191 protein-coding genes, 1 tRNA gene, 2 pseudogenes and 1 riboswitch (2 of these 195 only partly in view) are annotated in these 230,168 nt (G+C 67.1%); of the genes and pseudogenes, 96 read left to right on the forward strand and 98 right to left on the reverse strand.

The genetic code is table 11. From position 1 onward, the window contains the following. The 3 genes in view from mdcE to mdcH are tightly spaced (at most 1 nt apart) and all read left to right on the forward strand, a layout consistent with a single transcriptional unit that may run on beyond the window. On the forward strand, window positions 1-583 hold the 3' portion of the coding sequence (mdcE, locus tag BLQ58_RS08840) for a biotin-independent malonate decarboxylase subunit gamma (protein ID WP_217635980.1). Its footprint begins 260 nt before the window's first position; the window shows 583 of its 843 coding nt (coding positions 261-843); its start codon lies beyond the left edge, outside the window; it ends in the stop codon at window positions 581-583. 1 nt (window position 584) lies between these two features. Beyond that, the gene (locus tag BLQ58_RS08845; protein WP_092596647.1) at window positions 585-1,235 is read left to right on the forward strand and encodes a malonate decarboxylase holo-ACP synthase; all 651 of its coding nucleotides are present in this window, start codon (window positions 585-587) and stop codon (window positions 1,233-1,235) included. Next, window positions 1,220-2,143, forward strand: coding sequence for a malonate decarboxylase subunit epsilon (mdcH, locus tag BLQ58_RS08850; protein WP_092596650.1), 924 nt, complete (start codon window positions 1,220-1,222; stop codon window positions 2,141-2,143). The genes BLQ58_RS08845 and mdcH overlap by 16 nt, the downstream gene beginning before the upstream one ends. Before the next feature lie 27 nt (window positions 2,144-2,170). On the opposite strand, the gene BLQ58_RS08855 is transcribed toward mdcH, so the two are convergent. Next, window positions 2,171-3,055 (reverse strand): LysR family transcriptional regulator, encoded by an 885-nt coding sequence (locus BLQ58_RS08855; RefSeq protein WP_092596653.1) that lies wholly within the window; start codon window positions 3,053-3,055, stop codon window positions 2,171-2,173. Window positions 3,056-3,193: 138 nt separating this feature from the next. Here BLQ58_RS08855 and BLQ58_RS08860 point away from each other — a divergent pair, with 138 nt between their 5' ends. The 4 genes and pseudogenes from BLQ58_RS08860 to BLQ58_RS29665 all read left to right on the forward strand — a co-directional run bounded on the left by BLQ58_RS08860 (window position 3,194) and on the right by BLQ58_RS29665 (window position 6,482). Then, complete coding sequence (locus BLQ58_RS08860; protein WP_092596656.1) at window positions 3,194-4,327, forward strand: TauD/TfdA family dioxygenase; 1,134 nt, start codon at window positions 3,194-3,196, stop codon at window positions 4,325-4,327. A 102-nt stretch (window positions 4,328-4,429) separates the two neighbouring features. Next, the gene (locus tag BLQ58_RS08865) at window positions 4,430-5,383 is read left to right on the forward strand and encodes a tripartite tricarboxylate transporter substrate binding protein (RefSeq protein ID WP_092596659.1); all 954 of its coding nucleotides are present in this window, start codon (window positions 4,430-4,432) and stop codon (window positions 5,381-5,383) included. Between the two features lie 117 nt (window positions 5,384-5,500). Then, window positions 5,501-6,253: pseudogene (locus BLQ58_RS08870) on the forward strand (YoaK family protein); the annotation flags it as partial. A gap of 97 nt (window positions 6,254-6,350) precedes the next feature. After that, a complete protein-coding gene (locus BLQ58_RS29665; RefSeq protein WP_302847633.1) occupies window positions 6,351-6,482 on the forward strand; it encodes a hypothetical protein in 132 nt (43 codons plus the stop codon). 27 nt (window positions 6,483-6,509) lie between these two features. Here BLQ58_RS29665 and BLQ58_RS08875 read toward each other — a convergent pair whose 3' ends face one another. From BLQ58_RS08875 to BLQ58_RS08910, 8 genes are all read right to left on the reverse strand, one after another. Continuing rightward, window positions 6,510-7,340: an IclR family transcriptional regulator gene (locus BLQ58_RS08875; RefSeq protein WP_092596665.1), complete on the reverse strand. Its 831-nt coding sequence runs from the start codon at window positions 7,338-7,340 to the stop codon at window positions 6,510-6,512. A 4-nt stretch (window positions 7,341-7,344) separates the two neighbouring features. After that, a complete protein-coding gene (locus tag BLQ58_RS08880; protein ID WP_092596668.1) occupies window positions 7,345-8,265 on the reverse strand; it encodes an alpha/beta fold hydrolase in 921 nt (306 codons plus the stop codon). Window positions 8,266-8,283: 18 nt separating this feature from the next. Further along, on the reverse strand, window positions 8,284-10,404 hold the full coding sequence (locus BLQ58_RS08885) for an acetate--CoA ligase family protein (RefSeq protein ID WP_175459871.1): 2,121 nt from the start codon (window positions 10,402-10,404) through the stop codon (window positions 8,284-8,286). Between the two features lie 5 nt (window positions 10,405-10,409). Then, complete coding sequence (locus BLQ58_RS08890; protein WP_092596671.1) at window positions 10,410-11,207, reverse strand: enoyl-CoA hydratase/isomerase family protein; 798 nt, start codon at window positions 11,205-11,207, stop codon at window positions 10,410-10,412. 43 nt (window positions 11,208-11,250) lie between these two features. Further along, the gene (locus BLQ58_RS08895; RefSeq protein WP_092597331.1) at window positions 11,251-12,222 is read right to left on the reverse strand and encodes a tripartite tricarboxylate transporter substrate binding protein; all 972 of its coding nucleotides are present in this window, start codon (window positions 12,220-12,222) and stop codon (window positions 11,251-11,253) included. A 181-nt stretch (window positions 12,223-12,403) separates the two neighbouring features. Next, entirely contained in the window at window positions 12,404-13,879 is a 1,476-nt protein-coding gene (locus tag BLQ58_RS08900) for an amidase (RefSeq protein ID WP_092597334.1), read from the reverse strand. A gap of 74 nt (window positions 13,880-13,953) precedes the next feature. After that, the gene (locus BLQ58_RS08905; protein ID WP_092596674.1) at window positions 13,954-14,934 is read right to left on the reverse strand and encodes a Bug family tripartite tricarboxylate transporter substrate binding protein; all 981 of its coding nucleotides are present in this window, start codon (window positions 14,932-14,934) and stop codon (window positions 13,954-13,956) included. A gap of 58 nt (window positions 14,935-14,992) precedes the next feature. Further along, on the reverse strand, window positions 14,993-16,321 hold the full coding sequence (locus BLQ58_RS08910) for a D-serine ammonia-lyase (RefSeq protein WP_092596677.1): 1,329 nt from the start codon (window positions 16,319-16,321) through the stop codon (window positions 14,993-14,995). Window positions 16,322-16,414: 93 nt separating this feature from the next. Between BLQ58_RS08910 and BLQ58_RS08915 the strand changes: the two genes are divergently transcribed. After that, complete coding sequence (locus tag BLQ58_RS08915) at window positions 16,415-17,365, forward strand: LysR family transcriptional regulator (protein ID WP_092596680.1); 951 nt, start codon at window positions 16,415-16,417, stop codon at window positions 17,363-17,365. Between the two features lie 22 nt (window positions 17,366-17,387). Here BLQ58_RS08915 and BLQ58_RS08920 read toward each other — a convergent pair whose 3' ends face one another. From BLQ58_RS08920 to BLQ58_RS08930, 3 genes are all read right to left on the reverse strand, one after another. Next, a complete protein-coding gene (locus tag BLQ58_RS08920) occupies window positions 17,388-18,605 on the reverse strand; it encodes a bifunctional alpha/beta hydrolase/OsmC family protein (RefSeq protein WP_092597337.1) in 1,218 nt (405 codons plus the stop codon). 99 nt (window positions 18,606-18,704) lie between these two features. Continuing rightward, window positions 18,705-21,611, reverse strand: a complete 2,907-nt coding sequence (locus BLQ58_RS08925; RefSeq protein ID WP_092596683.1) for an HD domain-containing phosphohydrolase — start codon at window positions 21,609-21,611, stop codon at window positions 18,705-18,707. 40 nt (window positions 21,612-21,651) lie between these two features. Continuing rightward, window positions 21,652-22,575: a LysR family transcriptional regulator gene (locus BLQ58_RS08930; RefSeq protein ID WP_092596686.1), complete on the reverse strand. Its 924-nt coding sequence runs from the start codon at window positions 22,573-22,575 to the stop codon at window positions 21,652-21,654. 110 nt (window positions 22,576-22,685) lie between these two features. Between BLQ58_RS08930 and BLQ58_RS08935 the strand changes: the two genes are divergently transcribed. Both BLQ58_RS08935 and BLQ58_RS08940 read left to right on the forward strand, forming a co-directional pair. Further along, entirely contained in the window at window positions 22,686-23,429 is a 744-nt protein-coding gene (locus BLQ58_RS08935; RefSeq protein WP_092597339.1) for an SDR family oxidoreductase, read from the forward strand. Between the two features lie 289 nt (window positions 23,430-23,718). Beyond that, window positions 23,719-24,240 carry a MarR family winged helix-turn-helix transcriptional regulator gene (locus BLQ58_RS08940; protein WP_092596689.1) on the forward strand — a complete coding sequence of 174 codons (522 nt, stop codon included), beginning with the start codon at window positions 23,719-23,721 and terminating at the stop codon, window positions 24,238-24,240. A gap of 33 nt (window positions 24,241-24,273) precedes the next feature. Here BLQ58_RS08940 and BLQ58_RS08945 read toward each other — a convergent pair whose 3' ends face one another. Beyond that, window positions 24,274-24,639, reverse strand: a complete 366-nt coding sequence (locus tag BLQ58_RS08945; RefSeq protein ID WP_139186082.1) for a hypothetical protein — start codon at window positions 24,637-24,639, stop codon at window positions 24,274-24,276. A gap of 453 nt (window positions 24,640-25,092) precedes the next feature. On the opposite strand from BLQ58_RS08945, the gene BLQ58_RS08950 reads away from it, so the two are divergent. Further along, complete coding sequence (locus BLQ58_RS08950; RefSeq protein WP_175459872.1) at window positions 25,093-25,473, forward strand: ElaB/YgaM/YqjD family protein; 381 nt, start codon at window positions 25,093-25,095, stop codon at window positions 25,471-25,473. Between the two features lie 26 nt (window positions 25,474-25,499). Here the strand turns inward: BLQ58_RS08950 and BLQ58_RS08955 are convergent, their stop codons facing one another. After that, complete coding sequence (locus BLQ58_RS08955; RefSeq protein ID WP_092596698.1) at window positions 25,500-26,453, reverse strand: LysR substrate-binding domain-containing protein; 954 nt, start codon at window positions 26,451-26,453, stop codon at window positions 25,500-25,502. A 102-nt stretch (window positions 26,454-26,555) separates the two neighbouring features. On the opposite strand from BLQ58_RS08955, the gene BLQ58_RS08960 reads away from it, so the two are divergent. Continuing rightward, window positions 26,556-27,815, forward strand: coding sequence for an MFS transporter (locus tag BLQ58_RS08960; protein ID WP_092596701.1), 1,260 nt, complete (start codon window positions 26,556-26,558; stop codon window positions 27,813-27,815). An 85-nt stretch (window positions 27,816-27,900) separates the two neighbouring features. On the opposite strand, the gene BLQ58_RS08965 is transcribed toward BLQ58_RS08960, so the two are convergent. The 5 genes from BLQ58_RS08965 to BLQ58_RS08985 form a co-directional block, all read right to left on the reverse strand. After that, window positions 27,901-31,023, reverse strand: a complete 3,123-nt coding sequence (locus BLQ58_RS08965) for an efflux RND transporter permease subunit (protein ID WP_092596704.1) — start codon at window positions 31,021-31,023, stop codon at window positions 27,901-27,903. A gap of 10 nt (window positions 31,024-31,033) precedes the next feature. Then, complete coding sequence (locus tag BLQ58_RS08970; protein WP_092596707.1) at window positions 31,034-32,233, reverse strand: efflux RND transporter periplasmic adaptor subunit; 1,200 nt, start codon at window positions 32,231-32,233, stop codon at window positions 31,034-31,036. After that, on the reverse strand, window positions 32,217-33,500 hold the full coding sequence (locus BLQ58_RS08975) for a TolC family protein (RefSeq protein WP_092597341.1): 1,284 nt from the start codon (window positions 33,498-33,500) through the stop codon (window positions 32,217-32,219). Before BLQ58_RS08975 ends, BLQ58_RS08970 begins: the two co-directional genes overlap by 17 nt. A gap of 370 nt (window positions 33,501-33,870) precedes the next feature. Continuing rightward, a complete protein-coding gene (locus tag BLQ58_RS08980) occupies window positions 33,871-34,713 on the reverse strand; it encodes an HpcH/HpaI aldolase/citrate lyase family protein (protein WP_092596710.1) in 843 nt (280 codons plus the stop codon). Window positions 34,714-34,722: 9 nt separating this feature from the next. Further along, complete coding sequence (locus BLQ58_RS08985) at window positions 34,723-35,895, reverse strand: CaiB/BaiF CoA transferase family protein (RefSeq protein ID WP_092596713.1); 1,173 nt, start codon at window positions 35,893-35,895, stop codon at window positions 34,723-34,725. 156 nt (window positions 35,896-36,051) lie between these two features. On the opposite strand from BLQ58_RS08985, the gene BLQ58_RS08990 reads away from it, so the two are divergent. From BLQ58_RS08990 to BLQ58_RS09015, 6 genes are all read left to right on the forward strand, one after another. Continuing rightward, a complete protein-coding gene (locus BLQ58_RS08990; RefSeq protein ID WP_092596716.1) occupies window positions 36,052-36,987 on the forward strand; it encodes a LysR substrate-binding domain-containing protein in 936 nt (311 codons plus the stop codon). A 104-nt stretch (window positions 36,988-37,091) separates the two neighbouring features. After that, window positions 37,092-38,750, forward strand: a complete 1,659-nt coding sequence (locus BLQ58_RS08995) for an MFS transporter (protein WP_092596719.1) — start codon at window positions 37,092-37,094, stop codon at window positions 38,748-38,750. Then, window positions 38,747-39,955, forward strand: coding sequence for an HlyD family secretion protein (locus BLQ58_RS09000; protein ID WP_254775862.1), 1,209 nt, complete (start codon window positions 38,747-38,749; stop codon window positions 39,953-39,955). Before BLQ58_RS08995 ends, BLQ58_RS09000 begins: the two co-directional genes overlap by 4 nt. Beyond that, window positions 39,952-41,373 carry an efflux transporter outer membrane subunit gene (locus BLQ58_RS09005; RefSeq protein ID WP_092596725.1) on the forward strand — a complete coding sequence of 474 codons (1,422 nt, stop codon included), beginning with the start codon at window positions 39,952-39,954 and terminating at the stop codon, window positions 41,371-41,373. The genes BLQ58_RS09000 and BLQ58_RS09005 overlap by 4 nt, the downstream gene beginning before the upstream one ends. Before the next feature lie 124 nt (window positions 41,374-41,497). Beyond that, on the forward strand, window positions 41,498-42,466 hold the full coding sequence (locus BLQ58_RS09010) for a tripartite tricarboxylate transporter substrate binding protein (protein WP_092596729.1): 969 nt from the start codon (window positions 41,498-41,500) through the stop codon (window positions 42,464-42,466). Between the two features lie 256 nt (window positions 42,467-42,722). Next, entirely contained in the window at window positions 42,723-43,487 is a 765-nt protein-coding gene (locus BLQ58_RS09015; protein ID WP_092596732.1) for a sulfite exporter TauE/SafE family protein, read from the forward strand. A 141-nt stretch (window positions 43,488-43,628) separates the two neighbouring features. On the opposite strand, the gene BLQ58_RS09020 is transcribed toward BLQ58_RS09015, so the two are convergent. Both BLQ58_RS09020 and BLQ58_RS09025 read right to left on the reverse strand, forming a co-directional pair. Further along, complete coding sequence (locus BLQ58_RS09020; RefSeq protein ID WP_092596735.1) at window positions 43,629-44,252, reverse strand: DUF938 domain-containing protein; 624 nt, start codon at window positions 44,250-44,252, stop codon at window positions 43,629-43,631. A 108-nt stretch (window positions 44,253-44,360) separates the two neighbouring features. After that, the gene (locus BLQ58_RS09025; protein ID WP_092596738.1) at window positions 44,361-46,343 is read right to left on the reverse strand and encodes a PhoX family protein; all 1,983 of its coding nucleotides are present in this window, start codon (window positions 46,341-46,343) and stop codon (window positions 44,361-44,363) included. A gap of 194 nt (window positions 46,344-46,537) precedes the next feature. Between BLQ58_RS09025 and BLQ58_RS09030 the strand changes: the two genes are divergently transcribed. Then, window positions 46,538-47,143, forward strand: a complete 606-nt coding sequence (locus BLQ58_RS09030; RefSeq protein WP_092596741.1) for an IMPACT family protein — start codon at window positions 46,538-46,540, stop codon at window positions 47,141-47,143. Window positions 47,144-47,147: 4 nt separating this feature from the next. After that, a complete protein-coding gene (locus BLQ58_RS09035) occupies window positions 47,148-47,474 on the forward strand; it encodes a 2Fe-2S iron-sulfur cluster-binding protein (RefSeq protein WP_092596744.1) in 327 nt (108 codons plus the stop codon). A gap of 174 nt (window positions 47,475-47,648) precedes the next feature. Here the strand turns inward: BLQ58_RS09035 and BLQ58_RS09040 are convergent, their stop codons facing one another. Beyond that, window positions 47,649-48,581: a LysR family transcriptional regulator gene (locus BLQ58_RS09040; RefSeq protein ID WP_092596747.1), complete on the reverse strand. Its 933-nt coding sequence runs from the start codon at window positions 48,579-48,581 to the stop codon at window positions 47,649-47,651. Between the two features lie 157 nt (window positions 48,582-48,738). Here BLQ58_RS09040 and BLQ58_RS09045 point away from each other — a divergent pair, with 157 nt between their 5' ends. Continuing rightward, a complete protein-coding gene (locus BLQ58_RS09045) occupies window positions 48,739-49,905 on the forward strand; it encodes an L-dopachrome tautomerase-related protein (RefSeq protein WP_092596750.1) in 1,167 nt (388 codons plus the stop codon). 50 nt (window positions 49,906-49,955) lie between these two features. Here BLQ58_RS09045 and BLQ58_RS09050 read toward each other — a convergent pair whose 3' ends face one another. The 3 genes from BLQ58_RS09050 to BLQ58_RS09060 all read right to left on the reverse strand — a co-directional run bounded on the left by BLQ58_RS09050 (window position 49,956) and on the right by BLQ58_RS09060 (window position 52,840). Continuing rightward, window positions 49,956-51,083, reverse strand: a complete 1,128-nt coding sequence (locus BLQ58_RS09050) for an extracellular catalytic domain type 1 short-chain-length polyhydroxyalkanoate depolymerase (RefSeq protein ID WP_092596753.1) — start codon at window positions 51,081-51,083, stop codon at window positions 49,956-49,958. 144 nt (window positions 51,084-51,227) lie between these two features. Continuing rightward, a complete protein-coding gene (locus BLQ58_RS09055; protein ID WP_092596756.1) occupies window positions 51,228-51,584 on the reverse strand; it encodes an antibiotic biosynthesis monooxygenase family protein in 357 nt (118 codons plus the stop codon). Between the two features lie 20 nt (window positions 51,585-51,604). Next, window positions 51,605-52,840 (reverse strand): cytochrome P450 family protein, encoded by a 1,236-nt coding sequence (locus tag BLQ58_RS09060; RefSeq protein ID WP_254775863.1) that lies wholly within the window; start codon window positions 52,838-52,840, stop codon window positions 51,605-51,607. A 223-nt stretch (window positions 52,841-53,063) separates the two neighbouring features. On the opposite strand from BLQ58_RS09060, the gene BLQ58_RS09065 reads away from it, so the two are divergent. Both BLQ58_RS09065 and BLQ58_RS09070 read left to right on the forward strand, forming a co-directional pair. After that, window positions 53,064-54,695 (forward strand): EAL domain-containing protein, encoded by a 1,632-nt coding sequence (locus BLQ58_RS09065; RefSeq protein WP_175459873.1) that lies wholly within the window; start codon window positions 53,064-53,066, stop codon window positions 54,693-54,695. A gap of 339 nt (window positions 54,696-55,034) precedes the next feature. Next, entirely contained in the window at window positions 55,035-57,173 is a 2,139-nt protein-coding gene (locus BLQ58_RS09070) for a putative bifunctional diguanylate cyclase/phosphodiesterase (protein ID WP_092597345.1), read from the forward strand. A gap of 2 nt (window positions 57,174-57,175) precedes the next feature. On the opposite strand, the gene panE is transcribed toward BLQ58_RS09070, so the two are convergent. After that, window positions 57,176-58,099, reverse strand: coding sequence for a 2-dehydropantoate 2-reductase (gene panE, locus BLQ58_RS09075; protein ID WP_092596761.1), 924 nt, complete (start codon window positions 58,097-58,099; stop codon window positions 57,176-57,178). 573 nt (window positions 58,100-58,672) lie between these two features. On the opposite strand from panE, the gene BLQ58_RS09080 reads away from it, so the two are divergent. Continuing rightward, entirely contained in the window at window positions 58,673-59,926 is a 1,254-nt protein-coding gene (locus tag BLQ58_RS09080; RefSeq protein ID WP_092596764.1) for an Hsp70 family protein, read from the forward strand. Between the two features lie 57 nt (window positions 59,927-59,983). Here BLQ58_RS09080 and BLQ58_RS09085 read toward each other — a convergent pair whose 3' ends face one another. Continuing rightward, a complete protein-coding gene (locus BLQ58_RS09085) occupies window positions 59,984-60,592 on the reverse strand; it encodes a response regulator transcription factor (protein ID WP_254775881.1) in 609 nt (202 codons plus the stop codon). Between the two features lie 655 nt (window positions 60,593-61,247). Here BLQ58_RS09085 and BLQ58_RS09090 point away from each other — a divergent pair. The 14 genes from BLQ58_RS09090 (at window position 61,248) to BLQ58_RS09155 (ending at window position 82,136) form a co-directional block, all read left to right on the forward strand. After that, window positions 61,248-61,934 carry a hydrolase gene (locus BLQ58_RS09090; protein ID WP_092596770.1) on the forward strand — a complete coding sequence of 229 codons (687 nt, stop codon included), beginning with the start codon at window positions 61,248-61,250 and terminating at the stop codon, window positions 61,932-61,934. Window positions 61,935-62,181: 247 nt separating this feature from the next. Next, entirely contained in the window at window positions 62,182-63,096 is a 915-nt protein-coding gene (locus BLQ58_RS09095) for an alpha/beta fold hydrolase (RefSeq protein ID WP_254775882.1), read from the forward strand. Between the two features lie 88 nt (window positions 63,097-63,184). Further along, window positions 63,185-65,056, forward strand: coding sequence for an amidohydrolase (locus BLQ58_RS09100; protein WP_217635984.1), 1,872 nt, complete (start codon window positions 63,185-63,187; stop codon window positions 65,054-65,056). A gap of 49 nt (window positions 65,057-65,105) precedes the next feature. Then, the gene (locus tag BLQ58_RS09105) at window positions 65,106-65,540 is read left to right on the forward strand and encodes a DoxX family protein (protein ID WP_092596776.1); all 435 of its coding nucleotides are present in this window, start codon (window positions 65,106-65,108) and stop codon (window positions 65,538-65,540) included. Next, window positions 65,537-67,153, forward strand: coding sequence for an MFS transporter (locus BLQ58_RS09110; protein ID WP_092596779.1), 1,617 nt, complete (start codon window positions 65,537-65,539; stop codon window positions 67,151-67,153). The genes BLQ58_RS09105 and BLQ58_RS09110 overlap by 4 nt, the downstream gene beginning before the upstream one ends. A 49-nt stretch (window positions 67,154-67,202) precedes the next feature. Further along, entirely contained in the window at window positions 67,203-67,481 is a 279-nt protein-coding gene (locus tag BLQ58_RS09115; RefSeq protein ID WP_092596782.1) for a XapX domain-containing protein, read from the forward strand. Further along, window positions 67,468-68,562, forward strand: coding sequence for a porin (locus BLQ58_RS09120; RefSeq protein ID WP_092596785.1), 1,095 nt, complete (start codon window positions 67,468-67,470; stop codon window positions 68,560-68,562). Before BLQ58_RS09115 ends, BLQ58_RS09120 begins: the two co-directional genes overlap by 14 nt. Window positions 68,563-68,805: 243 nt before the next feature. Continuing rightward, window positions 68,806-69,186: a response regulator transcription factor gene (locus BLQ58_RS09125; protein ID WP_254775864.1), complete on the forward strand. Its 381-nt coding sequence runs from the start codon at window positions 68,806-68,808 to the stop codon at window positions 69,184-69,186. A 39-nt stretch (window positions 69,187-69,225) separates the two neighbouring features. After that, window positions 69,226-74,781, forward strand: coding sequence for a trifunctional serine/threonine-protein kinase/ATP-binding protein/sensor histidine kinase (locus BLQ58_RS09130; protein ID WP_092596788.1), 5,556 nt, complete (start codon window positions 69,226-69,228; stop codon window positions 74,779-74,781). Between the two features lie 168 nt (window positions 74,782-74,949). After that, window positions 74,950-76,683 (forward strand): ubiquinone-dependent pyruvate dehydrogenase, encoded by a 1,734-nt coding sequence (poxB, locus tag BLQ58_RS09135; RefSeq protein WP_092596791.1) that lies wholly within the window; start codon window positions 74,950-74,952, stop codon window positions 76,681-76,683. Window positions 76,684-76,890: 207 nt separating this feature from the next. Continuing rightward, entirely contained in the window at window positions 76,891-78,168 is a 1,278-nt protein-coding gene (locus tag BLQ58_RS09140; protein WP_092596794.1) for a cytochrome c, read from the forward strand. Further along, window positions 78,165-78,653: a (2Fe-2S)-binding protein gene (locus BLQ58_RS09145; RefSeq protein ID WP_092596797.1), complete on the forward strand. Its 489-nt coding sequence runs from the start codon at window positions 78,165-78,167 to the stop codon at window positions 78,651-78,653. Before BLQ58_RS09140 ends, BLQ58_RS09145 begins: the two co-directional genes overlap by 4 nt. Further along, complete coding sequence (locus BLQ58_RS09150) at window positions 78,653-80,926, forward strand: xanthine dehydrogenase family protein molybdopterin-binding subunit (protein WP_092596800.1); 2,274 nt, start codon at window positions 78,653-78,655, stop codon at window positions 80,924-80,926. The genes BLQ58_RS09145 and BLQ58_RS09150 overlap by 1 nt, the downstream gene beginning before the upstream one ends. A gap of 43 nt (window positions 80,927-80,969) precedes the next feature. Further along, window positions 80,970-82,136 (forward strand): FAD binding domain-containing protein, encoded by a 1,167-nt coding sequence (locus BLQ58_RS09155; protein WP_092596803.1) that lies wholly within the window; start codon window positions 80,970-80,972, stop codon window positions 82,134-82,136. Between the two features lie 27 nt (window positions 82,137-82,163). Here BLQ58_RS09155 and BLQ58_RS09160 read toward each other — a convergent pair whose 3' ends face one another. After that, window positions 82,164-82,856 (reverse strand): response regulator transcription factor, encoded by a 693-nt coding sequence (locus BLQ58_RS09160; RefSeq protein ID WP_092596805.1) that lies wholly within the window; start codon window positions 82,854-82,856, stop codon window positions 82,164-82,166. 264 nt (window positions 82,857-83,120) lie between these two features. Next, a complete protein-coding gene (locus BLQ58_RS09165; protein ID WP_092596808.1) occupies window positions 83,121-83,360 on the reverse strand; it encodes a hypothetical protein in 240 nt (79 codons plus the stop codon). A gap of 419 nt (window positions 83,361-83,779) precedes the next feature. On the opposite strand from BLQ58_RS09165, the gene BLQ58_RS09170 reads away from it, so the two are divergent. The 6 genes from BLQ58_RS09170 to BLQ58_RS09190 all read left to right on the forward strand — a co-directional run bounded on the left by BLQ58_RS09170 (window position 83,780) and on the right by BLQ58_RS09190 (window position 89,949). Then, the gene (locus BLQ58_RS09170) at window positions 83,780-84,832 is read left to right on the forward strand and encodes an alpha/beta fold hydrolase (RefSeq protein ID WP_092596811.1); all 1,053 of its coding nucleotides are present in this window, start codon (window positions 83,780-83,782) and stop codon (window positions 84,830-84,832) included. Window positions 84,833-84,842: 10 nt separating this feature from the next. Continuing rightward, window positions 84,843-84,986 (forward strand): MarR family transcriptional regulator, encoded by a 144-nt coding sequence (locus BLQ58_RS28745; RefSeq protein WP_254775865.1) that lies wholly within the window; start codon window positions 84,843-84,845, stop codon window positions 84,984-84,986. 239 nt (window positions 84,987-85,225) lie between these two features. Then, the gene (locus tag BLQ58_RS09175; RefSeq protein ID WP_092596813.1) at window positions 85,226-86,494 is read left to right on the forward strand and encodes an SfnB family sulfur acquisition oxidoreductase; all 1,269 of its coding nucleotides are present in this window, start codon (window positions 85,226-85,228) and stop codon (window positions 86,492-86,494) included. Between the two features lies 1 nt (window position 86,495). After that, on the forward strand, window positions 86,496-87,746 hold the full coding sequence (locus tag BLQ58_RS09180) for an SfnB family sulfur acquisition oxidoreductase (protein ID WP_092596816.1): 1,251 nt from the start codon (window positions 86,496-86,498) through the stop codon (window positions 87,744-87,746). After that, window positions 87,746-89,113, forward strand: coding sequence for an LLM class flavin-dependent oxidoreductase (locus BLQ58_RS09185; protein WP_092596819.1), 1,368 nt, complete (start codon window positions 87,746-87,748; stop codon window positions 89,111-89,113). The genes BLQ58_RS09180 and BLQ58_RS09185 overlap by 1 nt, the downstream gene beginning before the upstream one ends. 23 nt (window positions 89,114-89,136) lie before the next feature. Beyond that, window positions 89,137-89,949 carry a MetQ/NlpA family ABC transporter substrate-binding protein gene (locus BLQ58_RS09190; protein ID WP_092596822.1) on the forward strand — a complete coding sequence of 271 codons (813 nt, stop codon included), beginning with the start codon at window positions 89,137-89,139 and terminating at the stop codon, window positions 89,947-89,949. 78 nt (window positions 89,950-90,027) lie between these two features. On the opposite strand, the gene BLQ58_RS09195 is transcribed toward BLQ58_RS09190, so the two are convergent. Both BLQ58_RS09195 and BLQ58_RS09200 read right to left on the reverse strand, forming a co-directional pair. Continuing rightward, window positions 90,028-91,014 (reverse strand): chemotaxis protein CheB, encoded by a 987-nt coding sequence (locus BLQ58_RS09195; RefSeq protein WP_092596825.1) that lies wholly within the window; start codon window positions 91,012-91,014, stop codon window positions 90,028-90,030. Between the two features lie 75 nt (window positions 91,015-91,089). Continuing rightward, a complete protein-coding gene (locus BLQ58_RS09200) occupies window positions 91,090-95,265 on the reverse strand; it encodes a CheR family methyltransferase (protein WP_092596828.1) in 4,176 nt (1,391 codons plus the stop codon). Between the two features lie 238 nt (window positions 95,266-95,503). Here BLQ58_RS09200 and BLQ58_RS09205 point away from each other — a divergent pair, with 238 nt between their 5' ends. Next, window positions 95,504-95,749 (forward strand): hypothetical protein, encoded by a 246-nt coding sequence (locus BLQ58_RS09205; protein WP_139186083.1) that lies wholly within the window; start codon window positions 95,504-95,506, stop codon window positions 95,747-95,749. A gap of 30 nt (window positions 95,750-95,779) precedes the next feature. Here BLQ58_RS09205 and BLQ58_RS09210 read toward each other — a convergent pair whose 3' ends face one another. Beyond that, window positions 95,780-96,913, reverse strand: a complete 1,134-nt coding sequence (locus BLQ58_RS09210) for a Bug family tripartite tricarboxylate transporter substrate binding protein (RefSeq protein ID WP_254775866.1) — start codon at window positions 96,911-96,913, stop codon at window positions 95,780-95,782. A gap of 140 nt (window positions 96,914-97,053) precedes the next feature. On the opposite strand from BLQ58_RS09210, the gene BLQ58_RS09215 reads away from it, so the two are divergent. Then, complete coding sequence (locus BLQ58_RS09215) at window positions 97,054-102,261, forward strand: trifunctional serine/threonine-protein kinase/ATP-binding protein/sensor histidine kinase (RefSeq protein ID WP_092596837.1); 5,208 nt, start codon at window positions 97,054-97,056, stop codon at window positions 102,259-102,261. A gap of 111 nt (window positions 102,262-102,372) precedes the next feature. Here the strand turns inward: BLQ58_RS09215 and benD are convergent, their stop codons facing one another. The 5 genes from benD to catA form a co-directional block, all read right to left on the reverse strand. Then, window positions 102,373-103,149: a benzoate diol dehydrogenase BenD gene (gene benD, locus BLQ58_RS09220; RefSeq protein ID WP_092596841.1), complete on the reverse strand. Its 777-nt coding sequence runs from the start codon at window positions 103,147-103,149 to the stop codon at window positions 102,373-102,375. Next, complete coding sequence (gene benC / locus BLQ58_RS09225; protein WP_092596843.1) at window positions 103,146-104,168, reverse strand: benzoate 1,2-dioxygenase electron transfer component BenC; 1,023 nt, start codon at window positions 104,166-104,168, stop codon at window positions 103,146-103,148. The genes benD and benC overlap by 4 nt, the downstream gene beginning before the upstream one ends. Before the next feature lie 38 nt (window positions 104,169-104,206). Further along, a complete protein-coding gene (gene benB, locus BLQ58_RS09230; RefSeq protein ID WP_092596845.1) occupies window positions 104,207-104,695 on the reverse strand; it encodes a benzoate 1,2-dioxygenase small subunit in 489 nt (162 codons plus the stop codon). Continuing rightward, window positions 104,692-106,050 (reverse strand): SRPBCC family protein, encoded by a 1,359-nt coding sequence (locus tag BLQ58_RS09235; RefSeq protein ID WP_092596848.1) that lies wholly within the window; start codon window positions 106,048-106,050, stop codon window positions 104,692-104,694. Before BLQ58_RS09235 ends, benB begins: the two co-directional genes overlap by 4 nt. A 101-nt stretch (window positions 106,051-106,151) precedes the next feature. Further along, window positions 106,152-107,087, reverse strand: a complete 936-nt coding sequence (gene catA, locus BLQ58_RS09240; RefSeq protein WP_092596851.1) for a catechol 1,2-dioxygenase — start codon at window positions 107,085-107,087, stop codon at window positions 106,152-106,154. 174 nt (window positions 107,088-107,261) lie between these two features. Between catA and BLQ58_RS09245 the strand changes: the two genes are divergently transcribed. The 4 genes from BLQ58_RS09245 to BLQ58_RS09260 all read left to right on the forward strand — a co-directional run bounded on the left by BLQ58_RS09245 (window position 107,262) and on the right by BLQ58_RS09260 (window position 110,767). After that, complete coding sequence (locus tag BLQ58_RS09245; protein ID WP_092596854.1) at window positions 107,262-108,185, forward strand: LysR family transcriptional regulator; 924 nt, start codon at window positions 107,262-107,264, stop codon at window positions 108,183-108,185. A gap of 89 nt (window positions 108,186-108,274) precedes the next feature. Then, window positions 108,275-109,375, forward strand: coding sequence for a branched-chain amino acid aminotransferase (locus BLQ58_RS09250; RefSeq protein WP_092596857.1), 1,101 nt, complete (start codon window positions 108,275-108,277; stop codon window positions 109,373-109,375). A 164-nt stretch (window positions 109,376-109,539) separates the two neighbouring features. Next, window positions 109,540-110,229, forward strand: coding sequence for an ArsR/SmtB family transcription factor (locus tag BLQ58_RS09255; RefSeq protein WP_092596860.1), 690 nt, complete (start codon window positions 109,540-109,542; stop codon window positions 110,227-110,229). A 31-nt stretch (window positions 110,230-110,260) separates the two neighbouring features. Then, window positions 110,261-110,767 carry a DUF6630 family protein gene (locus BLQ58_RS09260; protein ID WP_092596864.1) on the forward strand — a complete coding sequence of 169 codons (507 nt, stop codon included), beginning with the start codon at window positions 110,261-110,263 and terminating at the stop codon, window positions 110,765-110,767. 43 nt (window positions 110,768-110,810) lie between these two features. Here BLQ58_RS09260 and BLQ58_RS09265 read toward each other — a convergent pair whose 3' ends face one another. Continuing rightward, a complete protein-coding gene (locus BLQ58_RS09265) occupies window positions 110,811-111,809 on the reverse strand; it encodes a LysR family transcriptional regulator (RefSeq protein WP_092596867.1) in 999 nt (332 codons plus the stop codon). Window positions 111,810-112,066: 257 nt separating this feature from the next. Between BLQ58_RS09265 and BLQ58_RS09270 the strand changes: the two genes are divergently transcribed. From BLQ58_RS09270 to BLQ58_RS09280, 3 genes are all read left to right on the forward strand, one after another. Beyond that, complete coding sequence (locus tag BLQ58_RS09270) at window positions 112,067-112,333, forward strand: PepSY domain-containing protein (RefSeq protein WP_092596870.1); 267 nt, start codon at window positions 112,067-112,069, stop codon at window positions 112,331-112,333. Between the two features lie 2 nt (window positions 112,334-112,335). Then, window positions 112,336-112,896: a cytochrome b/b6 domain-containing protein gene (locus tag BLQ58_RS09275; RefSeq protein WP_092596873.1), complete on the forward strand. Its 561-nt coding sequence runs from the start codon at window positions 112,336-112,338 to the stop codon at window positions 112,894-112,896. Window positions 112,897-113,002: 106 nt separating this feature from the next. Further along, window positions 113,003-113,683, forward strand: a complete 681-nt coding sequence (locus tag BLQ58_RS09280) for a type 1 glutamine amidotransferase domain-containing protein (protein WP_092596877.1) — start codon at window positions 113,003-113,005, stop codon at window positions 113,681-113,683. 35 nt (window positions 113,684-113,718) lie between these two features. Here BLQ58_RS09280 and BLQ58_RS09285 read toward each other — a convergent pair whose 3' ends face one another. Then, on the reverse strand, window positions 113,719-114,633 hold the full coding sequence (locus BLQ58_RS09285) for a LysR family transcriptional regulator (RefSeq protein ID WP_092596880.1): 915 nt from the start codon (window positions 114,631-114,633) through the stop codon (window positions 113,719-113,721). Window positions 114,634-114,913: 280 nt separating this feature from the next. Here BLQ58_RS09285 and BLQ58_RS09290 point away from each other — a divergent pair, with 280 nt between their 5' ends. The 3 genes from BLQ58_RS09290 (at window position 114,914) to BLQ58_RS09300 (ending at window position 119,095) form a co-directional block, all read left to right on the forward strand. Then, complete coding sequence (locus tag BLQ58_RS09290) at window positions 114,914-116,242, forward strand: MFS transporter (protein ID WP_092596883.1); 1,329 nt, start codon at window positions 114,914-114,916, stop codon at window positions 116,240-116,242. Between the two features lie 51 nt (window positions 116,243-116,293). After that, window positions 116,294-117,505 carry a M20 aminoacylase family protein gene (locus BLQ58_RS09295; protein WP_092596886.1) on the forward strand — a complete coding sequence of 404 codons (1,212 nt, stop codon included), beginning with the start codon at window positions 116,294-116,296 and terminating at the stop codon, window positions 117,503-117,505. A 59-nt stretch (window positions 117,506-117,564) separates the two neighbouring features. After that, a riboswitch (glycine riboswitch) is annotated at window positions 117,565-117,663 on the forward strand. Window positions 117,664-117,826: 163 nt separating this feature from the next. Further along, window positions 117,827-119,095, forward strand: a complete 1,269-nt coding sequence (locus BLQ58_RS09300) for a D-amino acid dehydrogenase (protein ID WP_092596889.1) — start codon at window positions 117,827-117,829, stop codon at window positions 119,093-119,095. A gap of 232 nt (window positions 119,096-119,327) precedes the next feature. Here the strand turns inward: BLQ58_RS09300 and BLQ58_RS09305 are convergent. Both BLQ58_RS09305 and BLQ58_RS09310 read right to left on the reverse strand, forming a co-directional pair. Further along, a tRNA-Leu gene (locus BLQ58_RS09305) sits at window positions 119,328-119,414 on the reverse strand. A 91-nt stretch (window positions 119,415-119,505) separates the two neighbouring features. Next, on the reverse strand, window positions 119,506-121,083 hold the full coding sequence (locus tag BLQ58_RS09310) for a diguanylate cyclase domain-containing protein (protein WP_092596892.1): 1,578 nt from the start codon (window positions 121,081-121,083) through the stop codon (window positions 119,506-119,508). Here BLQ58_RS09310 and BLQ58_RS09315 point away from each other — a divergent pair. Next, window positions 121,077-121,697 carry a hypothetical protein gene (locus BLQ58_RS09315; RefSeq protein ID WP_254775867.1) on the forward strand — a complete coding sequence of 207 codons (621 nt, stop codon included), beginning with the start codon at window positions 121,077-121,079 and terminating at the stop codon, window positions 121,695-121,697. The genes BLQ58_RS09310 and BLQ58_RS09315 overlap by 7 nt on opposite strands. Window positions 121,698-121,728: 31 nt before the next feature. Here BLQ58_RS09315 and BLQ58_RS09320 read toward each other — a convergent pair whose 3' ends face one another. After that, a complete protein-coding gene (locus tag BLQ58_RS09320; RefSeq protein ID WP_092596895.1) occupies window positions 121,729-123,225 on the reverse strand; it encodes a M81 family metallopeptidase in 1,497 nt (498 codons plus the stop codon). A 25-nt stretch (window positions 123,226-123,250) separates the two neighbouring features. Next, on the reverse strand, window positions 123,251-124,570 hold the full coding sequence (locus tag BLQ58_RS09325) for an MFS transporter (protein ID WP_092596898.1): 1,320 nt from the start codon (window positions 124,568-124,570) through the stop codon (window positions 123,251-123,253). 153 nt (window positions 124,571-124,723) lie between these two features. On the opposite strand from BLQ58_RS09325, the gene BLQ58_RS09330 reads away from it, so the two are divergent. Continuing rightward, window positions 124,724-125,680, forward strand: a complete 957-nt coding sequence (locus BLQ58_RS09330) for a LysR family transcriptional regulator (protein ID WP_092597356.1) — start codon at window positions 124,724-124,726, stop codon at window positions 125,678-125,680. 52 nt (window positions 125,681-125,732) lie between these two features. After that, a complete protein-coding gene (locus tag BLQ58_RS09335; RefSeq protein ID WP_092596901.1) occupies window positions 125,733-126,083 on the forward strand; it encodes a hypothetical protein in 351 nt (116 codons plus the stop codon). 87 nt (window positions 126,084-126,170) lie between these two features. Here the strand turns inward: BLQ58_RS09335 and BLQ58_RS09340 are convergent, their stop codons facing one another. The 3 genes from BLQ58_RS09340 to BLQ58_RS09350 all read right to left on the reverse strand — a co-directional run bounded on the left by BLQ58_RS09340 (window position 126,171) and on the right by BLQ58_RS09350 (window position 130,418). Beyond that, window positions 126,171-128,384, reverse strand: a complete 2,214-nt coding sequence (locus BLQ58_RS09340; protein ID WP_092596904.1) for a TonB-dependent siderophore receptor — start codon at window positions 128,382-128,384, stop codon at window positions 126,171-126,173. Window positions 128,385-128,618: 234 nt separating this feature from the next. After that, a complete protein-coding gene (locus tag BLQ58_RS09345; RefSeq protein ID WP_092597358.1) occupies window positions 128,619-129,134 on the reverse strand; it encodes a hypothetical protein in 516 nt (171 codons plus the stop codon). A 123-nt stretch (window positions 129,135-129,257) separates the two neighbouring features. Beyond that, a complete protein-coding gene (locus BLQ58_RS09350; RefSeq protein WP_254775883.1) occupies window positions 129,258-130,418 on the reverse strand; it encodes an MFS transporter in 1,161 nt (386 codons plus the stop codon). Between the two features lie 268 nt (window positions 130,419-130,686). On the opposite strand from BLQ58_RS09350, the gene BLQ58_RS09355 reads away from it, so the two are divergent. Further along, a complete protein-coding gene (locus BLQ58_RS09355) occupies window positions 130,687-131,628 on the forward strand; it encodes a LysR substrate-binding domain-containing protein (protein WP_092596910.1) in 942 nt (313 codons plus the stop codon). Here the strand turns inward: BLQ58_RS09355 and BLQ58_RS09360 are convergent. Then, the gene (locus tag BLQ58_RS09360; protein WP_175459875.1) at window positions 131,585-131,851 is read right to left on the reverse strand and encodes a DUF2917 domain-containing protein; all 267 of its coding nucleotides are present in this window, start codon (window positions 131,849-131,851) and stop codon (window positions 131,585-131,587) included. The two genes, BLQ58_RS09355 and BLQ58_RS09360, sit on opposite strands and share 44 nt — an antisense overlap. 222 nt (window positions 131,852-132,073) lie before the next feature. On the opposite strand from BLQ58_RS09360, the gene BLQ58_RS09365 reads away from it, so the two are divergent. After that, the gene (locus BLQ58_RS09365) at window positions 132,074-132,469 is read left to right on the forward strand and encodes a hypothetical protein (protein ID WP_092597361.1); all 396 of its coding nucleotides are present in this window, start codon (window positions 132,074-132,076) and stop codon (window positions 132,467-132,469) included. Between the two features lie 27 nt (window positions 132,470-132,496). On the opposite strand, the gene BLQ58_RS09370 is transcribed toward BLQ58_RS09365, so the two are convergent. Then, window positions 132,497-134,131 carry a phospholipase D family protein gene (locus BLQ58_RS09370; RefSeq protein WP_092596916.1) on the reverse strand — a complete coding sequence of 545 codons (1,635 nt, stop codon included), beginning with the start codon at window positions 134,129-134,131 and terminating at the stop codon, window positions 132,497-132,499. Window positions 134,132-134,204: 73 nt separating this feature from the next. Beyond that, a complete protein-coding gene (locus BLQ58_RS09375; RefSeq protein WP_092596920.1) occupies window positions 134,205-135,071 on the reverse strand; it encodes a mechanosensitive ion channel domain-containing protein in 867 nt (288 codons plus the stop codon). Window positions 135,072-135,374: 303 nt separating this feature from the next. On the opposite strand from BLQ58_RS09375, the gene BLQ58_RS29440 reads away from it, so the two are divergent. Then, entirely contained in the window at window positions 135,375-135,746 is a 372-nt protein-coding gene (locus BLQ58_RS29440) for a DUF1214 domain-containing protein (protein WP_254775868.1), read from the forward strand. 13 nt (window positions 135,747-135,759) lie between these two features. On the opposite strand, the gene BLQ58_RS09385 is transcribed toward BLQ58_RS29440, so the two are convergent. The 3 genes from BLQ58_RS09385 to BLQ58_RS09395 are packed head-to-tail and all read right to left on the reverse strand — an operon-like array spanning window position 135,760 to window position 140,043. Beyond that, window positions 135,760-137,298: an efflux transporter outer membrane subunit gene (locus BLQ58_RS09385; RefSeq protein WP_092596926.1), complete on the reverse strand. Its 1,539-nt coding sequence runs from the start codon at window positions 137,296-137,298 to the stop codon at window positions 135,760-135,762. 2 nt (window positions 137,299-137,300) lie between these two features. Then, entirely contained in the window at window positions 137,301-138,902 is a 1,602-nt protein-coding gene (locus tag BLQ58_RS09390; RefSeq protein ID WP_092596929.1) for an MDR family MFS transporter, read from the reverse strand. Next, complete coding sequence (locus BLQ58_RS09395) at window positions 138,895-140,043, reverse strand: HlyD family secretion protein (protein ID WP_092596932.1); 1,149 nt, start codon at window positions 140,041-140,043, stop codon at window positions 138,895-138,897. The genes BLQ58_RS09390 and BLQ58_RS09395 overlap by 8 nt, the downstream gene beginning before the upstream one ends. 108 nt (window positions 140,044-140,151) lie before the next feature. Between BLQ58_RS09395 and BLQ58_RS09400 the strand changes: the two genes are divergently transcribed. Both BLQ58_RS09400 and BLQ58_RS09405 read left to right on the forward strand, forming a co-directional pair. Then, window positions 140,152-140,868 carry a CerR family C-terminal domain-containing protein gene (locus tag BLQ58_RS09400; protein ID WP_092596935.1) on the forward strand — a complete coding sequence of 239 codons (717 nt, stop codon included), beginning with the start codon at window positions 140,152-140,154 and terminating at the stop codon, window positions 140,866-140,868. 392 nt (window positions 140,869-141,260) lie between these two features. After that, window positions 141,261-141,680: a copper resistance protein CopQ gene (locus tag BLQ58_RS09405; protein WP_092596938.1), complete on the forward strand. Its 420-nt coding sequence runs from the start codon at window positions 141,261-141,263 to the stop codon at window positions 141,678-141,680. Between the two features lie 190 nt (window positions 141,681-141,870). Here BLQ58_RS09405 and BLQ58_RS09410 read toward each other — a convergent pair whose 3' ends face one another. Then, window positions 141,871-146,187: a response regulator gene (locus BLQ58_RS09410; RefSeq protein WP_254775869.1), complete on the reverse strand. Its 4,317-nt coding sequence runs from the start codon at window positions 146,185-146,187 to the stop codon at window positions 141,871-141,873. A 184-nt stretch (window positions 146,188-146,371) separates the two neighbouring features. On the opposite strand from BLQ58_RS09410, the gene BLQ58_RS09415 reads away from it, so the two are divergent. Further along, entirely contained in the window at window positions 146,372-146,833 is a 462-nt protein-coding gene (locus BLQ58_RS09415; RefSeq protein ID WP_092596941.1) for an ion channel, read from the forward strand. 253 nt (window positions 146,834-147,086) lie between these two features. Next, complete coding sequence (locus tag BLQ58_RS09420) at window positions 147,087-147,956, forward strand: MipA/OmpV family protein (RefSeq protein ID WP_092597367.1); 870 nt, start codon at window positions 147,087-147,089, stop codon at window positions 147,954-147,956. An 18-nt stretch (window positions 147,957-147,974) separates the two neighbouring features. On the opposite strand, the gene BLQ58_RS09425 is transcribed toward BLQ58_RS09420, so the two are convergent. After that, window positions 147,975-148,640, reverse strand: a complete 666-nt coding sequence (locus BLQ58_RS09425; protein ID WP_092596944.1) for an alpha/beta hydrolase — start codon at window positions 148,638-148,640, stop codon at window positions 147,975-147,977. 138 nt (window positions 148,641-148,778) lie between these two features. Further along, window positions 148,779-149,090 carry a hypothetical protein gene (locus BLQ58_RS09430; protein WP_092596947.1) on the reverse strand — a complete coding sequence of 104 codons (312 nt, stop codon included), beginning with the start codon at window positions 149,088-149,090 and terminating at the stop codon, window positions 148,779-148,781. Between the two features lie 370 nt (window positions 149,091-149,460). Between BLQ58_RS09430 and BLQ58_RS09435 the strand changes: the two genes are divergently transcribed. Next, the gene (locus BLQ58_RS09435) at window positions 149,461-150,633 is read left to right on the forward strand and encodes a GGDEF domain-containing protein (RefSeq protein ID WP_254775871.1); all 1,173 of its coding nucleotides are present in this window, start codon (window positions 149,461-149,463) and stop codon (window positions 150,631-150,633) included. Here BLQ58_RS09435 and BLQ58_RS29075 read toward each other — a convergent pair. Then, window positions 150,603-150,776 carry a hypothetical protein gene (locus tag BLQ58_RS29075; protein ID WP_175459867.1) on the reverse strand — a complete coding sequence of 58 codons (174 nt, stop codon included), beginning with the start codon at window positions 150,774-150,776 and terminating at the stop codon, window positions 150,603-150,605. The genes BLQ58_RS09435 and BLQ58_RS29075 overlap by 31 nt on opposite strands. Before the next feature lie 337 nt (window positions 150,777-151,113). Here BLQ58_RS29075 and BLQ58_RS09440 point away from each other — a divergent pair, with 337 nt between their 5' ends. Together BLQ58_RS09440 and BLQ58_RS09445 are read left to right on the forward strand one after the other, a co-directional pair. Then, the gene (locus tag BLQ58_RS09440) at window positions 151,114-152,559 is read left to right on the forward strand and encodes a catalase (RefSeq protein ID WP_092596950.1); all 1,446 of its coding nucleotides are present in this window, start codon (window positions 151,114-151,116) and stop codon (window positions 152,557-152,559) included. A gap of 134 nt (window positions 152,560-152,693) precedes the next feature. Beyond that, the gene (locus BLQ58_RS09445; protein WP_092596953.1) at window positions 152,694-153,185 is read left to right on the forward strand and encodes an ankyrin repeat domain-containing protein; all 492 of its coding nucleotides are present in this window, start codon (window positions 152,694-152,696) and stop codon (window positions 153,183-153,185) included. Window positions 153,186-153,200: 15 nt separating this feature from the next. Here the strand turns inward: BLQ58_RS09445 and BLQ58_RS09450 are convergent, their stop codons facing one another. Beyond that, window positions 153,201-153,959: an SDR family oxidoreductase gene (locus BLQ58_RS09450; protein ID WP_092596956.1), complete on the reverse strand. Its 759-nt coding sequence runs from the start codon at window positions 153,957-153,959 to the stop codon at window positions 153,201-153,203. Between the two features lie 247 nt (window positions 153,960-154,206). Between BLQ58_RS09450 and BLQ58_RS09455 the strand changes: the two genes are divergently transcribed. Beyond that, window positions 154,207-155,676, forward strand: a complete 1,470-nt coding sequence (locus BLQ58_RS09455; RefSeq protein ID WP_092596960.1) for an MFS transporter — start codon at window positions 154,207-154,209, stop codon at window positions 155,674-155,676. A gap of 62 nt (window positions 155,677-155,738) precedes the next feature. Here BLQ58_RS09455 and ilvA read toward each other — a convergent pair. Then, window positions 155,739-156,824, reverse strand: a pseudogene (gene ilvA, locus BLQ58_RS09460) (threonine ammonia-lyase, biosynthetic); the annotation flags it as partial. A gap of 470 nt (window positions 156,825-157,294) precedes the next feature. Between ilvA and BLQ58_RS09465 the strand changes: the two are divergent. Both BLQ58_RS09465 and BLQ58_RS09470 read left to right on the forward strand, forming a co-directional pair. Beyond that, window positions 157,295-159,064 (forward strand): putative bifunctional diguanylate cyclase/phosphodiesterase, encoded by a 1,770-nt coding sequence (locus tag BLQ58_RS09465; protein WP_092596966.1) that lies wholly within the window; start codon window positions 157,295-157,297, stop codon window positions 159,062-159,064. Next, window positions 159,064-160,512: an HDOD domain-containing protein gene (locus BLQ58_RS09470; RefSeq protein WP_092596969.1), complete on the forward strand. Its 1,449-nt coding sequence runs from the start codon at window positions 159,064-159,066 to the stop codon at window positions 160,510-160,512. The genes BLQ58_RS09465 and BLQ58_RS09470 overlap by 1 nt, the downstream gene beginning before the upstream one ends. Before the next feature lie 27 nt (window positions 160,513-160,539). Here BLQ58_RS09470 and BLQ58_RS09475 read toward each other — a convergent pair whose 3' ends face one another. From BLQ58_RS09475 to BLQ58_RS09485, 3 genes are all read right to left on the reverse strand, one after another. Further along, window positions 160,540-161,511: a GGDEF domain-containing protein gene (locus BLQ58_RS09475; protein ID WP_092596972.1), complete on the reverse strand. Its 972-nt coding sequence runs from the start codon at window positions 161,509-161,511 to the stop codon at window positions 160,540-160,542. Window positions 161,512-161,620: 109 nt separating this feature from the next. Then, window positions 161,621-161,971 (reverse strand): VOC family protein, encoded by a 351-nt coding sequence (locus BLQ58_RS09480; protein WP_092596975.1) that lies wholly within the window; start codon window positions 161,969-161,971, stop codon window positions 161,621-161,623. Beyond that, window positions 161,968-162,615, reverse strand: coding sequence for a carbonic anhydrase (locus BLQ58_RS09485; protein ID WP_092596986.1), 648 nt, complete (start codon window positions 162,613-162,615; stop codon window positions 161,968-161,970). The genes BLQ58_RS09480 and BLQ58_RS09485 overlap by 4 nt, the downstream gene beginning before the upstream one ends. A 105-nt stretch (window positions 162,616-162,720) precedes the next feature. On the opposite strand from BLQ58_RS09485, the gene cynR reads away from it, so the two are divergent. After that, on the forward strand, window positions 162,721-163,626 hold the full coding sequence (gene cynR, locus BLQ58_RS09490) for a transcriptional regulator CynR (RefSeq protein WP_092596990.1): 906 nt from the start codon (window positions 162,721-162,723) through the stop codon (window positions 163,624-163,626). Here the strand turns inward: cynR and BLQ58_RS09495 are convergent. After that, on the reverse strand, window positions 163,592-164,914 hold the full coding sequence (locus BLQ58_RS09495; protein WP_092596993.1) for an MFS transporter: 1,323 nt from the start codon (window positions 164,912-164,914) through the stop codon (window positions 163,592-163,594). The two genes, cynR and BLQ58_RS09495, sit on opposite strands and share 35 nt — an antisense overlap. A 147-nt stretch (window positions 164,915-165,061) precedes the next feature. On the opposite strand from BLQ58_RS09495, the gene cyoA reads away from it, so the two are divergent. From cyoA to cyoD, 4 genes are all read left to right on the forward strand, one after another. Then, entirely contained in the window at window positions 165,062-166,120 is a 1,059-nt protein-coding gene (cyoA, locus tag BLQ58_RS09500; protein WP_092596996.1) for a ubiquinol oxidase subunit II, read from the forward strand. 87 nt (window positions 166,121-166,207) lie between these two features. Beyond that, window positions 166,208-168,211 carry a cytochrome o ubiquinol oxidase subunit I gene (gene cyoB, locus BLQ58_RS09505; RefSeq protein ID WP_092596999.1) on the forward strand — a complete coding sequence of 668 codons (2,004 nt, stop codon included), beginning with the start codon at window positions 166,208-166,210 and terminating at the stop codon, window positions 168,209-168,211. Further along, window positions 168,204-168,860, forward strand: coding sequence for a cytochrome o ubiquinol oxidase subunit III (gene cyoC / locus BLQ58_RS09510; RefSeq protein ID WP_092597001.1), 657 nt, complete (start codon window positions 168,204-168,206; stop codon window positions 168,858-168,860). Before cyoB ends, cyoC begins: the two co-directional genes overlap by 8 nt. Next, on the forward strand, window positions 168,857-169,294 hold the full coding sequence (gene cyoD, locus BLQ58_RS09515) for a cytochrome o ubiquinol oxidase subunit IV (protein WP_092597004.1): 438 nt from the start codon (window positions 168,857-168,859) through the stop codon (window positions 169,292-169,294). Before cyoC ends, cyoD begins: the two co-directional genes overlap by 4 nt. A 50-nt stretch (window positions 169,295-169,344) precedes the next feature. Here cyoD and BLQ58_RS09520 read toward each other — a convergent pair whose 3' ends face one another. The 3 genes from BLQ58_RS09520 to BLQ58_RS09530 form a co-directional block, all read right to left on the reverse strand. After that, window positions 169,345-170,886, reverse strand: coding sequence for a methyl-accepting chemotaxis protein (locus BLQ58_RS09520; protein WP_092597007.1), 1,542 nt, complete (start codon window positions 170,884-170,886; stop codon window positions 169,345-169,347). 209 nt (window positions 170,887-171,095) lie between these two features. After that, a complete protein-coding gene (locus tag BLQ58_RS09525; RefSeq protein WP_092597010.1) occupies window positions 171,096-172,367 on the reverse strand; it encodes an MFS transporter in 1,272 nt (423 codons plus the stop codon). Between the two features lie 374 nt (window positions 172,368-172,741). Continuing rightward, window positions 172,742-172,975: a CDP-diacylglycerol pyrophosphatase gene (locus tag BLQ58_RS09530; RefSeq protein WP_082926616.1), complete on the reverse strand. Its 234-nt coding sequence runs from the start codon at window positions 172,973-172,975 to the stop codon at window positions 172,742-172,744. A 207-nt stretch (window positions 172,976-173,182) separates the two neighbouring features. Between BLQ58_RS09530 and BLQ58_RS09535 the strand changes: the two genes are divergently transcribed. From BLQ58_RS09535 to BLQ58_RS09550, 4 genes are all read left to right on the forward strand, one after another. Then, window positions 173,183-173,884, forward strand: coding sequence for a DUF899 family protein (locus tag BLQ58_RS09535; protein ID WP_092597013.1), 702 nt, complete (start codon window positions 173,183-173,185; stop codon window positions 173,882-173,884). A gap of 84 nt (window positions 173,885-173,968) precedes the next feature. Beyond that, entirely contained in the window at window positions 173,969-175,018 is a 1,050-nt protein-coding gene (locus BLQ58_RS09540; RefSeq protein ID WP_092597016.1) for a phytoene/squalene synthase family protein, read from the forward strand. Between the two features lie 141 nt (window positions 175,019-175,159). Continuing rightward, complete coding sequence (locus BLQ58_RS09545; protein WP_092597373.1) at window positions 175,160-176,689, forward strand: amino acid permease; 1,530 nt, start codon at window positions 175,160-175,162, stop codon at window positions 176,687-176,689. A 76-nt stretch (window positions 176,690-176,765) separates the two neighbouring features. Next, a complete protein-coding gene (locus BLQ58_RS09550; protein WP_092597019.1) occupies window positions 176,766-178,445 on the forward strand; it encodes an amidohydrolase in 1,680 nt (559 codons plus the stop codon). 71 nt (window positions 178,446-178,516) lie between these two features. Here the strand turns inward: BLQ58_RS09550 and BLQ58_RS09555 are convergent, their stop codons facing one another. The 6 genes from BLQ58_RS09555 to BLQ58_RS28750 form a co-directional block, all read right to left on the reverse strand. Next, window positions 178,517-178,834 carry a hypothetical protein gene (locus BLQ58_RS09555; protein ID WP_092597022.1) on the reverse strand — a complete coding sequence of 106 codons (318 nt, stop codon included), beginning with the start codon at window positions 178,832-178,834 and terminating at the stop codon, window positions 178,517-178,519. Between the two features lie 181 nt (window positions 178,835-179,015). Further along, window positions 179,016-179,153, reverse strand: coding sequence for a hypothetical protein (locus BLQ58_RS29080; RefSeq protein ID WP_092597025.1), 138 nt, complete (start codon window positions 179,151-179,153; stop codon window positions 179,016-179,018). Window positions 179,154-179,286: 133 nt separating this feature from the next. Then, window positions 179,287-180,033 carry a sulfite exporter TauE/SafE family protein gene (locus tag BLQ58_RS09565; RefSeq protein WP_092597028.1) on the reverse strand — a complete coding sequence of 249 codons (747 nt, stop codon included), beginning with the start codon at window positions 180,031-180,033 and terminating at the stop codon, window positions 179,287-179,289. A 69-nt stretch (window positions 180,034-180,102) separates the two neighbouring features. After that, window positions 180,103-180,501: an FKBP-type peptidyl-prolyl cis-trans isomerase gene (locus BLQ58_RS09570; protein ID WP_066740848.1), complete on the reverse strand. Its 399-nt coding sequence runs from the start codon at window positions 180,499-180,501 to the stop codon at window positions 180,103-180,105. Between the two features lie 145 nt (window positions 180,502-180,646). Then, window positions 180,647-182,842, reverse strand: a complete 2,196-nt coding sequence (locus tag BLQ58_RS09575; RefSeq protein WP_092597031.1) for a phosphocholine-specific phospholipase C — start codon at window positions 182,840-182,842, stop codon at window positions 180,647-180,649. Window positions 182,843-182,894: 52 nt separating this feature from the next. Continuing rightward, on the reverse strand, window positions 182,895-183,098 hold the full coding sequence (locus tag BLQ58_RS28750) for a hypothetical protein (protein WP_139186084.1): 204 nt from the start codon (window positions 183,096-183,098) through the stop codon (window positions 182,895-182,897). A gap of 341 nt (window positions 183,099-183,439) precedes the next feature. On the opposite strand from BLQ58_RS28750, the gene BLQ58_RS09580 reads away from it, so the two are divergent. Together BLQ58_RS09580 and BLQ58_RS09585 are read left to right on the forward strand one after the other, a co-directional pair. Beyond that, the gene (locus BLQ58_RS09580) at window positions 183,440-184,141 is read left to right on the forward strand and encodes a dienelactone hydrolase family protein (RefSeq protein ID WP_092597034.1); all 702 of its coding nucleotides are present in this window, start codon (window positions 183,440-183,442) and stop codon (window positions 184,139-184,141) included. An 86-nt stretch (window positions 184,142-184,227) separates the two neighbouring features. After that, the gene (locus tag BLQ58_RS09585) at window positions 184,228-184,845 is read left to right on the forward strand and encodes a PAQR family membrane homeostasis protein TrhA (protein WP_092597037.1); all 618 of its coding nucleotides are present in this window, start codon (window positions 184,228-184,230) and stop codon (window positions 184,843-184,845) included. A gap of 22 nt (window positions 184,846-184,867) precedes the next feature. Here the strand turns inward: BLQ58_RS09585 and BLQ58_RS09590 are convergent, their stop codons facing one another. From BLQ58_RS09590 to BLQ58_RS09615, 6 genes are all read right to left on the reverse strand, one after another. Further along, window positions 184,868-186,115 (reverse strand): CaiB/BaiF CoA transferase family protein, encoded by a 1,248-nt coding sequence (locus BLQ58_RS09590; RefSeq protein ID WP_092597040.1) that lies wholly within the window; start codon window positions 186,113-186,115, stop codon window positions 184,868-184,870. A gap of 15 nt (window positions 186,116-186,130) precedes the next feature. Next, on the reverse strand, window positions 186,131-186,928 hold the full coding sequence (locus BLQ58_RS09595; protein WP_092597043.1) for an enoyl-CoA hydratase/isomerase family protein: 798 nt from the start codon (window positions 186,926-186,928) through the stop codon (window positions 186,131-186,133). Further along, a complete protein-coding gene (locus BLQ58_RS09600) occupies window positions 186,925-188,451 on the reverse strand; it encodes a tripartite tricarboxylate transporter permease (protein WP_092597046.1) in 1,527 nt (508 codons plus the stop codon). Before BLQ58_RS09600 ends, BLQ58_RS09595 begins: the two co-directional genes overlap by 4 nt. A 10-nt stretch (window positions 188,452-188,461) precedes the next feature. After that, the gene (locus BLQ58_RS09605) at window positions 188,462-188,968 is read right to left on the reverse strand and encodes a tripartite tricarboxylate transporter TctB family protein (RefSeq protein ID WP_092597050.1); all 507 of its coding nucleotides are present in this window, start codon (window positions 188,966-188,968) and stop codon (window positions 188,462-188,464) included. Between the two features lie 167 nt (window positions 188,969-189,135). Then, entirely contained in the window at window positions 189,136-190,140 is a 1,005-nt protein-coding gene (locus BLQ58_RS09610; protein WP_092597053.1) for a Bug family tripartite tricarboxylate transporter substrate binding protein, read from the reverse strand. Between the two features lie 116 nt (window positions 190,141-190,256). Continuing rightward, window positions 190,257-191,465 (reverse strand): pyridoxal-phosphate-dependent aminotransferase family protein, encoded by a 1,209-nt coding sequence (locus tag BLQ58_RS09615; protein ID WP_092597056.1) that lies wholly within the window; start codon window positions 191,463-191,465, stop codon window positions 190,257-190,259. A gap of 250 nt (window positions 191,466-191,715) precedes the next feature. Here BLQ58_RS09615 and BLQ58_RS09620 point away from each other — a divergent pair, with 250 nt between their 5' ends. Continuing rightward, window positions 191,716-192,408: a GntR family transcriptional regulator gene (locus BLQ58_RS09620; RefSeq protein ID WP_092597059.1), complete on the forward strand. Its 693-nt coding sequence runs from the start codon at window positions 191,716-191,718 to the stop codon at window positions 192,406-192,408. A 75-nt stretch (window positions 192,409-192,483) separates the two neighbouring features. After that, window positions 192,484-195,504, forward strand: coding sequence for an FAD-binding and (Fe-S)-binding domain-containing protein (locus BLQ58_RS09625; RefSeq protein WP_092597062.1), 3,021 nt, complete (start codon window positions 192,484-192,486; stop codon window positions 195,502-195,504). A gap of 165 nt (window positions 195,505-195,669) precedes the next feature. On the opposite strand, the gene BLQ58_RS09630 is transcribed toward BLQ58_RS09625, so the two are convergent. The 6 genes from BLQ58_RS09630 to BLQ58_RS09655 all read right to left on the reverse strand — a co-directional run bounded on the left by BLQ58_RS09630 (window position 195,670) and on the right by BLQ58_RS09655 (window position 202,917). Next, window positions 195,670-198,108, reverse strand: a complete 2,439-nt coding sequence (locus BLQ58_RS09630) for a penicillin acylase family protein (protein ID WP_092597065.1) — start codon at window positions 198,106-198,108, stop codon at window positions 195,670-195,672. Between the two features lie 100 nt (window positions 198,109-198,208). Then, window positions 198,209-199,798 (reverse strand): sulfite reductase subunit alpha, encoded by a 1,590-nt coding sequence (locus tag BLQ58_RS09635; RefSeq protein ID WP_092597068.1) that lies wholly within the window; start codon window positions 199,796-199,798, stop codon window positions 198,209-198,211. Then, window positions 199,795-200,808 (reverse strand): FAD:protein FMN transferase, encoded by a 1,014-nt coding sequence (locus tag BLQ58_RS09640; protein ID WP_092597071.1) that lies wholly within the window; start codon window positions 200,806-200,808, stop codon window positions 199,795-199,797. Before BLQ58_RS09640 ends, BLQ58_RS09635 begins: the two co-directional genes overlap by 4 nt. Window positions 200,809-200,827: 19 nt before the next feature. Then, window positions 200,828-201,676, reverse strand: a complete 849-nt coding sequence (locus BLQ58_RS09645) for a DUF4198 domain-containing protein (protein WP_092597074.1) — start codon at window positions 201,674-201,676, stop codon at window positions 200,828-200,830. Between the two features lie 23 nt (window positions 201,677-201,699). Next, window positions 201,700-202,221, reverse strand: coding sequence for a DUF2271 domain-containing protein (locus BLQ58_RS09650; protein WP_092597077.1), 522 nt, complete (start codon window positions 202,219-202,221; stop codon window positions 201,700-201,702). A 42-nt stretch (window positions 202,222-202,263) separates the two neighbouring features. Next, on the reverse strand, window positions 202,264-202,917 hold the full coding sequence (locus BLQ58_RS09655) for a PepSY-associated TM helix domain-containing protein (RefSeq protein ID WP_092597080.1): 654 nt from the start codon (window positions 202,915-202,917) through the stop codon (window positions 202,264-202,266). Between the two features lie 377 nt (window positions 202,918-203,294). Here BLQ58_RS09655 and BLQ58_RS09660 point away from each other — a divergent pair, with 377 nt between their 5' ends. Next, entirely contained in the window at window positions 203,295-203,849 is a 555-nt protein-coding gene (locus BLQ58_RS09660; RefSeq protein WP_092597083.1) for a host attachment protein, read from the forward strand. A gap of 85 nt (window positions 203,850-203,934) precedes the next feature. Here BLQ58_RS09660 and BLQ58_RS09665 read toward each other — a convergent pair whose 3' ends face one another. Then, window positions 203,935-204,390 (reverse strand): carboxymuconolactone decarboxylase family protein, encoded by a 456-nt coding sequence (locus tag BLQ58_RS09665; RefSeq protein ID WP_092597086.1) that lies wholly within the window; start codon window positions 204,388-204,390, stop codon window positions 203,935-203,937. 28 nt (window positions 204,391-204,418) lie between these two features. After that, window positions 204,419-204,880: a cupin domain-containing protein gene (locus tag BLQ58_RS09670; protein ID WP_254775872.1), complete on the reverse strand. Its 462-nt coding sequence runs from the start codon at window positions 204,878-204,880 to the stop codon at window positions 204,419-204,421. Window positions 204,881-204,940: 60 nt separating this feature from the next. Between BLQ58_RS09670 and BLQ58_RS09675 the strand changes: the two genes are divergently transcribed. Further along, the gene (locus tag BLQ58_RS09675) at window positions 204,941-206,368 is read left to right on the forward strand and encodes a MocR-like pyridoxine biosynthesis transcription factor PdxR (RefSeq protein ID WP_092597089.1); all 1,428 of its coding nucleotides are present in this window, start codon (window positions 204,941-204,943) and stop codon (window positions 206,366-206,368) included. A 29-nt stretch (window positions 206,369-206,397) separates the two neighbouring features. On the opposite strand, the gene BLQ58_RS09680 is transcribed toward BLQ58_RS09675, so the two are convergent. After that, complete coding sequence (locus BLQ58_RS09680; RefSeq protein ID WP_092597092.1) at window positions 206,398-206,934, reverse strand: dihydrofolate reductase family protein; 537 nt, start codon at window positions 206,932-206,934, stop codon at window positions 206,398-206,400. A 49-nt stretch (window positions 206,935-206,983) separates the two neighbouring features. Beyond that, entirely contained in the window at window positions 206,984-207,580 is a 597-nt protein-coding gene (locus BLQ58_RS09685) for a PAS domain S-box protein (RefSeq protein WP_092597095.1), read from the reverse strand. 308 nt (window positions 207,581-207,888) lie between these two features. Here BLQ58_RS09685 and BLQ58_RS09690 point away from each other — a divergent pair, with 308 nt between their 5' ends. Next, window positions 207,889-209,448: a methyl-accepting chemotaxis protein gene (locus BLQ58_RS09690; RefSeq protein ID WP_092597099.1), complete on the forward strand. Its 1,560-nt coding sequence runs from the start codon at window positions 207,889-207,891 to the stop codon at window positions 209,446-209,448. Between the two features lie 107 nt (window positions 209,449-209,555). Here the strand turns inward: BLQ58_RS09690 and BLQ58_RS09695 are convergent, their stop codons facing one another. The 7 genes from BLQ58_RS09695 to BLQ58_RS09725 all read right to left on the reverse strand — a co-directional run bounded on the left by BLQ58_RS09695 (window position 209,556) and on the right by BLQ58_RS09725 (window position 218,128). Beyond that, the gene (locus BLQ58_RS09695; protein ID WP_139186085.1) at window positions 209,556-210,260 is read right to left on the reverse strand and encodes a T6SS immunity protein Tli3 family protein; all 705 of its coding nucleotides are present in this window, start codon (window positions 210,258-210,260) and stop codon (window positions 209,556-209,558) included. A 14-nt stretch (window positions 210,261-210,274) separates the two neighbouring features. Continuing rightward, window positions 210,275-211,438: a T6SS effector phospholipase Tle3 domain-containing protein gene (locus BLQ58_RS09700; protein WP_092597105.1), complete on the reverse strand. Its 1,164-nt coding sequence runs from the start codon at window positions 211,436-211,438 to the stop codon at window positions 210,275-210,277. 359 nt (window positions 211,439-211,797) lie between these two features. Further along, window positions 211,798-213,255 (reverse strand): flagellar filament capping protein FliD, encoded by a 1,458-nt coding sequence (gene fliD, locus BLQ58_RS09705; protein WP_092597108.1) that lies wholly within the window; start codon window positions 213,253-213,255, stop codon window positions 211,798-211,800. A 183-nt stretch (window positions 213,256-213,438) separates the two neighbouring features. Further along, on the reverse strand, window positions 213,439-214,344 hold the full coding sequence (locus BLQ58_RS09710) for a YkgJ family cysteine cluster protein (RefSeq protein WP_092597111.1): 906 nt from the start codon (window positions 214,342-214,344) through the stop codon (window positions 213,439-213,441). Continuing rightward, window positions 214,338-215,129, reverse strand: coding sequence for a MetQ/NlpA family ABC transporter substrate-binding protein (locus BLQ58_RS09715; protein ID WP_092597114.1), 792 nt, complete (start codon window positions 215,127-215,129; stop codon window positions 214,338-214,340). Before BLQ58_RS09715 ends, BLQ58_RS09710 begins: the two co-directional genes overlap by 7 nt. Further along, complete coding sequence (locus BLQ58_RS09720) at window positions 215,122-216,093, reverse strand: formylglycine-generating enzyme family protein (protein WP_254775884.1); 972 nt, start codon at window positions 216,091-216,093, stop codon at window positions 215,122-215,124. The genes BLQ58_RS09715 and BLQ58_RS09720 overlap by 8 nt, the downstream gene beginning before the upstream one ends. 61 nt (window positions 216,094-216,154) lie before the next feature. Next, entirely contained in the window at window positions 216,155-218,128 is a 1,974-nt protein-coding gene (locus BLQ58_RS09725; RefSeq protein WP_092597117.1) for an arylsulfatase, read from the reverse strand. Between the two features lie 304 nt (window positions 218,129-218,432). Here BLQ58_RS09725 and BLQ58_RS09730 point away from each other — a divergent pair, with 304 nt between their 5' ends. The 3 genes from BLQ58_RS09730 to BLQ58_RS29670 all read left to right on the forward strand — a co-directional run bounded on the left by BLQ58_RS09730 (window position 218,433) and on the right by BLQ58_RS29670 (window position 220,535). Then, the gene (locus BLQ58_RS09730) at window positions 218,433-218,654 is read left to right on the forward strand and encodes a hypothetical protein (protein WP_092597120.1); all 222 of its coding nucleotides are present in this window, start codon (window positions 218,433-218,435) and stop codon (window positions 218,652-218,654) included. A 128-nt stretch (window positions 218,655-218,782) separates the two neighbouring features. After that, window positions 218,783-219,106 carry a hypothetical protein gene (locus tag BLQ58_RS09735; protein ID WP_092597124.1) on the forward strand — a complete coding sequence of 108 codons (324 nt, stop codon included), beginning with the start codon at window positions 218,783-218,785 and terminating at the stop codon, window positions 219,104-219,106. A gap of 187 nt (window positions 219,107-219,293) precedes the next feature. Beyond that, on the forward strand, window positions 219,294-220,535 hold the full coding sequence (locus tag BLQ58_RS29670) for a helix-turn-helix transcriptional regulator (protein ID WP_302847634.1): 1,242 nt from the start codon (window positions 219,294-219,296) through the stop codon (window positions 220,533-220,535). Between the two features lie 27 nt (window positions 220,536-220,562). On the opposite strand, the gene BLQ58_RS09750 is transcribed toward BLQ58_RS29670, so the two are convergent. From BLQ58_RS09750 to BLQ58_RS09760, 3 genes are read right to left on the reverse strand one after another with little or no spacing between them, the layout of a single operon-like run. Continuing rightward, window positions 220,563-221,708 (reverse strand): acyl-CoA dehydrogenase family protein, encoded by a 1,146-nt coding sequence (locus BLQ58_RS09750; protein WP_092597126.1) that lies wholly within the window; start codon window positions 221,706-221,708, stop codon window positions 220,563-220,565. A gap of 52 nt (window positions 221,709-221,760) precedes the next feature. Beyond that, window positions 221,761-223,899 (reverse strand): acetate--CoA ligase family protein, encoded by a 2,139-nt coding sequence (locus BLQ58_RS09755; protein ID WP_092597129.1) that lies wholly within the window; start codon window positions 223,897-223,899, stop codon window positions 221,761-221,763. A gap of 32 nt (window positions 223,900-223,931) precedes the next feature. Next, on the reverse strand, window positions 223,932-225,287 hold the full coding sequence (locus tag BLQ58_RS09760) for an MmgE/PrpD family protein (protein WP_092597132.1): 1,356 nt from the start codon (window positions 225,285-225,287) through the stop codon (window positions 223,932-223,934). 177 nt (window positions 225,288-225,464) lie between these two features. Here BLQ58_RS09760 and BLQ58_RS09765 point away from each other — a divergent pair, with 177 nt between their 5' ends. The 4 genes from BLQ58_RS09765 to BLQ58_RS09780 all read left to right on the forward strand — a co-directional run bounded on the left by BLQ58_RS09765 (window position 225,465) and on the right by BLQ58_RS09780 (window position 229,263). Then, window positions 225,465-226,376, forward strand: a complete 912-nt coding sequence (locus BLQ58_RS09765; RefSeq protein WP_092597385.1) for a LysR family transcriptional regulator — start codon at window positions 225,465-225,467, stop codon at window positions 226,374-226,376. A 144-nt stretch (window positions 226,377-226,520) separates the two neighbouring features. Continuing rightward, entirely contained in the window at window positions 226,521-227,489 is a 969-nt protein-coding gene (locus BLQ58_RS09770) for a Bug family tripartite tricarboxylate transporter substrate binding protein (protein WP_092597135.1), read from the forward strand. A gap of 53 nt (window positions 227,490-227,542) precedes the next feature. Continuing rightward, on the forward strand, window positions 227,543-228,082 hold the full coding sequence (locus BLQ58_RS09775; protein WP_092597138.1) for a cysteine hydrolase family protein: 540 nt from the start codon (window positions 227,543-227,545) through the stop codon (window positions 228,080-228,082). A gap of 233 nt (window positions 228,083-228,315) precedes the next feature. Then, window positions 228,316-229,263: a Bug family tripartite tricarboxylate transporter substrate binding protein gene (locus BLQ58_RS09780; RefSeq protein ID WP_254775886.1), complete on the forward strand. Its 948-nt coding sequence runs from the start codon at window positions 228,316-228,318 to the stop codon at window positions 229,261-229,263. A 69-nt stretch (window positions 229,264-229,332) separates the two neighbouring features. Here BLQ58_RS09780 and BLQ58_RS09785 read toward each other — a convergent pair whose 3' ends face one another. Continuing rightward, window positions 229,333-229,797: a nucleoside deaminase gene (locus BLQ58_RS09785; RefSeq protein ID WP_092597388.1), complete on the reverse strand. Its 465-nt coding sequence runs from the start codon at window positions 229,795-229,797 to the stop codon at window positions 229,333-229,335. A 174-nt stretch (window positions 229,798-229,971) separates the two neighbouring features. Between BLQ58_RS09785 and BLQ58_RS09790 the strand changes: the two genes are divergently transcribed. Next, on the forward strand, window positions 229,972-230,168 hold the 5' portion of the coding sequence (locus BLQ58_RS09790; RefSeq protein ID WP_092597144.1) for a DUF3016 domain-containing protein. The gene runs 304 nt beyond the window's last position; the window shows 197 of its 501 coding nt (coding positions 1-197); the start codon lies at window positions 229,972-229,974; its stop codon lies beyond the right edge, outside the window.

Raw genomic sequence — 230,168 nt, forward strand, 5'->3', positions numbered from 1 at the left:
CGCCGACCGCGATCGTCCGGTCAAGCGCGCCATCGTCGCGATCGTCGACACACCCAGCCAGGCCTATGGCCGCCGCGAGGAAGCGTTCGGGATCCACCAGGCCCTGGCCAGCGCGGCCGCTGCCTATGCCACGGCGCGGCTGCAAGGGCATCCCGTGATTGCGCTGCTGGTGGGCAAGGCGATGTCGGGGGCTTTCCTGGCGCACGGCTACCAGGCCAACCGCATCCTGGCGCTGCACGATCCGGGCGTACAGGTCCACGCGATGGGCAAGGAAGCCGCCGCGCGCATCACGCTGCGCAGTGTCGAAGACCTGGAGGCGTTTGCCGCCACCGTACCGCCGATGGCCTACGACCTCGACAACTACGCCACGCTGGGCCTGCTCTGGCGCACCATCGCCGTGCAGGACGCCGCCGCGCCCACCGCGCAGGACCTGGCCGCCGTGCAGGGCCAGCTTGCCGAGGCACTGGCCGACATCGATGCCGACCCGCAGCGCAACCTGCGCAGCCGCCTTCAGGGCGAAAACCGCGGCGCCACGCGTCGGGCCCGCGCATTGCTGGCCAGCCAGTGGCAGGGCAAGGACTGACATGCACGTCCGGCCGCACGACCTGATCTGGCTGCGCGATCCCGCGGCGTTCATCGCCGAGGGATCGCTGCCGGACTGGGCCGATGCGCACTGGCTGGCGCAGGCGCCGCTGGTGGTGCGGCGCGACCGCGACACGTCCGGGAGCATCCCGGCGCGCATTCCGGTCGGTGTGCGGGGCCGCACCCGCGCGCAGCGGCACGCCGGGTGGATCGATGCCGACCAGTGCGCCACGGTGGTCTCGCCCTTCGACATCGCCCGTGAAGGCTTCTGGCGCCTGCATCCGCGCCGCGACGAGATTCCGGCGCTGCACGCGCTGGATACGCTCGCCCGGCAGCTCGGCGCATTGCCGCCACCGTGGGGCGTGACGGGCGCCGTCGGCTTTACGCTGGCCTCCGGCATCGACGTGCTGCACACCGGCAGCGATATCGACCTGCTGCTGGACGCCCCCGAACCGCTATCGCCCGCCACGCTGGCGGCGCTGCAATCGCTGATCGAAACCGATGCCGTGCGGCTCGACATCCAGGTGGCCACGCCGCACGGCGCCTTTGCGCTGCGCGAGCGGCTGCGTACCGGGGGCCGCGTGCTGCTGAAGACCGACACCGGCCCCGTGCTCTGCGACGATCCCTGGCGCGCGCCATGCCGACGCTGCTGACGTTCCCCGGTCAGGGCGCCCAGCGCCCCGGCATGCTCCATGCGCTGTCCGATCATCCGGCCGTGGCACGCACGCTGGCCGAAGCCAGCGACGTGCTGGGCGCGGATATCCTGCTGCACGACAACGCCGCGCATCTGGCGTCGACGGTATCGGTCCAGCTTTGCCTGCTGGTCGCGGGCGTGGCCAGCGCCCGCGCCCTGCTCGACGATGGCGCCGAGGCCCACGCCGTGGCCGGGCTGTCGATTGGCGCCTACGCGGCAGCGGTCACGGCCGGCGTGCTGCCATTTGCCGACGCAGTACGGCTGGTTGCACAGCGCGGCAGGCTGATGGAGGCCGCCTACCCGTCGGGCTATGGCATGACCGCGATCCTGGGGCTGGAACAAGGGCCGCTGGAGGCCGTGGTCGCCGATGTGCATCGGCCCGGCATGCCGGTCTATATCGCCAACTACAATGCCGACACCCAGCTGGTCGTCGCCGGATCGGATGCGGCCATGGCCCGAGTGGCCGATCTGGCATTGGCGGCAGGCGCGCGCACGGCGCAGCGGGTAGCCATCGCGGTGCCGTCGCATTGCGCGTTGCTGGACGATGCCGCGGCGACGCTGCAGCGGGCCTTTGCGGACATCCAGTGCCGCCGGCCGACCCTGCGCTACTTCAGCGCCAGCGCGGCGCGTGAACTGCGCGACCCGGCCCGTATTGCCGAAGACCTGGCACGCAACATGGCGCTGCCGGTGCGCTGGCATGAAACGATGCTGCTGGCACGTGCCTGCGACATGCGGCTGGCGGTGGAAATGCCGCCCGGCAATGTGCTGACCCGGCTGTGCCAGCCGCTGTTTCCGCAAACGGTGGCACTGGCGGAAACCCGCGCGGACAGCGTACGGCTGCTGATGGCGCGCGAGGCAGCGGGCTGATCGTTGCTCCCCGCTCTCCAGCCTGTGCTACGAACGCGGCGTTTTCAGCGTGGCCTCGACGGCCTCGCGCAGCGCCTGAAGCAGCCGGCTGTCCTCGTCCGCCTTGCGCAGCACCAGCGACATCTGCAGCACCGGTGCGTCCGGTCCCAGGCGAATGCGGCGCACCGGGTAGCGGTCCACTACGGTGGGGTCCATCAGTTGCACCACCGACACCCCCAGGCCCGCGCTGACCATCGCCACGATGGCCGTCACGCTGTCGAATTCCATCGCGCTGCGCTTGTCCGGCAGCAGTCCGTGGACGTGGCGCGCCGCCATCGCGCCGGACACGGTGGCCCGGTCGTAGCGAATCCAGTCGTAGCGCGTCAGCAGTTCGGTCGGCGATTCGTTGTGGCTGCCGGCGTCGGGCGGCGCAATCAGCATCAGTTCGCGGGTCGCCACCGGATACCAGCGCAGGCTGGCCACGCGGCCCGATTCGGGGCGCGCCACCACCGCCGCGTCGAGCTGGCCGGCCTTGACCATCTCCATCAGGCCCGTGCTGCGGCCCCGCAGCGGCTTGACCGTCAGGCGCGGATAGCGTTCGCGCAGGTAGCGCAACGTACCGGGCAGCAACACCGGCTGCATCGATTCGATCACGCCGAGCCGCACCGCGCCTTCCACCGCCACGCTGGCCCGACGCCGCAGCGTGTTCAGGTGCCGCAGCCCGCCTTCCATCGACGCCGCCACCTCGCGCGCCAGCGCATTGGGCCGCACCTGCAGCCCGGAGCGATCGAACAGCGGCTGTCCCAGGTACTGCTCCAGCTGCTTCATCTGCATGCTGACCGCGCTCGGCGTCAGGTGCATGGTGGCCGCCGCCGCCGCGAACGACCCTTCCTCGATCACGGCCGCCAGCGTGGCGAAGGTCTCCAGCTTCATCAACATTCCTTATCAAGGACGTCAAACAACATCACTTTTTCTTGGTGCCCGGCAAGCATAGACTGGCATCACGACGTCGCGCAAGGCTGCACAGCCCCCGCTCAAACCCTGCCTGAACCGATAAAGAAGACGATACCGATGCCTGCACAACGCCCCCAAGCCTGGCTCGCCGCCGATGCCCAGCGCGATACCTCGTGGATCCTGCGCCTGACCGCCGCCGAGGTGGCCAGCTTCGATCACGCCCTTGCCCACGCCAAGGCCATCGGCAAGGCGCCGCTGGACATGAGCCGTGACGACTTCCCGCTCGACGAAGGCGCCCGCCAGGCGCTGGCGCGCGCCGTGGACATCACGCAGGGCCGCTGGGGCATGTGTCTGGTCAAGGGCTTCCCGGTCGATCGCTGGAGCGAGGACGATACCCGCCAGGCCTACTGGGGCATGGGTCTGCATATGGGCGTGGCCCGCACGCAGAACCGGGCCAGCGATTTCATGAACGATGTGCGCGACGTGGGCGCGGCCTACAAGACCACCAACGGCCGCGGCTACAACACCAACGCCGGGCTCGACTTCCATACCGATTCCGGCGACATCGTGGGCCTGATCTGCCGCCGCGCCGCCAAGTCAGGCGGCGAGAGCAAGGTGGTCAGCTCGATCGCCCTGCGCGACGCGGTGGCCCGGCGCCGCCCCGACCTGATCCCGGTACTGCAGCAGCCGTTTTACTACAGCTACCAGGGCGCGCAGGACCCGTCCCAGCCGCCCTACTACCCGTTGCCGATCCTGGGCAGCCACCCGACGGCCTTCGCGTTCCGCATCAACCGCAAGAACGTGGTGGCCGCGCAGCGCGACTTCGACGACGTGCCGCGCCTGACCCCCGCGCAGATCGAGGCCCTGGACCTGCTCGACACGTTGCTGACCGACCCTGAACTCTGCTTTGCCATGCAGCTCGAGCAGGGCGACATGCAGCTGCTGAACAACTACGTCACCGTGCATTCGCGCACCAATTTCGAGGACTACGAGGAATTCGACCGCAAGCGCCACCTGCTGCGCCTGTGGCTGGCCGTGCCCGGTTCGCAGCCGCTGCCCGACGACTGGGCCGTCTACTTCACCGACGTGCGCGCCGGCGCCGTGCGTGGCGGCCTGCGCGGCAGTGCCCGCAGCGCGGCCTTTGATACCTTCGAGCAACGCCAGGCCGCCACGTTGGGCATGCCGCTGATGCCCTGGCCGGCAAGCCCCGCTGACCGCGCCGCCGCCGGCACGGAGGCCACCACCGCCTGATATCGCGGAAGAGCCGGCCGGCGCCCTCCGGCCGTGACATACCCCCGGCACGGCGCCCGCCTGACGAGGCGCCGGCTTCATAAAGAGAAACGGAGACAACCCATGCAACGACGCGACTTTCTGGCGCTGCTCTCGGCGGCGCTGGTGTTGCCCCCCGACCTTCACGCCGCCCCGTCCGTGACCAAGCTGCTGGTCGGGGCCACGCCGGGCGGCGGCACCGACATCGTCGCCCGCTCGCTGGCGGCCGACCTGGAACAGCGCCTCAAGCATCCGTTCATCGTCGAGAACCGGGGTGGCGCGGCCGGCAACATCGCCGCCGTGGCGGTAGCCAAGGCCGAGCCCGACGGGGGCACGCTGCTGCTCAGCTACACCAGCCATGCCATCAATCCGGCCCTGTTCGAGAAGAAGCCGTTCGATCCGATCAAGGACTTCACGCCGATTTCGCTGATTGCCAGTTCCCCGCTGATCCTGGTGGCCCGCCCCGGCCTGGAGGCGAACAACGTGCGCGAGCTGATTGCGCTGGCCAAGGCCAGGCCCGGCAAGATCAGCCTGGCCGTGGCCGGCGTGGGCAGCGCCAACCACCTGGCAGGCGAGATGCTCAAGCATGAGGCCGGCGTCGATATCGTCAGCGTGCCCTACAAGGGTGCCGGCCCGGCGGTGGCCGACGTGGTGGGCAGCCAGGCCGACCTGCTGCTGGGCAACGTGGCCACCGTGCAGCCGCTGCTGCAGGCCGGCAAGATCAAGGGGTTGGGCGTCAGCTGCCCGCAGCGGCTGCCGGCGTTTCCGAACCTGGCGCCGATTGCCGATGTGATCCCGAATTTCGATTACCGGTCGTGGTACGGCCTGCTCGGGCCGGCCGGCATGGCGCCCGAAACGGTCAAGGAACTGGAAGCCGCAGCAGATGCCGCCGTGGCCTCGCCGGCCATGCGCAAGCGGCTGACCGGCGAGGGGCTCGACCCGGTCGGCAACAGCGCCGCGCAGTTCACGCAGTTCCTGCAGGGCGAGATCACGCGATGGGCCAAGGTGGTGTCGGTGACACACACGCGCCTGACCTGACGCCTGCGCTTGCCCCGCGCCTGTGTGCGCCGCGCAACTGCCCGTACTCGAGCGGGATGCACGCGCTGCCCTCGCGGTCGTATGATGGGGGCTTCCGTCGCCCCCGCCCTCGCCGCCATGCCACTCGGGTATCTGCGCAGTCTTACCGCCCACCGCCGCAACCCGGTATCGAACCGCCGGCTGGCACGGGTGCTCTGTTTCGTGGCCGGCGCCGCCAACGCGGGCGGCTTCCTGGCGGTCCATCAATACACTTCGCACATGTCAGGGGTGGTGTCTTCCATTGCCGACGAGCTGGTGCTGCATCGCTACGGCATGGTGCTCAACGGCATCGGCGCGCTGGCGTCGTTCATCGGTGGCGCGGCCTGCTCCGCCATGCTGATCCACTGGGCCCGCCGCGCGCGGCTGCGCAGCGAATACGCCATTCCGCTGCTGTTCGAGGCCTTGCTGCTGGTGGGCTTCGGCCTGCTCGGCACGCACCTGGACGACATGGAATGGCTGTTCGTGCCCGCCACGGTGATGCTGCTGTGCTTCATGATGGGGCTGCAGAATGCGCTGATCACCAAGCTGTCGAATGCGGAAATCCGCACCACCCACGTGACCGGCATGGTCACCGACATCGGCATCGAACTCGGCAAGCTGTGCTACTGGAATGGCCTGGCGCGGTCCGGCGCACCCGCCGGATCGCGCCCCGGTCCGCAGCCGGTCATGGCCGACCGTCAGAAGCTGCGGCTGCTGGCCGTGCTGGTGGGACTGTTCTTCCTCGGCGGGTTGGTCGGCGCGCAGGCCTTCAGCGCCATCGGCTATTCGGCCACCTTGCCGCTGGCGGCATTGCTGCTGGTCGTCGCAATCATGCCGGTGGCCGACGACGTGCTGACGCGCGCCCTGTTGCGCGCACACCGGCACCATCTGGTCAGGCGCGCGCGCCGCTGGGGCGCGCGACGCCAGTTCATCGGACCGCCGCCACCACGTGGAGACTGATCCGGTTCGCCAGGTGGCGCGGCGTGCCGCTGACTCGCTGGAAGACCTGCGGCTGGGTCCGGCGCAGTGCCGTGGCGGCAAGGCCAGCGAAGTGCGGCGCTGGGCAGCCGCGCCGCGATAAGGCCGCTTGTCGAAGAGGGCCGGGCCGCTAAAGCGGCTCGGATTGCGCGGTTTCCACGGCGACGCGGATGCCGGCGGCCAGCCGCATCAGCCGGGGCGCCAGTTCGGATGCCACTTCGGAGACCGACGCGCGGGTTGACAGGCTGACGTTCAGCACATGCACCGGATAGTGCTGAAGCGCCAGCGGCGCCGAAATGGCCACCACTTCGGGCTGCCAGCTGGCTGCGCACCAGCCGTGCCGGCGCACGTGCGCCACGGCGGCCTCGATCTCCGCGCGCAGCGCGGGCCAGTGTGCCGGGCGGCTCGATGCATGGCCGGAAGCATGACCGGAGAAATCCGCCATGCGCGCCACATATTCGGCCTCTGGCGCCACTGCCAGCCAGGCGCGCCCCAACGACGTCAGCGCCATCGGCACGCGCTGCCCCGCCACCACGCTGCGCAGCGACGCCTTGCGGCCATGACGGATGGATTCGAGGTACACCATTTCGTCGCGGTCGGCCATCGCCAGGCCCACGTTCAGATGTTCTGCCTGCGCCAGTTCACGCATCATCGGCGCGGCCAGTTGAAGGACCGTGGAGCCGCTGCGCATGGCGTGCGCGAGGCTCAGCACCGGCACGCCCAGCCGGTAGGCGCGCAGCGCCGGGTCGTACTGGAGAAAGCCGGTGTCGACCAGGCTCTGCGTCAGGCGGCTGACCGTGGAGCGCGCCAGGCCGGTGCGCTCGGCCAGTTCGCCGTTGCCCAGCACTTCCGAGCCCGGCCTGAACGCACGCAGTATCTCGATGCCGCGCTCCAGCGACCGGTTGGCCAGCAGGTTGGCCGGACGACCTCGCGCCCGGCGCTGCGCATCGGTTGCGTCCACGGATTCAGCTCGCCTGGCGTGCCAGCCAGTCCAGCAGCAAGGCATTGATCGCGTCGTGTGCCTCGTACTGGACCCAGTGTCCGGCGCCTTCGATCACCGCGCGGTGGCGATCCGGCCGGCCATCGACCAATGCCGCCAGCACGGCCGCCGGGTCGGCCGTCACATCGTGCTCGCCGTAGGCGATCAGCACGGCGCCACCGGCCCGAGCCCGGGACTGGGCCTGAAAGCAATCCAGCGCGGCGGCCAGGCCGCCCGCGCGCGAAATCTGCTTGCTGCGAAAACGCGTGTGCCGGCAAGACTCGGTGTAGGCCAGCAGCGCCAGCGCATCGATCTTGTCGGGGTCCGCGATCATGAACGCCGCCACGTTGTGACGCATCGCCTCGGTCAGCGCGGCGGCATCGCCCGCACGCCGCCAGTCCACCAGGTCGATGGTCTGGCGCCGCACGCCGCCGTGGCCACCCGGCCCCATCAGCGCCAGGCTACGCACGTTCGGCAGCGCACAGGACAGGCAGGACGCCGTCAACCCGCCAAAGGAAAAGCCCACCAGATCGACCGGCCCTTCCACCGGCAGTTGCGCGAAGCCGGCGGCCACGGTGGCCACCAGCGTCGCCATTTCGCCGTCGGCCGGATCGCCCGAGGCGCCAAAGCCAGGCAGGTCGGGCACCCAGACCGTATGCCGCGCGGCAAGCGCCTCGATATTGCGCGCCCAGTGCAGCCAGCTGCCGTGGCCGCCATGCACCAGCAGCACATGCGGCCCCGCGCCAAAGCGGCGCCAGACGATCCGGCAGCCGTCGACATCGGTGGAATGGATATGCCCCTGCTGCGTCAGCCGGTGCACGAACCCGGCCGCCCGGCGCACATCCGGCGCGCCTGCGGTTGCAATGGTGTCGATCGATTCCGCTTCACTGGCGGCCACTTCCGTCATCCTGCGCTCTCCTGTCCGTTACGCGCCGAGCACCGCCACGCCGTCCGCCGCGCGAACGCCCTGGCCCGCCGGCAGCACAAACACCGGGTTGATCTCGGCTTCCACCAGACGTGGCCCCAAGGCGGCCGCCATCCGCGAAAACGCCACGATAGCATCGACCAGCGCATCGACGTCGGCTTTCGGCCGTCCGCGATAGCCGTCGAGCAGCGGCCACGTCTTCAGTTCGCGCACCATCGACAGCGCCTCGGCAGGGCTCAGCCCGCCCGCCTTGGGCAGCAGTCGCAGCGTGGTGTCCTGGAACAGCTCGGCCGTGACGCCGCCCATGCCGAGCAGGATCGCCGTGCCCAATGCGTCACGATGGGTGCCCAGTATCAGTTCGACGCCGCCGCCGATCATCTCCTGCACCACGAAGCGATCGGGCGCGTGGCCGGTATGGCGGCACACGTCCCCGGTCATCGCGGCCAGCCGTGCGCCAATGGTCTCCGGCGTCACGTTGACGGCCACGCCGCCAACATCGCTCTTGTGCGTGATCGACGCCGAGAGGATCTTGAGTACCACGCGGCCGCCAAGGTCGCGTGCCGCCGCTTCGGCGCCGGCCGCATCGCTCACCACGATCTCGCGCACGCCGGGCACGCCAAAGCGCGCAAACAGCTGCTTGGCCGCGTGTTCGTCGAGCGATCCGGCCGGCAGGTCGCCCGGATCGACGTCCGCGTGCGCGACCCCGGCTGCGGCCGCCGGCCGCTCGCCGGCCGCCAGCATCGCTGCAAAGGCAACCGCGCAGCTTTCCGGCGCGCTGAAGGCCGGCACGCCGCGCTGGTTCAGCACCGCCGCCACCTGCGATGCATGCGGGCTGACGTAGGCCAGCACCGGCTTGTCGCTCTCGGGCAGGCAATCGTTGATGGCGTCGGCCATCAGGTCGGGCATGGCCAGTCCGGACGATCCGACGATGATGGTCACCGCGTCGTAGCTGGGGCTGGCCAGCAGCGCCCGAATGGCGCCACGAAGCAGATCCGGCTGCAGGCCAGCCAGCGTGACGTCGATCGGATTGCGGTCCAGCGCGGCGTGATCGCCCTTCTGCAGCGCGCGCAGCCTTTCGGCAGTTTGTTCGTCGGGCGCGGGCGTCTCGAAGCCCGACACGCCGAGGCTGTCGGATACCAGCGTGCCGGCACCGCCGGTAGACGTCAGCACGGCGATGCGCCGGCCGTGCAGCACGCGCCCCGTGGCCAGCGCCGCCGGGATGTCGATCAGGTCAGAAAACGTATGCGCACGGATCACGCCAACCTGGCGGAACAGTGCGTCGTACATGCGGTCGGCGCCGGCCATGGCCCCGGTGTGCGACACCGCCGCCCGCGCGCCAGCCTCTGAGCGTCCGATCTTGAACGCCACCACCGGCTTGCCGGCGGCGGCAGCCTTCAAGGCCGCCGCGCGGAATCGTTCGACGTTGCGCACGGTCTCCACGTAAAGCGCAATCACGCGTGTGGCGGGATCGTCGGCCAGGTAGTCGATGAAGTCGGCCAGTTCCAGATCGGCTTCATTGCTGGTCGATACCAGCTTCGACAGCCCGATGCCACGCGCCGCAGCACGCGACAGCAGCGCGCCCAGGATGCCGCCGCTCTGCGACACCACACCGATGCTGCCCGCCGGAAAGTGGTCCATGGCCAGCGCCCCGCTGGCCGACAGCGGAATGTTGTCGGTCAGGTTGACCAGCCCGATCGTGTTCGGCCCCAGCAGGCGCATGCTGCCGGCGGCCTCGATCAGTTCGGCCTGGCGCCGCGCGCCCACGTCGCCGGTCTCGGTATAACCGCTGGCCAGCACGATGGCCGCGCCGGTGCCGCGTTCGGCCAGTTCGCGCACGGCCTGGTGCGCGCGCTCGGCGCCCAGCAGCACGATGCCCACGTCCGGCACCTGGGGCAGCGAGCCGATATCGGGATAGCAGCGGATGCCGTCGATGGCCTCCACCTTCGGATTGACCGGATAGATCTCGCCGGCAAAGCCGTGGCGGGTCAGGTACGACACCGGGCGACCGGCGGTCTTGCCGGGATCGGCGGACGCGCCGATCACCGCCACGCTGCGCGGCGTGACGAGCCGGGCGATGGCATCGGTGGCGCCGATGGCGCCTGCGGAACGGTGTGCTGCCATGATGCTCAACCCTTGTTGGCGGTCTTGGCCAGGAACGCCAGGACCGATTCGCGATGCTCGCTGCTCGTGTAGCAGATGCCCTGTGCCTGGCTGCCCTGTGCAAAGACCTGGTCGGCCGTCAGTTCGAAGGTCTGGTTCAGGATCGACTTGCCCAGCGCCAGCGCCGTGGCCGCGCCTTGCGACATCTCCGCCGCCCAGGCCACCGCTTCATCGACCAGCGCCTCGGGCGACGTGCTGAGCCGGTCGGCGATGCCGAGCTGCAGGGCCTCGTCGGCCTCCACCTTGCGGCCGCCGAAAATCAGCTGCTTGGCATTGGCCAGACCCACGCGGCGCGGCAGGAAGTACATGCCGCCGCCATCGGGAATCAGGCCACGATGGATATAGGACCACGTGAAACTGGCGGCCGACGACGCGATCACCAGATCGCAGGCCATCGCCAGGTCGGCGCCCAGCCCGTTGGCGCCGCCGTTGACCGCGGCAATCACGGGCTTGGGCATGTTGTGCAGCAGGGCCACCGAATGATGCACGCGCTGCTGGCGCGTCCAGCCATTGAAGCCGACCTCGCCCGGGGGCGCATCCATGCGGCGCTGCATGCCGGCCACGTCGCCGCCCGCGCAGAAGCCCTTGCCGCTGCCGGTCAGCACCAGCGCGCGGATCTTGCGGTCGGCCGTCACGCGCTCCAGCGCGTCGATCAGTTCGGTGCGCATGTCGTCGCTGATGGCGTTGCGCTTGTCCGGGCGGTTCAGGGTCAGCACGGCCACGCCGTCGCGCACGTCGAGCTGGATCAGGGTGTATTGGGTCATGATGCGTTGCGAATGGGTTGCAGGGGATTTGATTCGAGGGCGATCAGTTCAGCGTGATGCGGGCGTCCTTGACGACCTTGCTCCAGCGGGCTTCCTCGCCATGCACGTAGCGGCCGAAGTCGTCCGGCGTGCCCGGACTGACGATCAGCCCTTCGGCGTCGGCGCGCTTGCGGAAGGCGTCGGCGGTGACGGCCTTCCTGGCGGCCGCGTTGAGCCGCGCCACCACGGCCGCCGGGGTGCCGGCCGGCGCGAACAGGCCATACCAGCTTTCGGCCGCGTAACCGGGGACGCCGCTTTCGGCGATGGTCGGCACCTTCGCCAGGTCGGGACTCGTGGAACGCTGCGAGGTGGTCACGCCCAGCGCCCGCAGCTTGCCGCCTTCCAGCAGGTTGCCCACGGCCGAGGCGGTGGCGAACATCATGTCCACCTGTCCGCCCAGCAGGTCAGTGATGGCCGGGCCGGCGCCCTTGTACGGAATGTGGTTCAGATCCACCTTGGCCAGGCTCTTGAACAGTTCGCAGGCCAGATGCGCCGAGGTGCCGGGGCCCTGCGACGCGAACGAGATCGCGCCCGGCCTGGCCCTGGCCGCGGCAATCACGTCGCGCACCGACTTGTACGGGCTGTCGGCGCGCACCACCAGCACATTGGGAGAACGGCCTACCAGCATCACCGGCGTGAACGCCTTCTCGGTGTCATAGGGCAGCTTGGGCTGCAGGCTCGGATTGACGGCGTGGGCGAACGTGGCCATCACCAGCGTGTAGCCATCGGCCGCGCTCTTGGCCACGTTGTCGGTACCGATGATGGTGCCGCCGCCCGGCTTGTTGTCGATCACCACGGGCTGGCCCAGGTCCTGCGCCATGGCCACGCCCATCGCACGCGCAATCAGGTCGGTGCCGCCGCCGGGCGAAAACGGCACGACGATGCGGATCGGCTTGTCAGGGTAGGCGGCGTGCGCCGGCGCGGAGATGGCGGCCAGCGAGGCCACTACGGCGAGAGGAAGAACCAGCGCGGCCATGCGGCGCGCGGCGCGGATTGCAGCGGTTGCCAAGGTTGTCTCCTGTCTGTGTTTTCGTATGACAGGAGGTTAGGCCGATGGCCGGCCCGGCGCAGCCGCTTAATTCCGCTGTATGGAAATAGATGATGGAGGACTTCCCTCTCCCCATGGGGTGCGGGAGAGGGCGACAGGCAACAAAGGTTTAAACCGCCGACGCTTCCTTGCCCTGCTTCACCCTGGCGTCGAGCACCGGCGGCGCGGTGACGATCGACGTCAGCGCGGGCTCGGCCGGCCTGAGCGCGGCCAGATCCGGCAGCGGGCGGCGCAGCGACGGAATGGCTGCGAATGCCTGCTCCATCGCGTAGGACACGCCCAGCGTCTCGTGGTCCTTGCGGAAACCGCCGACGACCTGCAGGCCGAACGGCATGCCCGCGTGATCGCGGCCGCACGGCAGCGACAGCGCCGGATGCGTGGTCAGCGTGACCACGTAGGTCAGCGACAGCCAGCGGTAGTAGTTTTCCTGGCGCACGCCGTTGATCGATTCGGCGTAAAGCGACGTCCACCGGAACGGCGACACCGGCGTGGTCGGCGACAGGATCACGTCGTAGTCGCGATACAACTGCTGGAACCGCTGCAGGATGCGCGTCTGTTCGGCCTGCGCCCACGCGCTGTCCACCAGCGACATGCGCGCGCCCATCTCGTAGTTGGCCCGCGTGTTCGGGCCCAGCTTCGACGGGTCACGCTCGTAGGCGTCGCGCATGCCGGCCACGAAGCTCTCCGCGCGCAGCACGTCGAAGCAGCGGTGCGCTTCGCCCAGGTCGATATCGATGGCCTCGCAGCTGCGGAACAGGTGGCGCATCGCGGCGATCTTCTCGCGGAACGTGCGGCGGATGCCGTCATCGACATCGCAGCAGCCAAAGTCTTCGGTGTACGCGACGCGCAGCCTGCCCAGGTCCACCGGCATCGGCGTCAGGAACGACAGCGGGTCGAGCGGATAGGTCAGCGGATCGCCCGCCGATACCCCGGCGGAGGCCGCCAGCTGCAGGCAGGCGTCGGCCACGGTGCGGCCCATCGGCCCCACCACCGAGATCGGCGTCCAGCCCAGCAGCTTGCGCGAACTCGGCACCACGCCCGGCGACGGCCGGAAGCCCACCACGCCGCACTTGGCGGCCGGGATGCGCAGCGACCCACCGGTGTCCGAGCCCGTGCAGACCGGCAGCAGGTCTGCCGCCAGCGCGGCAGCCGAGCCGCCCGACGATCCGCCGGCGTTGAGGTTCGGATTGAACGGATTGCCCGTGGCGCCCCACACGTCGTTGCGGGAATTGGCACCGGCGCCCATTTCCGGGATGTTGGTCTTGCCGGTCACGATGGCGCCCGCAGCGCGCAGGCGCGCCACCAGCACATTGTCTTCGGCCGGCACGTTGTCGCGATACAGCGGCGACCCGTAGGTCGTCAGCAGTCCGGCTGTGGCCTCCAGGTCCTTCACGCCCAGCGGCAGGCCGTGCAGCAGGCCCAGCGGCTTGCCATCGAGCACGGCGCGTTCGGCGGCGCGGGCTTCGTCGCGCGCGCGGTCGAAGCAGGTGGCGGTGACTGCGTTCAGGAACGGGTTCACCTGTTCGATCTGCGCGATGCAGGCGTCCAGCAGCTCGACCGGCGAAATTTCCTTGCTGCCGATCATGCGCCGCAACTCGGTGGCCGGGCGCGCCACCAGCGTCTTCTGTGCTTCGTTCACGACTGTCTCCAGAGACTGTCTCAATCGGCCGTAATGTTCGCACGCTGCGCGGTGGCGCGCATCAGCGGCAATTCCTTCGCAATCAATGCCGACACCGCCGCGCCGTTGCCGTCCAGCGGTTCGAAGCCCGCGTTGGTCAGCGCCTTGCGCGTTTCCGGTTCGGCCATCACTTCGGCCAGTGCCTTTTCCAGCTTCAGCTTCACGTCGGCCGGCAGGCCGCGCGGCGCCACCAGCGCCAGCCAGGTATCGGCGTCGATGCCGGGATAGCCGGCTTCGGCGGCCGTTGGCACGTCGGGCAGCAGCGTGGACCGCCTGGCGGTGGTCACGGCGATGGCCTTGACCTTGCCCGACTTCACCTGTGGGATCGCGGCGGCCACCGTATCCACCGTGAACGGGATCTGCCCGCCGATCAGGTCGGTCATGGCCGGCGCGCTGCCCTTGTACGGCACATGCAGCAGCTTCACGCCGGCCAGATTGAACAGCATCTCACCCGCGAACTGGGCCGTGGTGCCGGTGCCGAACGATCCGTACGTCAGCTTGCCCGGTTGCGCCTTGGCGGCGGCCACCAGCTGCTTCAGGTTGCTGACGGGCTGGTCCTTGTTGGCCAGCAGGATCAGGCCGGTGCGGCCCGCAAACCCGATCGGCTCGAAGCTCTTCACGGGGTCGTACGGCAGCTTGGCGTGGATGGCCGGGTTCACCGTGAACGTGGTGCCCGAGCTGGCCAGCAGCGTATAGCCGTCCGGCGCGGCCTTGGCAACGTAGCTGGCGCCGACGATGGTGCCTGCGCCGGGGCGGTTGTCGATCACGACGGTCTGGCCAAGCTTGTCGCCAAGCTTCTTGCCGACCAGGCGGCCGATCACGTCGGTGGCACCACCGGGCGGGAACGGAATCACAAGCTGGATCGGCTTGGACGGAAAGGTGTCCGCAAACGCCAGCGAGGCACCGGCTGCGAGGCTGCACGCGACAACGGCGTGGGCGATTCGGGAAGGCAAACGGGTCATGATGAAGCTCCGCAACGATGCAATCGAAAGATTTCGGATTCGGTTCAGGGGGGGCAGATCAAGCGGCCAGGGCCGCACCACGCTCGGCAAAGCGCGCGTACTCCTCGGGCGGCACGAACAGGCCGCCAGTCGTCCACACCAGATGGGTGGCATGGGCCATCGCGCCGTCCAGGTGGTGCTGTGTCAGGTAGGCGCGTCCGGCCTCGGTGCCGGTCAGCATGGCCGGGCCGCTAAAGCCGGCCGCGGCAGATGGCTCAATGCGCAAGCCTTCGGCTTCACGCACCCGATGGAGATCGGCAAACAGGGTGTCGTCGGCAACGGTACAGACCCCGGACAGCAACGGTCGCATGGCCTGCGCGGCCAGCGCCGATGCCTGCGGCACGGCCAGACCGTCGGCCTCGGTGCGGTTGGTCAGGCCCACGTCGTACACCGAAGCGCCGGGCGCCAGCATTTCCACCAGGAAGCACGGCGACTGCGTGGGCTCGACAAAGACCGGATGCACATTCGGGCCATAGAGCTGGCGCAGGCCGAAGGCGATGCCGGCCGGTGCGCCGCCCACGCCACATGGCAGGTAGACGAACAGCGGGTGCGCGGCATCGACCTTCACGTCTGCCCCGGCCAGCTGGTCCTGCAGGTGCAGGGCGGCGGCGCTGTAGCCCAGCATCAGCGACAGCGACCGCTCATCGTCGACGAAATAGCTGTACGGGTCGGCATCGGCCTCGCGCCGGCCAGCCGCGACGGCGGCGGCATAGTCGCCCGTGTGTTCCACCACGGCCACCCCGCGCGCCCGCAGGCGGGCCTTCTTCCATTCCTTGGCGTCGGCCGACATGTGGACGGCCGCGCGGAAGCCCAGCGCCGAAGCCATCACGCCGATGCTCAACCCCAGGTTGCCCGTGGAGCCCACGGCCACCTGGTAGCGGCCGAACAGCGCGCGCGCCGGGGCTTCGGCCAGCACGCCGTAGTCGGCGTCGCGCGTCACCAGACCGTGTTCGAGCGCCAGCGACTCGGCGAACTCCAGCACTTCATGAATGCCGCCGCGTGCCTTGATCGAGCCGGCCACCGGCAGGCTGTGGTCGGCCTTGATCCATAGCGCGCCGGCCGAGGCCGGCAGGCCGAGCGCACGCTGCATGGCCGGCGCTGGCAGCAGATCCGATTCGATCCGCCCTGCGCTGCCCTGCAGTTCGGGAAACAGCCGCGCCAGCAGCGGCGCAAACCGGTCGAAGCGTGCCCGGGCGGCTTTCACATCAGCTAGACTAATGCCGCACCCGTCCACGACGGTCGGTACGGCAGCGGCGTCACTGCGGCCGGGGTTGCCCCAGAAGACCGGGCGGGCGGCCTGCAGATCGGCGAGCAGTTGTTGCGGCAGTGCGGAAAAATCGGTCGGCATGAAGCAAGGGGAAGCGGGATGGGTGACCTCATTCTTGTCCCATTACACCGTCGTGACAAACCATTTGTACTGATCCGAGCATTAGCCTGACTAATGGCCAACACGCTTTCTGCATCATTATTGGGCTGGCTGCGCTGTTTTGAGGCGGCGGCCCGGCACTGCAACTTCACACAGGCCGCCGCCGAGCTGTGTGTGACCCAGGGCGCGGTCAGCCAGCAGGTCAAGCAACTGGAGCAATGGCTGGACCGCCCGCTCTTCCTGCGCACGCCGCGCGCGCTGGTGCTGACGCCGGAAGGCGAGCGCCTGCGCTTTGTGCTGCGCGAGTCGTTCCAGGCCATCGAAGGCACACTGACGCAGTTGCGCAGGCCGCGCGACAAGCAGCCCATCGCGCTGTCGTGCTCGCCGTCATTCGCGATGGTGTGGCTCACGCCACGGCTGGGCGGCTTCTTCCGCCAGCACCCGGACATCGGCTTGCGCGTTTATGGCGAATTCCACGCGCTCGACCGCTCGCGCATGCTGCGCGATGGCACCGAGGCCGCCGTGCGCTTCGATCCCGGCGGCTATCCCGACCTGAAGGCACATCAGTTTCTTGAAGAATGGCTGATCCCGGTGGCCAGCCCCGCCTACCTCGACGCCCACCCCGAACTGCAATCGCCCGAAGGCCTGCGCGCCGGCATGCTGCTGCACGATGTGAGCCCGTGGGATGGCGCCGGCGAGTTCGAGGAATGGCAATGCTGGCTGCGCCACGCGGGCCTGACCCTGCCCGATGAATCGGACGGCCAGCGATTCAACCTGTCGCAACTGGCCATCAATGCCGCCCTGGCCGGGCAAGGCGTGGCCATGGGGCGTTCCGCGCTGGTGCTGGAAGACCTGGAATCGGGCCGCCTGGTAGACCTGTGGGGTATCCACGCACGCAGCCAGGCGTCGTACCACTTTGTCTGCGCGCACGGGCAGACCGCGCAGGTGGCCGAAGTGGAAGCCTGGCTGGTGGCCGAAGGCGCGGCATTCGATGCCGCGCGCCGGCGCGTGCTGGGAATGGGCTAGTGCGCGTGGCCAGGGCGCGTGACTAGGCCTGCAGCGTTTCGATGTGGACTTCGGACTCCAGCGTGCGATGCACCGGGCATTTGTCGGCGATGGCCATCAGCGAGGCGCGCTGTTCCGCCGTCAGCTCGCCACTGATTGCGATGCGCCGCTCGATCCGGTCCACCATGCCCACGGTGGTCTCGCAGCTGGCGCAGTCCTTCGCGTGGATCTTCTCGTGCCGCAACTGCACGGCCACATGTTCCAGCGGCAATGCCTTGCGTTCGGCGTACATGCGCATCGTCATCGACGTACAGGCACCCAGCGCCGACAGCAGCAGTTCATAGGGATTCGGGCCGGCATCGTCGCCGCCCAGCGCGGCGGGCTCGTCGGCAACGAATTCGTGGCCGCCCACGCGCACGGTCTGCTGGTATCGGCCCCGGTGGCGCTCCGCCACCACCACCACGCCGGGCTCGGGAATTTCGGCCTGGACGTCCTCGGTCAGCGTCGGCAGGTAATGCTGCGCCCATGCCGCGATCATGCTGGCCGCATAGGCCGCGCCGGCACGGTTCTGCAGCAGGTGGTCAGCGCCCTCCAGCGCCACGTAGCTCTTGGGCTGGGCGGCGGCCCCGAAGATCGCCAGCCCGTTCTCGACTTCCACCGTATCGTCGGTCGGCGACTGCAGCACCAGCAGCGGCTTGCCCAGGTGCGCCACCTCGTCGAGCAGCGTGTGATTGGACACATCGTCGATGAACTGCCGCGCGATGCGGAACGGGCGCCCCGCCAGCTTGACCTCCAGTTCGCCCTCGGCGCGAATGCGCTCGACGTTGTCGCCCAGCAGCCCCAGCACATGGCGCGGGTCGCTGGGCGCGGCGATCGTGACCACGGCGCGTAGTTCGGGCAGGCGGCGGGCCACGCCCAGCACGGCGGCGCCGCCCAGGCTATGGCCGATCAGCAGCGTGGGCGCCTGCCCGCGCGCACGCATATACATGGCCACGGCCTCCAGGTCGGCCAGGTTCGAAGAAAAATTGGTGCTGGCAAAATCGCCCTCGCTGGCGCCGATGCCCGTGAAATCGAAGCGCAATACGGCAATGCCCTGGGCCGTCAATGCCCGCGCGATGCGCGTGGCGGCCAGGCTGTCCTTGCCACAGGTGAAGCAGTGCGCAAACAGCGCATGCGCGCGTACCGGGCCATCGGGCCACTCCATCCGGCCAGACAGCGTACCGCCCTGGCTGCCGGGAATCTCGATTTTTTCGACGCTCATCACCGCCCCCTCGAAACACGTTGCGCGAACTTCCGAAGCATAGTCCACGCGCCGGTTTGGCGTGAGGCGCGCCATCGGCGCGGTCGCCTGCAGCGTGGCTCAGGCCATGTCGACCAGCGCGGGGTCCATGTGGCGTTCGGCGTAGGTGCGATGGATGCCCGCCGCGATAAACAGGTCGAACAGCTCGGCATCGATGTGCTGCTGATCGCGCAGCCGGGTCATGATGCCCACGGCTTCGGACAGCGTCTTGGCCTTCTTGTACGGGCGATCCGCGGCCGTCAGCGCCTCGAAGATATCGGCGATGCCCATCATCCTGGCCAGCGGGCTCATCTGGTCGCGCTTGAGCCCGCGCGGATAGCCGGTGCCGTCCATCTTTTCATGATGCCCGCCCGCAATCTCCGGCACGTCGCGCAGATGCTTCGGAAACGGCAGGCGCGACAGCATGATCTGGGTCTGCACGATATGGTCCTCGATCTTGAATCGCTCCTCGGCGGTCAGCGTACCGCGCGATATCGTCAGGTTGTGCAGTTCGCCGCGGTCGTAGAGATACTGGGGAACGCGAAGCCGGAAGCCCCATGGATTGATGTCGGCGATATGGTCCTTCGCGGCACGTTCGATCCGATGATCGGGACGGTCGGCCAGCAGCGGCTCCATGACCGGCAGTGGCGCGGCGGGGACGCTGGCCCGGCGGGCCAATTCCTCATGCGAGATGCCGAGCCGGTCATCAAGCGTGCGCCGCCACGTCCGCGTGGCGATCTGCCGCAGGCGGGCCTGGTCCTCGGCCCCCATCTGCTCGCCGCCAACATTGCACGCCGCCACGAACGCGAATTCCTCGTCGAGCTGGCGCAGCAGCCCATCGCGCCGCTCGCGTGCGGCCTGCGGTTCCCCGCCTTCGGCCACGGCCTGCAGGCAGGCGATTTCCGCATCGCGCTTCAGCACTTCGAAGCGCATGCGCACTTCGTGAATACGGTCGTGCAGCGTTTCGAGCTTGGTGGCCTTGTCGATCACGTAGTCGGGCGTGGTGACCTTGCCGCAGTCATGCAGCCAGGCGGCTACGTGCAGCGCCTCCCATTCCGTTTCGGTCAGGTTGAACGACTGGTACGGCCCTTCGGTGGCATCGCACGCGGCCCGGGCCAGCAGCTTGGCCAGTTCCGGCACCCGCGCGCAGTGGCCGCCGGTGTGCGGACTCTTGGCATCGATGGCGCCGGCCAGCAGGCGGATAAACGCATCGAACAGGTCGCGCTGCGCCGTGGTGAGTTCGCCCACTTCCAGCGCGCCGGCCGACAGGCTGGCCATGGTGCTGGCAAATGCCAGCTGCGCGGCTTCGATCGGCGTATCGCGCAGCACCAGCACGACGCCCAGCAGCGCCTGCTGGCGGTTGATCAGCGGAATGACGGCGGCATGTACCGGCGCGGCACCCGCCAGGACATCGAGCCGCGCGGCGGCCACGTCGGCCGATGTCAGATGGCCGGCGCGCGCCGTGCCTTCGCGCACGGCCGTGCGCACCAGCGCCAGGGTGTCCTGCGCCAGCGCCCCGCTCATCGTGGTCACCTCGGCGCCGCTGCGGTCGAAGCCCACGGCGGGGCTCAGGCCCTGGTCATTGGCCGCCAGGTACAGCGCCCCGGCCTGCCCGCCCGCGGCGCTCAGCGTTTCCTGCAGCAGCAGCGGCAGCAGCCGGTCCAGGCGGTGCTCGGCCGATACGGCCCGCATGACGTGCAACATGCGCTGGATGGTGCCGCGCATCTGATCCATCGTCATTGCCAGATCGTTCACTTCGGCAATCTGAGAGCGGACCGACACGGGACGCACGAAATCGAAGCGGCGGATGGCGTCGGCCTCGGCGGCCAGCGATTGCAGCGGCCGCGCCACGCTGCGTGCGACCAGCCAGGTGACCGGCAACGCCAGCAGCAGCACCAGCCCCGTCATGACCATGCCCCACGCGGCCTGCTGCCGGGCATCGTGCAAAAGCTCCGCCTGCGGGATGGCCGATACCAGCAGCAGCGAATTGGGGTCCTTGTCGTCCAGCAGGTCCACCGACGTGTACCAGTCTTCGCCATCGGCACGTTCCAGCAGCATGGGGTGCGCGGCGGCCTGCGGGTCGCCGGGCGCCGCCACCCTGGCGGCAAGACCGGTCAGCACGGCCAGCCCGTAATCCTCCGGCCGGCCCGCCGGATCCATGATCACCGAATCGGGCGCGGCCACGGAATCGGGCGTCGTGCGGTTGATGGCGACGAGCTTGCCTTTCCGGTCCAGCAGCGCCAGCACCGCACGCGGCGTCAGCGTTTCGTGATTCAACAGCTGGCCCAGCGCGTCCAGCCTGAAGTCTCCGCCAACCACGGCCTGGCCGTCAGCCGTACGCAAGGCCAGCGTGGCACCCGATTCGCGGTCGGAATAGAACATGTACGGATCGGTGCGCACCAGCGTGCCGGACGCCATGGCCGCGGCATACCAGGACCGCGTGCGCGGGTCGTAGCGCCTGGCAAAGTCGGCGGCGGCGGCCTCGCCGATCAGATGCAGGTCAGACGCCAGGTAAAAGTACCGCCCCACTGGGCGGCCGCTGTCGCGGTCCACGCTTTGCACCAGGAATGCCGCGCGCGGCGGCGCCTTGTAGGCGGCGCGCTCGCCCTCGTCGCGCAGCGGGCGCATATAGAAGAAGCTGCCGTCCGCGTAGCCGATATACAGCGCCTGCAGGATCGGCGAGCTTTCCAGCGCGTCGCGCATCAACGCCATGCGCTGCTTGCGCTGCGCCAGCATCGTGGCATCGGCCAGCGAACTGTGGCTGAGCAGCCGGACCGCCATCTGGGCGGGCTGCAACAGGTTCTCCACTTCCTCCAGGCTCTCGCGGCTGACGCGCTGGGTGGTGTCCGTGACGGACCGCTCCAGCGCCGCCTTGGTCATCACGTAGTTGATGCCGCAGACCAGCGCCCCCACCAGCAGCACCAGCGAGCCGAACCACGTCCAGATATGGAAATGGAGCCGCACGCTCCGTCGCACTGCCGTTGCCATACGGCCCCTCCCGATGTGGGGTGCTTCGTGAAATGACAGTTCAGCGTCCGTCGAACCTGCGCGCCAGGCCCTTGCGCTGGAAGGCATCGACGATGAATTCGATGAACACGCGCGTCTTGGGCGGCAGCAGCTTGCGGTTGGGATAGTAAAGCGCCAGAGGGCCGTTGTCAGCACACCAGCCCGGCACCAGCCGGACGAGCGCGCCGCGTTCCAGCCACGGCGCGGCGTGCGGCATCGGCAGCAACGCCACGCCCAGCCCCTGCATCGCGGCGTGGGCCATGGCTTCCGGGTCGTCGAAGATCAACCGGGTACGTGGCTCGGCCAGGGCTTCCTCGCCAATCTGGTTGCGCAGGTTCCACAGCCGCAGGCGGCCGGTGGAGGCAGACCGGCGCACGATGCCGTCGAACGCGGACAGGTCAGCCGGATGCTTCGGAAGCGTCTTCCCTTCCAGGTAGGCCGGAGCGGCTACCGCCACCACATAGGTTCGCGCCAGTTCACGCGCCACCACGCCCTCGGTCAGTTCGATGCCGCCGCCGATGGCCGCATCGAAACCGCCGGCAATCAGGTCCACGCTCCGGTTGTCGAAATGCCAGTCCGGAACGATGGCCGGATACATCGTCAGAAACTCGCCGAGCAATGGCACCAGGTATTCGCGCCCAAACGCCACGCCCATGCTGACCCTCAGCACCCCGGCCGGCTTGCCGTCTTCCTGCGCGGCGCTGGCAAACGCATCGCGCAACGTGGAATAGGGGTCGGACACCTGCCGGAAGAACTGCTCCCCGCCCATGGTCAGCGTCAGCTTGCGCGTGCTGCGCTGGAACAGCCGCAGCCCGAGATGATCTTCGAGCCGGGCCACGTTCTTGCTGACGGCGGCGGGCGTCAGGCCGAGCCGGCGGGCTGCAGCCGAAAAGCTGCCCGTTTCGGCACTCTGGATAAACGATTCGAGCAGGTTCAAGGCTTCCATGGCGGCAAGCTTATACCAATGGTTGAAAAAGTTGATCCGGATTTATGACTACCGGTAGGGGATCGCAAAAACCATACTTCGTTCACCAACCTACCTCAACAAGGAAACCGATCATGACCTCGCTCTCGAACAAAGTTGCCTTCGTAACCGGCGGTGCGCGCGGCATCGGCGCCGCAGTGGTACGCCGCCTGGCCCGGGACGGCGCCGCCGTTGCCTTCACCTACCAGAGCTCCGGCGCCGCCGCGCAGGAACTGGTGGAGTCGATCCAGGCTGCCGGCGGCCGCGCCAAGGCCTATCGCGCCGATGCGGCCGACGCCGCCGCCCTCACCGACGCCATCAACGATGCCGCCGTGCATTTCGGCCGGATCGACATCCTGGTGAACAACGCCGGCGTGCTGTTCCTGGGCGCGGTCGAGGACTTCTCGCTGGAAGACTTCGACAAGACGCTGGCCGTCAACGTCCGCGCCGTGTTCGTGGCCAGCAAGGCCGTGCTGTCGCATATGGGCGAAGGTGGCCGCATCATCAACATCGGCAGCACCAACGCCGACCGCATGCCGTTCGCCGGTGGCGCCGCCTACGCCATGAGCAAGTCCGCCCTGAAGGGCCTGGTGCAAGGCCTGTCGCGCGATCTGGGCCCGAAGGGCATCACGGTCAACAACGTGCAGCCCGGTCCGGTCAACACCGACATGAACCCGGAGAACTCCGACTTCGCCGCATCGCTGCACGGTCTGATGGCCCTGCCGCGCCACGGCCATCCGGATGAAATCGCCAGCATGGTCGCCTATCTGGCGGGCCCGGAAGCCGGCTTCGTCACCGGTGCCAGCCTGAACGTGGACGGCGGCTTCGCGGCGTAACGCCAGCCGCCCGGCCCTGATCCCGGCCCTGATCCCGGCCCCGATCCCGGCCCCGATCCCGGCCCTGATCCCGGCCCTGATCCCGGCGCGCAGGCTCCAGCAGCGACGCGCCGCTCAGCGTGGCCCCTCCGCCGCATGCGGTCGAGGGGCCATTGATCGTCAGGCGCCGCACGAATGCCGGGCAGGCGCAACACCTACCGCGCCACAAAGTTGCGAACAACAAGCGGTGTGAGACAATCGCAGGCGTTTTCCGGGGGATCTCCCGGCATACCTTTTTAGCGCCCCGTACATGTCCAGCACTACCCAGCACACTCCGGCTACCACCGAGGGCATCGATCCCTGGTCGCACCTCGACGAAGCCGGCACCGGGCTGAACGTCAACGACTTCCTGACCACCATGCTGAGCCAGTTGGTGACGGCGCTGCGAAGCAGCGTGACGGAGCCGTACGCGACGCAGTTCGACCTGACCGTGCCGGAATGGCGCATTCTGGCGCTATTGGCCCATGGCGAGCCGATGTCCTTCGCGGAACTGGTCAAGCAGTCGACGTCGGACAAGGCCCTGGTCAGCCGCACGCTGCGATTGCTGGAAGACCGTGGCCTCGTCACGCTGGAGTCGCAAGGCACCACGCCGCGCAAGCGACTGTCCTGCAAGATCAGCGAAGCCGGGGCGGCCCTTCATGCGCAGGTGATTCCACTGGCGCGGCGCGGTCAGGCTTCCGTGATCCGGCTGCTGACGCCCGAGGAACGGCATGGCCTGTATGCTGGACTGCGCAAGCTGCACGGTATCTGCACGGGCGCCGGCAAGGCATAGCAGCGCCGATCCCAGCCCCGGCGGCACCGGCCGTTAGCGGCGGCTTGAGACGTGTTCGAGGACGCGATCCAGCTTCGTGTCCATCGTTGTCAGTTGTGCCTCCACCCTGGTGAGCCGCTCGTCGGTCCGATCGGCTCGCACTTCCGGGCGCTCCAGCCGTCTTTCCATGGCGGCGAACCTGCCGTCGTAACGCTGGTCCATCGCAGCCAGCTGGCCGTTGATTCGCTTGTCCATCTCGTCGAAACGCACATTGATGCGCCTGTCCCGTTCCTCGATGCTCCGCGTCACGGCAACCAGCTTGTCTGCCATCGACGCGTTCATCGTGGTCATGATGTAGAGCACGAACGTCACGCCTGCGCCGGCCATTGCCAGAACGGGCGCCCACTTTGCCACGCCCAAGCGGCCCGGTCTCGGTCCGCGTGCATAGCCCGATGCCCGCGACCTGCCCCGGTGCGGCTTGGCTCCGGTTGCGTCATTGGCACAGGGTTCTGCCATTGTGGCCGTTCGAAAAATCCTCATGATTGACCCCGGAACGAAGGTTGCCCGTCGGTGGCCCGCTCGTTTTTGGGCGGACTGCATCACACGAAACAACCATACCGCAGCGCCCAGCGATCCGAAATCGTATTTGTCTCATCGCGACCAGATTCAGATTGCTCTCATATGCCGCGGGGCGCAGGATGTGCCGATGTTGGCGCGCGCCCGGCCTGCCATGGCGCAAATTACAAACGTCGGTAAGTCGGCGCTGCCGGTTGCCGGGTCAAAGGGCCGCAAGCCCCCGGCGTCCGTGCATTGGGCGCTGGTATGAAACCTGCGCCAGCAGATGTCCGCATACGAACCCAGCGAGGAGACGCCATGGCCGCCTTTGACCCCAACGATATCAATGCATCCAGCGCCCAGCAGAGCAATGCATCCAACGCCCAGCAGAAGCTGCAGGCCGATACCCGGCAGCTGGCCAAGGATCTCGATGACCTGCTGGCGCAGTTGCCGAACCTGACCGGCGAGGCCATCGAAACCGCCAAGCAGACCTTCCTGTCGAAGGCCGCGCAGGGATCGGACAAGCTGGCATCGATCAAGGCATCGGTCAGCGACAGTGTGTCGCGCGGCCAGGAATGCGTGACCGACTATACGCACCGCGAGCCGATCAAGGCGCTGGGCATGGCCCTGGGCGTTGGCGTCCTGCTGGGCGCGCTGCTATGCCGGCCGACCCGGCATGGCGACCGCTACGACGACTGACGCGCAGGCCCTGGTGCCTGGCTGAATCAGGCTGCCAGGGCGTCCGGCACCGGCGCGCCGGGCAGCGCCGCGCGGAGGATGTCGGCAAGCCGCTCCACCTCGGGCGGCATCGTGGCCGACGCACGCACCATCGCGAGCGACATCGACGGCAGCGCAGGCAGGCCATGCTCCCCGGCCTGCAGCGCCCGTACACCCGCGGGCAATCCATAGCGCGAGCGCACCGTCAGGCCCAGCCCTGCGGCGGCGGCGGCCCATAGACCGCCAAGATTGGGGCTCGAAAACGTGATCCGCCAGGGAATGCCGGCGCGATCCAGTGCGGCCATCGCAGCCGAATGAAACTGGCACGGGCGGTCGAAGGCCACCAGCGGCAGCGGCTCGCCATCGGCAGGCTGCCACGGGATCATCGCCGCCCCGCTTGCGGCGCCTACCCAGCACATCGGCACCTCGTCGATCCGTTCCACGTGCCGGTGACCTATCGCGTACCCGCCCACGTCGTCCGATACGGCGGGATGCATGTCGGCCCACACCAGCGCCAGATCGCACCGTCCGCTGTCGATCCGCTCCAGCAAGTCGGCATTGCGGGACACCACCGCCTCGATGCGCACCCTTGGGTGGGCCCGCGCGAACCGGCCCAGCACTTCCGGCAGCAAGCCTTCGCCGAATTCCTCCTGCAACCCCAGGCGGATGCCGCCCGACAGATCCACGCCGCGCACCGCGCTGACCGCTTCGTCGTTCAGTTCCACCAGCCGACGCGCGTAACCCAGCATGGCCTCGCCCGCTGCGGTCAGCGCCAACCCGCGCCCGGCCTTGCGGAACAGCGGCGTGCCGGCCTGTTCTTCCAGCTTGCGGATCTGGGCGCTGATGGCCGACGTGGATCGGCCGACGCGCTCGGCCGCGCGCGCAAAGCTGCCCAATTCCATGCCGGCCAGCAGGCTGCGCAGTGCAGACAGATCGAGATTGGTTCGGGACATCGCCACCATCCTGTTTTATCGAACGAATCGTGAAAAATTTTCCGATTTTCAGGATGAATTCTCGATGACAGACTGGATCACGTCAAACCTCTTCGGGATCACCTGTCACCTATGTCTTCGCACACCGTTCCGCTTGCCGTACCGCCAGCCCGGCGCCTGGCACCTTCCCATCGCTGGAAGGTATTGGGCGTCGGCGTGGCGGCCAACGCCAGCGTACTGGCGGCCGTCGGCGGCATTCCGACCACAGCCGTCTGGATGCGCACGGGCTACCACCTGGACACCGCGCAAGTCGGTCTGGCCGTCGGCGCGATCGGCCTCGGCACCGCGCTCTCGGAACTGCCCTGGGGCCTGGCCGCCGACCGCTGGGGCGACCGCCCCGTGCTGCTGGGCGGACTGGCCGCCACCAGCGCGGCGTTGCTGGCGATGGCCCTCTGGCTATCGCCGATGGCCGAGGCCGCCGCACATGTCCCTTCGCTGTCATGGCTGGTCGTGGCCATGACGCTGGTCGGCCTGGTGGGCGGCAGCGTCAACGGTGCCAGCGGGCGGGCTGTCATGCGCTGGTTTCACGAAGGCGAACGCGGGCTTGCCATGAGCATCCGCCAGACTGCCGTGCCGATGGGCGGCGGCATCGGGGCGCTGACCCTGCCCTGGCTGGCATCAACGTTCGGCTTTGCCTGGGCTTATGGGTGGGTCGCGCTGCTGTGCGGCGTCTCCGCCGTCCTGACCTGGTGCTGGCTCCATGAACCGCCCGACTTCCCGGCCACCTCCGCGGCGCAGTCGCGCAGCCCGAACCCGCTCGGGCGGGCCAGCGTCTGGCGCATCGTGCTGGCCATCGGGCTGCTTTGCGTGCCGCAATTCGCCGTGCTGGCCTTCGCCTCGATCTTTCTGCATGACTACGCACAGGCCGGGCTCGGTGCGATCACGGCCACGCTGGTCACGATCCAGGGCGGCGCGATGCTCACCCGCGTCTGGAGCGGCCGCTGGACGGACCGGCATGGCAACCGCCGGGCCTATCTGCGTGCATGCACGCTGATCGCTGCGGGTGCCTTCCTGCTGCTGGCCGGCTGTGTGCACGGCAGTGCGACGGATAGCCGCCTGATGGCGCTGCTTCCGGTGGTGCTGGCGCTTGCCGGGATCGCGGTATCCGCCTGGCACGGGGTCGGATACACCGAACTGGCGGCCATGGCCGGCGCCGACCGCGCAGGTACCGCGCTGGGCATGGCCAACACGGTGGTGTTCTTCGGTTTCTTCCTCACGCCCCTTGCGCTGCCGCACTGGCTGGCGCTGACATCGTGGCCAATGGTCTGGGCAACGACGGCCGTGGTGGCGCTCGGCGCCTGGCCGCTCTTCCCACGGTCCCCCAGACGGTGAAGCCGGGCAGTCATCTGCGCCGCACAGGGACGAAAAAAAACCGGGGCGCTTGCCCCGGTCTTCGCTACGGCTTCACATCGCCTGCTCAATGCGCCATCGAGTCGTTCAGGCGGTTCTCGTTGTTCGACTGGCCTTCCTCGTCCGGCCAGTTGCGGCCCACCATCCACTCGTAGAGCGTCGGCAGCACGATCAGCGTCAGCAGTGTGGCCGTAATCAGGCCGCCGATGATGACGATGGCCAGCGGACGCTGCGTCTCCGAGCCAATGGCGCGCGAGATGGCCATCGGGAACAGGCCCAGCATGGCCAGCATGGCCGTCATCAGCACCGTGCGCAGGCGGTCCATCGAACCGGTCAGCACGGCCTGGCGCACCGGCATGCCTTCCTGGCGCAGCTGGTTGAAGTACGTCACCATCACCACCCCGTTCAGCACGGCCTGGCCAAACAGCGCGATAAAGCCGATGGCCGCCGACACCGACAGCGGAATGCCGGTCAGGAACAGCGCGAACACCCCGCCAATCAGCGCGAACGGAATGTTCGAGATGATCAGCGCCGCGCTCTTGAACGACTGGAAGGCATTGAACAGCAGCAGGAAGATCAGCAGCACCGACAGCGGCACCACGATCGACAGCCGCGCCATGGCGCGCTCCTGGTTCTCGAATTCGCCCGACCAGCTGATCTTGACGTCCTCGGCGTTCACGTTCTTCTTCACCAGCGCCTGCATGTCCTTCACCACGCTGCCCATGTCGCGGTCGTGGATGAAGATGCCGATCGACGTGGTGCGCTGGCCGTTCTCGCGGCTGATGTTCATCGCGCCGGACGCCGCCCGGAACGTCACCAGTTGCGACAGCGGCACCTGCGCCCCGTCGGCGGTCTGCATGAAGATGTTCGGCAGGTTCGGCAGTTCGCGCTCGCCCGACTTCAGGCGTACCACCACGCTGAAGTGCTTTTCGCCCTCCCACAGTTCCGTGGCGGCCTTGCCGGCCAGCGCGCTTTCCATCAGGTCCTGTACGTCGGCCACGTTGATGCCGTAGCGGGCCGCCTGGGCGCGATCGAATTCCAGCACGTACTGCGGCAGTTCGCCGTCGCGGTCGATGAACGCGCGCATCACGCCCTTGACCGACTGCACGTTCGCCAGGATCTGGTCGGCCACCTTCTTGTTGTGCTCGAGGCTGTCGCTCTGCACCTTGATCACGATCTGGCCCTTGATCTGCGAGATGCTTTCCAGGATGTTGTCGCGCACCGGCTGCGAGAAGTTCGGTTCGATGCCTGGCAGCTGACGCAGGTTGTGGTTGATCTCGTTGATGATCTTGCGCTTGTCGTAACCCGCGCGCCACTGCTTGTCGGCCTTCAGGTCGACCAGGATCTCGACGGTGTTGATCAGCTTCGGATCGGTGCCGTCGTCGGGGCGGCCCACCTTGGAAATCGTGGTATTCACCTCGGGCGTCTTGCGGATCACGTTGCGCAGGATGCGAGCCTGGTCGCGCGCCTCGTCCAGCGACACCGACGCCGGCAGGTCGAAGCTGACCCACATCGAGCCTTCGTCCAGCTCGGGCAGGAATTCGCTGCCCAGGAACTTGCCCACGCCCACGGTCGCCACCAGCAGGCCCAGTGCAATGCCCACCACCTTCTTCTTGTTGTCCAGCGCCCAGGCCAGCATCGGCTCGTAGAGGCGCTTGCAGTAGCGCACCACGAAGTTGTCGTCGTGGGCGATGTTCTTGGTCAGCAGCAGGTGGCACAGCAGCGGCACCACCGTCAGCGACAGGATCAGCGAGCCGATCAGCGCGCCGGTCACCGTGTACGCCATCGGCGCGAAGATCTTGCCCTCGTGGCGCTGCAGCGTGAAGATCGGGATGTGCGCCGCGATGATGATGATCATCGAGAACACGGTTGGCCGGCCTACCTCGGTGGTGGCCTGCAGGATCGCGTAGAGCCGCGCCTTGTTGTCCTTGATCTGCTGTTCCTTCAGCTCGCCCAGCCGCTTGAAGATGTTCTCGACGACGATCACCGCGCCGTCGACGATGATCCCGAAGTCCATCGCGCCCAGCGACAGCAGGTTGGCCGGTATGCCGACCCACGTCAGGCCGATGAACGTCGACAGCAGCGACAGCGGAATCACCAGCGCCACGATGGCCGCGGCGCGCACGTTGGCCAGGAACAGGTAGAGCACGGCCAGCACCAGCAGCGCGCCTTCCACCAGGTTGCCGAACACCGTGTGCAGCGTCTTGTCGATCAGCGTGGAGCGGTCGTAGTACGGCACGATCTTCACGCCCTTGGGCAGGATCTGCGTGTCCAGCAGTTCGATCTTCTGCTTCAGCGCCTCAAGCACCACCGACGGGTTCTCGCCCTTGCGCATCACCACGATGCCCGAGACGATGTCGTCCTCGTTGTCCTGGCCCATCAGGCCCTGGGGCGGCGCCGCGCCGATCTTCACCTCGGCAATGTCCTTGACCAGGATCGGCGTGCCGTTGTTCTCGGCGACCACCACGTTGGCGATGTCCGCCGACGAGCGGAAGCTGCCCAGCGAACGCAGCAGGTACTGCTGGCGGCCATGTGCCACCGCGCCGCCGCCGGCGTTCGAGTTACCGCGCTGCAGCGCCGTGAACAGCTGCGACAGCGAGATCTTGGCGTCGCGCATGCGGCCCAGGTTCGGGTTCACCTCATACTGCTTGATCGAACCGCCAATCGTCACCACGTCGGCCACGCCCGGCACCTGGCGCAGGTTCTTTTCGACCACCCAGTCCTGCAGCGTGCGCAGTTCCTGCGCCGTATAGCCCTTGCCGGTCAGGCGGAAACGGAAGATTTCGCCGATGGCGGTGGACAGCGGCGCCAGCTCCGGCTGCACGCCGTCGGGCAGGTCCACGCTGCGCAGCCGCTCGATGATCTGCTGGCGCGCGGTAATGTCGGTGGCCTTGTCGTTGAAGGTCACCATCATGAACGACAGGCCGAACTGGGTATGCGAGAACACCCGCACGGAGTTCGGCGTGCCGGCCAGTGCCGTTTCGATCGGAATCGTGACCTGGCGCTCCACCTCTTCGGCGGCGCGGCCCGGGTACAGCGTGATGATGTTGACCTGGATGTCCGAGACGTCCGGGAAGGCCTCGATCGGCAGATTCTTGAAGGCTGCCAGGCCGCCCGCGACAAAAATGATCAGGCCGAGCCAGACGAACAGCTTCTGGTGCAGCGCAAAGCTAACGATACGTTGGATCATCGGGCCGCCCTTATTGCTTGGCGGTCGCACGCGCGGCATTCACCGCGGTGGCATCGCGCAGGATGTCCTGCAGATAAAGGTTGCCGTCGGTGACGACCACGTCGCCGGCCTTCAGGCCCGCCACCACTTCGGTCGTGCCCGGCAGCGACACGCCCAGCTTGACCTCGCGGCGCTCGAACACGAACGGCGTGGCCGACGTGCGCACGAACACGTAGTTCTTGTTGTCGGCCAGGAACACGGCCTTGGACGGCACCGAAATGCCCTGGAACGACGCGGCCTGGAGCCTGGCCGTCACGAACATCTCGGCCTTCAGGCGACGGTCGGCGTTGGGCACCACCAGTCGCACCTTTACGCTGCGCGAGGCCGGATCGACATAGTCGGCGATCTTGACCACGGTGCCCGTGAAGGTCTCGCCGGGATAGGCGGCGCTGACCAGCTGCACGTTGATGCCCGGCTTGAACAGGCCAAGGTCGGCCTCGGCGGCGTCGAGCTGGGCCCACAGCGTGCTGGGATCGGTGATCAGGAACAGCGGCGCATTGGGCTGCTGGTCCGGGCGCACTTCCATGCCGGGATTGATATTGCGCTCCACCACCAGACCGTCGATGGGGCTGCGCAGCGCGAACCGCTGGTTCACGGCGTCGCCGCCGCCAGCGCCATACATGCGTAGCGCGGCCTGCGTGCGGGCCAGGTCGGCGGCGGCACGGGCGTTGTCGGCCTGCGACTGCTCCAGGTCCTTCTGGGCGATCACGCCGGCCTGGTACAGCTCGCGCTGGCGGGCCAGCGACTTGGCGGCCACGGCGCTGTCGGCCGCAGCCTTGCGGGCGTCGGCCTGCGCCACGCCGTAGTCGGGCGATGTCAGCATGGCCAGCGCCTGGCCGGCCTTCACCGTGGCGCCCGGCTGCACCATGATTTCCATCACGCGCCCCGCGAACGGCGTGGCCACGCGCACGGTCTTGTCCTCGTTCCAGACCAGGCGGCCCGGCATGCTCAGCATGCGGTCGCCACCGCTTTGCACGGGCTGGCCAACCACCCCGGAAAGCGCCTTCACGCTGGCCGGATACGTGATGGTCTGGCCGGTGATCTTCGGCTCGTCATCGTTTTCCGGGACTTCCTTCTTGCCACAGCCGGCCAACGCCAGCGCGCACAGCGACACCACGGCGGCCATGCGGAAACGGCCGGAGAGAGACGGGAAATTAAGGGCGCGACGCATCGGTACGAACCTGGGGAAGCTTGTTGATATCGGATTGGGTGGATTGCAGCGCGGTCAGGTAGGCCGACAGGGCCTTGGCATAGTTGCCCTGCGCCTCCACGGCATCCACGCGGGTCTGGCGCAGCGCGCGGCGTGCGTCCAGCAGGTCCAGCACGCCGCTGGCCCCCTTGGAATAGGCGAACTCGGCACTGTTTGCCACGCTTTCGGCGGCCGGCAGCACCGATTCACGCATCTGCTGCAGCGACGCCCGGGCGGCGTCCAGCTGCGCACGCAGCCGGCCGATCTCGTTCTGGGCCTCGAGCAGGATGCGATTGCGGTCGTCCAGCGCCGCGTAGTAGTCAACCTCGGCCCGGCGCGCCTCGCCGCCGAAGCTGTGGCGTACGAACAGCGGGATCGACACGAACGCGCCGTAGCTGTTGCCGCTGCCGGTGGTGTTGGTTTCGGAAACAGGATAGTGCTCGTACTGCACACCGACGGTCACGTCGGGCACGCGGCCGGCACGGGCCAGGTCACGCTGCGACGCCGCGGCGGCCAGCCGCGCTTCGGCGGCGGTCACGTCCGGGCGTCGCTGCAACACTTCAGGATCGAACGGCGGCACCGTCGCATCGGGAGTCGGCCAGTCCGCCACCAGGCGGTTGTCCATCAGCGTGCCGGGCACGCCCATGGCGGCGGCCAGCGCGGCCTTGTCGCTGCTGTGGTCGGCCATGGCAGCGCGCAGGTCACTCTGGGCGCGCAGCGTTTCCAGCTGGAGCTTTGTCACGTCGGCCCGCGACACATCGCCCGCCTTGAGCCGCGCCTCGTTGGCCTGCTGGGTCCGGCCGTAGAGCCCGACCGTCTCGGTCAGCACCTCCACGCGGGTCTGGCTGACCACGGCTTCGTACCAGGCCTGGTCCACGGCGCCCAGCTGCTGGGCCACCACCGCCTGGGTCTGCTCCCCGGCGGCGGCGCTGGCCTTGCGGGCGGCCTCGGTACGCAGGTTGCCCTTGTTGGCCGTCTCGATGACCTGGTCCACGCGAACGGTGGAATCCACCGTCTTGCTGCGCAGGTTGCCGGCGCCCACGCCAAGGTGCGGGTTGATATTGGCCACGCCCAGGCTCAGCACCGGATTGGGCCGCTGGGAAGCAATCTGGATGTCGGCCTGGCTGGCCTCTTCGTTTCGGCGCGCGGCGATGATGTCGCGGTTGCAACGCAACGCGTCAAGCCGGGCCTGCGCCAACGTCAGGGCCGCCTTGGCCGGCGGTGGCACGCAGGGGCCGTCGGGTGGCATCGGCTCGCTGGCGGCGTGACCAGCACTGGCCACCAAGGCAAGCAGCGTTGCCGCGGCGGCACGGTAAACAGGAAAATGCACGATCAGTCTGGCTCAATTCGACTTGCGGTCTGCAGTAAACGACCGTGCCAGCCGAATGGTGGACCGGGTAAGTGACTTTTATCGTTCTGTTTTACCCGGCGCCATTCCATTCATCCCGCATGCATGGCAGCGCACGATCTCCCATGCGCATTTGACAGCAACCTGATTACAAACGGCTTTCATCCTGCCGATAAATTTCGACATTTGCATCGAACCCACCGGTCAGGGAAAACACCGATTGGCGCCATACCGATGCCAATGGCTGCGCCTATGTTTTATTAACCGAACATTAACGGGCGGCCGCCGCCACAATACGTTGCGCGCGATCCAGCACCGGGCGGTCCACCATTTTCCCGTCCACCGCAATGGCGGCACCATGCGCTGCCGCGGCCTGCTCCACCACGCGGCGGGCCCATGTGAGTTCGGCGTCGGAGGGCGCCAGCGCTTCGTGGACGCCGGCCACCTGGCTGGGGTGAATCAGCAGCTTCGCACCGAAGCCGAAGCGACGCCCACGCAATGTATCGGCGGCCAGCGCCTCGGCATCGCCAATGGCGGTGCAGACGCCGTCTACCGGAGGCGGCAGGCCGGCAGCCCGGGAATGGAGGACCAGGGCGCTGCGGCAGTAGTGCAGCGGCAGGTCGTCGTCGCCCACGTCGAGGTCGAACATCAGGTCAATGCTGCCGAACAGCAGACGCGTGACACCTGCTGCCCGCGCCACATCCGGCAGATCGGCAAACCCGGCGGCGGTTTCCAGCAAGGCGTGGCAAGGCGTCTCCGGCAATTTGGCACGAAGTGCTGCCAGCGACGCATTGTCGGCCTTGGGCAAGACGACGGCTTGCACCGCCTGTGTGCGGCAAAAGGCCAGATCCTCGTCGAAGTACGCGGTATCAGCGCCGTTCACCCGCAGTAGGAGCACCACGCCTGCCACGTCGGCCTGCTGTTGAAGTATGCGCCATACTGCACGCAGCCCGTCCCGCGCCTCAGCCTTGGCATCGGGTGCGACTGCATCCTCCAGATCGACGATCACCGCGTCGGAGCCGGCGGCGATCGCTTTCCCGATTCGATCCGGCCGCGACGCCGGTACAAACAAATAGCTGCGCGGGACGCGCGCCTGGGCCGGAGTTGCGCTCATGCCGCCTCCTCAGACCACGCCATCGGCGTGCAGGCTGGCGATCTGCGCCGCGCTGCAACCCACCTCGGCCAGGATGGCGTCGGTGTGCTGGCCGACGCCGGGTACGGCATCCATCCGCGCATCGGTCATGCCTGGCGGCAGCAGCGCCGGAATCGGTCCGGCCGGTGTGTCCACCTGGCGCCACCGCCCGCGGGCGGCCAGTTGCGGGTGATGCCACACATCGGCCATGGTGTTGACGCTGGCGTTCGCGATCCTGGCCTCTTCCAGGCGGTGCACCACCTCGGCGGCGCTGAGCCGGCTGAAGGCCTCTACGATGCGGGCGCGCAGTTGCGTGCGGTTGGCGCTGCGCAGGCTGTTCGTGGCAAAGTCCGCCTGCGTGGCCAGATCGGGCTCCTGCAGCACCACCTTGCAGAACACCGCCCATTCGCGCTCATTCTGCAGGCCCAGCATCACGGTCTTGCCGTCGCCGGTGGGGAACGGCCCGTACGGATAGATCGTGGCGTGGGCGGCACCGGCGCGCGGCGGCGGCTCGGCGCCTTCGAACGCGTAATACATCGGAAAGCTCATCCACTCGACCATCGATTCGAGCATCGACACGTCGATGCGCTTGCCGCGCCCGGTCTGCCCCCGCTCGATCAGCGCCGCCAGCACGTTGCTGTAGGCGTACATGCCGGCCGCGATGTCGGCCACCGATGCACCCGCCTTGACGCCCTCGTCCGGCGTGCCGGTGACCGACACGAAGCCCGACTCGCTTTGCACCAGCAGGTCGTACGCCTTCTTGTCGCGATAGGGGCCATCGCCGCCGTAGCCCGAAATATCGCAGACGATCAGGCGGGGATAGCGTTTCGACAGCGTTTCATAGTCGAGCCCCAGCCGCGCGGAAGCGCCGGGCGCCAGGTTTTGCACCAGCACGTCGGTCTTTTCCAGCAGCGCCTCCAGCACCGGCCCCGCGCCGGGCGCCTTGACATCGAGCGTCAGGCTTTCCTTCGAACGGTTGGTCCAGACGAAGTGCGACGACAGCCCCCGCACCCGGCCGTCATAGGCACGCGCGAAATCGCCGGGGCCGGGGCGTTCGATCTTGATGACGCGAGCGCCCAGGTCGGCCAGCTGGCGGGTGCAGAACGGCGCCGCAATGGCCTGTTCGAGCGAGACTACGGTGATGCCTTCAAGCGGTCTGGACATGGCAGTGTCGGGGGCGAAAGATGCGCATGGCGCGATGCCGACAATCTACCTGCCGGCGCCAGCCGTGTGAAATAGGGATTGCGGAAGGCACCATAAGTAGAATCAATACCCTGGCGTTTTCATATCTGATAAGTCGAAGGGGAGAGGCCCACAATCATGGACATCCGCGCCATGCGCTATTTCGTGGCCATCGTCGACCACGGCAGCCTCACCCGGGCCGCCGAGGTGGTGTGCGTGGCACAGCCCGCGCTGTCGCAGCAGCTGGCCGCGCTGGAGGACGAGTTCGGCGTGCCGCTGGTGCATCGCGGCGCCAAGGGCGTACGGCCCACCGAGGCCGGCAAGACGCTCTACCGGCATGTGCGCAATATCCTGCGTCAGATCGAGATTGCCGGGGCCGACGTACGCGTGGCCGGCACCGAGGTCTCGGGAACCGTGGCCATCGGGCTGCCCACCACCGCTGCCGCCGCCTTCGGCATGGCCCTGGTGCGCGCCGTGCGGCAACGCTATCCACAGGTGCGGCTGCAGCTCTTCGAAAGCATGAGCGGCTATATCTCCGAACTGCTCAACCAGAACCGGCTCGACTTTGCGATTCTGTTCCGCGACACACCGTCGCGCGCGGTGGAGCCCGAGCCGCTGGCCAGCGAACCGCTCTACCTGATTGGCACGCCGCCCGGCCCGACGCCGCGCGGCAAGGCCACCGGGACGGTGGCGCTCAAGGCGCTCGACGCGCTGCCACTGGTACTGCCGAGCGGATCGCAGGGCCTGCGCGAGGTGGTGGAGCGGCGCTTCGCCCAGGCCGGCATCGCCCTGAACGTGGTGGCCGACCTCGATTCGCTGCCGTTCCTGCTGGCCGCCGCCCGCGAAGGGCTGGCCTGCACGATCCTGCCGGCCTCGTCGCTCGACGAAAGCGATGCGGCCGTGCCGCGCCGGCGCATCGTGCCCGAACTGCGCCGCACGCTGTCTCTGTGCTGGCCGCGCGCCCTGCCGCGCTCGAACGCGGCGGAAGCCGTTGCCGACGTCCTGCGCGAAATCGTCAAGGAAAGAATTGCAGAAGGCGGTTCGTTGGCGCCACCGGCATTGCAAAAGAGCTGACCCCGGCCATCCCGCCCGGCGGGGCGCCCCGGGCCGTGCTTGCCACGCGCCGGTTCCTCCCGCATCATCGCCACATCCCACGCCGTTCGTCGCCCAAGTCAGCCATGGCAACTGCCAGCTACGAGTTCAAGCCGCATGAACGGCCGTCGATGCCGGGATCGCCCGCCACGCCGGACCATCCCACGCCACGGCGGGTGGCCTATTTCTGCGTGGGCGTCCTGATCGGGCTGACCGGCGCCTTCGGCAACGCGCTGGTTGTGGCCAACCTCAACAACATCCAGGGGGTGTTCGGGCTGTACAGCGACGAGGCCGCGTGGTTGTCCACGGTCTATGTCATGACCAATGTCTGCATGTCGATGCTGGTCATCAAGTTCCGCCAGCAGTACGGCCTGCAGCGGTTCACCAAGGTCTTCCTGCTGTCCTACGCGCTGGTCACGGGCGCCCACCTGCTGACCCACACCTTCGGCACCGCCCTGCTGGCGCGCGCCGCCAACGGCGTCGCCGCCAGCGGCATGTCCACGCTGGCGCTCTACTACATCATCCAGTCGCTGCCGGCGCGGCATCGCATGCGCGCGGTGGTGATCGGCTTCGGCGTGCCGCAACTGGCCACGCCGCTGGCACGGACGTTTTCCACGGGCATGCTGGAAGCCGGCAACTGGCAGACGCTGTACCAGTTCGAATTCGGCCTGTCGCTGCTGTCGCTGGTAACGGTGGCCCTGCTGCCGCTGCCGCCCAGCGAGCGGATCAAGGCCTTCGAGCCGCTCGACTTCGTCACCTTCGCCCTGTTTGCGCCGGGCATGGCGCTGCTGTGCGCGGTGCTGGGCCAGGGCCGCATCCTGTGGTGGACCGAGGCGCCGTGGCTGGGCTACGCGCTGTGCGGCGCGGTGATCCTGATCGCGGCGGCGCTGTGGATCGAGCACAACCGAGTGAATCCGCTGCTCAATACGCGCTGGCTGGGCAGCATGGCGATCATCCGCTTTGCCGTGGTGGCCACGTCGGTGCGCATCCTGCTGTCCGAACAGCCGTATGGCGCGGTGGGCCTGCTGACGGCGCTGGGCATGGGCAACGACCAGCTGATCTCGCTGTATATCGTCGTGTCGATGGCCACGGTGGCCGGGATCGCGGCCAGCGCCCTGACCCTGAATCCGCAGAACCTCGGGCGGCCGATCCGCATTTCGCTGATCCTGATCGCGATCGGCGCGTTCGTCGATGCCGGCTCGACGAACCTGACGCGGCCGCAGAACATGTACTTCACGCAGTCGCTGATCGCATTTGCCGCGGTCTACTTCCTGGGGCCGACGCTGCTGATCGGCATGGGCAGCGCGCTGCAGCGCGGCATGAGCCATTTCGTCAGCTTTTCGGCGCTGTTCAGCATCACGCAGTCGCTGGGCGGGCTGGCGGGTTCGGCGCTGCTGGGCACGTTCCAGACCTGGCGCGAGAAATTCCATTCCCACGCGCTGGTACAGGGCATCAGCCTGTCCGACCCGCTCGACGCCGCGCGCCTGCAACAGCTGGGCAACGTCTACAGCCGCGTGCTGGCCGACCCCCTGCTGCGTCAGACAGAGGGCGCCATGGCGCTGGCGCAGCAGGTTACGCGCGAAGCCAACGTGCTGGCGTTCAATGATGTGTTCCTGGTGATCGGCATCCTGTCCACCGTCACCTTTGTCTGGCTGCTGGCGCTGTACCTGAACCGGGTGGTGCCGGGACATATTCCAGAGAAGAAGCCACCGCCAACCCCGCCCTCCACGGAGAAAGGCACTTGACCCCGCCGCCCGCCCCCCCAGAACGGCCAGAACCGCCCCAACCGCCAGACTCGCCAGCGCAGCCCGATCGCACCCCCGCCGCGCCCCCGGCCGGCAAGCCCGAACGGCTCGAAGACCCGGTGGAGGTCGAGGCATCGCCCAAGGGCTGGGCGCCACCGCGCGGATCGCGCCGGCTGACCGCGCTGATCGTCGTCGTGGCGCTGGCCAGCGTGCTGATCATCCTGTACGCCTGGGGCCTGCCGCCGTTCTCGCCGTCGATCCAGAGCACCGACAATGCCTATGTGCGCGGCCAGACCACCATCATCAGCCCGCAGGTGAGCGGCTATGTGACCGAGGTGCCGGTGCATGACTTCGACCTGGTCAAGACGGGTCAGGTGCTGCTGCGCATCGACGACCGCATCTACAGTCAACGCGTGGCACAGGCGCGCGCATCGCTGAACACGCAGATCGCCAACCTGGCCAACGCCGACCAGACCCAGCGCGCCCGCGAGGCCACCGTGAAGTCACAGCTGGCCAATGCCGAGAACGCCCGCGCCCAGTTGTTGCGCGCCCAGGCCGACATGAAGCGTGTGGACGAACTGGTGGCCGACGGTTCGGTGTCGCTGCGCGAACGCGACCAGACGCGGGCGGCGCTGCGCCAGGCCGAGGCTGCCGTCGAGCAGTCGCGCGCCGCGGTGGAGATCGCCCGGCAGGACGTGGAAGCCATCATCGTGGGCCGCGAGGGCCTCAAGGCTGCCGTCGAACAGGCGCGGGCCGCCCTGCAGCTGGCCGACATCGACCTGTCGAACACCGTTGTCATCGCGCCGCAGGACGGCCGGCTCAGCCAGATCGGCGCGCGGCTGGGCCAGTACGTGACATCGGGCTCGCAGCTGATGTTTCTGGTGCCGCCGCAACGCTGGGTCATCGCCAACTACAAGGAAGCCCAGACCGCCCGCATGGCGCCGGGCCAGCGGGCCACGTTCCGCGTCGATGCGCTGGACAACGCGCGCCTGACCGGCCGCGTGGAGCGCCTGTCGCCGGCGGCCGGTTCGGAGTTCGCGGTGATCGTGGCCGATAACGCCACGGGCAACTTCGTCAAGGTGGCGCAGCGCATCTCGGTGCGCATTGCCATCGACCCCGACCAGCCGATGGCGGATCGCCTGCGTCCGGGCATGTCGGTGCAGGCCGAAGTCGACACCAGCACCAACGGGCCGCCAACGCGATGACGCACGGCCCCGGTCCTTCCGCCTGCATCGCGCTGCGCCTGACGCGCCGCGCCGTGCTGCCCGTCATCGCCCTGCTGCTGGCCGGCTGCATGGGGCCACGCCCGCCCTTGCCGGATCCCGTCGCGCCGCCGGTAGCCTGGCGCGTGGATCCCGGCCCCACCGTTGCCATCGAGCGCGAATGGTGGCAGACCTACGGCGACCCGGCGCTGACCGCGCTGGTGGCCCAGGCGCTGAGTCAGAACGACGACATCGCCATCGCCGTGACACGCGTGCGCCAGGCCGATGCCCAGGCGCGCATCGCGCGTGCCGAGCTGTTCCCGACGCTGGACTTCACGGCGGGCGCCACTCGCGCCCGCGCCATCAACGCCTTCGGCACGGCCGGCACCGCCAACACCGGCCAATTGGCGCTGGATGCTTCGTACGAGGTCGATCTGTTCGGCCGGATCCGCGATTCGGTGGGCGCCGCGCGCAACAGCCTGCTGGCCAGCGAAGCGGCGCGCGACACCACCATCCTGTCCGTGTCGGCCGCCGCGGCGCGCGGCTATATCACGCTGCGGGCACTCGATGCCCAGCTCGATGTCGTGCGCCAGACGCTGACGTCGCGCGCCGACGCGCTGCGGCTGGCGCGTGATCGGGCGCGGGCCGGGTACACGTCCCAGCTCGAATACGAACAGGCGCGGGCGGAGTACGAATCGACCGCCCAGGCGGTCCCCCAGGCCGAACTGGCCGTGGCACGGCAGGAAAACGCGCTGGGCGTGCTGGTGGGCAATCCGGAGGCGGGCGCCATCGCGCGTGGCCTGCCCCTGCAGGCGCTGCAGCAGCCGCCCGTACCGGCGGGCCTGCCGTCCGAACTGCTGCGGCGGCGACCCGATATCGCCCAGGCCGAATACACGCTGGCCGCCACCGATGCCAGCCTGTCCGCCGCCCGCAAGGCCTACCTGCCGCGCATTCCGCTGACGGCCTCGGGCGGCCTGGTCTTTGCAACCGGCCTGGCCAATCCGGTTCGCATCTGGACACTCGGCGGCAGCGTGCTGGCACCGCTGTTCGAGGGCGGCCGCATCGTGGCCGGCGCCGACGCCGCCGCCGCCCAACGCGACGAGGCCGCCTATGCCTACCGCCGCGTGGCGCTGACCGCCTTCCGCGAAGTCAACGACAACCTGGCCGCGGTGCAGAAACTGGGCGAACAGGAAGCACGGCTGCGCGAGCAGCGCGACGCACTGGCAGCGGCCCTGCGCCATGCCACCAACCGCTATCGCGCCGGGTACTCGCCTTATCTGGAGCAACTGGACGCCCAGCGCCAGCTGTTCAGCGCCGAACTGAACCTGATCCAGACTCACGCGGACCGACTCAATGCCAGCGTGGCCCTGTACCAGGCGATGGGGGGCGGCTGGCAGCCGGCTGGCGGGGCAGGCCAATAAGAAAAGCTTATGGCGCCAGTCGCCGATTGAATTTCTCCTGCGTGCGGGGCTGGGCTAGAGTGGGCCCCACAACACCCGGCAAGACCCCAGAACACCGGCCGGGCCGCATTCATCAGGAGACAGCATGACCCGTACCCTTCGCGCCCTGGCCGGCGTGGCACTGGCGGCAGCCGCCATCGGCCACGCCCAGGCAGACACCTATCCCTCGAAGCCGATCCAGATGATCGTGCCGCAGGCGCCGGGTGGCTCCAACGACATCGTCGCGCGGCTGGTGGCGGCCGACCTGTCGCAGCGGATCGGCCAGCAGGTGGTGGTGGAAAACCGCCCCGGCGCCGGCGGCAACATCGGCACGCAGACCGCCGCACGCGCCACGCCCGACGGCTATACGCTGCTCATGACCATCAGCAGTACGCAGGCCATCAACCCGTCGCTGTACCGGAGCGTGCCGTTCGACCCGGTCAAGGATTTCGAGCCGATTTCGCTGGTGGCCACGGTGCCCAACGTGCTGGTGGTGAATCCGGCCTTCCCGGCCAGGTCGATGTCGGAACTGATCGCGATGGCCAAGGCCAAGCCCGACTTCTATCGCTACGGATCGGCCGGCAACGGCACGCTGAACCACCTGCTGGGCGAGATGCTGAACACGATGGCCGGCATCAAGCTGGAGCACGTACCGTACAAGGGCGTGGCGCCGGCGCTGAACGACGTGCTCGGCAACCAGGTGCCGATGGCGTTCGCAAGCCTGCCGTCGGTGCTCTCGCACATCAAGGCCGGCAAGGTGCGCGCACTGGGCGTCAGCTCGGCCAAACGGTCGCCGTTCGCGCCGGACATACCGGCCATCGGCGAGACCGTGCCCGGCTATAGCGGCGATCTGTGGGTCGGCCTGTTCGCGGTGCGCGGCACGCCGAAGGAGGTCGTCCAGAAACTGTCCACGGCCATGCAGGCCGCACTGGCCGACAAATCGCTGCGCGACAAGCTGGCCGCGCAGGGCGCCGAAACGCTGGGCGGCACGCCGCAGCAGCTGGCCGCCACGCTGCGCACCGACATCGACAAGTGGGCGAAAATCGTCAAGCAGTCGGGAGCCCAGGTGGACTGAGCCGCGCCGGGCACGGCTCGCCCGGACCGCTTCAATCGGCTTCAATCGGCTTCGATCGGCTTCAATCGGCTTCAGCCGGCTTCAACGGGCTTCCGCCGCATTACGACGCTCTGCTCTCCTGCCGCGGGAGCGGAGCGTCGCCCTCCCGATCCCGGCCCTGCGCGACCGGCATCGTGTCGGTGATTTCCCGAATGTCTGCGCCATGTCCGCGTATCATCGTGCGCTTGCCCGATCCGTACCCCGCCCCTGATTCGCCATGCCTGACCATTCGTTGTTGTCCGCCCTGCTCATCTTTGGACTTGGAGGGCTGCTCGGTGGGGTAGGCGGCCTGTTCGGCATCGGCGGCGGCCTGATCGCCATTCCGGCGCTGGGGCTGCTCTACGGCATGGATCAGCAACTGGCGCAGGGCACCTCGCTGGTCATGATCGCGCCCAACGTGGTGATCGGCTTCTGGCAATACCGCAAGCGCGCCGACATCGACCTCAAGACGGCAATCGTCCTTGGGCTGTCCGCCATGCTGTCCACCTATCTGTCGGCACGGCTCGCCACATCGATCGACGCCGCACTGCTGCGCCGTATCTTCGCCGTGTTCATGATCGGACTGGCCCTCTACTTCCTCTGGCGGCTATTACCCGGCCGCGCAGCGACGCACCAGCAGGCGCGGGTATCGGCGTCCTGGATTCCAGCGGTTGGCGTGGTCGGCGGCGCGTTTTCGGGATTTTTCAGCGTAGGCGGCGGCGTGGTGGCCGCCCCTGCCCTGGTCGGCCTGTTTGGCATGCGCCAGGCCGCCGCCCAGGGCCTGGCGCTGGCCCTGGTCACACCCGGCGCGGTAGTGGCCTTGCTCACCTATGCACATGCCGGCCATGTGGACTGGTACAGCGGCATCCCGCTGTCGCTGGGCGGCATGCTGACGATCTCCTGGGGGGTGGCACTGGCCCACCGCATGCCGGAACGGCGCCTGCGCGCAGCGTTCGCGGTGTGCCTGATTGCAACGGCGGTGGTGATGCTGGTGCGAGGGTAAGCGGCCCGCCACGACCCACGGCTATCGGCGGTCCTGCGGGAGATCGCGTGGATCGCGGCAGGGTCGCCGGTGAATCGGCATATCGTGCAAAGCAGTTCGGCCGGCGCCGCTCCTTCCACGACATTCCGTTGCGCGCCGCCCTCAACCGGCCTTGTGGAACACCAGGCTGAAGTTGTTGGCCGGCATGGGAATCGGCTCCGCACAGGTCAAGCCGTGCGCCGCGCCCAGGGCGATGACGGCTTCCATGTCGCGTACGCCCCAATCGGCATCGGCCACGCGCAGCTGCCGGTCGAATGCTTCGTTGCTGGGTGCGGTATGCGCGCCGTTGCGGCGGTAGGGGCCGTAGAGATACAGCACGCCGCCGGGGGACAGGTGCCGGCCGGCGCCCGCGAACAGCGCCTCGGCGGCAGCCCACGGCGCGATGTGGATCATGTTGATGCAGACCATGGCATCCACCGCGTCGACGCCCCAGGGCTCCTGCCTCACGTCGATGGCGAGCGGCGGCCGCACGTTGGCGGCCTTTTCGTGGGCCGTCCAGGCCATGATCGATTCCCGGTGCGTGGCATCGGGGTCGCTGGGCTGCCAGGTGAGCCCGGGCAGCGCGGCCGCGAAGTACACCGCATGCTGGCCGGTGCCGCTGGCGATCTCGAGCACCGTGCCGGTTTTCGGCAGGGCGTCGCGCAAGACGGCCAGAATGGGCGCGCGGTTGCGGTCGGTGGCGGGCGCCATGCGGCGCGCGGTCAGGTCTGCGGCGGGCTGTGTCATGGGGGTTCCTGTGAGCGTGCGCCGGCAATATGCCCGGCCCAGCCCACAGGGTAGCAGGACCGCCGTGCCTGCGTGGTCAGATTGCGTCGGACGCTTCTTATACGCGCCTTACGCGCGCCGGTTCAGCCGCAGCGCCGACGGCGTGGCTGTCAGATAGCCGACGGCCGCGCCGAAGCGGTCCTTGTAGTTGGCACGCACCAGCGGGTCCAGCGTGCCCTTCACCTTGTCATGGAGCCCCTTTTCCCAGTCGCCGGGGTGCTGGAAGTTGCTCAGGATGTAGGTCCAGCCGTGGATCTCGTCCACCGCGTGCAGCCCGGTGGATTCCGCGCCCGCCGGGCACGACAGCACGCGCGACAGTTGCTTCGTGTCCACGTTGTAGGCCCACAGGAAGTTGTTCACGTGCGTGTTGCTGTCCTCGCCGACAAACAGCGTGCGCAGCGTCTCCGAGAACTTGAGGTTGTCCGGCGTGGCCACCTTGTCGGGGTTGGCGTAGTTGCCCAGTGCGTCCTGCGCCTTCTTCGGGCCACCGCCAAGATCCTCCGACACCAGCGCCGGTACGGCCGCCATGTCGACCGGCACCCATTCACTGTCGATGCGGGCACCGGCCTGGTCGGACTGCGCCCCGCGCAGGTTCAGTTCGTAGACCGCGCCCGAGTACGGGCCTTCCACGCGGATGTCGCCGGCATTGGCGGCATTGCCGGCCAGCATGCTGGTCTCGATGCGCGAGATGGCCGAGTACGCCTTCCTGTCCGCGATATTGACGGTCGTGCCTTCCATTTTGGTGAAGCCGAGGCTGCCGCCCACCAGCGCGGCGTAGCGGTGGGTTTCCAGGAAGGCAGCGGCCTTCTCCTGCCCCGGCTTGAGCCTGACCCAGTTCGGCTTGCCATCGAACAGGATGCGCTTGTAGCTGGAATCCTCCGGATCCTTGAACTGCACGTCCATGATGTCGGTGACCTTGATCCCGCCATCCACGAGCTTGCGGATCTCGTCGCTGCTGGCGCTGCCCAGCGGAATCCACGACAGCGTGGCCGCGCCCGGGCCGGTGCCCGATGTCTGGTGCCACTTGGCCACATACAGCTTGCCCGCCGACAGGTCGCGCGGACGGTCGGCGATGAACAGGAACAACCCGCCATTGGTGGCGTCGTCGCCCATCAGCACGGTGCGCTCGTCGGGCATCACCTGTACCAGTTCGTGCGAGATGCGCCCCAGGCAATAGTGCTTGCGGATCGATCCGGTGCCGTCGGGGTTCACGGTCACCTCCGGCAGGTGGCCGTAGTGATACGGATTGGCGCGGCCCGCATCGCCATACAGGTGCTGGCTGAAGCCGCGCAGCTTCCTGTCGGTGGCGGCCCTGGCCGCGTCGGGCTCGTATTCCTCGCTCGACAGGTGCGTGTTCCACGGCGACAGGCTTGCGCCGCAGGTGATCCACAGGCCGTTCACGCCGGACGTATCCACATTGTGGTACTGCACCAGGCTCAGCTTGCCGGTCTTCGGGTCCTGGTCCAGCGTCAGCACGGCGATGGGCGACGGCAGCATGCCATGCATCTCGGCATCGGCCTGGTCGCGCGTGGTGTACTCGAACTGCACCACCGCGAACACCGTGTTGCCCTTGACGCCGCGCACCCTGGTGTTGCGCAGCGTCAGCAGCGAACTGCCGTCCGGGGCATCGGAATAGAACTGACGCGCCTTGCCCGGCACCGAGTCGTCCACGATCGGACGGTTCTGGATGTCGTAGTACCCGCCGGCCAGCACCTTGCCGCCCTTGCCGTCCGGCACCAGGTCGCCGGTGACGAAGAACGGCTGGTAGGCCAGCGTGTAGTCCTGCCCGGTGCCGTCGGCGTACGACACCTTCAGCGACGATCCCACCGTCGTGGTGGCCATGGCCGCGGCGTTTTCCAGCGTGGGCGCGGCCATGCCGGTGAACGTGGCGGATGCAAAGGCGGCCTTGCGGCGGGGCGCGGCGGCGAAGGCGGCCTCCATCGCGGACATGCCGCCGGCCAGGCTGGCGGCAGCGGCACCGAGCGGCAGCATCGGAGCGCCGCCCAGGATTTTCAGGGTGCGGCGGCGGGCATTGACGGTCTGGTCGGACATGGGATTGAAGTGGGCTCTGTGGGTGTCTGGCAGTTCTTCTGAAGGGATGCGCTGTGGCAGGAACGACATCTGCCCGTCCGGATGGTAAGGCGCTTTCATGACAGATATTTGACGGTCCGCAAGCTGTCACACATCTGGCGCTTCAGCCGGCTGCGCTACACTCGCCCTCCTGCCTGTCGATTCCCTGCCCTGTCTTGCCCACCTTCACGTTAGCCGCCCCGGTACATGCCGACATCGAGATACGCAAAAGCCGCTTTATCGCGCTGGCCGTGCCGGTGCCCGATCGCGAGGCTGCCATGGGCGTGATCGCGGACCTGCGCGCGCAGCATCCCACGGCCACGCACGTGTGCTGGGCGCTGCTGGCCGGCGGGCAGTCGGGCATGTCCGACGACGGCGAGCCATCCGGCACGGCAGGCCGGCCGATCCTGGAGGTATTGCGCCATCACGACCTGGATGGCGTGCTGGCCGCCGTGGTGCGATATTACGGCGGCGTCAAGCTGGGCGCCGGGGGACTGGTGCGCGCCTATACCGACGCCATCGCGGGGGCGCTCAAGGACGCGCAGCGGATCGAGCGCATCGCCTACGCCACGCTGACCGTGCTGGTCGATTACCCCGACGAACCGCGCGTGCGCCGCTGGATCGATCAGTCGGCCGATGCGGGTTGCACGCTGGCCGAGACCCGCTATGGCGCGCTGGCCACACTGGTCATCCGCTTGCCGGCCGCGCTGCGCGAGCAGGCGCAGGCAGCCCTGCGCGATGCCACTCACGGGCGAGCCGGGTTTCCGGCCCATGAGGACTAGCCGCATGGCCGAATCGCAGTACGGCATGCCAGCCGACATCCCGGACGACACTCGGGAGTTCACGGCGCAGGTGCTGCCGGGCCAGGTACGCTTTGCCGCGCCCGCGTCCTTGAGCCTGCTGGAAAGCGCCCTGCTGGACGGCGTCAGCCTGCCCAGTTCCTGCCGCAACGGCACCTGCCGCGCATGCATCAGCAAGCTGCACGCGGGCAGCGTGCGGTATCGGATCGAATGGCCCGGCCTGAGCCTGGACGAAAAGGACGACGGCTACATCCTGCCCTGCGTGGCCTGCCCGACCAGCGACGTGGTGTTCGAGCCGGTAGGCGCGGGGTGATCCCGCCAGCGGACGTCCAGCACCGCCGGAGCGAGCGAAAAACGCTGTAACGCGTACCGGGCCACGTCCTGGCACCGGAGCCCGCACCCATCGTTTCATGAGCCCGTCTTATCAGGGCTTCCGTGGGCGGCGCGGTCGTCGCGGACGACTTTCCCACGAACATATCGCCTGCCCTCAGCCCCCCGTATAGCGCGTGTACGTGCGCATCTTTTCGCTCATGACCAGCAATCGCTCGCGCAGGATTGCGTGCAGGTACCGCACCGCAGGCGAAAACTGTCGGCGGTGCGGACACACCAGATTGAGCGGCACCGGCTCGCCAGGCTGCTCGGGCAGCAGCAGCTCCAGCCGGCCTTGCTCGACGTCGGCGCAGACGTCTATCCACGACTTGTAGGCGATGCCGCGTCCATCGATGGCCCAGCGCCGCGCGATCTCCGCGTCATCGCATAGCAGCGTGCCCTTGATCGTGATCTGTCGCCGCATGCCGGCCGCAGGGAAGTGCCACCGATCGTACAGGCGGCCACCCAGCACAAACGGCAGGCATTGGTGCATGAGCAGGTCATCAAGCGATGCAGGACGCCCATGGCGCTGCAGGTATTCCGGCGAAGCGACCAGAACGCGGCGGTTGTGCTCGGCCAACGGCAGCGCCACGTAAGTGGCGCCTTCGTTCGCGCCGTAGCGGATGGCGATGTCCACGGGGTCCCGGAATACATCGGTGACCTGGTCGGACAACGAAAGCCTGAGCACCAGCTTGGGGTGCGATGCCTGGAACGCCGTCAGGAGTGGCAACAGCACGTTACGCCCCAGGTCGGAAGGCGCTGCAATCTTCAGCGTGCCCTGCAGCGCCGTCTGCTCGCCATGCAAGCGCTCCCGCCCTTCGTTGAGCATCGCCAGCACTTCGTCGGCATAGGGCAGGTATTGCTCACCCTCCGCGGTCAGTCGGAGGCTGCGTGTCGACCTGGCGAACAGTCGGATATCCAGTTCCTTTTCCAGCCGCTGGATGGCTGCGCTGACCTGGCCGGGCAGCAGATCCGCCTCGCGGGCAGCGTTCGAAAAGCTGCCAAGCGCCGCGGTTCGTACAAAAAGATGAAGGTCGTCGAGTCTGATCATTTTCACTACATCAGTGAAAGTCCTGCCTGATTATCACAGTTTTTCGAAAAACCAGCCGGGCGGAATATACCGCCACGGACGGGTTTTCGACGCGAATCGACCCGGTCCATGGCCGAACGAACGCCTCTCATCGAACAAGAATCCAGGAGTCCATACCATGTATCCATCACTGAACGGCCACGCGTCGTCGCTCGCGGTCGCCATCGCCATCACTTTCGGCGTGCTTGCGCCGCTGGGCGCTACCGTCTCGGCAGCGCCATCCTCGACCCTGGAAACGGTCGCAACTTTCGACGGCGCCATGCCGACTGGCGTGACGATCGCCGAAGGCGGCCGCATCTTCGTCAACTTCCCTCGCTGGGGCGACGATGTCCCTTTCACCGTGGGCGAACTGCGGAATGGCAAGGTCACTGCCTATCCTGATGCCGCGGTCAATCAACCGGACAATGCGCGGCCGGCCGAAACCTTCCTCAGCGTGCAGAGCGTGGTGGCCGACGGCCAAGGGCGCGTCTGGGTGCTCGATACCGCCGCTCCCGGCTTCTCCAACCCCGTGCCGGGCGGCGCCAAGCTGGTTGCCATCGACCTGAAGACCGACCAGATCGTCAAGACCATTGTCTTCCCCGCCAACGTGATGCGAGCGCGGACCTATGTCAACGACATGCGTTTCGATTTCCGCGTCGGCAAGGCCGGCGTCGCCTATGTCACCGATTCCTCGCTGTCCGGTATCGGCGGCATCATCGTGGTCGATCTCGATACAGGCAAGGCCATCCGCCGCCTGACCGGCCACCCGTCAACCTCGGCCGATCCATCGTTCCGTCCCGTCGTCGAAGGCAAGCCGATGGAAGCCCGCGATGCGTCAGGCAAGGTCACCCCGTTCACCGTCGCCTCCGACGGCATTGCGCTGAGCCCGGATGGCAAGACGCTGTACTTCTCGCCGTTGTCGAGCCGGCATCTCTACGCGGTGTCGACCGCCATGCTGCGCGACCCTTCGGTCAGCGACGCGCGAATCGGCAAGACGGTCAGGGATCTCGGAGAAAAAGGTGCGTCCGACGGACTGGAGTCGGATGCGAACGGCGCCGTCTACGCCAGTGACTATGAGCACAACGCCATCCGCGCGCGCGGCGCATCGGGCAGATGGACCACGCTGGTGCAGGATGCCAGGCTGCTGTGGCCGGACACGCTCTCCGTTGGCGCCGACGGATACCTGTACGTCACGGCCAACCAGTTGCATCGCCAGGCCGGATTCCAGGGCGGCGAGGACAAGCGCGAGAAGCCCTACGCGCTGTACCGCATGCATATCGGCGCAAAGCCGGCGCCCACGCGTTGAGCCAGAGTCCGTAGCTGGCCCGGCTGCCATCCCGCGTCGGGTCACCGGGCTCAATCCCGCTGGCGTCCGTTCACCGAAAAAAAGCGTAGCGCGATCTTGAGCGCGTCAGGCCCGCTGGGGTCCGAGAACGCCTGTCCGGGCGCGCCGCCGCTCCACGCGTGGCGCAGCCCTTCCACCTTCACCACGCGCAGATAGGGACGCGGCCCGGCCTGCCAGTCGAACACGTCCACCGCGCGGCGCGTGCCGCGCCGTACGCGCCTGGCGGGCAGTGCCCTGGGGGCCGGCGTACCCGGCGGCCACAGTTCCAGCCACATCGCCGCCGTGGACGTGGCGTTGTCGTAGGACACCACGCTGTCCTCGTCGCCGTGCAGCAACAGCAGGGGGGGCGGGGAACGCCCGGCCAGCGCCAGGCGGGCCGCCACGGCGTCGGGCGCCCGATCGCCGCGCATGGCCTTTGGCGCCTGCGTGGCATTGACGGCGCTATAGGGCGCGGCCCCGGAATGGGAGCCGATGGCGGCGAAGCGATCCGGATAACGCAGGCCCAGCATCATCGCCATGGCGCCGCCGGCCGACAGGCCGAATGCGCAGACGCGATGGGCCAGGATGGCGTAGCGCTGGCTGACATGGTCGATCATCGACATCAGCAGCGCGGTTTCCGATGCACCGCGCGCTGCGGGACGGAACCAGTTCCAGCAACGCTGGGCATTGGCGTGCACCGACTGCTCGGGCATCAGCACGACCCAGCGCGCGTCGCGCGCCACCGTGGCCACCCGGGCGCACGCGGCAAAACTGGCGGCGTCCTGCCCGCAGCCGTGCAGCAGGACCAGCAATGGCGCGGGCCGCGCCGCGCTGACGCCGGGCGGTACGTACACCCGGTAGCGGCGCTGCCCCATGCTGCCGATCCCCATGCTGAAGCCCCAAAGGCCTTCCTCCCACGATCCGCCGCCCTTGCTCACCGGCGCGCGCGCCGGCGTCACCACCCCGGTCATGGCCTGCCGCGCCACCTTGCCCACGGCGCGGCCCATGGCCTTGCTCACGGCCTGACTCTGCTGCCGGGCCGCGCGCATCATCGGATCAGCCACGGTCCTGGTAACCGTGCGGCTGAACTGGCGTGCGCTGCGCGTCGCCTGCTTGCTCAGCGTTGCCCACAATTTGGTGCCGCCCGTGCGCCGTTTCATGCCGCATCGCCCTTTCGTTTCCGCTGCTGCGTGGTCAGACCTCCGCTGCGATGATGCACGAGTCTACGAGGCGAATATGTCAGATTGTCATGAACCGGCGCGTCGGAGACCGGCCGGATGCGGCCAATCCTCCAAGGAGGGCCGTCAACGGCCGGCCGCGTCATGCACGGCGCGGCTATCGGCCGGCGCTTCGTCGCGTTCTTGCAGACCGTAGTCGCGCAGCACCTGCGCCACGCGCAGCCGGTAGTTGGCGAACACGCCGCCGCGCCCGGCCGCCTGGGCCTGGCGGTGGTCGAGCGTATTGCGCCAGGCCAGTACGGCGGCCTCATCGCGGAAGAACGACAGCGACAGCAGCTTGCGCGGGTTCGTCAGGCTCTGGAAGCGTTCCACCGAGATGAAGCCGTCGATGGCTTCCAGTGTCGGTTTGAGGTGGGCGGCGATGTCCAGATAGGTGTCCTGTCGCCCGGGCGCAGGCTCGACTTCGAAGATCACGGCAATCATCGGGGGCTCCTTCGTATGGTTCAGGGTTGTACGTAGAACAGGGGAATGCGGGCGTTGACCGATGGCCGATAGCGTACGCGATCCACCAGGCGCGCCGGTTGGATCCCGCGCGACAGCAGCGCCTGCACGGTACAGGCGGCCAGTAAGCGGGCCAGCGCATCGCCGGGGCAGCCGTGACGGCCGGCACCGAATGTCCAGGGGCGGGCCGCCGCCGCTGCGGCGACCTCCTGGCCATCGTCATGCGCGGCGGCGGCCAGCAGCACCAGCACCGCATCGCCGGCGCGGACGGGCTGGCCGCAGACCATGGTGTCGGCGACCATGAAGCGTCGCGTGTTCTGCACGGGCGGGTCCAGGCGGGCCACGTGGTCCACGTGGTCCACCAGCGTATCGGCGCGACTGTCCGGGCCGGCGTGCTGGCCGGTACGTCCCAGATGGACCAGCGTGTTGCCGATCAGGCCGGCAGTGGCCTCGCACGCCTGGATCATCAGCCCCACGGCGTTGGCGACCAGCGTTGGGGCATCGATGCCTGCCAGCGCGGTGTCCTGCGACAGCGCGTGCAGCAGGTTTCCCGCCGGTGCGGACGGCGTGCAGCCGTGCGTCCAGTGCGTGAGCCATTGCGCGGCCGCCGCGCCCGCTTCCACTTCGGCCGGCGTGGCCAGCGGCGACATCGCCATCGCAAAGGTGGAAACGAAGCCGGCCACACGCGTGGAAACATGGCCATCGGCGTCGCGTTCGAGTGGCAGGCCCAGCAGGTCCGCGACTGTCAGCACCGGCAAGGTGAACATCCAGCGCGTGGCTTCGTGTGCGTCCTCATCGGCCATACGCGGCAGCGCCGCGGCCAGCGCGTGGGCGCGCACGCGCACCAGGCCCAGGTCGAGCCCGGCCAGATGGCGCAGCACGATGGCTTTCAGGGCAGCGTGGGCAGGTCCGTCGGTCATGCGAACCAGTCGGCCGAACAGGTCGCCCGCCGGGCCACCGGCCAGCGCGGGCGGCACCGGCTGGCCCGGCGGACGCACGCGGGCATCGGGATGGTCCAGCACTTCCGCCACGGCGGCAGCGCTGGCAGCCACCCACAGCTTCAGCGCCGCGTCGTAATGGAACGGACGCGTGCGCGCCAGCTGGCGATACCAGGGATAGGGGTCGGGATGCGTGACCGCTGCAACGGGGTCGGCGGGGTCGGCGGGGTCGGCGGGATCGGCGGCCGGCGCCACGCCGGGAGAGGACAGCGTGAGCACGGCATCAAGGGGCGAATTCATCACGGTTTCCGGCTGAATGGGCGATGTCGCCATCTTCGCAGCGCGCGGGCCAGGGAAGGTTCGTCCTGTCGTGAAATGTCGAATGCGGGACGGCGCGGTCGTTGGGGCGCCCAGACCAAGCGCCACGCAGCCCCAAGATGCCGTGCGTGACCCCGGTCAAGCGGCCGGCCGAGTCGGACGCGCGGCAGCCCGACGACCCGTCGCTGCATGCGCAATATCAGACATGTCATGGAGATCGTTCTGCTATGCTGCCTCGCACTCCATCCACCCTGACCCAATGACCCGGCGCCACTGGCTCTTCATGTTTTGCGCGATCACGCTGGGCGTCTGCGGCCCGGTGGCGCTCACCACATGGGTGTCGCGCGAGTTGGCCGAGCAGTTGTTCCGCCAGCGCGTGGACGCTTTCACCGAACGCGCGCTGCTCCGTGTGGAAGCGGTGGCACGCGATGCCGTCGAGGCCGCCCGCCAGGCGGACCAGTTCGACGGCCCGCCATGCACCCCGGATCATCTGGACGCCATGCGCGAGGCCGACCTCCATCACCGCTACGCGCGACAGATCGTCTACCTCGATGGCGAGCAGCTGCTGTGCGCGTCGTCATCGCTGCCGGGCGCGCTGCGCAGCATCACAGGCCAGAATCCGCGCTGGGCCTCGCTGCCGGCGCTGCGGGCCGTGTATCGCATCGATGCCACGGGGGAACCGCCGCCCGCCGTCCAGTTTCGCGTGGGCCGGCACGTGGCCGTGGTCGACGCGCAGTTCTTCATCGACATCGTTCCGCTCGATGCGCAGATTCGCCTCGGCATGATCGATACGCACTCGGGCAAGGCGGTGGCGATCTGGGACGACACCGATACGGCTACCCTGCAGCGCGCATGGGCCGAGAAGCTCGACGGCAAGGTGCGGGGGGATCGCTATCTGGACGTCAAGCAGTCGCAACACCTGCCATTCGCCGTGGTGGCCTACGAGCCGCGCGACGAGATGGCCGGCACCTGGCGGCAACTGCTGGTCGTCGGCCTGCCCGTGGCGCTGCTGGCCAGCGCCCTGGCCGCCTGGCTGATGCTGCGGTGGGGCCGGCGCCTGCGCAGCCCCACCTACCTGCTGCAGGATGCCATCCGCCACAAGGCGTTCTTCGCGGTCTACCAGCCCGTGATGGCGCTCGACGACGGACGCTGCGTCGGCGCCGAGGCGCTGGTGCGCTGGCGCATGCCGGACGGCTCGGTGGTGCTGCCGGACCGCTTCATTCCGATGGCCGAATCGGTCGGTGTCATCCACGCCATCACCACGTGCGTGATCGAGGCCGTGCTGGCAGACCTTGGCCCGCACCTGGCCGCCGATCCGGCCATGCATGTATCGATCAACCTTTCGCCGGACGACTTCCGCGCCCACGACACGCTGCCAGCCATCAGCGCGGCACTGGCGCGCGCCGGCGTGCGCGCAGGGCAGATCTGGATCGAGGTCACCGAGCGCGGCTTTGCCAATGACACCGCCTGCCGCGAGATGATCGCGGCCTTCCGCAAGGCCGGCCATCCGATCCTGATCGACGACTTCGGCACCGGCTATTCGAGCCTGGCCTATCTGCATGACCTGGACGTGGACGGTATCAAGATCGACAAGGCCTTTGTCGGATCGATGACGACCGACGCCCCGTCGAAGTCGGTCGGGCCCCATATCATCGGGATGGCTCGCGCGCTGGACATCGATATGGTGGCCGAGGGCATCGAAACCGAAGCGCAGCGCGTGGCGCTACGGCAACGCGGCGTGCAGTACGGCCAGGGCTGGCTGTTCGGCAAAGCCATGCCACGGGCCGAATTCCTGGCGTTCTGGCAAGAGCACGCGGGCGCTGCCATCGAGGCCTGAGCGCCGATGCCGGCGCCTCCGTGCCAGTTTGCACCTATACTCGCCGTTTCCTTCCGCGCGAACACGTGCGAGCCACCATCGATGAGCAAACCACCATGCCTTGAGCCATCAACACCTGACGGGACGAAGGTTCCGCATTGCCGGCATCGGGGACACGGCCGGCATGGCGGAGTTTGACGGGCACCACGGTTCATGAACCTGTCGTCGACGACGGCGAACGTCGCGGCGCAGGGCAGACATCAGAAAAACGGGAACCGGGTAGTCAGGACGCGGAAGACCGCCATCCTGCCTTGCGGCGCACAGCGCACGGGGCATGCGATCGGCGGCGGGCATGAATCGATGAAACAGACAGATCGTGCGCAGGGCGCGGCGCTGGCCGGCCTGCGCGCCGCCGACGGGGCAAACGGCGGAAGCATCGGCGGGAACATCAGAAATACCGGTGGCATCGGCGGCGGAGCGGTCAACGGGCCCGTCAAGCCCGTCGAGGGGGCCCTGCCCTGGCAGACCCGCCACGACCAGTTGCTGGCCGTGCGCCGCACGGTCCGGCTGTCGATTCCGATCAACATCATCCTGGGCGTGAGCGTGCTGGCCGTGGCCTGGCACGCAGGGCGCGGTGCCACGGCGGCGGTATGGTTCGTGTTTTCCCTGCTCTGGAACATGCTGCGCATCTGGATGTGCCAGGTGCCGGTGGGCCGGGCGCCCGGCACCACGCGGCCGGACGATGACCGGCTGGCACGCACGGTGGCACGCCACCTGCGCATCCATTGCACGCTGGCGCTGCTGTCGGGCCTGACCTGGGCTGCCATTCCGGTGCTGTGCGACGGCTACACGTCGCCGCAGACGCTGTTCTACCTGACCGTGGTCTGCGGCATCACCGCCGGTGCGGTGACCCACGGCTTTGCGTACGCGCGTATTCCATTCTTTTTCATCACACCGCCACTGCTGTCGGCCGCCGCATGCCTGTTGTGGTTCGGCGATTTCGACAAGTTCTGGCTGGCCGGCACCACGCTGCTCTACCTGGCCGCACTCGTCCGGTGCACGCTGGAAAGTGAGCGGCAGATCCGGCATTCGATCCGGCTCAAGAACGAGGCCACCGCCATCCAGGATTCTCTGCGTATCGCGCATGACCACGCCGTGAATCGTGCCGACGAGATGTGGACGCTCGCCAGCCTGGACCCGCTGACCGGCCTGCTGAGCCGCAGCGGGTTCTTCGCTCGGGCCAACAAGCGATTTGCCAACGGCTTGAGCGGCCGGCATTGCCTGTTGCTGCTGGACCTGGACGGCTTCAAGCTCATCAACGACGCGTTCGGCCACAAGGCTGGCGACGGCGTGCTGCGCGAGGTGGCGCGGCGGCTAGAGTCGGTGGCCGGGCCTGCCATGCTGGTGGGCCGCATGGGCGGCGACGAGTTCATGCTGCTCTACGATCCGATTGAGAGCGACGATTGCCCGTCCTCGCTGGCCGCCCGGCTGATCGAGGCCGTGCGCCAGCCGCTGGAAGGCTACGAATTCTGCGCGGTAGGCATCAGCATCGGCATCTGCCGCGGGCCGGACATCTCCCTGGACGACATGCTGCTGTTTGCCGACGCCGCGCTGTACGCAGCCAAGCGTGCGGGCCGCAACAGCGTGTACGTGTTCGACGACGACCTGCACCGGCACCTGCAGATGCAGCGCGACATCGAACGCGATCTGCCGCGCGCACTGGCCGACGACAGGCTCGAGGTCTGGTTCCAGCCGATCTTCGCCGAAGGCGGCGCGCGGGTGCGCAGCCTTGAGGCGCTGATCCGCTGGAAGCACGGGCGCCATGGCTGGGTCCCGCCGCCGGAACTGGTGTCGGTGGCAGCGGCGTCCGGCTTGTCCGAGACATTGCTGCGCGCCACGCTGTCGAAGGTCTGCCGCTTGTCGAAAGCCATCGAGGCACAGGGCGGGCAACGCATTCCCATCGCCATCAACCTGTCACCGCGCGAAATGGCGCAGGTGGACATCGACCAGCTGCTGCTGTCGACGCTGGAGGCCTGCCGGATCGAACCGGGCCTGCTGACCGTGGAAATCACCGAGGAAGTGGCGCTCGACGTGATGGCCGTGCAAGGCAAGCTGGCCAACATGGCCAGGGCCGGCGTGGCAATTGCGCTCGACGACTTCGGCGTGGGCTATTCCGGCCTCGGGGCGCTGCGCCAGCTGGGCGCGGCATGCGTGAAGGTGGATCGCAGCTTCATCACCGATATCGCGCAGTCGCCGCGCAACCAGGATCTGATGCGTGCGGTGCTGAATCTCGGGCGCTCGTTCGGCTTCGAAGTCGTGGCCGAGGGCGTGGAGCACGAAGCCGACCGGCAGACGCTGATCGGCATCGGCTGCTATGCCATGCAAGGCTACCTGCTGGCGCGTCCGATGCCCGAAGCCGAACTGCTGGCCTGGCTGCTCGCGCGCGCGGCCACGGCCACGGCCAACAGCGAAGCCAGCATCGACGGCGGCGGGGCCTGACGTCAGCCGCCGCGGGCGCGGCGGGCCTCGTACGCCTTCAGGTGGGTCAGTGCCATGCCGAGCGTGGGCGCATCGGTGCGGCCCCGGCGTGCCAGCAGGTCGCCGACGATCTGGTCCGATTCGATGGCGGCGCCACGCTCCACGTCGCGCAGCATCGATGCCGTGATCGGCGAGCCTTCCGTGAACAGCGTGGTCCTGGCTTGCTGCATCGCCGGCTCGCGCACCGGATAGCCGTTGGCCGCCGCGATGGCGGCGCATTCGTCCAGCAGGGACGCAATGGTCTCGCGGCCACCCGGCGCGGCAAGGATGTCGCCGATGGTGGCCCGCATCAGGCAGGTGGCAGCCGCCAGCGTGGCCAGGAAGAACCATTTTTCCCACATGTCCTGCAGCATCGCGTCGCTGCGCTGCACGTCGAAGCCCGCGTTGCCGAACACTTCGGCCAGCGCCTGCGCGCGGGGGCTGTTGCCCGACGGGCGCTCGCCAAACGACAGGACGTGGAATGCCGACAGATGCAGGATGGTGCCCTGATCGTCGAGCGTGCTCGAAATCAGGCAGCGGCCGCCCATCACGCGGGCCGCGCCAAAGCGGGCATCGAGCTGGTCCAGGTGCCGCATGCCGTTGAGCAGGGGCACGATCACCGTGTCCGGGCCGACGGCCGGGGCGATCGAATCCATTGCGCTGGCCAGGTCATAGGCCTTGCAGCTCAGCAGCACCACATCGTACGGCGTGGTGATCTGCTCCGAGAGCACGACAGGGGGCGTGGCGATGTGCAGATCGCCCTGCGGGCTCTTCACGCGCAGCCCATGCTCCGCCAGTTGCCCAGCCCGCCGCGCGCGCACCAGAAAGGTCACGTCACGCCCGGCCTGCAACAGCCGTGCTCCGAAATAGCCGCCAGTCGCGCCGGCACCGACCACCAGAATACGCATCCTAGACTCCCAGGTCTGACCCGGCACCTTGCCGGGCGATGCGCCATTCTAGTGGGGTTCCGGCAAGCCTGCCGGCGGGGTGCCGATCCTGCTGCGGATCAGGCCACGCACGGGCAGAACACTGCCGGAAACGAGAAAGGGGCCGTCAGTGGCGGTCCCCGTCCTCGCGTCGCGTCATGTGAGCAGATTGAACACGAAGCCCAGTGCAATCGCGCCGCCCAGTGCCTCCAGCGTGGCCAGCGCCACCAGTTCGCGGAAAATGCGTGATTCGTCCTGCTTGGTCACCATGGTATTGTCTCCAGTCGGTTTTCCAAACGGCTGGCCGGTGGTGTCGTACCGGTCAGTCACACTGCAACCTGCGACTTCAGTAGACTGCAACGCCGGTGTGCAGAACAGTTGGCACAAACCCGCATGGGGTGATCCCCGATGGCACGCCGCGCCGCCGTTTCCACCCCATGCCAGGAAAACCCCTACAATAGCGCCCCACGCCACGGCACCCGACCCCGCCTCCTTCAAATAGCAGCGGACAAGCGCGCCGCCGGCATCCTGCTGCACCTGAACCCCTGCATTCCCATGATCTCAAACGCTTGCGGCGTCGACTTCGGCACGTCCAATTCCACCGTCGGCTGGCTGCGTCCCGGCGCACCCACGCTGCTGCCGCTGGAAGACGACAAGTCCACGCTGCCATCGGTGATCTTCTTCCACGCCGAGGATCCGCTCGTCAGCTACGGCCGCGCCGCGCTGGCCGACTACCTGGCCGGCTACGAGGGCCGCATGATGCGGTCGCTCAAGAGCCTGCTGGGCACGTCGATGATGGACGACAGCACCGAGGTCATGGGCCAGGCCATGCCGTTCCGCAAGCTGCTGGCGCATTTCATCGGCGAACTGAAGGGCCGCGCCGAGCGCGCTGCCGGCCGCCAGTTCAGCGCGGCGGTGCTGGGGCGTCCGGTTCACTTCATCGACGAGGATGCCGCCGCCGACCAGCTGGCCGAGGACACGCTGGCGGAGATTGCCCGCGACGCGGGCTTCAAGGACATCGCCTTCCAGTATGAGCCGATTGCGGCCGCCTTCGACTACGAGGCCGGCATCGGCAGCGAGGAACTGGTGCTGGTGGCCGACATCGGCGGCGGTACGTCGGACTTCTCGCTGGTGCGGCTGTCGCCCGAGCGCGCCAGAAAGACCGACCGCCGCGAGGACATCCTGGCCAATGGCGGCGTGCACATCGGCGGCACCGACTTCGACCGCGCACTGAGCCTGGCCAGCGTCATGCCGATGCTGGGCCTGAACAGCCAGTTGCGCAACGGCAAGGCGATGCCGTCGGGCCAGTATTTCGACCTGGCCAGCTGGCACACGATCAACCTGGTCTATACGCGCCGCGCCTGGGCCATCGTGATGGACAACTATCGCGATGCCGCCGAAACCGAGAAGCTCGACCGCCTGATCCGCCTGATCAAGGACCGCGCGGGACACTGGCTGGCGATCCAGGTGGAAGCCGCGAAGATTGCGCTGTCCGAGGCGCCGCTCACCACCATGGACCTCGCGCGCATCGCGCCCGATACCACGCTGGATGTCACGCGCGACGATTTCGACCAATCGATCTCGAAACTGGTCGACAAGACGGCCAGCACCGTGAAGGGCATGCTCAAGACGGCCGGCGTTCCGGCCGATGCGGTGGATACCATCCTGTTCACCGGCGGCTCCAGCAGCGTACCGATGCTGCGCGAGCAACTGGCGCGGCTGCTGCCCGGCGCGCGGCGCGTGGAAGGCGACCTGTTCGGCGGTATCGGTTCAGGGCTGGCACTGGACGCGGCCCGCAAGTTTGGCTGAGCCTGGTCCCCGGCGCGTGCCGGGAACGCCGGCAGACTGACCTGCTGACCTGCTGATTTACTGCTCGGCCTTGCAGAGGCCGATCTGCTGGGCCATCAGCACCAGATCGGCAAAGGTGCGGGCGCGCATCTTGCGCATGGCCTGGCCACGGTGGATCTTCACCGTCACCTCGCTGATGCCGATCTCCCCGGCGATCTGCTTGTTCAGCAGGCCCGAGACGGCCATGCCCATGACTTCCGCCTCGCGCGGCGTCAGCGTGGCGTAGTTGCCGCGAATCTCCTCAACCTTGCGCAGGCCCCGGCGTCGCAGCCGGTCTTTCTCGATGGCCGCCGACACGGCGTCGAGCAGGTCCTGGTCGCGGAACGGCTTGGCCATGAAATCCTCGGCGCCCGCCTTCATGGCGGTCACCGTCATGGCGATATCGCCGTAGCCGGTCATGAAGATGATCGGGATATGCACGCCCATCTGCGCCAGCCGGGTCTGCAGGTCGAGCCCGCTCGGACCGCGCAGTCGCACGTCAAGCACCAGGCAGCACGGCACATCAGGCAAGCGGTATTCCAGCAGCTCGGCTGCCGAGCCGAACAGCGCCGTCTGCATCCCCACCGATCGAAACAGGTTGCCCAGGCCGGCGCGCAGCATGGCATCGTCGTCGACGATCAGCACCATCGCGTCGTCGGCGGCGCCAGTACCGGCAGGGTCCCCGCTCTGGGATGTCACGGCTCTGTTCTCCAAGGTCCTTGAGGGCATGTTGCGGTGCCGCCCGAAGCACCAGGACAGTGGAGCGTGGCCGGGCGGCAGGTCGGGCGGAATCCGCGCGCATGAGGGCGGACATGGCCCGGCGCGCGTCCAGCATTTCAGCACAGCACGCGCCGCTTCGCCACCCATACCATTGGCTGAGTGGACAGCGCCGCCGAAACGGCCCCGCAAAACCCTGCTTGTCGGCGGGCCCGCCAATACCTATACCAAGTGTGTATGGCGAAGCCGCAAGCGCCCGCCTACCCTGCGCGTGCCTTGTTACCCCCATCGTCCCAGTTTCCCATGTCCGGTCCTGTCCACTGGCGTGATCGCAAGCCTGCCGGCCGCCGCTTGCCGGGCGCCCGCAAGTTCGCTCGCGAACGCCGCGACGGACCGCTAATCCGTAGATACGTCCGCCTAATACGATGGGCCAATGGCTGCATACGCATGTGCCGTCTAGTCTTGCGTCGGGTTGCATCTTGCCTGTCCCCAGGCATGACGACGTCGATGCAACCGGTGCCGAACGGGCCAGCGCACGCTGCGCCGTCCGCGCCAGCCCCAACCTTCGTTTCAAGGAATTTTCATCATGTCGAACCCCAAGCTCGAAGTACTGACACCGCAGAACAGCCAGCTGATCATCATCGACCACCAGCCGCAGATGGCTTTCGGCGTGCAATCGATGGACCGTCAGGCGCTGAAGAACAACGTGGTGGGCCTGGCCAAGGCCGCGAAGATCTTCAACGTGCCGACCACCATCACCACCGTCGAAAGCGAATCGTTCTCGGGCTACACGTACCCGGAAATCCTCGACGTGTTCCCGAATGCCAAGACGCTGGAACGCACCTCGATGAATTCCTGGGACGACCAGAAGGTGCGTGATGCCCTGAAGGCCAACGGCCGCAAGAAGGTGGTGGTCGCGGGTCTGTGGACCGAAGTCTGCAACACCACGTTTGCCCTGTGCGCCATGCTGGAAGGCGACTACGAGATCTACATGGTGGCCGACGCCTCGGGTGGCACCACCAAGGAAGCCCACGACTACGCCATGCAGCGCATGGTGCAGGCCGGCGCCGTGCCCGTGACCTGGCAGCAGGTGCTGCTGGAATGGCAGCGCGACTGGGCGCACCGCGACACCTACGACGCCGTGATGAAGCTCGTCAAGGAACATTCGGGCGCCTACGGCATGGGCGTGGACTACGCCTACACGATGGTCCACAAGGCCGCCCAGCGCACGGCCACGCCGCATGAATCCATCGCGCCGGTGCCGGCCCGCTAACAGCCCGCCATCGACATTCAATTTATTTGAATGAAATGTACAGCGCGAGTGCGGCAGGCACCGCATTCGCGCCGCTAAAGTTCTCCCCATCGCAGCACGGCCGGCGAATAGCCACGCAATACGCCGGGCCGATAACTCAAACAATCTGAACTCATTCTTGCAGGGAAATCTCATGTCCAACGTCGCCCCCCAATCCCAGGCCGAACAACACGACGCGTCTCGCCGCAAGCTGCTGGTCGGCAGCACGATGGGCGCAGCCGCTGCCACCGTGGCATCGATGGCCGCGCTGACGCCGGCCGCTGCGGAAGCCGCACCGGCCGCGGGCCGCCAGTCGAAGCAGGGTCACTACGTGACCACCAAGGACGGCACGCGCATCTTCTACAAGGACTGGGGTTCGGGCCGTCCGGTGGTGTTCTCGCACGGCTGGCCGCTGGACGCCGACGCCTGGGACGCCCAGATGCTGTTCCTGGTGCAAAAGGGCTTCCGGGTGATCGCCCACGACCGCCGCGGCCATGGCCGCTCGGACCAGCCGGCGCAAGGCAACGACATGAACACGTACGCCGATGACCTGGCCGCCGTGCTCGACGCGCTGGACATCAAGGGTGCCACGCTGGTCGGGCACTCCACCGGCGGCGGCGAAGTGGCCCGCTACATCGGCCGCCACGGCACGAAGCGCGTGGCCAAGGCCGTGCTGATCGGCGCCGTGCCCCCGACCATGGCCAAGAGCGCCGCCTACCCGAACGGCCTGCCGCTGGAAGTGTTCGACAACATCCGCAAGGGCGTAGCTGAGAACCGCTCGCAGTTCTACAAGGACCTGGCCACGCCGTTCTTCGGCTTCAACCGCCCCAACGCCAAGGTATCGCAGGGCACCATCGACGCCTTCTGGGCGCAGGGCATGGCCGGCGGCATCCTGGGCCAGTACCTGTGCATCAAGGAGTTCTCGGAAGTGGACTACACCGAAGACCTGAAGAAGATCGACGTGCCCACGCTGATCCTGCATGGCGACGACGACCAGATCGTGCCGATCGACAACTCAGCCAGGCTGTCGGCCAAGATCGTCAAGAACGCCACGCTGAAGGTCTACCCCGGCGCTTCGCACGGCATGTGCGTGATCAACGCCAACCAGGTCAATGCCGACCTGCTGGCTTTCCTGAACGCCTGAGGCGCCTGAACCCATGTCAGTCACCCGCCGGCAATTCATCGCCTCGGCCGCCGCGCTTGGCGCGGCAGCCTCTTCGGAGCTTTTCGCCATGTCACCGAACCCGACTCCCGATCTCATCCTGGTCAACGGCAAGTTCACCACCCTTGACAAGTCCAACCCGCAAGCTGATGCCGTGGCCATCCAGGACGGCCGCTTCATCAGCGTGGGCACGCGCGACGAGATCATGAAGCTCGCGGCTGCCAAGACGAAAGTGATCGACCTGAATGGCCGGCGGGCCATTCCCGGGCTGATCGACAGCCACATGCACATCATTCGTGGCGGCCTGAACTACAACATGGAACTGCGCTGGGACGGCGTGCGTTCGCTGGCCGACGCCATGCGCATGCTCAAGGACCAGGTTGCCCGCACGCCCGCACCGCAATGGGTGCGCGTGGTCGGCGGCTTCACCGAGCACCAGTTCGTCGAAAAGCGCCTGCCGACCATCGAGGAACTGAACGCGGTGGCGCCCGATACGCCGGTGTTCATTCTGCACCTGTACGACCGCGCCATCCTGAACGGCGCCGCGCTGCGCGCCGTGGGCTACAACAAGGACACCCCGAACCCGCCGGGCGGCGAGATCATCCGCGACAAGGCCGGCAATCCCACCGGCCTGCTGCTGGCCAAGCCCAACGCGACCATCCTGTACGCCACGCTGGCCAAGGGCCCGAAGCTGCCGCCCGAGTACCAGAAGAATTCCACGCGCCACTTCATGCGCGAGGTGAACCGCCTGGGCGTGACCGGCGTGATCGACGCCGGCGGCGGCTACCAGAACTACCCCGAGGACTACAACATCATCGAGGAGCTGCACAAGGAAGGCCAGCTCACGGTGCGCCTGGCGTACAACCTGTTCACGCAGAAGCCCAAGGAAGAACTGAGCGACTTCAAGACCTGGACTTCCACGGTGAAGCCGGGCCAGGGCGACGACCTGTACCGCCACAACGGCGCCGGCGAAATGCTGGTCTACACGGCCGCCGACTTCGAAGACTTCCGCGTCGAGCGCCCCGACATGCCGCCGTCGATGGAAGCCGACCTGGAGCCGGTGATCCGCCTGCTGGCCGAAAAACGCTGGCCGTGGCGCCTGCACGCCACGTACGACCAGACCATCGACCGCGCGCTGGACGTCTACGAGAAGGTGGCCAAGGACGTGCCGTTCAACGGCCTGAACTGGTTCTTCGACCACGCCGAAACGATCTCCGACCGCAACATCGACCGCATCGCGGCACTGGGCGGGGGCATCGCGGTGCAGCACCGCATGGCCTACCAGGGCGAGTATTTCGTCGAACGCTACGGCGCCAAGGCTGCCGAAGCCACGCCGCCGATCAAGAAGATGCTGGAAAAAGGCGTGAAGGTTGGCGCCGGCACCGATGCCACGCGCGTCGCGTCGTACAACCCGTGGGTGTCGCTGTACTGGCTGACCACCGGCAAGACCGTGGGCGGCATGTCGATGTATCCGCAGGCCAACCTGCTCGATCGCGAGACCGCGCTGCGCCTGTGGACCGAAGCCAACACGTGGTTCTCGTCCGAAGAAGGCAAGAAGGGCCAGATCAAGGCTGGCCAGCTGGCCGACCTGGCCGTGCTGTCGGCCGACTACTTCGCCGTGCCGGGCGACGACATCCAGGACATCACGTCCGTGATGACGGTGCTGGGCGGCAAGGTGGTCTACGGCGACAGCGAGTTCGGCCCCCATTCGCCCGACATTCCGCCGGCCATGCCCGACTGGTCGCCGGCCCGCCATGGCAGCCAGTACCAGCCGCGCCCGACGGCCAAGGCTAAGCAGCTGGCGATGAACACCGCCTGCGGCTGCGCCAGTTCGTGCGGCGTGCACGGCCATGCGCATGCCAAGGCGTGGACGTCCAGCGTGCCGACGTCGGACGAAAGCAGCTTCTGGGGCGCCCTGGGCTGCTCCTGCTGGGCGTTCTGACGCCGGCTGCATCCCCGCCATCCGCATTGCATTGAACCGGAGACCCGTCATGCCCTATACCTCTTCCCCGCTGGCGGCGGCCGGCGACACCACGCACCGGCTGCCGCGCTGGATGCACTGGATCGCCCTGCTGCTGCTGTGCGCGGCGTACCTGCAAGGCGGGCTCGTCAAGCTGTTCGACTTCTCCGGCGCGGTGGCCGAGATGCAGCACTTTGGCCTGAGCCCAGCCGTGCCGATGGCGGCGGCCACGATCGCGCTGGAACTGGCCGCGCCCGCCATGATCCTGCTCGGCGTGTACCGCTGGCTCGGCGCGCTGGCGCTGGCCGCCTTCACGCTGGCCGCCACCTTCATGGCCAATCGCTTCTGGAGCGCCCCTCCCGATGCTTACTTCATGCTGATGAATGCGTTCTTCGAGCACCTTGGGCTGGTAGGGGGCTTCCTGCTGGTCGCCTGGCACGACCTGCGCACGCGGGGCCGCGCATGACGCAGGCCGCCGCAACCTCCACGGCCAAGCCGTCCGGCTCGTTCGCGCCGCTGGCCCAGCCAACATTCGCCGTCCTCTGGGTGGCCACGATCCTCGGCAATATCGGCAGCTTCATGCGCGATGTGGCCAGTGCCTGGCTGGCCACCGACCTGTCGTCGTCACCGGCCGCAGTCGCCACCATCCAGGCGGCGGCGACGCTGCCGGTCTTCCTGCTCGCCATTCCGGCGGGCGTGCTGTCCGATATCCTGGATCGCCGCCGCTTCCTGATCGTGATCCAGATCGCGCTGGCGGCAGTCAGCGGTTCGCTGGCCTTCCTGTCGTGGCAGAACGGGCTGACGATCGAGATCCTGATTGCGCTGGCGTTTGCCGGCGGTATCGGCGCGGCGATGATGGGGCCGACCTGGCAGTCCATCGTGCCCGAACTCGTGCCCGCGAATACGCTGCGGCAGGCCGTGGCCCTGAACGGCCTGGGCGTCAATATCGCGCGCGCCATCGGCCCCGCCATGGGCGGCCTGCTGCTGGCCGGGCTGGGCGCGGCCGCGACCTACTGTGCCGATCTGATCAGCTATGTGTTCGTGATCGGCGCGCTGATCTGGTGGAAGCGCCCAGCACAGCCGCGCGATCCGCTGCGCGAGCATTTCTTCAGCGCCTTCCGCGCCGGGCTGCGCTTCACGCGGGCCCATAGCAAGCTTCATATCGTGCTGCTACGGGCGGCCGTGCATTTCGCGTTCGGCAGCAGCGTCTGGGCCCTGCTGCCGCTTGTCGCCAAGCAGTTGCTGCACGGCGGCGCCGGGCTCTACGGCGTGCTGCTGGGCGCGGTCGGCGCCGGCGCGATTCTGGGCGCGCTGTCCATGCCCACGCTGCAGAAGCGGCTCGACGGCGACGGCGTGATCCTGGTGTCCGCCATCGCAACCGCCGTGGTCATGGCCGGGCTGTCGTTCGCCCCGCCGGTCTGGCTGGCGCTGCCGCTGCTGCTGGTGCTGGGCGCCGCGTGGATCCTGGCGCTGACCACGCTCGGCGGTGCGGCACAGGCCATCCTGCCGAACTGGGTGCGCGGCCGTGCGCTGGCTGTCTACCAGATGGTATTCAACGGCGCGCTGGCCGGCGGCAGCCTGCTGTGGGGCTTTGTGGCCCAGGCCCTGGGCACGCCGCACGCGCTGCTGATTGCCGGCGCGGGCCTGGTCGTGGCGGCCCTGTTGCTGAACCGCATCCGCCTGCCGCGCGGCGAGGAAGACCTGGGGCCGGCACATCACTGGCCGGAACCGGAGATGGCCGACGACATCGCCCACGATCGCGGCCCGGTCATGATCCTGATCGAATACTGCATTCCGGCGGCCAACCGGGAGGCGTTCCTGCGTGCCGTCCATCACCTGTCCGAGGAACGCCTGCGCGACGGTGCCTTCAACTGGGGCGTCATGGAAGACCCGGCCAACCCCGAACTGCTGACCGAGTGGTTCCTGGTCGAGTCGTGGGCCGAACACCTGCGCCAGCATCGACGCGTACCGAACGCCGATGCCGACCTGCAGCGCGACGTGGCCCGGTTCCACGTGGCCAGCGAGCCGCCGCGTGTGCGGCACCTGCTGGGCGTGGGGCTGCCCGGCGCCACGCGCTGATCCTCACATTTGCCGTTTTGTCGTTTTGTTGTTGTATTGCGAGACCATCATGAAGATCTACCTTGTCTCTCTTGGCGCCGGCATCCTGGTCGGCATCATCTATGCCCTGATGCAGGTGCGTTCCCCGGCGCCGCCGGCCGTGGCGCTGATCGGCCTGCTGGGCATGCTGATCGGCGAACAGGTGGTGCCGCCGATCAAACGCATGATTGCCGGCGAGCCCGTGACCCTCTCGTGGTTCCATTCCGAGTGCGTGCCGAAGATCACCGGCACGCCCGGGCCGGCCACGCTGACGGCAAAGAACGATGAAAAGACCGATGCGGCGCACTGACGGGCTTGCGCTGCTGGCGGCGCTGGCCGCACCTGCATCGGCGCTGGCGGCCGACTCCGTGACGATCTACGGCCGGCTGAATACCGCCATCGAATACTCGCGCGCCAGCACGGCCACCGACGGCACGGCGCTGGGCAGCGTGGTCCGGCAGACCAACTACCGGTCGGTATGGGGCCTGCGCGGCGAGGAAGGGCTGGGCGGCTCCCTCAAGGCCGTCTGGCAGATCGAAAGCAACCTGTCGATCGACAACGGCCAGGGCGGCATCGCCACGCGCAATTCGCGCATCGGCCTGCAGGGCGACTATGGCCTCCTGTTCATGGGGCACTGGCACACGCCCTACACCGAGTCGACCATGGCGTACGACCCGTACTATCCGACCACGGCCGGCTACATGGCGCTGATCGGCAACGGCTCGACGTCCAGCTCCGACAACGTGCAGGACACCAGCTCGTTCGACCGCCGCCAGAAGAACATCCTGCAGTACCGCACGCCGCAGCTGGCCGGTGTCAGCGTCTGGCTGGGCTGGGGCCTGCCCGAGGAGAAAAACGCGGTAGCGCGCAACCCGGCGCTGTATTCGGCCGCCGTGGTCTACGACCAGGGACCGCTGAACGCCACGCTGGCCTACGAGATCCACCAGCACTACCAGGCCGCCGGGCGCAATGACGATGCACTGAAGGTGGGCGTGGCCTACCAGCTGTTCAAGGGCACGCGCATTTCGGCGCTCTACGAACACCTGCACTACCGCACCGACACCGGCGACCTGCAGCGCAACGGCTACTATGCGTCGCTGGTGCAGCAGCTGGGCCCGGGCAGCGTGCGGGTGGGCTTCGCGCTGGCCGCCAACGGCACGGGGTCATCCACCGATACGATCGGCTTCTTCCGCAGCGGCCCGGAGACCGGCGCGACGCAGTTCACGGTCGGCTACGACTATCCGCTGTCCAAACGCACGGCGCTGTTCGTCTTCTACAGCCGCATCAACAACAAGAAGAACGCGATCTACGACTTCGCCATCAACGAGCTGGGCGTCAGCGCCGGGGCCGACCCGCAGACGTTCGCCCTGGGCATGCGGCACAACTTCTGAGGCCCGATGCCACGCACGGGGCGTAACTAATACCTTGGTATGGGTCCGCTCCGATTCGTGGCGGAGCGGGCCCGAAGCGAATATCCTTGTCGGTTTCCGCGCGGACCATGGTTGCTGCGCCGGCTTCCGCTGTCGGCGGAACACCGGCAATACCACCGTATGATGTTGAGCATGGCCCGGCGGGATTATGCTGTGCGCAAGCGGTGGCCCCTGTCACCGCTCCAGACTTCTCAAGGATTCCGTGTGACTGCCACCCCCGTGATTGCCATTGTCGACGACGACGCTTCCGTCCGGCATGCCATGGGCAGACTGGTGCGCTCGCTGGACATGACCGCGGAACTCTACGGCGGCGGCGCCGAACTGCTGGCATCCGCATCGATCGCCGGCATCCACTGCGTGATCACCGACGTGCAGATGCCCGGGATGAATGGCTTTGCCCTGTGCGAGGCGCTGCGCGCCCGGGGGCACCGGATGCCCGTCATCTTCATGACGGCCTTCGCACAGGAAGGCTACGAACAGCGCGCCCGCGACGCCGGCGCGGCCTGTTTCCTGAACAAGCCCTTCCAGGATACGGATATCATCGACTGCATCGAGAACGCGCTGCAGATCCGCCCCGGAAACTAGGCCCACTCCCAGGTCTCCTTTTTTCTCCGGCGCCGCCCCATGACGACCGACGAATCCAGCCTGCCGAATCACCTCCGGAACGGCCCGCAAGACGCCCTTTCCCTGTCGGAATACCGCTTCGAGCCCTGCCTGCAGGACGGCATCGTGGCACTCTCGCGCGGCGTGCATGCCCGCACCGGCAGCACGCTGATGCTGGCACATGCGGCGTCCCCGCGCGCGGAGCCCGATGCCGCGCGGCGCATCGAGACCGAATTCGCATTGCGCGGACTGCTGCGCACCGAATGGGCGCTGGTGCCGCGCACCCTCGCGCGCTACCGCCAGGGCGTGGCGGCCGTCTACGACGACCACGCCGGCACGCCGGTATCCTCCCTGGCAGGACAGCGACTGCCCGTGGCGCAGGTGCTGTCGATCGCGCTGGGGGCCAGCGCGGCGCTGAAGGCAGTACACGAGTGCGGCCTCGTGCATCGGGCCATCACGCCGTGCAGCCTGTTCGTCGATGACGCCGGGCGCTGCCGGATCGGCCGGTTCGGCTTTGCCATCCACGCCTCGCAGCCCGACGCCGACCGCCCCGCTGTGACGACGCTGGCGGGCGAAGCCCCGGCGTACATGTCGCCGGAGCATACCGGCCGTACCCGGCATGCCATCGACGCACGCAGCGATCTCTACGCGCTGGGGGTCATCCTCTATCAGTTGCTGACCGGGCAATTGCCGTTCGGCGTCAGGAATCCGGACGACCTTGGCGAGTGGATTCACGGCCACGTCGCTGGCACGGCGCTGCCGCCCGATGCCATCGCGCCCGACGTGCCACCCATGCTCTCGCGAATCGTGCTCAAGCTGCTGGAAAAGAGCCCGTCGCGCCGCTACCAGACCGCAGCCGGACTGCACGCCGACCTGACCCGGTGCGTCGACGCATGGCGTTCACATGGCCATATCGAACCGTTCGAAGCCGGCGAGCGCGACATCTCCGCCGATCTGGCGTTGCCGGACAGCCTGTATGAGCGCGACCTCGAACTTGCCGCCCTAGCCGACGCTTTTGCCGGCGTGCAGGCCAGTGGCACACCGGCCGTGGCAGCGCTCACCGGCCCATCGGGGGTTGGCAAGAGCACACTGACGCAGGCCTTCCTCCAGACCATTCAGGCGCGGCGCGCGTGTTGCGCGGTCGGCAAGGCGGACCCGTTTCGCGAGGCTGTGCCCTACGCCGTCCTGGCCGATGCCTTCCGCACGCTGGTTCATCAAATCCTCGGCCTGCCCGAAGAGGCGGTACGGATGTGGCAACGGCGGCTGGCGCAGGGCCTCGGCAACTACGGCCAGGTTGCCGCCCGCATCGCGCCGGCCTTGCGACTGCTGGTCGACGACTTTCCGGCGCCGCCCGCCGCGCAAGGCGCCGATGCGGATGTGCACGTCGGCATCGCGATGCGCCAGCTGGTGCAGGCTTTTGCGCAGCCGGACCTGCCCTTCGTGCTGCTGATCGACGATATCCAGTGGCTCGACCAGCCGTCGGTGCAGCTTCTGGCGCGGCTGGCCGACGCCTCGACGCCGCTGCCCCTGCTGCTGGTCTGCACCGCGCGCGCCGCTGATGCGTTGCCGCTGGCCGCGCTGCGCCTGCAGGCGGCGGTGCGGGACATCCCCGTGGCCAACCTGTCGGTGGCATCGGTCGCCACGTTGCTTGCCGAGGCCCTGCGCATGCCCGGGCCGGCCGTGCAGACGCTGGCACAGCGCGTCCACGCCAAGACGCTGGGCAACCCGTTCTTTGTCAGGCAGTTCCTGCGGACGCTGGCCGACGAACGGCTGATCACCTGCTCGCCCCAGGGCGACAGCTGGCAATTCGACCTGGAGGCCATCGAGCAGCGCAGCTACACCGACAACGTGGCCGAACTGAGCCTCCAGCGGCTGCACCCGCTGCCGGCGGAAACGCGCGACTGCCTGCGCGGCATGGCGTGCCTGGGCAGCCAATCGCCCGTCGCGCTGCTGTGCGACATCTTCGACCTGTCCGAGCGCGCACTGCATGCCCGGCTTGCGCCCGCGCGCGCCGCAGGGCTGCTGATGCTGGCCCAGCAGGCGTACTTCTTCACGCATGACCGCATCCAGGAAGCTGCGCTCGACGGCATCGACGCTGCCGCACGCGCCCGGCTGAGCCTGCGAGCGGGACGCCTGCTCGCGCAATCGACCCGGCACGATGGGCGCGACGACCTGCTGTTCCGTGCCGCAGACCTGCTGATGCATGGGGAGGCGCAGGAGACGTCGATCGACGACGCCCGCGCCATCGCCACGCTGTTCCTGGACGCCGCGCGGCGCGCCCGCAGCACGGCCGCCTACGCCGCCGCGCTGCATTACATCGACAGCGGCCTGCGTCGCGCGTGCGGGCCGGGCGTGCCGTCTGCTGCCGCCGACGGGCTCGTCTTCTCGCTGCTGGAGGAACAGGCCCATTGCTGGTTCCTGCAAGGCCGGCTTGACGAGGCGCTCGCGCTGGCCGCCGAACTGCTCAAACGGCCAGCCGGCCCGTTGCGGCAGGCCGGCGTGTACCGGTTGAAGATCGAAATGCACACGCGGCGGTCCGAAAACGCATTGGCGGTGCAGCAGGCCATCGAGGGACTGCATGGCTTTGGCATCGACCTGCCGCCGCATCCGTCCAACGACCTGTGCGATGCCCTGTACGCCGAAATCCGGCCACAGCTCGATGCCACGCGGCTCGACGCCCTGCTTGCCCTGCCGGATGTGGCCGACGCCCGTATCGACGCCGCCATGGGCCTGCTGTCGGCACTGCAGATTCCGGCCAGCTTCACGGACCCGAACCTGGCGTTCGCCACGCTGTGCCAGATGATGCGGCTGACGCTGGCGCATGGCATGAGCGCATCCGCCACCGCGTCGCTGGGCTGGCTCGGCGTACTGGTTTGCCATCGCTATGGCGCGTACCACGACGGCTTTCGCTACGGCGAACTGGCCCGGCGGCTGACCACGCGTCATGGCTATGCCGCGCACGAGGCGCGCACCCTGTTGCCGCTGGACCAGCTCAGCGTGTGGACCCAGCCGCTGTCCTATTCCATCGAGTGCGCGCGGGCCGGCTTTGCCGCGGGGGTGGCGCACGGCGACATCACCACGGCCTGCTATGCGTGCTGTCACGTCGTGGCCGTCATGCTGTCGCGTGGCGATGCGCTCGACGATGTCGAAGCCGAGATTTCGCGCGGCCTGCAGTTCGTGCGCGCCGCCCGGTTCGGTGACGTGGAGGCCATCCTGCTGCTGCAGCAACGGTTTGTCGACGGGCTGCGCACGCTCGCGTGGCAGGCCACCGGCGTGCCGAAGGCTCAGGAACCCGCGGAGGAACGTCTCAGCACATTCGAATTCTGGCAGGCCGTGTATCGGTCGAACGTCCTGCTGATGGCCGGCCACGCGGATGCGGCCGCGCAATGTCTCGACCACGCGGCCACGTTCGCATGGTCGGCGCCTGCCCATATCCATCAGCTCGACTTCCACCTGACGCGTGCACTGACGCTTGCCGCCCAGCTCGATGCAGCGCCGGCCGCGCCCGATACGGCGGCCTGGCAGATGCTGCGTGCCGATGCCCGGAAGCTGCGCGACTGGGCACGAGCCAACCCGTTGACTTTCGCCGACAAGGCGCTGCTGGTGGAAGCCGAGCTGGCCCGGCTGGAAGGCGACGCACTGACCGCCATGTCGCGCTACGAACAGTCCATCGCCCATGCCACCGCGCACGGGTTCGTGCAGATCGCGGCCATGGCACACGAGCGCGCAGCACGGCTCGGCGCAGCACATGGGCTGGCATCGACGGCCGCCGCACATCGTCGCCATGCGCGCGACGCGTACCTGCGCTGGGGCGCCTTCGGCAAGGCACGGCAACTGGAAACCGACCATCCGGAGATCGTGGATGCCACACCGCTGCGTACCTGGCATCTGGGCACCAGCGCGCAGACGCTCGATGCCGAGAGCGTGATCAAGGCATCCCGGGCGCTGAGCGAGGAAATCCGTCTCGACCGCCTGATCGACAAGCTGATGACGATCGTGCTCGAATACGCGGGCGCTCAACGCGGCCTGCTGATCCGCATGCGGCCCGAAGGGCCGGTCGTCGAGGCCAGCGCGGACACCACCGCCGAAGGCATCCGTGTGCATGTCACGCAAGACCCGGCCACCGCCAGCGCGCTGCCCATCACCATGCTCCATACGGCCGTGCGTACAGGACAGGCCGCCATGGCCGGCACGTCGGTCGGCGCCAACCCGTTTGCGATCGACCCGTACTTCGGTCGGCCCGGCAACCCGGCGGACATGGCGGACATCTCCGCGCTATGCATTCCGATGCTGCGCCACAACGAGGTCATCGGCGCGCTCTATCTTGAAAACCGTCTGGTGCGCGATGCCTTTACGCTGGACCGCACCCGTGTGCTCGAACTGATTGCCTCGCAGGCGGCCATCTCGCTGCGCACGGCACGACTTTACGACGACCTGCTGGCCGAAAACGAACGCCGCCAGCAGGTGGAGCGCGAACTGCGCGCCAGCGAGGCATCGCTGGCCATGGGCGAAAGCGTCAGCCACACGGGCAGCTGGCGCTGGGACCTGAAGCGCGACCGCTTCACGGGCTCGGACGAACTGCGCCGCATCTATGAACTCGACCCCGACCAGCACGACCTGCCGTTCGAGGTCTTCCTGTCGCGCATGCACCCCGAGGACCGCGAGATGGTGCGGCACGTCACCGAGACCCATGTCGCGCGGCAAGCCACCATCCGCGTGGAGCATCGCATCGTGCGGGCCGATGGATCGATCCGCTACCTGGCCGCCATTGGCAAGCCGTTGCCGGGCGACGATGGCGAACTGAACTATGTGGGCACGGTGACGGACGTCACCGCGCGACGCCAGGCCGAAGACGCGCTGCGCAGCGCCCAGGCCGACCTGGCCCGCGTAGCGCGCGCCACCACGGTGGGCCAGCTGACCGCGTCGATCGCGCATGAGGTGAACCAGCCGCTGATGTCGATCGTGTCGAATGCCGGCGCCAGCCTGCGCTGGCTGGCACGCCCCACGCCCGACATCGCCAATGCGCGCGAAGGGCTGGAGGCGATCCGCAGCGAGGGCCAGCGCGCCGGCGACATGATCCGCAGCCTGCAGGCGCTGACGCGCAACGCCGCGCCGGTGCTGGCCCAGGTGGACATCCACCAGGCCATCCGCCATATCCTGGCAATTTCGCGCAACGAGATCGAGCGGCGGCAGATCGCGCTCAAACTGTCGCTCGATGCCGAACCCGCGCATGCGTTTGGCGACGATATCCAGTTGCAGCAGGTGATCCTGAACCTGGTGGTCAACGCCATCGACGCCATGGGCGAGATCCACGACAGGCCCCGCGTGCTGCACCTGGCCACGCGCCTGGTCGATGCTCAGTTGCTGGAAGTCAGCGTGGCCGACACCGGCACCGGCATCGGCCCGGACCTCGCCGAGCAGGTGTTCGAGCCGTTCTACACCACCAAGGTCAACGGCATGGGGATGGGGCTGGCCATCTGCAAGTCGATTGTCGAAGCGCACCGCGGCCAGTTGCGCGCCGAGGCGCTGGCGCCGCATGGCAGCCGCTTTGCCTTCTCGATTCCGCGCCAGCAGTAGCCCCGCCGCCACGATCGGTAGCGCGGCGGCGCCAGCCGCGCACCGTGCGAATCCAAAAGTGCGCCCACCGGAACACAAGGCTGGCGGATCGGCCCGACGTAGGCTAGGTTGAATCTTTCCCTGCCTGGCTTATCCGACAGGCATCCCTTCCCGGACAAGGAGCACAGCATGGCCACGGAAAATGCAGCCGATCTGATCACCTCGGTGCTGCACGGCGCCGGCGTTCGCCGCATCTTTGGCGTCGTCGGCGACAGCCTCAACGGACTGACCGAATCGCTGCGCCAGCGCGGCGACATCGACTGGATTCACACCCGGCACGAGGAAACCGCCGCCTTCGCGGCCGGCGCGGAAGCCCACCTGACCGGCAACCTTGCCGTGTGCGCCGGCAGCTGCGGGCCGGGCAACCTGCACCTGATCAACGGTCTGTTCGACTGCCATCGCTCGCGCGTCCCGGTGCTGGCGATTGCCGCCCACATTCCAAGCACCGAGATCGGCCGCAACTATTTCCAGGAAACCCACCCCGAACAGCTGTTCCGCGAATGCAGCCACTACTGCGAGCTGGTGTCCAGCGTGGAGCAGCTGCCCGGCGTGCTGGAAACCGCGATTCGCGCCGCCGTGGGGCGTCGTGGCGTGGCGGTCATCGTCATTCCGGGTGACGTGGCGCTGCGGGCCGTTGCGACGGCGGCGATATCCGCACCGGCGTCGATGGCGCTGCCGGCGCCCGTGGTGGTGCCCGATGCAGCGTCGCTGGACGCGCTGGCCGAACTGCTGCGTGGCGGCCACCGCACCACGCTGCTGTGCGGGCGCGGTTGCGCCGGTGCGCACGACCAGGTGGTACGGCTGGCCGAGACACTGAAGGCGCCAGTGGTCCACGCGCTGGGCGGCAAGGAATACATCGAATACGACAATCCCTACGACGTGGGCATGACCGGGCTGATCGGCTTCAGCTCGGGCTACCACGCCATGCAGAACTGCGACACGCTGGTCATGCTGGGCACCGACTTTCCGTATCGGCAGTTCTATCCCGAAGGGGCCCGCGTGGTGCAGATCGACGTACGGCCGGAGAATCTCGGGCGTCGCACGCGGCTGGACCTCGGGCTCGTAGGCGATGTGGCCGCCACGCTCGACGCGCTGCAGCCGCGCCTGACCCCGCAGGCCGATACCGCCTTCCTCGATGCAAGCGTGCGCCACTACCGCGACGCCCGCAAGCAGCTGGACGACCTTGCCACCGGCGACAGCGGCCGGCGTCCCATCCATCCGCAATACCTGGCCCGGCTGCTCAGCGAGCAGGCCGCCGACGATGCGATCTTCACGTTCGACGTGGGCACGCCCACCATCTGGGCCGCGCGCTACCTGCGCATGAACGGCCGGCGCCGGCTGATCGGATCGCTGGCGCACGGGTCGATGGCCAACGCGCTGCCGCAGGCCATCGGCGCGCAGGCCGCCTTCCCGGACAGACAGGTCGTGAGCCTGTCCGGCGACGGCGGCTTTGCCATGCTGATGGGCGACTTCCTCACGCTCGTGCAGCAGGGGCTGCCGGTCAAGGTGGTGATCTTCAACAACAGCGTGCTGGGCTTCGTGGCGCTGGAAATGAAGGCATCGGGCTTTCTGGAGAGCGGCACCGCCCTGCAGAATCCGGATTTCGCCGCCATGGCGCGCGCGGTGGGCGTGCACGCGCAGCGCGTGGAAGACCCCCTGCTATTGCCCGACGCCATTGCGTCGATGCTGGCGCACGATGGACCGGCCCTGCTCGACGTAGTGACGAACACCCAGGAGCTGGCCATGCCGCCCGCGCTGAAGGCGGAACAGGTCAAGGGTTTCAGCCTGTGGGCACTGAAGGCCGTCATGAACGGCCGTGCCGACGAACTGGTCGAACTGGCCAAAACCAACCTGCTGCGCTAGGCGCGCACCGCCGCGCCTGGCGCTGGCTGACTCCCCCCGCCCACACGGCGGGGGGGCGCCGGCCATCCCGCCCGCCACCACACACCTGCCGGCTCCCATCTCATACCTTCGTTTAGCGCGTCAACGACCACGCGCCAATTGAAGCCAACCTCCCCTGACTTCTACGATGCCTGTCAACAAGACACAGGAATCCACGGGAGCCCCCAGATGCCGTTGCCACGCCGATGGTTATCCATCCTTCTCATTGCCGCCATGCTGGCCGTCGCACTGGCCGCGTACCTGATGTGGGAGCCGGCCATCGCCCCGGTGGCGCCGCCAGCTCCGGCATCGTTCGACCGGCAACGCGTGCTGCGCGGCGCCCAGGTGGTGGCGCAGGGCGATTGCGCGGTATGCCACACGGCGAAGGGCGGCAAGCCGTTTGCGGGCGGCCTGCCGCTGGCCACGCCGTTCGGCACGATCTACTCCACCAACATCACGCCCGACCCCGAGACGGGCATCGGCAACTGGTCGCCCGAGGCATTCACGCGTGCCATGCGCCGTGGTATCGCCCGCGATGGACATCAGCTCTATCCGGCCTTTCCGTATATCCACTTCACGCGCATGTCGGACGACGACATCGCGGCGGCTTACGCGTACCTGATGCGGCGCGATCCTGTGCAGGCCCGCACGCCGGCCAACGCCCTGGTGTTCCCGCTGAACTTCCGCCCGCTGGTGGCGTTCTGGAACGTGCTGTTCCTGCGGCCCGGCCCGCAGGCGCCCGACACCTCGCGCAGCGCGCAATGGAACCGCGGACGATACCTGGTTGACGGCCCCGGCCACTGTGCCGCGTGCCACACGCCGCTGAACCTGATCGGCGGGGAGAAATGGAGCCAGGCGTTCGAAGGCGGCGTGATCGACGGCTGGGAGGCACCGTCGCTGGCCGCGCTGGCGCATGGCCCCGTGCCGTGGACGGCGCCCGAACTGGTGACCTACCTGCGCACCGGCGTCTCGTCGGCGCACGGCGCCGCGGCAGGGCCGATGCTGCCCGTGACGCGGGAACTGGGAACCGTGCCGCAGGCCGATGCCGAAGCCATCGCCGCCTATCTGCTGGACCTGCGCAAACCCGCCCCCCGGCAGGCCAGTGCCGGCAACGCACCCGTCGATACGCAGGCCGTCCAGCGTGGGCAGGTGCTGTTTGCCGGCGCGTGTGCGTCGTGCCACGGCGATCGGTCGCCGATGCAGCGGTTCGGCGACCGGCCCAGCCTGGCCACCAGCAGCGCCATCCATGCCGCCACGCCGCGCAACACCATCCAGATGATCCTGCAAGGCGTGCCATGGGAAGGCGAGGACGCCCTGCATTTCATGCCCGCGTTCCACCAGGCCCTGGACGATCGCCAGATCGCCGACCTGGCCGTCTATCTGCGGGCCACCTATTCCCGCCTGCCGCCGTGGAACGGCGTTGCGCAGGCCGTTACCGATATCCGCAAGGGAGACGCCCCGCAATGATCCAGCTCACCGTCAACGGCACCACCCATTCCCTCGACATCGATCCCGCCACGCCGCTGCTCTATGCCTTGCGCGAAGACCTGGGGCTCAACGGCGCGAAATTCGGCTGCGGCCTGGGCCAGTGCGGCGCCTGTACCGTGATCGTCGACGGCCAGCCCACGTTCTCGTGCCTGCTGCCGGTGTCGGCGGTTGGCAAGCGTCCCGTGCGTACCATCGAGGGCCTTGGCACCGCGCGCAAGCCCGGCGCGCTGCAGCAGGCCTTCATCGATCACCAGGCGGCGCAATGCGGCTACTGCATCGCCGGCATGATCATGCGCGCCCAGGCGCTGCTCGATCGCAACCCGCATCCGGACGACGCCGAGATCCGCGCGCACATGGAGCCCAACCTGTGCCGTTGCGGCACGCACATGCGCATCCTCGCAGCCATCCGCGCAGTGGCGGATGCCGGCAAGGCTGGCATCAAACCCGCCACGGAGGCCGCATGATGGATCCCGTGGACGACATCGCGAACGTGGCCAATCCCGGCCGGCGCGCCTTCATGGTGTCCGGCTCGCTGCTGGTGGGCTTCTCGCTGCTGCCGGGCAGGCAGGCGCTGGCCCAGATGGTGCTGGCCGACGAAGGCGCAGCCATTCACGTCGCCAAGGGGCTCGAAAGACTGCCCGGCAGCCTGAAGACCAACCCGTATCTGGACGCCTGGATCCGCGTGGCACCCGACAACGCGGTCACCGTCCATACGGGCAAGGTCGAACTGGGAACCGGCATTCGCACCGCGCTGCTGCAGGTGGCCGCGGAGGAACTGCAGATCGATCCGCGCCGCATCACGTTCCTGACGGCCGACACCGTGCGGTTGCCCGACGAAGGGCTGACCGCCGGCAGCCATACGATGGCCGACAGCGGCAGCGCGCTGCTGAATGCCGCCGCCCAGGTACGCGGACTGATGACCGATGCCGCCGCGCGCGTGCTGCGCGCGGACCCGGCCACGCTGACCGCGCGCGACGCGCGCATCGCGGCCCGCGATGGCCGCTCGGTCACCTTTGCCGAACTGCTGCCGCATGTGAACCTGCACACGATGGCCACGCCGACGTCGCCGCTGCGCGATCCGGCATCGTTCACGGTGATCGGCACCGCCATGCCGCGGCTGGATATTCCCGGCAAGGTAACCGGTGGACCCAGCTACGTGCAGGACCTGAAGATGCCCGGCATGGTGCATGCGCGCGTGGTCCTGCCGCCGGCCTACGATGCGCCGCTGCTGGCCGTGGACGAAGCCGGCGCGCGGGCCACGCCCGGCTTTATCGCCATCGTGCGCGACGGCAGCATGCTGGCCGTGGTGGCCCAGCGCGAATGGCAGGCGGTGCTGGCCCAGCGCGCGCTGTCGGCCGGGTGCCGCTGGGGCAAGGGCCGCGCCCTGCCCCAGCCAGACCAGGTGGCGGCGCAGTTGCGCCAGATCGCCACCGACCGCATCGTGATTGCCGATGCCAGGGCGCCAATGCCGCCGGCGGCGAAGACGCTGGAGGCTACCTACACGAAACGCTACCTGATGCACGGATCGATCGGCCCGTCGTGCGCCGTGGGGCATCTGCAGGACGGCAAGCTGACGGTCTGGACCCATTCGCAGGGGGTCTACCCGCTGCGCGACGGCCTGGCCGAGATGCTGTCGCTGCCCAGGGATGCCGTCCGCTGCGTGCACGTGGAAGGCTCGGGATGCTATGGCCACAACGGCGCCGATGACGTGGCCGCGCACGCGGCGCTGTTGGCCCGCGCCCTGCCGGGGCGTCCGGTGCGCGTGCAATGGATGCGCGACCAGGAACACATGTGGGACCACTTCACGCCGGCCATGGTCACGCGCGTCAAGGCATCGCTGTCGGCCGACGGCACGATCGTTGATTGGGACTATGCGCTGTGGAGCAGTTCCCACAACGAACGGGTGGTCAACGCCGGCCGGCTGCTGCCTGCCACGCAACTGGCGCGGCCGTTCACGCCGGCGCCGTCCACGCCGATGATGCAACCCGAGGGCGGCGGCGACCGCAACGCGATTCCGCTCTACCGGCTGCCTGCGCGCCACATCGTCAACAACTTCTCGCCGACCATGCCGTTACGCACGTCGGCCATGCGGTCGCTGGGTGCGCACATGAACGTGTTCACCATCGAGACCTTCATGGACGACCTGGCACGTGAGGCTGGCGCCGACCCGGTGGCATTCCGCATCCGCCACATGGACGATGCCCGCGCGCTCGACGTGATCCGCCTGGCGGCGCAGCGGTTCGGATGGCCGCGCCGCCAGCGCAAGCCCGGACACGGCGTGGGTTTCGCCTTCGGCAAGTACAAGAACCTGATGGCCTACGTGGCGATGGCGGTCGAGGTGGCCGTGGAGCGCGATACGGGCCAGGTTCGGCTGACACGCGCCGACGTGGCGGTGGACTGCGGGCAGATCGTCAATCCGGATGGAGTGCGCAACCAGATCGAGGGCGGCATTCTGCAATCGGCCAGCTGGACGCTCTACGAGCAACTGCGCTTCGACGCAAATGGCGTGCGCAGCTTCGACTGGGGCAGCTATCCGATCCTGCGCTTCTCCGCGGTACCCTCGCAGGTTCGCGTGCACCTGGTGGATCGCCCCGGCACGCCGTTCCTGGGCGTGGCCGAAGCGGCCATGGGCCCGACCGCCGGCGCCATCGGCAATGCACTGTTCGATGCCACGGGCCAGCGCCTGCGCGACATGCCGCTGGCCGGCGAGCGGCTGCGCAAGCTGATTGCGCCCTGAGCCGCTTCTTGACACCCATCCCCCATCCCACCCGGAGCCAACCATGTCCACCCCACCACGCCCCCGCGCCATCGTTATCGGCGGCTCGCTTGGCGGCCTGTTCAGCGCCGTCTGCCTGCGGGCAGCCGGCTGGAACGTCGTCGTGTTCGAGCGCTCTCCCCAGGAACTGGACAGCCGTGGCGGCGGTCTGGTGCTGCAGCCAGGCGTCATCGACGCGCTGGACTTTGCCGGGATCGACCCGGGCGCCGATTTCGGCGTGCCGTCGCGCGACCGCGTGTTCGTGGACCGTAACGGCGCGGAGCGGCGTGCCTACATGCCGCAGACCCAGATCGCCTGGAACGGCCTCTACCTGCGCATGCGCCGCGCCGTGGGCCCCGCCACGCTGCGTGCCGGCGAAACCTTCACTGCTTTCGAGCAGGATGGCAGCCGGGTCACGGCGCGCTTTGCGTCGGGGCACACCGAAGAAGGCGACCTGCTGATTGGCGCCGACGGCCCCCTGTCGGCGGTGCGCGCACAGCTGCTGCCCGGTGCCCGGCCCACCTACGCCGGATATGCGGCGTGGCGCGGCGTTCTGCCCGAAGCGGCGCTACTGAGCGTCAGCGAGCAGTTGCTGCGCGACAGCTTCGTGTTTCAGGACGGCCGGGCGCACCAGTTTCTGTCGTACCGGATTCCGGGCGAAGACGGCAGCGTGCGGCCCGGCGAGCGGCGGCAGAACTGGGTCTGGTATCGCAAGATCGCGCAGGGGCCGGAACTCGATGCGCTGCTGCACGACCGCGTGGGTCAGCGCCACAACTATTCCTTGCCGCCCGGCGCCATGCGCGACGCCGAGATACGCAGCCTCCAGATGAGCGCGCTGGATGTGCTGGCGCCCGCGCTGGCGGGGCTGGTCACCGCCACGCCCGATCCGTTCCTGCAGCTGATACACGACTACGAGGCCCCGCGCATGGTGTTTGGCCGCGCGGTGCTGCTGGGCGACGCGGCGTTCGTGGCGCGCCCGCACACCGGCGCCGGGGCCGGCAAGGCGGCGGCCAATGCGGTGGCGCTGGCACGGGCGCTGCAGGGGCGTGCCGTGGATGACGGGGACGGTGCGGGCGGTATCGACCGGGCGCTGGCCGCATGGGAGCAGGACCAGCTGCCGGCCGACCGGCGCCTGGTGAAATGGGGGATCGCGCTGGGTCAGCGCATCATGGGCGCGGCGCAGCCCGCCTGACTGCGGCTGGCCGGCATGGCTTGCCGGTCAGTCGGCGTCGGTGTCCGGCCCGCCGTCGCCGCCGGGGACTGTGCCGGGGGTCACCATGCCCAGTGCCTGGGCCATGAGAATCAGCTCGGCAAAGGTTCGCGCCTGCATCTTGCGCATGGCCTGCCCGCGGTAGATCTTGACGGTGGCCTGGCTGATGCCGAGTTCGTCGGCCACTTCCTTGTTCATCAGGCCGTGGACCAGCAGCTTCATGACTTCGCGTTCCCGGCTGGTCAGGGTATCGAGGCGCTCGCGCAGCTGCTGGGTCTGCGAGCTGGCCTGGCGGCGGTCGCGGTCGCGCTGCAATGCCTCGTTGACGGCATCGAGCAGATCCTGTTCGCGGAACGGCTTGGCGATGAAATTGACCGCGCCCGCCTTCATGGCGGCCACGGTCATCGGGACGTCGCCGTAGCCCGAGATGAACACGATCGACGCGCTCTTGCCGGCGCGATTGAGATGCCCCTGCAGGTCCAGCCCGCTGGCGCCGCGCAGGCGCACGTCGAGCACGATGCAGGTGGGTTGGTCCGGAAATTCGTGGGCCAGCAGTTCCTCGCCCGAGGTAAAGGACTCGCTGGCGAGCCCCACCGAGCGGAACAGCCCCGACAGGGCGCGCCGCACGTCGAGGTCGTCATCGACGACCAGTACGACACCGTCGTCGGTCGATTCCCGCAACAAGGCGGCACTGCTGTTCATCGTGGTTCTCACTATGCATGGACGTTCTGCCCGGGGCTTGCAGGGGGCGTCCCCGTGGCGCTGCGCCTGACGCAGCAGGACGGACCGTGCCTCGGCCAGATGCCTGAAGATGCACAAAAATACGATGAAATTGCCGGAAAACGGCGCGGTATCTGCGTCGGCCCGCCCAACGCGAAGCGGAATTATCGACGCTTTCGATGAAATTGCAAACGAAGTGTGGCGCTGGCGCCGCAACAAGTCCCAACAGACCGTCCGCGAGCGCGACTACAGCGCCTCCAGCGCCCGGCTCAGCATGTACGCAGTACGCACGGCGACATCGAATGAGCGGTCGCAAGCCAGCTCGCGGCCGGCTATGGTGATGCGCCACCAGTCGCGGTTGCGCTCGCAGCACAGCCGGTGCTCTTCCATCTGATCGGAAAACCAGCGCCACAGCCGGGCGTCCTGGCTCAGCGCGGATGCGGCCGCGCGCAGCCGGACCAGTTCGAGCCCATTTGCTTGATCCATGATTTTTCTCCCCAGGGCCAACGCCCGCGTGCCCCGTGAGCACATGGTAGGCATGCACGGCCCCTGTGTGCATTGCCCGTTGGTCCGACAGCCGTAGCGCATCGGCATGCCGGAGTCATACCAAAGACGTATCGGCTGCGGTACGCCCCTTCCGCTGCCCGGCGGTGGATTTGTATCCGCATACCTTGCCGCCCGGGTCTGCATACATTGCGATACAAAACCGGGGCAGATCGACACATGGGGCTTGCAGCGCCTCCGTAGACTCGTGCCAACCCTTCGGCCCGGGGCAGTCCGTTGAACGACCGTCCCATACCGTGCCGTTCGGCAACGGGCTGTTGCCAGTGGCACCGGGCCCGATCGAAGCGACATACCACCCACCCTCGAAGTAAAGCGCTAGCGTCCGACGCAAAGGAGAAAACATGAGCAAGACCATCGATTTGCCGCGCCGCAACTTTCTTGGCACCGCGGGCCTGGCGCTGGCAGCCGCCCAGCTTGGCGTGATGGGGTCCGCGCACGCGCAGTCGGGCGTGTCGAAGGCCGCGCCGCTGGCGCCGGTCACGCCCGGCACGCATACGTCGTTTGCCACCATCAGGCAGGTCAACGCCGGCGTGCTCAACGTCGGCTATGCCGAACTGGGCCCGGCGGACGGCCCGGTGGCCCTGCTGCTGCACGGCTGGCCGTACGACATCCACGCCTTCGTCGATGTGGCGCCCCTGCTGGCACAGCGCGGCTACCGCGTGATCATCCCGCACCTGCGGGGCTACGGCACCACCACATTCCTGTCGCCGGAGACCAAGCGCAACGGCCAGCCGTCCGCCATCGCGGTCGACATGATCGCGCTGATGGACGCGCTCAAGATCCGCACCGCGGTCGTGGCCGGTTTCGACTGGGGCGCCCGTACCGCCGACATCATGGCCGCGCTGTGGCCCGACCGCTGCCGTGGCCTGGTCTCGGTGAGCGGCTACCTGATCGGCAGCCAGGCTGCCGGCAAGCTGCCGCTGCCGCCCGAGGCCGAACTGCAGTGGTGGTACCAGTTCTACTTCGCCACGGACCGTGGCGTGGCCGGCTACACGAAGTACACCCATGACTTTGCCAAGCTGATCTGGAAACTTGCGTCGCCGCAATGGAAGTTCGACGACGCCACGTTCGCCCGCAGCGCCGTGTCGCTGGACAACGCCGACCACGTGGCCATCACGATCCACAACTACCGCTGGCGCATGGGCCTGGTCGAGGGCGAGTCGAAGTTCGACGACATCGAAAAGAAGCTCGCCACGGGGCCCACCATCAGCGTGCCCACCATCACGATGGAGGGTGACGCAAACGGTGCGCCCCACCCGGCGCCCAGCGCCTACAAGAGCAAGTTCACGGGGCGATACGAGCATCGCGACATCACGGGCGGCATCGGCCACAACCTGCCGCAGGAAGCGCCCACGGCATTTGCGCAGGCTGTGCTCGACATCGACCGCAAGTAACGAGGCCATCATGCTGCACCGACTGCTGATACTGGCCACCATGGCGCTGTCGGCGCTGGCCTGCGAACTGGGCGGCGGTGGCGACCGCTGCGCCTGGAAGGGCAGGCCCGGCCAGTATCGCGTGGATGCGCCAGGCCGCCGGCGCAAGGGCTAGCGCGGCGGGCGTTGCATCGCCACCAGGGCGGCCACCCTGCGCGCTGCGTCGCCGCCGATCGAAGGAATACGCATGGCCTTATGCGTTGCGGTCGCGTTTGGATAGAAAAAACGCGTCGTTCGTGTGCCGGACCTGCCGCAGTATGGTGTCGGAACCATGCCGCGCCGCCGTCCTTCCGCTGGTGGCGCCGCGCACGCTGGCGGTCCGCCAGCCGTGCGCCTGCATTCCCTCGATACGCCATGACCGACCTTTCCGACATTCACGCCGTGGCGCCCGCCACCACCGGCCGGCGCGAACCGCGCCTTCCCGACCCGTCCCGCGTGCGCCGCATCCGTACCGACGCCGAAGCCATCGAAGCCGCGCATACGCTTGCCGGCGTCTATCGACAGGGCGCATCGGCCCGCGATCGGGAACGTGTGCTGCCGTGGGACGAGCTGGAGCTGTGGTCCGAGAGCGGCCTGGGCGGCATCACGGTCCCCAGGGCCCATGGCGGCGCCGACGTATCGTTCGCGACGCTGGCCGAGGTCTTCGCAATCATCAGCGCCGCCGACGCGTCGCTGGGGCAGATCCCACAAAATCACTTTGGCCTGCTCGGCGTACTGCGCGAAGCCGGGACGGAGGCACAGCAGCGACGCATCTATGCCGAAGTGCTGGCCGGCCAGCGGCTCGGCAATGCCGGCCCCGAGCGGCGCTCGGCGGGCAGCCGCACCGTGCTCGACGGCACCACGCGCCTGCAGCGGACCGCCCAGGGGTTGCGGCTCAGCGGCAAGCGTTACTACTCGACGGGAGCGTTATACGCGCATCGGGTGCCCACGCGCGCGCTGGACGACGATGACCGCCCAGTGCAGGTCTGGGTGCCGCGCGACGCCGCCGGCCTGACCGTGATCGACGACTGGTCATCCTTCGGACAGCGCACCACCGCCAGCGGCACCGTCGTGTTCGACCAGGTATCCATCGCGCCGGACGACGTGATCCCGCTCTGGCAACTTGCCGGCAAGCCCGGGCTCTATGGCCCCAACTCCCAACTGATCCAGGCCGCCATCGACCTGGGTATCGCCCAGGCGGCGTTTGACGATGCGGTGGCCTTCGTGCGCGAACACGCCCGGCCCTGGGTCGATGCCGGCGTGGCACGCGCCAGCGATGACCCCCATCTGATCGCAGACGTCGGCCGGCTGGCCATCGAGATCGAAGGCGCGCGCGCCGTGCTGCGCGAAGCCGGGCTGACGCTGGACGAGATCGCCGCACAGCCGCTCACCGATGCATCGAGCGCCCGCGCGTCGGTTGCCGTGGCCGAAGCCAAGGTTCTGACCACCGAGGCTGCACTGCATGCGAGCGAAAAGCTGTTCGAGCTGGCCGGTTCGTCGGCCACCCGGGCCAGGCACAACCTCGACCGCCACTGGCGCAATGCCCGCACCCACACGCTGCACGATCCGGTGCGCTGGAAGCTGCATCTGATCGGCAACTATCACCTGAACAACGCGCTGCCCAAGCGGCATTCCTGGAACTGACATGTCGTTGCTACTGACTCCGCCCCCTGCCGATGGCCGGGTGGGCCCGGCCGCCGCGCCCACCGCCACGCCCCATGTCGTCGCCAACGATGCCGAGGCGATTGCGATCGCGCACCGACTGGCCGCGCAGTTCGCGCCCGGCGCCGCCAGACGAGACCGCGAGCGCCTGTTGCCGTGGGACGAACTGGAAGCCTTCGGCGCCAGCGGCCTGTGGGGCATCACCGTGCCCCGCGAGCACGGTGGCGCGGGGGTTTCCAGTGTGACGCTGGCGGAGGTCATCGCCATCATCGCCGCGGCGGACGGATCGCTCGGGCAGATCCCGCAGAACCATTTCTACGCGCTGGAGGTATTGCGCGTGGGCGGCACGCCCGCCCAGCAGGCCTTCTTTTACCAGCGCGCGCTGGCTGGCGACCGCTTCGGCAATGCACTGGCCGAGATCGGCCACAAGGACTTCAGGCGACGCACCCGGCTGACGCGCGATGGTGACGGGTTCCGGGTGGACGGGCAGAAGTTCTACTGCACCGGCGCACTGTATGCGCACTGGATTCCGACGCTGGTGGTGACCCAGGAAAACGGCCGCGACGTGACATGGCTGGCCTTCGTCCCCCGTACGGCCGAGGGCGTAAGCGTCTCCGACGACTGGGACGGCTTCGGCCAGCGCGTGACCGGCAGCGGCTCGGTTTCCTTCGACAACGTACGGATCGACGGCGACTGGGTGGTGCCCTTCCTCGCATCGTTCGAGCGGCCGACGACGATTGGCCCGTTCGCCCAGCTGCTGCATGCGGCCATCGATCTGGGCATCGGCCGGGGCGCGTTTGCCGCCACGCTGCCGTATGTGCGCGACCACGCGCGGCCGTGGATCGATGCCGGCGTAGCCAGTGCATCGCAGGACCCGTTGACCATCCATCATGTTGGCGACGTCCAGGTCAGGCTGCGGGCCGCAGAAGCCCTGGTGCGCCGGGCCGGCCGTGCGACCGATGCCGCCCAGGAGGCACCCGACGAGCAAAGCGTGGCGCAGGCATCGCTGGCGGTGGCTGCCGCACGCGCATCGACCACCACCGCGTCGCTGCTTGCCGGCACCCGGCTGTTCGAGCTCGGCGGCACATCGGCCACCCTGGACAACCAGGGCCTGGACCGCTTCTGGCGCAATGCCCGTACGCACACGCTGCACGACCCGGTACGCTGGAAGTACCACGCCATCGGCAACTTCCACCTCAACGACACCTTGCCGCCCCGGCATGGAGCCATCTGATGAACGATGGTTCGCAGCGGCGGCACATCCTGCTCAATGCGTTCGACATGAACTGTGTCGGGCATATCAACCACGGCCTGTGGACGCACCCGCGAGACCGGTCGGCCGACTACAACACGCTCGATTACTGGATCGACCAGGCGCGTACGCTGGAACGGGGCCTGTTCGACGGCCTGTTCATCGCCGATATCGTTGGCGTGTACGACGTTTATCGCAACAACGTCGATGTGACGCTGCAGGAATCGGTGCAGTTTCCGGTGAACGACCCGCTGCTGATCGTGCCGGCCATGGCCGCCGCCACCCGGCATCTCGGCTTTGGCGTCACGGTGAACCTGACGTACGAGCAGCCGTACCTGCTGGCGCGCCGGTTCTCGACGCTGGACCACCTCACGCGCGGCCGCGTGGGATGGAATATCGTGACGGGCTACCTCGACAGCGCCGCGCGCGCGATGGGCCTGGGCGCGCAGCTTGCCCACGACGAACGCTACGACCGCGCCGACGAATATCTGGAGGTGCTCTACAAGCTCTGGGAAGGTAGCTGGCAGGACGACGCCGTGCGGCGCGACAAGGCCGCGCGCGTGTTCGCCGATCCGGCCAAGGTACGCAAGGTGAGCCACCACGGCCGGTACTACAAGGTGGACGGCTACCACCTGTCCGAGCCATCGCCACAGCGCACGCCGGTACTGTTCCAGGCCGGCAGTTCCGGCCGGGGGCAGCGATTCGCGGCGCGCCATGCGGAATGCGTCTTTATCTCGCCACCCAGCAAGGACGCGGCGCGCAAGACGGTGAGCGCGTTGCGCGAGCAGCTTGTGGCTGCCGGGCGCCATCCGGACGACGTGAAGGTATTCATGGGCGCGGCCGTGGTCACCGGCCGCACCGAGGCGGAAGCCCGCGAAAAACACGCGGAATACCGCGACTACGCCAGCCGCGAAGCCGGGCTCGCCCACTTTGCCGCCAGCACCGGCGTGGACTTTGGCCGCTATGGCCTGGACGATCCGGTTGACTACGGCGGCGGCAACGCCATCGAATCGGCAACCCGCACCGCCGCGCAGCACGGCTGGACGCGCCGCAAGCTGCTGGACCTGTTCGAACTGGGCGGGCGTTATCCGGCCATCGTCGGTGACGCGTCCCAGGTTGCGGACACGCTTGCCGAATGGGTCGACGAGACCGGCATCGACGGCTTCAACCTAAGCCGCACCGTGACCCCCGAAAGCTACGAGGATTTTGTGGACCTGGTCGTTCCCGCGTTGCAGGATCGGGGCCGTTACAAGACCGCGTATGCCGACGGTTCGCTACGGCACAAGCTGTTTTCCAGCGGCGACCGGCTGCCCCAACGGCATGCCGCCGCCGCGTTCCGCCCGTTCTGAAATCACAAGAGAAAAGGAGCCACATGTTCATCAAGACCGGGGTCAAGCTGGTCGCCGCGTTGCTGGCGTTCGGTATCGTGCACGGATCGCAGGCCGCGGACGCCGACCGAAAGGAAATCCGCTTCGGCGCCACGGCGGGCCCTTATGCAGACCAGGTACGCTACGGCATCAAGCCCATTCTGGAAAAGCGCGGCTACAAGGTGACGATCGTCGAGTTCAGCGACTACGTGCAGCCGAATCTCGCGCTGGCCGACGGCGCCATCGACGCCAACGCCTTCCAGCACGTGGTGTATCTGAAGAAATTCTCGGCGGATCGCAAGCTGCAACTGTCGCCGCTGATCCAGGTGCCCACGGCGCCGATCGGCATTTACAGCCACAAGCACAAGACGCTGGGCGAAGTGAAGCCCGGTGCCACCGTATCGCTGCCCAACGATCCGACCAATCTGGCGCGCGCCATCGCCATCCTTCAGCAGATTGGCTGGGTCACGCTCAAGCCTGGCACCGATGCCGTGCGGGCAAGCGAGCGCGACATCGATGGCAATCCGCACAGACTCAAGCTGATCCAGCTGGAGGCCGCCCAGTTGCCGCGCTCGCTGGATGACGTGGACTACGCCTTCGTGAATGGCAACTTCGCGCTCGCGGCCGGGCTCAAGCTGACGTCGTCACTGGCGCTGGAAAAGATTCCCGACTACTACATGAACCTGGTAGCTGTCAGGACCGAGGACCTGAACAAGCCCTTCGTGTCCGACATTCGCGATGCGTACCGCTCCGCCGATTTCAAGGCCGTGACGCAGCAGCGTTTTGCGGGATTCGTCGCGCCGGCCTATCAGCAATAGAGCAATCGCGCAGTAAGCGCCGTGACTGCAGCGAGCGTGCCCTGGACGCGGGCCCCATGCCGCTGAGGCGTGTCGCGTTCAACTCATGTGCGTGCCGGCGGCCGCACGCAACAGATCGGCGAGTTTCTCGTTCTCGTCGATCCGTGACTGTTCGAGCGCCACATCGGCGTGGTTGCCCACGCGCCTGGCCCATTGCTGCCGCTCCTGGGCGAATATGATCCGTTCGTGGACGGCGCGAAGCGCCCCCCAGATTGCGTCGGCGGTCCCCTGGGCGTTCGCGGCGTCGAGCGACAGCGCGGAGAAGGCGTGGCCCGTATGACAGCGGTATCGCAACGGCCGATCGTCCCGCAATCGCCACAACACGCCGTGACATGTGGGGCAAGTCAGTGCCGAGCGATCCGCAATGGCGTCGAGCTCGCGAGGTTCCGCAACACCGCTGTCCCCGATCCGCTCCTCCCGATCCAGGTCTTTCAGGTTGCTCATGATTGACTCCTTTTGCCGTGCGGCCCCGTTGACGGCCGCCCGCAGCGCACCGGCGAGGCCATCCTGCCCGACAATGGCATCGGCACCGGCTGCGGCGATCGCGCTGCGAGGCATCGAGGGTGCCTCGCAATCGTCCGGATCCTGGACGATTCGATAGCCGCCGCGCGCCTCGATTGCGGCAAGCCCGGCCGCACCGTCGTCGAGTTCGCCGCTCATCACAATGCCGACCACACGCTCCTTGTACTGCGCACTGGCCGACCGGAACAGCGGATCGGCGGCAGGCCGGCAGAAATTCTCCGGTGCCGTCTCCAGCAGGCACACGGTGTCGCCCCGGACGACCATGTGTCGATCCGGCGGCGCCACGTAAATTCTGCCGTGTTGAATTGCCTCGCCGTGCTGCGGGTGGTGCGCCGGGAAGCAGCCCCACTTCGACAGCAGTTCCGGCAGGACGCTGCGATGCCGTCCAATGTGCAGCACCACAAGCATGACGAGTTCCAGGTCTCTGGCCAGGCCTTCGACGAGCGTCTTGAGGACCGGAAGTGCGCCCCGGGATGCAGCTACAACAACAATATCTCTGCGCATGGCTTTTCCTTTTGACAGGAAAAGCAAGTTCCGCACCCGAGGCACCGCAAGGGCGCGGACGGCTTGTGGGCCGCCTCAGTCCGGCCTGACGCTGTCCTGACGGGGCCGAAGATCGCCCAGTGCCTCGAGCAATTCCTGGAAGTCGAGCGGCTTGGCAAGATGCATGTTGTACCCGGCTTCACGGGCAGCTTTGGCATCCTCTTTGTAATCGCGCCCGGTCAGCGCCACCGACCAGATGTTCGCCCAGCGCACGTCCTCCCGGATCGTACGCATGAGCGCGTAGCCGTCCATGTCGGGCAGCCCGATATCCGAGACGATCGCGTCGATCGGAACGTCGGCCAGTCTCTCCAGCGTCTCGGCTCCGGACGTTGCCACGCTTACGGTTGCCCCTTCCAGTTCGAGGAGTTCGGCGAGGGCGGCCGACGTGTCCCGGTCGCCTTCCACCAGGAGAATCCGCAGGCCTGCGATGCTCTGGATGCTGTCCGCGGCTTCCGGGTCCGAGGCGGTATCAGCAGGCGCGGCCGGCAGCCATACCGTCGTGGTCGTACCGTGGCCGCGGCCTTCGGATTGGGCCGTAACCCTGCCACCGTGCATCCGGGCGAGCTGCTTCACCAGCGCCAGGCCAATGCCCAGTCCTCCCTTCGCCCTGTCACGACCGCCTTGCCGGTACATGTCGAACACGTACGGCAGCAGGGCCGCATCGATGCCCTGGCCGTTGTCGCTCACCTCGATACGCAGCATCCCGCCTTCCTGTGACAGCCGCAGATCGATCTGGCCATTCGCTTCCGTGAACTTCAGTGCATTGGAAACGAGGTTCCAGAGGATCTGCTCGCAGCGCACACGGTCCACCAGGGCGATGGCCGGACGATCCGGCAGCGCCAGGCGCATGGTGATGCCGCGGTCGCCGACATCCTGCTCGCAGGCACGGGCAATGTCCGCCAGCATTGCCGACAGGTCGACGCGGGACACGTCCAGGGACAGCTTGCCCTTCTGCACGCGCGAAAGGTCCAGCAGATCGTCGATGATCTGCGCCTGGCTGCGCACGGCCTGGCGAATGGCCCCGGCCGCTTCGCGCACCGCGGCGACATTGCGCACCTCGGGCAGTCGCGGAAGCATTTCCGCCTTCACGCCGATCAGGTTGAGCGGGTGTTTCAGTTCATGCGAAAGCACTGCAATGAACTCGTCCTTGAGCTGGCTGGCATTGAGCGCCTGCTCGCGCGCCGCCTGCTCCTTGGCCAGCGCATCGCGGCTCGCGTCCTCATGGAGCTTGCGCGTCGTGAGGTCGCGCACAATCTTGGCGAAGCCGCTGAATGACGTATCCGTGATGGGGGTGACCACGCCGCTGCAGTAGATCCGGCGGCCGTCCTTCGTGCGATACCACCGCTCGTCGTCAGCACGTCCCTCCTTCATGGCCGTGTCGCGCTCATGGGCGGGCACCGACGTCTGCCGGTCATTGGGCTCGTAGATCGCCTCCACGCTCTTGCCGATGAGTTCTTCTTCCGTATAGCCGAAAATCCGTTCCGCGCCGGCGTTCCAGCTGACGATCAGCCCTTCGCGGTCCTGGATAATGATTGCGTAGTCCTTGGTGGACTGCGCAACCAGCCGCAGTCGTTGGGCCCCTGCGCGGGCGGCCTCCTCGGCCTGATGACGATCCGTCACGTCGATCAGCGTGATCACCGCCCCGTCGATATGGTCGTCCGCCGTGCGATAGGGCAGGAGCCGCATCAGATACCACCGCCCCGCCTCGCTCTGGATCTCCCGCTCGGTCAGCCTCAGCGACTGGAACGACTGCCTCACGTCGTCGACCAGGGTCGGGTAGCGCAGCGTGTGCGTGATGTGGAACAGCGACCGGCCAAGATCGGAGTCGATCAGGTTGAAAATGGCGGTCGCGTTCGGCGTAAACCGCTTGATCCGAATTTCCTTGTCGACAAAGACGGTGGCGATCTCGCTGGAAGCGATGATGTTATGCAGGTCGTCGTTGGCCTTGGCCGTATCCTCGATCCGCGCCTGCATCTCGGCGTTCGCCGTGGTCAGCTCTTCATTGACCGACTGCAGTTCTTCCTTGCTGCTTTCGAGTTCTTCGCTGGTCGAACGCAGCTCCTCATTGATCGCCTGCAACTCTTCGTTCGATGCCTTCAGTTCCTCCACCGACGTCTCGTACTGTTCGATGATCGTCGCCAGCTGCTCCCTGCTGTGCTGCAGTTCCAGTTCGAGCTGCGCCAGGACCGGATCCTGCCCGGAAGCGGCGGCCAGTTCCTCTTCGGTCATGTGGCCGGCCACCTCGTCGAAGACCACCAGCAGGAAATCGGCATTGGCGACCTTGTCGTGAAACGGCCGCACCGTCATGCTGATCCACGACACGTCGGGGTCGTGATCCCACTTGACCTTGCGCGCCTCCACGCTGGTGCCGGTCTGCAACGCCCGGAAGATCGCCGTGCGCAAGTCGAGCCGCAGCTCGGGCAGCACCAGCGTCATGATGTTCGTGGTCAGTTCGCCGCCAACATGCCTCAGGAACCGGCCCGCATTGTCGGACAGGTGAACGACGTTCGACTCGCGGTCGATGATGACGCTTGGCGGGGAATACGTCTCCAGCGCGCGCTGGTGCAGTTCCGTCAGCGAGAAACTGCGCTGGGGCGAACTGTTCGTGGTGCGCAGCGGCATGGCCACGGCCGGCCGGTCCTCCGCCAGGCTGGTATCGGCGGGCGTCAGCACCGGGAAGCCAATCGGCGGCTTGGCGCGCTGCGATACCGCGCGCGCGCGATAGACCCGCCACTTCTTGTCCACCACCGCAAACAGGTCATCCGCAGCGTCTGCGGATTCGGCCGTCCCGAGGAACAGCAGCCCGTTCGGCCGCAGGGCGAAGTGGAAGAGCTCCAGGATCTGCCGCTGTACCGCGCGTTCCAGATAGATCAGCACGTTTCGACACGAGATCAGGTCCAGGTGCGAGAACGGCGGATCGCGCAGCAGACTGTGCGGCGCGAACAGGATGCGCTCGCGCACCGCCTTGCTGATGGAATAGTGCGCGCCTTCCCGGGTGAAATAACGCTGCAGGAGAGCGGGCGGCACATCGTTGGCGATGGACAGCGGATACGATCCCGTGCGCGCCCGGCCGATGGCCGCCACGTCGATATCGGTGGCAAACACCTGGATGGGCCGGGCCGAGGCCGCCGTCTCGCGCGCCTGGGCCAGCAGGATCGAAATGGAATACGCTTCCTCGCCCGTGGCGCAGCCGGCCACCCACACCCGCACCTGGTCGTCATCGCCCAGCTTGCCGTCGAACAGCGTCGGAATCATTTCCCGCTCGAGAAACTCGAGGGCTTCGCTATCCCGGAAGAACTGCGTGACCCCGATCAGCATGTCGCCCAGCAATGCGCTGGCCTCGTCCGGCGTTGCCCGGAGGAAATCCCGGTACGCCGCCAGGTCGCTCTGGCCATTGAACTGCATGCGCCGCTCGATGCGACGGAGCACCGTGGCGCGCTTGTAGAAGCGGAAGTCATGCCCCGTGCGCACACGCAGATGCATCAGGATTTCGGACAGCGCACGTTCCCCGTTCGTCCTGGGCGACTGCCCGCGCTCCTGCCCTTCGTCGTCTTCAAGCACCGCATCCTGCGGCTCGATGCGCTGGACGTTCTCCCACAGCTCCATGAGCCGCTGCGGCATCGCGGCCGCCGGCAGTACGATATCGACCCAGCCGGCGTGGATGGCGGCGCGCGGCATCTCCGGATGCTCGGCGTCGTCCGGCGACTGGGCCAGCGTCAGGCCGCCGACTTCGCGGATCCGGCCCATTCCGATGGTGCCATCGGATCCGGAGCCGGACAGCACGATGCCGATGGCTCGCCGCTCGTGGGCATCGGCGAGGGTGCGGAAGAAATGATCGATCGCGAAGGGCCGCCCAAAGGTATTCGGCTGTTCCAAGACCCTGAGACAGCCATCGGACATCTCAAGGTGGGTGCCCGGCGCCACCACATAAATGTGATTCTCCTGAAGCGGTGTCGTGGTACGGACTTCGCTGACCGGCATGGTCGTGGCACGCTGAATCAGGGCCGCGGCCTGGCTTTCGAGGTCCGGCGCCAGGTGAAGCACCACGACGAAGGCCATGCCCATCTGTTCCGGGGCATGCTGGAACAGCGTCTGCAGGGCCCTGAGGCCGCCGGCGGAGGCTCCGAGGCCAACGACAGGGAAATGCAACGTACTCTTTACCACGCCCGCCGGATTTCCCACCTTCTTCTCCTTGAGTTTTTTCCGCGCCATGATTCCTCCCACCCAGACTCGTCGCAGCGGCCGGACGAGGCACCCGAAGGCATAATCCGGGCTCATTGTAGCGCCCAGGGCGAAGGAATATGGCGCCGCACACAAGCAGCCGGCGGCGGGCGCACGGCGGCCCGCAACGACAAGGGAAGCCCCGGGGGCGAAAGCGCCGGTATCTGGAGATCGTCAGCGCTTGCCGATGCAGGGTAGTCGTCCTACCTTTAGGATTGCAGAGGCCATCATGCAGCATCGCACATCCATCCTCAAAGAGCTCGCTACCGCTCGTCGACACGTCACCCGCTGCCGGCAACTGGTGCGGCGGCAGATCGAGATTGTCCGGCTCTGCCAGCACCGCCACCGGGACGAACTGGAATCCGTGAAGCTGCTGCGGGAATTGCGCGAAGCACTCGCCATCGGACGCCACCACATGCATGTGGTGGAGCAGGAACTGGGGGCGAACGACCGGTTCGGCCGGCTCTGGCGATAGCCGCCGCCTGCCGAACCAGGACACCCGCGGCTACCTGCGTGCGCCGCCCGTGGGCCTGTCCGTGCGGATATCGATCTGGTCGGGCACGATGTGCCGGTCCAGGATCAGCCCCTTCCACCGTGCCAGCTCCTGTTCGATGAACGCCTGAAAGTCCGCCGGGCCGGCATGCAGCACCTTGAAACCGTAGCCGGCCAGCATCTCGTTGAGCGTCAGTTCCGAGAGCACCTGACGGATAGCGAGGTCGAGGGTCTCGATCCTGTCCCTGGGGGTGCCTTTCGGCGCCAGAACGCCATACCAGCCGGTGACGAACATGTTGCGTACGCCGGCCTCGACAAAGGTGGGCGTTTCGGGAGCAATGGCCAGCCGGGCATCGGTGGCAACGGCCAGCGCGCGCAGCTTTCCCGAATTGACGTATCTGAGACTGTCGGCACCAGCGAACACGGCATCCACATCGCCACTCATGGCGGCGGCCACGGACTGAACGCCCCCGTGGTACGGGACATGCAACACCCGGATTCCGGCCGCCTGCGAAAACATCTCGATGGCCAGGTGGCTGGTATTGCCGTATCCCGACGACGCCACGGTCACCCTGTCGGGATTCGACTTCGCGCGCTCGATCAGGTCGGCGACCGAATGGAGCCGCGAATTCGGCCCGACATAGAGCACCAGCGGCTGCTTTGCGACGAGCGAGACCGGCTGGAAGTCCTTGATGGGATCGTAGCCGGCCGATTGGCTGACGAGCGGCCCGATGGCATAGGCGGCAAGTGCGAGCACGAGCGTATAGCCGTCGTTCCTGGCCCGCTGCACATATCGCAGCGCGATCTGTCCGCCTGCCCCCGGCTTGTATTCCAGCAACACTGGCGTCCCGAGCCGCTTCTGCAATCCGGCGCCCAGCGGTCGCGCAACAAGGTCTGCCGGACCGCCGGGCAGGTACGGCACGATGATCGTGACCGGCTGCTCGGGGTAGGCGGCCCACGCCGGATGAACCGTGACGAATGCCGCAGCCAGCAGCATCCGGCTTCGCCCGGCCAGCGTGCGACGCAATATTTGCAGCCCGGCCGGCGCTACCCGCCTGATCCGGGTGGAGATACGTCCGATGGCCTCGGGAAGTTCAAATCGCATGCTTGTCTGGAAGGGCTGGAACGCGTGATGCGCCAGGGTCAAGTGGGTCGCCGGATGGTCTTCCGGACGAGATCATACGCCTGGCCGCCCACGGCGATTTGATAATATCTGGCCACCCTGCAGCGCCCCCTTGAATCCTCGGGTGTTCCCTTCGCCCCTTCGTCAGCATAGCGATGTCTTCCATGTATTTCCCCCGGGCCGGTGTCGGTCTCGGTTTCGATTCCACGTGGGATGCAGGCGACCGCCGGTTCGGGCGCGGCTGGCTCTTGCGTGAGGACGGCAGCAAGACACACGTGCTCGGCGTCTGGGCCGCCGATGGGCATCGTACGCCCGCCACGCTCGACCGACTTGTCCACGAATACGCGCTGCGCGACGACATCGAAGCGGACTGGGCCGCCCGGCCGCTGACCTTGCTGCACGAGCGCGATGCCGCCGTGCTGCTGCTCGACGACCCGGGCGGCGAGCCCCTCGCCCCGATGCTCGGCGCGCCCATGGACGCGACGACGTTCCTCGATATCGCCCTGGCCATGGCCAGCACCGTCGGCAAGCTCCATCGGCGCGGCCTGATTCACAAGGACCTGAAGCCGGCCCACTTCCTGGTGGCGGCGGACCGGTCCTGTGCGTGGCTGATCGGCTTTGGCATCGCGTCGCGTGCGTCGCGCGGCGTCGAGCCGCTGCCGGAGCCCAGCGAAATCAGCGGCACGCTTGCCTATATGGCACCCGAGCAAACCGGCCGGATGAACCGGGCCATCGACGCGCGCAGCGACCTGTATTCGCTCGGCATCACGTTCTACCAGATGCTGACCGGCGCACTTCCCTTCGCGGGCTCCGGCCCCATTGACTGGGTCCACGCCCACCTGGCGCGCTCGCCGGCGCCACCGGCCAGCCGCGTGGCCACCGTGCCCGCGATCCTGTCGGATCTGGTCATGAAGCTCCTGGCAAAGGCGCCCGGGGAACGCTACCAGACAGCGGCCGGCCTGCTGCGCGACCTGCAGCACTGTCGCCAGACACTGCAGGCGCAAGGCGACATCGCGCCGTTCGCGCTTGGCCAGGGCGACCATTCGGACGTTTTCGCGCTTGGTGAACACCTCTACGGCCGCGAGCAGACCGTGACAACGCTGGTGGATACCTTCGACCGCGTTGCCGCCACGGGCCGCAGCGAAATCGTGATGGTGTCGGGGCATTCGGGCGTCGGCAAGACGTCGGTCATGCAGTCGTTCGCGCGAACCGTCGCCGAGCGTGGCGGCCTTTGCGCCACCAGCAAGTCGGATGCGCCGGCCGATGCATCGACCGAGGGCCCCGCCGATGCCGGCGCGCGGCTGCCCTATGCCACGCTTGCGCAGGCGCTGCGCGGTCTGCTTCGGGAATGCCTGGCTCAAGACCCGGCCGACGTGGCGTCATGGCGCACCGTCATTACCGAGGCCCTGGGGCCCAACGCCGGGCTGCTTGTATCGTTGCTGCCCGAACTCGAAACGATGCTGGGTCCGGTACCCTGGGTGCCCGACACACAGTCGCGTGAGGCCGGGCCACGGCTCCGGCTCGCCTTGCATTGCCTCACGGCGGCCCTGGCACGTGCCGCCGGGCCGCTGACGCTGTGCTTCGACGACATCCAGTGGCTCGACAATGAAACCACGGCGCTGCTGCACCAGTTGTTGACCGATCCGGCCACGACGCACCTGCTGGTGGTCTGCGCCTACCGCAGCCATGAAGTGGACGATGGCCACACGGTCACGCACTGCGTCGCGGCCTTGCGCGCGGAGGGCGCCAGCGTGGCCCATATTGAACTGGGCTGCCTCGATGCATCGGACCTCCATCGGCTTGTCGCCGAAACACTCCACTGCGATGCCACGGCCAGTGCGCCGCTGGCGCGCCTGGTGATGGAGAAGACGGCTGGCAACCCGTTCTTCGCCACGCAGTTCCTGAGCGAACTGGCAACCGAAGGCCTGCTGCGCTTTGACCACAGCACAGCGCGCTGGACCTGGGACCTTGACCAGATCGCGGCAAAGGGTTTTACCGACAATGTCGTGGCACTGATGGTCGGGCGAATTGGCCGCCTTTCCGCCAGCACCCGTGCGGCGCTGAAACTCCTCGCCTGCCTGGGCAACGACACCACGGTCGAAACACTGGCGCGCGTCTGGACGCGCGAGCCCGGCCAACTCGACCCGGCGATCCGCGAAGCCGTGCATGCGGGCCTGATTTCACGCAAGGATCACGTGCTGCGCTTCCGCCACGACCGCATCCTCGAAGCCGCGTACGCGCGCATTCCCGAGCCGGAGCGGCAGGCGTTCCATCTGCATCTCGGCCGTCTGCTGCTGGACCGCACACCGAAGGAAGAGATCGATGCCAACGCCTTTACGATCGTCGGCCAGTGGAACCGGGCGGCCAGCCAGATCGATACGCAGGACGAGCGTGACCGACTCGCGGAACTGAACCTTGCCGCGGGGCTGCGCGCCAAGTCCACCTGTGCCAACACCGCGGCACTTCACTATCTCTCGACCGGGCTCTCGTTGCTTGGCGACGACGCCTTTGCGCGATGCGAAGCCCTCGCGTTTTCGCTGACGCAGCATATGGCCGAATGCGAGTTCCTGACCGGGGATTCGGTGAGTGCCGAACCTCGGCTGGCGGCGCTGGCCGCGCGCGCGTCGTCACTGACCGCGCTGGGGGTCGTCACGCAACTGCAGCTTGGCTTGCTGCTGACGGGCGGCCGGCGCGTCGAAGCCGTGACGGTTGGCCTGGCCTACCTGCGCCGCGCCGGTATCGACTGGACCGCCCAGCCCGCTGCCTCGGTCGTGGCGCAGGAAGAGGCGCTGCTGACAGGACTGCTCGACGGACGGGACATCGCCAGCCTCAGCACGTTGCCACCCATGACGGACGCCGGCGGCCTTGCCACGATGCGTGTGCTGACGGCGCTGCTGCAGCCCGCCTGGTACACCGACGATCACCTGCGCACGCTTGTCATCCTGCGCATGGTCAACCTGAGCATCTCGCTGGGCAACAGCGAGGAATCGTGCCTGGCCTATTCGTGGCTGGCGATGCTGCGCACGGCGGCGTCACCGGACGGGACGGCTGGCCTTGCGCTCCAGCGGCTGGCACTGACCGTGGCCGAGCAGCAAGGTGTCGAGCGGATGCGCGCCCGCGTGTACCAGGTTGCGGGCGGTAACCTGCTGCACTGGACGCAACCCCTGCGCGTGGCACGCGCCCTGTTGCGCCAGGCGCTGGAGTTGACCGCGCAGATCGGCGACCTGACCTATGCCGCCTATATTCGCAGCAACCTGATGACCCACGCGCTGGCGGTTGGCGATCCGCTGGGGCGCGTGCAGCACGAAGCGGATACCGGTAGCGTGTTCGCCTGGGGACCGCGCTTCGCGCTGGTGGCGGACCGCCTTGTCGCGCAACGCCAACTCGTGCGGACCTTGCGCGGGCTGACCCCCGTGTTCGGCAGGTTCGACACGAGGGATTTCAGCGAGGCAGCGTTCGAGGCGCGCCTGGACAGTGACGTGGGGCTGCGCCTTGCGGCGTGCTGGTACTGGATCCGCAAGCTGCAGGCGCGCTATCTGGCCGGCGAAGCCGCGCAGGCGCTTGAAGCGGCCGAACGGGCCCGCACGCTGTTGTGGACGTCTCCCGCCTATTTCGAGCAGGCCGAATATCACTTTTACGCGGCGCTGGCGCGCGCGGCATGCTGCGATCCGGCCGTCGCGGACGATCTGGCCCTCCATCTTCCCGTGCTGGCCAGCCACCATCGGCAGTTGGCCCAATGGGCCCGGCGCTGTCCGGCCACGTTTGCGCACCGGGCCCTGCTCGTCGAGGCGGAAATCGCCAGGCTGGAAGGGCGCGACATCGACGCGATGCGTGGCTTCGAAGCGGCCATCGGATCCGCACGCGACAGCGACCTGATCCACATGCAGGCGCTGGCCAACGAGCTTGCGGCACGTTTCTACCTCAGCCGGCGGCTCGACAACGTGGCGCTGGTCTATCTGCGACAGGCTCGCCATGGATACCTGCACTGGGGCGCCGACGCCAAGGTCTGGCAGCTCGACCGGCAGCATCCGGCCCTGGCAGCCGACGCCAATGCGGTTCCCGCTTCGACGCCGTTGATGGGCACCATCGGCGCGCCGCTTCAGCACCTGGACCTGGCTACGGTCATGGCGATCTCCGAGGCGGTGTCCGGCGAAACCCGCCTCGATCGGCTGCTGGCCACGCTGATGCGCACCGCCATCGCGCACGCCGGGGCATCCCGCGGGCTGCTGATTCTGCCGCACGGCACGGAGCATCGCGTGGCAGCCGAGGCTGCCGTTCGCGACGACGCCACTGCAGTGACGCTGACCGACCTGCCGCTCGACGCCGCGGCGATACCGCTGTCCATCGTCCGGCACGTGCTGGAGAGCCACGAGCATGTGGTGATCGACGATGCCGCGGCCCAGCCATCCTTTTCGGCCGACCCGTACATACGCCAGCGCCGCGCGCGCTCGATGCTGTGCCTGCCGTTGCTGAACCAGGGCAAGCTGACCGGCGTGCTTTATCTGGAAAACGGGCTGGCGCCAGGCGCGTTCGTGCCAGCACGGATCGAGGTCATCAAGCTGCTGGCGTTCCAGGCGGCCAGCGCCATCGAGAACAGCCGGCTGGGCGAGCAGCGCCGGGAAGCCGACGAAGCCTTGCAACGGGCCCAGGCCGAGCTGGCGCACGTCAGCCGCGTCATGACGCTCAGCGCGTTGACGGCCTCAATCGCTCACGAAGTGAGCCAGCCTGTGGCCGCGCTGACCATCGAAGCCAACGTCGCCCTTCGCTGGCTCAAACGCGAGACACCTAACGTCGGAGAGGCCGTGGAATCGCTCAACAGCATCGTCCAGCAGGGTCAGCGCGCACGCGACGTCATCGTCGGCATGCGGGCGATGTTGCGCAAGGCCGGACCACAGGCGCAACGGATCGACCTCAACGCGATGATCGCCGAGACACTGCCGCTTCTGGCCGGCGAGCTGACGCGTCACCGGGTCATGCTCAGGACCGAACTGCTGCCGGCGCTGCCCATGGTGTCCGCCGACAAGGTTCAGCTTCAGCAGGTGTTCCTGAACCTGGCCGTCAATGCCATCGAAGCCATGCGCGGCATCGATGCGCATGCGCGCGAGTTGACGGTACGTTCATCGGTCAACCCGGCGGGTGAGGCGCTTGTGACCGTGCACGATGTCGGCGTTGGCCTGCCGGCCGATCCCAATGAACTTTTCGAGGCGTTCTACACGACCAAGCCCGAAGGCATGGGCATGGGCCTGTCGATCTGCCGCACGATCCTGGAAGCCCACGGCGGCAAATTGCAGGCGTGGCCAAACCGCCCCAGGGGAGCGATATTCGGATTCAGTCTGCCGGCCGACGAGAATGGCTCCCTGGCTCGCGAATAGGCCGTATCGCAGGGGCCGGCGGTTCGCGGGGCAGGCAGGCATGCCCAGCACCACGCCAATGACAATGACAATGGGAGCGCGCCTCCCTGGTCCTTATGATTCTGGCGGGCGCTAACCGTTGTCGCCGCCTGCCACCGGCAGCACGGCACCGGTGATGTAGCCGGCTTCGTCGGATGCGAGGAAGAGAATCGGCGCAATCTGTTCGTCGAGCGTTGCGTATCGCCTGAAGAACGTGGACTCGGTCACCTGCGTGACCGCCTCGCCCATCCAGACCCGCTCCTGCTCGCTGTCTCCCGCCGCATTGCGTGGCACGCGCCGAGGCGGGGCCTGGGTGCCGCCCGGCGCTGCCGCCACCACGCGGATACCGTGCTCACCATACTCCATGGCGAGTGACTGCGTCAGGGCGTTCACCCCGCCCTTCGCCGCCGAGTACGGCACGCGGCGGATACCGCGGGTGGCGTTCGACGAGACGTTCACGATCGTGCCGCCGCATTGGGCGAGCATATGCGGCAGAACCGCGTGGCAGCCGTACAGGGTGGGCATGAGCGAACGGCGAATCTCCGCATCGATCTGGGCTGGCTCGAATTCCGCGAAAGGCCGCATCCGGATGGCACCGCCCACGCCGTTGACCAGGATGTCGATGCGACCGAATATCTTTACCGCGAAATCCATCGTGGCGGCTGCCCCGTCGTAGGTCTCGAGGTCAGCCATGAAGGCAGCGGCGTCAGCGCTCTCCGCCTCGGCCGCGACCTCGGCGACGAAGTCCGCGCGATCGACCAGCAGGACCTTTGCACCTTCCGCCGCTGCACGCAGCGCCACACCCCGCCCGATGCCCTGGGCAGCCCCCGTGACCACCATCACCTTGCCTTCGAATCGACGGGCGCTCATGGCATCACCGGCGCCGCGTTGGGCGTGAATTTCTCGTAATGGAAGCTGGCGGGCTTCACGCCGTTGTCGTCGAAGAACTTGCGCACGGCGTCCACCATCGGCGGGGGGCCGCACAGGTACACGTCAACGTCGCCGTCGTTCAGGCATTCGGCCGGCATATGCTCGGTCACCCAGCCCTTGCGCGGGTGGTTCGATTGCGCATCCGCGACCACCGTGCTGAACGTGAAATTGAGCAGTCTGGCGATGTAGGCTTCGATCGCCTCCACCTGCACCAGATCGAGGTCCCGCGTCACGCCGTAGACCAGATGGACCCTTTGCTGCGAGTTCGCGCGAACCAGCACTTCCAGCATCGACAGGAAAGGGGCCAGGCCCGTGCCGCCCGCCAGAAACAGCAACGGACGTTCCACTGCCCGGAGATAGAAGCTGCCCAGGGGACCAGTCATTTGCACCTTGTGACCGGGGCGGGCCGATTCCAGCCAGGTGCTCATCACGCCTCCGGGTATCTTCTTGATCAGGAAGCTGACCTTCGATGCCCCTGGCGGGGACGAGAACGAATACGACCGATGCTGGCCGCTGCCGGGAACATCGATATTCACATACTGGCCAGCCAGGAAGGCCGGGGGAATGCTGTCCACGTCCAGTTCCAGCACCACGGCTGCGTCGTTGTGCTGTTCGAGCTTCGTGACCGTCGCGGCGAATTTGTTTTGCTCGGTCTTGCACATCGTCGAGGATGCCGGAACGGCGATGACGCAGTCGCTCTGCGGCACCATCTGGCACGTAAGGACCAGACCGGCCGCCTTCTCGTCGTCGCTCAGCGCATCTTCGATGTAATCCTCACCCAGGTCGTAGCGGCCGCTCTCGGCGCGGCACTTGCAGGTGCCACACACGCCGTCGGAGCAATCCATCGGCAGATTGATCCTGGCGCGAAATGCGGCATCAAGAACCTTTTCGCCGGCTTTGCATTCGACGAAGCGGGTGACGCCGTCTTCAAAATTCAGTGCGATGTTGTAGCTGGACATGTTGCCTCCTGCGTCCTGTCTCGATCCGTTCCACTCGCTCACACGTGGTAGACGTCGAGCACCTGGCGGATATAGTCATTCTTGAGCGCGATCTTCTTGCTGGAAATCAGCAAGCGATCGCCCACCTTGCGGAAGGTGAGATAGACCGTGCCGAAGTACTGGTCTGTCACCTTGTAGCGGTGGCTCAGCGTGTTGAAGTTGTAGCGAACGTCGATTTCGCCATCACGTTCCGCCAGCACTTCGACGTTGGTGACGTTGTGGCTGGTGCGCGGCTCCGGCATCGATGCGCTGCTGCGCTCGGTGCGGATACGAAACACCCGGTCTTCCAGGCCGCCACGGTCCGCGTAGTACATGAGGGAAATCTCGCGCTGGGGATCTTCGGTGAGCTTGTCATCGTCATCCCAGGCAGGCATCCAGTACGTGACGTCGTCCGCGTAGCACGCCAGCCATTCATCCCACTGACGGTCATCCAGAAAACGCGCCTCCTGGTACAGGGCATTGCAGATCGCTTGATGGTCGATGGTCATACGGCTGCCTCTTCCTGTTCCTTGCGCAGGGCTTCGCGCATCACCCGCATCCAGTATTCGTGCTGCACCACGAAGAGACCTTCGTCCTCGCTTCGCTCGCCCGAGATGAGCGGATTCAATCCCATGCCCCTGGCGTTCGCGTCAGGTCCGTTCACCCACAACGGTGCGCCCCGCGACATGTCGTTCCACATCGACGTCGTGCTCGCGTAGCCCGCCTGGCAGGCACGGAACTCTTCGAGGTCATCGCTGGTTCCCATGCCCGACACGTTGAAGAAATCCTCGTACTGGCGAATGCGAATGGCGCGGCTTTCGGCGCTCTCACCCTTCGGCGCGAAGCAGAAGATGCTGACTTCGGTCTTGTCGACGCCAAGCGGACGGACGACACGAATCTGGGTGCTGAACTGATCCATCAGGAACACGTTCGGATACAGGCACAAATTCCGCGTCTGGTTGACGATGTAGTGCGCCTTGGCGTCGCCAACCCGCGCCGCGATCTCTTCCTGATGCTGATGGACCGGGCGCACTTCCGGGTTCATCGTGTTGGTCCACAGCAGGATGTGGCCGTGCTCGAAGCCATACACACCCGCGACCGATTTGCTCCAGCCGTTCGCATCCACGGCCTTCGTGCCCTCGACCTTGCGGCGGCCCATCGTTGCGGCGTAGTTCCAGTGCACGGTGCTGACGTGATAGCCATCGCAACCGTTCTCCATCTGCATCTTCCAGTTGCCGTCGTAGATGTAGGAGGAGTTGCCGCGCAACACTTCCAGACCGTCCGGTGCTTGCGACACGATCTGGTCGATGATGATCCTGGTTTCGCCGAGGTAATCCTCGAGCGGCATCACGTCGGCGCTCAGGCTGCCAAACAGGAAGCCACGATAGTTCTGGAAGCGCGCAACCTTGCGCAGGTCGTGCGAGCCCTGCTTGTTGAACTGCACCGGATACTCGGTGGTTTTCTCGTCCTTCACCTTCAGCAGCTTGCCTGCGTTGGAGAACGTCCAGCCGTGAAACGGACAGGTGAAACTGCCCTTGTTGCCATGCTTGCGGCGGCAAAGCATGGCGCCCTTGTGCGCGCAGGCGTTGATGACGGCGTGGAGTTCGCCGGCCTTGTCGCGCGTGATGACGATGGGCTGCCGGCCGATCCAGGTGGTGTAGTAGTCGTTGATGTTCGGGATCTGGCTTTCGTGTGCCAGGTACACCCAGTTGCCCTCGAAGATGTGCTTCATCTCGAGTTCGTAGAGATCAGCGTTGGTGAAGATGTCGCGGCGGCAGCGGAACACGCCGTTTTCCTTGTCGTCCTGGACGGCGTTGCTCAGCAGATCGCCCAGTTGTCGTGCCTTGTCGATGGTTGCGGACATGAGTTGTCTCCCTATGCCGGCTTCGAGGTGAAGCCCTGGCATTGGTGCAGAGGATTCGTGCGGAATGGGCGCGGCCTGGTCAGCCAGGCCGCAGCGCGGGGTTACGCCGGGGCGGAGGCGCGCAGGCGATTGACGAGCTGGTTGTCCTGGCCTTGCACCAGCGGCGTCAGCGCGATGTCGAACACGATTTCCTTGTACGCATCGGCCTTGAGGCCCAGCGCAAGGCCGCCGGTCTTTTCCACGACGTGCGGCACCAGCTCTTCGCGTGTTGCATAGGCAAAATCGTCCCAGATCAGCGGATCGCCTTCAATGTTGATCTGCGTGGTCAGCTTGCGCGACTTGTCGCTCGTCACGAAGAAGTGCACGTGCGCCGGCCGGTTGCCGTGGCGGGCCAGCGCGTCGAGCAGTTGCTGCGTCGCGCCTTGCGGCGGACAGCCGTATCCGACGGGCATCAGCGTGCGGAATTCGTACTTGCCGTCCACGCCCGTCCTCACTGCGCCGCGAAGGTTGAAGTCGTCCTGGGCGCCGGTCGGATCGAAGTGCGAATAGAAGCCCCTGGAGTTGGCGTGCCAGCATTCCACCACGGCATTGGCCACGGGCCTGCCGTCCGGGCCCGATACCGTGCCCCGGATGATGAGCGGCCCCGCCGCCTCATCGGCATTGATGTCGATCCGCGAGACGCCGTCGCGCACCGGTGCGCCGGCGACATACAGCGGGCCTTCGATGGTGCGCGGCGTACCGCCCTGGATATCGGTCTCGCGGTCCGCTGCATCCATGCGGATGTCGAGGTACTTTTCGAGACCGAGGCCGGCAGCCAGGAGCGCCGCCTCGCCATCCTTGCCGAGCTTGTTGACGTAGTTCACGCCGGCCCAGATCTCGTCGGGCGTGATGTCCAGCTCGTCTATGGCCTTGAAGAGATCGCTCAGCAGACGGTGCGTAATCTGCCTGGCGCGAGCGTTGCCCGCTTCGCTTCCCAGATTGGCAGCGGCCTTCAGCAGGTCCTGCACTTCCTTGGTGTCGAATACTTTGGCACTCATGTCTGCTCCTAACTTTCTGTCTTTTCTGGTGGGGTTAACCCTCGTTCCAAGCCAATTCGAAGCTACTCGAAAGGTATAATCCGGCGGCGAAACTGGGCGTAAAAGCAGAATAGGGGCGCAAAACGGGGCAGTCCAACACCGTTTTAGTATCGGGCTATATCCTGGAGGTATTGTATGGAGCTACGACACCTTCGCTATTTCGTAGCGGTTGCCGAAGAACGGAATTTCACGCGCGCGGCACGGCGGCTCCATATTGCGCAACCGCCACTCAGCCGCCAGATCCAGCAGCTGGAGGAGGCCCTGGGCGTGCAGTTGTTCGAGCGTAACTCCCGGCCGCTCAAGCTCACGGAGACGGGCAAGTTTTTCTACTCCCACGCAGTGCATCTCATTGCGCAGACGAACGAGCTGGAATCGATGACGCGGCGCGTCGGAAACATCGAGCGCAGCCTTTCGGTCGGCTTTGTGGGCTCCACGCTGTACGGCATGCTGCCGAAGATCATCCGCCGATTCCGGGACGAGAACACGTCGGTCGAACTGAGCCTGCACGAGATGTCGACGATGGACCAGCTCCGCGCGCTCAAGGACGGCCGCATCGACATCGGGTTCGGCCGGATCCGGCACGAGGATCCCAACATCCGCCGCGTGACGCTTCGCGAAGAGAAGATGATTGTCGCGCTGCCGGTCGGCCACCCGCTATCGGTATCGAAACCCGTGCTGTCGCTTCGGGATCTCATCTACGAAACGCTGATCGTCTTCCCGAAAACGCCCAGACCCAGCTATGCCGACCAGGTGCTATCGGCGTTTCAGGAACGCGCCCTCACGCCACGCCGCATCTACGAGGTGCGCGAGTTGCAGATCGCTTTGGGACTCGTGGCCGCCGGAGAAGGCATATCCGTCGTGCCGAGCAGCGTCTACGGACTGAAACGCGATGACGTGAGCTATATGGAGCTCGATGACCCAACCCTGACGTCGCCCATCATCATGAGCATGCGCGCGATGGACGAATCGCGGGACATCAAGGAAATGCTGGAACTGATTTATCGGCTTTACGAGGAAGAGCGGATTTCCTACGTCCCGCGCGCCGGCAAGGGCCAGTAACTTGGCCGTTTCCCACCACAAAACACCGCGCATGGCGCAAAATTCGGGGTCTGGGCGCGTGGCGCCCCTCTGCACCCCTAGGAGACTGTATGAATACCGCTGTCGGATCCACCCTGTCCATTGCACCGAGCGCGAGCCCCTTGCCGGCGGCCGAGCGCGAGCGCCTGCTCGAGAATCCGGCGTTTGGCCGCGTCTTCACCGACCACATGGCCACCATCCGCTACACCGAGGGCAAGGGCTGGCACGACGCGAAGATCGGACCGCACGGCCCCATCCAGTTCGATCCGTCCACCCTGGTGTTCCATTACGCGCAGGAGATCTTTGAAGGGCTGAAGGCATACCGGCTGCCGGACGGAGGCGGTGCGCTGTTCCGTCCCGATGCGAATGCGCGCCGCTTCCAGAACTCGGCCCGACGCCTGGCGATGCCGGCGCTGCCCGAGGAGCTGTTCCTGGAATCGGTGCGGGAACTGGTCCGCCTGGACCGTGCGTGGATTCCGTCCGGGCAAGGCTCGGCGCTGTACCTGCGCCCGTTCATGATCGCCACCGAAGTGGTGCTGGGTGTCAAGCCTGCCGCCGAATACCTGTATTGCGTGGTCGCTTGCCCCGTGGGCGCGTACTTCAAGGGCGGCGCCTCGGCGGCGGTCACCTTGTGGGTGTCGGACACCTACACGCGCGCCGCGCCCGGTGGCACGGGCGAGGCCAAGTGTGGCGGCAACTATGCCGCGAGCCTTCTCGCGCAGGCCGAAGCCACCCGCGAGGGCTGCGACCAAGTGGTATTCCTCGACGCCGTGGAGCGGCGCTGGATCGAGGAACTGGGCGGCATGAACGTCTTTTTCGTGTTCGACGACGGCACCCTGCAGACGCCGCCGTTGACCGGCACGATCTTGCCCGGCATCACGCGCGATTCGCTCATCACCCTGGCACGCGACTTCGGCCTGACCGTGCGCGAAGAGCCGTATGCGATCGACCAGTGGCAGGCCGATGCGCAGAGCGGGCGCCTGCGCGAAGCATTTGCGTGCGGCACCGCTGCGGTGGTGACGCCCATTGGCAAGGTGAAGGGGCGCGCGTACAACTTCACCATCGGCGACGGCGGCGCGGGTGAGGTCACAACACGCCTGAAGGGGGCACTGGTCGACCTGCAGCAAGGCCGCGCAGCGGACCCGCACGGCTGGCTGGACCGCCTGTTCTGACCGGCGGTCAACCGCGCGGCATCGCATCGAAGCACGGAGGGCAAGGCCGATGCACGGCCTGTCTTTTCTCCTTGCCCGCGCCGCGCGCGACCTTACAGTCACGGCACTCGCTTCCGCCACGAATTGCCTATACTTGCATCCGTCCCTTCACCCAGGCATGAACTATGGAATACGCTCCAGGCATCAGCCAGCTGGCGGGCCTGCTTGCCGATCCCGGGCGCGCGGCGATGCTGTGGGCGCTGATGGATGGCGGTGCCCGGCCCGCGGGCGAACTGGCGCTGATCGCCGGGCTGTCGGCGTCGTCCACCAGCGGCCATCTGGCACGGCTGTCCGAAGGCGGGCTGCTGGCTGTGGAATCGCGCGGGCGCAACCGCTACTACCGTCTGGCCGCGCCGGAGATCGGCGTGGCCATCGAGGCACTGGCCACGGCGTCGCTGGTCAGCCAGCCGCCACGCATGCGGACCGTGCCCGTTTCGCGCGGTACGCCGCCTGCGCTCAGGCAGGCCCGCACCTGTTATGACCACCTGGCGGGGGAACTTGCGGTGGGTCTGTTCGAACGAATGTCGCAGGCGGGATGGCTGGCCGTGGATGGCACGCGGATTGACCTGACCGGCGACGGCACGCAGGCCATGGCGCAGTTGGGCATCGACCTCGATGCCACGCGGCGCAAGCGCCGCCAGTTTGCCTGCACCTGTCCCGACTGGAGCGAGCGCAAGCCGCATCTGGGCGGCGCGCTGGGGGCGGCCTTGCTGGAAACCATGCTGGAGAAGGGCTGGATCGAGCCTACCCAGGCGTCACGGGCATTGCGCGTGACACCGCGGGGGCATCGCGAGATCGGGAAAGTGGCCGCATGACTGGAGCAGCCGGACCATAAAGGAGCCACAGATGGCAATAGAACTGGACGACGACGCGCAGGACGCCGTAAGCCGGCTGTTTGCGCTGATCAATCTGGGAGACACCCAGCAGACCACCCGGCATCTGGCGCTGTTCGAGGAAGCACTGGATGACGCCGAGGAAGACGAGGCCGACGCCGAGATGCTGCTCTTCCAGATCAAGGAGATCATCGACTGGGAGGCTGGTTTCCATGTCGACTGGAAGGACGTCGAGTCCTTCATCGGCTGTCTCACCCAGCTTTGCGAGCGCATCGACCTGGAGATCAACTGGGGCACCGACGACCCCGAGGACGAGGATTTCCTGGAGGGCACCAGCGTACCCGAGCTGATGGAGCTGGCCACGGACCAGCTGCGCGTGGCCGGCTACACGCTGTGGAACTGGGATACCGGCGGCGACGCCTACGCGGGCTGGATCACGCGCAGCGAGGACGACGACGAAATGCTGGAGATTGCCGACACGCTCGGCTTCGACCTGCGCAGCGGCGACCAGCCTTACTGAATCGCCCTGTTGTTGTCGAGACCGGCGGATGAGCGCCCGCCGGTCACTCCAGCGTCAGGATTGTGGGCGCGGCGTCGTTCTCTTCCAGCGCCCCGGCGGTGTCCGGCAGCAGGGTGGCACCCAGGCGAGACGTGGGACGGCGTGCGTTCTCCGGCACACCCAGCGTTTCTTCCAGCGCGTTCAGGAAGGCCCGCACACTGGCCGGCATCAGCTTGCGGGCCGGCATCAGCACATACACCTTCAGCGGCGACGACGAATAGCCAGGCAGCACGCGCACCAGCTGCCCCTGCACCAGCTGCTCATGAACAAAGCGCGGCGACAGGCGCGTGACGCCCAGGCCATCGACCGCCGCCTTCAGGCGCACTTCGGCGTTGTGCGTGCAGATGCGCGGGTCCACATCGAGCGAAAACGTCTCCACGCCATCGCGCAGGAATTCCCAGTTCGAATCGTCCAGGTTGCCCACGGTCGGCCAGCCCTGCAGGTCCTGCGGTGCGCGCGGCAGGCCGCGCTCGCGAATCAGCGAGGGCGCCGCATAGAACGCGCGCTCGATCAGCACCACCCGCTTGCTGGCGAACGAGCTGTCATGCAGGCTCGTATCGGTCATCACGAAGGCCAGGTCGTAGCCGTGGCGGATCAGGTCGGGCTGGTCCCAGTTCATGTCCAGCTGCACGCGCAGCGACGGGTGCTGCTTGAGCAGCCGGTTCACCGTCGGCGACAGATGCTGCGAACCCACCTCATAGGGCGTGGCAATCCGGATCAAGCCGCTGACTTCGGCGCTGACCGAGGCCGCCTCGGCGCTGATCTCGCGCAGCGCGCCGAACAATGGCGCCACGCGGTCGTAGAGTTGCTGACCGCGCTGGGTGACGCGCACGCGACGCGTGGTGCGCTCGAACAATCGCACGCCAAGCTGGCCTTCCAGCCGCGCCACGGCGGCGCTCGCCGACGACTTCGGAACCTCCGCCAGTTCGGCCCCCTGCGTGAAGCCGCCGCCTTCCACCACGCGGCAGAAGATTTCCCAGTCCTTCCAGTCAATCGTTTTCATGCGAAACCTCTCGAAGCTCGACACCGGGAAAACCCTTACCGGATGGGCCGCGATTGTCCCACAAGACGAACAATTGTGAAGTCCATGTCCAAAGTAGGGACATTACTAGAACGTGACATCGACGTGACATTTCCGGCGACTGTGCGATTGCAGCCACGGCGCAGGTCGGGAAAACCTACATTGAGAATCGATCTCATTAGACTCTACGATTCATACACCCCGCCCAGATGGGCTTTTTTTGTCCGAGGAGTTGATCCATGCATAAAATCGTCGCCGCAGCCTTTGTCGGCCTGTTCTCCACTGCCGCGTTCGCAGGCGCCAATTGCGAGAAGCATCCGAAGTCCGAATGGATGCCCGAGGCCGACGCGAAAGCCAAGATCGAGGCCCAGGGCTACAACATCAAGAAGTTCAAGGTGGACGGCAACTGCTACGAGATCTACGGCACCACGAAGGACGGCAAGAAGGCGGAGATCTACTTCGATACCAAGACGCTGGAAGTCGTCAAATCGGAAATCGGGAAGTAAGCATGGCAACCCCTGCGGATCGCGTTTATCCGCGCGACACGATTCGCGTCTGGGACGTGGCCGTCCGCCTCACGCACTGGAGCCTGGCGGCCATCGTCTGCTATGACCTGATCGACGATTCGGGCGACCGCTTGCACCGCGTGCTGGGCTACGTGGCCGCCGGGCTGGTGCTGTTCCGCATCGTCTGGGGATTCGTCGGCACCGAGCATGCGCGTTTCGGGGCCTGGTTGCCGCGTCCCGCCGGCGTACTGGCCTATGGGCGCGCCCTGATGCGCGGGCGCGCGCCGCGCTTTATCAGCCATACCCCGCTGGGCGCCGTGACGATGCTGGCCATGTGGGCGCTGATCCTGGCGCTGGCCGTCACCGGGTGGATGTCCCGGCTCGACCCGTTCTGGGGCGAGGACTGGCCTATCGACATTCATCGCTGGCTGTCGAATACGCTGCTCGGCCTGATTGCGCTGCATGTGGCGGCGGCCATCGCGATGAGCCTCAAGGGCCGCGAGAACCTGATCGCCGCGATGCTTACCGGACGCAAGCGCCGCGACGCCGACCCCTCGTCCTGAAAACCCTGGAACGTCGAGCTTTCGGAATCGCCACGCGCTGCCTACGATGGTTGCCAACGCCGTTGCGCGTGCGTGGCCGCGGCGCCAACCAACCCGGAGAACGACAATGAAGATCCTGATGGTGCTCACCTCGCATGACACGCTTGGCAACACGGGCAAGAAGACCGGTTTCTGGCTCGAGGAGTTCGCGGCACCGTACTACGTGTTCAAGGATGCTGGCGTCGACGTCACGCTGGCGACACCCAAGGGCGGCCAGCCGCCGGTCGATCCCAAGAGCGACGAACCCGACTTCAAGACCGACGCCACGCGCCGGTTCCAGGGCGACCCGGATGCCCAGAAGCACCTTGCAACCACGCTGACGCTGGACCAGGTCAAGGCCGACGACTTCGACGCGGTCTTCTATCCCGGCGGCCACGGCCCGCTGTGGGATCTGACCGAGGACAAGCGGTCGATCGCGCTGATCGAAGCCTTCGACCGCGCCGGCAAACCGATGGCCCTGGTGTGCCATGCACCCGGGGTGCTGCGCCACGTGAAGCGGGCCGATGGCGAGCCGCTGGTCAAGGGCCGCAAGGTCACGGGCTTCACCAATACCGAAGAAGAGGCCGTGCAGCTGACCAACGTGGTGCCGTATCTGGTGGAGGACGTACTCAAGGCGAACGGCGGGCAGTTCTCGCGCACCGATGACTGGGGAAGCTACGCCGTGGTCGATGGTCTGCTGGTCACGGGACAGAACCCCGCGTCGTCCGAGGCGGGTGCCCACGAACTGCTGAAACTGCTGAAGAAGTAGGCGCCAGCCGCCGCGCCAGCGCAACCCGGCCTGACTCAGCGCGCGCGGCGCGGCTTTGCCGCATGCCGCACCTCGCGCGTGAACTGCGCGCAGGCGTGCGTCATCAGGTCTTCGGAACGATAGACCAGGAAGAGTTGGAACTCGGGCAGCTCGTCGGCAATCGGCAAGCGCACCAGCGCCTCGGGGTCCAGCTTCAGCGGGCCCGTGCCATCGAACACGTAGTTCGACCATACGCTGATCAGGTCGGTCCGGGTGGCCAGCTGCAGCCCCAGCAGGTTCGACGCGCTCTGCACGATGCGCCTGGGCATGTCCAGGCGGTGCAGGCGCATCAGGCTGGCCAGCGGGCTGCCGGGATCGTCCAGCGGATCGAGCGTCAGCCAGTCCGCATCGAGCAGCGCACGCAGGCGTCGCGCACGGCGCAGTGGATGCCCGGCTCTCACGGCCAGGCCCATGCCGACCGAAAACAGCGGCTCCCACTGCATGCCGCCGCCACCGGGGCCGCTGTTGGTCGAAATCAGGCCAAGATCGAGCCGCCCCTCGCGCAACCCTTCCAGGATCTGCTGCGGCCGCAACTCCATCGCGCGAAGCGTCACATTCGGATAACTCTGCCGGTAGGCCGCCATTGCATCGGGCAGCGCGCCGCTCGATGCCACGGCAGTAAAGCCGATATGAAGCTGCGCCTCGGCGTGCCCCCGAATCGACTCGATATCTTCCAGCGCGTGCCGCAGTTCCTGCTCCACCACCGTGGCACGCCGCACCAGCGCCAGGCCGTAGGCCGTCAGGCTCACGCCGCGCACCGAGCGCGACATCAACGTGACGCCCAGTTCGCGCTCCAGCTCCGCAATGGCCTTCGACAGCGCCGGCTGCGAGGTATGCAGGCTGCGCGCCGCCTCGTGGATGCTGCCGTGCTGGGCCACCGCCAGCAGCACGCGCAGTTGTTGCAGCTTCATCAGGGTTTCTCCCCACCGGCCGGTTGCCGATGCCTTGCGATGGTGCGCGCCTGCGCAATTGCCGTGCATGGCACACCGGAATGCGCCGTGTAGGTACTAGTCCCGATGGTACGTGGCGAGTGATGGTGCCGGTGATGCCATTTCGTTATCACGATGACAATAAATGATTTTCGGCGCCGCGTGTTTGCCGGAATACTGCATCGCCAAGGACGTACGACTTGAGCGATGACGCCGCCCCCAGGCGCCACGATTTCCGTAACCCAGTTCGTGGAGCCCCCACATGAACGACGCAACCCTGACCGCCGCCACGCCGCTCTCCGCTGCCAGCGTCGCCGCCCCCGCCAATCCGGCCGCGCCTGCCAAGGCGAAGCAAAGCCAGTTCCGGCTGATCGCCGCATGCTCCATCGGCAATGCGCTGGAAATGTTAGATTTCACGGTCTACAGCTTCTTCTCGCTGCTGATCGGCAAGCTGTTCTTTCCGTCGGACAGCCCCTACGGGTCGCTGCTGCTGGCCGTGGCCACGTTCGGCATCGGCTTTGTCATGCGGCCGCTGGGCGGCGTGCTGATCGGCAACTATGCCGACCGCCATGGCCGCAAGGCCGCCATGACCCTGACCATCGGCCTGATGGTGCTGGGCACCCTGTGCATCGCACTGGCGCCCACCTACGCCACCGCCGGCGTGTTCGGGTCGCTGACCATCCTGGCGGGCCGGCTGCTGCAGGGATTTTCGCTGGGCGGCGAGATTGGCGCATCCACCGCGATGCTGATGGAAGGCGGCGATGTAAAGGGCCGCGGCTGGCGCGTGAGCTGGCAGATCGGCAGCCAGGGCATTTCCGCGCTGGCAGGCGCCGCCACGGGCGCCACGCTCTATGCCTTGCTGCCCACCGCCGCGCTGGAAAGCTGGGGCTGGCGCGTGCCGTTCCTGCTTGGGCTGCTGATCGCGCCGGTCGGTCTCTACATCCGTGCCAATCTCGATGAAACGCACGAGGCCGACGCGCACGCGCCGAGCCCGGTCGGCGAACTGTTCCGCCGCCACGCCGGCAAGGTGGTGCTGGGCATCCTGGCTGGCACCGCCGGTACGGCCACGATGTACCTGGTGGTGTTCTTCATGCCGACGTACATGATCCGCGTGCTGCATATGCCGGCGTCGCTGTCGTTCCTGTCGGGCTGCGTCACGGGCGTCACGCTGCTGGTGGTATCGCTGATTGCCGGCACGCTGGCGGACCGCCTTGACCGCCGCAAGCCGCTGGTGGCCGGGTCGCTGCTGTTCAGCCTGATCGCCGTCTATCCCGCGTTCTGGTTGATGAACCACTACCCGAGCGTGCCGCTGGTGCTGGGCCTGTCCGCGCTGCTGACCGCCAGCATCAACCTGGGCACCACGCCGCTGTTCCTGATGTTGCTGGAAATGCTGCCTGCCGGCGTGCGCGCCACGGGCCTGGCCGTGATCTACAGCGTGGGCGTGACGGTGTTCGGTGGCTCGTCGCAGTTCGTCGTCACGTGGCTGCTGGCGAAGACCGGCAACCCGATGGCCCCCGCCTTCTACATGATGGCGTGCGGCGTGCTGGCCCTGGCGGCCGTGCTGCGCATCGTCGAGAAGCGCGAACACTGATCCCCTTCGATGCCTCGCTACCCCGCGAGCCTGACTTCCCGAGACCTCACCATGACCCGCCAACCGACCCTGACCCCGTTTCAGCTGCTGCCGCACCTGCTGCCTGCCATCGACACCGAGACCTTCGTCAATATCCGCCGCCAGATCCATGCGCAGCCCGAACTGGGCTTCGAAGTGGGCGCTACCAGCCGGCTGGTGGCCACGCTGCTGGAAAGCTGGGGCTACGAGGTGCACACCGGCATTGGCAAGAGCGGCGTGGTGGGTCAGTTGAAGGTCGGCAACGGCACGCGACGGCTGGGCATCCGGGCCGACATGGACGCCCTGCCGATCACCGAGGCCACCGGCCTGCCCTACGCCAGCAAGACGCCCGGCCGCATGCACGCGTGCGGGCACGACGGTCACACCGCCATCCTGCTGGCCGCCGCCCGCGCGCTGGCCGATTCACGCAGCTTCGATGGCACGCTGAACCTGATCTTCCAGCCCGACGAAGAGAACCTGTGCGGCGCGCGCGCGATGATGGAAGACGGCCTGTTCGAACGTTTTCCGTGCGATGCGGTCTTTGCGCTCCACAACATGCCCGGCGTGCCGGCCGGGTCGTTCCGGGTGCTGGAGGGGCCGGTCAGCCTGTCGTCCGACGTGGCCGATGTCACGATCCGCGGTGTTGGCGGCCATGGCGCGATGCCCCATCGGTCGAAGGACCCCATCGCCGCCTCGGCCGCCATCATCACCGCGCTGCAAACGGTGGTGGCGCGCAACGTGGCGCCCGACGACACCGCCGTGGTATCGGTCGGCTTTATCCACGCCGGTGCCACGCATAACGTGATTCCGGAGGAGGTCAGGATTGGCCTCAATGTGCGCGCGGCACGGCCCGAAACCCGCGCGCTGGTGGAAGCCCGCATCTACGAGATTGTCAGCCTGACCGCGCAGGCCCACGGCGTGACGGCGCAGATCGACTATCGCCAGCTGACGCCGCCGATGGTCAACGCCGCCGGCCCCACCGCGCTGGCCGCCGAGGTCTGCCAGGAACTGGTGGGCGCCGAGCACGTGGTGACGCAGGCGCCCAAGGGCCTCAATGGCAGCGAGGACTTCGCCTGGATGCTCAATGCGGTGCCCGGCTGCTACCTGATCCTGGGTAACGGCGAAGGCGAATTCGGCGGCTGCATGGTCCACAACCCCGGCTACGACTTCAACGACGACGTGCTGCCGCTGGGCGCCGCCGCCTGGGTGCGGCTGGCGCAACGCTTCCTGGTCCCTTCGACCTGACCGCAACAAACCTGATGGCCGAATCCTTAATTTCTATGGCATAGTGGCCACCGTTGTACCCCGCGATATCGGGAGAGCCCGTCGCTGCCGCCAGGCAGCACGGCGCCGAAGGAGCAACCGCCCCGGAAACTCTCAGGCAAAAGGACCGGTATCGCCATTGAACTCTGAAGAACCCCCGGCTCGTACGTCGGCCGGCGGTACCGAAGGAGCAAGCGAGCCCCCGGGCTCGCGAATCTCTCAGGTCAAGGACAGAGGGGGCGTCCGCGAAGCGCATGGTGCGCCGCGGACTGCCACCCCATGACGTCCTGAAAGACCTTCCACATGAAATCCATTGCAGTGATCGGCGGCGGGATTACCGGCGTCACGACCGCGTACGCGCTGGCCAGGCGCGGGTTCTCCGTCACGCTATTCGAGCGGCACCGCTATGCGGCCATGGAAACGTCGTTCGCCAACGGCGGCCAGTTGTCGGCCTCGAACGCCGAAGTCTGGACGCACTGGTCCACGCTGGCCAAGGGCATCAAATGGATGCTGCGCGCCGATGCGCCGCTGCTGGTGAATCCGCGCCCCACCTGGCACAAGCTGAGCTGGTTCGCCGAGTTCATGGCGTCGATCCCGCATTACCGCCCCAACACGGTCGAGACCGCGCGCCTGGCCATCGCCGCGCGCCAGCACCTGTTTGCCTGGGCCGACGCCGAAGGCATCGACTTCGACCTGAAGCGGCGCGGCATCCTGCATATCTATCGCAACAAGGCGGGCTTCGAGCATGCCGGGCGGGTATCGAAGCTGCTCGCCGAAGGCGGGCTGGAGCGCCACCCGGTCACGCCGGCCGAGATGCGCGACATCGAGCCCACGCTGGCCGGCGACTACTACGGCGGCTACTACACCGAGAGCGACGCCACGGGCGACATCCACAAGTTCACCAGCGGCCTGGCCGCGGCAATCCGGCGCCTGGGCGTACAAACGCTGTACGACCAGGACGTGCGGTCGGTGTCCACCACGGGCCGGCGCGCGACCGTGGTGTCGGCGCAAGACAACCTGTCCACATCGCGCGAGTTCGACGGCGTGGTGGTGTGCGCGGGCGTTGCCAGCCGCGACTTCGCGCAGCAGCTGGGCGACCGCGTCAACATCTATCCGGTTAAGGGCTATTCGATCACGGTGAACCTGAACGATGCCGAAAGCCAGGCCAGCGCGCCGACGGTCAGCCTGCTCGACGACGAAACCAAGCTCGTGACCAGCCGCCTGGGCGCCGACCGCTTCCGCGTGGCCGGCACGGCCGAGTTCAACGGCATCAACCGCGACATTCGCGCCGACCGCATCCGTCCGCTGGTCGACTGGGTACATGCCTGCTTCCCCGGCATCAGCACGCGCAGCGTGGTGCCCTGGGCCGGCCTGCGTCCGATGATGCCGAACATGATGCCGCGCGTCGGCCGTGGCCACGCCGCCAACGTGTTCTACAACACCGGGCACGGGCACCTGGGCTGGACGCTATCGGCGGTGACCGCCGAGATGGTGGGGGACGTGGTACGGCAGGCGGCGACGCAGGATGCACGCGTCGCGGTGGGCCAGGGCGTGGGCGGCGTGGCAGCCTGATACGCCGGCGAAAGCCCGGGACTGCCCTTTCTGGGCCGGAAATCAAAAAGCGCTGCCCGGTGAGCAGGGCTTTCAAATATTGGTGCCCAGAAGAAGACCCGGTCACCATGCGCGACCCCGGCTTGCGCCGGCAGGCGCAAGCTTTTCGAGTCCGCGCGGGCAGTCCGCAGGGACTGCCCTTTCTGGGCGCACAAATGAAAAAGCCCTGCTCGTTGAGCAGGGCTTTCAAAATTGGTGCCCAGAAGAGGACTCGAACCTCCACAGTGTTGCCACCGCTAGGACCTGAACCTAGTGCGTCTACCAATTCCGCCATCTGGGCTTCGTTTCGCGGCATTGCTGCGTTGAAGCGAGACGCGAATTCTACATAAGCTCTGGCGATTTGCAAGCCCTTTTTCACGTCATCGCCAAAATCAGCTGTTCTGCACCCCAAGGTACAGGCTGCCGTCCAGCACGTAGCGGTTGCGCCCTGCCCGCTTGGCGCGGTACATCGCGCTGTCGGCCCGGTGCAGCAGCGGCTCCAGACGCGGGGCTTCGGGCACCGCGCACACCGCGCCCACGCTGATCGTCACGTAGGGCTGCACCGGCGTGCCGTTATGCGGAATGGCCAGGTCCCGCACGACCGCCACCATGCCGCGGGCGATGGCGCGCGTTTCGTCCGCCGACGAATCGGGCAGTACCACCGCGAACTCCTCGCCGCCCAGCCGCGCGCAGAACTGCGTGCCGCGCAGCACGCCGGTCAGGGCTTCGGCTACCTGGCGCAGGCAATCGTCGCCGCAGGGGTGGCCGTACAGGTCGTTGAATTGCTTGAACAGGTCGACGTCCAGGATCAGCAGGCCGATTTCCTTGCCGCGCTCATGGGCGCGTGCCACGGCGGCCAGCGATTCGCGCTGGAAGTAACGCCGGTTGGGAATCCCGGTCAGCGCGTCGATATCGAGGTCGGCCTGCACGCGCGACAGCTGCTCCGCCGTTTCGCCAAGCTGCGTGGCCAGCGCCTGTTCGCGCGACTGGTAGCGGCTGATGTCGCGCATGAACACCAGCAGGCCGATCTGCTTGCCGTCCATCCGGCAGACGGGCTCCACCGTCAGTTCGTAGCCCAGGCCGTCCGGAATGAAAGGCGCCACTTCGTCGGGATCGCTGAGCGCGTGGTGCCAGGCCGGCGGCGGCATCTGGCCACGGCGCAGGTCGGGCACCAGCCGGGCGGCGGCGGGATTGAACTCGACGATGCGTCCGTCGGCGCCCAGGATCGCGCAGCCCTCGCGGATCGTGTCGAACACGCGCAGCCGCGCGTAGTGGCCGGTATCGTCCAGGTGGGTGCGCAGCGCGCAGAACCACACCAGCAGCGTCATCAGCGAAAAGGTGGCCGGCGTCAGGTCGCCGCCCAGCGGGCCGGTCCAGCGGTACAGGTAGGCGATGTGCGTCACCAGCGGCAGGAACAGTCCCGCCATCAGCACATTGCGGCCGCGCACCGACAGCGCCGCGTTCGGCACCTCGGCGGTGGCCAGGAAATACATGCTGAGGCCCAGCATCGCGTAGGTCCATGCGGCCACCGCGGTATAGCCGACGCCATGGCGAAACACCGCGCCCGGCGACACGCCCGGCGGCATCAGTTCGATCGACGTCCAGATCAGGTGATGGCGTTCGTTGGTAAACACCAGCGCCAGCGTCAGCACCGCGAAGAACACCGGCACCCAGAGCATCGACCACGGCACGACAAAGCGTGGCCGGCTCAGGTGAACCATCGCCACCAGCCAGCCGATCGGCACGGCCACGATGCCCGCATACTGAAACTTTGCCCAGAAGATCCGGCCCGGCAGCGCCGTCTCGCTGATTTCCAGCAACCGCCCGCCGCTCCAGATGGTGACGCCCGCCGCCAGCACCAGGAATGCCCGGACGGTAGGGTCATCGCGGCGCGGCCAGGCCGCGACGGCCATGCCCACACTGCACACCACGGCAATGGTCAGGCAGAGGACGAGAGGATACGATGGCATTGAAGAAGGGCCGAACCGGATGGCAAACCCCGTCCGGCGATGCGGGGCGAACCATTATAGGCCCGCACGGTCCGACACTGGCGCCGGGGCATACCCGACGCTGCCGGCATCCACCGCCCTACCCGCCACCCTTCAGGAATCAGGCCGGGCCCTTCATCCTCCTAGGCATCGCGATCCTCGCTGCCTTCGTTTACGGCCTGGTCAGGCTCTACCAGCTGGTAACGGCCGCGTCCGGCACGCTGGCCGGCGCCGCCGCCGACATTCTGATACTGGCGATACTGGCGGCGCTGTGCGTGGCGTGGCTGCGCCGGTACCGGGCCATCCACGGCCGCCGCGTCAAGGGCGAGCGCATCCTGGCCCTGCACGGCGACTGGGGGTCTCTCAAGGTCGACGCCGAACGCAAGAACTGCGCGCTGGAGATGAACGGCCAGCGCCAGGTGCTGATCTTCGCCGACATCGAGGCCGCCCGGCCCGAGGCGCGCCAGGGCCGCTGGTATGTGGTCGTGGCCCTGCGCCACGGCAAGCCGGCCGAATGGGTGATTCCGGTGGCCAACCGGGACGCAGCCGACCTCTGGGCGAAAATCTTCCGGCTGGCCGCGGTGCAGAAGCTCTGAGCGCCGGCGTCTGATCGCCCGGCGTCAGGCATCACGCGCGGAACGGCTTGCCCATCGGCTTCAGGCGGATGCCGGGTGCCAGGCGCGTCCACGGCAGGTCGGCCGGGTCGGCCGTCATCGGCCCCGGCGCCTTGGCCACCAGCACGGCATGGGCGATGCCCTGGAAGTCCGCGCGAAAATGCACGGAGCTCTTGTTCACCAGAATCTTCATCGCCTCGGGCTCGACGCCGCCCACGCGATACAGGTTGCGATCGAGCATCTGCGCCTTGCCGCCGCTGACCACCACCTGCACGCCGCCGATACCCAGCAGCGCCACGGGCCCGACATCGGCCAGCATGCCGTGCATCATCGGACCGCCAAAGCGGCAGACGCCGTCGGACAGCCTGAGCACCTCGAAGCGCCCCTGCAGCGGCTCGTCGCCGGGCACGCCCGACACGCCACCGAGCGCAACGTCGATCACCGCGCCCACCCCGGCGCGATGCGCGGCGGCCGCCACGGCCGGGTCCCAGATCAGGCCGATGGCCGCGCCCTGCGCGCCGTTGCGCAGCAGCGCGCGCAGCATGCCCATCGTGTTCGAGTCGCCGCCGGCACCGGGGTTGTCCTGGGTATCGGCGATGACCACCGGGCGCGTGGCGCCTTCGGCCATCCGCATGGCTTCGCGCACCGCGTCGTCGGGAGACAGGAATGGCACCTCCCACGCGGCCTCGTCGGCCAGCATCCGGTCGTAGAGTGCCTGCACGGCGGCTTCGGCGGCGGCGTCATCGTCGCCATAGCCCCAGATCACCGGCCCGCATTCGGGAAAGTCGGCGGCGGGGAAGCCCGGTGCGAAGGACAGCGACACCACCCGGCCTGCCTCCAGCTCAGCCAGCGCCGCGTACAGGCCGCGCGCGGGCTCCAGCATCGTGCACATGCCGTTGATCGGAATGAGGAACGGCAAGCGGCGGGCGGCGGCACGCCAGCGACGCGGGCCGGCCAGCAGCGGCTGCAGCAGTTCGGCGGCGCGCACGCCGGTTTCGGCCATGTCGACGTGCGGATAGGTGCGGTACGCCACCAGCGCATCGGCGGCATCGAGCATGCGCTGCGTGACATTGGCGTGGAGGTCCAGCGACGCCACCAGCGGCACGTCCGGGCCGATCACCTCGCGCAGGCGCGCCAGCAGTTCGCCCTCGCCATCATCGGCATGCTCGGCCACCATCGCGCCGTGCAGGTCCAGGTAGATGGCATCGAAGCCGCCGGCGCGTGCCGCCGCGACGATTTCGCCGGCGATGCGCTCGAACGCATCCTCGGTCACATGCGCCGACGGGCTGGCGCCGGCCCAGATCACCGGGCTCAGGGCCCAGCCGTTGCGCTGCGCGGCCTGGATGAAGCCGCCCACGGGGATATTCACATCGCGCAGCGCCAGCACATCGTCGCCGCGCGCCATGGCCGGGAAGCCCTCGCCGCGCTCGAAACTGGCGTAGGTGGCCTTGGACGGCGCAAACGTATTGGTTTCGTGCTGGAAACCGGCGATCAGGATTCGGGGTGCCAAGGGGCTCTCCATGTTCATGTTGTCATCAAACCGTGGCGGGACTGCCTTGCGGCGCGGGCATGCGATTGACCACCAGCGTCACCGCGCCGGCCACCAGCAGCGCCACCATCACCATCAGGCCGGCCTGCATGCTGCCGGTCGCCGTGCGCACCCAGCCGATGATGGTCGGGCTCAGGAAGCCGCCGATCAGGCCGATGGTGTTGATCAGCGCGATCCCGCCGGCCGCGGCATCGCCCTTCAGGTATTGCGACGGAATGGCCCAGAACACCGTATAGGCCGTCCACATCATCGCCGTGGCGATGGTCATGCACAACAGCGACATCGCCAGGTTGCCGCTGGACAGCGTGGCCACCGCCAGCGCCACCGCCCCGATGAAGGCCGGCACGGCGCTATGCAGGCGCCGCTCGCCGCGCCGGTCCGAGCGCCGGCCGATCACGACCATCGCAATCGCGGCCGCGATATACGGGATCATCGAATACAGTCCGATCTGCATGGTGTCGGTCACGCCGTCGGCCTTGAGGATCGACGGCAGCCAGAAGCTGACCGCGTAGATGCCGCAGATCATCGTGAAGTAGGCGAAGGCCAGCAGATACACGCGCGGATCGCGCGCCACCTGGCCGAACGAATGATGCCCCGCGCCGGGCGTATGCAGTTCTGCGGCGATCATGCGCTTTTCGGCATCGGTCAGCCACCTTGCATCGGCCGGCCGGTCGGCCAGCACGCGCAACGCCAGGACGCCCAGCAGCACGCAGGGCAGGCCCTCGACCAGGAACATCCACTGCCAGCCTTCCAGGCCATGCGTGCCCGACAGGCCTGTCATCAGCCACGTGGACAGCGGCGAGCCGAAGATGCCGCCGATGGGCCCGGCCAGCATCACCACGGCCATCACGCGCGCCATGCGCTGCTGGCCGTACCAGTACGTCAGGTAGAAGATCATGCCCGGCGCGAATCCCGCCTCGAACACGCCGAGCAGGAAGCGCATCACGTAGAACGTGGTTTCGTCGCGCACGAACATCATGCCGGCCGACGTCAGTCCCCACAGCACCAGAATGCGGCTGATGGTCCTGCGCGCCCCGACGCGGGGCAGCAGCAGGTTGCTCGGGATCTCGAACAGTACATAGCCGAAGAAGAAGATGCCGGCACCCAGGCCGTACACGGCGTCGGAGAAACCCAGGTCGCCCTGCATCTGCAGCTTGGCGAAGCCGATGTTGACGCGGTCCAGGTAGGCGAACGTATAGCAGAGCAGCAGGAATGGCAGCAGGCGCCAGTTCAGCTTGCGGTACAGCGCCTGTTGCGCGGCGCTGTCGTGCGCCGGCGTGGTGCGTGGGGGCAGTGTGGTGGACATTCGATCTCTCCCGTGGTGGTCCTTTGGATGCGATGAACGCTGTGCTGTCGCTGTTTTCTTATTGTCAGAAGATCGTCGGTCAGATGAAAAAGCAGAGCAAGAGCAACTTAAGTCGGCTATCGTTGCCCAATCGGCAACAGCTTGGCTTTCGACATGCGAGAACTGAACCAGCGCAGGTTGCGCTATTTCCACGAGGTGCTGACGCACGGCTCGATCCGGGGGGCGGCCGACAGCATCAACACGTCGCCGTCGGTCATCACGCGCCAGATCCGCCTGCTGGAGGAAGAGGTGGGCGCGCCGCTGTTCGACCGCCACGCGCGCGGCGTGCAGCCCACCGAGGTGGCGCTGCACCTGCTGGAATACTGGCAGGGCTGCCGGGCGCAGCAGGAGCTGTTCGAAGACCGCCTGCAGGCGCTGCGCGGCCTGCAGCACGGGCAGATCCGCATTGCCACCAGCGAGGGCTATGTCGATGGCCTGATGGACGAGGTGCTGACCGACTTCTGCGCGCAATACCCCCGGCTCGACGTCACGGTGGACATCCTGCCCGTCAACAACGTGCTGCAGGAGGTGGCCGAAAGCCGCGCGCATATCGGCCTGGCCTACAACCCGCCGTCACATGCCGATGTGCGCTGGGTAGCCACGTCGTCCCAGCCGGTGGTGCTGCTGGTGCATGCCGGCCACCCGCTGGCGCTGCGCGGCACCACCGTGGACGTGCGCGAGCTGGCCGACTACCCGCTGGCAATGATGCCGCCGGCGTTCGGGCTCGGGCAGATCGTGCAGATGCTGGCGTACGCCGAGAACATCCAGATCCGGCCCACGCTGACCACCAATTCGCTGGCGGTGCTGCGGCACTTCGTCAAACGCCACCACGGCATCACGCTGATCGGCGCGTTCGCCGCCTATCGCGAACTGGGCTCGGGCGAACTGGTGACCCTGCCGATCGCCCACCCGCTGTTCGAGGCGGCCAAGGCGCGGTTGCTGGTCAAGGCAGGCCGGCCGCTTGGGGTGGCGGCCGACACGCTGCTGGGCTGCATCGTGCGCGACATGTCGATGTTCGCCACCCCGGCACCGCGCGGGCGTGGACGATCCACGGCGCGCAGGTCGCCGTGAACGCGGGGTCCGCTAGAATCGGGGCTCCCTCATACGGCCAAGGAGCCTCCGCATGACTGCACCGAACTGGAAAGGGATGGCCCTCACGGGCGCCGTGGCGATGGCCACGATGATGGCGGGCTGCGCCGCGCAGCCGCAGCCGCCGCAGCCGCCGGCTGCCGGCGTGGCCGATACGGGCCCGCAAGGCGGCCGTGGCACGCCCGAGGGCTGCCAGGCCGACAAGCTCGGCGACAACGCGCTGATCGGCAAGACCGAGGCCGAAGCGGCCAAACTGCTCGAAGGCTGCGCATGGCGCTTCGGCAATCGCGAAGGCCAGCACATGCCGGGCACGATGGACTACAACCCGCAGCGGCGCACCATCGACGTGATGGGCGGCAAGGTCACGGCGGTGCGGCGGGGCTAGCAGGACGCCACCGGAAAACCGGGGCGCCGGGGGCGCCGGCCTTGCCCCCGCGACGGAGAAAACCGGCACCGCCCGCGCTTCAATCCATCAGAACTGCAGCGAGGCGTTCATCAGGAACGTGCGCGTGGCCGCCGGCAGCACGAAGCCGTCATAGGTGGTGGTCCAGTAGCGGCGGTTGAACACGTTGTTCAGCACCGCGCGCACGGTCACCGGCTTGCCGGCCACACGCGTGGTGTAGCGCGCGCCGACGTCGGCCGTGGTGTACGACGGAATCTGCTGCGTATTGGCCGAGTTCACGTACATCGAGCCGGTCACCTTGGCGCCGGTCCACAGCGTCAGGCCGGGCACGAACGGCGTGTCGTACTCGACACGGCCCGTCACGATGTAGTTCGGCGTGGCGAACACCCGGTTGCCGTTGACCAGCGGATCGTCGACGTCCGTGGTTTTGGTATGCAGCCATAGCACGCCGCCCATCAGGCGAACGTCGCGCGCCACGCGCCACCAGCCGCTGGTATCCACGCCCGTGAACTGCTGCTTGCCGTTCTGCACGAAGACATTCGACGTGTTGGTGTACTCGTAGCCCTTGTCCACGCGGAACAGGGCCACGTTGGCGCCCCACTTGTCGCGGTCGGTCTTGAAGCCCACCTCGTACTGGCGGCTCTTGAGCGGGCCGAAGGTCTCTCCGAAGTTCGCAGCCGTCGGGCCGGCCGAGCCGCCCGGTTCCAGCGATTCCACGTAGCTGACGTAGGCGGACGAGAAATCGTCCGTCTTGAACATCACCGCCGCCGTGGGCGTGATCGGGTTGGCGCTGTAGCGCGACGTCCGGACCGCTTCGGGGCTGTAGTTGTCCTGCGAGAACATGTTGTAGCGCAGGCCGGCCAGCACCGACAGGCGCGGCGTGATCTGCACCGTGTCGCTCAGATAGACCGACTTCTGCTGGATCCTGTAGTCGCGGTACGGGATATAGTCCTTGCCCACGCCGGCCTGCTCGTCGAGGGCGACGGGGTTGTACAGGTTGTTCATCCCCATGAAGATGCCGTTGCCGCCCAGGCCGTTGTCCAGCTCGCGCACCTGCGACAGGTAGCCCAGGCCTGCCACGACCTCGTGCCTGAGGCCGCCTGTGTCGAACTTGCCCTGCACCATCGCGTCGTACGCCTGATAGTAGTACGCGGTCTTCCAGCGGTAGTTGGTGTCCGAGTAGTTGCCGGCATCGTCCGTGACAAACAGGAAGCTGTCGGCATTCAGGCGGTTCTGGCGCGCGAAGCGATACTTGAAGCTGGTCTTCCAGTCGCTGTTGATGCGGTAGTCCACGCCGGTGCCAACGGTCAGCGTGTCGGTCTCGTGCGACGACCACGGCTGCGCCAGGTTGCGGGCCACGCTGCTGGCGGCGGGGATGGTGTCCGTGCCGAACGACAGCCCGAAGATCGTGCCCTGCGACTTGCGCTTCCAGTACATGATGTCGGCGTTCCACGTCAGGTCCGGCGTGATGCGGAAGTCGGTGGCCAGCGAGAACGTCTGGCGGCGCACATGCACGCCCTGCTCGCTGGTGTTGCCGTCCTCGTTCACGGCGTTGATGCGGTAGCCGAAGCGGTCGTCGTTGCCGAATCGGCCGCCGACGTCGATCTTCTCGCTCCAGACGTTGTTGGTCTGGTAGCCGATGGTCACCTCGCGCAGGGGCGTGTCGGTGGGCCGCTTGGTTACGTAGTTGATGATGCCGCCCGGCGAGCCGAAGCCGTACATGAAGCCCGACAGGCCCTTGAGCAGTTCCACCTGCTCGAACGGCTCCAGCGGGATGTCGGCATCCCACGTGACGAAGTTCTGGCCATCCACTTTTGTGCCGTTGAGCATGTCCACGCGAATGCCGCGCACGGCGAAGTACGAGTTCTCCGTGCGTGCGTTGTCGCCCAGCACCTGCACGGCCGGGTCGTACTTGAACACATCGTTGGCGGTCTGCGCCATGCGCTGCTGGATTTCGTCGCTGGACACCGCGTTGACCGAGAACGGCGTATCCACGGCCTTGCGGTCGCCCAGCGCGCCGCCGCTCACGCGCTCGACCTTGACCGCCTCCCCGGACCGTTCGGCCACCACGGTGGCGGTGGGCAGCGTGGCGGTTGCGCTGGGATCGGCCGGCTGGGCCTGGGACTGCGCGTGGGCGGGCGCGGACAGTGACAGCGTTAGCGGCAACGACAGGCCCAGCACTGCGGCGGCAACAGGCGACAGCACGGTGGCTGGAATCGGAGAAGCGGCAGAAATGCGCGAGCGCAGGCTGGCGCGACCGTTGGACGGACGGTGCAAGTACATCGGAATTCCCGGGATGAATTATTGGAGGCGTGCTGGCTCGACGTGCACGATGCGGCGTATGCCGCACATAAACACAAATGTTAATACGAATAATTCGTGTTTATACAATGGCGAGCGATTCACCCGGGATTAGTCGACTCTTCAATGTGGAATGTTGCAATTGCGCCACTCGCGGCGCGCCATGCGGATGGCCACGCCGGCCCCAACGCCGGCGCGCCGTTGATAGCCATTCGCCTATCTGCGGCTGCGTTCGCCGCCGCGAGAGTCCTGAATAATCATCGTCCGGTCCAGCACGCCGTTGTCGTCAAAGTAGGCACTGAAGTGCGCAGGCAGGTAGCCGGGCAGGTACATCCGGTAGGACCACGCCTCGCGCTTCATTAGCGCGTAGTACTGGATCGGCTCCTTGGGCCTGCCCCAGCGTTCCAGCACATCCTGCTTGGTCCACTGGCCGGGCCGCGCGGTGTAGATCTCGTTTTCGGTCAGCGTCTGGCGGAAATTCGTCAGCTTGCCGCTGGCATCGAAGTCGGCCGCGTAGATTTCGTAGCCGTACGGCTGCTTGGAATAGATCCACCGCTGCGTGCCGTTGGCCATCTGGAACGTATCGGTGGGTGCGCCGAACGCCTGTTGCACAGCCGCCTGCGGGCTGCCGATCAGCTTTTGGCCGGTCTCCACCGGCTGCAGCGAAGCGCATGCGCTCAGCACAAGGGCTGCCGCGACGGCGCTTGTCCAAACGGAAAATCGAAACGGCATGGCGGCCTCCGGATACGGGAATGACAGGACGTGCGTGCCAAGCATACTCCACCTCCCGCGCCTGGCACGCAGCCTGCCTGATGCGTAAACACGCCGGGCCCGTCCTTTATTCCATGCGGGCGCTCAAGGTCGCAGCCCCTGCCATGGCGCGCGCACGATCTCGCGGTCGTCGATGGGCCAATGCAATGCCGCCGCGATCACGCCCAGCGCCATCGCACCCATCCACACCAGATCATAGGAATGCGTCAGCTCGAACACCAGCCCGCCCAGCCACACGCCCAGGAACGACCCGAGCTGATGGCCCAGGAACACAAAGCCGAACAGCGTGGTGATATAACGCACGCCAAACACCTGCGAGACGATGCCGCTGGTCAACGGCACCGTGCCCAGCCACAGAAAGCCCATCACGGCCGCAAACCCGTATAGCGTGACCGGGCTGAGCGGCAGCAGCAGGAACAGCGCCATCGCCGACGTGCGCGTCAGGTAGATGCCCGCCAGCAGGTACTTCTTCACGTGCCGCCCGCCCAGCCAGCCGAAGGCGTAGGTTCCCGCGATATTGGCCAGTGCGATGAGGGCCAGCGCAATCATCGCACTGGCCGGCTGCATGCCCCGGTCGCGCAGGTAGGCCGGCAGATGGTTGGCGATGAACGCCAGCTGGAAGCCGCACGCCAGAAAGCCGAGCTTGAGCAGCCAGAACCCCGGATGACCAAAGGCCTCGCCGATGGCGGCCCGCATCGAAGGCTGGTCGCCCCTGGCCTCGCCGCCCGTCGGGCGATCCTGGAACGGCAGCGCGAACGGCACCAGCAGCAGGGCCGCCACGGCAAAGATCATCAAAGCCAGTTGCCACCCCGCTACCGACAGCAACGCCTGCGCCGACGGCACCATCAGGAACTGCCCGATGCCGCCGCACGCCCCGGCAATCCCCAGCGTGCGGCTGCGCCGTTCCGGCGGCACCATGCGGCTCAGCGCGCCATAGACCACGCCGAACGTGGTGCCGGACTGCGCGATGCCGATGCAGATGCCCCCCGCCAGCACGAAAGCCATCGACGACGGCGCCAGCGCCATGCCCCACAGTCCGGCCGCATACAGCACCAGCCCGGCCAGCATCACCTTCCACGACCCGAAGCGGTCGGCCAACATGCCGGTCAGCGGCTGGGCGATGCCCCAGACCAGGTTCTGCACGGCCATCGCAAAGCCGAATGTCTCGCGGGTCCAGCCCCGTTCGGCGATCACCGGCAGCAGGAACAGGCCCTGCACGTGGCGCACGCCCAGTGCCAGGCCCATCACGAGCCCGGCCGCCAGCAGCAGAAAGACGGTGCCGCGCCACCAGGGCGGCGTCCCGTGCGATTGCAATGCGCGCACATCATGCGAAGGCTGGTGAAGCGACATGGCGGGCTCCCGTGACGGCGGTTCGGATCGGCTTCATTTCAAGCGATTCCGGGCGCCGCTTCAACCGAGATTTCAGGCGTTCTGCCATTCCGGCGGCGCATGGCAGCGGATCGGGATTCCGTGCTGTAATGGGGCTCGCCAGCGCCCCCCGTGAGACTTTGCCATGTCCGTCCCGCTCGTCCGCCTGTTTCCGCTCGATCTGCTCAAGGGCTTCGTGGCCGTGGGCCGGCGCATGAGCATCACCCAGGCCGCCGACGACCTGTGCCTGACCCAGTCGGCCGTCAGCCGCCAGATCCGCGCGCTGGAAGACCAGCTCCAGGTACGCCTGTTCGTACGCCAGCATCGCGGCGTGGCGTTCACGCCCGAAGGCGAACGCCTGTTCCGCAGCGCCGACGGCGCGGTGCAGCAGTTGCAGGACGTGGCCGCGGAACTGCGCAAGCGCGATGGGCGCCAGCCCGTCACGGTCACGGCCAGCATCGGCATGGCCGGCCTGTGGCTGCTGCCACGGCTGGGCAGCCTGCAGCGGCGGTATCCGAATCTCGACGTGCGGCTGTCCGCCAGCAACCAGATCAGCGATCTGCGCGCCGATGGCATCGACCTGGCCATCCGCTATTGCCCCGCATCGGCCGCGCCGCCCCACGCCATCCGGCTGTTCGAAGAAACCATCGCGCCCGTGGCCAATCCGTCGCTCGGCGCCACGCGCGTGACCTCGGCCGAAGCCCTGGCGGCGCTGCCATTGCTCGAATTCGACGATCCGCGGCCCTGGCTGCACTGGCGCAACTGGCTTGGCGCCCAAGGCTACCGGCAGGCCGCCCGGCGCGGCATCCTGCGCTTCAATCAATATGACCAGGTGATTCACGCGGCACTGGCCGGACAAGGCGTGGCGCTCGGACGCCTGGAACTGATCCAGTCGCTGATCGAAGGCGGCCAGCTGAACGTGGTGACCACGGCCGGCGCGATCATGCCCAGCCCCAACGCGTTCTGGCTGATCCATGCCACCGAGAATCCGCGCGACGATGTCCGCCACGTGGCCGACTGGATTGCCGAGGAAGCGGCGCGCGTCAGGCCGGGCGCAGCACCAGATGCTGGCTCGCGGCCGGCGTGATGTGGCATTGCACCGCGCCCAGCGCACGCAGCGCGCTCAGAAAGTAGACGCCGTCTTCCTCCACGCGGCACCGCTGGCCGGCCGACAGCACGATATCCGCCGACGGCCGGGCGCGCCGGTGCTCGACGGTGATCCACAACTGGCCGGCGCGGCAAGTCACATGGGCGCCCGCGCGCAGTGGCACCGGCACACAGTCCGATTCGATCAGCAAATCCCAGGTCATGGCAGGCTCCGGTTCATGCCTGCCAGTGTGGCAAACGGGCGTTTTCCTGCCATGAGACATGGGCCTGCCAGCCATGAGAATCGCGTCCGCGCCGGGCCCGGGCCGGGTCGATACATCGCCGCTAACGAAACGCTTCACCGATCCGTTAACATGGGCGGCAGCGCGAAATCTGACCCGAACGGGTGGATGCCCGCGCGCCCCGCCCACATCGAGCCGCCCATCATGGATCCCCTGTCGTTCGAATTCGTCACGGTCGAAGAAGCCAAGAAGGTACTGGACGGCGACCCGCCTGCCTCGGCGCACGTCGACTGGAGCGAACTGCGCCAGGCGCCGGACCCGATCAACCTGTCGCTGACGCCGGTGGCGCTCAGGTGGCTGGCCCAGTTGCCGCGCGAAGTCCGTCCGCTGGAGCTGTTCTACGCTTACCCGCGCATTGGCAACCAGCTGGCCGCGCTGGGCAATGCCGCCGCCGTGTCCGCCTTCCTCGCCGAACTGCTGATCGACAAGCGCGGCGACCGGCAAGGGTTTCCGGGCGGCATCGCGGGCGAACTGTCGCGCCTGCAGGCATACCTGCTGCAACTGCTGCAGCCGGACGGCGCCGGCACCGTCGCGCCCTAGCCGGGCCAGACCCCCACGGCAGCTCGACTAGAGTTGATCCTCCACGGGCAGCATCTGCAGGACGTCGATGCCCATGTGCTGCCACATGCTCATGTCCGGCTCGTGCTCGTGGGTGGTTTCCTTGCCGTTGTCGCGCGTGGTCCACGTCAGCGATTGCGCGCCGCTGTCGCTGGTTTTGAGCGCCACGCGGTAGGCGATATCGAGCAGCCGGCGGTCCATGTCTTCCACCAGCAGCCTGGCCAGCGCCGGACTGTCCAGCACCACGCCCATCTCGGTATTGAGCTTGATCGAACGGGGGTCCAGGTTCATCGACCCGATGAACAGCGTCTGGCGGTCCACCACATAGGCCTTGGCATGCAGGCTCGCGCGGCTCGACGCAAACATGCGTGACTTGCCCGCGCGGCTGCGTACCAGTTCGGCATTGGCGGTGGGTTTCAGCTCGTAGAGTTCCACGCCGGCCTCCAGCAGCCGCTTGCGCGTGGGCGCGTACCCGGCATGCACCGCCGCAACGTCGGTGGCGGCGAACGAATTGGTCAGCACACGCACCTTGACCCCCCGTTTGACCATGGCGGCCAGCCAGGCCTCGCCCTCCTTGTTGGGCACGAAGTACGGTGAAACCAGCACCAGCTCGGTCCGGGCCTTTTCCATCATCGCGCGCAGTTGCGGAATGGCGTGCGTGGAGGGGTCGTCGGCGGATTCTTCGATCTTGTCGGCCTTGTCGGCAATCACGCGCGCCGAGCCCATGTAGCCGGGCAGGCGGCCCGACTCGATGCCGCGCGCCAGGCCCGAATCCAGCAGTTCCTGCACGAACGGGCTGGCGCGGGCCATGTCGCCCTTGGCCTCGATCTGCTTGCGGAAGGCGCGCAGCTCGTCTGGTGCTTCCTTGCCTTCCGGGGTCAGCGTGGCCACGGGATAGGCGTTTTCGCTGTTCCAGTATTCGTCGAACACCTTGCTGGCGGCCGGCACCACGGGCCCGGCCACCATCACGTCGAGGTCGCTGAACGCCATGTCGGGCTTGGCCGAGAAGTACGCGTCGCCGATATTGCGGCCGCCCATGATCGACACCAGGTTGTCCACCGTCATCTGCTTGTTGTGCATGCGGCGGTTCAGGCGGCCAAAGTCGAACAGCAGCTCCACCCACCGGGCGTTGCGGTTGGCAAACGGATTGAAGATGCGCACCTCGATGTTCGGATGCGAATCCACCGCCGCCCAGAGTTTGTCCTGCTTGCCGGTATGGATGTCGTCCAGCAGGATGCGCACGCGCACGCCGCGATCGGCGGCGTCGATCACCTCGCCCAGCAGCGCGCTGCCGGTGGTATCCACGTCGTAGATGTAGTACTGCAGGTCCAGCGTCTTCTGCGCGGCCCGCGCCAGTGCCATGCGCGCGGTCAGCGCATCGGGCCCCGCGCCCAGCGGATAGAAGATCGACTGCCCGGGATTCTGCGCCAGCCGGGGCGCGAGCGTCCTGGCCAGCAGCGTCGTGCCGGTATCGGTCGCGGCGTAGCTCGGCGTCCGCCCGGCATTGGCGGGCAGGCTTGCACAGCCGCCCAACAGCGCCAGCCAGACCGAGATGGCGACCACCCACGCCAGCGACCGCACATGCCGCCATCCCGGCACGGGCGCCGGGGTGTGTCCATGCCATCGAATCAGGGCCTGCGCCATGGTCTTCTCCTCGACGGTCCTGCCGCTTGCGGCCTGCCGGATGCCAATGATCCGGCGGCCGCCCCGCCCCGCGCTACGGTTGCGCCGAAGGCGTATCCGGTGCGGACGCCGTCCCGGAATCCGCCGGCCGGCCCTGCGCCCGCTCGCGGTAATAGCCGCGCACGATCTGCTGCGCCACTGCCAGCCGTGCGCTGACCGGTACCGGAAAGCGCACCACGGCATCGAAGCGGGTCACGTCGAACGGTTCGAATATCACGCGCGGCTCGAACTGCGACAGGTCCACGAAGCGCATGTCCCCGTAGCGCCGCAGCGTGCGGCCCGCTTCCTCCATGAAGCCTTCGCATGCGCGGCGCGCCACCTGCACCAGCAGCGTCTCCACTGCTTCGGGATCGTCGCCCACGGCCAGCGGAATCCGCACCATGTCCAGCGTATAGGCGCCGGCCTGCGAATGGTTGCGCACGGCCGTGGTCAGCAGCATGCTGTTCGGCACCTGCACCGTAAAGCCCGTGTACTGGCGCGCGGCAGCCACTTCCACCAGCGTGGTGGACATCACGTCCATGTCGATGACTTCGCCGCCGAACGGGCCGATCTCCACCAGGTCGCCAAGCTGGAACGGGCGCGTGATCATGCGCATGAACGCGCCCAGGAAGCACATCACCAGTTCCTTGCCGACCAGCAGCAGCGCCGCCGCGAACGCCGCCAGCGAGATCGCCACGCTCTTCAGTTCGGACACCCAGATGCCCAGCAGCAGCAGGAACACCACCGCCGCCACCAGATTGCGCGACGCCACCGTCCAGGCACGATAGCTGCCCCGGTTGTCGGCCTGCAGCCGCGCCGAGAAGAAGCGGTTGATCAGCTTGACCACCAGCGTGCCGGCAAGGATCACCACCACGCTGGCGATGATGTTGACCAGGATGCTGTCGTTGGCGTTGAAGTGCATGGGCGCTTTGTCTGTTGTTCTGCATCCCGACCTCCGCCGCCCGTAACACATTGTTGCAATCGGCGCCGCAGGGGAATGCCCACGGCGATTCTATCCACTTGGCAGTGTGGGGTGCTGGCTGTTTGTCCAAAAGTCGGATTCGTCCGGTTCCGCTGTCGGCGTTTCTCTTGCAATTGCTGCACCCGCACCTTGTTTGCGAAAGCAAAACCGAATCGAAAAGCCGGGGCAGAATCGGCCCGCCGCGCCGGGACAGCCCCGGCACGCGGCCCAGCCGACAGAACAAGATTTAGGAGAACGATGACGATGTGGAAGACCAGCCGCCGCTGGCTGATGGCAAGCGCCGGGGCCGCCGTGCTGGTGCTGGCGTTGCCGTGCAGCGCAGCAAATGCGGCCATCAGGTCGATCACGATGTACGACGGCAAGTCGAAGCTGCTGGTGGACAACCCGATGCACCGCTACCTCGTCAACTCGCGCATGTTGCCGTCGCTGCGGCACGATGCCGATGGCGGTGTCACGCTGCATATCCAGCACGAGGCCCCGGCCGGCGACGCGCGCCAGAACTGGCTGCCGGCGCCCGACGGTCCGTTCTACGTGATCCTGCGCATGTACATGCCCAGGCCCGACGCGGCCAACGGCAGCTGGAAGCAGCCGCCGCTGGTCAAGCTCGCCCAGTAACGGGGATTTCCGGTCAGGAAGCGGGCGAGGCCGGCGTGGCCCGCGTGGCAGCTGGCGCGGATGCGGCGGCGCCACCTTCGGCGGCGGCCGCCGTCTGCCATCCCAGCCCCAGCGACTTCTGCAGCGACACGTAGTCCTTGAGCAGGTCCGCATCGCCAGAAATGCGGTTCTGCTGCGCCACCACGCGTGTGCGTTCCACATCGAGCCATTCGAGCATGCTGGCCGTGCCGGCGCAGTAACGCTGCTGCTGCAGCGTCGACGCCCGTTCGGACGATGCCTCCACGCGGCGCAGTACCACCACGTGTTCGCGCTGGTGGCCGTAGCGCGACAGCGCCACATCGGCATCGCGCAGGGCCTTCAGCACCGTGCTGCGATAGTTGGCGTCGGCCTCGTCGCGGCCGCCCTCGGCGCTGTCCACCCCGGCGGCCACCCGGCCGAAATCGAGGATGTTCCATTGCAGGCGCGGCAGCGTCAGCCACGTGCCGTTGTCCTTGCGGGCCAGGTGGCCGGGGTCCATCGCGCTGAACCCGAGCGAGCCCAGCAGCGACAGCTTCGGGAACCAGTCGGCCTTGCGCACGCCGATCTGCGCCGTGCTCGACGCCAGCCGGCGTTCTGCCGCCCGGATATCGGGCCGGGCCTTCAGCAGCGCCGCCGGATCGCCCACCGCCACGGTCTCGGGCACGCTGGGCAGCGGCCGCGCCGCCGACAACTCGGCGTCGAGCGTCCCGGGGGCACGGCCGGTCAGCAGCGCCAGTTGGTCGAACTGTTCGGCGATGCTGGCCTGCACCGGCGACATCTGCGCCCGCGTGTTGTCGAGCTGTGTCAGCAGGCGCTCCACTTCGAGCTGCGACGCCACGCCGCGCGCACGCCGCTGCTGCGTCAGGTCCAGCATGTCGGCTTCCAGCTTCTCGGAATCCTGCAGGTGCGCCAGGCTGGCCTGCTGCTCGCGCAGCGTGATGTAGGCCTGCGCCACCTCGGCGGCCAGCTGCACATGGGCGTCCGCCAGTTGCGCCGATGCCGCATCGGCCTCGGCCGACGCCGCCTCGATCGACCGGCGCGTGCCGCCGAACAAATCGATCTCCCAGCTGGCATCGAAGCTCGCGATGTACAGCGACAGCGGCCCGCGCCCGCCTCCCGACGATCCATTACCGGACAGCGCGGACAGGTCCGGCGAGCGGGTGCGCAGCATCGCCGCATCGAATCCCACCTGTGGCAGCAGATTGGCCTTGTTGCTATCCAGCCCCGCCCGCGCCTGGCGCACGCGGGCACGCGCCACGTCGATATCGGGGCTGTCCTGGAGCGCGGTCTCGATCAGCATGTCGAGCTTGGCGTCGCCAAGTGCGTGCCACCAGTCGGCGGCACGCGGCGCAACGGGCTGGGCCTCCGCCGGCGCGTGCGGGAAGCGTCCCGCATCGATCGCGTTGCCGGCCACTTCCGGCGCGCTGCGGTAGTCGGGCCCCACCGTGCATCCGGCCACAAGCCATCCGGCAGCGAGCGAGGCGGCGGTAAGGGTCAGCAGGCGTGGCCGCCTGGCATGTGAAAAGACAGACATGATCAATGGCCGGAGGAAACAGGCGCGCCCGGACGGGGCGGCTTGAGCAGCAGGGCCAGCGGCACGCAGCACAGCAGTGCGATGCCGAGGGCAAAGAAGGTTTCGGAGAACGTCATCACCGCGGCCTGCCGCGCGATCTCGCCGCTGAGCTGGGCCACGGCCTGGAGTTGCGCATGGGCGAAGTCGCCGCCCTGGGCCACGAACCCGGCGATGGTCGACGTCATATGATCCTGGCCGATGCTGCTGTTGGCCGTGACCGATTCGCGGATGACCGAGTCGTGATAGGCATTGCGGCGGTCGATCAGCGTGCCAAGCAGCGCCAGTCCAATCGAGCCACCGAGGTTGCGCGCCATGTTGTAGAGCCCGGCGGCGTCTCCGGCCTCATGCGTGGCCACCGCCGCCATCGATGCCTGGTTCAGCGGCATCATCGCCAGGATCTGGCCAAAGCCGCGCAGGATCTGCGAAACGGTGAAGTCGTGGCCGACGCTGTCCACGGTCAGGCCGATATCGAGCATGCAGCTGGCAAAGAAGCACACCAGCCCGCTGATGACCAGCCAGCGACTGTCGAACTTGCCCAGGATGCGCGGCAGCACCGGCATCAGCAGGAATGCCGGCAGCCCCGACAGCAGCATGATGCCGCCAGCCTGCTCGGCGTTGTAGCCGGCAATCAGCGACAGGAACTGCGGCAGCAGGTACGACACGCCATACAGGCCGGCGCCCACCGTGGTCACGATCAGGATCACGCTGGCGTAGCTCCTGTTCAGCAGCAGCCGCAGCCGCACGATGGGTTGCTTCGCCGTGAACTGGCTGACCAGCATCATCGTCAGCCCGATGGCCGACAGCATCGACAGGTAGACGATGAACTGCGACTCGAACCACTGCTCGCGCTGGCCCTCTTCCAGCACCACGGTCAGCGAACTGAGCCCGATGGTCAGGCCGACGATGCCAAGCCAGTCGGCCTTGAAGAACGCCTCCACGTCGGCGCGTTCGGCCTTCAGGCCGAAATACAGCAGCGGCACCAGCACGGCGGTGATCGGCACGTTCAGGAAGAAGCACCAGCGCCAGTTGATGTTCTCGGCCAGCCAGCCACCCACCACGGGGCCCAGCAACGGCCCCAGCAGCACGATCAGGCCGAACATCGACATGCCGATGGGCATCTGGTGGCGCGGCAGGCGGGTGCGCACGATGGTCTGCGCGGTCGGGATCATCGCGCCGCCGGCCAGGCCCTGCCCGATACGGCCGATGACCATCTGCGGCAGGCTGTGCGACATGCCGCACACCATCGAGAACGCCGTGAACAGCAAGGCGTTCCACATCAGGAAGCGGCGCAGGCCGAACACCCGCGTCAGCCAGGCCGTCAGCGGGATGATGACGATCTCGGCCATCAGGTAGCCGGTGGACACCCACGTGCCCTCGGTGCCTGCCGCGCCGATCTGCCCCTGGATCTGCGGCAGTGCCGAGTTGGTGATCGAGATGTCCAGCGTGGCCAGCAGCGCGCCGAGCGAACCGGCGGCCACGGCGATCCAGTCCGCTGCCGTGGCGTTTGGCTGCTGCGCGGCCACGGGTGCCGGCGACGCCTGCCCTGGCGCCACGGCCTCAGCCATGGCTGGCTCCGGCGGCAGGCGCCCGCACCTGCGCGGGATTCAGCTCGCGGGTATCGACATCGACCGTCACCGACAGACCCGGCACCAGCACCGGCCGCGCCGCGTTCGGCACGTCCACGTGAATGCGCACCGGCACGCGCTGGACGATCTTGGTGAAATTGCCGGTGGCGTTCTGTGCCGGCAGCAGCGCGAACTGCGAGCCCGTGCCCGGCGACAGGCTGTCGATCACCCCGTGCAGGGCCTCGCCGGACAACGCATCGACGTGCAGCGACACGGGCTGGCCCGCGCGCATGCGGCCGACCTGCGTTTCCTTGAAGTTGGCGGTCAGATAGAGGTCCTGTACCGGCACCACGGTCAGCAGCCGCGTGCCGGGCTGGGCGAACTGGCCCACGCGCACGCCCTTGTCGGCCACGCGTCCGGCCGTGGTGGCGCGCACGATGGTGTCTTCCAGATCCAGTTTCGACTTGCGCGCGCTGGCCTCGGCCACTTCCAGCTGGGCGTGCGCCTGTTGCAGACGGGTCTGCAGCGTGACCGTCTGGCTCTGTTCCACCTTCAGCGCGGCCTCATTGGCGGCCAGCGTGGTCGATGCGCGCGTCTGCGCGTTGCGCAGTTCGGCGGTGCGCTCCTCGGTTTCAGCCCCGGTCCTGACCAGCGGCGCGTAGCGTTCGACTTGCGATGCCGCGTAGCGCGCGTTGGCGCGGGCGCCATCCACCTCGGCGGCAGCCTGTGCGATGCGGGCCTTCTGCTGCTGCAGGTCGGCATCGGCGCGCGCCACATCGGCCTGGCGCGACGCCACGTTGGCCTGCGCTTCGTCGAACGCCGCCTGGTACTGGCGGTTGTCCAGCCGCACCAGTTCCTGCCCCGCCACCACCTGCTGGTTGTCGCGCACGTAGACTTCGGTCACGTAGCCGCCGACTTTGGGTGCGACGGTCACGCTGTCGGCCTGGATATAGGCGTCGTCGGTACTTTCAATGAAACGGCCATAGAGCCACCAGCGTACGCCGATGACCAGGGCGATCAGCACCAGCGCGGCGCCAATGCCGACCAGCACGGTGCGGCGACGGCTGGCGCGCGAGGATGGATTATGTTGCGATGCAACATCTGCCGGCATGGCCGGGGCGTTGGGTTGGGGGGCGGACATGAGGGGTATGGGGGCGGCGATAGTCGGGAATGCTGCGCAATTATTCCACTCGGAATAAATCTGTCAACTGATATATTTCAGCCTGTTCACTCGGGGAGACATGTCGACATGGCGCGACACAGGCCAGCGGCCGAAGGCGGCTACCAGCGCGGGGAAGAAACCCGGGCTCGAATTATTGAGGCGGCGATGCGGCTGTTCGCCGCGCATGGCTTCGACGGCGCGTCCACGCGCGACATTGCGCGCGAGGCCAGCGTCAACGCCCCCGCCCTGCAGTACTACTTCGACAACAAGGAAGGCGTGTACCTGGCCTGCATCGACTATTTTGTCGAGCGCGCCTGGGCCATGTTGCAAGACGTGGTGGCAGCGGCCGAAGGCTTGCTGGCCCGCCCAGACGTGGCCGACACGGACCTGATCGACGCCTACCTGACGTTGCAGTCACGCTTTGCGAACTTCCTGTATGAATGCCCCGAGACCGATCACTGGCGCCAGTTCATGGCGCGTGAGCGCGCCGGGATGGGGCCGCCCACGGCCTTCGAACGGATCGACGCCGGTATCAACCGTCGGCTTTTTTCGCTGACCTCCGCGCTGATCGGGCGGTTGACCGGCCAGCCGGCCACCGACGAGACCACGCGGATCCGCACCGTGGCCATCGATAGCCAGATCGCCGCGTTCAAGGTCATGCGGCGTCACGTACTGCGGGCCCTGGAGTGGGACCGCTTTGGCGAATCCGAGACCCGCCGTGTGCACGATGTGCTGCAGGAACACACGCGCATCCTGCTCCTGGCGCTGGTCGCCCTGCGGGACCAGCCCTCGCCGAAAAAATAGAGCAAATACTCTAATCATCGAGAGAAGACCGATAGGAATCGATATTTTCTCTTGAAATTCAGAGGCTTATGCCGCCACCTCCGGGCTCCCGTCACGGCGCGGAGATCCATATTTAAGGCTTCTACGATTGTGCTTTGCAAAAACCCCTTGCTTATCTATCTAGTAGTAGATAATATTCAAGCCATGGACGACGCCAAGCAGCAAGAAGCAACCAGCAAGGCACCTTCCAAGCAACACCAGGCAGTAAATCAGTTCCGGAGACGGTTCTTTTTTTAGCAGCGCACATCTACCTACCAGTAGATAGCAAAAGAAGACACCGCCGACGTCGCCATAGTTATCCGGCCAGCGCGAACCCAACGTGATCGCCCGGCCACCCAGCAAGGAGAGCCACCATGAATGCCAAGACCATCGTTACCGCCGCCGCCCTCGCCGCCGCTTTCGTGACCGGTGCCGTGCAAGCCGCCCCCGCCGCGCAAAAGGCCGGCGAAGTCTACGGCTACACCTACCGCGTGCAGGATCAACGCAGCGCGTTCACCGACGGCGCCCGCCAGGGCAAGTTCGACCCGTTCACCGAAGGCGCACGCGTTGGCAAGGCTGACCCGTTCACCGACGGTGCCAGGGTTGGCAAGGCGGATCCGTACACCGACGGCGCACGCATCGTGGCAGGTCTGGACCGCGTTGGCGTGTCGGCCAGCCCGGCCCGCAAGGTCGACCCGTACTACGACGGCGCCCGCAGCGTGAACCAGCCGCGCAACCCGTTCTATGACGGCGCCCGCGCCCGCGACATCTACACCGACGGCGCCAACGCCTGATCCCCGCCCGATGCAGGCGGTCCACCAGTTGTAGCCGGAGCCCGGATAGGCTCCGGCACTCTCTCCACGGAGCCCATCATGTCTTTCCGCAACAGCGCCCTGATCCTTGGCGGATGGCTGGCACTGAGTGCCGCCAGCGGTGCCGCGGCGGCACTCGTCGCCTCGGCCCTCTGAGCCACCCAAGGTAGTGTTACCCGCCCTCCGGGCGGGCCTGCAGCACGTTGATGAAATCGGTCAACGCATAAGGCTTGCGCAGCATGACCGCGTTCGGCAACGCGTCACGCTGCGCGGGCGTCAGCACCACTTCGTAGCCGCTCACGAAGATCACACGCAGCGCCGGCCGCAGCCGGCAGGCGTCGATCGCCAGATCCACGCCCGACACGCCGCCCAGCCCCACATCCGTCAGCAGGATATCGATACCCTCGCCGCCCAGCGCGGCCATGGCCTCGACGTCGTTGCGCGCCTCGATCACGTCGAAGCCCAGCGTGCGCATCAGTTCGGCCGTACTGGCCCGCAGCAGATCGTCATCCTCGACGAAGACCACGCGCTGGTGACGCGGCATGTCGATGGCCATGCCGTCCGCGACAGCCGCCGCCAGCGTCGGCGCGCCATCCACCAGCGCTGCCGCCGCCGCGTCGACAGGCTCCAGCTTCGCGCCGCCGCTGACCAGCATCTGGCGCACCTTGCGCGCCAACGCCTCGTGCGTGTACGGCTTGCTCAGCAGTTCGATGCCGGCGTCGAGCCGCCCGGTATGCACGATGGCATTGTCCGTATAGCCGGAGGTGAACAGGACCGCGATGCCCGGCAGCCGCTCGCGCACCTTGCGCGCCATCTCCGTGCTGCGCAGCGGCCCCGGCATGACGACGTCGCTGAACAGCAGGTCGATCGGGACGCCGCTTTCGACGATGGCCAGCGCGCTCACCGCGTCGCGCGCCTTCAGCACGCGATAGCCGAGCCCTGACAGCATCTCGACCACCGTAACCCTGACATCCTCGTCGTCTTCCACCACCAGCACGGTTTCGGTGCCTCCGCCCGCCGGCCCGGTGTCGATCTGGACTTCCAGGTCTTCCGGCTCGTCGGCACGCGGCAGATAGAGCCGTACCGTGGTGCCCACGCCCACCTCGCTGTAGATCTTCACGTGGCCGCCCGACTGCCGCACGAAGCCGTACACCATGCTCAGGCCCAGGCCCGTGCCCTGGCCTTCAGGCTTGGTCGTGAAGAACGGTTCGAACACCTGCTCCTGGATCTCGGGCGGCATCCCCGCGCCGGTATCGGTCACGGCCAGCATCACGTACTGGCCCGGCGCCACGTCGGCATTGCGGCGCGCATAGTTGTCGTCGATCGATGCATTGCCGGCTTCCACCGTCAGGCAGCCGTGGCCGTTCATGGCGTCGCGCGCATTGATCGCCAGGTTCAGCAGCGCGTTTTCCACCTGGAACGGATCGATCAGCGTATTCCACAAACCCGCCGCGATCACCGTTTCGATCTCGACGCCATCGCCCAGCGCCCGCCGCAGCATGTCGTCCAGCCCGCGCACGAAGCGGCCCAGGTTGACCACCTTCGGTGCCAGCGGCTGGCGGCGGCCGAAGGCCAGCAGTTGCGACGCCAGCTTGGCGCCGCGCGCCACGCCGGCCAGCGCATTGCGCACGCGCGTCTCCGAGCGATCATCGCCCGCCACGTCGCGCGACAGCAGGTGCAGGTTGCCGCCAATCACCTGCAGCAGGTTGTTGAAGTCGTGGGCCACGCCGCCGGTCAGCTTGCCGATGGCCTCCATCTTCTGCGCCATGCGCAGCGCCTCGTCGGCATGCCGCAGCGCCTGCGCCGCCGCCTTGTCGCCGGTCACGTCGCGGCCCACCCCGTGGATGCGCCCATTCGCGGGATCGATCGCGAGCGTCCACGCCATCCAGCACTCGGCACCATCGGCCCCGAGCATGCGGCATTCGTAGCGCACCGGCACGCCTTCGCGCTGCAGGGCGAGCATCTGTTCGGTCACCGGCACCAGGTCTTCGGGATGCACCAGCACCATGCACGAGCGGCCGATCACCACGCTCGCCGCATGGCCGAGCACCCGCTCCCATGACGGGCTGACGCGCTCCAGCATGCCATCGGCGCCAATCACCATCAGCAGGTCTTCGCTCAGTTCCCAGAGCCGATCCCGGTCGGCCACGGTCTCGGCCACGCGCCGTTCGAGCGACTCGTTCATGTCCTGCAATTCGCGCTGGGCCTGACGGCGCAGTTGCGACAACCGCAGGTTGCTGGCCACGCGCGCCAGCAGTTCGCGGGCGTTGAACGGCTTGATCAGGTAGTCGTCCGCGCCCGATGCCAGGCCGCTGACACGCGCCTCCTCGCCCGCGCGGGCCGACAGCAGCAGTACCGGCGTCTGCCGCAGCACGGCGTCGTCGCGTACGCCGCGCAACAGGCCGAAACCATCGAGCCGGGGCATCATCACGTCGGAGACGATCAGGTCCGGCGCGATGCGCCGCGCCATTTCCAGCGCCTCCTGCCCGTCCGCCGCCACATGCACCTGATGACCCGCCGACTGCAGGATGCGGTGCATGTAGTTGCGCAGGTCGGCGTTGTCGTCGGCCACCAGCAGCCGGCCACGCACGTCGGCGGCCTGCGCGCCCGTCCCGGCAATCTCGTCGATGACCTGCGGCGCCGGCACGTCGTCGGCCCCCGGCACCCAGCGTCTGGCGGCATCCGCGTAGGCCAGCGCCCGCGCGCTGGTGGACGCCGGGGTTGCTGCCGGTTCGGCCAGGGTGGCCTCGCGCGGCAGCGTCACGCGAAAGCGCGATCCCTCGCCGGGTGTGCTCTGCACGTCGATCCGGGCCCCATGCAGGCGCACCAGTTCCTGGACCATGGCCAGGCCGATGCCGCTGCCTTCGATCGACCGCCCGACCGCGTCCGCCACCCGGTGAAACCGTTCGAACAGGTGCGGCAGCTCTTCCGCGGCGATGCCGATGCCCGTATCGCTCACGCTCAGCGCCACCTCTCCGCTATCGAGCCCCTCAAGCTTTACCGAGATGACGCCCGTGTAGGTGTACTTGAACGCGTTCGACAGCAGGTTGAGCACCACCGATTCCCACATCTCGCGATCCACCGCCACGGCCGCCGGCAGCGGCGGGCAATCGACCTCCAGCCGCATGCCCGCAGATTCCACCGCCGACCGGAACAGCGACGCCAGGTCGGCCGTGAAGGCGGCCAGGTCGGTCGGCTGCGGATACATCTGCACGCGCCCGGCCTCGATGCGCGAGAAATCCAGCAGCGCGTTGACCAGCTTCAGCAGCCGCTGGCCATTGCGATGGGCGACCTCGGCCAGCGCGCGATCGCCCTCGGCCACGTCGCCGCGATGGAGCATTTCTTCCAGCGGCCCCAGCATCAGCGTCAGCGGCGTGCGGAACTCGTGGCTGATATTGGAGAAGAACGTGGTCTTGGCGCGGTCGATCTCGGCCAGCGCTTCTGCGCGTTGCCGTTCTTCCTCATAGGCATTCGCATAGCTGATGGCCTGCCCGATCTGCCCCACCACCAGGTCCAGGAACGCCCGATAGCGGTCGCCGAACAGGCGGCACGGGTTGAGCCCGACCACCAGCACGCCGCTGGGCGCACTCTCGCCCGATAGCTGCACCGGCAGCACCGTGGCCGAACGCAGCGCCATCTGCCATGCGCCGCCGGGCAGCGGCATGGCAAAGCGGCTGCCAAGGTCGTCCACGTACACCGGCGCGCCGGCACGCATCGCTTCGCCGGCCGGCCAGGGCGCCAGGGCATCGTCGGCATCCAGGGTCTGCGGCGCGGCCGGATGGTCGCCGGCGATGCCGGCGCTGCCCGTGAGCGCCAGCGTTTCGGCACCGCGCCCGCCGATGTAGAGCAGCGCGAACGGGAGGTCCCACGGGTTCACCTGCAGCGCGCTCACAGCCAGGCGGCTTGCGTCGATGCCGCTGCGCGCGTTGGTCGCGGACGCCGCCAGCTCGCGCAACAGGTTCAATTGCCGCTCGGCCACCACGCGCTCGGTATCGTCGCTGTTGGCGCAGATGATGCCGCCCGTGCCGCCATGGTCGTCGGGCACCGGGCTGTACGAGAACGTGTAGTACGTTTCCTCGGGATACCCGTTGCGCTCCATGATCAGCAGCTTCTGCTCGACGAAGGTGCCCTCCGTGCCCGCCATGGCCGTGGCCAGCAGCGGGCCAATCTCCGGCCAGATCTCATGCCAGACCTCGGCGGTCGGCCGGCCCAGCGCCGCCGGGTGCTTGCCGCCGATGATGGCCTTGTACGGGTCGTTGTAGAAGAAGAGAAGATCCGCGCCCCAGCCAATCCAGATCGGCTGGCGCGACGTCAGCATGATGCGGATGGCGGTCTTCAGGCTCTGGGGCCATTGCGCGGGCGGCCCCAGCGGCGTGGTGTTCCAGTCGAACTGGCGGATCAGCGCCGCCATCTCGCCGGCACCGGCCAGGAATCCAGGCCCCCCTCCATCGAAACTTGTCGACGGCACGCTGCCGTCCGCATTGTTCATTCCAGTTCCCCCCCCCGTTCCCACCGGTCCGTGCCCGCCAGCCACACCGTTCTGCGCCGGCGCATTTAGCAGCCGGCAATCCCGCCTTGTATCCGTTCGTCTGCGCCCCGCATCGCCGCCGATACATTTACACGGGGCGAGCCGCCGTATAGTCTGGCCTTTCCCTCAGCGCGCCATGTCTGCCATGGATGACACGCCACTCCAGTTCCTGATTGCCATCGCGCTCACCGGCGCCCTGACCGTGCTGAGCGTGGGTATTCACTACGAGGCGCTGCGGCTGATCTCGGAATTCCATCCGAAACGGCTCAGCGGCAAGCTCAACATCGGCGCGGTGATCGTCCTGATCATCATGACCCATTGCATCGAAGCCATGGTGTTCAGCGCCGGCTACTGGCTCGGCACCGACGTGCTGAACATCGGCAAGTTGACCGGCATGCGCGAACATGGTGCCATCGCCTATATCTATTTCTCGCTGGAAACGTTCACCACACAGAGCATTGGCGATATCTTCCCGATTGGGCCCCTGCGGCTGCTGGCTTCGGTGCAGCCGCTGGTGGGCCTGATCCTGATCGGATGGTCAACGTCGTTCACGTTTCTGATCATGCGGCGGGACTGGCGCGGCGACGAGCTGGATGTCAACGACTAGGCGCGCGCATGCCCCTGCTGCATGGTAGGCACCATCGGCTGACGCCGAAATCGGCGTTCTTCCTACACGGTTGTGAGATTGCGGGAAGTTACCGGCGGCAGCCTCTGGTGAAAAGATAAGTAGCCGTCATCCAGACGGCCCGTTGTCCCGTTAGATGTCGATTCCGCCCCGGCCCGGGGTAACAAGAAGACCGGAGAATCAAGTGTCGACCATCCAGGATAGCCAGCCGTCGTGGCGCATCCCGTTCCCCCAAATGCCGTCCATGGCTACCCGCGCGCCCCTGCGCCGCTGGCTGGCGCTGGCGCTGCTGACCGGGCTGGCCCTGCTTTGCATGCCCCGCGCCCACGCCCAGACCCCGGCGCCGCTGGCCGAATGGCAGTATTCCGTCGGGGTTCCGCTGGAAAAGCTGTTCGAGGGCGAGCCCGAGAAATGGGAAGTGCGCGTCGGCGCCGCCGCCAGCATCCGGCCGTATTACGAGGGCACCACCAACTACTTCGTGCTGGCGGGCCCGGTCATCGACATCCGCTACCGCGACCAGGCCTTCCTGTCCACCGGCGAGGGGCTGGGCTGGAACATCATCCACACCAACAACCTGCGCGCCGGCATCGCCCTGACCTACGATTTTGGACGCCGCGAGAAGCACGACCACGACCATCTGGGCGGTCTGGGCAATATCGGCATGGCGGCGGAGACGAAGCTGTTTGCCGAATACGTGGTGTCGAAGGAATTCCCGCTGGTGATCCGCGCCAACGTGCGGCGCCAGTTCGGCGGCGCCAACGGCGTGATCGGTGACATCGGCGCCTACATGCCGCTGCCGGGCAGCAACGAGAACTTCTTCTGGTTCGCGGGCCCGACCATGACCTTTGCCGATTCGGCCTACATGAGCCGCTGGTACGGCGTCACGGCCGAGCAGTCGGCGCGATCGGGCCTGCCGCAGCACCGCGCCGGCGCGGGCATCAAGTCCTACGGCGGCGGCATCTCGGCCATGTGGTTCTTCAGCAAGCACTGGTTCACCACGGCCGACGTGGGCGTGTCCGCGCTGGTGGGCGATGCCCGCAACAGCCCGGTGACGTCGCGCTCCACCAGCTGGACTGGCGATATTTCGATCAATTACCAGTTCTGACCCCGCCGGCCGTGGCCGTCAGGCTTTCGGCCGGCTCAGGTATTCGTCTACCACCTGCCGCAGCCCCGGCAGCTTGCCGGTGAAGAAATGGCCTGCCCCCGGCAGTACCACCACCGGCAATTCCTGCGGCCGCGCCCAGTTGAAGATATTGGCCAGCGGCACGCGCTCGTCGCGCTCGCCGTGCACGACCAATGCCAGGGCCGCCACCGCGGGCGTGTCATACGACAGCGTTTCGGAAAGCGCGCCCGCCGGCATGCCGGTCAGGATCAGGTGGGCAACCGGCTCGCCATCCGCCGCCAGCCGGGCGGCGGCGCGGGCCTGGATGAAGCCGCCGAACGAGAAACCGGCCAGCGCGAGCGGCAGGTCCGGGTGTTCGCCCCGCAACTGGCGGATCACGGCCAGCACATCGTCGGTTTCGCCATTGCCATCGTCGTACTGGCCCTCGCTTTGCCCCACCCCACGGTAGTTCGGCCGCAGCGTCAGGAAGCCGTGCGCCTGCAGCACGCGGGCCAGCAGCTGCGGAATCTTGTGCTCGGCGGTCCCGCCCTGGCTGGGGTGCGGATGGGCAACCACGGCAATGCCCTTGGGCGCGGCGTCCGGGGCATCGACCAGGACTTCAAGTTGTCCGGCGGGGCCGGCGATGAACTGGCGGGATGAGGCGGCGGTCGTGAATGACGAAGACATGAAAAACGGTGAAAGGCTGGAAGGGGGCATGCCCGCGATGCAAGCGGGCGCTTTTGCATGCGCAGCATACCCGCGGCCAGACCTGGCCGGCAACGTCCGGAGCCGGTGGCCCGCAGGGGCCCGCCCCCCAAGCGATCATCAATGCGGATGGTCCGCCCGGATGACCGCCGCGATTTCCTGGCGCCGCACGCTGACCACGTCGTCCAGTTCCAGCCCCTCGGCCACCACCAGCATTTCGGCGCCGCGATTGATGGCATAGATCACGCCGTACCAGAGGTCGGGCCCCGCCACGGCGTTCAGGCGGACGTTGAACTCGGTTTCCAGGTCCTGGCTAAAGACGGTCACCAGATCGCCGACCTCGGGCATGGCGGCCTCCTCCGCCAGCGGATATTCCCGGGCCGCCACGGTCAGTGGCGTCTGCGCAATGCCGCGCGCAAACCTCGCTTGCATCATTGTCTCCTGCACGTTGTTTTCCCTGTAAGGATATAAGCGCGGTCCGAAAAGGCACGGTAAACCTGTCACAAACCGGCAAATAAGATACTTATTCAGCACTTACAAGCGCGTGCGGCCACACCGTCACGCTGCAATGCAACAGCAATCCGCGCACGCCGGAATCTCCACGCGAGCGCCCCGCCGCCCCGCCGCCCAGCCGCCCAGCCGCCCAGCCGCCCAGCCGCCCAGCCGCCCAGCCGCCCAGCCGCCCAGCAGGATTCTGCGATCACCGCCGTCATCGCAGCGCTTGCCTAGCGCACAACCCCGCGCAAGTACCCCCCTTCCCGGTTCAGGCGGCGTAACGTGGCTCTGGCAGAATGCACGGGCAATGACCCAACGCTATTCGCCAATGTTCCTGTCCGGCCAGGTCTACAGCGCACCGCGCTGGGGATTCACGCGCTGGCTGGCAGAGCCAGGCCGGGACGTGCCAGCCGAAATCCGCGAGGCGCTGGTCGGCAGCCTGTTCGGCACGCTGTCGATCTTCTTTGGCGGCATCCTCAACACGCTGATGGTGGCCACGGTCATCACGCTCCATCTGCGCCGCCCCGAATTTCTGGTCTGGCTCGGGCTTGAAATCGCCATCTGCCTGTCGCGCGTGATCGTGCTGTTCCAGGCGCGCCGCGCCTCGCGCGCAGGGCGCCCCACCCCTACCGACTGGCACATGTGCCTGACGCTGGCCTGGGCCGCCAGCGTCGGCCTGGGCGCGTACCTGAGCGTGGTCAGCGGGGACTGGCTCAGCGCGGCCATGGCATGCCTGTCGGCGGCGGCCATGTGTGGCGGTATCTGCTTCCGCAACTACGGCGCGCCGCGCATGACCGCCCTGATGATCTTGCTGAGCCTGGGCCCGATCTGCGCCGGCGCGCTGGTGGCCCATGAACCGTTGTTCCTGCTGACCCTGCTGCAACTGCCGGTCTACGTCATCAGCATGACCAGCGCGTCGTTTCGCATGAATGCGATGGTGGTGGCCACCATGCGGTCCGAGCGCGAAAACGCTCACCGGGCTCGCCACGATTCCCTCACCGGGCTACTGAACCGGTCGAGCCTGCTTGCCGAAATCCGCGAGGCCAGCGTGCATCGGATGGCCGCGGGCCGCTACCTGACGCTGCTCTATATGGATCTGGACGGCTTCAAGCCGGTCAATGACTCGTTCGGCCACGGCAGCGGCGACGAATTGCTGGTCCGTGTGGGCGAGCGGCTGCGCGGCGCGGTGCCGGGCCGGGGCCAGGTCTACCGCATTGGCGGGGACGAATTCGTCATCATGCTACGCAATGAAAGCACGCAGAGCGTGCAGGCGCTGGCGCAGGACCTGCTGCGCGAAGTGAGCGCGCCCTATCAGCTTTCGACCGGCCACCAGGCCCGGCTCGGAGTCAGCATCGGCATTGCCCACGTTCGCCCCGAGGGCCTGACCGCCGACGACATCCTGCACCTGGCCGACCGCGCGCTGTACCGGGCCAAGGCCCAGGGCAAGGGTCAGTTCCAGTTCGCCACGTCCGACGACTGAAGGCCATCGTCCTCGCGGCCGCTGCGCCCGGGCCCTCGGCGCGACACGCGGGACGACAGCCGGTACTGGCAAGCGAACAGCGCGATCAGCGCCACCAGGGCGATCACTGCGATCCCGATCCGAAACGCCATCCACATCGTCATGGCAGGCTCCTGTTTGTCTGGTCATGTCTCCAGCCTAAGGATTTCGCCATCTGGTTACTGAAAAGATCCGACTCGGCAATATCAAATTCGTGTCAAAAGGGTGAGCCGCCCATGAACACAAGCATGCCGTCCATAGCAAAACTCTTAATTCAGTAACCCAAAAGTCTGATGGCCTATCGCAGTCATTGATCAATACGATATGACTTGTCGCAATCCATCTGCGATAGTTAAATCGACTTTCGCCGGTGCATCGCGCCACCGGCGGCAGCCTGCTAGTCAGACCCACAAACGTCCAGGCCAGGCCCACGAGGCCCGGCCGTCTGCATCAAGGAATCCCATGAAAAAGCTCACGACCGCTTTCGGCGCGCCCGTCGTCGACAACAACAATATCCAGACGGCTGGTCCGCGCGGCCCTGCCCTGCTCCAGGATGTCTGGTTCCTGGAAAAGCTTGCCCACTTCGATCGCGAAGTCATTCCCGAGCGCCGCATGCACGCCAAAGGCTCAGGCGCCTATGGCACGTTCACCGTCACGCACGACATCACCAAATACACGCGCGCCAACCTGTTCTCGGAGATCGGCAAGAAGACCGAACTGTTCATGCGTTTCTCGTCGGTGGCCGGCGAGCGCGGCGCGGCCGATGCCGAACGCGACATTCGCGGCTTCGCCATCAAGTTCTATACCGAGGAAGGCAACTGGGACCTGGTGGGCAACAACACGCCGGTCTTCTTCCTGCGCGATCCGCTCAAGTTCCCCGACCTGAACCACGCCGTGAAGCGCGATCCGCGCACGGGCATGCGTAGCGCCGAAAACAACTGGGATTTCTGGACCAGCCTGCCGGAGTCGTTCCACCAGGTCACCATCACCATGAGCGATCGGGGTATCCCGCGTAGCTGGCGCCATATGCACGGCTTCGGCAGCCATACGTACAGCTTCATCAGCAAGGACATGCAGCGCCACTGGGTGAAGTTCCACTTCGTGACCCAGCAGGGCATCCAGAACCTGACCGACGCCGAGGCGGCGGAAGTCACCGGCCGTGACCGCGAATACCATCAGCGCGACCTGTACGAAGCCATCGAGCGCGGCGAATTCCCGCGCTGGAAGCTGTTCGTGCAGATCATGCCCGAGGCCGACGCCGGCAAGTATCGCCACAACCCGTTCGACCTGACCAAGATCTGGTCGAAGAAGGACTATCCGCTGATCGAAGTGGGCGTGCTGGAGCTGAACCGCAACCCGGAGAACCATTTCGCCGAGGTCGAACAGGCCGCGTTCGCGCCGTCGACGATCGTTCCGGGCATCGGCTTCTCGCCGGACAAGATGCTGCATGGCCGACTGTTCTCGTACGGCGATGCCGAGCGTTACCGCCTGGGCGTGAACCACCACCTGATTCCGGTGAACTCGCCGAAGGCCGCCCGGTACGTCAACAGCTATCACCGCGACGGCCGTGGCCGCACCGACGGCAACGCGGGCGGCACCATTGCCTACGAGCCGAACACCCGCGGCGAGTGGACCGAGCAGCCCGATTTCCGTGAGCCGCCGCTGTCGGTCGAAGGCGCCGCCGACCACTGGAACCACCGCGTGGACGACGACTACTTCTCGCAGGCGGGCGACCTGTTCCGCCTGATGTCGCCGGCGCAGCAGCAGACCCTGTTCGACAATACCGCCCGCGCGATCAAGGGCGTGTCGAAGGCCGTGCAGCAGCGCCATATCCTGCACTGCACGCAGGCCGATCCGGCCTACGGGGCCGGTGTCGCGGCGGCGATCGAGAAGATCGAAGCGAAGTAATTGACGTGAGCCAAGGCCCCCGGTCTTTGCCGCTCCCACCAGCGGGGGCGGCCTGGGGGCAGAGGGCGGGCACGTCCCGCCCTCTTGACGAAAGCAAGACGAGGCATCAGATGGATCAAACCCAAGCCCCCACCATGACCGCCGATGAAGAAGCGCGCATGATCGCCGCGCTGGGCCAGGTGTTCGACCTGGCGCGCAATGGCGACGCGGCCGCACTGGCGGCGCTGATCGAACGCGGTATGCCGCCGAACCTGCGCAACGAGAAGGGCGACAGCCTGGTGATGCTGGCCGCCTACCACGGCCATGTCGATGCGCTGCGCACGCTGCTTGCCGCCGGCGCATCACCCGATACGCGCAACGCGATGGGGCAGACGCCGATTGCCGGCGCCGCGTACAAGGGCTACCGGGAGATCATCGACGTTCTGCTGGAACACGGCGCGGACGTCGAAGGCGCTTCGCCCGACGGCCGCACGGCGCTGATGGTTGCGGCGATGTTCCAGCGTACGGAAATCGTCGAACTGCTCAAGCAACACGGCGCAGACCCTGAAGCCCGCGACGAGCGCGGCATGACGGCGGCCGACGCCGCCGCGTTCATGGCCGGCCGCACAGGTCGGCCGGCACACTGATCGATCGGACTCCGGTCAGCCGCGCCCGACAAACGGCATCTTCGTCGCCATCACGGTCATGAACTGGACGTTGGCGTCGAGCGGCAGGTTGGCCATGTGCAGTACCGAACTGGCGATATGGGCCACATCCATCAGCGGTTCCGGTCGAATCTCGCCATTGGCCTGCGGCACGCCGCGCGCCATGCGGTTGGCCATGTCGGTGCCCGCGTTGCCAATGTCGATCTGGCCGCAGGCAATGTCATAGGCACGGCCATCGAGCGACAGGCTTTTGGTCAGGCCCGTGATGGCGTGCTTGGTCGCGGTATAGGGCACCGTGTTCGGACGCGGGGCATGGGCCGAGATCGACCCGTTGTTGATGATCCGGCCGCCGCGCGGATCCTGCGCCTTCATCAGCGCGAACGCGCCGCGCGCGCACAGGAAGGCGCCGGTCAGGTTGGTATCCAGCACCGCCTTCCACTGTTCGAACGTCAGCTCGTCGATGCTGATCGCCGGCGCATTGACGCCCGCGTTGTTGAACAGCACGTCCAGACGACCGAAGCGCTCGCTCACTTTCGCGTACAAGGCATCGACCGAAGCCGGGTTGCTGACATCGCACTGCACGGCCAGCGCCGTCTGTCCGGCCGCCGCGGCCTGTTCGGCCAGGGCTTCCAGCGTTTCGGCGGTGCGTCCCGCCAGCACTACCTGATAGCCGTCGGCCAGCATGGCCTGCGCCACCGCCTTGCCGATGCCGCGTGCGGCGCCCGTGACCAGTGCGACCTTTGCCTGCGTTGTCATGCCCGGAGTCTCCGTTTTCTGAGTGTGAAGGGATTAAGCAAGTGCTGACGTGGCGGTCATCGTACAACACACGGCGATGTACCGGGGCGTTCCGCCGAGGATTATCAACAGCACAGGCAAGTGAAGTTCTAAAGATATAACAACAATGCATTTGGGCCGGCCGGGCGGTTGTCGTACGATTCGCGCTGACTGGGCGAGTGCTGGGAGGCGCTCGCCTTCCTTTTCCAGCGCCCTCGTACAACTACAAATGTCAGTCGATCTCGCCCTGTCGCCCGCCGGCGCCCAGGCTTCCGCCCAGACGGCCGCGCCGTCCAGGGCCGTTATCCGTTCCGCCGCCGATGTGGCACGGCTCGTCAACGATGGCGGCGCCGCCGTCAGCAACGCCCGCATCGTGGTAGCCATCGCGCTGGGCGGCATCTTCCTGGACGCCTATGACCTGGGCGCCCTGGCCTTCGGCCTGAAGGACGTCACCAAGGAATTCGGGCTGACGCCGGCCGGCACCGGCATGGTGGCGTCCGCCATCACGTTTGGTGCGATTGTCGGCGCGTTCCTGGGCGGCTATCTCACGGACCGTATCGGCCGCTACCGTGTATTCATGGCCGACATGCTCTGCTTCGTGATCGCCGCCATCGCCTGCGCGCTGGCACCGAACGAATATGTGCTGGCCGGTGCCCGCTTCGTGATGGGCCTTGGCGTCGGTATCGACCTGCCCGTGGCCATGGCCTTCCTGGCCGAATTCTCCAAGCTCAAGGGCCACGGCAACAAGGCCGCGCGGGTGGCGATGTGGTGCCCCACCTGGTATGCGGCGATCTGCGTTTCGTACCTGCTGGTGCTGGGCTGCTATGCGATCCTGCCGGCATCGCACAGCGGCCTGCTGTGGCGCATCATCCTCGGCTTCGGCGCCGTGCCGGCGCTGATCATCATCGCCGTGCGCAGCCGCTACATGAGCGAATCGCCGGTGTGGGCCGCCAACCAGGGCGACCTGGAAGGCGCCGCACGGATCCTGCGGAAATCGTACGGCATTGATGCCGAGGTGGCGCCCGATGCCGTGGTGGAGCCGCCCAAGCGCCCGGCGTCGTGGCGCAACTACGGCCTGTTGCTCAAGGGCGTCTATGCACGCCGCACCGTGCTGGCCACGGTCATGTCGATTGCATCGTCGTTTGCCTATAACGCGGTGGCCTTCGGCCTGCCGGTGATCATCGCCAGCTTCCTGGCGCAGACCATGCTGACCACCATCCTGGTGTCGCTGGCGCTGAACCTGCTGTTTGCCTTCGTCGGCGGCCTGATCGGTGTGCATCTGGTGCCCAAGACTGGCGCCTGGAAGCTGACCATCACCGGCTACGCGTTCCAGCTGGCCGCACTGGTGGGCCTGGCCCTGGTGGGCAAGCCCGCCGGGGGCGTGGAAGTGGTGATCGCCATTTCGTTCCTGGCGCTGTTCCTGCTGGGCCAGGGCTTTGGCCCGGGCGCGCACACCATGACCTATGCGTCGCTGAGCTACCCGACGTCGCTGCGCGGCGTAGGCGTTGGCTTCAACCAGACGCTGATGCGCGCCAGCTCCACCGCGTCGCTGTTCCTGTTCCCGGTGCTGGCCGCAGCCTTGTCCACCAAGGTGTTTTGGGTCATCGCCCTGGCCCCGCTGGCCGGCCTGCTGGCGCTGCTGGCGATCCGTTGGGAGCCGGCCAACTACGACGTGGACGCCGAGGACTTCCAGTCCTGATCTGGCCGCCAGCCGGCCCCGGCGCAACCCGGACCGGCTGGCGTGTACCGTTAGCGGGCAGCGGCCTCCACGGCCTCGGCCCGCTCCGCCACGATGCGCAGGCGGTCGAAATTCATGTTCGCCCCGGACGTGATGGCCACCAGCGCCCGCCGTCCCCCTTCCGGCAGACGATCCGCATACTGCTTCAGCCCCGCCAGTGCCAGCGCACCGGCCGGTTCCACCAGGCTCCGGGTGTCCTGGAAGATATCCTTGATGGCCGCGCACAGCGCGTCCGTATCCACCGTGAGCACGCCGTCGAGCAGATGCCGGCATAGCCGGAAGGTCTCCTCGCCCACGCGCTTGACCGCCGTACCATCGGAAAACAGCCCCACCGAATCCAGCGTCACGCGCTCGCCGGCCGCCAGCGAACGGGCCATCGCGCACGAATCCTCGGTCTGCACGCCGATGACCTGAACCTCCGGGCGCACCGCCTTGACATAGGCCGCCACGCCAGCCGCCAGGCTGCCGCCCCCGATCGGCACGAACACGGCATCGAGCGCACCGCGATGCTGGCGCAGGATCTCCATGCCCACCGTGCCCTGCCCGGCGATCACGTCGGGATCGTCAAAGGCCGGGATGAAAGTCAGCGCCTGCTCACGCTGCAGGGCCATCGCATGGTCATAGGCATCGGAATATGACTCGCCGGCCTGTACCACCTCCACCATCTCGCCGCCATGGGCGCGTACGGCATCCACCTTGACCTGGGGCGCGGTCTGCGGCACCACGATGACCGCCCGCACGCCGAGCCGCGCCGCCGACAGCGCCACCCCCTGGGCATGGTTGCCGGCCGACGCCGTGATTACGCCGCGCGCCAGCGCCTCGGCCGGCAGGTTGGCCATCTTGTTGTAGGCGCCACGCACCTTGAACGAGAACACGGGCTGATGGTCCTCGCGCTTGAGCCAGACCTGGTGGCCCAGGCGCGCCGACAATGTCGGCGCCAGGTCGAGCGGCGTTTCGCGCGCCACGTCGTAGACGCGGGCGGTCAGGATCCGTCTCAGGTAGTCATCTGCATCGATCGCATCGGCATCTGCCCGCAGGAGCCCGGAAGCTGCGCCGGCGGCGGCATGCCGGGGGGTGGCGGGGACGGCGGAAACCGGGGATTGCGGCATGGAACGCTCCTGTCTGAATGTGGGGGTTCCCCAGGAGGCGGCCACAAAAAACCCGCCTCGTTGGGCGGGTTGTTGTTGTCTGTTCCGGACGCGCGCTAACCCACCATTCGAGGAATGGTGCGAATAATCGCGATGTTGTGCAGGCCGAAACAGGTCATGGCGTCGAGTGTCACGGATTTATGCACATTGTGTCAATCCCGGCGATGTTCGGCCGCACGGCGTCCCCGGCCGCCTGTTGCGGCCGCGCCGATTCCCGCAATCCGTTTCCCCATGCGGTGTTCAGGCGGACGCAAGCTCGTATTAGAATCGCCGTTGTCGTCACGTCCGGCCCCGTTGAAGCCAGAGGTCATGTTCCGGGTTGGATATCCGCCCCGGACTGGTTTTGTCCCACGGGCAGCCGGCGCTTCAGTTCCATAAGAATCCATCCGATATCTGTCCTGCGTCCACGGGACTTCGGGCATAACAGATACATGACCGCGCTTGCATACGATGTCGCCCTGGCACCCGAGCCTGCCGATCGCCGGCTGGCCGGTGCCACCCCTGCCGGGGACGAGGCCTGGGCGTTGCTGGAAGCTTCCGGCGCGCTGGCCATGCGGGTCGACATCCAGGGCCGCATCCTCGAAGCCACCGAAACCACGGCCGACCTGCTGGTCTATCCGCTGGATTACCTGCTGCATACCTCCGTACTGGACCTGATCGCGCTGGAATCGCGCGAGCGCCTGGCGCGCCTGCTGCAGGGCTGCGCGCAGGATCACGCCGCCCGGCGCGAGCGCGTGCGCGTGGTGGGCGGCGGCGGCCCTGGCTGGATCGACCTGCGCGTGAGCCATCACCGTGCCGCCGACGGCGCGGCCAGCCTGCTGCTGTTTGGCCACGACATCACGGACTGGGTGGAATCCGAGCGCCAGCTGACCGAGCGTGCCTTCCTCGATCCGTTGACGGGCGTCGGCAACCGCGCCTTCATTCGCAAGCGGATCGAGGAATACACGTCCGGCCGGACGGCGGGCCAGTCGTTCGCGCTGGCGCTGATGGACCTGGACGGCTTCAAGAACATCAACGATTCGCTGGGGCACGAGTTCGGCGATGCGCTGCTCAAGGAAGTGGGCGCGCGGCTGCAGGACACCGTGCGCTCACACCACAGCGTGGCCCGCCTGGGCGGCGACGAATTCGTGCTGATGATGGACGGCCTGGAGTCCGAGGCCGAGGCCGTGCGCATCCTGGAGCGCGTGATCCACGTGTGCCGCCAGCCGTTCCTGCTGGGTGGCTGCCATGTGCGCATCACCACCAGCATCGGCCTGGCCTTTTCGACCGAAGCCCCGCAGAGCGAATCGCAATGGCTGCGCCGCGCCGACCTGGCCATGTACGAGGCCAAGGCGCTGGGCAAGAACCGCTACTGCGTCTATTCGCCGGAACTCGACCGCCGGCTCGATGAGCAGTTCCGGATCGAGCAGAGCATGTTCGAAGCGGTGCAAAGCGGTGAATTCCTGCTGCACTACCAGCCGATCGTATGGCCCGGCTCGGGCGAAATCTGCGCCGTGGAGGCGCTGATGCGCTGGGAGCATGCCGGCGAGTACATCCGGCCCGACGTGTTCATCCCCGTGGCCGAGAAGAACGGCCTGATCAAGCATCTGGGCGCCTGGGCGCTGCGCTGCGCCTGCGCGCAGCTGGCCGCCTGGGATGCACAGGGCATCCGCGTGGGCCATATGTCGGTCAACGTGTCGGCCGTGCAGTTCCTGCATCCGAACTTCTACGACAGCGTGCGCGGCGCCATCCAGGACGCCGGCATCGGCGCCGACCGCCTGGTGCTGGAAATTACCGAAAGCGCGCTGATGACCGACCCGCAGGCCGCCGAGCGCCTGCTGCTGTCGCTGCGCGCGCTGGGCATCCGCTTTGCCGTGGACGACTTTGGCACCGGCTATTCGAGCCTGTCGTACCTGCGGCGCTTCCCGCTGTCCGCGCTGAAGGTGGACCGCAGCTTCGTGGCCGACATGATCGATTCCCCGCACGCGCGCACCATCGTGTCCGCCGTGCTGTCGCTGGCGCGCGAACTGGGCCTGGTGGCCATCGCCGAGGGCGTCGAGACCGACGCACAGGGCGCGCTGCTGGCCGCGCAGGGCTGCGACCTGGTGCAGGGCTGGCGCTACGCGCGCGCCCTGAGCCCATCCGACTTCGAAAACGCCGTGCTGGACGGCCAGCTCATCATGGGCTGCGACGAAGTGTTCACGCAGCGGGTGGCGTCCTGATGTCCAAGACGGAGTTCTTCGAGACCCTGTGGGCACGGATGGCGCAGCAGGGTGACTTCCCGACGCTGCAGTACTGTGTCGACAACATCTTCAAGACGCTCAACGCCGACCTGACCGTGGGCGAGATGGCCACGAGCGTGCTGTCGGACTTCAGTTTGTCGCAGAAGGTGATCCGGCTGGCCAACTCGGCGATGTACCGGTCCTTCGGCGGCGAGGTCACCACGGTGTCGCGCGCCATCCTGGTACTGGGCGTGGAGGCCATCAGCCACCTGACGCTCGGCATCCAGCTGCTCGACTACTTCCACGGCGTGGCTCCCAAGCGCCCGCAGGCGCTGAAGGCGCTGCAACGTGCGCTGGTGGCCGGCGAGATCACGCGGGCGCTGACCCAGGCGCGCGGCATCAACGAGGGCGAGGAAGCGGTGGTCTGCACGCTGATGCACCAGATGAGCCGCCTGCTGCTGGTCTTCTACTACCCGGACGAATGGGAACGCGTGGAGGCCATGTGCGCCGCGCATCCGATGACAGAGAACGAGGCCGCGCTGGAAGTCCTGGGAGTGTCGCTGGAAGACATCGCCGAGGCGGCCGCGCGCAAATGGCGGCTGCCGGGCCTGATCGCCCATGCGATGAAGCCGCGCACGCTGTCCGCCGACGCGGTGCTCGAAACCCATTCGGACTGGCTGTCGGCTATCGCCCACGTGTCTACCGAAGCTGCCGTCACGATGGTGCGCGAGGGCGACGAGGCATCCGTGGAGACCCTGCTCAACTCGCATGCCAAGATGCTGGGCCTCAATCCCGGCGACGTCAGCGTGGCCGTGCGCCAGGCCGAGGCACTCAGCACGTCGATCACCGAATCGGAAGCCGCCGCGCCGGCGGACGGCGGCGCCCCCCACGGCCCGCAGCCGGTGAACGTGCTGGAGCGCCTGCAGGCAGGCCTGGCCGAAGTGCAACGCGAAGGCGCCGGCCTGACCGTTTCGCAACTGGCGCCGATGGTGCTGGAAACCAGCATGCGGGCGCTCGATTTATCGCGCTGCTTCCTGATGATGCTGAACCCGACCACGCGCCGCTTCCATGCGCGCCTGGGCTTTGGCGACGGCATGCGCGAGGCGCTGCCCGCGCTGTCGTTCGAGGAAGGTTTCGTGCCCGACGTGTTCCACTTTGCCGGGCTGTCGGCCAGGCCGCTGCTGATCGAGGACACGTTCGATGCGGAGATGGCGCATCGCATGCCGCGCTGGTATCGCGATGCCCTGCCCGACGCCCGCACGGTGCTGCTGGCGCCGGTGAAGATCCGCAACCGCTGCATCGCCATGATCTATGGCGACTGGGGCAGCGTCCGCATGCCCGTCGCCATCGGCGAGGCCGAACTCGAAGCCATCGACGCGCTGACCAGCGAGATCGCCGCCGGCGTCATGCGCGCCGCGCCCGACCGCACGCCGCCGCGCCCGCGCTGATCCTTCAGTTGCCGACGCAGCGCCGCTTCAGTGGCGCCGTGCCTTGCGGGCGGCCTTGTTGGCGTACATCGCCGCATCCGCTTCGGCCAGCAGGTCGTGGACGTTGCCATGGCGCAGAGGGTCGAAGGCGATGGCCCCCGCGCTGAACTGCAGCGCGTACCCCAGCGGGTTGCGCGCATTCCAGGCATCGACCTGAAGCTGCAGCCGCGCCAGGGCGTCATGGCAGCCTGCGGCATCGGTATTGGTCAACAGCACGGCGAACTCGTCGCCGCCGATTCGCCCCACCACATCCGATTCACGAAACGCGGCCCGCAGCGCAGCGCCAAACGCGGTCAGCGCGCGGTCGCCCTCGGCGTGGCCAAAGCGGTCGTTGATCGGCTTGAAGCCGTCCATGTCGAAGAACACCAGCGTGGCTGGCCGGTCCAGCCGCCGGCACAACTCGATCGCGTGCTGGCCCAGCGCACTGAAACCGCGCCGGTTCGACAGCAGCGTCAGTTCGTCCATGGTGGCCAAGTGCACGGCCGCCAGCTCCTGCTCGGCCATCTGCGCCAGATCGTGCAGCAAGGCGCGGTCTTCGGCGTCAAAGCCGCGCGGCTTGCGATCGATCAGGCAAAGCGTGCCGATCTTGGCGCCGTTGGGCGCGGACAGCGGCCGGCCGGCATAGAAGCGGATATGAGGCGCGCCTGTGACCAGCGGGTTGTCGTGGAAGCGCAGGTCCTGCGTGGCATCGGGAATCAGCAGGATGTCGTCGCCACAGATGGCGTGGCCGCAGAACGACGTGTCGCGCGACGCCTCGGAATCATCGAGCCCCTCGCAGGCCTTGAACCACTGGCGATTGGCATCGACCAGGCTGACCACGGCGATGGGCACGCCAAACAGGCGTTTGGCCAGCCGCGTCAGGCGGTCGAAGCGTTCCTCCGGCGGCGTGTCGAGAACGTTGAGCGACCGCAGCGTGGCCAGGCGGACGGCTTCATTGGCGGGAATCGGGGGCAACTGCATAGGCTTGTCGGCCGTTTCTGTCGTCGTTGATGACAACATTAACGGCAAATCTTCGCATTGGTGCACCGTGTACGGTTTGTTTCATCTTTCCAAGGCGCCGCCGTGTGCGTCAGGCATGGACCAGCACGTTGACCAGCCTGCCGAACGGATCGCGCACGAAGAAGCGCCGCACGCCCCAGGGTTCGTCGGCCGGGCCGTAGGCAATCGGCAGACCGGCCGCCTGCACGCGGGCCAGCGCGGCGTCGAGGTCATCCACTTCGATCGACAGGTCCGGCACCGGCGTACCGGAGCCGCCTTCGGACAGAAAGCTGACCTGCACGGTCTGCGTGGCATCGGACCCGTAGGTGGCGATCCAGCCATGGTCCATCAGCAGGTCCAGCCCGAAGATGTCGTGGTAGAAGCGGCGCGCGGTGGCCGGGTCGGCGGCCTCGACATTGGCGACGATGCGCTTCACCTTCACGCTGCGATCTCCGTCGCGTTGACGTCCGGATGCTCGGCCAGCGGCACGAAACGGCCAGACTTGCCGTCCAGCGCATCGATTGCGCCGGTGCCAATGTCGTAGTACCAGCCGTGCAGCGCGATGCGCCCTTCGGCCATCGCCTGGGCCACGCATGGGTGGGTGCGCAGGTGGGCCAGTTGCTCGATCACGTTCTGGCGCACCATATCGGCCACACGCTCCTGATCCGACGCATGCGGCCGTGCCAGGCTGATCTTGCGGGCGCCACTGGCATGTTCGAGCCATTCGGCCACGGACGGCATATGGTCCAGGCACTGGCACATGGCCACCGCCGTCATCGCGCCGCAGTTCGAATGGCCGCAGATCACGATATCGCGCACCTTGAGGCCCGCCACCGCGTATTCCACGCTGGCCGATACGCCGCCGGGCTGCACCGCGTAGGCCGGCACGATGTTGCCGGCGTTGCGGATCACGAACAGCTTGCCGGGCTCGCTCTGGGTCAGCAGCGCCGGCTCCACGCGGCTGTCGGAGCAGGCAATGAACAGCGTACTGGGACTCTGTTGCGTGGCCAGTTCCTGGAACAGCGCGGAGAGCTTCGGAAACTCTTCGCGCTGGAATTTGAGAATGCCTTGAATCAGGTCTTTCACGATAATCCCCCCATTTCAACCCGCTAGCATGTCGAATGTCGTGCCATTGGTCAAAGACGGGATTATTATGCCTACCATTGGAAACACCAATAGTTAAACTTCCCCATGCTGCTGCGCCACGTTCGCTACTTCCTGGCCGTTGCCGACGCCGGCAACTTCACGCGCGCCGCCGAGACGCTGCATGTCTCGCAGCCCACGCTCTCGCAACAGATCCGCCAGCTCGAAGACACGCTGGGCGCGCCGCTGTTCGACCGCAGCGGCCGCGCCGTACGGCTGACCGACGCGGGGCATGCCTACTACGTGCACGCACGGCGTGCGCTGCAGGATCTGGAAGCCGGGCAGCGCGCCATCCACGACGTGGGCGAGCTCACGCGCGGCAACCTGCGCCTGGCCATGACGCCGACGTTCACGCCCTACCTGGTGGTGCCGCTGATCGTGGCGTTCAATGGAAAGTATCCAAACATCACGCTCAGCCTGCGTGAAATGCCGCAGGAACGCGTGGAGCCGCTGCTGGCCGATGACGACATCGACATCGGCATCGCCTTCGACGACATCCACCTGCCGGATCTGGAAGCCACGCCGCTGATCGAGGAGCCACTCGCCTACATGGTGGGCGCGTCGCATCCGCTGGCGCGGCGCCGTACCGCCCTGGACGCGGAGGCGCTGGCGGGCGAATCAATGGCCATGCTGACGCGGGAATTTGCCACGCGCGGCTATATCGCGCGCTACTTTGGCGGCCTGGGTATCGAGCCGCGCATCACGTTCGAAGCCAACTCGGTGAGCGCCGTGCTGGATGCGGTACGCAGCGGCCGCCACGCCACGGTGCTGCCGGCCGCCATTGCCGCAGGCCAGGCGGACCTGCGCATCCTGAAGCTGGAACGTCCGCTGCCGCCACGACACGCGGCGCTGCTGCAAAGAAAAGGCGCGTACCGCACAGCCGCGGCACGCGCCTTCGTCGATTTTGCGTTAAGCGAATTCAAGCGTCGTCGGGCGTCCCCAGCGCGCGATTGATGCGCAGCGCGATCAGCGTAGCCACCACCCCTGACAGCAGGTACAGCGTCACGGCCACCAGGCCAAACAGCGACGACAGCCCCAGCGCCACCAATGGTGCAAAGGCGGCGCCGAACAGCCAGCCGAAGTCTGTGGTCAGCGCAGCCCCGGTATAGCGGAACTTGGTGTCGAAGTTCGACGTGACCACACCGGCTGCCTGCCCATACGACAGGCCGAGCAGGCCGAATCCGACCAGAATGAAGGTGTCCTGGCCCGATGCGCCGCCATCCAGCAGCCATGGCGCCGCCAGACTGAAAATGCCGATCAGCACCGCCATCGTCGCCAGCGTGGTGCGCCGGCCGATGCGGTCGGCCAGCCAGCCCGAGATCAGCGTGCCGATGAAGGCAATGCCGGCGCCAACGATCTGGATCGCCAGCACGTCGCTGATCGCCTGCGTCTTGTGCAGGCTGACCCAGGACAGCGGAAACACCGTGACCAGGTGGAACAGTGCATAGCTGGCCAGCGACGCAAACGCGCCGAGGAAGATGTTGAAGCCCTGCGCGTTCACCATCTGCAGCGTGCTGATGGGCTCCAGTTCGTCTTCCTCCAGCAGCCGCGTGTACTCGTGCGTGACCACCAGCCGCAGCCGCGCGAACAGCGCCACCACGTTGATGGCGAAGGCCACGTAGAACGGATAGCGCCAGCCCCAGTCGATGAACTCCGGCGGGGTCAGGCTGACGTACAGGAACAGGAACAGCGCGCCCGCCACCAGGAACCCGGTCGGCGCGCCGAGTTGGCCCACCATCGCATACCAGCCCCGCTTGTTCTCGGGGGCGTTGAGCGCCAGCAGCGAGGGCAGCCCGTCCCACGAACCGCCGAACGCAATGCCCTGCAGGAAGCGGAACAGCGCCAGCAGATAAATGGCCGTACTGCCAATCGATGCGTACGCAGGCAGGAAGGCGATGCCCACCGTGGCGGTGCCCAGCAGGAACAGCGACGCCGTCAGCTTGACGCCACGCCCCCAGCGCCGCTGCACGCGCATGAACAGCGCCGTTCCAAACGGGCGTCCGATAAACGCGAACGAGAAAATGGCGAAGCTGTAGAGCAGCCCGGCCAGTTCGCTGGCGAACGGAAAGTAGACCGTGGGAAAAACCAGGACCGACGCGATGCCGTAGGTGAAGAAGTCGAAGTACTCGGAAGCCCGGCCAATCACCACGCCTGTGGCGATTTCGGCAGGTGCCACGTCATGGTGGCCGGGCGCCGGAGGTGCAGTCGGCGACGCGCGGTGCTGGTGGGACAGACTGGCCATCGTGGAGTCTCCATCGAGTGCGGAAGGAATGTCGTACTGCACTTAAAGTCCCGCAGTAACAAGAATAGCGCCTAAACTGCCATTGGAAATCGAAAGATTACGGCGTCTGTCAGCCGTCGACGTTAATCAAACGCCACTTCCAACACCATGCCACGCTTCGAAGCTGCAGTGCCGACGTTTCGTGTGACGGGAAAGATGCTTTTGCGAAGTGCCGCAATCGCCATGCTGCTGGGCCTTGCGGGATGTAGCAACGCCGTGCTGTTGTCGCCTTCCGGCGACATGGCGGTGCGGCAGCGCGACCTGATCATCATCGCCACCTGCCTGATGCTGTTGATCATCGTGCCGGTGATATGCCTGACATTGCTGTTCGCGTGGCGCTATCGCGAAAGCGCCAAGGACGCGCCCTACAATCCCGAGTGGGACCATTCCACCGTGCTGGAACTGGCCATCTGGGCCGCGCCGCTGCTGATCATCATCGCGCTGGGCGCAGTCACCTGGGTCAGCACCCACCAGCTCGATCCCTACCGCCCCCTGACCCGCATCGACGAACACCGCCCGGTGGCGGCCGACGTGAAGCCGCTCACCGTGGAAGTGGTGGCGATGGACTGGAAATGGCTGTTCCTGTATCCCGAGCAAGGCATTGCCACGGTCAACGAACTGGCCGCGCCGGTTGACCGGCCCATTGCGTTCCGGATTACCGCCACGTCGGTCATGAACACGTTCTTCGTGCCATCGCTGGCCGGCATGGTCTACGCGATGCCGGGCATGCAGACCCAGCTGCATGCCGTGATCAACAAGCCCGGCGTCTACGAAGGCATGTCGGCCAACTACAGCGGCGCGGGCTTCTCGCACATGCGTTTCAAGTTCCACGGCGTGTCAAACGAGGATTTCGACCGCTGGGTGCAGCAGGCGAAATCGTCGGGCACACCGCTGTCGAAGGATACCTACCTGAAGCTGGCCAAGCCCAGCGAGAGCGACCCGGTGCAACGCTATGCCAGCGTCGAGCCCAACCTCTACAAGCTGATCCTGAACCGCTGCGTGGAGGGTGGGACATGCATGGCGGACACCATGGCACAGAACCAGAACCGCACCCGTGCCAGGTTCGATCCGACCGCGGAAATCTGCACCGCGAGCAACACACCGGACGTGGCGCCGGTGTTCGCGCCAGATGCCGCGCTCAATGACGGCAGGCAGGTGTTGCGCTGAGGCGCAACCCGGTTCCACCCCTTCACGAATCAGATTTCGCCAATCATCATTGGCCAGCATTGGTCAATACAGGCCCAGGTGACAACCATGCCCGAGCGTTCAGAACTCGCCAACATGATCTTTGGCCGCCTGTCGTGGGAATCCATCCCGCTGCACGAGCCCATCCTCATCGGCACCTTTGCCGTCGTCGTCCTGGGCGGCATCGCCCTGATGGCACTGCTGACCTACTACCGCGTGTGGGGCTACCTCTGGCACGAATGGTTCACCAGCATCGACCACAAGAAAATCGGCATCATGTACATCGTGCTGGGCATCGTGATGCTGCTGCGCGGCTTTGCCGATGCGGTGATGATGCGATTGCAGCAGGCCGTGGCGTTCGGCGACAACCTCGGCTACCTGCCACCGCACCACTATGACCAGATCTTCACGGCACACGGCGTGATCATGATCTTCTTCGTGGCCATGCCGCTGGTCACGGGGCTGATGAACTTCGTGGTGCCGCTGCAGATCGGCGCGCGCGACGTGGCCTTTCCGTTCCTGAACAACTTCAGCTTCTGGATGACCACCGGCGGCGCCATCCTCGTGATGATGTCGCTGTTCGTCGGCGAGTTCGCGCGCACGGGCTGGCTCGCATATCCGCCGCTGTCCGGCATCCTGCACAGTCCGGACGTGGGCGTCGACTACTACATATGGGCGTTGCAGGTGGCGGGGGTCGGGACATTGTTATCGGGGATCAACCTGCTCGTCACCATCGTCAAGATGCGCGCGCCGGGCATGACGCTGATGCGCATGCCGATCTTCACCTGGACGTCGCTGTGCACCAACGTGCTGATCATCGCCGCGTTCCCGGTGCTGACCGCCGCCCTGGCGCTGCTGTCGATGGACCGCTACGTCGGCACCAACTTCTTCACCGCGGACCAGGGCGGCAGCGCCATGCTGTACGTGAACCTGATCTGGATCTGGGGCCACCCCGAGGTCTACATCCTGGTGCTGCCGGTGTTCGGCATCTATTCGGAGGTCACAGCCACGTTCGCCCGCAAGCGCCTGTTCGGCTACGCGTCGATGGTGTACGCCACCGTGGTGATTACCGTGCTGTCGTACCTGGTGTGGCTGCACCACTTCTTCACGATGGGCTCGGGCGCCAGCGTGAACTCGTTCTTCGGGATCACGACGATGATCATCTCGATCCCGACCGGGGCGAAGATCTTCAACTGGCTGTTCACGATGTACCACGGCAAGATCAAGTTCGAGGCGCCGATGCTTTGGACGGTGGGCTTCATGGTGACATTCGTGATCGGCGGCATGACGGGCGTGCTGCTGGCGGTGCCGCCGGCCGACTTCGTGCTGCACAACAGCCTGTTCCTGATCGCCCACTTCCACAACGTGATCATCGGCGGCGTGCTGTTCGGGCTGATGGCCGGCATCTACTACTGGTTCCCGAAGGCGTTCGGCTACCGGCTGGTGGCGTCGTGGGGCAAGGCATCGTTCTGGTTCTGGCTCACCGGCTTCTACTTCGCGTTCATGCCGCTGTACTGGCTGGGCCTGCTCGGCGTGACGCGCCGGGTGAACCATTTCGAGGATCCGTCGCTGCAGATCTGGTTCCTGATTGCCGCGTTCGGCGCGTTCCTGATCGCCTGCGGCATTGCCTGCTTCATCATTCAGCTGGTGGTCAGCTTCATGCGCCGCGAGGAACTGCGCGACACCACCGGCGACCCCTGGGACGGCCGCACGCTGGAATGGTCCACATCGTCGCCGCCGCCGCAGTACAACTTCGCGTTCACGCCGGTGGTGCATGACACCGACGCCTGGTGGCAGATGAAGCAGTACGGCTACAAGCGGCCGATGGAGGGCTTCATCCCGATCCACATGCCGAAGAACACCGCGGCCGGCATCGTGCTGGCGGGCCTGTGCACGCTGATGGGCTTTGCGCTGATCTGGCACATCTGGTGGCTGGCGGCCGTGTCGTTCGCGGCCACGATCATCGCGGCAATCATCCATACCTTCAACTACAAGCGCGACTACTACATCCCGACCGAGGACGTGGTCCGGACCGAAGCGGCGCGCACCCAACTGATGGCTGGCCATGGCTGATACGACCCTTCCCCTCCACGCGCACAGCACCTCGGCGGCGGACGACGTACCGCCGGGCGGCTACCAGTTCTATCTGACCGAGGAACACCACCCGCAAAACGGCACGCTGCTGGGGTTCTGGCTCTATCTGATGAGCGACTGCCTGATCTTCGCCTGCCTGTTCGCCGCCTACGGCGTGCTGGGCCGCGAGTACGCGGGCGGGCCCACCGGCGCCGAGCTGTTCGAGCTGCCGCTGGTGGCGCTGAACACGTCGTTCCTGCTGCTGTCGTCGATCACGTACGGTTTTGCGATGCTGCAGATGCAGCAGAACCGGGTGGCCGGCACGCAGATCTGGCTGGCGATCACCGGCGTTTTCGGCGCGGCGTTCCTGTTCGTCGAACTGTACGAGTTCGCGCACCTGATCCACGAGGGCGCCGGCCCCACGCGCAGCGCGTTCCTGACGTCGTTCTTCTCGCTGGTCGGCACGCACGGGCTGCACGTGACGTTCGGCATGGTGTGGCTGATCGTGCTGATGCTGCAGGTGGGCCGCCATGGCCTGATCACGGCCAACAAGCGGCGCCTGATGTGCTTGTCGATGTTCTGGCACTTTCTGGACGTCGTCTGGATCGGCGTCTTTACCTTTGTCTACCTGATGGGAACGCTGCCATGAGCGCGCAAGACCACGCGATGAACGGCCATGGCCATGGCCACGACCACGGCCATCACGAAGAAGACATCGGGCCTCACGCCACGCTGGGCGGCTACCTGACGGGGTTCGTGCTGTCGGTGTTCCTGACGGCGGTGCCATTCTGGCTGGTGATGGGCAAGGTGTTCGACAAGTCGTCGACCACGGCCGTCGTGATCCTGCTGATCGGCGCGGTGCAGATCGTCGTCCACATGATCTACTTCCTGCACATGAACGCGAAGTCGGAGGGCGGCTGGAACATGCTGTCGCTGATGTTCACGCTGACGCTGGTGGTGATCACGCTGTCAGGCTCGCTGTGGGTCATGTTCCACCTGAACAGCAACATGATGCCCCAGATGGAGCACGCCCGCGAGGCGGCGCAGTCGGGCGGCACGATCGTGCCGCCCAGGACGAAGTAACGGCTGGCAGGCCTGAAGCGGGCGTCAGGCCACGCTTCGGGCCTTCAGCTTCAGGCAGCCAGGCGGAAGGTCGCCACGGCTTCCTTGAGCCGCTGGGCCTGCTCTTCGAGCGAGCCGGCGGCTGCCGCAGCCTGTTCCACCAGCGCGGCGTTCTGCTGGGTCACGGTGTCCATCTGCGTGACGGCCTGGTTCACCTGCTCGATGCCCGCGCTCTGCTCGGCCGACGCCGCGCTGATTTCGCCCATGATGTCGGTCACGCGCTTCACGGCGCTGACGATCTCTTCCATGGTCTGACCAGCCTGCGCAACCAGCTGCGATCCGCGCTCGACGCGGTCTGCCGAATCGCCAATCAGCGACTTGATTTCCTTGGCGGCCGTGGCGCTGCGCTGCGCCAGGCTGCGCACCTCGCCGGCCACTACGGCAAAGCCGCGGCCCTGCTCGCCGGCACGGGCGGCTTCCACCGCAGCGTTCAGCGCCAGGATGTTGGTCTGGAACGCAATGCCTTCGATCACCGAAATGATGTCCACGACCTTGCGCGACGACGAATTGATCTCGTCCATCGTGTGCACGACCTGGCCCACCACATCGCCACCCTGCGTGGCCACCTCGGACGCATTCACCGCCAGCGCGCTGGCCTGCTTGGCGCTGTCGGCGTTCTGACGGACGATGCTGGTCAGCTCTTCCATGCTCGACGCCGTTTCCTGCAGCGACGAAGCCTGTTCCTCGGTACGCTGGGACAGATCGGTGTTGCCCGCGGCAATCTGGCTGGTGCCCGTGGCGATGGCATCGGTGCCGACGCGCACTTCCTTGACGATGCCAAGGATGTTGTCGTTCATCTCGCGCAGCGCGTCCAGCAACTGGCCGGTCTCGTCGGTGCTGTCCACCTCGATGCGGCTGGTCAGGTCGCCCGACGCCACGGTGCGGGCGAAGCCCACGGCGCGATGCAGCGGACGCGTAATGCCGATGGTCAGCCACCAGGCAAAGGCCACGCCGATGGCCAGCGCGATCACACCCAGCGTGATCAGGCCATTGCGGGCGCTTTCGTAAATGCCGTTGATCTGCTCCGCCGTGGCATCGATCGACGCACGCTGGATATCGAGCAGCTTCTGGATCTCGGCCAGATAAGCATCGCCGGCCGGCACGAATTCCGACTCCAGCACCTTGTTGGCGTCATCGGTCAGGCCTTCGGCCTTGAGCTTGGTGATCTTGTCGCGCGAATCGTTGTACGGGTTGCGCACCACCTGGATCTTCTTGAACGATGCCTTTTCCTCGTCCGTGGACAGGCGCGGCTCGATCTTGTCGCGCAGCTCGGCAATCGCCTTGACCGAATAGGCGGTCTCGGCCGCGAAGAACGCACCCAGCGACGGATCGCTACTGCGTGCCACGGCCGTGGTACGGCGCACGCTCGCATACATCAGTCGATACCAATCGCTGACCAGACGCTCCTTGGCCAACGGCTCCTGCATCATCGCGTGCGTACGGCCCGCCACCTCCTGCAGGCGCACGACGCCGAGCACGGTCATGAGCGTAGACAACACCAACACCACGCCAAAGCCGATGCCTAGGCGTACACCAATACCAAGATTTTTCATTGCTTGTACCTGATCCATTGGTTAGTGGCAGGCCGAGTCGCGTGTTGCCCCCCGGCCGCTCCTCCTGCGTCAGCCGTACACCTGAATGTACGCACGGACAGACATTGGAAGACCTAACGGTCTGGCGAAGGCAAACTTGAGTGAAAAATCAGGGAAAACGCGAATTGCGGACGCAAATTCGCGTTGAAAGCCAACTGTAATGTTGGCGCCTATTTCTGGTGCGGAACGGGCGACGTCGGGCTGAACCAGTACGGCACCAGCGACAGCGCCACGACGGCCACGGCCGAAAAGAAAATCGCCGAGTACGTGCTGGCCACAGGCCAGTCGCGCAGATGGCCTACATTGGCGATCAACCCAAAACCCCACGATGTCAGCGCCGAACCCAGGAACACGAACGTGTTGAGCAGGCCCAGCCCACGACCGCGCTTGGCCGGCGGAATCAGCGCGCGGCCCTGCGCCATCACCAGCGGATGCAGCATGCCAATGGTTGAGAGCAGCGCCATCAGTCCTACGCCAGACGCCACGCCGGTATCGGGCCAGATCGTCAGCACGATGCCACCCACCATCGACAGGCAGGCCCAGCCGCCGATGGTCCGCTTGAGCGTGCTACGCCGCACCAGCACCGGCAGCAGGAACGCCGTGGCAAAACCCGCCAGACTCAACAGCGTCAGCGCCACGCCGCGCGTGCCAGCCTGCAGGCCAAATACATCGGCCAGGTACGGCCCGCTCCAGGCGTTGCGGAAACCCGTGCCGGCCGCCATGGCCACGCACACCGGAATCAGCGTCCATAGCGGCCACATGCCGAGAAGCTTCACGCTTTCGGCCAGCATCGCACCCATCGGTGCCTGGCGCGCCTGCGCATGGCCGCTGTCACGCACGTAGCGCCATACGCCATAGCAGGCGCCCACCATGCCCAGCGCCGAAATCGCCAGCGCGGGGCGCCAGCCGAAATGCTGCGAGAACCAGCCCAGCGGGGCCGTGGCGCACAGCGCGCCGATCATGCCCATGGCGTTCGAGCGACTGACCACACGCATGTATTCCCGTTCGGAAAGCTGCTCCGACGCATAGTGCAGCAGCCCCATGAACACCGGCGCACAGGCCAGCCCCAGGCCCGCCTGCGCCAGCATGGCCAGCGTTCCGCTGGGCGCCAGCACGAAACCCACGGCGGATGCCGCGCCAACGCCAAGCAGCCACGCGGTGGGACGCCCGACGCCATAGCGGTCGAAGGCAATGCCAACCGGAATCTGCGCCACCGCAAACGACAGGAAGAAGCACGACGACAGTGCACCGAAGCCCGCCGGCGACAGGCCGAAATCATGCTGCAGCTCCGGCGCGATGACCGCCAGGCAACTGCGATAGAACTGGCTCAGGATGAACGCGAAGGTGAGCAACGCAATGCCGCGTGCGGCGGTGCTGTTGTCAATATCGGAGGAAGTCTGGGGACGCCGGTCTGCTGCCGGTTCTGTTGCCGGGGTATTCATTGATGCGCGTCGTGGATGTGGCTCGCGGCCTGTTTTTCGCGACCATTCTACGCGGCCGGAACCGCCCCACCCGCGCGCCGGCACGGAAAACGCATAAAAGCGGTCGATCACCGCGCAGCCGCACGGCAAGGTTCCGCCTGGTGAAATCCTCGGAGTAATTGCCCGGCTGCCGGATCGATCACGACAGCCCCCGCAGCAACTGCGGCGCGCCTCACGCGGGTCACGAAGATGCCGCGTTCTTCCGGAGCGGCTCGTGCGAGAAACCGCCGACGATGCGTTCCAGCAGACCGTCGTCGGCACACGGGGGCCCCGCCACAACCAGTGCCGCACCACACAGCAGCCAATGTTTCAAGGCGGTGCGCCGACGCTGGACTTCAGCGCGCGGTGCGACCGCCGTAGTACGTGCCGTTGCGGGGATTCGAAACCATGTAGTGATGATTGCGCGCCCAGCGTTGAGCGGCAAGAAAAGCATCGGGTTCACGCTGACTCCATGCACTGACCATCAGCGGCGAAGCATCTTCCTCGGTATTGAGGTAGACCGCCGCCCGATGCAGTGGGCCCTGGCTGTGGGATCCAGGAATCGTCGTGGTTCGAATCGTCACGCGCATCAGATCAAATCTTGAAGCCCAGATGCTACAGATTATGCATAACCCGCCATGACATGGGAATGACCGCGTATGGGGCGGGGTGCGTATGTGGACATTTCTTTTCCTATGCTGGTCGAATGGCCGCGCCAGTCGGGGCTTTCCGGGCAGGCGCGGGTCTTCCCCAACGTGGCGCGCACGCCACGGATTCGAACTTCAGGAGGCAAGACGATGACGCAATCGTCCACATTGACACCGGCCAGGGCACTGGCCGAACGCAATCGCGCGCATTTCCCCAACGAAGACGCCGCGTACCGCCAGGCCCGCAATGCGCTGCTGGCCGAGGAAATAGAGCTGCGTCGGCACATCGAACGCGTGGCGGAAATGCGGCGCCAACTGCCCCCGGGCGGCGAAGTGAAGCAAACCTATCAATTTATGGGCGAAAACGGCCCGGTCACGCTGGCCGACTTATTCGGCGACAAGGACACGCTGGTGGTCTACAGCTACATGTTCGGCCCGCAGCGGGAAAAGCCCTGCCCGATGTGCACGTCGCTGATGGCATCGTGGGAAGGCAAGGTGCCTGACATTGAACAACGCGTGGCGCTGGCCATGGTGGCGCGCTCGCCGATCGAGCGGCTCAAGGCAGCCAAGGCCGCGCGCGGCTGGACGCAGCTCAAGGTCTACGCCGACACCGATGGCGCCTTCACGCGCGACTACGTGAGCGCGGACGACGCCGACATGCCCGCCTATACGGTCTTCACGAAACGCGACGGCAAGATCCGCCATTTCTATAGCGTCGAAATGAGCGGCGAGATGGCCGACCCCGGCCAGGACCCGCGCGGCGCGCCCGACCCCGATCCGCTCTGGACGCTGCTGGACACCACGCCTGAAGGGCGCGGCGGCAACTGGTATCCGAAGCTTCAGTACGACTGACCGGCAGGCGCGTCGCAGGAGCCTGGCGGAGGCAACGGCAGGCGCAATGGGTACAATGCGCCGTCCCATCGTCTGCCAACCGCCATGCCAAACCCCAACCGGGCCTTTCTGCTCGGCCCGTTGCTGAAAGGTGTTTCCCGTTCTTTCTACCTGACGCTGCGCGTGCTGCCCGCGGGCATGCGCGACCCCGTCGGGCTGGCCTATCTGCTGGCGCGCGCCGCAGACACCATCGCCGATACCTCGCTGATCCCCCCCGCGCAGCGGCTCGACCTGCTGCTGGCGCTGCGACAGCGTATCCACGGCGCCGACGATGGCGGCGCGCTGGCGCGGCGGCTGGCCGTGGAAGTGGCCGGGCAGCAGACGGTATCCGACGAGAAGGTGCTGCTGGAATCGATTGCCCCCGCGCTGGCCGTGCTGGCGCAGCTTTCACCGCCGGACCGCGCCGCCGTGCAGGGCATCGTCACCACGCTGACCGAAGGCATGGAGTTCGATCTGCAGACCTTCCCCGACGAACGCTCTGGCAAGGTCGCGGCCCTGCCGGCGCTGGCCGACCTGGATCGCTATACATACCTGGTAGCCGGCTGCGTTGGCGAGTTCTGGACCACCATGACCGAAGCGCATCTGCCCGGCACCATGAAGGATCCGTTCGACACGATGCTGACTCGCGGAGTGCGCTTCGGCAAGGCACTGCAGATGGTGAACGTGCTGCGCGACGTCGGCAAGGACCTGCGCATCGGCCGCTGCTACCTGCCCGCCGAAGTGCTCGACCGCCATGGCCTGACCGTGCCGATGCTGCTCGATCCGACGAATTCGCGGCGCGCCCGGCCCATGCTGCACGAACTGGTGCGCATTGCGCTCGACCACTTCCGCGAGGCGATGGCCTATACCTTCGCCCTGCCGCGCACGGCCATCCGGCTGCGGCTGGCCTGCCTGTGGCCAATCCTGATCGGCCTGGAAACGCTGGTGCTGCTAGTGGAAAACGATGCGTGGCTCGATCCGGCCCACGTGAGCAAGGTCAATCGCAACAATGTGTATCGCGTGCTGTGGCGCAGTACGGCGCTGGTCATGTCCGACGCGGCGTTGCGCAACTGGATGAATGGCCTCGTCGCCCGCATCGACCAAAGCTTGCGCTGAAGCCCTGGTCCGGCATTTCCCGCCTTTTCCCGGCCCCTGTTTTCTCTTATGATGCCGCCCACCATGCCGGCCCGTGGCGAGGAGACTGCTGGCCGGCGAACTCCGCCCGCGGCCTCACAAGGGCCCGGACGCATGTCTTATATGTCCATTCAATCCAATACAAAAGAAGGCGCGCACGCGCCCGGGCTGCGCCGCACCCTGCGCGCACGCCATCTCACCATGATCGCCATCGGCGGGTCGATCGGCACCGGCCTGTTCGTGGCATCGGGCGCCACGATCGCGCAGGCAGGCCCCGGCGGGGCGCTGGCGGCCTATATCCTGATCGGCGCGATGGTCTACTTCCTGATGACCAGCCTGGGCGAGCTTGCCGCCTACATGCCGGTGTCGGGGTCGTTCGCCACCTACGGCGCGAGGTACGTGGACGAAGGCTTCGGCTTCGCGCTGGGCTGGAACTACTGGTACAACTGGGCCGTGACCATTGCCGTGGAACTGGCTGCCGCGCAGCTCGTCATGCAGTACTGGTTCCCCGACACGCCGGGCGTGCTGTGGAGCGCGCTGTTCCTGGGCCTGATGTTCGCGCTCAACGCAATCTCGGTGCGCGGCTTCGGCGAGGCCGAATACTGGTGCGCGCTGATCAAGGTGGTGACCGTGATCGCCTTCATCGTGATCGGCACGCTGATGATCTTCGGCATCATGCGCGGCGATTTCGCGCATGTGAACGGCTTTGCCAACCTGACCGCCGGCGACGCCCCGTTCGTGGGCGGGCTGCCCGCGCTGATCGGCGTGGCGATGATTGCCGGCTTCTCGTTCCAGGGCACCGAGCTGATCGGCGTGGCCGCGGGCGAATCGGCTGATCCCGCCAGGAACATCCCGCGCGCCGTGCGGCAGGTGTTCTGGCGCATCCTGCTGTTCTACGTGCTGGCCATCTTCATCATCGGCGTGCTGATTCCGTACACCGACCCAAGCCTGCTCAAGACCGACGTGGAGACCGTGGGCGTCAGCCCGTTCACGCTGGTGTTCCGCCATGCCGGGCTGGCCTTCGCAGCCGGCGTGATGAACGCGGTGATCCTGACGGCCGTGCTGTCGGCCGGCAACTCGGGCATGTATGCGTCCACCCGGATGCTCTACAACCTGGCCACCGAAGGCCGCGCGCCGCGCGTGTTCGCTCGCCTGACGCGTAACGGGGTGCCGCTGATGGCGCTGCTGGCTACCACGGCTGTCGGTGCGCTGTGCTTTCTGACGTCGATGTTCGAGAGCAAGTCGGTCTACCTGTGGCTGCTGAACCTGTCGGGCATGACCGGCTTCATCGCCTGGCTGGGCATCGCCGTCAGCCACTACCGCTTCCGCAGGGGTTTCGTCGCCAAGGGGCTGGACCTGAACCGACTGCCCTACCGCTCGCCGTTTTTCCCGTACGGCCCGATCTTCGCGTTCGCGCTGTGCATGATCGTGACGCTGGGCCAGAACTACCAGGCCTTCACCGACGGCAAGATCGACTGGGTGGCCGTGACCGCCACCTACGTCGGCATTCCGATCTTCCTGCTGATCTGGCTTGGCTATCGCATCGCGCGCAAGTCGCGCTTCGTGCGCTATGCCGACATGGAATTCCCGCCGCTGCCCGAGCCCGGCACTGACGCCTCCGCGCGCGGCCTGGCCCCGGCATCCGGTGAATAAGGGCAACACCTGAGGCGCCACCCGGGCGTCATTGACACCACCATAAGAAAACCCGGCACAACAACCAGGAGTCATCTTGAAAAAGTCCATTCGCACGAGCCTGCTGGCACTGGCCGCCATGGCGGCCCTGCACGCACACGCCGCACCCACGCTGGTCGAATCCGTCCAGGGCTACACGCTGCAGAACGACAAGGTCACGCAGTTCAGCGGTCTGGTGTTCGACCAGGGCAAGGTGCTGGCCACCGGCGACGCCGCCGCGCTGCGCGCAAAGTATCCCGATGCAAAGCGTATCGACGGCCAGGGCAAGACGCTGCTGCCGGGCCTGATCGACGCCCACGGCCACGTGTTCCGCCTGGGCTTCAAGACCACCGAGATCTCGCTGTCGGGCACGAAGGACCTGAATGAGGCGCAAGGCATCATCCGTGCCTACGGCCAGAAGGACCCGCAGCGCAAGTGGCTGCTTGGCTATGGCTGGAACCAGGTGAACTGGAAGCTGGGCCGCTTCCCCACCGCCGCCGAACTCGACGCCGCCGTTTCCGACCGCCCGGCGCGCCTGGTGCGCGTGGACGGCCATGCCGCCTGGCTGAACACCAAGGCGCTGCAGGCAGCCGGCATCACGCGCGACACCAAGGATCCGGCCGGCGGCCGCATCGAGCGCGATGCCAACGGCAACCCGACCGGCGTGCTGGTCGACAAGGCCATGGCGCTGGTCAACGACATCATCCCGCCGTACACCGACGACGACCGCCGCGCCGCGCTGGCCGCCGCCATCGCCCACATGAACGCGCTGGGCCTGACCGCCGTCGGCGACGCGGGCGTGACCGTGACCGACGACCGCATCTATCGCGAGTTCGCCGACCAGGGCAAGCTGACCACGCGCATCTACGCGATGATTCGCGACACGGGCGACGACTTCAAGGCGCTGTCCGCGAAGGGCCCCGTGATCGGCTACGGCAACGACCGCTACTACCTGCGCGCCGTCAAGCTTTACGGCGACGGCGCCCTGGGCAGCCGCGGCGCCGCGCTGATGGAGCCGTACACCGATGACCACGCGCACAGCGGCCTGCTGTTCATGAGCGACGCCGCAATGCAGGCCGCCGTGAAAACCGCCATCAAGGCCGGCTACCAGGTCAACGTGCACGCCATCGGCGACAAGACCAATCGCCAGGTATTGGATGCCATGGAAGTGGCCTACAAGGAAGTGGGCGGCCGGGAACTGCGCAACCGCATCGAGCACGCGCAGGTGGTGTCGATGCCGGACATCCCGCGCTTCAAGAAGCTGGACCTGATCGCGTCGATGCAGCCCACGCACGCCACCAGCGACATGAACATGGCCGAAGACCGCATCGGCCACGACCGCATCAAGGGTGCCTATGCCTGGCAGACCTTCCTGAAGCAGGGCACGGTCATCGCTGGCGGCTCCGACTTCCCGGTGGAATCGGCCAACCCGTTCTACGGCCTGCACGCCGCCGTGACGCGTACCGACCACGAAGGCCGCCCGATCAAGGGCTGGCATCCGGAGGAAGCGATGACGCTGCCGCAGGCATTCCGCGCCTTCACGCTGGACGCCGCCTACGCCGAGCACCAGGAAAAGACGCTCGGCTCGCTCGAAGCCGGCAAGTGGGCCGACTTCATCGTGGTGGACCGCGACCTGTTCAAGGTGCCAGCCGGCGACATCTGGAAGATCCAGGTGCTGGAAACCTGGGTGGCCGGCGAACGGGTGTATGCCAGGGGAGAGCAGTCGGCGCAGCGTTGAGCCGCACCGCGCACCCCAGACAAAGGCCCCGCGATGCGGGGCCTTTGTCCTTGCTGCCGTGGGCAACCATGTCACTGCTGCGCCGTCGGCGACTTCTTGTGCGACGTCGATTTGCCCGACGACTTCTTGGTGGTCTTGCTGTCGGTCAGGGCCGACGCCGTGTTCTGGTTCGCGCCCTGCGTGTATGGGTCGAACTTGTCGCCCGAACGGGCCGTGTCCGGCACGTAGCCTTCCTTGTTGGTGACGCGCGCCGGATCGGGCACGTAGCCGTCCTTGTTGGTGGTGCGCATGTTGTAGTCGTAGCGATCGGCGGGGTTGGCCGGGCCCGCCGCCATTGCCATACCGGGAATGCAAATTGCCACCGCCAATGCCATCGTGAACGCCTTCATCGGGATCTCCCTGCGCAAGACTGTTGAGAAAGAAATATCGTGCGGCAGATTCCGCACGGACCATAGTCAAGCGTAGACGTCAGCCAACGAAAACGCCATCACCGGCGGGGTATGGCGCGCACGTCACCGTGCGAATCGGCAAAGGGCGGCCGTTCTGCACCAAAGGTGGGGCCGGACGGGGTCAGGGACGCAACAGGTCGAAGCCGGCAAGCGCCACCACGCCGCTCAGGACGTCGGTCGACATGGCGCCGTCACCGATGATCAGGATGGCGGCGGCAGCCCACGTGGCGGCGCAGAAAAGGTAGAAACGCTTGTTCATGATGCGGGGAATGCTGGAATGACCGGCTATGGTCGACGGGGTGGACGTCAGTATAAACCCTGATAACGACCATGGCGGCCCGCCCTGTCGCCACGCCCGCGCCACGACGACAACGCATCACACCGTGAAGTGCTCAGCCAAGCACCTTGGGCACGGACGCCACGAGCATCGCCACGCCCGAGCAGGTCAGCAGGGTCAGGACGATGCGCCGGAAGGCGAGGTCGCTGATGCCAATGTAGACGCGCGTGCCGATCAGCGTCGGAATCAGCATGGCCGGCGCCACGATGGCGAACATCGGCAACATGTCGCGCGTGATGATTCCCGTGCCCACGTAGATCGACATCGTCACGATCAGCGCGCCGAGGTTGAAGTTCTGGATCACCACGCGCTGCCTGTCCTTGTCGAAACCGCGCAGGGTGCACCATAGCGTGGGCGCGATGCCCGTGAATCCGCCGATGCCGCCCATGATGCCGCCAATGACCCCGACAAGGCCGTCGGCCACGCGGCCGCCATGGCGGATCGGCGGAATGCGGGCCGAGAACAGCATGATCGGGCACCAGATCACCAGGATCATGCCAAGGCACAGCTTGAACAGGTTGACGTCGAGTCGCGGCAGCAGGCTCACGCCGATGGGAATGCCGACGATGCCGCCCAGCAGGAACGGCAGCACCGTGGAAAGATGAAACTTGCGCCGCACCGTGAACGCCGCCAGCAACTGGCCGGTCAGTGCGCCAAATACGGACATCGCCGCGGCCATGCGCGGTTCCACGCCCCAGGCCCAGAACGACATCGCCACCATGCCGAAGGCAAATCCGGAAAGCCCCTGGACAAACCCGGCGACGACGGCGCCAAGCGCGACAACGATAAACACGGAATCCATGCGGATCCTCTTCTAGTTATGGAGGGTAAGACTCCCTTCTCCCGCCAGTCGGGAGAAGGGCGAAACCAATCAGCCGCCGATGCCCAGCAGCTCCACTTCAAAGTTCAGCGTGGCGTTGGGCGGGATCGTGCCCGGCACGCCGCGTGCGCCGTAGGCCGTCGAGGCCGGGCAGGTCAGCTTGACCTTGCCGCCCACCTGCATCTTCTGCACGCCTTCGGTCCAGCACGGGATCACGCGGTTCAGCGGGAACGAGATCGGCTGGCCGCGCTTGTACGAGCTGTCGAATTCCGTGCCGTCGGTCAGCGTGCCGCGATAGTGCACCTTGACGGTGTCCGACGCCTTGGGCGACGGGCCCGTGCCCTTGGTCACGGTATCGACGACCACGCCCGAAGGCAGCGTTTCGGCAGCGGCGGCCAGACCCGAAGCGGTCAGCGCAACGGCTGCGAGGAGCAGGGAGATTTTCTTCATGAGATTCTGTGTCGTGTGACGTGTGTCGTGGGTCCGGTTTTCAGGAGCGGCACCGGCCCGGCACGTGGGGCCCGGTGCCAGCCGGCAAGTGTACACGCCATGCCGGCCGGCACCTGCATCACCCGCGATGCATCGGGACGCCTGCTTACGACACCTGGCCCATCGCCGGATCGCTGACCGAGTCCTTGCCGGTCTCGATGCGGCCCGCGATACGGCGGCGCAGCGACGGCGCCCGATCGCAGCTGATCTCGAAGTCGTACCAGTTGCCGCTATCGCCAAGCGTCCAGCTCAGTTCGCCCACCTGCCCCGGCGCCACGGTCTGCCTCCACGGACCGTCGGTGCGATATGCCCGGGCCGTTGCCGCGAATGTGCACGCCTTGTCGCCACGGTTGTGCAGCTTGACCTGCAGCGTTGCCGGATCGCACAGTTCGTAGCAGACCTGGATTTCCACACCGCCGGCCGCCGCCTGCTCGGACACATCGCCAATGAATTCACGGTGATAGCCGTTCGGGCCCAGCACCCAGAGGTCGTACTTGCCGTTGTCGGCCGCCACGCTCCACACGCCGTCCAGGCTCTTGCCAGCCTCCACCACGTAGCGGCGCGGAATGGCATCGAGGTGCAGCTTGTCGTAGACGTGGAAGACCGCGCCCGCCGTGCCGCCATTGACGAAGCTCAGCGTCACCGTCCGGGCTCCCGCGTCGATGTGCGACGTGGTGTGCAGTTCGTAGGGCAGCGCACGCGATGGCCGCGTGCCGGTGGCCTGCGGCGGCAGCACGGCGGTGGTGGGCACCGGAATGGCGGCCGATGCCTTCTGCGTCAGGGCCAGGTTGTCGACCGTCACCTTGGTGCTGCGACCGGCCAGCGTCGGCAGCGGATCGGTGTTCGGGTTGACGAAGTTGAAGGCCGACGTCAGGTCGCCACACACCGCACGGCGGTAGGCGCCGACCTGTGGTTCCTTCACGCCAAAGCGCTTTTCCAGGAAGAGCAGCGTCGATGTGTGATCGAATACCTGCGAGTTGACCCAGCCGCCACGGCTCCACGGCGACACGATCCACATCGGCACGCGCGGGCCCGGGCCGTAGGGCTTGCCGTCGATGGCCGACTGGTTGGCCGTGGCCGGCGTGTAGTTGTGATACTCGAAGGCCATGTCGGCCGCGCTGAGCGTGCTGCCGCCGGCCAGCGACGCATCGGCGTTGCGCGACGGGGCCGACGGCGGCGGCAGGTGGTCGAAAAAGCCGTCGTTCTCGTCGTAGTTGATCAGCAGCACGGTCTTGCTGAAGACCTCGGGATTGGCCGTCAGTGCGTCCAGCACCTGCTGCACATACCAGCCGCCCTGCGCCGGGCTCGACGGCCCCGGGTGCTCGCTGTACAGCGACGGCGGGATGATCCAGGAAACTTCCGGCAGCGTGCCGTTCTGGACGTCATCACGGAACGACTGCAGCAGCCCGTCGGGCATGGTATTGCCGAAGCCTTTGGCCAGCGGACTCAGCGCATCGTCGATGGCCGGATCGTAGGCCGGCGAGACCCCTGGCAGCGCTACCGGACGGCGTGCCGCCGGCATCGATTCCATGGCCGCGCGCCAATGCTGGAAGCTCATCATCTCGTTGCAGCCGTAGTTGTCGGCCAGGCTCTGATAGACCTTCCAGCTCACGCCGGCATCCACCAGGCGGTCGGCATAGGTCTTCCACGTCCAGCCCTGCGTCGACGGCCCGACGTCGTTGCCGCCGTTGAACTCGTTGACCATGGCCGCCACGTTCGCGCCGCTCGGACCGTTCGTGCCGGTCCAGTAGAACAGGCGGTTCGGGATCGTGCCCGTGTGCATCGAGCAGTGATACGCGTCGCACAGCGTGAAGGCATCGGCCAGCGCGCGCTGGAACGGCACCTCGGGGGTGTCGAAATACGACATCGACAGCCGGTTCTTGGCCACGGGCCAACGGTTCATGCGGCCGTGGTCCCAGGCATTCTGCGCGTCGGGCCAGGTATGCGGCGTGCTGCCCGCGCGTTGCGCGTTGCCCAGCGAGCCATCCAGCCGGTACGGCGTGATCGTGGCATTGGTGGCATCGGTCTGGAAGAACGCGTTCTGGCCGTTCGCCAGCGGAATCGCAAAGCGGTCGCCGTAGCCGCGCACGCCCTTGAAGGTGCCGAAGTAGCTGTCGAACGAGCGGTTTTCGAGCATCAGCAGCACGACGTGCTTCACGTCCTGGATCGTGCCGGTGACGTTGTTCGCCTCGATGGCCAGCGCGCGGCGGATGCTGGGCGGGAACGATGCCAGCGTGGCGGCGGCGGCAGCGGTGCCGAGCGTGTTGCGCAGGAATTTGCGCTTGGAAGGGTTGAATGTCATGCCGGGTCGGTGTCTGTGGTGTGGGTAGGCGCGGGATTCTGCTCAGGGCGGATCAGGGGGCCGGCGCGCAGTGCGCCGTGGTGCAGGCTGTCGGCGTGGTACCGCCATTGCCGCCGTTGCCGCCACCCGTGGCAGGGGGCGTCGAATTGTTGTTGTCGTCGCCGCCGCAGGCGCCGAGCATCAGCGCCAGGCACAGGACACCGGCTCCGAGCATCGGCCTGCGCATGCGCAAATGAACAGTTTTCGTGGTTGTCATGGTTCGAGGTCAGAGAATTTCAGGTGACGGTTCGGGCGTCAAATATCCGGATGCCCGCGCACGATCCCGGCCGCCCTTGTCTCTCAATGTCTTGATGTACAAGGCCTACCCCTCCAAAGGAGGGTGTCTGCGGGCGAGAATTGAAGTCTGGACGCTTGTTATGTCAACGATGTGACCGAAGCGATACCAGTCGCGCGTTTGAGCGAAGACACATTGCGAATGAACATGGGCGCCGCCGCGTCGGCAGGGTTCAGCGGTTGCGGCCATGCTGTGACGTGTGTCGCCTAAGCTTGTTGAGTTGGCCCCTTCAACCCTCTTTCCCACATGCCAGGAGCGCCCCCATGGCCCAGTCGCAGCGAATCACCATCACCGTGCCGGACGGCAGTTTTGCCGCCTACCTCGCCACCCCCGATGCCGGCAACGCGAATGGCGCGGCCATCGTCGTGCTTCAGGAAATCTTCGGAATCAATGCCGACCTGCGCGAAACCTGCGACAACTTCGCGCGCGACGGCTTCGTGGCGATCTGCCCGGACCTGTTCTGGCGGCAGGAGCCCAACGTGGAACTGACCGACAAGACCGAGGCGGAATGGAAAAAGGCGTTTGCGCTCTACAACGGCTTCGATGTCGACAAGGGCATGGCCGACGTGGGCGCCACCATCCAGGCGGCGCGCCAGCAGCCGGGCGTCAACGCCGTGGGCACCGTGGGCTATTGCCTGGGCGGACTGCTGGCCTTCCTGAGCGCCACCCGCACCGATACCGACGCCAGCGTGTCGTACTACGGCGTCGGCATGGACAAGTACCTGGGCGAGGCGTCGAAAATCGCAAAACCGCTGCTGATGCATATTGCCGAGGCGGACGAATTCGTTCCGCCCGAATCGCGCGCGAAGATCGTAGAAACCTTAAAAGACAACCGCCACGTCGAGATTCACACCTATCCGGGCTGCCAGCACGCGTTTGCGCGCAACCAGGGCGTGCATTACGTGGATGCCGCCGCCAAGGCCGCCAATGCCCGCACGCTGAAGCATTTCCTGTCGATGAAATAACCCTGCTTCTGCAGGCATTGACCCGTGTTCCGCCGCGATCCATGCCACAATGCCCGCTGGCCAACTACGCAGACGGAGCTTTCGGGATGTATCGCGGGGAACGGTTCAACGGCTACAGTCACCTCGCTGGCGCGGTGCTTTCCGCCGCCGGCATGGCGGTGCTGGTCACCTCGTCGGCGCTCTATCACGACGCCTGGAAGGTGGTCAGCTCCGTGGTCTACGGCACCACGCTGGTGCTGCTCTACACGATTTCCACCGTCTATCACAGCGTGCGCGGGCCGGCCAAGGACATCTTCCGCCGGCTCGACTATTGCGCGATCTACCTGCTGATCGCCGGCAGCTATACGCCGTTTGCGCTGGTCACCTTGCGCGGGCCCTGGGGTTGGACGCTGTTCGGCATCAACTGGGGCCTGGCCGCCATTGGCATCATCCAGGAACTGTGGATCGGCCATCGCACCCGCGTGATATCGCTGTCGATCTACGTCATCATGGGCTGGCTGGTGCTGATCGCCTTCCAGCCGCTTGCAGCCGCATTGCCGACGGCAGGCCTGTACTGGCTGGTGGCCGGCGGGGCGATCTACACCGCCGGTATCGGGTTCTTCCTGTTCGACGAGCGTGTGCGCCACTTCCACGGCATCTGGCACCTGTTCGTACTGGGCGGCAGCATCTGCCAGTTCATCAGCATCCTGCTCTACGTCGACTGACGCGCTGACGCTCGACCCTTCGCTACACTTCGGACACGGCCGCCACCGGCGCGGCCGCTTCCGACACCACCCCCGCCTGCAGCAGCGCGGCAATTTCCGCCTCGCCATAGCCAAATTCCGCCAGCAGCGCACGGGTATGCTCGCCCAGCCTGGGCGATGGCCGGTGATACTGCGCGGGCGTTTCCGATAGCTGGATCGGCAGCCCCAGCGTACGGATCGGTCCCGCCTCGGCATGCTGCTGCCGCACCACCATGCCGCGCGCCAGCGTCTGGGGATGGTTCAGCGCCTCGCCGATCGAATGCACGGGACCGGCCGGCACGCCGGCTGCATCGAAGGCATCGAGCCAGTGGGCCGACGGTTGCGTCATCAGGATGTCGGCCATCTCCGGCAGCAGCGCCTCACGATGCCGCATACGGTCCGCGTTGAGCCGGAAGCGCGGATCGTCGATCCACTCGGGATGCCCCAGCACCTGCGCAATGCGCGCCCAGTTCTTCTCGTTGGCACCGCCGACGATGATGTGGCCGTCCTGCGTCGGAAACGCCTGGTACGGCGTGGCCAGCACGTGTGCCGATCCGCTCGGCCCCGGCGACTCGCCGGTGGCGAAATGGATGGCCGCATGCCAGTAGAGCTGCTGCAGCCCGGCCTCGATCAGCGAGGTCTCCACCACCTGTCCCCGCCCGGTCTTCTGGCGGTGCTGCCAGGCGGCCAGGATGCCGAACGCGGCCAGCAGCCCGGCGTTGATATCGGCGATGGAATTGCCCGTGCGCAGCGGCGGACCGCCCTCTTCGCCCGTGATGCTCATCAGCCCGGTAAAACCCTGGGCGATCAGGTCGAAGCCCCCCTTGTCGGCATAGGGGCCGCTGCGCCCGTAGCCCGAAATCGCGCAATAGATCAGGCCGGGGTTCTCCTTGGACAGCGTGTCGTAGCCCAGGCCCAGCTTTTCGAGCGTGCCCTTGCGGAAGTTCTCGATCACTACGTCGGCGTTGCGCACCATGCGCAGGAACACCTCGCGGCCCTCGGGCTTCTTGAGGTCCAGCGCAATGCCGCGCTTGTTGCGGTTCAGCATCAGGAACGGCGCCGACACGCCATTGATGGCCGGCTCCTTGTAACCCCGCGCGTCGTCGCCGCCGTCGATCTTCTCGATCTTGATCACGTCGGCGCCCAGGTCGGCCAGCATCATGCCGCAGGTGGGGCCGGCCATGATCTGGGCGAGTTCCAGCACACGCAGGCCGGCCAGCGCGCCGGGCTGCATGGAAGTGAAATCGGACATCGGTCTCCTCCGAAACTAGCGGCCGGCGAACTTCGGCGCCTGCTTGGCCAGGAACGCGCGATAGCCGGTGCGGAAATCCTCGGTATCGAAACAGTCGAACGCGGCGTCCAGATCGGCCGCCGACAACGGCTTGCCCTCCGCCAGCTGCCGCGCGAATCGCTTGTGCCAGCGGGCCACCAGCGGCGCGCCCGAAGCGATGCGCCCGGCCGTGGCCTGCGCTTCGCCGGCCACCTGATCATCGGGCACCACGCGCGACACCAGCCCCATTGCGTGCGCCTCGTCGGCGCCCACGATGCGGCCCTCGAACAGCAGCTCCAGCGTGCGCGAGGTGCCGATCAGCCGGATCAGCGGCGCCATCTCGGCGTGCGCCATGACCAGGCCCAGGTTCTTGATCGGCGCGCCAAAGCGGCTGCTCGCCCCGCAGATGCGGATGTCAGCCATCGCCGCCACCTCCAGCCCGCCGCCCACGCAGATGCCGTGGATCTGCGCCACCACCGGATGCGGGCAGTCCTGCATGGCCTGCGCCGTGGCGTGCATCACCGCGCCATAGGCCACGGCCTGCTGCTTGTTGGATCGCGTGGTCTCGAACTCGCCGATGTCGTTGCCGGGCGAGAACGCCTTTTCGCCGGCGCCGCGCACGATCACGCAGCGTACCGAATCGTCGGCCGACAGCGCACGGAACGCTTCGCCAAGCTGGCGCCACATGTCCAGCGTGAAGGCATTCAGCCTGGCCGGCCGGTTCAGCACGATGGTGGCCACCGCGGCGTCGCGCGTGACCAGCAGCGTGCCCTGTTCGATCAGTCCTTCGCTCATTCCGCTGCTCCTTCATGCGCCGACATCATCTTGCGGCGCTTCGTCTTTTCCAGCAGGCCCCCAAGCACCGGCCAGACCAGGATCACAACAGCCAGCGCCATGATCGTGCCCACCAGGCCGTTGGACCAGAACACGTTCATCTCGCCCTGCGACATCAGCATGGTCTGCCGGAACGCGTCCTCGGCGCGGTCACCCAGCACCAGCGCCAGCACCAGCGGCGCCAGCGGGTAGTCGAGCTTCTTCAGCACGTAGCCGATCACGCCGAAGATCAGCATCAGCCAGACATCGAACATGGCGTTGTGCACCGTGAACGCGCCGATCGCACAGACCACCAGGATCAGCGGTGCAATGATCGCGAACGGGATACGCAGGATGGCGGCGAACAGCGGCACCGTCGACAGCACCACGATCAGCCCGGCCAGGTTGCCCAGGTACATGCTCGCGATCAGGCCCCAGACAAAGGTCTTCTGCTCGGTGAACAGCAGCGGCCCAGGTTGCAGCCCCCAGATCATCAGCCCGCCCAGCAGCACCGCGGCCGTGGCCGAACCCGGAATGCCCAGTGCCAGCATCGGCAGCAGCGCGCTGGTGCCGGCCGCGTGGGCGGCGCACTCCGGCGCGATCACGCCTTCGACATTGCCTTTGCCGAACGTCTCGCGCTTGCGCGAAAACCGCTTGGCTACGCCGTACCCCATGAACGACGCCGCCGTCGCGCCGCCCGGCGTCACGCCGAGCCAGCAGCCGATGATGGACGAGCGGATCAGCGTCATCCAGTAGCGCGGCAGTTCCGCCCAGGTCTTCAGCACTACCTTGAGGTCGATATTGGCGCGCTTGCCGCGGAACGCGACGCCCTCTTCCATCGTCATCAGGATTTCGCTGATGCCGAACAGGCCGATCACCACCACCAGGAAGTCGAAGCCGCGCAGCAGTTCGGTGGAGCCGAAGGTCATGCGCAGCGTGCCCGACACCGTGTCCATGCCCACCGCGGCCAGCGCAAAGCCGATACACATCGCGATCACGATCTTGGCCTTGGCTTCCTTGCCCATGCCGATGAAGCTGCAGAACGTCAGGAAGTACACCGCGAAGAATTCCGGCGGCCCGAAGCGCAGCGCGAACTTGGCCACCATCGGCGCCAGGAACGTAATCAGCAGCACGCCAGCCAGTGCACCCAGGAACGACCCCGTGAATGCCGATGTCAGCGCGCGCCCCGCCTCGCCCTGCTGCGCCAGCGGGTAGCCGTCGAACGTGGTGGCCACCGACCAGGCTTCGCCCGGTATGTTGAACAGGATCGACGTGATGGCCCCGCCAAACAGCGCGCCCCAGTAGATGCACGACAGCATGATGATGGCCGACGTGGGTTCCATCGAGAACGTCAGCGGCAGCAGGATAGCCACGCCGTTGGGGCCGCCCAGGCCCGGCAGCACACCCACCACGATGCCGAGCAGGATGCCAACCAGCATCAGCCCGACGTTGTGCCACGACATCGCCACGGCAAAGCCGCCCATCAGTGCATTGAGTTCTTCCATGCCCGTCCCCTCAGAATCCAAAGGCCGCTTCGAGCGGCCCCTTGGGGAGCGGCACGCGGAACTGCATTTCAAAGATCCAGAACAGCACCGCGTTGATGACCACGCCGGTCAGCACCGCGCGCCACCACGCAAACTTGCCGATCACCAGCATGAAGCCGGCAATGAAGATGGCCGATGCCACGTAGATGCCCAGGAAGGCGATCAGCGCCACGTACACCGTCAGCGGCACCAGGATCACCGCCACCTGCCTCAACTGGGGCCAGGTCACGAACACCGCGTCGTTGGGCGTGCGCAGCGCCTGCCACAGCACCACCAGGCAGGCCAGGAAGATCAACGCCCCGATGCGCAACGGAAAATAGCCGGCCTCCGGGCCGTCGGGCGCCCAGCCGGCACCGATCTGGTAGTTGCTGACCATCACCACCACCGCGCCTGCGGCGATCAGGATGGCCACGCCGATTTCGGCGGCGCGCACCGTGATCGCCACCGGCGCGGCGGCGTCATGTGTTTGTTCACTCATGGATGTCCCCTAGGTATTCTGCGCCGCTCCCCCCCCCGCGTGGGAGAGGGTTGAAGGAGAGGGCATGACCGCTCGCACTGCGGCATGTCGCGATTCGGAGCCCCTGGCCCTCCCGCCCTTCTCCTCTCCCGCCGGGCGGGAAAGGGCAGCTAACCGGCAGCCTCGAATTACTTCGCCGCCACGAAACCCGCTTCCTTGATGATGTCCTTGTGGCGCGTTTCGTCGGCCGTCAGGAACTCCACCAGCTTGGGGCCGGCGATGAAGTCGTTCTTGAGCGCGTTCTTCTCCAGATATTCCTTCCACTCGGGCGTGGCCACCACCTTCTGCATCAGGTCCACGTAGTACTTCTGCTGGTCGGGCGTGACGCCGCCGGGCAGCATGAATACGCGCAGCATCTGGTATTGCACGTCCAGCCCCTGTTCCTTGCAGGTGGGGATGTCGTGCCAGCTCTGCGTGCCCGTGATCCGGGTGGTGTACTGCATGCGCTCGGGTGCGTAGACGCACAGCGCCCGGTGCTCGCCGGCACGCCACTGGCCGATCGATTCGGACGGGTTGTTGACGTTGGAGTCGATATGCTTGCCCGACAACTGCGTGGCCGCCTCGCCGCCGCCCTTGTACGGGATGTAGATGAAGCGCACGCCGGCCTTGCGCTCGGTCTGCGCGGTGATGATCTGGTCTTCGCGCTTGGAGCTCGTGCCGCCCATCTTGAACTTGCCCGGCGTCTTCTTCACTTCGGCCAGATAGTCGGATGGCGTCTTGTACGGCGCCTCGGCGTTGGTCCAGAGCACGAACTCGTCCATGGCGACCATGGCCACCGGCGTCAGGTCGCGCCAGTTGAACGGCAACTGGCTGATCATCGGCACGGTGTACAGCGCCGACGACGTGACCAGCAGCTTGTGCGCGTCACCCTTCGAGGCCTTGGTATCCATCAGGCCTTCCGCGCCACTGGCACCGGCCTTGTTCACGACGATCATCGGCTGGTTCATCAGCTTGTGCTTGGCGATGATGCCCTGGATCGACCGCGCCATCTGGTCCGACGCGCCGCCGGCGCTGAAGGGCACGACCACCTCCACCGGCTTGGTGGGTTCCCATGCAAAAGCCGGCGCGGCGGCCAGCGCGACACCAAACAGCGAGGCGCAGGCAAGCGCGCGCGCAGCATAACGAAACGTCATGGTCTGTCTCCTTTGGGTGGCGGCCGTGCGCTCTGGCGGCGCATCGGCCTGTTGTCGTGGCGGCCTCTGAGGGGCCACCTCTTTCTGCTACATCGGTCGGGTTGGCCGGATCGGGATCAGGCCGCGCGCAACGCAGGTTGCGACGCCGCGGCATTGCGCAGGCTTTCCATCGCGGCCAGTACGCCGCCGGTACGGTGCGGCACGCCCGCCAGCGCCAGTCCCATCTCCACGCCGGCCAGCGTGCCCATCAGCGTCAGGTCGTTGAAATCGCCCAGGTGGCCGATCCGGAAGACCTTGCCAGACAGCTTCGACAGGCCCTGCCCCAGCGACATGTTGAAGTTCTCCAGCACGGTCTTGCGGAACGCATCGGCGCTGTGGCCGTCGGGCATGACCACGGCGGTCAGCGCCGGGCTGTATTCGGCCGGGTTCTGGCACAGGATCTCCAGCCCCCAGGCCGTCACGCAGGCACGCGTGGCAGCCGCATGGCGCTGGTGGCGCGCGAACACGTTCGGCAGGCCTTCCTCCAGCAGCATGTCGCACGCTTCGGACAGCCCGTAGAGCAGGTTGGTGGCCGGGGTGTACGGCCAGAAACCGTTCTTGTTCGATTCGAGGATCTCTTCCCAGCCCCAGAACGCCTTTGGCAGCTTCGCCTTGGCCGACGCGGCAATCGCCTTCTGGCTGACCGCATTGAACGAGATGCCCGGCGGCAGCATCAGGCCCTTTTGCGAGCCGGACACGGTGACGTCCACGCCCCACTCGTCGTGACGATAGTCGACCGAACCCAGCGACGAGATCGTATCCACCAGCAGCAGGGCCGGGTGATTGGCAGCATCGATGGCACGGCGCACCGCCGCCACGTCGGACGTGACGCCGGTCGAGGTTTCGTTGTGCACCACGCAGACCGCCTTGATCTCGTGGTTGCTGTCGGCGGCCAGGCGCGCGCCAACGGCTGCCGCATCCACGCCGTGGCGCCAGTCGCCCACGATGAATTCCGGGTTCAGGCCCAGCTTGTCGGCCATCTTCTTCCACAGCGACGCGAAATGGCCGGTTTCGTACATCAGCACCTTGTCGCCCGGCGACAGCGTGTTGACCAGCGCCGCTTCCCACGCGCCGGTGCCCGAGGCCGGATAGATCACCACGGGCTGCTCGGTCTGGAAGACCTTGCGGATATCGGCCAGCACCTTCTTGCCGAGCTGCTGGAATTCGGGGCCACGGTGGTCGATGGTCGGGTAGTCCATCGCGCGCAGCACCCGGTCCGGCACGTTGGTGGGGCCCGGAATCTGCAGGAAGTGCCGGCCGCTCGGATGGGAATTCAGTCGGATCATGTCGCCTCGTGTCCTTATGTTTGAATTTTGTATTCAAAAAACTGGGATGCACTGCGGCGCCGGCATGCGGGATAATGTTGGCAGGTATGCACGCCCGCCGTTTCGCCAAAAAGCCTTATAAATCAACAACTATATGACTTTTATGCCAGTCGCTGCATGGTTCCGGGCACCGGAAATCGCACCGGAACGTGATTCGTGCTTGCCCCAGAGTAGGTTTTGAATACAATACTGTCAAGCCACACGATCCCTGATGAGCACTTCTCCGACCCTTTCCTCGCAAGCCGTCGACCGCCAGATCCTGCATGTGGCGGTGGCCCAGCGCCTGCGCACGATGATCATGGAGGGCGATCTCGCGCCAGGCACGCGGCTCAATGAACGCGTGCTGTGCGATCTGCTGCAGGTATCCCGCACGCCGTTGCGCGAAGCGTTCAAGGTGCTGGCCGCCGACGGGCTGGTGACGCTGCTGCCGAACCGGGGCGCCGAGGTGGTGGTGTTGTCGACCGAAACCGTCAATCACCTGTTCGAGATGATGGGCGCGCTCGAAGCCATGTCGGGCGAACTGGCCTGCCAGCGCATCACCGAGGCCGAGCTCAACGAGATCCGCGCGTTGCACTTCGAAATGCTGGCCTGCCACGCCCGGCGCGACCTGCCCAATTACTACGCGCTGAACCGCCGCATCCACGACGCCATCAACGCGGCGGCGCGCAATCCGATTCTTGAGGAGACCTATCGACGCATCAACCTGCGTATCCAGGCGCTGCGTTTCCGCTCGAACTTCGACCACGACAAATGGGACATGGCCGTGCGCGAGCACGGCGACATGCTCGATGCCCTGGCGAAGCGCGACGGTGCGGCCCTGCGTGACATCCTGCGCGCGCACTTGGAACACAAGCACGACGCGCTGATCGCCGAACTAGAACGCGCACAGAACGTCGCCGCCTGAACCGGAGCGCCCGCAGCGGGCGCTTCGGGCCATGGCGGCGTCTTCGAGTGTCCGCAACCGGAGACATCCCCGCTCATGGCCTTGCCTGTCACCCCCACGCCACCCGGCGTGCAACCGCTGCGCTTCATGCCCGGCGCGACCGCCGCGCCGGCCCTGCAATCGCCGCTGTACCGGCGCCTGGCCGCCGAACTGCGCGGCGACGTGCTGTTCGATACCGCCAGCCGCGGCCGCTATGCCACCGACGCGTCGATCTACCAGATCATGCCGCTGGGCGTGGTGGTGCCGCGCGATGAAGCCGACGCGCGGCTGGCCCTGGACATCGCCCGCGACCTGAAGGCGCCGCTGCTGCCGCGCGGCGGCGGCACCAGCCAGTGCGGCCAGACGGTAGGCGAGGCGCTGGTCATCGACAACAGCAAGTACCTGAACCAGGTGATCGACTTCGATCCACAGGCGCGCACGGTCACCGTGCAGCCCGGCATCGTGCTCGATCACCTGAACGCGTGGCTCAAGCCCCATGGCCTGTGGTTCCCGGTGGATGTCTCCACCGCCGCGCAATGCACGATCGGCGGCATGACCGGCAACAACTCGTGCGGCTCGCGCTCGATCCAGTACGGCAACATGGTGCACAACGTGCTGGGCGTGCAGGCCATCCTGGCCAACGGCGACGACGTCCGCTTCGACGCCCGCTGGCCGGCCGAGGATGCGCCCCACCGCACCATTGCCGATGGCGTGCGCCGCATCGCCGAGCGCGAACGCGAGGCCATCGCGCAGATGTATCCGACGGTACTGCGCCGCGTGGGCGGCTACAACCTCGATATCTTCCAGCCCCGGAACGAGCGGCCCTACACCGCCGACGGCAGCGTCAATCTGGCCCATCTGCTGGTGGGATCGGAGGGCACGCTGGCCTACTTCCGCCAGATCACGCTGCAACTTGCGCCGCTGCCCACGCACAAGACGCTGGGCGTGGTCAATTTCCCGACGTTCTACCAGTCGATGGACCTGACGCGCCATATCGTGGCGCTCAAGCCGGCAGCCGTGGAGCTGGTGGACCGCACCATGATCGACCTGGCGCGCAGCAACCCCGCCTTCCGCCCCGTTATCGACAAGGCGCTGACCGGCGAGCCCGAGGCCATTCTGCTGGTGGAGTTTGCCGGCGAAGACCGCGACGCCACGCTGCGCGGCCTGCGCCAGCTGGTGGAATTGATGGCCGATCTGGGCCTGCCCGGCTCGGTCGTGGAGATGCCCGACGCCGGCCCGCAAAAGGCGCTCTGGGAAGTGCGCAAGGCCGGCCTGAACATCATGATGAGCATGAAGGGCGACGGCAAGCCGGTGTCGTTCATCGAGGACTGCGCGGTGCCGCTCGAACACCTGGCCGAATACACGTCGCGGCTGACCGAGGTCTTCCACAAGCACGGCACGCGCGGCACCTGGTACGCGCACGCCAGCGTGGGCACGCTGCATGTGCGGCCCATCCTGGACATGCGCCGCGACGGCGCCGCCAAGATGCGCGCCATCGCCGAAGAAGCGGCGGCCATGGTGCGCGAGTACAAGGGCGCGTACTCGGGCGAGCATGGCGACGGCCTGTGCCGGGGCGAATGGGTGGCCTGGCAGTTCGGGCCGTCGCTGGCGAATGCGTTTGCCGAGATCAAGGCGCTGTTCGATCCCGACAACCGCTGCAACCCCGGCAAGATCGTGCGCACGCCGAAGATGGACGACACGTCGCTGTTCCGCTTCCCGCCGGGCTATACCGTCAAGCCGCTGCAGCCGGCGCTGGACTGGTCGGCCTGGAACGTCACGCGCGATCCTGTCACCGAAGTGGAAAGCACGCCGGGCACCGGGCTCGACCCCGCCAACGGCCTGGCTGCCGCCGTGGAGATGTGCAACAACAACGGCCACTGCCGCAAGTTCGACGCCGGCACCATGTGCCCGAGCTATCGCGTCACGCGCGACGAGCAGCACCTGACGCGCGGGCGGGCCAATACGCTGCGGCTGGCGCTGTCGGGTCAGCTTGGCAGCGAGGGCCTGCTCGATCCGGCGGTCAAGGACACCATGGACCTGTGCGTGTCCTGCAAGGGCTGCAAGCGCGATTGCCCCACCGGCATCGACATGGCCAAGATGAAGATCGAGGTGCGCGCCGCCAACGCCCGCGCGGGCCGCCTGCGCCTGCGCGACAAGCTCGTGGCCTTCCTGCCGCGCTATGCGGCCACCGCCAGCAAGCTGCCCTGGCTGTTCAACCTGCGCGACCGCCTGCCGGGGCTGCCCCAACTGGGCGAGCGGCTGCTCGGGCTGTCGGCCAGACGCTCGCTGCCGCGCTGGCAGCCGGCGTTCCTGCGCGACGACTACCGGGCACGGCCCGCCGGCGGCAAGGAGGTGGTGCTGTTCGTCGACACCTTCAACAACCACATGGAACCCGGCAACGCACGCGCGGCGCATCGCGTGCTGGAAGCGGCCGGCTACACCGTGCACCTGTCGGGCGTGCCAGGCGAGCGTCCGCTGTGCTGCGGCCGCACCTTCCTGGCGGCGGGTCTGGTCGACGAAGCGAAGGCCGAAGCGAAGCGCGCGCTCGACACGCTGCTGCCCTTTGTCTCGCGCGGCGTGGCGGTGGTGGGCCTTGAACCGTCGTGCCTGCTGTCGATGCGCGACGAATTCCTGCAGTACGGCTACGGCGACGCGGCCCGTGCGCTGGCGGACAACGCGTTCCTGTTCGAGGAATTCCTGGTGCGCGAACACGCGGCCGGCCGCTTCGCGCCGACCCTGAAGCCGATCGGCCACCAGCAGGCGCTGCTGCACGGCCATTGCCACCAGAAGGCATTCGACGCGGTACGGCCGGTGGAGCAGGTGCTGGGCTGGATTCCGGAACTCGAGACCGCGCTGATCGAATCGTCATGCTGCGGCATGGCCGGCAGCTTCGGCTACGAGGCCGAGCACCACGAGGTGTCGATGAGGATGGGGGAACTGTCGCTGCTGCCCGCAGTGCGCAAGGCCGATGCCGATACGCTGGTGGTGGCCGATGGCACCAGCTGCCGCCACCAGATCCACGACGGCGCTGGCCGCGAGGCCCTGCACGTGGCGCGGGTGCTGGAAATGGCGCTGTAGCCCTGGTGAGGCCTGCCCGCTCCCCCAACCCCTCTCCCGCGCGCGGGAGAGGGGAGAATCCCACAGCATGACCAGCCCTGACGGTTTGCTCCCCTCTCCCGCCATGCGGGAGAGGGGCCGGGGGAGAGGGCGGGCGCCCCCATCACCCAGGCAAGACAACACCCCTCACTGCGGCACCAGTTCCACCCGCTCCTTGCTTTCCTTTTCCACCGCCTTGCGCGAATACACCAGCGGGAAGTATTCCCCCTTGGCCCACAGCGGTGCGAGGTCGCGATAGTGCGGGTTGGCCGGGTTGCCCGACTGTCCCGGCGTGTTGACCACGCGGGAAGCGTCCCAGTTGCCCACATCCAGCACCATGCGGAACGATGCACCGGCGGTCAGCTGGAAGTCGCTGTTGCGGTAGCTCGTATTCATCGGTGTGAACGACGATCCGCCGATCGGTCCGGCATTGACATCGAACTGCTGGCGCTGCGCCGGATCCAGGATCGGATCGAGCGGGTGGCTGAACACGGCCGTGTGCAGCTTGCCCCATTGCCAGGTCCTGGGATCGTTGCCAAGCTTCTTCTCGATCTCGACCATCGCCGACTTCAACGTGCCAGTCATGATCTCGTTGCGCTTGTCCACCGTCATCCAGGTATCGGGCCGCTCCAGCACCGCGATCACGCGGCTGGCATCGCCGGGCCCCACCAGGCGCGCGCCTTCCGGGGACAGCGCGGTACGCACCACGGCCGTGCGCAGGTACTTGCTGAACCAGACCTCGAACAGCGCGGCGGCGGCGCTGTCGGCCCGCTCGTTGCCGTCCCAGTTGCGCAGCAGGTCCAGGCCGCGCTGCACCTGGGCGTCGTTGCTGTTCAGCGGCTTGACCAGCGCCACCACGCGCTGCGCCGGCAGCGATACCGTGTCGTTCTGCCACGCCATCGAATCTTCCAGCGAGCTGCGCGGATTCGCCGCCACCAGCCCCTTCAGCCGGCGGGCGCGCGCGCTGTCGCTCCATTCGTAGCCCACGCCGATCTTCGCCGCCGGGTGATTGGCCGGAATGTTGTTCTCGTTGGCCGTCACCACGTAGCCGGGCGCCGGGTTGAACGCCCACGGCAGCTCGTCCATGTTGCGATAGCCGGCCCACTCGTAGCGGCCATCGCCGGGCACCGGCATCAGGCCATCCCAGTTAGGACGATTGACGGTCAGCCCGCCCGGAATCCAGCCGATGTTGCCGGAACGGTCGGCATAGACCTGGTTTTCGCCGGGCGCGCCCCAGCGATTCATGGCCGCCCGGAACTGGTCCCAGTTCTGGGCGCGCATATAGTCCATCGAGCCGAAGTACGGCGCCATGCCGTAGTCCAGCCACGCCGCCCGCAGTGCGTAGGCGCGGCCGGACTTGGCATCGGCGTACAGCACCGGGCCATGCCGGGTGTAGTCGATCGTCACCTTGCGGGGCGTGGCTTCGCCGCGCACGGCGATCTGCTCGGTGACGGTCTCCATCGGCTCCCACCGGCCCTTGTAGCGGTACTCGTGCGCCTGGGCGGGATTGGTCTCGTAGACGTAAAGGTCTTCCTGGTCCATGTAGAACCGGGTCAGGCCGAAGGCGATCGTGCCGTTGTGGCCAATCGAGATGCCGGGCAGGAACGGCTCGCCTGCGCCGATGACCGACAACCCCGGCGCATTGAGATGGCTGATATAGCGCAGGCTTGGCGCGCCATGCGCCCGATGCGGATCGTTGGCCAGGATCGGCCGGCCCGTGGTGGTGCGGCTGCCGGCGATCACCCAGTTGTTCGAGCCCAGGCTCCTGCCCGTGTCGCTATTGGCGTCAACGGTGGCGTAGAGCTGGTCCACCGGGATGTTCTCGGCCTTGCTGGCGCCCTGCGACCACCAATCCTTAGGAAAGCGCGGCGCGGCGGTCGCCAGGTCGTAGGCACGCCGCAGTTCGGCGGCCGGCACGGCGCAGGTGTCGAGCCCTTCGGGCACCTTGGGCTCGACCGGCGGATCCAGCTCGCGGCGCACCCAGTCGGCCCGCACGGCGTTGGGCTTCACGTAGCAGAAGATCTGCGCGCGGTCGATCTCGCCCGTGAAATTCAGCGTCAGCCCATGGTGGCGGATACGCACGATGTCTTCGGCGCGCCAGCGCGCAGGCTTGTAGTTGAGGATCTTGAACTCGGGCGGCAGCAGTTCCGGATGCGCCTCCACCTGCGCCACATAGGCGTTCACGCCGGCCACGAAGGCCTCGGCCACGCGCTTGGCATCGGACCCGTAGGCCAGCCATTCGCGATACATGTCGCCACGGAACAGCACGGCCCGCGCCATGCGGTCGCCTTCCACGTAGGCCGGGCCGAAGTCCCTGGCCATTTCGCCCAGCCCGCGCTTGCGCCACAGATCGATCTGCCAGAGCCGGTCGCGCGCGGCCATGAAGCCCTGCACGTAGAACGCGTCATAGAGCGTGTTGGCATAGATATGGGGCACGCCCCAGCGATCCACCAGCACCGTGGCCGGCTTTTCCAGGCCGGGCACCGCGAACTTGTCCGGGCCGGCGGCCTGGACGGGCAAGCTGGCGGCGGCCAGCCAGAAGGCGGCGACGGATGCGCGGCGCCATGGACGGATGGGACGGGACATCGGGACTCCTCGACGGAAACTGACAGCGAGGATAGCGGAATGTGATCGCGGCGGCGATCCTGCGCCGCCGCAAAAAACGCCTGTTGGCGCCGGGGCGCGGCTAGTAGACGTCGCGCCGGTAGTGGCCGGTTTCGGTCATCTGCTGCAGACGGGCATCGCCAACGATGTCGGCCAGCGCCGCATGCACGCCGCCGGCCATGCCCTGCAGGCTCCCGCAGACGTAGATGGCCGCGCCTTGCGCGACCCACGCTTCGATATCGGCCGCCGCCGCCCGCACGGCGTCCTGCACATAGTGCGGCACGCCGCCGTCGCGCGACCACGCGCGGTCGATCCGCTGCAGCACGCCCTGTTCGCGCCACGCCGCAAGTTCTGCCCCGTGGAAGTCGTCGTGCGCGGCGGCGCGCTCGCCGAACAGCAGCCAGTTGCGATGCCAGCCCCGAGCGGCGCGTGTCTTGATCAGCGCCCGCAGGCCGGCCAGCCCGGTCCCATTGCCGATCAGGATCAGCGGCCGGTCGTCGTCGGGCGCGTGGAAGCCGCGATTGCTGCGCACGCGCAGCGAGATATGGGCGCCTTCGGCGGCGTACCGGGTCAGCCAGCCCGAAGCCAGTCCGAGCGATCCATCCGCACGCACGGTCTGCCGCACCAGCAGTTCAAGCCGGCCATCGGCGGGCAGCGATGCAATCGAGTATTCGCGATGCGGCAACGCCGGCAGCGCATCGATCAGCGCCTGCGGCGCCAGGCCCGCCATCGTGGCCATATGCGCATCGGGCAGCGGCAAGCGCGTGGCCAGCGCGTCGGCCAGCGTCATCGGACGGCTGTCGCAGCGGACGTGGATCGAACCATCCAGCGACAGCTTGTCCAGCAGCCGCGCCACCGCCTCAGGCGGCTGGCAGGGGCCGACCTCGGCGATATCGCCGGCCTGCCACGCCAGATCGCCGGCAGCTTCCGGCACCAGCGCCAGATGCCAGGCCGGCTGCCCGGGACTGCCCGGGTTCAGCAGCCGGCGCTCCACAAGCTGCCACCGCCCGTAGCGCGGCCGCTCCCAGTCTTCGATCTCCGCGCCTCCGCACAGCGCCGACAGGTGGTTCTGCCAGTGCCGCAGCGCGCCGGGGTCGCCGTTGTCGACTTCGACCATATCGAACAGCGGCTCGGCCTGATGGCGTTGCAGCCAGCCGGACAGCGTATGGCCGAAGGCGCAGAAGCGCGCGTAGCTGCTGTCGCCCAATGCCAGGATGCCGTAGCGCAGCGGCTTCAGCGCGTCGGGCGTGGTGCCCGACAACAGCTTGCGGGCAAAGCCGGAAGCCGTGTCCGGCGCATCGCCCTCGCCCGTGGTGCTGACCAGGAAAAGGGCCTGCCCGCACGCGGCCAGATGCCTGCCATCGAGATCGGCAAACGACAGCAGTTGCACCGGCACGCCCGCGCCCTGCAGCGCCCGCGCCGTCTGCGTCGCCAGTTGCTCGGCAAAGCCGGTCTGGCTGGCATACGCCACCAATGTCGGCTTTCTCTGGCCATCGTGGAGTGCTGGCACCATCGCGCATACCGCGCGGCGCCGCCGGTGGGCGCCGATCACGCCGGCGCAGAACGCGATGTAAGCGATGACCACGCCCGCCGCCACGAAGGTACGGCTGTGCGCCAGCATGCCCAGCGCCACGCCGGCCGCGAAGACGAAGCCCCACAGCGGGCGCGTCATGACAGCATCGCGGCAAAGGCCGGCGTGGTGCGTTCGTCAAAGCCGCCTGGCGTGCGCACGAGGAACCGCGCCGCCAGCGCGTGGCGCTGCGCGAAAGCCATGCCTGCCTGGGGCCCGAGCACGGTCAGCGCCGTGGACAGCGCATCGGCCAGCATGCATTCGCGATGGATCACGGTCACCGATGCCAGTGCGTGGGCGGCCGGGTAGCCGGTGCGCGGATCGATCGTATGGGCATATCGTTGCCCGTCCTGCTCGAAGTAGCGGCGATAGTCACCGGACGTGGCCACCGACAAGCCCGGCAGCGCGACCAGCGTACGCGTGGGCGCGGCGCCTTCCGCCGTGGGCGATTCCAGTTCCACCCACCACGGCATGCCATCGGGCTTGAGCCCGTGGCCGCGCAGTTCGCCGCCGATTTCCACCAGATGGTGCGACAACCCGTGCGCGTCGAGATGGCGCGACACGGCATCGACGGCAAACCCCTTGGCGATGGCGCAGAGGTCCAGCGATACACCGCCGGGCTGGCGCACTCGGCGCCGATCGGCATCGACATCCAGCCGCTGCCAGCCACAACGCTCGCGCGCGCGCCGCACGTCGTCCACCGACGGCGCAGCGGCACGCCGCCCTGCCGGCCCGAAGCCCCACAGGTCCACCAGCGGGCCAGCGGTGGGGTCATAGGCGCCGCCACTGTCGCGCGCCGTCTGCAACGCCGCCTGCAGCACCGTGAAGCAGTCGTCGGGCAGCGTTACCCAGCCATCGGCGGCGGCATGGTTGAAGCGCGACAGGTCCGAGACATCGGACCAGTTGCTCATCTGCGCGATGACGCCGTCGAGCACGGCACGGATGCCGGCTTCGATAGCCTCGCCCCGGCCGTCGGCGTGCCCCGGCGCCACCACGGCACGGACCGACCAGGTGGTGCCCATGGTCGGGCCCGCCCATTGCCGCACCTGCCCTGCGCGAACGGGCGGCGGCGGGGGCGCGGACAGCGCGACGGGGATCAGCACGCGGTGCATGGGCAGTCCGGGGTCGTTCCTATTGCGGCAGCACTTCCACGGTCACCGCGTACGTGGCACGGCGCGCCTTGGCTTCCTTGATCGACGTCTTGTCGTCGCGGGTCTCGGCTTCCATCCAGTACATGCCCGGCGCCGGATACCTGACGCTGAACCTGCCGTCCGCGTCGGTCGTGGCCTCGATTTCGTTCAGGCGGTCGCGGTAGCGGATGCCGCCCGGCACCACCGACACCTTCTGGTTGGCGGCCGGCTTGCCATCGAGCAGCAGGCGGAAACTGGCCGTTTCACCGGCGATCAGATCGTTCGGATGGGTGATCGGCGCCAGCTCCAGACCCTTGCCCGTGGTGGCCAGCACCTGCCTGGTGGGACGGCCGTTCGTGACATAGGTCTCGATGCGGCCGGCGATTTCGTTCACCTGCAGGTCCTGCGCGCCGGCCGGCACGCTTTTCGCGAACGTATCGGCGGCACCGCGCCAGCGTTTGGTCTGGCCGTTTTCCTTCCAGCTGGCGAACACCCCCTGATTGACCACGGCCACGCGATAGGTGCCGGGCTGGGTCAGGTGCAGGTCGAACGTGCTGCGGTACTTGCCGGTCGATGCGTTTTCCGCCGACACGGCGGTCCTGCCATCGGGCGCGGTCACCGCCAGGTTGTCCAGCCGCATCGGCACGTGTTCGAAGTAGAACAGGTCGTTGGACACCGCAGCGTCCACGGTCACCCAGGCGTCCTTCTCGGACAGCACGGTGGCCGATGGCAGCAGCCACTGGCGGTGTGCGTGGGCAGCCAGCGGCGCCAGCGCGGCCAGCGCCAGCACGGCGAGGCGGGTGGAAAATCGGCGGGAGAAACCGCTGGAAAGGCGGGCAGGCTTGGTCATGGTCGGACTCCGTTCGGTTCGCATCAAGGTTTGACTTCGACGGTCACGCCGCCGAGTTCATGTTCGCCTTTGGCGCTGGCGGTCTGGGCGGCCTTGGCCGGCCACGAGAACGGCACGCGCACCAGTTCGCGGCCGCCCACTTCGCGCGCGGCTTCCACCACCAGCTGGTAGTCGCCGGCCGGCAGCTTGCCCAGCGGCGCCTTGCCATCCTTGAAGGTCAGCGCGTGCTCGCCCGGCGCACGCGTGGCGCCGGACACGCCGTCGGCAGGCATCTGCATGTCGCGGCCGGCCTTGCGCCACCACTGCCGCATGTCCTTGAGCCACTTCGTGCCCTCGCCTTCCTTGTTTTTGGCGTCGTACCAGACCGCCAGCGTCTGCACCGGGCTCTGGTCGGCGCGCTCTATCCACATCGCCACATACGGACGGTGGTATTCGGCCACGTTCAGGCGGGGAATCTCCACCTTGACGTTCAGGTCGGCGGCCATGGCGGGCGCCAGCGGCGCGGCGGCAAGGCCGGTCATGGTGACGGTCAGGAGTCGGCGCATTGTCAAAACTACCTTTTTCGATGGAATGGGATGTGAAGCGGATCAGTGGATGAACAGGATGGCCACCAGCAGCGGAATCACCAGCCCCGCACCCACCAGCGGCCACGTGGCCACGCGGCCCGACGCGTGCAGCTTCAGCAGGAACAGGCCGGTCACGCTGAACACCACGCAGGCGATGGCGAAAACATCGATGAACAGGATCCACGCCCGGCCCGTGTTGCGGCCCTTGTGCAAATCGTTCAGGTACGAGACCGCACCGCGCGAGGTGGATTCGAACTGCACCTCGCCGGAATCGAGCGCCACGCTGACCCAGGCATCGCCGCCGGGACGCGGCAGGCCCACGTAGATTTCGTCGGCCGACCATTCGGCGTCGCGCCCGGCCGCGTCGACATCGAGCGTGCGGGCCAGCCAGTCAGCCAGCACCGGTGGCACGGGCCCCTTCTGGTTCTTCGTGTCGGCGCCGGGCGGCATGGCGCTGCGCAGCGCACTGACCACATCGCCCGGCGCCGCTTCGGTTCGCGTGACCACCTTGGGCCTGGCCTCGATCTGGCCGGCGTGGTTCAGCGTGAATCCGGTAATGGCGAACATCAGCATCCCGATCAGGCAGATCGCGGAACTGATCCAGTGCCACTGGTGAAGATGCTTGAGCCAGAACGCGCGGCGCTGCTGGCCGGAAACTGGCGCGGTGTCGGTCATTCGGATGCTGGAGACGATGCGCGGGGTGCGCCGGACGGCGCGTCATCCGCTGCGGAAACTGGCGGTGACATCACAATGTCGCCGCGAGCCGAAGGATGATAATTGTTCTCATTTGGTGGAGCAACCCGTGAGCCGTGGCGCGGTGGGGTGTTTTGATTACGGTTGATTACGCTGCTGCCGCCGATCAACGCCTTGCCCAGCGGGCCACCCCGCGTCGGCAAATCTTGCGTCGCTGCCGGTCGAACCTGCAATCCGTGGCGCCCTTGCCATGCATATCGGCGCCTGCGCCCCGAACCTGCCGGGCCAGCCGGGTGGCGTGGCGTTTGCAGGCCTTCTCTCCATGGGCCTGGTTCCCAGGCCGCAATCGGAGACGTCTCATGAAAACAGTCTGGATCCTTGTTGCGGACGAGGGTGTCGCGAGGATAGTGGCCGCGCGCGGAGACAATGCGCACCTGGAAGAGGTCGAGAAGATCACGGACGCCGGCGCCCACGCGGACAATGCCGACCTGCGGCGCGACGCCTACGGCCGGCGGGCGCAGGCGTCCGTGCAGGGCGATGCCGGCCACCCCGGCGCACACGCCGGCCGCATGGCCACGGTGGTGTCATCGGCGGGCGAGGACGAGATTCACCAGGAAGCGCAGCTGTTTGCGCGCCGGGTAGCGAAGATGCTGGAAGACGCGCGCAACAAACAGCGATTCGACGAACTGGTGGTAATCGCGCCGCCCCGCTTTCTGGGGCTGCTGCGCAAGGCGTTGCCACAGTCGGTATGCGATGCAGTGACGCGCGAACTGGGCAAGGACTATTGCCAGCTTCCCGACCAGGACCTGCAGCAGCGCATGGCCGACGACGGCATCATGCCGGCGCGCCGCGACCCGCGCATTGGCACGGGCCAGGGCGGGGGCAACGCCATCGGCAGCCTGCCGATGCGGTAGGCGCCCGGCGACTGCGTGCCGACTCCCGGGGCACGCCCCGTGCCACGCGCCCCGGGCCATGGGCCGGCGTCCGGTCGGCAGGGCTTCAGGACTCCGCCGCCTGTGCCGCTTCGGGCCCGCGCCGGAAGCTGATGGCCAGGCGGTTGAACGCGTTCATCAGGCCGATGGCCATGGTCAGGTCGGCCAGTTCCTTTTCGCTGAAGGTCGCAGCCGCAACCTCGAAATCAGCATCCGGCACATGGGTATCGGCCACACGCGTCACCGATTCGGCCCAGCGCAGGGCCGCCTTCTCGCGGTCGCTGAACAGCGCGCCCGCTTCGTGCCAGGCCGGCACCAGCGCCAGCTTCTGCGGCGAGACGCCCTTCCTGATCAGGTCGCGCGTGTGCATGTCCAGGCAGTAGGCGCAGTTGTTGATCTGGCTGACGCGCAGGTAGACCAGATCGACCAGCACGTCTTCCAGCCCCGACTGCATGATGTAGCCATACACACCGCCAAAGGCCTTGACGCCGTTCGGTGCTGCCTTGGTGTAGTCCAGTCTCATTTCAGGCTCCTTGTCCGTTTGTGCGGGGTCACTGCTCGTAGGTGGTCAGGTTCTTGTCGTCGGTGTCGACGACAAACACGGCCAGCAGCCTGGCAGGCTGGGTCGTGCTCGCGTTGCGGCTGACGGGGTGGCGCGAGCCGGGCTCCTCGTAGAACGATTCGCCGGCCTTGTAGACGCGCTCGGGCCCGTCGTTCACCTTGCTGGCGATGCTGCCAGACACCACGTAAGCGTAGATGAACGCCGACCTGGCATGCACATGCGGCTTCGACGCCCCGCCGGGTGCATAGTCGACTTCCACGGCAACCACCGACTTGCCCGGGATATTGGGAATGGCGTGCGAAAAGTTCGGCTTGACGCTCTCGGCTGCGCCATGGTCCGTGGCGCCGTGGGCGATGGCGGCGCCACTGAGGGCCAGCCCCGCTGCGGCAAGGATCGATGCAAAGAGTTTTCCGGGCTGCATGTTCATCTCCTGGTTGATGGATAGAATCATGGACGCTCAGTAGTGCAATCAAAAGAACCAAAAACCGCAAATCCTGCTGTACCAGACCCGATGACGCCGCCGCCCCCCTTCCCGCTCGACCTGAAGCTCGACCGCCAGTCGCCGACATCGCTGGCCGAGCAGATCCGGCTGGGCATCGCCAGTGCCATCGAAAGCCGGGTGCTGGTGCCGGGCGCCAGGCTGCCGTCCTGGGTGGATCTTGCGACACAGCTCGGCGTCGCGCGCGGCACGGTCAAGGCCGCCTACGAACGGCTGGTGGATGCGCAGTGGCTGGTGTCGTCACGCGCGGGCGGCACCCGCGTCGCCGACCTGGCGCCGAACACGCCCAACGTGGCCGACCCCGGACGGACGGTCCAGACCGATCTGCAATCGGCGCTGTACCAGCACTTCCTGCCGGGCCCGGCGGTATTCCAGATGGGCGTGCCGGCGTCGGACTGCTTTCCGGCCACGTTGTTTGCGCGCCTGCGGGCCCGCGCGGCGCGTGAAGAAATCGAGGCGCCTGCTTGCTATCCCGATCCGCGCGGCGAACATGCGCTGCGACGCGAGATTGCCGCGCATCTGGCGCTGGCGCGCGGCATCGCCTGCCAGCCGTCGCAGATTTTCATCGCGGCCGGCTTCACCGGCGCGCTCGGCGTGGCCTTGCGCGTTATCCAGGCGCCGGGGCGACCGGCGTGGGTGGAAAACCCCGGATTCATGCTCAGCCGCAACGCACTGGCCATCGCCCAGTTCACGCCGGTGCCGGTGCCCGTGGACGAGGACGGCATGGACGTCGGCCATGGCGAACGCCACGCCCCCGATGCCGCGCTGGCGATGGTCACGCCGGGCCAGCAGGCGCCGCTGGGCCCTACCCTGTCACTGGCGCGCCGGATGCAACTGCTCGACTGGGCCAGCCGCGCCGATGCCTGGATCATCGAGGACGACTACCTGGGCGAGCTGCAACTCAGGCGCCGCGCCGCGCCGGCCCTGGCATCGCTGGATCGTGCGGGCCGCGTGATCCATATCGGCTCGTTCAGCAAGACCATCAGTCCGACCCTGCGGCTTGGCTTTGCCGTGGTGCCGCCGGGTCTGGTGGGGCGGTTCGAGGAAGCCGTGGCCTGCCTGGGGTCTGCACCGGGCCCCGCCGTGCAGATGGCCACCGCCGCCTTCATGCGCGACGGGCACTACCTGCGGCACCTGCGACGCATGAAGCGCATTTATGCGGCCCGGAGCCAGACCCTTCTCGACGCCCTGGCGGCGCGGCAGTTTCGCGCCTATCCGGCCGGCCTGGCCGTGGTCGTGCAGTTGCCCGATGGCGCGGACGACCGGCGCATCGCCCGGGAGGCCTACGCCTATGGCATGGCCCCCGCACCGCTGTCGGGGTTCTATTGCTCGCCGGACACGCAGCGCGCCGGGCTGCTGCTCGGCGTGGCCACCGCAATCGAGCACCAGGTGCCCAATGCCTGCGATCGCCTGCAGCAGTTGATCGATAAATTCGCCTGACGACCGCCGGCAGCGCGACGGCGCCCGCCTCAGCGCAGCACGCGCCAGGTTGACTGCACCAGCCCCGACGGGAAGTGCCGGCTCGATTCGAGCGCCAGCCCCACATCGCGCGGCAGGGCGCCGAACAGCGGCCGGCCCGCCCCGATCAGCACCGGCACCGTGGTGACCACCATGTCGGCGATCAGTCCGTCGCGCAGGAACGACTGGATCAGCTGGCCGCCATCGACATAGACGCGGCGTACACCCTGCGCCGCCAGTTCGGCAAACGCCTGCGCGGGCGTGGCATCCGAAAACCGGACCTTGCCCTGCAGATGCGCGGGTACCGGCTGGCCCGCCAGTTGCCGGGACAGGACGAGCACGGGTCGGTCATAAAACCAGTCGCCCATCGTCAGCACTTTCTCGTAGCAGCCCCGCCCCATCACGATCATGTCCTTGTCGGCGATGAAGTCGGCGTAGCCATGGTCTTCGGCGGGATCGTCGCGCTCCAGGAGCCAGCCGATGTCGCCGTCGGGCCGGGCGATATAGCCATCCAGGCTGGTCGCAATGAAAACGTGTCCGGTAGTCATCAAGATGTGGTTGCGTTGAAGTGGAGTCCGGGCCGCTGCCGAATGCCGGTCAGGCTTCGACGGGCGCTTCCAGCCCGCGCAGGCACAGGCTCATCAGGCCCAGCCGGCCCGGCACGCCCAGCTTGCGAAACACGCTGAGCACCAGCGTCTGGGTTCTGGCCGTGCCAAGGCCCAGCCGGCTCGCGATCTGGCTTTCGGAAGCGGCCGTCAGCAGCAGCACCAGCACGTCGCGCTCGACAGGCTCCAGCACGCCGAGCAGATCCGGCGCCAGCATGTGGTCGCAGGCCGGTTGCCGCAGCGCCGTGACATCGCGCGCAAAGCCCATGCGCAACTGGTGCGCATCGAGCCAGTTGGCCTGCCAGGCCAGGTAGATCGCCCGGCCATCGCGATGCTGATAGCGGTTTTCGAAACCCACCCGATCCCGCCCTGCCAGCACCTGCGCGGCTTCCTTCAGCGTGCGGTCCCGGTCGCCAGGCAGCACCAGTTCGATGATGGGTTGTCCGATGACATCGGACTGGGCAAAGCCCAGCGTGTCCGCGCACCGGCCATTGACGTAGCGCACGATACCGCCCCGGTCCACCAGGAACACGGTGTCCTGCGCGTCATCCGCCAGGGTGAGGATCGCGCCTTCGGTCAATCGCTCCATGCCGCTCTCTATCCGCGCCGTTCGCTGTCACTACGTTGTGCCGATCCGCAGTAGCGCCATCAGATTCGACGAATCTGGAGATACTGCCATAGCCAGACACCGCCCGGGTGGTCATCGGCCGCCCATTCCGTCGGCCATTCCGCCCCGCGGACCTCGCACGCCTCGGCAAGCGGCGCCCTCGCCACTATTCCCATATTGGTATCAATCCTCAGTCAAGTTTCCCCTCCGGCCGGCCGTTAGCGCCGCTCATAGAGAGGACGTCTCGAAAAGCGCCCCGACGATCAACGAAGCGAAATGGAGGAGATGGGATGTTGCAAGAACTGAGTCTGAGAAAGAAGCTCATGCTGCCGCTGGTGCTGAGCTGGGTGTGCCTGCTGGCCATCACGTTGTGGAACGTCTGGCAGATGCGCGAGCAGCGGCTCCAGGATCGCAAGGTCGCCCTGGAGCAGGTGACCGACACCGCCAATTCAGTGGTTGCCGAATACGAGGCCATGGCCCGCGCCGGCAAGATCAGCGCCGAGGACGCCCAGAAGCAGGCCATCGACCGCGTGCGCGCCATGCGCTTTGGCGCCGACGGGTACTTCACCATCATGCGCTCCGATACCGTGGTGCTGATGCATGCCATCAAGGCCGAACTCAACGGCAAGAACATGTCGGACACGAAGGATGCCAACGGCGTCTACCTGTTCCGCGACATCGCGCAGATCGGCAAGACCACCGGCAAGGGATTCATCGAATACCTGTGGCCCAAACCCGGCGCCGAGGCCCCGCAGCCCAAGCTCAGCTATACGCTCAACTTCAAGCCGTGGGACTGGAACTTCATTGCCGGCCTGTATCTGGACGACATCCACGCCGAATTCCGTACCGCGCTCTGGAAGGCGCTGGGCTGGCTGGTTGCCGTGGGCGCGCTGATGAGCGTGGTCATGGTGCGCATCTCGATCAGCCTGCAGCGCCAACTGGGCGGCGAGCCCGCACTGACCTCGCGGATTGCCGCGCGCATCGCCGACGGCGACCTGGGCACCCATGTGGAAACCGCCCCGCACGACCGCGACAGCGTGCTGTACAACATGCAGCAGATGCAGGCGCGCCTGACCGGCGCCATCGGCCAGATCCGCGGGTCGGCGGATTCCATCGCCGGCGCCGCGCGGCAGATTGCGGCCGGCAACGTCGACCTGTCCCGCCGCAGCGAGGAACAGGCCGCCTCGCTCGAACAAACCGCCGCGAGCATGGAGGAACTGACCAGCACCGTGCGCCAGAGCGCCGATAACGCGCGCCAGGCCGCGCACCTGGCCGAAGGCGCGTCGGACATCGCCGTGCGCGGCGGCGAGATCGTGCACAAGGTGGTGGAAACGATGGGCGAGATCAAGGCCGCGTCGGGCAAGGTGGTGGACATCATCGCCGTGATCGAGGGCATCGCCTTCCAGACCAACATCCTGGCCCTTAACGCGGCCGTGGAAGCGGCCCGCGCCGGCGAGCAGGGGCGTGGCTTCGCGGTGGTGGCCGGCGAGGTGCGCAGCCTGGCGCAACGCTCCGCCACCGCCGCCAAGGAGATCAAGGGCCTGATCGACAATTCCGCGCAGCGCGTGGAAGACGGCGCCACGCTGGTGGAGGGCGCTGGCAAGGCCATGGAGGACATCGTCAGCGCCGTGAAACGCGTGACCGACCTGATGGGCGAAATGCGCGCGGCCACCGAGGAACAGACCGGCGGCATCGAGCAGGTCAACCAGGCCGTATCCCAGATGGACCAGATGGCACAGCAGAACGCCGCACTGGTGGAAGAAGCCACAGCGGCCGCCGCATCGCTGGAAGACCAGGCCGATGCCCTGCACCGTGCGGTAGGACAGTTCCGGTTGGCGGGTGCCCTGTAGGAAGGAGGAAGTCCGAAGAGAAACGCGAGAAAAGCGTTATAGCGTTTTAGCCAGACTTGCCGGCCCGCAGCGATGCGGGCCGTTTTGTTTAGTGTCCGGCGGGCGGGTTACTTCGACGTGGCCGGCAGGTTGGCGGGGCGGATCGAGTCGTCGCAGGAGATGTATTCCTGGCCCGAAGGTGTGCGGAGGCCTTTTAGATAGTCGGGGCGTTTCGTTGAGGAAAAATGCCCGTAGCGAAGACCCGAAGGCGATTCCATTGCAATTCCTATACCAATGACCACCGGGTACTGGGTCACCGAATAGTCGTCCCACGTCCATTTTTTTGCGGTATATATACGATCCGAGGTGGCAGCAACGATATATTCCATGGAATCCTTATATGGTGTCTGTGTGTTCCGCATGTAGTATTCACCAGCGAAACTGCGACCACCATCCGTAGAATAAATGAATGAGATATTGCAGCCCTTGTCCGGACACACGCCATCCGGCGTGTACGACGAAGGAATGACGATAATCTGCCCTGTGGGATCGGCGTTAATTAAGCGCCCCCGGTAGTTTTCAATGCCGTAGCGTCCAAGCCGGGTGCGAATGCCTTGCCGTGGATCGTTGTAATACGTCGTGCCGTGGTGGCAATCCTTGTAGTTCTCCAGCGAAATATAGCGGTGGTCGTCAAACCAGTAGATGGCTTGTGGGGGGACGTCGTAGTCGGGGGGAGGCGTCGCCAGGCGCCAGTTCTTCTGAGCGCAGCCGGTCAGCAATGCGGCTACTACACCGATACACAAATACATGGATTTTCGTTTTTCGTGTTTCATGGTGATTCCTGATTTCAGTTTCCCAAATCCCAACGCGGCTGCCTGGTCTGATTCTCAGTTGCAGCGCGCGCCGTGGCGTCCTTGACCGTATCCCGGTCGATGGCCGCTGGCATTTCCGGTTTCAGCAACACGCCCGAATTGAAATAATTGTCAGTGAAGTGCGTCCAGTCGGCGTCATGCATGAGCCCGATCCAGAACTCGCGGTTTTCGAAGGCCTCGCAAAATCCAATGGGCAGGTCGTAAGCCACGATCCGCCGCATGAACTCCATGTGTTCGGGCAGCGTGCTGTGGTCGGGTGGTTCGGGCTTGTGCCGGCGGAACCGATCCCGCGCCTCTTCAGCCGATTCCAGCGTTCGAATCGGCCGGTCGCCGCTGTAAATGTCCTGGCCGCGATTTTGGTAACTCGGCTCATAAATCGACTCGAAATACGGAAACTCAGGCTTGAAATACCGGCCCGTGTCGGGATCGATTTCTCCCATGGCCCGCACATCATCGTCCGTAACGGCCTTATCGAATTTCGCGGTCTCCTCAGGCGTCAACGGATTTGCCACGGCTTCGGCATTGACGGTGACCATCTGGTCGGGATGGGGCACCGTCCACAGCTTCATGGCGTTGAAGAACGGGCCGCGATTTCCATCCCAGAACGGCTTCGTATTATTGGGGTCCCAGTGGCTGCCGTATTTCATGTCCGGCAGTGTGCCGAACCGCTTTATGCCGGGCGCGTCGCCGCATGGTGTCAGGCGAGCCAGCATACGCTGCTTGACCGTATCGCCCAGTTCGGCGAGCAGGTCGTCGGGTAGCCCCTGCCATCCAATGCTTTCCAGCGTCGTCAGGCCCATGACGCGGTCGTGCGGGCTGAAGTAGACATAGATCCGGCCGTGGTTGTCGCGCTCGCTCACCGCCGGCGTGATCTCGCTGAAGGGGCGCCAACGCTTGCCATTCCGGCCCCTGCCAACCCGCTGCTGCACCAGCAGTCGCTCGTCCAGCAGGCGCCGCTCCGCCTTGATCCGATTGGCGATATTACGAAACGTCTGCACGCGCGCTGCCTCGGAAGGGCGGGCATCGCTCCATGTCGCGCCATCCGCGAGCTTGTCGTCGAGCGCGTAGGGCGAGTTCATCAGGAACAGCGCGTCCGGCGCCCGCGTCTTGCAAAGCGCCGAGGCTGCCAGGGCAATCATCGTGCCCTGGCTGTACGTGGCCTGGGCTCCCCGGGAGTTTCATCGTTCCGGCCGGCGTCGTCCGGCCTGGTTGCTTGCGTCATTTCAGCCATTGCGGTTAGCGAATCCCGGCCTCCATGTCACCGTGCCCGATGCCCGACGCCACGGAAGCTGCGGCTCGCAAACTAGCGGCTTTTCAGGCGGAAGAAGTCGCTGTTTCGCCGTTTCCTAACGCGTCACAATCAACGTGCTTTTACGTATGCAGATTCAGAGAACGATGATTTACGCAACGCACCTTCATCGTTCCGCACAGGCAAAACAAAAAGGGCGACAGCCGAAGCCATCGCCCTTCCCCACCCCAGGCGCGCGCCTGAAGCGTTTTACTTCTTCGCGTTCGTCAACGCCTGGAACTGCTGTGTCAGGTAGTTCTTGGTGTTGTTCATCTGGGCGACCGCCAGGTCCAGTGCGGTGAACTGCTTGCGGTAGCGTTCGATCTTCGCGTCGATGCGGACGCTCATGTCCTCGTAGCGCTTCTCGATGTCCTTCATGCTGCGTTCGATGCCGGTGGTGACCGCGCCGATCGGGCCGCTTTCGCCGGTCATCTTGTCCACCGCGTCGGACAGCCGGCGGCCGAAGCCACCCGTGGTGCCGTCGCCCGCGAACAGCTGCGTCACGGTGGGCAGGTTGTCCTTCAGCGCGGCGTCCAGCTTCTTGCTGTCGATGGCCATCGTGCCGTCCTTCTGCATCGACACGCCGATGGCGGCCAGCATGGTCGGGGCCTTGTCCGGCATGCCCGCCTCGGGCGTGTTCAGCACGGCGCGGATGGTCGTCTGGATGCCGCGGATCGACGTGTCGCCGTTCAGCGCGCCCTTGGTCATCGCCTTGGTGTCGAACGCGGTCAGCGACTTGATCGACGACTGGATGTTGTTATAGGCGGTGACCATCGCCTGGATGGAATTCTTGATGCTGTCGGTGTCCTGCGTCAGCGACAGCGACGTCGTGCCGGTCTTCTTGAGCGTCATGGTCACGCCCTGCGCGGCGTCCACCACGGTGTTGCTGGTGCTGGTGATGGCGATGCCATTGACCGTCAGCGCCGCGTTGGTGGCGCGCAGCGTTTCCTTCATCGCGTTCGATCCCGGCGTGGTCGGGTCGTAGCCCGCCACCCCCTGCAGCTCGGGCGACGAGCCCGTGATGCGCATGCTCATCGTCTCGCCGGTCTTGTCCGACGTGAGGATCAGGCGGTACGGCGTGGCGCTGCCATCGTTGATGATGCTGGCCTTGACGCCGATGCCGGCCTTGTTGATGGCATCGCGGATGTCCTGCAGCGACCCCTTGCCCGGGTCGATCGTGACCGTGCGGGGGTTGGGCACGTCGGCGGTGGACGCATTGGGATTGAACCCTGGGCTCACGTAGGTGCCGCTGGCTTCGTCCCAGCCGGTGGTGGTGCCGAACTCGAACGTCAGCGTGCCGGACCCGATCTGCACGTCCTGCTTGGCGTAGCCGGTGCCGGCCAGCGACTGGGCCTGCGCCAGCCGCGTCACGTTGACGCTGAGGTCGCTGGGTACGGCGTTGGCGCCGGTCGTCACCGTCATGATGTCGGAATTGCCGACCGCGGACTTGACCGCGCCGAACGTGTCCCGGTTCATCAGCGCCTTGGCCGTGGCCTGGAAGCTGGTGAGCATGCTCTTGACCGTGCCATAGGCGGTCAGGCGGGTCTGGTAGGCCGCGTGCTGGTTGTCCAGTGCCGTCAGCGGCGCGCGCTCGGCTGTGGACAACTTGTCCAGCAATGTGGACAGCTCGAGGTTGGCTCCAACCCCGAGGGAGGAAATCGATGCCATGGTTGTGTGCCCTTCTTCTTGTTCGTTTCTTTGTCACCCAGGCGCTGCGTCGCCTGAATGTCCTGACATCCACGTTTACGTCGACCTAAAGTGGATCTTTAGCCTTTTTGATACAGAAACGATACAAAGACGATACGAAGCAGGGCTTAACCCGATACATGCGATCTATACAGCACAAACAAGTCAGTGCGCCAGTCGTTGGCCCAGGGCGGACAAGGCCGTGCTGTATTGCCGCAACTGGGCTGTCATCGGTTTGTCATCCGCGCGGCGCCGGGCCAGCGCGGCATCGATCGATGCCGCGATCAGCCGGCGCTGGGCCGCGATGTAATCGAGGCAGCGGGCCCGCGCCTCCGGGCCGCCGTCGGCGAGCACGGCCAGTACAGGCACGAGGGGCAGCGTTCGGTAGCCGGCAAACGGAATCGATGCGATACCACCCGCCGGGCCCACCAGTTCAGGCATCAACAGGCGGAATACGGCATCGCCCCAGACGAGCTTGTCCCGTGCCTCGTCGTGGCGGCGCCGGGCCAGTGCCGCGGCGTAGCCGTGGTCGGCGACCCCGCCCGCCACGACGAGCGGGATGACATCCGCCTGCAAGGATCGCGACGACAGAACGGATACACAGTCGGCACCGATATCGTGTTCGCCGCCGCGTCGCTTGGCCGCCAATGACGCGGCCTGCAGCCGGTCTGGCACCCAGGCGTCGAGCGGCACCATGGCGCAGGTGGACGGGCGGGACGCGTGGATCGTGCAGCGGCCGTCGTCGGCCAGAGCGGGACAGCGTCCGCGCGACGGATAGTCGATGGCCTGCGTGGCGATCATCAGCACGTCGCCATTCGGCAGCGGATGGCCCTGCCTGCCCGCCAGCGTGACGAATGCCGCCACGTCGTCGGCAGTCACCTCGACGACATGCCCGTCCACCACGTGCCGCGTGCCGGCCAGTGGCGGCCGCACGCGCCGCAACGACAGGGCGCCGACAAAGCGGTCGGCGTGGCGGAACAACTCGTTCATGCTCATGAGCGGTGGCGAATTGCAGCACTTGCCGCACGCCGTGCAATGAAAGCCGATCGCGACCGGCTCGCCGCCTACCATGGCCGACGCACCGAATCGTTGAAGCGCGTCAGGATGAAGGACTTCACCGCCGGGGAATGCAGCGCGCCAACCGTCGGCGCCACCCATTCCGCCCGGCAATCGGCCGCCCGCACCGCCAGCACGTTGGCCCAGGGCACACGTGCATCCTCGATACCGAGCGCGTCGCGCGCCGGTGCCAGTCCCGCCGCATCTGCCGCCGCGTAAGGCAGCGCCACCAGCGCGTTGCGGCGCAACGCCGCAGCCAGCCGTTGCGACGGCAAGCGCTCGAAGCGCAGCTTGCGCGGATTGTCGATGATGTCGCCGACCTGCGGCTGCAGGCCGGCCTCGCCATCGATGCGGATCAGCCCGTGGTTCTGCAGCAGCAGCAGCGCGCGCCCCTGGCCCGCCCGATCCGCCGGGATCGCGACGACGGCGCGCACTGGCACCTGCCGCAGCGCCTCGATCTTCCCCGCATACAACCCCATCGGATAGGTCACCGTATGCGTCACCGTGCAGATCGTTGCATCGCCCGCCAGTGCCTGCGCATCCTCCGCGATCGAGGCGTCTATGCGACGCGCGCGGAGCGCACGGCGCACTTCGGCGGTGTCGGCGAACGACACCGCCTGCAGTCGCACCGCGCCACCCGCGTTCGCGGCCGCCGCCACAAGCTCGCGGTCGGCCTGGCTCGCGACCCCGATGCGTACGACAGGCCGCGCATTGTCGGGCACGTCAGCCTGCGTCGCAGCCCGAACCGGCAGTTGCAGCGCCCAGGCACAGCCCAATCCCAGCAGCAGCGCCTTAACCATCGCGAAGCACCGTCCGGAAGCCGATGTGCGAAGTCGGCAGGTCGCGCTCGGCCGGCTCCCGCGCCGACGCCCGGTAGCGCACACAGAAGTCCGGTGCACACAGGAACGAGCCGCCCTTGATGACTGCCATGCGCGTATCGCGCGGATGGCCGGACCGGGCCGACAGCGCCGCCACGAACGCGGTATCGCCATTGGCGTGCGACTGGCGCGGCCCGGTGTACGGGTCGGCGGTCCATTCCCACGCGTTGGCGATCATGTCGTACAGGCCGAACGCATTCGCCGTGAAGCACCCGACCGGGGCCAGGCCGTCGAAGCCGTCGCGGGCACTGTTCAGCACCGGGAACACGCCTTGCCAGTAGTTGGCCGTGGGCGTCCCGTCCGCGCTGGCCGGCGCGGTTTCCAGCGCCGCGCCGCTCTGGCCGGCCTTGGCCGCGTACTCCCATTCGTCCTCGGTCGGCAGGTCGCGGCCAAGCCACTGCGCGTAGGCGCGCGCATCGGCCTGCGTCACGAGCGTGACCGGCTGGTTGTCCTTGCCGTCGAGGGTCGACGCCGGGCCGGACGGATGCCGCCAGTCGGCGCCGCGCACCATCGACCACCATGCATAGGGCCGTTGCTGCAGTTCATCGTCGGTCGGCTTGTGGAACACCACGGCCTCGCCGGCGCGCTCCGCTTCGGTGCGATAGCCGGTGGCCTGCACGAAGGCGGCGAACTGCGCGTTGGTGACTTCGGTGCGGTCGATCCAGAAACTTCCCACGCGCACCTTGCCGGCCGGCCGTTCGTCGGGATAGCCGAGCGTGGTGCCCGGCACGAATTCGCCGCCGCGCACGTGGGCCATGCCTGCCGTGCCGTGCTTGCGCCAGTCATCGGGCAGGCCCGTGTAGGCGGCGCACTGGCGCGGCGTGCCCAATGCCGCCGCGCCGTGCAACGGCACGGCGCGCACCGCCAGCGTTGCCGCCAGCCCCACCGCAAAGGCGGCGCCGGCGATCTTCCCCAGTCGATGGAATCGAAGCAGTGCCACGGCCGCCTCAGTAGATCATGCCCGGCACCTTCGGCAGCACCGCGCCGACGGCCTTGGCATAGTCGTTCCACTTCGCCTTGAGGTCTGCCACCACGTCCGGACGCTGCACGGCCAGGTCGCTGGTCTCGCCGCGGTCCGCCCGGATGTCGAACAGCTGCCACTCGCCATTGGCCGGGCCGAACGGCGGCTCGATCCACGTGGCCTTCCAGTTATCGGCATAGACGTAGGTGCGGCCGTAGAGCTCTTCCGCAAACGTGGTGCGTGCCGGGCCGGTTGCCTTGCCTTGCAGCGTCGGCAGCAGCGACAACCCGCTGATCGGATACACGTTGCGGCCGTCGTAGACCACCTTGCCCGCATTGCGGTTGACGCCCTTGCTGTCATAGAGCGGCGCCGCCGGCGTGCTGGGCGCGGCAATCCCGGCAATGTCCAGGAACGTCGGCGCCAGGTCCACCACATGCGTGAAGGCATTGAGCTGCGCGGCCTGCTGGGCAGGCGCCGCGCCGGGCAGCTTGACGATGGTCGGCACCGAGTGGCCGCCTTCCGCCGGGAACGCCTTCCAGAGCCGGAACGGCGTGGCGCTGACCTCGGCCCAGCGTTGGCCGTAGTCGAGATTGCTGGAGCCCTTGTACGCCGTGGTGCCCAGCGTCGGATAGACGGCCGGGTCCGCGTTCTTCGCGTCGTAGCTCTGATCGTAGTTGCCGCTGAACTCGTAATAGCTGGCTTCCGGCCCGTTGTCGCTCTGGAAGACGATCAGCGTGTTGTCGTACTCGCCGATGTCCTTCAGGTGCTGCACCACACGGCCAACGTTGTCGTCCAGGTTCTCGACCATCGCCGCGAAGATCTCCATGTAGCGGGCCTGGGCGCGCTTCTCGTCGGCGGTCAGGCTGTCCCACTTCTTGTTGGCATTCGCCACGCGGGTATCGATGCCGCCCTGCGCCGCGCTGTTGGTCGACGTGATGTAGTTGGCCGACGCCGTGCCCCAGTTCGCGGACTTGGGCGTCACCGCCAGCGTCTCGTCGCGTCCGGGATTCGGCGTGAAATTGGCGGGAATCAGCCCAAGCGCCTTCTGTCGCGCCAGCCGCGCCGCCCGGATGGGCTCGTAGCCAGCATCGTAGACGCCCTTGTAGCGATCGATGTACGCCGCCGGCGCCTGCAGCGGCGAGTGCGGCGCCTGGTAGGTCAGGTAGGCGAAGAACGGCTTGCCATCGGCATTCTTGCCGGTGCTCGAATCGATGTACTTGAGGATCGTCGACGTGTAGAAATCGGACGAGAAGAAGTTGGTCGTGTTCGGCGTCACGTAGTGGTCGTCTTCGACATACGCGGTGCTGCCGTTGCGGCCGAAGTGGTCGCCCCCGCCGCCCAGCAGCGCGTAGCTCTTCTCGAAGCCCCACGACACCGGCGTCTGGCCCGGCGACGTGGTGCCGACGTTCGCCCCCTGGTTCGTGGCATTGGGAAGCCCGCTGCCCAGGTGCCACTTGCCGGCCATGTAGGTGTGGTAGCCGCCATCCTTGAGCAGTTGGGCGATCGACAGCGCGCGGTCGTTCAGATAGCCCTCGTAGCCGGGCTTCGGCGCATTGTTCTCGTCGACGTAGTTCACGTCGGTGGTGGCCATGGTGCCCTGGCCCACCAGGTGGTGATCGGTGCCGGAGATGATCATCGAGCGCGTCACCGCGCAGACCGCCGCCGTGTGATGGTTCGTCAGGATGCGGCCCTGCTTCACCAGCGCATCCAGATTCGGCGTGCGGATCTCGCTGCCGAAGGCGCCCAGGTCGGAGTAGCCGAGATCGTCGGCCATGATGAAGATGATGTTGGGCTTCTTCGTCGCCACCGTTGTCGGCGCGGCATTGTTGGACGAAGTTGTCGGCGTATCGTCGCTGCCGCAGCCGGTCATCAGCGCCACGGCGGTGGCGCACAGGCCTGCCAGCGCGCGGCGGGCGGGAGTCTTTCGGTGACTACGGGACGCTGCTGTCGTTCTTGTCATACGCCTCTCTCCTGAACCGGATTTTTGGGAAAGGGGTCATGCTAAGAACGCGGCAAGCGGCGCCGAACGAATGTTTTTGCCTATCGATATTCGCGTCGGGCACCCGGGCATCCCGCATGGACACGCCGCATCGACCGCAGCCGATGCCCCGCGCCTGTAGATTTTGCAAGCCGGCGCATACGCTGCCCGTCCATCTTGCTGGCGAAGGCGCGCGCATCGGCAGTGCAGGCGTGGCCCGGACCTTGCACCGTTCTCCGTTATCCCTTTCTTGATTTCCGGTTAAGACTCGATAAAGGAGCGCACCATGGCAGCCCGCGAAGATGCATCAACACGTAACAGCCAGCCAGAGCAGGACGACCCCGATCATTACCTCGAGACCATGGAAGTGAAGGTTTCCGGCGAGGGCAACGGCCTCGTGGACGACGAAACGTCGGGTTTCGCCTTGCATCCGGACCATCCGTCGTCAGGCAAGACGGCGAATGAGCGCCGCGCCGGCGAAGGTGACGAGGACGCGACCAGCCAGTAAACGCGGCGCCGGGCGGACAGACCATCGATACAACAGCTTACAAAGACACCTGGGACAGGGTCAACGGACCGCGCCGCGCGCCGTTAGTATCGGCATCCACGCAGCAACCCGAGCAAAAGGTGCTCTCCATGTCCAGGTTCCTCATCGCCAGTCTGATCGGTCTTTCCGCCCTCGCGGCCTCTGCCGCCGCCGAGGCGCACGTCAATTTCGACATCGGCATCGGCGTGCCGGCCTACGTGGCCGCGCCGCCGCCGGCGCCGGTCTACTACGAGCCCGCACCCGTCTACGTGGCACCGCGCCCGGTGGTGGTCGCACCGCGCCCGGTGGTGGTGGCGCCTGGCTACTACGACGGCTGGCGCGAACAGCGTTGGCGCGAGCGCGAGTGGCGCCGCGAACAACGCTGGCGCGAGCACGAATGGCGGCGCGACCGTCGCTGGCGCGACGACGACTGACGCACCCGCCATAAGGCCGGCGGCCTGGGACGCGCCCACCACACCGCGCCCTCGTGCATCACATCGCCCAGCGGTAGCGGTAGCGGCAGCGGCAGCGGCAGCGGCAGCGGCAGCGGCAATCCGATGGCATAGCTGTTCATCACGAACCTGCGCATCTGCGCATCTGCGCCCCACGGCCGCCGACGGCTTGCCGCCCTACACCGAGCGGGCGATCGTGTTCGGGCCGTTGCGCGCCGCGCTGGGCCTTCATGGTCTACCTGTGTTCGTGGTGGTGGACCTGGTCGTCGGGGCCGTCCCCATCCTTCCGGCACTGGGCATGTCGATGCATGCGCCCACCACCATCTCCGTGCCGTTCAAGCTGCTGCTGGTCGTGATGCTCGAAGGCTGGACGCAACTGATCCAGGCCTTGGCCCTGCCATACAGGTCGCCGCTAAACCGCACCCCACTAGCGGAGGGCAGGCAGTCATTCCTGTCATTGCAACGACGGCATTGCAGATTTAACAGTCCGTTAAGGTTCGATCGGCAAAAAGGTAAAAACCCAGCGGCAAAACCACCCCAACGTTACGTAACGCGTAACGGCGCCGTACCGGACCTGCACAGCTGCATGCGCCCTGCAGCGCGTTCGCGTGGCTGGAACGGAACTTGCGCCATGGTTGCTTCCAAACGTAGAAGAACAGGGGAGCGACACATGAAGGCAGCAGTTGTAGAGTCCCGGCCGCTGATCGGCTTTGGTATCCAGCAGGTGCTATACCGTATTCAGGACATCGACGATTCCTGTCTGATGTCGCCTGGCCCGGTGCCGGGCGTCACGCTGGACGGCATCGACCTGCTGATCGTCGGCGATTTGCTGCAGGGATACGACGCAGCCATGCTGGACTTGCTGCGTACCGCAACCGATGTGCGCGGCGTGCTGTACCTGAGCGCAGGCGGCACGGTGCAATGGATGCCCCCGCGCGAAATCTCGCCGCTGCTGTCATGGCTGCCGGAAAACGCCGCGCTGGAGGCGATCGAGGGAACGCTGCGCAAGATGATCGGCGCCATGCGCAAGGGTTGCTGTACCGGCACGCCCTACGACGATACGCTGGCGCGCGATGGCGTGACCCCGCCGGCGGCGAGACCCGACGCTGCCATCGTGCTGCCCATGTCCGTCCACGCACGCCTGTCCGATACGGCCCTGCCCGAGTTCGTCACCGAGGCGCAGCTGCTGAGCCTGACGCAGCGTCAGTACGACGTGCTGGTGCTGCTGTCCAAGGGCATGTCGATCAAGCTGATCAGCCGCCGCCTGCATATCTCCGTGCCGACGGTGAAAAGCCACACGCTGCAGATCTATCGCCGGCTCGCGGCCAACAACAAGACCGAAGCGGTCTTCGTGGCACGCGAGCGGGGCGCGCTGCTGGCGTCGATCTCGGCGGCGGCCGAAGCCGCCTGACGCGGCGCAACGCGCCGAGGGAACGCCTCAGGGCCGCTGGGAAAACGTGCGTTCGAATACCGACTCGGCAATGCGGTTCTTCAGGATCTCGATCGAGCCGCCAGCAATCATCCAGCCGCGGCAGCGCCGCTGGCAGTATTCGACCAGCTCTTCCTGGCTGTAGCCCATGCCGCCCATCACCTGCAGCGCCTCATTGGCGATGTCGAATCCGGCCTGATTGCAGAATGCCTTGGCGATGGCCGTTTCCTCCGCCGACGGCAGCCCGCTGTCGGCGTTGCTGGCAGCGCGGTACAGCAGCAGCTGTCCGGCATCGAGCTTCATCTTCATCTCGGCGAACTTCCACTGCAGGCCCTGGAACTCGCACAACAGGCGCCCGAACTGCTTGCGCTGCAGCGCCCACTGGCGCGCCACCTCGTACGCGTAGCGACCCAGCGCCAGCGAGCGCGCCGTGTTGCCCATGCGCTCCACGTTGAAGCCGGCGATCTGCTTCTTGAACCCGCCCTCGCCCAGCAGCACGTCCTCGGGTGCCACGTAGACGTCCTCGAAATAGATCTGCGCCCATTCCTCGCCCGACATGAAGCGCGATTTCTGGCCGATGCGCACGCCCTGCGCCCTGGTGTCGATCAGCACCGAACCGATGCCGCCCACGCCGGGGCCGAAGCGCACATAGGCCAGGATCACGTCGGCATGGGGGCCGTGCGTGGTGAAGATCTTGGTGCCGTTGATACGAAAGCCTTCGCCGTCGGGCGTGGCGCTCGTCTTCAGTTCGGTCACGGCCGACCCGGCCTCGGGCTCGGTCATGCCCACCGAGATCAGCGTCTCGCCGCGCAGCAGCGGCGCCAGCCAGCGCGCCTTCTGCCCGGCGGACCCATATTCGGCCAGCACGCGGATCGCGCCGAAATTGCCGGCCTGCACCACGTCCGCGCTGCGCGGGCAGTGCGCGGCCACGGCCTGGATCGCGATCACGGCGTCCATCAGCGAGCCGCCCTGGCCGCCGTCGGTCTCGGCAATCGTGATACCAAGCAGACCCTGCGCGGCCATCTTCTTCGCCACGTCCCACGGATACGCGTCGGTGTGGGCGCGCTCGCGGGCGCCGGGACGCAGCTCCTTTTCCGCGAAGCGGCTGACGGCGTCCTGGAATTCCTGCTGTTCGGGGGTGAGCTTGAAATGCATGATGTCTCCGGAATCTCTTCTGATATGGGGGATCGGATATCGGGGGTGGAAGTCAGTGTTGCGCGCCGCCCAGCCGCAGCACGCAGTCGACTCCGACCACGCCGTTGGCGCGCACGAACAACGGGTTGATCTCGGCTTCGGCGACGGTGGCGCCCCGCACTACGGCCAGGCGCGAGAAGCGCACGATGGCATCGGCCAGCGCATCGACATCGCCGCGCGGCAGGCCACGAAAACCGCGCACCAGCCGGGTGGAACGCACCTCGTCGATCATCTGCCGCGCCTCGGCCGGGCTGACCGGCGCCGGGCGCAGGCTCACGTCGCGATGCAGCTCGGCCGTGATGCCGCCCGCGCTGAGCATGACTATCGGGCCCACCAGCGGGTCGTGGCGATAGCCGAGCATCAGCTCCAGCAGGCGGTCTTCCATGCGCTGAACCAGAATGCCGTCGATGCGCGCATCAGGCGCCGCCCGGCGCGCGTTCGCCATCAGCCGTTCGGCGGCGCTCGCCAGTTCGGCGTTATCGCGCACGCCCACCTGCACGCCGCCGATCTCGGTCTTGTGCAGGATGTCGCGCGAGCAGATCTTGGCCACGATGGGGTAAGGCACCGCGTGGCCCAGCGATGGCGGGTTGACCAGCGCAGCCGGCGCGATCGGCACCCCGATTGCCTCGAAGACGGTGCCGGCTTCGCGTTCGCTCAGGTCGCCCTGCGTGGGCAGACCCTGCGGCCACGACAGCGCCGGCATGTCGCTGTCCGCATCGCCGGCATCAGCGGCCTGGGCGGCGCGGAACAGGCACGACAACGCATCGGCACAGCTTTCCGGCGTGCGGAACGCCGGAACGCCGGCCGCCTGCAGCACCTGCAGCGACTGCGTGGCATCGGGCGCCAGGAATGCCAGCAATGGCTTGCCGCCAATGGCCGCGGCCTCGACGATGGGCTTGACGGCCAGCTGCGGATGGAACTGCGCCGACGAGCCCGCCACGCACAGCACGGCATCGCACCAGTCGCTCTGCAGCATCTGCTCCACCAGGTCGCGGTATTGCGCGCTGGTGGCGGCCAGCGTCAGGTCGATGATGGGGGTCTGGCGGATCTTTACGCCACGCGCGGCCATATGCGCGACGAACGTGTCGGGCGGGGGTACCGCATCGACGCCGGCCAGGCCGAGCCGGTCCACCACGGTGGCGGCGCCGCCGCCGGTGGTGGTCACCACGGCCACCCGTGGCGCGCGATCGAGCGCCGGCACCGTGCGCGCATGGCGGCTGGCCAGCGGCGCGGCTTCGAACAGCGTTTCCAGCATCTCCACGCGCATGGCGCCATGCTTGCGCAGGAAGGCGTCCACCGCGGCGTCGTTGCCGGCCAGCGCGCCCGTGTGCGACTGGGCCAGCGCCTCACCCTGGGCCGAGCGGCCTAGCTTGTAGACGAGCACCGGCTTGCCTGCGGCACGCGCACGCCGCAGCGCAGGGGCCAGCACCGCGGCATCGCGGATCGTCTCCAGGAACAACAGGATGACCTCGGTGGCGTCGTCGTCCACCAGCAGGTCCACCAGTTCGCCCACGCCGAGGTCCGCTTCGTTGCCGACGGACACCAGCTTGGCAAAGCCCATCCCCCGCGCCGCGCCGCGCGACAGCAGCGCGCCCAGCATCGACCCGCTCTGCGATACCACGCTCACCGCGCCGGGCCGCAGTTCATCCATCTCCAGCACCGCGTTGACCGACAGGATGGCGCCGCTATGCACATCGACCACGCCGATGCTGTTCGGCCCCAACAGCCGCACGCCCAGCCGCCGGGCCTGGTCGGCCAGCGCCTGCTGGGCCGCCATGCCGGCCTCGCCCAGTTCGGCGAACCCGTCAGAGAACACCGTCACCACGCGCGCACCGCGGGCGGCACTTTGCGCCAGCGCCTCGGCCACCTGGGCCCCTGGCACCATCACGAAGGCGTGATCGATGGCCTCGGGCAACGCTTCCACGCTCGGGTACGCCGGCAGGCCCATGACTTCGGTCCGCCCCGCGTTGACCGGCAGGATGCGGCCCTGGTAGCCGTGCTTGCGCATGAAGCGCAGCGGGCGTGCCGTGTTCTTCTTCTCGTCGGCCGATGCACCCACCAGCGCCACCGCGCCTGGGGTGAACAGCGCGCGGGCCAGCGCCTTGCCGGTAGCGCCCACGCCAGCGGCGATTTCCTTGTCGACTCTCGTCATGACTGCAGTGTTCCTGTATTGGATGGAAGGGCTCAGCGCGCACGCAGCGCGCCAAGGCCGAGCTGGCGCACAGGGCGCGCATCGAGTTGCCACAGCGCGTCCAGCAGGCTGGCCGCCTTGTCCTGGCCCAGCACCGGACCGCCCAGTTCCATGAACTTGTCGGTCAGCATCGCGTCGTCAAGCGGCGCCTCCGGGTCGCCTACCCGGTACGGCTGGAAGTGCGCGTGGCGGGTGCCATCGACCATCTCGATCTCCACCCATGCGGCGCGCTGGCGCGGGAAGGCGGCAGTCAGTCCGGCGTCGGCCGTCAGCGTGATGCGCGTCATCAGCGTGCGAATCGCGGTATCGCCAAGGCGCTCGGACTCGAAGGCGTCGAGCCGGACCGCCCCATGCAGGATGCCGTGGGCCACCACATAAGGCAGGCTGAAGCGCGCCTCGAATGGCGTGGTGGGGTGGAAGTTGCCGGTCACATCGAGCGCCACCTGGTACGCGTTCACACGCACGGCGGCAATGCGCGACGGGTCGAGCGCGTGATCGCGCACCAGCCGCATGGCCGCGTCGATGGCCGCGAACGTATGGCCGCAGCAACCATGGTTCTTCTGCGTGATGCGCGTGACGTTGTAGTCGGTGCCCAGGCCGGTGGTGGCAATCGACCAGTCCGGGCTGCCGCACAATGCGGCGCCGAAGCCCGCATCGCCTTCGAGGATGTCCCGCACGCCGGTGACGCCGTGCGCGGCGCCCTGGGCCGCCAGCACGCCGGTCTGCGCCGCGTGGCCGGCGTGCAGCGCCTTGGTCATCGCATCCGAGCGGAACGCCTGCTGCAGCCCCGACGCAAACGTGGTGGCGGTTGCCATGGCGTGGGCCGCCACATCGGCATTGCCCGGCGCCATCAGCATCGCGCCAGCGGCGGCCGCGCCAATGCAGCCGACCGTGCCGGTGGTATGGAAGAAGCGATAGTGCGCCGGCTGGATCGCGGCGCCGATGCGCGTGGACACCTCGTAGCCGGCCACCACCGCGCGCAGCAGGTCGGTGCCGCTGGCATTGCGGTCCTCGGCCAGCGCCAGCGCGGCGGCAATGGTCGGGCAGCCCGGGTGGTAGACGGCATCGCGAAAGATGTCGTCGAACTCGGCCGCGTGCGACGCGCTGCCGTTGATCCATGCGGCAAGTGCCGGGAAGGCGGTGGCGCCATGGCCCAGCACGGTGCTGTGGCCGACACCCAGTTCCGCCCGATGGGCGTCTACCAGTTGCCGGCCCGGCGCCATCGGCACGCCGGCCAGCAGCGCGGCAAACCAGTCGATCACCACGCGCCGGGCGTGATGCTGTACGTCGTCGGGCAGGGGCGCATGGGCCTGGTTGCCGACATAGGCGGCAAATTCGTCGATCAGCATGCCAGTTGTCTCCTCTGGAATGACTCCCATGGTAAGAACCACGGCCCGCCCAGCTTTGACATTTGGTGAAAGCTCCCAAGCCGGCGCGCGTATCCCGGCGCTGACGGGCTGGTGCATACTCTGCGCACGCCATCGCCGGCCCAGCCTTTCCATTTGGAGCACACTCGACCCATGGACATGGACATTCCTTCGCTTGCCATCCTGATCGCCGCCGTGGAAGAGAAGAGCCTGTCCCGCGCGGCCGAGCGCGAGAACCTGGTCACGTCGGCGGCCAGCAAGCGGATCGCCGAGCTGGAACGGCGCGCGGGCACGGCGTTGCTGCGCCGTCATGGGCGGGGCGTGGAGCCCACGCCGGCCGGCGCCATGCTCTACCAGCGCGCCAAGGCCATCGTGCGCAGCGTGCAGCTGGCACAGGACGCGCTGGCGGCGTACTCGCTCGACGGGATCGCCAAGATCCGGCTGGCGTCGAACCGATCGACGATCCTGCAGTTCCTGCCGGCCGATATCAGCGGTTTCCAGAAGCACGATCCCGACGCCCGCATCGACCTGGTGGAAGCGTTCAGCTTCGACATTCCGCGCATGGTGTCCAATGGCGACGCCGATATCGGCATCTATCACGCCCGCAGCCCCAGCCCCGGCGTGCATTCGCTGCCGTACCGCAAGGACCGCGTGGGCCTGGTGGTGCCGCGCGCGCATCCACTCGAAGCCAGGGGCGCGCTGCATCTGGAAGAGGCGCTCGACTACGACTTCCTGGGCTACTTTCCGCGCCATACGTTCGATGCGTTCCTGACGCTGGCGTCGGGCACGCTGTCGCGCCCGCTGACCGTCAAGACCCAGGTATCGAACTTCGAGGCCCGCTGCCGCATGGTGCGCGAAGGCCTGGGGCTGGCCGTGGTGCCGGAAGGCATCGCGCGCAACTACCTGCAGATGATGGGCCTGTCGATGCTGACGCTCAAGGACGCCTGGGCTGAGCGCGAGTTCTACGTCTGCGTACGCGACCGCGACAGCCTGCCGTCGGGCGTGGGCCGGCTGCTGGAATACCTGAGCCGCTGCGCCGCGATGGAGCAGCATTTCCTCAAGCCGCGCTGAAGCGGCGCCGGCATCGCGCCAGCGCCCCGCCGAGAACGCAGCGTTTCTGTTTCGTCAAAGCTCCGTGCGGGCATCTTTCTAAGATGCTCTACAGGCGGCCCTTTCACCCGGCCGCCCCACGACAAGAATCACACGGAGACAGCAATGAAAGACTTCCTGCGGCGCTCGGCCGCCGGCGTGCTGCTTTTTTGCGCCGCAACAGCCCACGCCCAGCAACCCTACCCGTCCAAACCGATCCGCGTGGTGGTGGCGTTCACCGCCGGCGGCACGACCGACATCCTGGCCCGCGAAGTGGCCCAGCAGATGGGCAAGGCGCTGGGGCAAAGCGTGGTAGTGGAAAATCGCCCTGGCGCGGGCGGCAATATCGGCACCGACTACGTGGGTCGCAGCGATGCCGACGGCTACACGCTGCTGGCGACGTCCGTGGGCCCGGTGGCCATCAACCCGACGCTCTACAGCCGGCTCAAGGTGAACCCGCAGACCGACCTGCAGCCGGTGGCCCCGATTGCCGATGTGCCCAACGTCATGGTGGTAAGCCCCAATGTGCCTGCGAAGACGGTGCAGGCGTTCATCGCCTACGCCCGCGCCCATCCGAACCAGCTCAATTTCAGCTCCACGGGCGTGGGCACGGCCGCCCATCTGTCCGGCGTGCTGTTCAACGAGCGCACGGGCGCCAAAACCACCCATGTGCCGTACAAGGGCGCCGATGCGCTGAACGACCTGCTGGCGGGCCGCGTGCAGTTCATGTTCGCCACGGTGCCGTCCGTGATCGCTCATATCCGTGGCGGTCAGCTGCGTGCGCTGGCGGTGACGTCGCGCAAGCGGTCGTCGGCACTGCCCGATGTCCCCACCATGGCCGAGGCCGGCGTGCAGAACCTGGTCACGGGCGCCTGGTTTGGCCTGTTCGCGCCGAAGAACACGCCGCCCGAGATCGTCGCGAAACTGAACAAGGTGGTGACCGACGCGCTGGCCCAGCCGGACATGCGCAACAAGCTCGCGCAGCAAGGCGCCGAGGCCATGAACCTGGCGCCGGACGCGTTCGGCAAGTTCGTGGTGGCCGAATACCAGGCCTGGAAGCCCGTGGTGGTCAGCTCCGGGGCACGCATCGACTGACCCGCGCGGCGCTGTGTCATGATGGCGGCCATCCCCACTCCGGTGTCTCCATCATGACCGCTGCCCTGATCGTCATCGATGTCCAGCAGGGACTTTGCGAAGGCGACGAAGCCTGCGTCGACGCGCAGGCCACGATCGAACGGATCAACCACGTGTCCGCGGCTGCCCGCAAGGCCGGCGTGCCGGTGATTTTCGTACAGCATGAATCGAAATCCGACTACCTGCGGTTTGGCTCCGACCGTTGGCAGCTTGCCACCGGCCTCGATGCGCGCGATGGCGACGTGCGCGTACGCAAGACCACGCCCGATTCGTTTCACCGTACCGACCTGACAGACGTGCTGAAGGCGCGGGGGGTGTCCGCGCTGGTGATCTGCGGCATGCAGACCGACTTCTGCGTGGATACCACCACGCGCCGCGCGCTGGCGCTGGGCTACCCGGTCACGCTGGTGGCCGACGGCCATACCACCGTCGACAACGCCGTCCTGTCGGCCGCGCAGATCGTCCGGCATCACAACGTGACGCTGGCCAATATCGAAAGCTTCGGCCCGGGCGTCACAGTGGTGGCCGCCGCCGGGATCTCGTTCGCGCCATAGCCCGCCCGGCCTGCCCTGCAGCACACCAGCCCGCCATCGGTGCGGCTATCGCACATTGCGTCGAGAACCCGGGGCTGACCCTGACTTCGGTAGCAGATTTCCTCACCGATAATCCGCGAAGCCGGGTCCAGCCCGACCATAGAGCCCCGGGGCGCCGCCACCGGGCTCGGAAGAATATCAGTGAAGGAGATGTAGTGCGTATCAAGCGTCAAGCCGCACGCGTGGCGTGCGGGATGGCTGTTGCCATCGCCACCATTTTTACCGCGCACGGCGCCCTGGCCGCCGATGCCTGGCCGACCAAGCCGATCAAGGTCATCGTGCCCTACACGCCGGGCGGTTCCACCGACACCGTGTCGCGCGTGGTCTTCGAGCGCGTCTCGCAGAGCCTGGGTCAGCCGATCATCATCGAGAACAAGCCCGGCGCCAACAGCACGCTGGGCGTGGGCGTGGCCGCGCGTTCGGCACCCGATGGCTACACCTTCGTGTCGGTGCTGGCCGCATACAGCGCCAATATGTCGCTGTATTCCAGGCTCAGCTACAAGCCGTCTGACCTGACCCCGGTGGCGGAAATGGCCGAGCTGCCGCTGTTCCTGTTCGCCAGCAAGAAGGTGCCGGTCAAGACCGTGGCCGAACTGGTGGACTACGGCCGGAAGCACCCCGACACGCTGACGTTCGGCTCCAGCGGCGTCGGCAGTTCGGCGCACCTGACCGGCGAGCGGCTGGCGATGGAATCGAAGGTCAGGATGACGCACGTGCCGTACAACGGCAGCGCGCCGATCCTGCCCGCACTGGTGTCTGGCGAGGTGTCGGTGGCCTTCGACCCGCTGCTGGTGCCGATGCCCCACGTCAAGTCGGGCAAGATCAACGTGCTGGCCGTGGCATCGGCCAAGCGCTGGCCCGGCGAGCCGAACATTCCGACGATGGAGGAATCGGGCTTCCCGGGCTTCGTGATGAGTTCGTGGACGGGCCTGCTGGCGCCGGCCGGCACGCCGCAGCCGGTGATCGACCGCATGGCCAGGGAAATTGCCGCCGCCACGCGCAGCGCCGACGTGGCGAGGAAGCTGACCGAACTCGGCTTTATCCCGGTGGGCGGCACGCCGGACGAGTTCCGCAAGCTGATCGAGCGCGACACCACGCGCTACGCGCAGATCGTGAAGGCCGGCAAGATCACGCTGGACTGATTGCTGCGGCCTTCGTAGCGATGCCTCTCCCGCCGCGCGGGAGACGGTCGTGGGACGGCTGCAAGGCGCCTAGCCCTGCCGCCGCTTCCACTCCGCATACAGATCCGCCTCGCCCTCCAGCCGCACGGGCAGGTACTGGATCTTCATTGACTGTTCGGCGAACGGTTTGGCCAGATCCGCGTAGATGGCCGCCGTAGACAGGCCGAACGGCTCTCCATCGTCGTTCGAATAGGCGTACGCCACTTCCGTCACGCCCGCCAGCCGCATGGCCGCCATGCACATCGGGCACGGGTGGCCGCTGGCATACACGGCGCAGCCGGCCAGGCTTGGCGTACCCAGCTTGTGGCTGGCTGCGCGAATGGCGTTCAGTTCGGCGTGCGACGTGGGATCGTTAGTCTTGTGGATCTCGTTGACGGCGGTCATCAGGACTTCGCCGTCGCGGACGATCACCGCCCCGAACGGGCGGCCGCCCGCCTGCATGTTGGCTTGCGCGAGGCGGATGGCTTCGCGCAGGTACTGTTGTGCATTCGACATATTCGACATGTCTGGTCTCCGGAAAACGCAGGCGCCGATGATAACCGCTGGCCGGCTGTACTAAGCTCATGACGGGTGCGCTTCACCGGCTGGAAGCCGTGCCCGCCGTGCCCGCATTGGCTGCAGTGCCTGCGTCCCCTGCCCCAGCCGTGGTCGTCGACAGCGAGGAATGCCATGTCTCGCTTTTCCGCCTATGCGGTGGCCATGCTTGCCACACTGGGCTCGGCGCTGGCGGCCGAGCCCCAGCCGGGGGCACTGACCATCACGTTCATCCATCCCGAGACCTACCAGGACGCGTCGAAGTCCTATGGCTACGGCAGCGATCCGCAGGTGCTCGATGCAATCCGCCAGCACCTGCAGAAGCTGGCCGC

Origin of the sequence: Ralstonia sp. 25mfcol4.1, assembly GCF_900104095.1 — a bacterium.
GTDB lineage: Bacteria > Pseudomonadota > Gammaproteobacteria > Burkholderiales > Burkholderiaceae > Cupriavidus.

Excerpts from the sequence above, each read along its gene's own strand:
- BLQ58_RS09165 (WP_092596808.1), bottom strand. The coding sequence starts at position 83,360 with ATGGATCAAGCAAATGGGCTCGAACTGGTCCGGCTGCGCGCGGCCGCA.
- BLQ58_RS08920 (WP_092597337.1), bottom strand. The coding sequence starts at position 18,605 with ATGAGCGTCGAAAAAATCGAGATTCCCGGCAGCCAGGGCGGTACGCTG.
- BLQ58_RS09600 (WP_092597046.1), bottom strand. The coding sequence starts at position 188,451 with ATGGAAGAACTCAATGCACTGATGGGCGGCTTTGCCGTGGCGATGTCG.
- BLQ58_RS09200 (WP_092596828.1), bottom strand. The coding sequence starts at position 95,265 with ATGGCGCGGAAAAAACTCAAGGAGAAGAAGGTGGGAAATCCGGCGGGC.
- BLQ58_RS09585 (WP_092597037.1), top strand. The coding sequence starts at position 184,228 with ATGTATCGCGGGGAACGGTTCAACGGCTACAGTCACCTCGCTGGCGCG.
- BLQ58_RS09145 (WP_092596797.1), top strand. The coding sequence starts at position 78,165 with ATGATCCAGCTCACCGTCAACGGCACCACCCATTCCCTCGACATCGAT.
- BLQ58_RS28750 (WP_139186084.1), bottom strand. The coding sequence starts at position 183,098 with ATGACAACCACGAAAACTGTTCATTTGCGCATGCGCAGGCCGATGCTC.
- BLQ58_RS09260 (WP_092596864.1), top strand. The coding sequence starts at position 110,261 with ATGGCAATAGAACTGGACGACGACGCGCAGGACGCCGTAAGCCGGCTG.
- BLQ58_RS08995 (WP_092596719.1), top strand. The coding sequence starts at position 37,092 with ATGGCAACTGCCAGCTACGAGTTCAAGCCGCATGAACGGCCGTCGATG.
- BLQ58_RS08960 (WP_092596701.1), top strand. The coding sequence starts at position 26,556 with ATGTCTTCGCACACCGTTCCGCTTGCCGTACCGCCAGCCCGGCGCCTG.
- BLQ58_RS09625 (WP_092597062.1), top strand. The coding sequence starts at position 192,484 with ATGGCCTTGCCTGTCACCCCCACGCCACCCGGCGTGCAACCGCTGCGC.
- mdcH (WP_092596650.1), top strand. The coding sequence starts at position 1,220 with ATGCCGACGCTGCTGACGTTCCCCGGTCAGGGCGCCCAGCGCCCCGGC.
- BLQ58_RS09750 (WP_092597126.1), bottom strand. The coding sequence starts at position 221,708 with ATGCATTTCAAGCTCACCCCCGAACAGCAGGAATTCCAGGACGCCGTC.
- BLQ58_RS09530 (WP_082926616.1), bottom strand. The coding sequence starts at position 172,975 with ATGCGCGTGACGATTCGAACCACGACGATTCCTGGATCCCACAGCCAG.
- BLQ58_RS09340 (WP_092596904.1), bottom strand. The coding sequence starts at position 128,384 with ATGTACTTGCACCGTCCGTCCAACGGTCGCGCCAGCCTGCGCTCGCGC.
- BLQ58_RS09540 (WP_092597016.1), top strand. The coding sequence starts at position 173,969 with ATGCCAAACCCCAACCGGGCCTTTCTGCTCGGCCCGTTGCTGAAAGGT.
- BLQ58_RS09655 (WP_092597080.1), bottom strand. The coding sequence starts at position 202,917 with ATGACCGACACCGCGCCAGTTTCCGGCCAGCAGCGCCGCGCGTTCTGG.
- BLQ58_RS09735 (WP_092597124.1), top strand. The coding sequence starts at position 218,783 with ATGTCCAGGTTCCTCATCGCCAGTCTGATCGGTCTTTCCGCCCTCGCG.
- BLQ58_RS09545 (WP_092597373.1), top strand. The coding sequence starts at position 175,160 with ATGTCCATTCAATCCAATACAAAAGAAGGCGCGCACGCGCCCGGGCTG.
- BLQ58_RS09255 (WP_092596860.1), top strand. The coding sequence starts at position 109,540 with ATGGAATACGCTCCAGGCATCAGCCAGCTGGCGGGCCTGCTTGCCGAT.
- BLQ58_RS09170 (WP_092596811.1), top strand. The coding sequence starts at position 83,780 with ATGAGCAAGACCATCGATTTGCCGCGCCGCAACTTTCTTGGCACCGCG.
- BLQ58_RS09385 (WP_092596926.1), bottom strand. The coding sequence starts at position 137,298 with ATGTCTGTCTTTTCACATGCCAGGCGGCCACGCCTGCTGACCCTTACC.
- BLQ58_RS09760 (WP_092597132.1), bottom strand. The coding sequence starts at position 225,287 with ATGCTGATCGACGAATTTGCCGCCTATGTCGGCAACCAGGCCCATGCG.
- BLQ58_RS08955 (WP_092596698.1), bottom strand. The coding sequence starts at position 26,453 with ATGGTGGCGATGTCCCGAACCAATCTCGATCTGTCTGCACTGCGCAGC.
- BLQ58_RS09455 (WP_092596960.1), top strand. The coding sequence starts at position 154,207 with ATGTCAGTCGATCTCGCCCTGTCGCCCGCCGGCGCCCAGGCTTCCGCC.
- BLQ58_RS08885 (WP_175459871.1), bottom strand. The coding sequence starts at position 10,404 with ATGGCAGCACACCGTTCCGCAGGCGCCATCGGCGCCACCGATGCCATC.
- BLQ58_RS09020 (WP_092596735.1), bottom strand. The coding sequence starts at position 44,252 with ATGACACAGCCCGCCGCAGACCTGACCGCGCGCCGCATGGCGCCCGCC.
- BLQ58_RS09195 (WP_092596825.1), bottom strand. The coding sequence starts at position 91,014 with ATGCGCAGAGATATTGTTGTTGTAGCTGCATCCCGGGGCGCACTTCCG.
- BLQ58_RS09270 (WP_092596870.1), top strand. The coding sequence starts at position 112,067 with ATGCATAAAATCGTCGCCGCAGCCTTTGTCGGCCTGTTCTCCACTGCC.
- BLQ58_RS09395 (WP_092596932.1), bottom strand. The coding sequence starts at position 140,043 with ATGTCCGCCCCCCAACCCAACGCCCCGGCCATGCCGGCAGATGTTGCA.
- BLQ58_RS09025 (WP_092596738.1), bottom strand. The coding sequence starts at position 46,343 with ATGTCCGACCAGACCGTCAATGCCCGCCGCCGCACCCTGAAAATCCTG.
- BLQ58_RS08940 (WP_092596689.1), top strand. The coding sequence starts at position 23,719 with ATGTCCAGCACTACCCAGCACACTCCGGCTACCACCGAGGGCATCGAT.
- BLQ58_RS08860 (WP_092596656.1), top strand. The coding sequence starts at position 3,194 with ATGCCTGCACAACGCCCCCAAGCCTGGCTCGCCGCCGATGCCCAGCGC.
- BLQ58_RS09100 (WP_217635984.1), top strand. The coding sequence starts at position 63,185 with ATGTCACCGAACCCGACTCCCGATCTCATCCTGGTCAACGGCAAGTTC.
- BLQ58_RS09235 (WP_092596848.1), bottom strand. The coding sequence starts at position 106,050 with ATGTCCGCAACCATCGACAAGGCACGACAACTGGGCGATCTGCTGAGC.
- BLQ58_RS09275 (WP_092596873.1), top strand. The coding sequence starts at position 112,336 with ATGGCAACCCCTGCGGATCGCGTTTATCCGCGCGACACGATTCGCGTC.
- BLQ58_RS09175 (WP_092596813.1), top strand. The coding sequence starts at position 85,226 with ATGACCGACCTTTCCGACATTCACGCCGTGGCGCCCGCCACCACCGGC.
- BLQ58_RS09045 (WP_092596750.1), top strand. The coding sequence starts at position 48,739 with ATGTATCCATCACTGAACGGCCACGCGTCGTCGCTCGCGGTCGCCATC.
- BLQ58_RS09495 (WP_092596993.1), bottom strand. The coding sequence starts at position 164,914 with ATGGCCAGTCTGTCCCACCAGCACCGCGCGTCGCCGACTGCACCTCCG.
- BLQ58_RS09070 (WP_092597345.1), top strand. The coding sequence starts at position 55,035 with ATGAAACAGACAGATCGTGCGCAGGGCGCGGCGCTGGCCGGCCTGCGC.
- panE (WP_092596761.1), bottom strand. The coding sequence starts at position 58,099 with ATGCGTATTCTGGTGGTCGGTGCCGGCGCGACTGGCGGCTATTTCGGA.
- BLQ58_RS09405 (WP_092596938.1), top strand. The coding sequence starts at position 141,261 with ATGAATGCCAAGACCATCGTTACCGCCGCCGCCCTCGCCGCCGCTTTC.
- BLQ58_RS09685 (WP_092597095.1), bottom strand. The coding sequence starts at position 207,580 with ATGGAGCGATTGACCGAAGGCGCGATCCTCACCCTGGCGGATGACGCG.
- BLQ58_RS09710 (WP_092597111.1), bottom strand. The coding sequence starts at position 214,344 with ATGGTAGGCGGCGAGCCGGTCGCGATCGGCTTTCATTGCACGGCGTGC.
- BLQ58_RS09060 (WP_254775863.1), bottom strand. The coding sequence starts at position 52,840 with ATGAATTCGCCCCTTGATGCCGTGCTCACGCTGTCCTCTCCCGGCGTG.
- BLQ58_RS08970 (WP_092596707.1), bottom strand. The coding sequence starts at position 32,233 with ATGCGTCGCGCCCTTAATTTCCCGTCTCTCTCCGGCCGTTTCCGCATG.
- BLQ58_RS08965 (WP_092596704.1), bottom strand. The coding sequence starts at position 31,023 with ATGATCCAACGTATCGTTAGCTTTGCGCTGCACCAGAAGCTGTTCGTC.
- benC (WP_092596843.1), bottom strand. The coding sequence starts at position 104,168 with ATGTCCAGCTACAACATCGCACTGAATTTTGAAGACGGCGTCACCCGC.
- BLQ58_RS09785 (WP_092597388.1), bottom strand. The coding sequence starts at position 229,797 with ATGTCGAATGCACAACAGTACCTGCGCGAAGCCATCCGCCTCGCGCAA.
- cyoD (WP_092597004.1), top strand. The coding sequence starts at position 168,857 with ATGAGCGCGCAAGACCACGCGATGAACGGCCATGGCCATGGCCACGAC.
- BLQ58_RS09315 (WP_254775867.1), top strand. The coding sequence starts at position 121,077 with ATGGCATTGAAGAAGGGCCGAACCGGATGGCAAACCCCGTCCGGCGAT.
- BLQ58_RS09040 (WP_092596747.1), bottom strand. The coding sequence starts at position 48,581 with ATGATCAGACTCGACGACCTTCATCTTTTTGTACGAACCGCGGCGCTT.
- BLQ58_RS09780 (WP_254775886.1), top strand. The coding sequence starts at position 228,316 with ATGGCTGTTGCCATCGCCACCATTTTTACCGCGCACGGCGCCCTGGCC.
- BLQ58_RS09420 (WP_092597367.1), top strand. The coding sequence starts at position 147,087 with ATGCCGTCCATGGCTACCCGCGCGCCCCTGCGCCGCTGGCTGGCGCTG.
- BLQ58_RS09565 (WP_092597028.1), bottom strand. The coding sequence starts at position 180,033 with ATGGATTCCGTGTTTATCGTTGTCGCGCTTGGCGCCGTCGTCGCCGGG.
- catA (WP_092596851.1), bottom strand. The coding sequence starts at position 107,087 with ATGAGTGCCAAAGTATTCGACACCAAGGAAGTGCAGGACCTGCTGAAG.
- BLQ58_RS09105 (WP_092596776.1), top strand. The coding sequence starts at position 65,106 with ATGCCCTATACCTCTTCCCCGCTGGCGGCGGCCGGCGACACCACGCAC.
- BLQ58_RS09695 (WP_139186085.1), bottom strand. The coding sequence starts at position 210,260 with ATGAAACACGAAAAACGAAAATCCATGTATTTGTGTATCGGTGTAGTA.
- cyoB (WP_092596999.1), top strand. The coding sequence starts at position 166,208 with ATGCCCGAGCGTTCAGAACTCGCCAACATGATCTTTGGCCGCCTGTCG.
- BLQ58_RS09190 (WP_092596822.1), top strand. The coding sequence starts at position 89,137 with ATGTTCATCAAGACCGGGGTCAAGCTGGTCGCCGCGTTGCTGGCGTTC.
- BLQ58_RS08855 (WP_092596653.1), bottom strand. The coding sequence starts at position 3,055 with ATGAAGCTGGAGACCTTCGCCACGCTGGCGGCCGTGATCGAGGAAGGG.
- BLQ58_RS08950 (WP_175459872.1), top strand. The coding sequence starts at position 25,093 with ATGGCCGCCTTTGACCCCAACGATATCAATGCATCCAGCGCCCAGCAG.
- BLQ58_RS09330 (WP_092597356.1), top strand. The coding sequence starts at position 124,724 with ATGCGAGAACTGAACCAGCGCAGGTTGCGCTATTTCCACGAGGTGCTG.
- BLQ58_RS08880 (WP_092596668.1), bottom strand. The coding sequence starts at position 8,265 with ATGACGGAAGTGGCCGCCAGTGAAGCGGAATCGATCGACACCATTGCA.
- BLQ58_RS08980 (WP_092596710.1), bottom strand. The coding sequence starts at position 34,713 with ATGAGCGCAACTCCGGCCCAGGCGCGCGTCCCGCGCAGCTATTTGTTT.
- BLQ58_RS09250 (WP_092596857.1), top strand. The coding sequence starts at position 108,275 with ATGAATACCGCTGTCGGATCCACCCTGTCCATTGCACCGAGCGCGAGC.
- BLQ58_RS09150 (WP_092596800.1), top strand. The coding sequence starts at position 78,653 with ATGGATCCCGTGGACGACATCGCGAACGTGGCCAATCCCGGCCGGCGC.
- fliD (WP_092597108.1), bottom strand. The coding sequence starts at position 213,255 with ATGGCATCGATTTCCTCCCTCGGGGTTGGAGCCAACCTCGAGCTGTCC.
- BLQ58_RS09440 (WP_092596950.1), top strand. The coding sequence starts at position 151,114 with ATGAAAAAGCTCACGACCGCTTTCGGCGCGCCCGTCGTCGACAACAAC.
- BLQ58_RS09430 (WP_092596947.1), bottom strand. The coding sequence starts at position 149,090 with ATGCAAGCGAGGTTTGCGCGCGGCATTGCGCAGACGCCACTGACCGTG.
- BLQ58_RS09590 (WP_092597040.1), bottom strand. The coding sequence starts at position 186,115 with ATGTCCGATTTCACTTCCATGCAGCCCGGCGCGCTGGCCGGCCTGCGT.
- BLQ58_RS09610 (WP_092597053.1), bottom strand. The coding sequence starts at position 190,140 with ATGACGTTTCGTTATGCTGCGCGCGCGCTTGCCTGCGCCTCGCTGTTT.
- BLQ58_RS09535 (WP_092597013.1), top strand. The coding sequence starts at position 173,183 with ATGACGCAATCGTCCACATTGACACCGGCCAGGGCACTGGCCGAACGC.
- BLQ58_RS09450 (WP_092596956.1), bottom strand. The coding sequence starts at position 153,959 with ATGACAACGCAGGCAAAGGTCGCACTGGTCACGGGCGCCGCACGCGGC.
- BLQ58_RS09410 (WP_254775869.1), bottom strand. The coding sequence starts at position 146,187 with ATGAACAATGCGGACGGCAGCGTGCCGTCGACAAGTTTCGATGGAGGG.
- BLQ58_RS09525 (WP_092597010.1), bottom strand. The coding sequence starts at position 172,367 with ATGAATACCCCGGCAACAGAACCGGCAGCAGACCGGCGTCCCCAGACT.
- BLQ58_RS09035 (WP_092596744.1), top strand. The coding sequence starts at position 47,148 with ATGGCCGAATCGCAGTACGGCATGCCAGCCGACATCCCGGACGACACT.
- cyoC (WP_092597001.1), top strand. The coding sequence starts at position 168,204 with ATGGCTGATACGACCCTTCCCCTCCACGCGCACAGCACCTCGGCGGCG.
- BLQ58_RS09160 (WP_092596805.1), bottom strand. The coding sequence starts at position 82,856 with ATGAACAGCAGTGCCGCCTTGTTGCGGGAATCGACCGACGACGGTGTC.
- BLQ58_RS09670 (WP_254775872.1), bottom strand. The coding sequence starts at position 204,880 with ATGATTCTATCCATCAACCAGGAGATGAACATGCAGCCCGGAAAACTC.
- BLQ58_RS09095 (WP_254775882.1), top strand. The coding sequence starts at position 62,182 with ATGGGCGCAGCCGCTGCCACCGTGGCATCGATGGCCGCGCTGACGCCG.
- BLQ58_RS29080 (WP_092597025.1), bottom strand. The coding sequence starts at position 179,153 with ATGAACAAGCGTTTCTACCTTTTCTGCGCCGCCACGTGGGCTGCCGCC.
- BLQ58_RS08905 (WP_092596674.1), bottom strand. The coding sequence starts at position 14,934 with ATGACCCGTTTGCCTTCCCGAATCGCCCACGCCGTTGTCGCGTGCAGC.
- BLQ58_RS08915 (WP_092596680.1), top strand. The coding sequence starts at position 16,415 with ATGGCCAACACGCTTTCTGCATCATTATTGGGCTGGCTGCGCTGTTTT.
- BLQ58_RS09700 (WP_092597105.1), bottom strand. The coding sequence starts at position 211,438 with ATGATTGCCCTGGCAGCCTCGGCGCTTTGCAAGACGCGGGCGCCGGAC.
- BLQ58_RS09245 (WP_092596854.1), top strand. The coding sequence starts at position 107,262 with ATGGAGCTACGACACCTTCGCTATTTCGTAGCGGTTGCCGAAGAACGG.
- BLQ58_RS09580 (WP_092597034.1), top strand. The coding sequence starts at position 183,440 with ATGGCCCAGTCGCAGCGAATCACCATCACCGTGCCGGACGGCAGTTTT.
- BLQ58_RS08910 (WP_092596677.1), bottom strand. The coding sequence starts at position 16,321 with ATGCCGACCGATTTTTCCGCACTGCCGCAACAACTGCTCGCCGATCTG.
- BLQ58_RS09465 (WP_092596966.1), top strand. The coding sequence starts at position 157,295 with ATGACCGCGCTTGCATACGATGTCGCCCTGGCACCCGAGCCTGCCGAT.
- BLQ58_RS09360 (WP_175459875.1), bottom strand. The coding sequence starts at position 131,851 with ATGACCTGGGATTTGCTGATCGAATCGGACTGTGTGCCGGTGCCACTG.
- BLQ58_RS09755 (WP_092597129.1), bottom strand. The coding sequence starts at position 223,899 with ATGACGAGAGTCGACAAGGAAATCGCCGCTGGCGTGGGCGCTACCGGC.
- BLQ58_RS09665 (WP_092597086.1), bottom strand. The coding sequence starts at position 204,390 with ATGAGACTGGACTACACCAAGGCAGCACCGAACGGCGTCAAGGCCTTT.
- BLQ58_RS08895 (WP_092597331.1), bottom strand. The coding sequence starts at position 12,222 with ATGGCCGCGCTGGTTCTTCCTCTCGCCGTAGTGGCCTCGCTGGCCGCC.
- BLQ58_RS09615 (WP_092597056.1), bottom strand. The coding sequence starts at position 191,465 with ATGATCCGACTGAATTCCCATCCGAGCGGCCGGCACTTCCTGCAGATT.
- BLQ58_RS08845 (WP_092596647.1), top strand. The coding sequence starts at position 585 with ATGCACGTCCGGCCGCACGACCTGATCTGGCTGCGCGATCCCGCGGCG.
- BLQ58_RS09595 (WP_092597043.1), bottom strand. The coding sequence starts at position 186,928 with ATGAGCGAAGGACTGATCGAACAGGGCACGCTGCTGGTCACGCGCGAC.
- BLQ58_RS09370 (WP_092596916.1), bottom strand. The coding sequence starts at position 134,131 with ATGGCGCAGGCCCTGATTCGATGGCATGGACACACCCCGGCGCCCGTG.
- BLQ58_RS09690 (WP_092597099.1), top strand. The coding sequence starts at position 207,889 with ATGTTGCAAGAACTGAGTCTGAGAAAGAAGCTCATGCTGCCGCTGGTG.
- BLQ58_RS09730 (WP_092597120.1), top strand. The coding sequence starts at position 218,433 with ATGGCAGCCCGCGAAGATGCATCAACACGTAACAGCCAGCCAGAGCAG.
- BLQ58_RS09310 (WP_092596892.1), bottom strand. The coding sequence starts at position 121,083 with ATGCCATCGTATCCTCTCGTCCTCTGCCTGACCATTGCCGTGGTGTGC.
- BLQ58_RS09725 (WP_092597117.1), bottom strand. The coding sequence starts at position 218,128 with ATGACAAGAACGACAGCAGCGTCCCGTAGTCACCGAAAGACTCCCGCC.
- BLQ58_RS09630 (WP_092597065.1), bottom strand. The coding sequence starts at position 198,108 with ATGTCCCGTCCCATCCGTCCATGGCGCCGCGCATCCGTCGCCGCCTTC.
- BLQ58_RS09575 (WP_092597031.1), bottom strand. The coding sequence starts at position 182,842 with ATGACATTCAACCCTTCCAAGCGCAAATTCCTGCGCAACACGCTCGGC.
- BLQ58_RS08890 (WP_092596671.1), bottom strand. The coding sequence starts at position 11,207 with ATGACCCAATACACCCTGATCCAGCTCGACGTGCGCGACGGCGTGGCC.
- BLQ58_RS09640 (WP_092597071.1), bottom strand. The coding sequence starts at position 200,808 with ATGCACCGCGTGCTGATCCCCGTCGCGCTGTCCGCGCCCCCGCCGCCG.
- BLQ58_RS09660 (WP_092597083.1), top strand. The coding sequence starts at position 203,295 with ATGAAAACAGTCTGGATCCTTGTTGCGGACGAGGGTGTCGCGAGGATA.
- BLQ58_RS09265 (WP_092596867.1), bottom strand. The coding sequence starts at position 111,809 with ATGAAAACGATTGACTGGAAGGACTGGGAAATCTTCTGCCGCGTGGTG.
- BLQ58_RS09080 (WP_092596764.1), top strand. The coding sequence starts at position 58,673 with ATGATCTCAAACGCTTGCGGCGTCGACTTCGGCACGTCCAATTCCACC.
- BLQ58_RS09470 (WP_092596969.1), top strand. The coding sequence starts at position 159,064 with ATGTCCAAGACGGAGTTCTTCGAGACCCTGTGGGCACGGATGGCGCAG.
- BLQ58_RS09205 (WP_139186083.1), top strand. The coding sequence starts at position 95,504 with ATGCAGCATCGCACATCCATCCTCAAAGAGCTCGCTACCGCTCGTCGA.
- BLQ58_RS09010 (WP_092596729.1), top strand. The coding sequence starts at position 41,498 with ATGACCCGTACCCTTCGCGCCCTGGCCGGCGTGGCACTGGCGGCAGCC.
- BLQ58_RS09120 (WP_092596785.1), top strand. The coding sequence starts at position 67,468 with ATGCGGCGCACTGACGGGCTTGCGCTGCTGGCGGCGCTGGCCGCACCT.
- BLQ58_RS09350 (WP_254775883.1), bottom strand. The coding sequence starts at position 130,418 with ATGGGCCTGGCACTGGGCGTGCGCCACGTGCAGGGCCTGTTCCTGCTG.
- BLQ58_RS09375 (WP_092596920.1), bottom strand. The coding sequence starts at position 135,071 with ATGCACTTCAACGCCAACGACAGCATCCTGGTCAACATCATCGCCAGC.
- BLQ58_RS08900 (WP_092597334.1), bottom strand. The coding sequence starts at position 13,879 with ATGATCGGCAGCAAGGAAATTTCGCCGGTCGAGCTGCTGGACGCCTGC.
- BLQ58_RS08985 (WP_092596713.1), bottom strand. The coding sequence starts at position 35,895 with ATGTCCAGACCGCTTGAAGGCATCACCGTAGTCTCGCTCGAACAGGCC.
- benB (WP_092596845.1), bottom strand. The coding sequence starts at position 104,695 with ATGACCATCGACCATCAAGCGATCTGCAATGCCCTGTACCAGGAGGCG.
- BLQ58_RS09425 (WP_092596944.1), bottom strand. The coding sequence starts at position 148,640 with ATGTCTTCGTCATTCACGACCGCCGCCTCATCCCGCCAGTTCATCGCC.
- BLQ58_RS08865 (WP_092596659.1), top strand. The coding sequence starts at position 4,430 with ATGCAACGACGCGACTTTCTGGCGCTGCTCTCGGCGGCGCTGGTGTTG.
- BLQ58_RS09185 (WP_092596819.1), top strand. The coding sequence starts at position 87,746 with ATGAACGATGGTTCGCAGCGGCGGCACATCCTGCTCAATGCGTTCGAC.
- BLQ58_RS08925 (WP_092596683.1), bottom strand. The coding sequence starts at position 21,611 with ATGGCAACGGCAGTGCGACGGAGCGTGCGGCTCCATTTCCATATCTGG.
- BLQ58_RS09715 (WP_092597114.1), bottom strand. The coding sequence starts at position 215,129 with ATGGTTAAGGCGCTGCTGCTGGGATTGGGCTGTGCCTGGGCGCTGCAA.
- BLQ58_RS09675 (WP_092597089.1), top strand. The coding sequence starts at position 204,941 with ATGACGCCGCCGCCCCCCTTCCCGCTCGACCTGAAGCTCGACCGCCAG.
- BLQ58_RS09570 (WP_066740848.1), bottom strand. The coding sequence starts at position 180,501 with ATGAAGAAAATCTCCCTGCTCCTCGCAGCCGTTGCGCTGACCGCTTCG.
- BLQ58_RS29440 (WP_254775868.1), top strand. The coding sequence starts at position 135,375 with ATGTGGAAGACCAGCCGCCGCTGGCTGATGGCAAGCGCCGGGGCCGCC.
- BLQ58_RS09055 (WP_092596756.1), bottom strand. The coding sequence starts at position 51,584 with ATGATTGCCGTGATCTTCGAAGTCGAGCCTGCGCCCGGGCGACAGGAC.
- BLQ58_RS09635 (WP_092597068.1), bottom strand. The coding sequence starts at position 199,798 with ATGACGCGCCCGCTGTGGGGCTTCGTCTTCGCGGCCGGCGTGGCGCTG.
- BLQ58_RS09605 (WP_092597050.1), bottom strand. The coding sequence starts at position 188,968 with ATGAGTGAACAAACACATGACGCCGCCGCGCCGGTGGCGATCACGGTG.
- BLQ58_RS09130 (WP_092596788.1), top strand. The coding sequence starts at position 69,226 with ATGACGACCGACGAATCCAGCCTGCCGAATCACCTCCGGAACGGCCCG.
- BLQ58_RS09285 (WP_092596880.1), bottom strand. The coding sequence starts at position 114,633 with ATGAAGCTGCAACAACTGCGCGTGCTGCTGGCGGTGGCCCAGCACGGC.
- BLQ58_RS09620 (WP_092597059.1), top strand. The coding sequence starts at position 191,716 with ATGAGCACTTCTCCGACCCTTTCCTCGCAAGCCGTCGACCGCCAGATC.
- BLQ58_RS09090 (WP_092596770.1), top strand. The coding sequence starts at position 61,248 with ATGTCGAACCCCAAGCTCGAAGTACTGACACCGCAGAACAGCCAGCTG.
- BLQ58_RS09400 (WP_092596935.1), top strand. The coding sequence starts at position 140,152 with ATGGCGCGACACAGGCCAGCGGCCGAAGGCGGCTACCAGCGCGGGGAA.
- BLQ58_RS09295 (WP_092596886.1), top strand. The coding sequence starts at position 116,294 with ATGACCCGCCAACCGACCCTGACCCCGTTTCAGCTGCTGCCGCACCTG.
- BLQ58_RS09085 (WP_254775881.1), bottom strand. The coding sequence starts at position 60,592 with ATGGTGCTGATCGTCGACGACGATGCCATGCTGCGCGCCGGCCTGGGC.
- BLQ58_RS09300 (WP_092596889.1), top strand. The coding sequence starts at position 117,827 with ATGAAATCCATTGCAGTGATCGGCGGCGGGATTACCGGCGTCACGACC.
- BLQ58_RS09345 (WP_092597358.1), bottom strand. The coding sequence starts at position 129,134 with ATGCCGTTTCGATTTTCCGTTTGGACAAGCGCCGTCGCGGCAGCCCTT.
- BLQ58_RS29075 (WP_175459867.1), bottom strand. The coding sequence starts at position 150,776 with ATGACGATGTGGATGGCGTTTCGGATCGGGATCGCAGTGATCGCCCTG.
- BLQ58_RS09415 (WP_092596941.1), top strand. The coding sequence starts at position 146,372 with ATGGATGACACGCCACTCCAGTTCCTGATTGCCATCGCGCTCACCGGC.
- BLQ58_RS09325 (WP_092596898.1), bottom strand. The coding sequence starts at position 124,570 with ATGTCCACCACACTGCCCCCACGCACCACGCCGGCGCACGACAGCGCC.
- BLQ58_RS09765 (WP_092597385.1), top strand. The coding sequence starts at position 225,465 with ATGGACATTCCTTCGCTTGCCATCCTGATCGCCGCCGTGGAAGAGAAG.
- BLQ58_RS09445 (WP_092596953.1), top strand. The coding sequence starts at position 152,694 with ATGACCGCCGATGAAGAAGCGCGCATGATCGCCGCGCTGGGCCAGGTG.
- cynR (WP_092596990.1), top strand. The coding sequence starts at position 162,721 with ATGCTGCTGCGCCACGTTCGCTACTTCCTGGCCGTTGCCGACGCCGGC.
- BLQ58_RS09005 (WP_092596725.1), top strand. The coding sequence starts at position 39,952 with ATGACGCACGGCCCCGGTCCTTCCGCCTGCATCGCGCTGCGCCTGACG.
- BLQ58_RS09555 (WP_092597022.1), bottom strand. The coding sequence starts at position 178,834 with ATGAAGGCGTTCACGATGGCATTGGCGGTGGCAATTTGCATTCCCGGT.
- BLQ58_RS09390 (WP_092596929.1), bottom strand. The coding sequence starts at position 138,902 with ATGGCTGAGGCCGTGGCGCCAGGGCAGGCGTCGCCGGCACCCGTGGCC.
- BLQ58_RS09280 (WP_092596877.1), top strand. The coding sequence starts at position 113,003 with ATGAAGATCCTGATGGTGCTCACCTCGCATGACACGCTTGGCAACACG.
- BLQ58_RS08975 (WP_092597341.1), bottom strand. The coding sequence starts at position 33,500 with ATGCCACCCGACGGCCCCTGCGTGCCACCGCCGGCCAAGGCGGCCCTG.
- BLQ58_RS09645 (WP_092597074.1), bottom strand. The coding sequence starts at position 201,676 with ATGACCAAGCCTGCCCGCCTTTCCAGCGGTTTCTCCCGCCGATTTTCC.
- BLQ58_RS09355 (WP_092596910.1), top strand. The coding sequence starts at position 130,687 with ATGTCCGTCCCGCTCGTCCGCCTGTTTCCGCTCGATCTGCTCAAGGGC.
- BLQ58_RS09140 (WP_092596794.1), top strand. The coding sequence starts at position 76,891 with ATGCCGTTGCCACGCCGATGGTTATCCATCCTTCTCATTGCCGCCATG.
- poxB (WP_092596791.1), top strand. The coding sequence starts at position 74,950 with ATGGCCACGGAAAATGCAGCCGATCTGATCACCTCGGTGCTGCACGGC.
- BLQ58_RS09290 (WP_092596883.1), top strand. The coding sequence starts at position 114,914 with ATGAACGACGCAACCCTGACCGCCGCCACGCCGCTCTCCGCTGCCAGC.
- BLQ58_RS08990 (WP_092596716.1), top strand. The coding sequence starts at position 36,052 with ATGGACATCCGCGCCATGCGCTATTTCGTGGCCATCGTCGACCACGGC.
- BLQ58_RS09155 (WP_092596803.1), top strand. The coding sequence starts at position 80,970 with ATGTCCACCCCACCACGCCCCCGCGCCATCGTTATCGGCGGCTCGCTT.
- cyoA (WP_092596996.1), top strand. The coding sequence starts at position 165,062 with ATGCCACGCTTCGAAGCTGCAGTGCCGACGTTTCGTGTGACGGGAAAG.
- benD (WP_092596841.1), bottom strand. The coding sequence starts at position 103,149 with ATGAGCGCCCGTCGATTCGAAGGCAAGGTGATGGTGGTCACGGGGGCT.
- BLQ58_RS09335 (WP_092596901.1), top strand. The coding sequence starts at position 125,733 with ATGACTGCACCGAACTGGAAAGGGATGGCCCTCACGGGCGCCGTGGCG.
- BLQ58_RS09435 (WP_254775871.1), top strand. The coding sequence starts at position 149,461 with ATGACCCAACGCTATTCGCCAATGTTCCTGTCCGGCCAGGTCTACAGC.
- BLQ58_RS09180 (WP_092596816.1), top strand. The coding sequence starts at position 86,496 with ATGTCGTTGCTACTGACTCCGCCCCCTGCCGATGGCCGGGTGGGCCCG.
- BLQ58_RS09015 (WP_092596732.1), top strand. The coding sequence starts at position 42,723 with ATGCCTGACCATTCGTTGTTGTCCGCCCTGCTCATCTTTGGACTTGGA.
- BLQ58_RS09215 (WP_092596837.1), top strand. The coding sequence starts at position 97,054 with ATGTATTTCCCCCGGGCCGGTGTCGGTCTCGGTTTCGATTCCACGTGG.
- BLQ58_RS09775 (WP_092597138.1), top strand. The coding sequence starts at position 227,543 with ATGACCGCTGCCCTGATCGTCATCGATGTCCAGCAGGGACTTTGCGAA.
- BLQ58_RS09065 (WP_175459873.1), top strand. The coding sequence starts at position 53,064 with ATGTCATGGAGATCGTTCTGCTATGCTGCCTCGCACTCCATCCACCCT.
- BLQ58_RS28745 (WP_254775865.1), top strand. The coding sequence starts at position 84,843 with ATGCTGCACCGACTGCTGATACTGGCCACCATGGCGCTGTCGGCGCTG.
- BLQ58_RS09110 (WP_092596779.1), top strand. The coding sequence starts at position 65,537 with ATGACGCAGGCCGCCGCAACCTCCACGGCCAAGCCGTCCGGCTCGTTC.
- BLQ58_RS09050 (WP_092596753.1), bottom strand. The coding sequence starts at position 51,083 with ATGAAACGGCGCACGGGCGGCACCAAATTGTGGGCAACGCTGAGCAAG.
- BLQ58_RS09115 (WP_092596782.1), top strand. The coding sequence starts at position 67,203 with ATGAAGATCTACCTTGTCTCTCTTGGCGCCGGCATCCTGGTCGGCATC.
- BLQ58_RS09520 (WP_092597007.1), bottom strand. The coding sequence starts at position 170,886 with ATGAAAAATCTTGGTATTGGTGTACGCCTAGGCATCGGCTTTGGCGTG.
- BLQ58_RS09770 (WP_092597135.1), top strand. The coding sequence starts at position 226,521 with ATGAAAGACTTCCTGCGGCGCTCGGCCGCCGGCGTGCTGCTTTTTTGC.
- BLQ58_RS09365 (WP_092597361.1), top strand. The coding sequence starts at position 132,074 with ATGGATCCCCTGTCGTTCGAATTCGTCACGGTCGAAGAAGCCAAGAAG.
- BLQ58_RS09475 (WP_092596972.1), bottom strand. The coding sequence starts at position 161,511 with ATGCAGTTGCCCCCGATTCCCGCCAATGAAGCCGTCCGCCTGGCCACG.
- BLQ58_RS09650 (WP_092597077.1), bottom strand. The coding sequence starts at position 202,221 with ATGCGCCGACTCCTGACCGTCACCATGACCGGCCTTGCCGCCGCGCCG.
- BLQ58_RS08930 (WP_092596686.1), bottom strand. The coding sequence starts at position 22,575 with ATGGAAGCCTTGAACCTGCTCGAATCGTTTATCCAGAGTGCCGAAACG.
- BLQ58_RS09680 (WP_092597092.1), bottom strand. The coding sequence starts at position 206,934 with ATGACTACCGGACACGTTTTCATTGCGACCAGCCTGGATGGCTATATC.